We start from the raw sequence: 230,686 nt of genomic DNA, 5'->3' as shown, positions 1-230,686 counted from the left end.
CGGGTGATTGATCTGCGTATCCCAAATCGGGTAACGCTGGAGCAACTGGTACCGTTGCTGCAAGAAGCGCTGGCGATCATGAATTTTACGTTGCCGGAGAGTTTTTCTTTAGAGTTGATCAATAAACCAATTAAGATCAATCAACAGCTGCCGCTAGCCAACTATCCAATCAGCGACGGCGATCAATTACTTGTAAGAACGGAGAAAGAAAATAATGGAACGAAATGATGGAACGACAACGATCGAACAAACGTTAACTCAAGAAGTATTAACTACACGGCTGACGGCGAATCAGTTTAAAGAAACAATGATTGAACACTATCAAACGATTCTTGAGCAAACGGATGATTGCTTAAAAGGGAAAATCGTTCAACATACGGAAGAAGAATTGGTGATTGATTATGAGATCCCAAAACTTGGAGAGCCAGTAGCGCAATTGGCTGAACGTTCGAATGAGTTGGAACGTTTGGAGTTGGCTCAAAAGCTGCGTTTTCTTTTGAAGCAGCACCAGCAATTGATCACTCCCTTTATGCATCCGCAAAATTTATTTGTTGTTGGGAATACGATTCGTTTAGGTCACCGAGGGCTATTAGAAATCGTTGCACCTTTTCAACCAACCGATGCAGATTTCTTTAAACAATACAAGGCGCTAATTTGCTTTATTCTGCAGCCGAAGCTTGATTTTGCAGGATTAGTAGATGGTTTAGGAGCCGTTAAGCATTCCTTAGTAGAAAAAATCTATCTTGCGACGACATCAGCAGAGATCGATCAGCATCTTTCAGAATCCATTACGATTCTGCGGGAAAGGAATCGGCGGGAAAAGAAACTAGTGAAGAAACAGCATTATCGGTTGTTTAAGTGGGGAAGCATCGGACTATTGGTCGTTGCCATCGGTTTAGGGATCGGTCTGTCCGTCTATGCGGGGCGGATTGTTCCCTTGCAAGAACGAGTGATCGAAGCGGAATCGAAATTCATCTTCAATGATTATTCTGGTGCAGCGACAGAATTGAAACAGGATGAAGCGGAAAAGCTGCCGACTTCAGCGCAGTATATTTTGGCGGTCAGCTATATTCAATTAGATAGTTTGACCAACGAACAGAAGGAAGCCGTTCTAAACACGATTTCTCAAAAATCTAGTGAGAATACGTTGCTTTTCTGGATTTATCTTGGTCGCGGCGACTTTGAAAAAGCATTAAGCCTAGCGAAGAATATCGGAGATAATCAATACGTTCTCCATGCGTATACCAAGCTATACGATGCAACTAAGGCCAACACACGGATGGATGGCGAGAAGAAACAGGAGCTGTTGAAGGAATACGAAGAACAAATCAACAATTATGTGAAATTACTAGGGGGACAAGCAAATGATGAGCAAGCTCAATAATCGGCCTTGTCCTTCAATTGACGATCAAATCGTAGAAAAAGAAGCGGTTCTTTTCGATGTGTTTCTTTTTGAGGATGTCTTTGATCATATTGAACTATCGGAGGGACAAACGGTTCTCTTTCATGGGACGGTAATCAATTGCGTGAATGGTGAACTCTTTATTGAAAATTCTGTAGAGCCTGAAAAAGAATTCCTTGTTTTGCCTCATGCCGAGCTGTCTGTATTTATGACGACGTTACCTAAAGAGAAATGGACGATCTCAAAGGCATGGGGCTCAGAAATATGTGTAGCAAGTGAAGCTATTGGCGTTCTTTCTATTAAAGAAGATAGGAAAGAACTGAATTTGATAGTGGAGGCAAATGGGGAGCAGGTCTACTGGAATGATCAACGAGTGGCGCAGCTGACAACAGAATTCGCTGTCGGTGATCGTGTCATTATCAGCGGTGTCATGATCGAGCGCCGGGAAAAGCAATTCAAGATCACGTGTTTGAAACAGAATGTCAAATTGGATTTTCGCAAAGTGATGCCGGAAGCCGTGAAAAATGAGTTTCCAGTCAGCTTTCCTGATTTTCGCCGCAGTCCGCGAATTCATTTAAAGCCGCCAAAAACAGAACAGACGGTGACACCTCCGAGTGCGAAAACAGCGGAAGGAAAAAGCGAAATTCTCCGTTCGATCGTTCCGCCTTTAGGAATGATCGTATTAAGCGGCGCGTCCAGCGTATTGAGTGGAGGAAATCCGATCATGATGCTCAGTATGGGGGGAGCGAGCTTACTAACTGCCGGGTTTTCAGTTTCCAGCTATTTTACCAATAAAAAGGAAACCAAACGAAAAAATGAATTACGTGATGAAACTTATCAGCGTTATATGATCCAGCAGAAAAAAGAACTAGAACAATTATCAGCCGAACAGCGGGAGGCTTTAGAATACCAGAATCCCGCGCTGGAAACCTTATCTCAGATGACGAAAGAATACCATCCGCGAATTTATGAACGGACGGCGATGAATGCCGATTTTCTTCAATTCCGTTTAGGGACTGGTGAAATTCCGACGAGCTTCAAAGTCGATTTTCGCAAAAACGAAAATGAAGCCGATCCTTTGGCTGATTTTGCGGAGGAGAAGGTCGTCTGGCCGCATCAAATGTTAAAGGATGCACCGATTACTACTACATTGCTTGATCAGACGATTGGTTTAGCGGGAATGCCAGACAATCTTCGCAACGCCGTTCAAACGATTCTTTTCCAAATCTCCGTTTTTCATTCGTATCGCGATGTTCAGTTTATCGCCTTATTAAATGAAGAAGATTATGCAGAAAAATGGCACGATTGGCGCTGGCTGCCGCATTTCCAATTACAGCAATTAAATTTACGGGGTATGATCCACAATGCGCAAAGTCGTGATATGGGGTTAAATTCCTTTTATCAACTGATTTCGAAACGCCGTCAGCAGCTCAAAGAATCTGAAAAGAATGAAAAAATTCAATTCTCTCCCCATTATGTGCTGACGATTTTAGATGAGAGCTGGTTATCCGGCCATGGGTTGAATGAATATTTGGCCGAAGACATGAGTCAATACGGAGTCACCGTTATTTGGGGCAAAGAAACAGCGAATATGCTGCCGGAAACAACGACGACCATGATCGAATACCAAAGCAGTGAAGCGGCGACTTTAGTCAATGAAAACCATGTGTATGTCAATCAATTATTCCGTCCCGTACATTTGCCAAAGGAATTTACTGTGACCGAAGCAATCCAACGGTTGGCGAATCTGAATCATGTGGAAGTAGAAAAAAATGCGATTCCGGAAGCGATCGATTTTCTTGGCATGTATGAAGTCAAACGAACCGAGGAGCTGCAGATCGCTCAGCGCTGGCAAAAGGCCAATACTTCGAAGTCATTAGCGGTGCCATTAGGGCTGCGTGGGAAAGATGATGTCGTTTCATTGAACCTACATGAGCGAGCGCATGGCCCTCATGGTCTGGTCGCTGGGACGACCGGTTCTGGTAAATCAGAAATCGTGCAGAGCTATATCTTATCGTTGGCAGTCAATTTCGCGCCAGAAGATGTCGGCTTTTTGCCGATCGATTTCAAGGGCGGCGGGATGGCGAATTTATTTGCTAAGCTGCCGCATCTTCTAGGTTCTATCACCAACTTGGATGGTGCCAGTTCTGCTCGTGCGCTGCAAAGTATTCGCGCGGAGCTGCAAAAACGGCAACGGAAGTTCGGTGAATTCGGCGTTAATCATATCAATGGCTATACCAAGCTTTATAAGCAAGGAAAAGAAATCACTGATCCGATTGAGAAGAAAAAATATCCAAGCGATCCATTGCCGCATCTATTCCTGATCAGCGATGAGTTCGCCGAATTAAAAGCCAACGAACCTGATTTTATGGCGGAATTGGTTTCCACTGCTCGGATTGGTCGATCATTAGGGGTTCATTTGATTTTGGCAACTCAAAAACCAAGCGGTGTCGTCGACGATCAAATCTGGTCCAACTCTCGTTTCAAACTAGCTTTGAAAGTTGCCGATCCTGCCGATTCCAATGAAATCATCAAAACACCGGATGCGGCAAGTATCACCCAACCCGGTCGCGCCTATTTGCAAGTCGGAAACAATGAAATTTACGAATTGTTCCAATCGGCCTGGAGTGGTGCCACCTACGATCCGAATGCGACCCATGAGGAAAAAATCGATGAACGGATCTGGTGGATCAATAATCTGGGTCAGTATGAATTACTGACTATGGATCTTTCTGAAGATGAGGTCGCAGTCGTTAAAACGGAAGAAGAGCAAACTCAGTTAGATGCAGTTGTCGAAGCCATCGCAAAATATGCAGATCATTCTAGAGCGGTTCTGCCGGATAAACCTTGGCTGCCCCCGTTAGAAGAAGTTCTCGATACGCCAGTGATTGCTTTAGCTGAATGGAAAAAGGAACGTCGCTTAGCCGTACCGTTAGGATTAATGGATATTCCGACACGTCAAGAGCAGGTCAATTTTGATTTTGATTTAGAAAGCTTCAGTCATACCGCGGTTTATGGCTCACCAGGATTTGGTAAATCGACCTTGCTGCAAACCTTGTTAATGAACTTAGCGCGGCAAAATAATCCTGAGCAAGTCCAATTCAACCTCTTTGATTTTGGAACAAATGGATTACTGCCATTAAAAGAGCTGCCGCACGTAGTGGACCATGTTCGCTTGGAGGAAGAAGAAAAGCTGTTGAAATTTTTAAAACGGATTCGAACAGAGATCCAGCGAAGAAAAGATGCTTTCACGGCTTATGGTGTTGCTAGTCTTTCACAATATGAGAAGAAAGCTGGTGTTTCCTTGCCTGTTATCATCACAGTCGTGGATGGCTTTGATGCGATCAAGGAATGCCCATTAGAGGAACCAATCGAATCTGTGCTGAATCAATTATTAAGAGAAGGTGCTAGTTTAGGGCTTTATGCTGTAATGGCTGTCTTACGAACCAATAGCTTCAAGATGAGCATGTCGAGTAATATTCCGTCTCATATTGGCTTGTTCCTAGTCGAAGATGGCGCGATCCGCGATGTCGTTGGTCGTGATGCGTTGATTCCGCAAGAAATTATCGGTCGGGCACAAATCAAATTAGAAATGCCGCAGGAGGTTCAAATCTATCTGCCAGCAAAAGGTGAAAATGACATTGATCGGTTGAACCATCTCGAAGCGGAAATTGTAGAAATCGATCACGCTTGGAAAGGCGAGCGGCCTACGAAGATTCCAATGTTGTCCAATGTTATCAGCTGGGAAGAATTCTATGGAAACAAGGATACGCAGTATATGCTGGATCAGCTGCAGCTGCCGATCGCTCTCGACAAAGAAACAACGGCAGTCATCGGATTCGATCCGCGGGAACACGGGTACTTTGTCATTGGAGACGACACACCGCAACAGACTGAGTCTATCGAGCGAGTCATCATGGAGAACTTCAAACGATTGGACGGACAAGCACAGCGAGTCATTTTTAATAGTGGGGATCGATTTGAAACCTATTCTGAAAGTGCAGATATGCTAGTTTCTGAAGGTGAGTACAGTACCTTCTCCAATGACTTGATCAGTGAAATCAGTGAACGCGAAGCCAGTGGAATACACGAGCCAATGTTCGTCTATATTCCAGATGTCCAAGCATTTAGTGATAAATCCTTTATCACTAGTGAGAACTTTAATCGCTATCTGAAAAAAGGACCAAAAGTCGGGATCTATTTCATCCTGCAAGGCAATCAAAAACAAATCGAAAACAGCTTTGATGATGTCAATAAAACCTTACGAGCCAATATTCCAGCCGGAATGGCAGGCACCCGCTTGGTCGATCAAAGCTTTGTCAATGTGAAAAGCAGCTACAACGAGCCAACCGTTGAGTTGGATGAAAGTCATTTCTTTGTAGGCAGAAATGCCTGTCGGGTGAAGTTGGTAAGTGAGTAAAAGACTTTGGAAGCTTCCAAAAAGTCAGACCACAATTTTACAAGAAAAGGGAGAGATACTTTGAAAAAAACACTGAAAGCAGCAAAACAAAAGATGAAAGATGATAGCAGACCATATAATACGTACAGCTATTATTTTGGTCTACCGATTATAGTTATTGTTCTAATTGCTGCATCTTTTTTTGGGATTGATTTTGGCAGGAGGATCGGGTCTATCATCTTTGTTTTTATTATATTTGCGCATAATGGCGCAAGTAAATTGAAATTAGTTTCTGGAAGAAAGCATGTGGCACCAATTTTATTTTACGCGTCAAACATAATTTCTCTGCTGCTGATTCCATTACTATTCTCTGATTTCACAGGCGGAGGAACAGGTGAAACATACTTTATGCTTATAGGGCTGATTTTAACGCCAATTCAACTATTAATGATTGTTTTCTTTTTCATTAGCGCTAATGACATCAAGAAAGCCTATCCTACCATGAAAGACGATGCAAAGACCGCTCGTGAAGATTATTTAAGGACTAAGAAAAGTATCTAAAACATAAGTGAATAACAATAAAATAAAAAAAGGATGTTTAAGAAAAATGAAAAAGTTTATGAAAGTGTTATTAGTGAGTAGTTTAGTGTTGATGGTCAGCGGCTGTTCAACCAAAGGAAAAGCTAAATCAGAAAAAAAGGAAGAATCTGCTCAATCTTCGCTAGTCGATTTAAGTGTCGAAGATGGAACTTATATTGTTCCGATGGATAAGACGACAGGTGATGACGTGAAGTATTTAAGTCTAAACGTCAAGGTAACCAATAAATCAGATAAGAAGCTGGAGGTTATGCCGGATGATTTTGCTTTATATGACGAGGATGGCAAGAAGACTTCCAACGAAGATATCTACAGTTCTGACGATCAGTTCAAATCAATGAGCTATGAATCATTATCAGAGGACAAGAGCTTAACCGAGCCGATCGTCTTTCAAGTAACAAAGGGGAAAAAATATGAGCTGCATTATAAACCAACGATCTTTGATCTTGATGATGCAGAAGATGAAAGTAAAGAAGCCGGTGTTGAATTAAAAATCGATCAAACAAAATATAAAGACGAAACAGAAGAAGTCGAAAAATTAACCAATCATTATATCCAAACGGTTTTCATGGGAGCAGAAGAGAATAAGGATGAAAAACTCGAATTAGGAAATGACTTAGCAAAAGAAAAACAAGAGTTTAAAGATTCAAGCATTAATTGCCTAAAAAGCGAGTTTGAATCTTATGAACCCTCAACTCCAGAATTAGAAAAAGTAATCACTGAAATGCAAAACGCGAATAAGAATAAAGGAAAAGTCACCTACACGTTTAACGAATTTTATCCAAACTTTGCGTCGATCTATGTAAGACCGGAAGTTGTCTTATTCGATAATGTCGATTCTGAAGCGATCGGTGAGCAATTCGTAAATGAAAATGAAGGTAAGTATGAAGAATACGATGATGCCCTTGATCGTGATTTAGAAAAATATCTTTTGCAAGAATTACCAGGAAAAATTAGTTCTTCTTCCATCAATACAGATCCAGACATGGATGGTGAAGGCTACAAAATTAATTTAGAGAAAAAAGATGGTAAATGGCAAGTTAAGTCCGAAAAGTCCAGCGAAAATTACAATTTTGCAAGCCTAACCCAGACATTTAGAGGCGGGTTGTACGAGTAAGGATTTGAGTAAATTGTATGAATGGTCAAACTAAGACCATTCATACAAATTAAAAATGAATTTCAAAGGGAAAATTAATGAAGAAGAGAAACACAGCTAGTAAAAAGAGGTCAGAGAAAAAAATGCACAAACTTTCCCGATATGAAAAAGCAACGAGAAGAAATGGGGAAGCAGTCTTTTTTATTTCAAGAAGAAAAGCATCTACTTCGATCAGAAAACGAAACAGGCTATATCTAAAACTTGTGATTATGACGTGTAGTATTTCCATATCAAAAAATATCACAAAAAAAGGGAGGATTCTTTATGAGTGATGATGAGGCAAAGCAACGAAAAAGAATGCAAGCAGCGCAGAAGCGAGCACAGGCAAGACGCTTAGAGGGCGAACGTACAATCATTCAAGGAAAAAAAGCAGAATTGGAAGAAAAAATCGAGAAATTAGAAAAAGCTAAACAAGAGATTGATACAGCCTTAACCAGTGTGTCTGGATTTGCCAAAGGATTGTCTTCTTTAAAGGATGCTGGATCAGGATCTTTTCAAGGGGATCGCAAGGATAAATATGATAAAAAAGTTGGCGATGTCCAAAAAGTATTAACGGCCTATGAAACAAAACACAAAGGGAATAAAGGCAAAATCGATAAAAAAATCCAAAAGCTAAAAGAGGATTTGCAGCGAGTAAGTATGTCCATTGGAGCCTTAGATGTTCGAATTGGCTCATTAGATGCGGCTGCAGCCCAATTAGAAAGCTAAATGAGGTGAGCGAGTGGGAAAAGGAAATGTAGGTGTTGGAGCATCTTGGAATCAGACCGTCCATAATGCAACTCACACGGTTAGTAGTATTGGAAAAATTGAGTCGATTCAATTAGCAAAAACAGATTTGGAACCATTCAAACAGTTTGAGAAACTTATTCCACAAATAAATAGCTCTTTGAGTAGCTTTAAGAGTTTTACACAAGAAGATGGTCAGAAGATGATTAAAGCTGGAGATAATAAAAAGGCAGACGACAAAGCTGGATCGAAAACTATGAAAATCCAAGGAAAGGGGTAGTCAAGGATATGAATGATTTGTGGAAGCAAACGTTAACTCAACAATATCTGAAAGAACCTGAAGTAGCTAATCTTGATTTTCTGAACCTATTAGGGGCTACTTTAGGAAAGCAGCCTGTTCTTTTGAAAAATCTGTATAAGGCTTATCTAAAAAAAGAGGACAATTTTGGGTACAAACCAATGATCGGTGCGGCTCTTGATATTTCCTTTGACCATAGTTCGCAACAGGTCAGTTTCAGTAGAGCACAAGAATCTGCCAAACTTACGTTTAATCAATTTCAAAAGTATGTTGGATTAATCGATTTATTATTTAGTGATGTTTATCCGATTGGAACAGTTGCTGAGTTGGATAAGACTCTTTTACCTCCAAATATTCAAGAAATGTATGGCGATTCAGAAGAAGGGTTCCTAGTGTCGATCCATGGCCACAGAGTTCTAACGAAACAAAAGGATGAGTATATTGACTATGTCGCAACCATTTGGCCGTTTGGTTTACTAGATGATGTAGAGCTTATCTACCTAAATAATGTAATGATAAAACGTGTCGTGTCGTTAGGGATGGTCAATGATACGGAGAAAACATTTGTCAGGGAAGTATTACGAAGGCAATTACTCATGAAAGAAGCTTTTTCTTATCTGTACACTAACTCAGCAATGACAATGAGTTGGGAGGGGGGATTGGATGAAAGTTGATATGTCAGAAGTGAATCGTGCGAAAGCATCGATTCTTTCTTCAAGAAGTAAGCTGCAACAACAAATTGAGACCGCTAAAACTTCAATGAACCGTGTTACTACAAGTGGTGAGCTGTCAGGTAAAGTAAAGGGTGCGATCAATGCAAAAGTTTCTAATTGTCAGATTCCCTTGCTAGATGGCTATTATGATATTCTATACAATCTTAGCTCTGAGTTTGATAAAGTAATCGAACGCTTTAAAAGTAATGTAAAAGAATCTAGTGACAGTGCGATTATTGATTCTGAGGTGCTGACGCAACTAGAATCAAAGTTTTCACCTAAACTGACTGAGTTCGCAGAGATTGAAACAAAATTTGAAACCATCTATTCAGGTATTTCCGATCTTGTTGTGATTGAAAGCGTAAGTTCTAGAGATGTCGTAGAACAAATGGAAAAAACAAAAAAAGTTTTGACCAATACAAAAACTTGGATGGCTAATTTTAAGGGCAGTAGCGCGTCTCTTTCAGCGAGTATTTCCCGCCAGAAAGCACAGCTAGGAAGATTGTCTGGAACAAGTGGTATGAGCTACCTGTCACCAGAAGCATTGACTATTTATCAAGATAAAAAATTCAAGAATCAGGTTGATAAAGAACATAAAAAAGTAAAAGAATTTGAACAACCCGAAATGGCCGCGAAGGTAAGGACAGCGAATAATCACGGACTTGCTCAAACGTCTATGTATTATGGCGTGGATAAAACCGAGATTAATCAGGTCGGACAAGGGATTAATTGGGTTGCGGGAGTAAGTGGGAATAAACCAGAGAATCCTGAGAGTAAAGAGGTTCAAGGAGTCATCGCGGATATCGAGTTAAGTGCATTAGAAGAATATGGTGGAAATCTATCAAAATGGTTTCTAAATAATTCTTATAGAATAGGGAACAAAGTTTTCTCAGTTAAAATAGGGAACCACGTATTTCCGATAACCCCAGCATCAGCAATATATTCAGCAAGCAATTCTGGAGCAAAAGTGATAGGTTATGCATCAAAAGGAGCACCTATATTTGGTGCGGCTATCGATTATTTTGGACAAAAAAATGATGGAGAAAGCGCTCAAGCTGCAATAGATAAGACTTTAATACATGCGGGAACTAGTGTTGTTATAGGAGCAGCTTTTGTTGCAGGAGGTTTCACTTTAGTTCCAGTAATTATTGGGACTGCTGTAGTAGGGTGGTTAGTGGGGAAAGCTACAGATAAAGCTTACGATGAAATTCACAAAAACAGGAAGAAAAATAATGGAAAATAGAAATTCAAAGACGATAGTGTTCGTCTGTAAAACTGACGACAATAAAAAAATATACTACGATAAATTTACGAATAATTTTTGTAGTAAGGATAATTTTGAAAGAAGTTTTGGACCTGGAATGGCAATAACAGTAAATTTAACTAGCTATTCCTTTTTTCGAAAATTTGATCACTTTGTTTTGGGTACTAGCTATACAATCGGGTTAATAATATCTTCTATTATCTTAGGAAGTATACTAGGGCTGGCAACAATACTTTTATGTAAGTTTTGGAAATCTAAAAAGAAGATGGGTTACGATAACATTAATTTTAATAAGGATGAACTCAAGGATGTTCTTTTATCGGCTGATGTACAATTAGATCAGAACCAAGGAGGTATTTTTTTCTTAATTTTGATAGCTATATTCGGTGCAGTGTTTATTTATTTTGATAGAACAAGTTCATTATTAGTTGCAGAAGCGATTGTGATGAGTTTGTTAGTATATCATATCTATGCATTTGATTTAAAAGCAAGAAAAAATTTATATACAAATTTGAAAGAAGAGTATCTATAGGAATTAATAAGATTGGAAAGAAATGATTTTTTCTATGTATTTGTAAAGGATGGTGACCATTTTGAGAACCAACCTTGATTTTAAAGGTTGCAGTGCCTTTCTTTTTTAATAAAAATTTTACGGAGGTTACTATGTATTTCCTAGTTAACTCTAATAAAGATGGGAATCAAACTTTTTGCGACTTAAAAAGAAAGAAAGTTGCCCAATTAACGGAGAATAGTTCATCTAATGAGAAAGCAAACTATAAACAGGTAAGTATGTTTGGAGCAATATCGATCAGTAATGTTTTTATATCTAAGATACTAGTCGATTTAAATGTATCAATTCTGGTGCTCCTATTGGTTGTTTATGCCATCTCCATATCTACTGGAATCATTCTTTTTCAATGGACAAAAAAAACGCAAACTAGATTATTAGATAAGAATGCTTTTGATTGTTCAAATCAAGATATTGCAGCTCTTGTAGGTAATTCATCCAATGAACTGAGGAAGGGCTATCTTCAAGTAGCCCTTGGATGTATACTGTTTGGTTTGTTAATGGCTGTTTTCTTTTATTTCAACAGTACTATGATTTTATCATTAGCTTTAATCTGGATAATAAATGTTATTGGAATTTTACTTTTTTGTGAACCTCTCCTTTACTATATTTTGATAAAGACAGAATTAAAAGCAGTGTGATTATTGTTAAAAACCAAAGTTTAGATTCTAAAAATGGAAAGGATGAAATAAATGGAGATTAATTCTATAGGAACAGTGGTTACATTGAAGAAGGACGATCAAAAATTGATGATTACGTCGAGATTTCCGCTTTACAATAATAATGGAGAAATTGGTTATTTTGATTATGCTGGATGTTTGTATCCACAAGGGCAAGTAAATGAGGAAAACTATTTTTTTAATAATGAAGACATTAGCGTTATTAATTTTGAAGGTTATGTATCTGATGAAGAGGTGGAATTACGGGAAGAGTTTGATAGACAATTTTCAAGTATTAAATATCCTCGATTTGTAGTTGGAGATATAGAGTAATAACTCTAATAAAAAAAAGGCTGTAAGCGATTTGTTTATCTCCACTTATAGAATTTTAATGAGGTTCTGTTGAGAAAAAAATGCAGATTAAACAATGGATTAGCTATTTTCTTACTATACTAATCATTAGCTATCTTTTAATAAGTTTGATTTTTCAAATTTTAGGAACATTCCACGGAATCTATTGGTAATTGATAAAAGTAGCAACCAAAGCTGAATCCAACTACGGATTCGGCTTTTTACGGTTTATTATTTTTGGGGAGAGTTATTGTGAAGTTTTTCTCTTTCGGCTATACTCTTAATGATAACGTTTTTAATTATTCGGGAGGTGGGAATTTTGTTTACTTATCAACTATGAGTTTGAGTTAAATGTGGACTTGGAGTATCTAAGTCAGCGAGTAAACAAAAATTTCCCTCCTTTCTTTAGTACATGATGGTCATGTCTATTTTCCATGGATCGGGGGAACATACAGGTTTGTATGTTTCTTTTTTGTGCGCTCAAACACATATAATTTGCATCACCACAAAAAAAGATTAGGAGAATCGGGATGAAAAAATTTAAAGTAGCTTTTGCACTATTGGCGGCAGTTTTAGTATTGGGAGCATGTGGATCGAAAAAGGAAGCCTCGACAGAAAAAGAGGAGAAAAAGGATATCAAAATTGCCTGTAATCAAGTATCCGAGAATTCGCTAAAAGCAGCGAAAGAATCAATGGAAGCGGAAGGCTATAATCCAGAATTCGTAGTCTTTTCAAATAATATCGAAGCCTTACAAGCAGTTCAAGATGGCAATGTGGATGCTTCATTTGCACAGCACGAGCCGTTTATGAAATCCTTCAATGAGCAAAAGGGTGGCGACTTAGCAATGATGACGCCCCATGTTTATTATACTGGAATCGGTTTGTATTCGACTAAATATGATAAGATCGATGAATTACCTGACGGTGCACAGATCGCTATCATGAATGATGCGATGAATCGTGACAATTCTTTATTGATGATGCAAGATGCCGGCTTGATCAAATTAAGCGATGAGAAGAAATCAGGTTATACAGCATTGGATATCGTTGATAATCCAAAAAACTTTAAATTTGTTGAAATTGAACAAGCACAAACAGTCCGCAGTTTGGAAGATTTGGATGCTGCGACTTGCTTCTTTACCTTTATGTTTAACTCAGGTGAAAATTACAAAGACTATTTGATTCGTGATCAGCATGCTAAAGATTTTCCAATCAGCTTGATTGTAAAAGATGAGAATAAAGATACTGATTGGGCGAAAGCAATCAATGAGTCTTTCACTACAAAAGAGAGCAAAAAAGGCATCAATGATCACTTCAAGGGAGTGTTTACTTTCTATGAGTAAATTCCAAGAGCTGAATCGGCGATTGAATTATTTATTAGAATTGGAGCGCAAGGTAGTAGGAATCAGTTTTTTGCGAAATAAAGAGGATTTTGAAGCCTACGATGCACCAGCGACAAAAAAATTAGTTCCTTATTGTCGTGCAGTTCAACAGGCAACGGAAGGTGTCAGTGTGAAGATGTCGATTGATAATTTTGGCTGTCCGGCGTCTGCCGTAGCCCTAGGCCTGATTGAAAACGATGAGTATAGTGCTAGTGGGCAAAAGCATGCAAAAATGGGTGTTTATAAGGATATCGAAGTGAGTAAGGCAATTGCGGATGATATGGTTTATTGTCGGGAACCCTCTTATGGGATTGCGGTCGAACCGATTGAAGCGTGGAAAAATGCCCCTGATGTTATTTTGATCATTACAACCCCGTTTAATGCGATGCGAATCTTGCAGGGCAACGCGTATTTTAATGGACAAGCGAAAAATATCAAAATGACGGGTATGCAAGCGATCTGTCAGGAAGGAACCTCCTATCCTTATGAAACCGGCTTGATCAATATTTCAATGATGTGTTCAGGAACACGATATGTTGCACGTTGGAAAGATGAAGAGCTATGTGTCGGCATTCCCTATGAGAAATTTGAAGTCATGATCAAGGGACTAGAAGAAACATTAAATCCAATGGAGCTATTAGAAAAGAAACGCAAAGTCATTAAGAAAATCGCGGAAGATGATGTACCGGATTTTTATGATGTTCGGAAACGGGACAATTATTTTAGAGGCGCTTATCAGGGCGTGAAACGTTAGGTGTTGAGTAGATGGAGATAGTCATCGATCAGGTCAATAAAAGTTATGGAGAACAAACAATCCTAGAAGATATTTCTTTGACGATCCCCACCGGTTCTATAATGGGAATCTTAGGAATCAGCGGTGCGGGAAAATCAACGTTGCTGCGGTGTATCAATGGTTTGGAACAAAGCCAATCCGGTAGTATCAGAATCGGTACGCAGGCATTGGAAAAACTATCGGAAAAGCAATTGCGAGAGATGAAGAAAAAAATCGGGATGATCTTTCAAGGGAATTCTTTGATCGAACAAAAAACGATTTATAAAAATGTCGCGTTGCCGCTAGAGTGCAGCGGATATGCTAAAGAAGCAATCAAAGAACGTGTAGAAGAACTCCTATCAGAGGTCGGAATTGCGGATAAGGCGAACATGAAGCCGCGACAATTATCTGGTGGACAAAAACAACGAGCCGCAATCGCCAGAGCCTTGACGATGAATCCGGAGATTCTGCTTTGTGATGAGGCGACTTCGGCACTAGACCCGAATATTACGAACGGTATTTTGGACCTTCTGTTGAAATTAAACCAAAAAATGGGATTGACGATCGTGGTGGTGACTCATCAAATGGAAGTGGTGAAGAAGATTTGTGACCGCGTCGCTATTTTACAACAGGGAAAAATCGTTGAAGAGGATACGGTTCAGCAGGTTTTTCTAAGCAACTCAGAAGTATTACAGACGATCACAGGGGAACCGCAAACCAACTTCGGTGAATTGAAAACAGGCCATCGTTTAGTGAAATTAGTGACGCAGCTAAAAACGGATGTTTTAGCGTTATTGCGCCAATCAGGAGTAGAAGCGCCACATCTATTGAAGGCAACGACCGAGCAATTTAAGGAAGAGAGTCTGACCACGTTGCTATTGTCTGTACCTAATGAAGATGTCGCAAAATTACTAGCGCTCGCGAAACAAGGTCACTTTGTTTGTCAGGAGGTGAAGGATCGTGAGTAATTCGGTGTTGATTACACAAGTGCTGCTGCCGAACTTGGTCAGCACAGTAATCATGGTATTGGTTTCTTCATTAATCGCAACAATCATCGGCTTTGCTTTGGCAGTTATTTTAGTGATTACGAATAAAAAGGGGCTATCGCCTAATTTAAAGATGTATCGTTTATTGGATTTTGTGGTGAACATCATTCGATCTTTTCCTTTTATTATTTTGATGGTTGCGCTCATGCCTTTTACGCGTTCATTGGTGGGAACGACGATCGGTACCTCAGCGGCAATCGTGCCATTAACCTTTGCAATGACACCTTATGTGGCACGATTATTTGAAAATAATTTATTGGAGATCAATCCTTATACTTTGGATGCCGCAAAATCAATCGGTGCGACCCATATGCAGATAATTTTCAAAGTGATGCTGGTAGAAGCTTTTCCAAGTATGATATCCAGTCTGACCTTGGCGATCATCTCAGTATTAGGTTACACTGCCATGGCGGGAACGGTCGGTGCGGGCGGATTAGGTGCCGTAGCTATCACATACGGTTATCAAAATTTTGATAATACGATCATGTATAGTACGGTCGTCTTACTGATCGTTTTCGTACAAATCGTTCAATGGATTGGTAGCCTCTGCTATAAAAAAAGCTAAAAATTAATTTCGATCAGAGCGCAAGACAACTTGCGCTCTGATTTTGTCAGTCACTCTTTTTGCAGTATCATGTTGACCGAACAAAATAAAGAGTGAAGACGATTATTGTTGAAGCGGTTTAACGTGATGATAGGCATACGAAAATTCTTCATTTATAAAATGAGGTAGCGGCCATCAATTTTCATAAATCTTCTGATTTCAAGAAATTAATCAGGTATAATGAGTGAACGACGATTTTTTGAGGAGAGACTATGAAGACAAATCATATCAAATTGAATCTACAGTATATCAGCATGCAGATTCCATATTGGATGGGATTTTCGGTGTTAGGAACCTTTACTTCTGTATTTTTGCTGTCTCGAGATTTTACAAATGGTCAAATCGGGTTGGTCTTATCATTGGCGAACTTACTTGCCGCAGTAGTTCAACCGTTTTTAGCGTCATTTGCGGATCGGATGATACGGGTTCGCTTGTCTCAATTGGCCGCTGGAATGGCTGTTTTGTTAGCACTGTTTTCAGGAGTTTTGTTGGCATTGCCGAAAGTATTTTTGATCGTGGCATTTATTTACGTTTTACTTTATGCATGTTTGGTGCTCTTACAGCCGATGACGATCGCTATCGGGACCTTTTTTATTAGTCGTGGATATGGCTTAAATTTTGGTGTAGCACGTGGATTGGGATCATTGGCCTTCGCAGCAGCGGCAGCGGTGACCGGAGTATTGATCGAACGTTTTTCGCCGACAATTATTTTATATTTATTGATAGGTATTTTCTTGTTCTTCGCAGTGATGGCATTGCTTATCGATACACGAAAACAAGGTGGAAAATATTCGAAATCTTTGATTATAGACTATCATCGAGAGGGTTCATTGGAGGAACCGATCGGCTTAATTGCCTTCACAAAAAAATATAAACGCTTTATGTTTTTACTGTTTGGCGTATCTTTATTGTTTGTCTATCACACGATTATCAACAGCTATATGTTTCAAATCATGCAGCCTCTAGGTGGCACGGCCGCAAATGCCGGGAGTTCTTTATCAGTTGCGGCATTGAGTGAACTGCCGACGATGTTTCTCTTTACTTGGGTGTTGCGACGCTTCAAAATCCATTCGCTGATGCGGGTAGCAGCGTTCTTTTTCTCAGTCAAAGCAGTGCTTATCCTTTTTTCAGGAAGTATTTTTTTGATCAATGTCGCACAGAGCTTGCAGATGATCGGTTTTGCGATGCATACGATGGCATCTGTTTATTATACAAATCAGATTATTCCGCAAAAGGATCTAGTCAAAGGTCAGACCTTGATGGCGACTGCGAATACGGTTGGCGGAATCATAGGTGCGTTTGTCGGAGGACAGATGCTGAGCTTCTTGTCAGTTTCAGCGATGCTTTTGATTGGCACGGTAATTTCGATTGTCGGGACAGTGATCGTTTGGTTATCGATAGAAAAGTAAAGTAACGTCTATTTCTTTTTTTGAAATAGGCGTTTTGTTTCGCTTATTTTTTTAAATAGGATAGAGTAAAGTTTGTAATAATCGATACGGATATCAGTTTTGTCGAATGGTTTTCATTTGAAAATTTTAAGCAAGCTATGGCAGACTGATATATGGCGAAAAATCAGTTCATTCGTATGAGTGAGGGGGACTATTATGAAACGTTATCGCTACTATCTGATTATACTTGTGATTGCCGGACTTTTTGTCGTTCCGCAGCTATGGACGCAGAAGATGATCTTAGGCGCTGATGCTCTATTTCATTACAATCGTTTTTATGAGACCGCGGAGCAAATCAAAACTGGAAATTTCAGCTATTTCATTTCGATCTTCGGTTTTCAACAATCTGGACGAATCGTTAATGCCGTTTATGGACCAATCTTCTCCTATCTACAGGGTGGATTAGTTTTGCTTGCTGGCAGTTGGTTTCGTTACCAAGTGTTGTCGAATTTCCTCGTCTTTTTACTTGCAGGCTGCTCGATGTTCAAATTATTGACTTATAGCAAGATCAAAGAGCATACAGCGTTGTTTGCGGCGATTATTTTTATGACTACCTACAGTATTAACTATTGGGTATTGAATCAAGGTTTTACCAGCTGGGGGACGTGCCTCTTACCGTTGTGTTTGATTCCATTGGTGGACCTGAAAAATCATCATTTTCCAGTTGTCAAAATTGCGGTAAGCATGGCTGTGATGACGCAGATACACATGTTGACAGCGGTGATGCTTGGATTAATTTATTTTCCATTTTTTATCTCATATGCAAGAAACCGCTGGAGGACTGCTTGCATTGAACTGATAAAAGCAATAGGAATCTATGGGTGTTTGTCGATCAATGTCTGGGTCAGCTTACTCTTGATCAACACAGGGGATCAATTGAAAATGCCCTTTACCAATCCGCAAATGAGTGAGAAGGCGATTGATTTAGGAGGAGCTTACTGGCTGGAGCATCCTAGAATTTTACGTTTACTGCTGATCGTGGGCTTTTTGCTTTGTCTGGTATATTGGTGTAACGTTCAGCGATTTACTAAACAGCTTTTGATTTTTAGTGGCATCTTTTTATTGCTTTCAACGAGCCTTATTCCTTGGTATTGGTTCGTCGCACATAAGGTGCCATTGGTGACGCTAATTCAATTTCCATTTCGTTTTTTTGCACCATTCACGATCTTGTTCCTATTCTTTTTTGCTTCAATGATCAATGATCTAGCAGACAAGAGATTTCTTCCAGTTGTTTTCGCCCTGTTTAGTTTTATCAGTATTGCTCAGAATTTGCAGATGCTTTCTCATGATTTGGACAGCTGGGGGCAAGAATCTTTAGTTAGTAAGCACACATTTATCCGAGGTTCTGAAAAGGACGCTAGACAGAGCTTTTATGATACAGATATGCAACAGGCCTTGCGGTTGGTCGAAAAATCTAGTCCGGATTATTTGCCGATTTATCATGATGATACAAAAAACAAATATGTTAGCTACGAAAAACAAATTCTTGGACAACAAAGAAAATTTTCGAGGACTGTCAAAAATAATCAATTAGAGATGACTTGGCAAGCGGCGAAGGTGGAGAATGTTCAACTGCCTGTGATCGTCTACCAAAATACAAAACTAATCGAAGGTGATCGGGAAATTAAGCCATCTTCACTTTCGAATATTGGTGTACCGACAATCAAGCAAAAAGCGGGAAGAAATACGATTCGACTGCGTTATGATCCGCCCAGTTATGTAATGATAATTTTTGCCCTTTGTGCGCTTAGCTGGTTTGCGACATTATCATGGTGTGCGTATCGATTCTTCGTTCAAGCAGGTTAACTTTGGCAAACTTTCAAACTATCGGGTAAAATACAAAAAAAGCATCAAGTTTCTCGTTTTTTATTTAGCAGGATTTACGAATGCGTATCAAAATTTAAGAATTAAAAAAATTAGCGGAATTATTTACGAGGAGTGAAGTACAATGACTAACTATACTAATGAAAAAGAACGACGTTTGCGCGGTTCTATGGCACCGAAAACGGAAGAAGATGTTGCTTTAGCAGGGACAAATTCGAGTGAGACAGAAAATAAACCTGAAGCGTTAGCTGGCAGTAATTCGGGTGAACCGAAAGAAGTAGCTCGTTCTGGTTCGAACGCGGTAGAGGAATAAGAACCACATCCTTCTTTTAAAGATGAAGCAAAAAAAATCATTAAAGAGATCGAAGATAAATTTGATCCAAAGAAATAAGCAGTGAAAGAGTTCATCCATGGATAATTATTTAGAGATTTATGAACACTGGTATCCGCGAAGTTACGGACTGAGTGACTATCCGACAGAATGTCATGTGACTTATTCAAGTGCAGAGCGCAAAGTACTATTTGAAAAATTGAGTCCAAAGCAGCAAGCACTAGTTAATCAGCAAAGAAAATATGAGGTTCGTTCACTATTTGTACAAAAGCACTATTTACAGACGTCAGATTGGGAATTCGTCACGTTAAATATCGATGATGAATACGAGCGCGGTGTCCACAGTCAATTGAAATGTGCCTGTGGTCGTCCGTTAAAATATCAGTTTGTAATCGAATCAAAGCTTAAAAAACAGGAAATTCGCTTAGGTATTCAGCATTTCAAAGATCATTTAGGCATCTCTCAGCAAGTAGCGGAAGAAATCAAAAAAGGCGTTGCTCATGTAGATCTAGCTTTAGATGAATTACTGTGGCTGACAGAAAAAAATGTCTCTTTCCCAGAAGACCTGTGGCAGCGTTACGTCTTTGCTTACTATCGTAACAACACCTTGCGTCGTCCGCTTTCCTTGAATCAAAAATTAGCGGAGCGGGTGGGGGAATTTCGAGTTGCGGAGATGCCGCTTTTTATCGGTGATTATCTAAGTGTTGTTACGGAGATTAATCAAGTCGATCGGGAAGCCTTTGATCGGAAGGAAAAGAATTTTTTGGCGGATAAGAAAGTATTTGAAGCGTATTTTGAAGACTTTCAACAAGATATTCAAGCGCCGATTTATCTGGAAAGAAAGTTTTGGGGGCGCAGGCTGACTGATTTTATTCAGTTAGAACGCTATGGTACTGAAACCTATGAAGAGGCAAAGTTTCGTTATTTTGATGATTTATTATCTTTCTTGCTCGTATTGAAAGAGACAACTAAGGCAGAACGAAAAATCCGTAGTTTCGAGATGTTTCATCAAAAGAAATATGATAATGCAGAGCTAATCCGTTTTATCATTGAAAAATATCAACAGTATCAGTTTACGCAAAATTTTTTCTTTGCGATACCGAAAGTCTACCGTGTCGGTCTGCGAAAAGCGATTCAGCGAAAACAAAAGAACTAGAAAAACTACCCTACGATGATTCAGATAAATCATCGTAGGGTAGTTTATTTTTGGTTCATTGCAAAATTTCAATTACATTTGACGAATAAAGTCCACTTTTTCTTGAATAGAGAGGATCTCTGATTCGATCGTGTTTATAAATTCCATGATCTCTTGTTTTTCTTCTTCAGAGCGAATGTCTTTAGAATTAATTTTTTCAAAATTCTCTTGAATTGTTTTCAAATTAATTAAACTACCTGTGACATGCATCTTTTTGTTGATATTTTCAATCGTGTTCAAAATCCTACTCCCTTTCCTGAGCAGTTTTCATGTTTAAAACAGTTTCCTAAGTAGATATTACTTACGGTTTAATGTACGCGTAACCCTCTGATTGTAATTCAATCAAATCTAAGACACCCGAGGGAACAACGACAACACCCTTTGGCAACTGTTCTTTTGTGATTTTATTTGCTCTCATCGCATTATTGCAGGCGTGGAAAGTGACTCCATCAGTAGCGATGAACGGTTGATTTTTAGGATCAAGGTACCCTTTAATCGCATTTCCGTTAATTAAAACAATAATAACGATTTTTCCGGGCTCTTTCAACAAATTTTTAATATTATTAGTAGTTTCCAACCATTTTTCTAATTCATCAATGTGAAAAACAACTTTCATTATTATACCTTATTTCTTTATAATCATATTTATAGCCTGTTCCAATTTCTGTGCTTGGTCATCTGGGTTTTTATCTGGATTTTCGAAACAATTTTTCAAATTTTCAGCTACGATCATTCCCATCACGCGATCAATGCTAGAGCGTACAGCACTTAATTGAGTAATGATATCTATACATTCCTTTTCCTCGTCAATCATTTTTTGTACTCCGCGAATTTGTCCTTCGGTTCGTTTTAAACGATTAATAATTTTTTTTTCTTCGATCTCCATTTATGTACACGTCCTTTATAAAATCATCTTATATTGAATATACCTAGATAGGGTATGTTTCGTCAAGTGGATCGCTTTTAGCGATTTTAGTGGTCAAACAGAATGGTTGACAGGAAACATTTTTTTATGATAAAAATACCCTATGAGGTATTAGCGAAGAATAAGGAGTGAAAAGGATGTTTAATCTGTTCCAAAAAAAGTCTGTCATTTCAACAAAAGATCTAAGAAGTAAACTTGATCAATCAATTACGTTACTAGATGTTCGAACGCCTGAGGAATACCGTAGAGGGCATATAGCTAAGGCAAGCAACTATCCTTTGAACAAGATCAACCAGTATAAAGGAAAAGAAAAAGAAGTGTATGTCATTTGCCAATCTGGAGTGCGAAGTAAGCAGGCCGCAAAGATTTTGAAGCAAAAAGGTTATGAAGTTACGAATGTACAAGGTGGTATGAATCGTTGGCAAGGTCCGACACGAGGAGGGAAATAGGATGAAAATTATTATTGTTGGCGGTGTCGCCGGAGGAATGTCAGCGGCTACGCGTTTGCGGCGTCTAATGGAAGATGCAGAAATCATTGTTTTAGAGAAAGGGCCGTTTGTTTCCTTTGCTAATTGTGGTTTGCCTTATTATGTTTCTGGAGAAATCGCAGATCGAGATGCTCTTCTAGTCCAAACACCAGCATCGTTGAAGGCGCGCTTCAATTTGGATGTTCGTCCTTTTCATGAGGTGACGAGTATTTCACCAGAAAAGAAAACTGTATCTGTCAGAAATGAAGATGGATCTTTTGAAGAAAGCTACGATAAATTAATTTTATCACCAGGCGCGAAGCCGCTGATTCCTGAAATGGAAGGATTAGCTGAAGCAGTCAACCTATATAGTTTGCGTAATGTACCTGATTTGGATCAGATCATGCAGGCTTTGGAGAAAGAACCAGCGAAGGCAACAGTGATTGGCGCGGGATTTATTGGTCTTGAGATGGCCGAAAATTTGAAGACGCGTGGATTAGACGTGACAGTCATTGAAAAAGCGCCGCATGTTTTACCGCCATTAGATGAAGAAATGGCTGCTTTTGTACAAAATGAACTGACTAGTAAAGGTATTCGGGTCATTACTGGGGAATCAGCACAAAGCTTTAGTGAACAAGGAAAGAAAATCAAACTAACTAATGGTGAAGATGTTGATTCAGATTTGACGATTCTTTCGATCGGTGTTCGTCCAGAGAATTCTTTGGCAATGCAAGCTGGGATAAAAACGGGACTAAGCGGAGGAATCTTAGTTGATGAAAGCTATCAAACGAGTGAACCAGATATTTTCGCAGTAGGCGATGCCATAGTGGTCAAGCAACAAGTTAGCGGCAAGGATGCACTGATTGCACTTGCTTCGCCGGCGAATCGTCAAGGCCGTCAAGTGGCGGATATTATTGCTGGTTTGAAACGGACTAATCGCGGTAGTATTGGTACAGCGATTGTTCGCGTATTTGATCTCGCCGCAGCATCGACTGGCTTGAGTGAACGGGTAGTCAAACAATTGGGATTAGAGCATCAAGTGGTTCACGTTTCGGGCAAGGATCATGCAGGCTACTATCCAGGTGCAACTGATTTGACCTTAAAATTAGTATTTGATCCGAAGACGGGTAAAATTTACGGTGCTCAAGGTATTGGCGCGAATGGCGTAGATAAGCGTATTGATATTTTAGCAACAGCGATTAAAGGCGGATTAACGATCTTTGATTTACCAGAGTTGGAATTTACTTACGCCCCCCCATTTGGTTCCGCTAAAGATCCGGTCAACATGTTGGGGTATGCAGCGATTAATCTAGCAGAAGAAATCAGCGAGTCGATTCAATGGTATCAACTAAAAGAGGAACAGCTAAAGGGCAATCAACTACTCGATGTTCGAAATCCCGAAGAATTAGCCAATGGTCGTTTCCCTGATGCTGTCAACATTCCGTTGAATCAATTACGGGATAGAGTGTCTGAGTTAGATCCAACGAAGAATTATATTGTCAGCTGTCACAGCGGATTGCGAAGCTACGTTGCTGAACGGCTACTAAAGCAAAATGGATTCAAAGTGAAGAATTTGGATGGCGCTTTTGCTCTATATAAAACGGTAAGACCGGAGGAATTGATTTATGAGTAATGCAATCACGATGAACGATTTTTATGATTTAGCCAAACAAAAAGAAATAGAAATCATAGATGTTCGTGAAGCCTATGAATATCAGATGGGCCATGTTCCTCATGCGAAGAACTTGCCATTAAGCAGTTTAGGCAGTAGTATGACTGAACTTGATTCGAATAATGAGTATTACTTTATCTGTCAATCAGGAGCTCGCTCTGAAAACGCATGTGCTTTTCTAAATGAGCAAGGCTATCATGTTGTGAATGTTTTAGGCGGGACATCTGCTTGGCCAGGAGAATTAACTAGATAATTTTCATCTGCTTTTAAATTATGGATAATGGAAACACCAGTTTAGTCAGTAAACTGGTGTTTTTTTATATTTTTGTTTGCGCTTTTATGTTTTTATATATTGACAAAACGAAAACAAATGATAATATAAAGGTGTAAATAAAAACAAAAAGGAGCAAGCAGATGATCGAGTTAAAGAAATTAGCGAATATGGTGGATCATACATTGTTAAAAGCCGATGCCACTAAAGAAGGATTCGAACAACTTTGTAAAGAAGCGAATGATTATGGGTTTAAAATGGTAGCAATTAATTCTTATCCAGTAGCGATGTGCCGGGACTTTTTGAAAGACAGTGCTGTTCATGTGGGGGCGGCTATTGGGTTTCCGTTAGGGCAAACAACAATTGAAACGAAAGTATTTGAAGTAGAAGACGCAATCAAAAATGGTGCGGATGAAATCGACTATGTGATCAATATTGGAAAATTAAAAGAGGGCGACTTTGAATATATTCGTGAAGAAATGAAAGCAATCGTAAATGCTTCTCGAAAAGGCGGAATTATTAGTAAAGTCATTTTGGAAAATTGCTATTTAACAGATAAAGAAAAAGTTGCTGTTTGTGAGATCGCGAAGGAAGTAAAACCTGATTTTGTCAAAACGTCGACGGGATTTGGTACAGGCGGCGCGACATTAGAAGACGTGGCCTTAATGAAAAAAATTGTAGGAGCCGAAGTAAAAGTGAAAGCTGCTGGAGGTATTCGTGACTTGGATACAGCGTTAAGGATGGTTGAAGCAGGTGCTGAACGCTTAGGGACAAGCTCTGGCATCAAAATCGTAGAAGAGTATAAAAATATAGAGGGAGTAAAGTAATGACAGAAATTCGCGATGTATTGAAACCGGCATTTATTAATTTTGATTTACAGGCAACAGATAAACAAGCTGCGATCAGAGAACTTGCGAACACCTTTGTGCTTAAAGGTGCTGTAACAAATGATAGCGTTTACTTGGATGCGGTAATGAAACGAGAGGAAGAAAGTACGACTGGAATTGGTTTTGGCGTGGCGATTCCACACGGGAAAAGTGCTGCTGTCACCGAACCTTCGTTAGGATTTGGTCGGAGTCAAGCCGGGATTGAATACGACTCAATGGACGGTAAGCCAGTTCATTTGATGTTTCTGATTGCTGTGCCAGAAACCTCAAATGATGAACATCTGAAAATTCTCAGCAAACTGTCTCGCAAACTAATGCACGAGGATGTCCGTCAAAAGTTAATGACTGTCGCTGATGTAGAAGAAATCTATCAGATTTTTGAATAAGGAAGGGTGAAAAAAATGAAAATTGTGGGAATTACTTCTTGCTCGACCGGAATCGCGCATACTTATATGGCAGCTGAGAATTTAGAGATTGCAGCCAAAAAACGCAATATTGAGATCAAAGTAGAGACACAAGGATCCATTGGTTCGGAAAATGTTTTAACAGAACAAGAGATAGCTGATGCGGATGCAGTTATTATCGCAGCGAGCACTTCAGTGAATAAGGATCGTTTTAATGGCAAGCGCTTGTTGGAAGTAGACGTTACAGAAGCGATTGATCATCCCGATGATCTGTTCGATCGTGCTCCGAACGCGGCTATTTACTCGACTGCGGCAGAAGTGAAGTCAGAAGCAAAAGTAGAAAAAAGCGGAATCTATAGTCACTTGATGACAGGGGTCTCTTATATGATTCCATTTGTTGTAGCGGGTGGAATTTGTATAGCATTAGCTTTTGCTTTCGGCGGAATCAATGCTAAAGGTGAGTTGGCTTCGGCGATCAATGAGCTAGGTGGGATAGCGATGGGATTGATGTGGCCGATTTTAGGTGGGTACGTTGCCTTCTCCATCGCTGATCGTCCAGGTCTTGTTCCAGGGATGGTCGCAGGAATGATCGCTTCATCGATGAACGCAGGATTCTTAGGTGCGCTATTGGGTGGATTCTTAGCGGGGTATACCGTTTATTGGTTGAAGAAAGTGCTTAAATTACCGTCAGCTTTTTCTGGTCTACTGCCTGTTTTGATTCTTCCGGTTGTATCGGTTCTATTTGTTGGACTTGTAATGAAATTTATTGTGGGTATCCCGATTACAGCGCTGAATGAGGGCATCACAAATTGGCTGAATAGCCTGTCTGGAATGAATTCAGTCTTGCTTGGCTTGCTTTTAGGCGGCATGATGGCGATCGACTTGGCAGGACCAATCGGAAAAGCTGCTTACTTCTTCGGGGTCGCTTCATTAACAAACCTAGGTGCTGGAGAAACCAGCATGGTGATGGCGGCAGTAATGGTTTCTGGAATGGTACCGCCGTTAGCGATGGCTCTATCATCAACTGTTTTAGGGAAAAATTTGTATAGTAAAGAAGAACGTGAAGCGGGAAAATCAGCCTGGGTCTTAGGCTTATCCTTCATCTCTGAAGGTGCAATTCCTTTTGCGGCGGCAGATCCGCTTCGAGTGTTGGCCTCAGTGACCGTTGGTTCAGCGATTACCGGCGCCTTGTCAATGATCTTCAAGTGCGGGATCGCGGTTCCTCATGGCGGATTCTTCGTTTTCTTGATTCCGGGCGCAGTAGAAAATGTCTTGCTTTATATTTTGGCATTAGCAATCGGAACAGCGGTCAGCGGATTTTTAGTAACAGCAGTAAAAGTATTCTCTCAGAAGAAACAAGCAGCTAAGGAGTAATGATCGGAATGACAGAATTTATTAGAATATGTTTAATAGGGACAGGGAGAGCCGGAATGATCCATGGGAAAAATTTCGCTCGCCGAATTGAAAATGCAAAGTTGATTGCTTTATGTGATCCTTCAAAAGAGAGCTTAGAATTGGCTCAAAAGGAAGTGAATTGCCGCTATATTTATGAAGATTATCATGATGTTATGCAAAATCCTGAGATCGATGCCGTTGTGATCGTTACCCCAACGGTCTATCATAAAGAAATTGCCTTAGCAGCAGCAGCAGCTAAAAAGCATATTCTTTGTGAGAAGCCGTTAGCAATGGATGAAGTGGAATGTCTAGAAATGATTCAAGCGGCAGAAAAAAATCAAGTAAAACTGCAGGTTGGCTTTATGCGGCGTTTTGATGCAAGTTTCCAAGAAGCAAAAAAAGTGGTGGAATCTGGAGTGATCGGTGATGTTGTAATGGTGAAATCATTGACGCATGGTCCCAGTGAACCAAAGCCTTGGATGTTTGATATTCATAAGAGTAATGGACCGATCGGTGAAGTAAACAGCCACGATTTTGATACCCTGCGTTGGTTGACCGGCAGTGAAGTGAATAGTATCTATGCTAACGGTGGGAATTATCGTTCGCCGGAAGTAAGAAATGAGTTTCCTGATTACTATGACACAGTGGCGATGAATTTGCGTTTTGAAGATGGCAAACTAGGACTAATCGATGGCGCTCAGTATGTTCAATACGGCTATGATGCACGGACTGAGATTCTCGGAACCAAAGGCAGTATTTTGGTTGGAGATCAAGGAAAGCACAATATCGTAGTAGCAACCAGCGACCATCAATTGACTCAGCCGACAATGCACAGCTGGATGTATTTATTTAGAGAAGCATATGTAGCTGAGGATCAAGCTTTTATTGATTGTATTTTGAATGATACTACGCCTCAATGTACAGGGTATGATGGCTTGATGGCAGTTCGGTTGGTCAATGCAGGTTTGACTTCATTACTGGAAAATAGAATTGTTGAGGTGGAAGGATAAAATGAAAGCAATCCAATTATTAGGGAAAGAAAAGATTCAATTAAACGATTTGGTTAAACCAGAGATAACTGAAAAGGAAGTATTGATAAAAGTGAAGGCGGCATCAATCTGCGGGACCGATGTTCGGATGTATAAGAATGGGTATCCGACTGCGAGTGAAGAAACGCCTTTGACATTGGGACATGAAATCTCTGGAGATATCGTTAAAGTCGGATCTGCGGTTGATTTTTATAAAGAAGGAATGCGAGTGGCGATTGCTCCAAACATGGGCTGCGGGATCTGTGATCAATGCGTCAGCGGAAATACCCATTTATGCGAAACTTATGAAGCTTTTGGTATCAATCTGCCAGGAGGCTTCGCAGAATATCTGGTGATTCCCGAAAAAGCTGTTCGTCAAGGAAATATTTCATTGATTCCTGATGAATTGTCTTATGAAGAGGCAGCTTTGATCGAACCATTCAGTTGTGTGTTTAATGGACAAGAAATTGCTGGAAATAAACCTGGAGACAATGTTTTAATCATTGGCTCAGGACCGATTGGAATCATGCACGCGATGTTGGCTCGAGCAAGAGGTGCTGGCAAAATCATGATGAATGACTTGTCAGAAGCACGTTTGGCGGATGCTAAGGAAATGATTCCAGATTTGGTTACATTGACTTCGAAAAATTTAAAGGAAAAAATTTTTACTGAAACAAACAATCAAGGGGTGGATCTATGTATTATTGCTGCACCAGCCCCACAGGCGCAAGAAGCAAGTTTCAGTTATATGGCGATGAATGGACGCTGCTTATTCTTTGGCGGGTTACCAAAGGAAAAAGAAGAAGTCAAATTGAATACCAATGTTCTTCACTACAAACAATTGCGTGTTTTTGGTTGTACCCGTGCCAGTCTGATGGGATATCGTACATCGGCTCAATTAGTTGCCAGCGGCAGAATTCCATTAAAAGAGCTGATTACTAAACGCTATTCGATTGATCAATTTACCGAAGCGATGGACAATGCCAAAAAAGCAATCGGTTTAAAGAATGTGATTGTCTTCAAAGAATAATTTTAGTTTAATTGCTTACATTTTCAGTTTCTTTTATAATGAAACAAAACACAAAAAGGTGATAAAAAATGGATGATCAATTGTACGCGGAGGAAAGAAAGCAATCCATCGTGAATCTAGTCAATGAGAAAAATCGAATGCAAGTTGCTGAGTTAGCAGATATTTTTAAAGTCACGGGTTCAACGATTCGAAATGATTTGCGGGAACTTGAGAACGAAGGTTTAGTGACGCGCACACATGGCGGGGTTATTAAGCGTGATTTTCAACGAAGTGTTGAGATTATTCCCAAGAGCCGTGAGTTTACTAATGAAAAATATCGGATTGCTGAAAGAGCAGTCAAGTTGATTGAAGAAAACGATATTTTGGCGATTGATACAGGAACGTCTTGCAGAGCCTTTGCTGAAAAACTGATTAATAGCCAATTGCAGCGTTTGACAATTTTGACTTATGATTTGGAGATTGCTTTATTACTGAGTGAAAAAACCAACTATCAGGTTCAAGTTATCGGGGGCGCGATACGTAACGGGTATCCGTATGTATCTGGAAGTTCTGTGGCACTCGGCTTGGCTGGCTTCTCCGTGGATAAAGTCATCCTGGGGACAACCTCTTTTGATAAAGAGTATGGTCATTCAACACCTAATTATGAAACGGCAGAAATGAAGAAAAGCTTGAGCAATATTGGACGAATAAAAATCGTATTATGTGAATCCAATAAAATTAACCAGCGAAGCTTCAAACAATTTGCGACACCTGATGAATGCGATTATTTGATTACGGATTCTCATATTACGCAGGAGCAGCGAATTGATATCGACGCCTTAAATATCAATTTTCTGATTGTATAAAAATAAAGCCTGTTTAATTTCCTCGATGGAAGTTAAACAGGCTTTTATTATGCAAAAAACGATCCGATAAAGTAAAAAACTGGATAAAGGACCATGATGACTGACATGGCTTTTAAGACGATCGGGAATGTCGTTTTCTTATCTTGTAATGCACGATATTTTTTCAGGCTTTGCCAATTTTTTGGAAAAAAGAAGACTAAAAACAATATCGTCCAAGGTGCCAAACCGGCGATGACTAAAACAAATAGCCAGATAAAGCTGAAGATATAGACGAGTGATAGGACTTTTACAGCTAAAGGTTTGCCCAAATAATAAACTAGCGTCTTACGATGATTCTCAATATCCTCTTCTAAGTCACAGGTATTATTTGCCAATAAATTGTTAAACATCATCAATACTAACGGTAGGCTGATCAAGAAAACTTTAGCGATCATCGTTAAAGTGACTGTTTGTGTTTGGTAAACAGCTAGATAATAACTAACCACCGGAATAAAAAATCCGCTGGCGGTACCGGTCAAAGCTTCTGCGATCGGCAGACTGTTCAAGGGACGCCGTCCGTATGAATAAAACAACCCAATATAAAAGCCGATCACTCCTAAAATACCGATTACCCAATTTGTTCGCCAAACCAATATCAAACCCAATAGAAAAGAAACGATCAAATTAAATAAGTAGAAATTGCGTACAAATCGCAGATCCAAATGATCTCGGCCAATGATATTTGTTTGTTGTTTGTAATTCTCGTCAGAAGCGTTTCGATAATCCATGTAGTGATTAAAAACATTGACGGTGATGTGGAACATCACAATGATCAAAACAAACAAAAAGAATTCCGGGCTTGGCAAACTGTTGGATTGGAATTTCGCGATGGCGTAGCCCAGTAGAATGATAAAAAGATTTAAGGGCGCAGTATAAATTTCCGATAATTCCCAAAATTGTTTAAAGGTAAGCTGTTTCAAAATAATTCTCCTTTTTAGGCTGTCCAGCCTATACGTTAATATCCTGCGAAAAACTGTAAGCAAGCATTAATGAAGTCCTTTTCAAAAATAGCGAGGTTTCAGAATTTTGTCCAATAATTTGTTTAGACGGAGAGGGGAGAGGTTCATTAATGCATGTTGTTTTTTTATTTAATGTTCGTGTTTATAGATGATTGCACATTATTGTTTACTTATTATCTTGTTTATTATATGATTATCCTCGTTGTTTGGGAAAACAAACTATTATTTTACGAACATTTTTATATTATAGGAGGAGCAGCATGAAGGGGAAAATAAATTCCTATTTTGAACTTGAAAAATTGAACACAACAGTAAAAAGAGAAATATTAGCAGGCTTCACTACTTTTATTTCAATGGCCTATATTCTTTTTGTTAATCCTAGTGTTCTAGGTGCATCGGGAATGGATGAAGGTGCCGTGTTTACTGCCACGGCATTAGCCAGTGCACTAGGTTGTATTTTGATGGGGGTATTGGCTCGTTATCCAATCGCCACTGCGCCGGCATTGGGAATCAATGCTTTTTTTGCTTATTCTGTTTGTGTCGGGATGGGGATACGTTGGGAAACGGCTTTGGCAGGAGTCTTTGTTGCGTCGCTGATCTTTATTCTAATCACGATTTTCAAATTACGTGAAATGATTATTGATGCCATTCCATCTGATTTGAAATATGCGATCTCTGGTGGGATTGGTCTATTCATCGCCTTTCTAGGATTGAGCGAAGGCGGCATCATCGTAGCCAATAAGTCGACATTGGTTGGTTTAGGTTCAATGAGTGGGACGACTTGGTTGACGGTGTTTGGGTTGATCGCAACCGCGATTTTGATGGTGCGTCGAGTTCCAGGCGGAATATTTATCGGAATGGTTGCAACTACGTTATTAGGGTTAGTAACAGGACTGATCCATGCACCAACTCAAATTATTTCTGCAGCACCTAGTTTGAAGCCGACATTCTTAGTCGCACTAAACCATGTAAAAGATATCAATACGCTCCAGCTTTGGGTCGTTGTTCTAACATTCTTATTGGTGACCTTTTTTGATACCGCAGGAACACTTGTTGGGTTGGCTAATCAAGCAGGTTTTATGAAAGACAATAAAATGCCTAGAGTTGGAAAAGCCTTAGCTTCCGATTCCACCGCTATGTTGGCAGGTTCTCTTTTAGGAACTTCGCCAGTAGGTGCTTACGTAGAGTCTTCAGCGGGAATTGCTGTCGGGGGGCGTTCTGGTCTGACCGCAATCACTACAGGGGTCTTCTTTATCTTTGGTCTGTTTTTCTCACCATTGTTATCAGTAGTTACGTCGCAGGTTACCGCACCAGCGTTAATTGTTGTCGGTGTTTTGATGGCACAATCGCTGCGTCAAATCAAATGGGATCAATTGGAAATAGCGATTCCTTCTTTTTTGATTTTGATTGGTATGCCGTTAACATATAGTATTTCAGATGGGATTGCGTTAGGGTTCATTTTCTATCCAATCACGATGATTGCTGCTAAACGCGGAAAAGAAGTCTCACCGATTATGTACGGATTGTTTTTCGTCTTTATCGGTTTTATGTGGATATTAAACGTGAAATAAAAAGAAGCGAAAGGGCTGTTCATTTTCTGCTTATTCAGAAAGAACAGCTTTTTCTGCATTTTTTAGTTGTAAAAAAAAATTATTTTTATGTCCGTATGTTTTGATTGAAGACTTAATTGATAGATTTTTGGAATTTTCAATTTTTTATTTAAGATGAAATTGACCGTCGTTGGGTTGTTAATTGAATCTATTCATTATTAACCAGGTCATAAAAGGCATCCACATATGTTTTTATTACATAAAATTAAAAATTGACCTAAAATTAACAGTATAATATAATTAATCTATATAATTATTTTTCTGACCCACGACAATTAATGATATTTCCGATTAATTTTCGAGAATTATTAACGAGGTGTTCCATTAGCGCTTAATGGGCACTGTAGTTTAGAAAAGGTTGTTTAATACAAGAAGGTACTTTTTAAGGAGGATATACAGTATGCAATTATTATTATTGACCAAAGTTCCATTATACGAAGAAAATTTTGAGCGACAATTAAAACAGTTAGGAAATGAAGTTTATTGCTCTAGCAGTATAATGACGCAACTAAAAAGAAATTCTTTTGATAAAGGTTTCTTCTCTCAATTCGAAGGAATCATTTTTAGTGAGACGCTTTACGACATAGAAACGTATGAAGTAATCAAACAATTGCCTCAAGTGAATATGAAAGTTTTTCGCCGCGCAATTGAAGGGAATTATGATGAAACAGATGCTGCGCCTTTCGATGCATGGATCCCAGTGAATTCTGACTTAGAAAGATTGCGGGAAATATTATTGGTTGCCGAGTTATCAAGCTTAGCTACCAAAGATGCCGTACATGTTCAACAAGTTACTGTTAAACAAAAATTATCAGAGTTAAATTTGAAGCTGAAGCAAAAAGAAATCGTGTATTATTTGATTCAATCTGGCGACAGAACGGTACCTAGAGAAGAAATCAGTCGCGAGATTTGGGAGAAGGAGCCAACTAAATCAGTTTTAGCCAGCCTTTCAAAGGTGGTCTCAAAGGTGAATGAGAAATTGGGTAATGTATTTGGAGATGAAGCCATTCAAACAGTTTGGGGGCAAGGGTATCGTTTAAATAAAAAGTTCTTCGATTATTTAGAGAATGACTATATTGAAAAGAAAGAATCTATGCTTCATTAATTCCCCTTAGGAATAGGTTAGTGCGATGGATGACAGATAATCATACTTTATGGTAAATCTTCATATCGCTTTCCTTCTATATGATTAAGTAAAAAACAAAGCGATTTTCGTTTCAAACGATGAGACGAGAATCGCTTTTTTGATGTCGCTTCAATTATTGGAATCTGTTTAAAATAAAACCTCATATTAATGCACTGATCACTGTCAAAATAATACAAATAGTTCCTCTTGATTAATAGAGCATAAATGATTATATCCGTGCCAGAAAGGCGGGAGAGTACTGATATAACAACGAAAATGACAATGAAAGAATAATTATCATCAAGTAATCTCTGTTTTTGATTATTCAATGAATGCCATGATTTAGCTATTTATAGTCTAAAAATTATTGATTATATATTTATTATATTAGAATGCTTTTTATAGATTGGAATTAGTGTAAAAACAAATGAAAGCGTATTAATCAAAAAAATAACTAGCCTGATAAAATAAATCTAAAAATGGAATCAATAATTATTAGTTTTCAATGCATAAAAATCTATTTATGCTATTCTAGTAATATCTCGGGGATATTATTTTCCTTCAATAAATATATTAAATTTTTTTGGGTGATGAACGAGTAAATTCAATTTTTTAGTTACTCATAAACAGAAAGGTAGTTTGTTTATCTAGGGAATTAACAAGGTTATTATCTTTAGATAATTATTATCATGTAGCTATTTATATTAGGGTTTTCGGAAAATTTTTTGGAGGATTGAAACATTATTGCTAAATGTGTAAATGGTTAAAAATTTCGATGTTCAAAAATCATTTTAAAAAAAAGGTTTCTTGAAAAGTTAATATACTGTTGATTTATTATAAAAAATATTTTATAATTTTTTTAAAATAGATGTATAATAAAACATAAAAATTATTTATTTAAAATAAAAATAATTTTTATTCTTTTTGGATTAGAATGCGATCGGGAAATCCTGCCGGTTATATAACTACAGTTATCGTTTTCGGAGTTTCGAACGATTAACTGATATTCTCAAATGTGATCGAATTCAAATTGATAATAATTAATCAGTCGTTTGAAATTAAACGATACATCTGTTTTTTTCTTAAAGGATATATTTACCTAGAAATGGGGTGGCAATCAGGAAAAAATAGGACGAAAATCAATGGATAGTAAATAGAAGATAAGCTTCTATGGACTTCATTAGTGGAGGGTGTTTGTTTTGGAATAAAGGAAAGTTTTACATAATAAGTCAAAAATGATACATACAGAAGCAAAAATCTTTTGATCATAATCACAAAGAAGAGAGATGAGGCTAATTTGAAAAGTGTTGATATTTCTACTTTAAATGATAATACCGAAGGACAACTGTTAAGCAAAGTTGACCTATTAGAAAATCAAAACGAAGAACTCTTGAATCAAGTAGATAAGTTGGAAGGAATTCGCGGAGCATTAGAGGAGTGAAACGTCCCCCGTGTCAAGGACACTTTAAGAAAAAGGAAGATAACTTTTCAGGTAGTTGTTGCTACAGATGTTCAACTATTTTTAGGTGGTGTGACTCCTTTTATTGGATACTCTCCCGTTGTTATATATTGATAGTACTCATTAGGGGATAGCTTAGCTAACTGCCATTGATAGCGTTCATTATGAGAGTATAAAATATTTTGTGTAAGTTCCAATGGTAAAATGAACTAAATCAACCAGGAGGAACAGACCATGAGTATGCTCTCTAAAGATCAAATCAAAGAAATGATTCAACACTATGATATTAAGACTACCGAAGATATAAAAGACGCATTTAAAGATATGTTTGGTGAAACGATTCAAGAGATTATGGAAGCAGAACTGGAGACACATCTCGGTTACGAAAAACACGATAAAAAGACGAAGAGCACTACGAATAGGCGAAATGGTTCCAGTTCTAAGACCTTACGGTCCTCAGAATATGGCGACCTGCCGATTGCTGTCCCTAGAGATCGAGAGGGTGAATTTGAGCCTGCCATCGTTAAAAAGAATCAATCTTCTGTTTCTGGTTTAGAAGAACGAATTATTGCCATGTATGCCAAAGGCATGAGCACCAGAGATATTCAAGATCACTTTAACGATTTATATGGATCCGAAGTGTCTCCAACGCTCATTTCAAATGTCACAAATAAAGTTTTGCCGCTGGTAAAGGAATGGCAAAATCGACCTTTAGAAGCACTCTATCCAATTATTTTTATGGATGCGATTCACTTTAAAGTCCGTCATGAAGGCCGGATTCAATCGAAAGCTGCCTATGTTGTTTTAGGTATCACAGTTGAAGGTTTAAAAGAAGTTTTAGGTATTTGGATCGGCGAATCTGAATCATCAAAGTTCTGGCTATTGGTGCTGAATGAGTTGAAAAATCGTGGTGTGCAAGATATTTTGATTGCGTGTACGGATAATCTAAATGGATTCAGTGAAGCCATTCAAGCCACTTTTCCAGAAACAGAGGTTCAAAAATGCATTGTCCATCAAATTAGAAACAGTGTGAGATTTGTTGGTTATAAGGATTTAAAGGCTGTTACTACTGATTTAAAACCGATCTATAAAGCATCTACTGAGGAACAGGCTTTAGAAGCCTTAAGTGATTTTGACGAAAAATGGGGTAAAAAATATCCAATCATTACCAAAAGTTGGATGGATAATTGGACCGAATTGGCTACTTTTTTCAAGTATCCAGAAGAATTAAGACGAATCATTTACACAACGAATCTTATTGAAGGATTTCACCGACAATTGCGAAAACCGACAAAATCAAAAAGTGTGTTTCCATCAGATGAGTCGTTAATAAAGATGCTTTATCTTGTAACAATGGACGTCACAAAAAAATGGACCATGAAGGTCCAAAATTGGGGTCAAATTCTGTCACAATTCGTCATCTTTTTTGAAACTCGAGTGACCGATTACATTTAAGCTTTATGAACTTACACAAAATTCTTTACAGCCCCTTCATTATTGTAATAGGTCATCCAATTATCTATGATTATTTTTACTTCATCAAACCCTATGCATTGACTAATATTTATTTCATCTTTCATATGACCATAGAAACTCTCTTGAGGAGCATTATCCCAACAATTTCCTCGACGCGACATTGATTGTCTTAGTTTTTTGTCTTTTACTAGTTGAATGAAGCTGTAGCTCGTATAGTGAAACCCTTGATCACTGTGAATTAATGTTTTCGTTGTTAAAGTTTCACCGTGATCATTCATCATTTGATTCATTGTGTCTAAAACAAAATCTACTTCCAACGATTTACTGAGAACATATGCCAATATTTGCTTGGTATAAGCATCCAATATCGTTGATAAATAACAGAATCCCTCATTGTATGGAATATATGTGATATCTGTTAGAAGTACAGCTCTTACACCATGCGTTGTGAAATCCCGGTTTAACAGATTCTCTGCTACATTGTTTGTTTTTAACGCCTTAGATATTCTTCGATATGGATTTGCCTTACGTATAGGGCAAATTAATCCATATTTTTTCATTAAGCGTCTTATTTTTTTAACATTCATCACTATTGGCGGTGTTTGATGTAACAACTTCATATGTATACTACGTGCACCTTTGGCGTAGCCTCGACAATTATATGCATTTAAAATTTTTTCAAAATCAACTTTATCTCTATCCTCTTTTTCTTCGCGCTTAGGCGCATTTTTCACCCAGCGATAATAACCAGAGCGTGAAACTCCTGCAATCTCACAAAGCATGACGGCTGACAATACATTGTCCTCTTGAGTCAGCATCTCATGGATAATCTTAAACTTACAACTGGATTCGCTCATGTTTAGTCGATTCGTTTTGAATTGTTTATTTTTGTAATTTTTTTTAGAAATTCAACTTCTTGACGCAAATATAAAAGTTCATGTTGTATTTGCTTTAATGATTGCGGCGAAAGCTCTTCTTGTAATTGAATTTTTTTAATACTTGCTCTTTTACTGCGATTTTCTCCTTCTTTAAAACCTTCTCCTGACATTGCTTGATTTTTTATTCTTTGAACAAGACTATCGATTCGTTTTTGAGGAAACATTGTTACGTCGTATCCAAGATCGCCAATAATTTTTTTCGGTGTATTTCCAGCTTGATAACTAATCCAAAAGTCTTCTTTAAATTTTGCGGTAAAGTACATTTTTTTAGGAGTGACTTTTAAAGTGTATTTGTTAGACTCTAGTTCCTTCATTTGTTTCTTAGTATATTCTTTCATTTCGTCTCTCCTACTAGATGCTTTGTTATATATTAACATCTTCCCGAAGATATTTTTATGTCCACTTTAGAGGGATATCCCTTTTTCTAAGTGTCTACTTTTAGGGATCCCTTCTTCTTAATCTGTCTACTTTATAGGGTATATTTTAGAGAAGGTATCGGCGTATCGTCATCGTTTGAAAGAGGTAACGAAGACAATCGAAGATGCGAACCTATCCTCGTTAAAGGATGAGGATGAAGTAGTCTATCATAATAGGGACAATTTAGAGAGGCGCCGCTTCATTATTCGAAGGAAAATTATTCAACAACAAACAGTTGACTGTTCCAGTGCTTTTGGAGAAATGGCGGCGACCAATGAGCTGCAAGAAAAATATGAACGGCTTTTAGAGCAATATATGTATGAGCATGATAAAAATGAACAATTATTCAAATACTTATTTCAAGAAGAGGACGCGGCTGTTCTTGAGCTATTTGTAAAAGAAGATGCTGCAGACACATTATTAGAGGCAACGACGTTAAGTCGAAGGATCATTCAACAAGCAGAAGAACAAGCACGACATATTGGATCGGACCTGAAAGAGCAATTGTTAGGCGTTTTAATGTTTGAAAGTAGTTTGCCGCAAGAGATTATCACGGATTTAAAACATGGATTACGTTGTTTAGAAGAATAAATGAGGGTTGTTTTTTTAGAATTAAAGATGCGAAAGAGAAAATCAGTAAAGACTGGAGTGAAGAAAGATGAAAAAAGTGATCATTCTGACCAGAAATATTATTATTGAGCAAGAATTTCAGAACGAATTGCAACGATTAGATTACGAAGTATTTGTCTTAAAAGAATTTTTTGATGTAGATAAACCAAATTACTTTGAAGATATTTTGTCTCTTTTTGATATTGTCATTTTTAGCGAAACCTTGACAAATCAGGAGTTTAATGAGATTTTGCCGATTGTGGTGGAGAAAGATATGCATTATCTGCGACGTACAGATGAACCGGTACCTAATATTGACGAAAATCATTGCCTATCTATTGATTGTACATTGACTGAATTGAGAGAGTTCTTACTGTTAAGCGATAAACGCGAGGGACATAAGGAATCTATCTCAAAAGGATTGGTTAGACAATCTGAGATGAAGAAGCAGGATTTAGTTCTTTTCTACAGTTCGCTAAACAATATTGAAAAGAAAATTATTGGTGCATTAGCTGAAGGCAGTGGAAAGATTATTTCCAGAGATGAGTTGTGCAATAAGGTATGGAATAATGAAGTCAGCAAGTCGCGTTTGGTTCAAATGTCGACAGCTGTCGGAAATATTCGGAAGAAAATTGCTCACGCGCATATTGATAATGTTCGCATTATTACTTACTGGGGCAATGGTTATCGTCTCCATGATGTTCCAAATGGATTAATGAATGATCATATTAAGGAATACAGCATGTAGCTACAAAAACAAAAAGCGCTAGTTTTCTCCTAAGCAAGGAGGAGTTAGCGCTTTTTTTGTTGCAGAATTTCCATATTTTTTTAGATTGTTAATGTTTTAGTTAAAAAAATAAAGAAAAAAGTTCAACCAATACTATCTATACTTCTCCATGTAAGAAAAGAGGTGCCTGAAATGTTTTATCAGTATTCAATAACTTTTTTTCCCTGAAACTTTTCTCCGTTAAATAAATAAAAAAAGGGAAAGAAGCGTTTATATGAGTCAGAAAAAATTATCTTTGTTCGGCTTTTTTGCTTTAACAGCTTCGATGGTATTAACCGTATATGAATATCCGACATTTGCGACTTCGAAGCTGCACCTAGTGTTCTTTTTACTTTTAGGCGGACTTTTATGGTTTTTACCAGTAGCTTTATGTGCGGCCGAAATGTCTACTGTAGAAGGATGGCAAAATGGCGGGATCTTTAGTTGGGTCAGCCATACATTAGGTGAACGTTTTGGTTTTGCTGCCATCTTTTTTCAATGGTTTCAAATTACCGTCGGGTTTGTCACCATGATTTATTTCATTTTGGGAGCATTATCCTATGTATTGAATTTCCAAGCATTAAATACTGATCCATTGATGAAATATATTGGTTTATTAGTCATTTTCTGGGGCTTGACCTTCTCGCAATTGGGCGGAACCCAACGAACGGCTAAAATTGCGAAAGCAGGATTTGTGATTGGAATTCTTATACCTTCTGTCATTCTGTTTGGTTTAGCAGCAGCATATTTTATCGGAGGTAACCCAATTGAAATTGCTATTAACAAGCAAGCGTTCCTGCCGGATTTCACACAATTATCGACACTGGTAGTGTTTGTCTCATTTATCTTGGCTTACATGGGTGTTGAAGCGTCTGCTTCTCATATCAACGAATTAGAAAATCCGAAAAAGAATTATCCTTTAGCTATGATCCTATTGGTCATTTTAGCGATTGCTCTGGATGCGATCGGTGGATTTTCTGTCGCTGCCGTTATTCCCCAAAAAGAATTGTCTTTAAGCGCTGGAGTGATTCAAACATTCCAATCTCTGATCTTGCACTTTAATAGTCATCTAGGTTGGCTGGTTAAGGCTATTGCCTTAATGATTGCGTTTGGCGTAATGGGGGAAGTAAGTTCTTGGGTAGTTGGTCCGTCTCGCGGAATGTTTGCTGCGGCACAACGTGGTCTGTTACCTAATTTTTTGCGTAAAACGAATACGCATGGAGTACCTGTACCATTGATTATGATTCAAGGGGGCATCGTAACCATTTGGGGCGCGGTGTTGACTTTTGGCGGCGGTGGAAATAATTTATCCTTCTTAGTCGCTATTTCATTGACGGTAGTGATTTACTTAGTAGGCTACCTTCTATTTTTTATTGGGTACTTTGTTTTGGTTTATAAAAACAAAAGCTTGGCACGAACGTATAATGTGCCTGGCAAAACGATTGGAAAAACAATTATTGCAGGTATCGGACTACTATTATCAGTTTTTGCTTTGTTGATTTCCTTCGTGCCCCCTGCATCAATTGCAAAGGGTGAGGATCGAACCTATCAAGTGATCTTATTGATCAGTTTTGTTATCACAGTGATTTTACCGTTTATTATTTATGAATTACATGACAAGCACGGACACAAAAAAATAGAAGAACCCATTCACATGGAAGCAGGAGATGTGAATCCGGCAGTTTATCCGGCAGCTCGCGGTGAACACCAAATTATTAAAAAAGAAGAACACACATTGAAACATTAATCAAAATAAAATGCAGTTTTAGGAGGATTTACACATGTTATATGGAAAAGAAAATCGTGATGAAGCGGAATATTTAGAACCTATCTTTGGTTCAGAAAGTGAACAAGTTGATCTGCCAAAATATAAATTGAACCAAAAATCGATTGAACCACGTGTGGCTTATCAATTAGTTCAGGATGAAATGCTGGATGAAGGAAACGCACGGTTGAACTTAGCGACATTCTGTCAAACGTATATGGAACCAGAAGCAGTCAAATTAATGAGTCAGACGTTAGAAAAAAACGCTATCGATAAATCAGAATATCCTCGTACGACCGAGATTGAAAATCGTTGTGTAAATATGATCGCAGATCTTTGGAATGTTAGTGAGAATGAAAAATTTATGGGGACTTCAACGATCGGTTCTTCGGAAGCGTGTATGTTGGGCGGCATGGCAATGAAATTCGCATGGCGCAAACGTGCTGAAAAATTAGGCTTGGATCTTAATGCCAAAAAACCTAATTTAGTCATTTCATCCGGTTATCAAGTTTGTTGGGAAAAATTCTGTGTGTATTGGGATATTGAAATGCGGGAAGTACCGCTAGATCAAGAACATATGTCTATTAACTTAGATAAAGTAATGGATTATGTTGATGAATACACGATCGGAATTGTCGGTATTATGGGGATCACTTATACAGGCCGCTATGATGATATTAAGGGACTAAATGATTTAGTTGAGGCATACAATCAACAAACAGATTATAAAGTCTATATTCACGTTGACGCTGCTTCAGGTGGCTTTTATGCCCCCTTCACTGAACCAGAGCTAGAGTGGGACTTCCGATTAAAAAATGTCATTTCGATTAATTCTTCAGGGCACAAATATGGATTAGTATACCCTGGTGTTGGTTGGGTACTATGGCGTGATCAACAATATTTACCAAAAGAATTGATTTTCAAAGTTAGTTATCTAGGCGGCGAGCTTCCAACGATGGCAATCAATTTTTCTCATAGTGCGGCCCAATTGATTGGTCAATATTATAATTTTGTACGTTACGGTTTTGATGGTTATAAGGCGATTCATGAACGCACGCATAAAGTAGCATTGTATTTAGCTAAAGCAATTGAAGAAACAGGGTTGTTTGAGATCGTAAACGACGGTTCTCAATTACCAATTGTTTGCTACAAATTAAAAGAAAATGCTGCTCGTGAATGGACATTGTATGATTTGGCGGATCGTCTTTTGATGAAAGGTTGGCAAGTACCGGCTTATCCGCTCCCTAAAAATTTGGATCAAGAAATCATTCAACGATTGGTCATCCGTGCTGATTTTGGGATGAATATGGCATGTGACTATGTACAAGATATGCACGAAGCGATCGCTGCCTTGAATCAGGCACATTTGGTATACCATGAGAAACCAGAAATCAAAACATACGGTTTCACTCATTAAGAGTAAGCCTGAAAGGAAATCATCCTTTCAGGCTTATTTTGACTGGTCGTACGATTTGGTTGATTTTAAAACATATTTCATCGATTGTATTGAGCGATACAGGAAAAATTAAAGTGTTTTCACTACCTAAATCCGCTCGATATAAAGCAGTATCACATACGATGATCCGTCTTGAACAGAAAAACACATCATCAACGACTTCGTCCAGTGTATTGTAAATCATATTACTGATAATAAAATGATCATCAAGCAATGCTTCAAGCTGTTTTCGGTAATACAAAAAATTGAAATCAGAAGGCGCCACGATATAGAGCTCGATTTTTTCATCAAAGTTTTTTCTACGCAGTAGGTCGAGAGTCAGTGTCATTTTTCGAATCAGGTTATCATTCCAATGAATCTCTGTTTGACAGATCGTCGACCATTTAGTCAAAATCGTTTGAACTGTTTGATAGAGGTCTTGCTGGTCTTTATCCAATAGATAGATCAATTCAGGTTGAAAAAGCTGCATATCAGCCCATGTTGAACGGATAAAAGGTAGAAAAGCCTTTTTCAAGAGCAAGTCATTTTCTGGTGAAATATTTAAAGAAGAGCGTAATTCTTGGACCAGCTTCTCAAGTTCAGGGTATCGCTGGATATGATTTTGATAAACGACCTCGAAATCTTTTTGCAGCAGTTCCAAATTATTGCAAAGATAGTTTCTAGCATTAAAAAGTGAATAAATAAAAAGCAGCTCATGTTCATTTGTACAAATAGTTGAATCTAAGGTCGCTATTCCTTCACGTAGTAATCTGTATAACGGCGTTTGTTGAGCACAGGCTTTCTCATTATCAGAAAAAGTGATCCTTGACTGCCTTGCTCGTTGACAGCTTAATTGAATCCCTAAAACAATAATCTCTCGTTCGTTTAGTGGATAATCACGAGCAAAAAAGTGATCCTCAACGTAATCAATCAATTTTTCTGCAGCAGAAGCGATCATTTTATTAAAGGGTATGGCGGAGCGATCACCAGTATATCTAGTGATTGCCAAAAAAAGGTACCGAAGATCTTTTTCAGGAAGTTTTACCTGATGGTCCTTCTGCAAATAACCTAATTCCTCAGCAAAAGCAAAGATGTTTGCTCGAATCTGATAGATTTTACTAGTTGAAAGAAATTCTTTTTCGGCGATTTCCGACCAGTGAGTATTTCCGATCAAAAAATCGTTTAGTACGCGCAAAAAATCGGAACGGCGATAAATTCGCTGGGTCAATTCCAATAACGGATAAGCCGGGTCAAAAGAAACTCTACAACTATTTCTGGTTCTTTCAAATGCAATAATTTCCTGTTCAAAGGATTCTTTCAACACATCTAGGTCATTGTTAATAGTGATCGTGCACACATTCAAACGCTCGGCCATTGTTTGTATAGTAATTTCTTTCTTTTGATACAATTGTTGGCAAAGATAAGCTTGGCGGAAAATATTTTTCTCAATATACCTTTCTAACATAAAGTACCTCCCTATTGAAAAAACGCATATGTTTGATATTGTATACCAATTCAATTTATTTGAGTATTTTCAACTAAGGGAATTCGTCATTTTTTTAGACAAGGAAATAAAATAATTAAGATCGATGTTTGGAGAGGGGCATACCAATAATTTTAAATAAATTTAACTATTTTTAATTAAGAATAATTACAACAGATAAATAACTCGTGTATAGGGTTCTATTCATAATCATAGTGAGGTATTTTCTTTATTTAATAACGAGATTATCAGATTGCTTCATGATTAGAAAGCTCTACGAGAATAATGAGATAAAAAAAACTTTTTTTGAGTAATTTTTCCTATTATGAGAGATTGAAGGGAGAAAATTTTCACAAGCCATACTGTATCAGTCTTCTGTTTTTCATTCAGGAGCCAAGTTGAAATTGTATGTTAGTGAGCAAATTCTGCTATCAAGTAGAAACTGTCATTATCAATTACATTATCTGTTATAGTGAAAAGTGTAACAGAAGGTTGTCGACAATAAGATAATTATCATTATTTTAAAAGGATTTATAGATAAAAGGAGTAAAAAAGCCCTTTCTTAAAACAGATTCCTTTGTTATAATCATTTTAAATTATTATGAAACTATTTAACAAAGGAGTGCGGATATGGAAACTACTACAATCGATAAAACTGTAGAACAAACAAAAAATCCTTGGGAAGGTTTTAACGAAGGTCGTTGGCAGCATGAAGTCAACACGTTGGACTTCATTAAACGCAACTACACAGAATACAAGGGTGATGACAGCTTTTTAGAAAAAGCAGCACCAAGTACTGAAAAATTGTGGGATAAACTACAAGAACTTTTTGAAGTACAGCATAAGAAAAATGGCGTATATGACATGGATAATGATGTTCCTGCAACAATCACGTCGCATGCACCAGGCTACTTGATCAAAGATGAAGAAAAAATCGTTGGTTTGCAGACAGATGTACCATTGAAGCAGGCATTCATGCCTTTTGGTGGTATCAATATGGCAAACAAAGCCTTGGAATCTAATGGTTTTGAAGTTGACGATGACATGTCATTTATCTTTAATAAATGGCGTAAAACACACAATCAAGGTGTTTTTGATGCATATACAGATGAAATGCGCTTAGCACGTAAAAATAAAATCATTACAGGTTTACCAGATGCATATGGCCGCGGTCGTATTATCGGTGACTATCGTCGCGTTGCTCTATACGGAATTGATTTCTTGATGAAAGAAAAGAAAAAAGACTGGAAAAACGTCGGTAGCAAGGTTATGACCAACGATGTCATCCAATTACGTGAAGAAGTTTCTGAACAATACCGCGCGTTAGCCGATATGAAAGAAATGGCTGCAAGCTATGGTTACGATATCTCAAAACCTGCTAGCAATGCGCAAGAAGCAATCCAATGGTTATACTTTGGTTATCTTGCAGCAATCAAATCACAAAATGGTGCCGCAATGTCAATTGGCCGTATTTCTGCGTTCTTAGATATCTATATCCAACGTGACATAGATCGTGGTGTGATCACTGAATTCGAAGCACAAGAAATGATTGATCATTTGATCATGAAATTACGTATGGTGAAATTTGCTCGTACTCCTGAATACAACCAATTATTCTCTGGATATCCGATTTGGGCGACTTTATCATTGGCGGGTATGAATATGGATGGGTCGTCATTAGTAACGAAGAATGACTTCCGTATTTTACACACATTGACCAATATGGGACCTTCTCCAGAACCAAACTTGACTGTATTGTATTCTTCTCATTTGCCAGAAGGCTTCCGTACCTATGCAGCAAAAGTTGCTAAAGAAAGTTCTTCGATTCAATTAGAAAATGATGATTTGCTACGTCAATACTGGGGATCAGATGATTCAGCAATTGCTTGTTGTGTATCTGCGACAGTTATCGGTAAAGACATGCAATTCTTTGGAGCGCGTGCCAACCTAGCTAAAGCGGTGCTTTATGCGATTAATGGCGGCGTCGATGAAATGACTAAGATGCAAGTTGCTCCACGGTTCCGCCCGTTAGAAGGGGAAAGCATTGACTTTGACCAATTTATGGACAGCTATAAAGATGTTTTGGATTGGTTAGCTGAGTTATATGTAAATACATTAAATGTGATTCATTATATGCATGACAAATATGCTTATGAAGCACCTCAATTGGCATTGATGGACACTGATTTGAAACGTACGTTTGCAACAGGTATCGCAGGGATCTCTCATGCAGCAGACTCATTGATGGCGATCAAACATGGTAATGTAAAAGTTATCCGTGATGAAGATGGATTAGCGATTGATTATGTTCCGCAAAATGAGTTCCCAACTTATGGAAACGACAACGACGAAGCAGACGAAATGGCGAACTGGATTCTTGAGTACTTCATGACTCAAATCAAACGTCAACACACATACCGTGATTCAACGCCAACGTTGTCATTATTGACGATCACTTCAAATGTTGTTTACGGGAAAAATACTGGGAACACACCAGACGGCCGTCGTGCAGGTAAGCCATTGGCACCAGGTGCGAATCCAAGTTATCAAGATGGTAAATTCTTAGGTGAGAAAAATGGTCTATTGGCTTCATTGAATTCAACAGCGAAATTAAATTACTCTTGTGCGCAAGACGGAATCTCTGATACGCAAACGATCAATCCAGGTGCGTTAGGTCGGACAGATGATGAAGCAATGCAAGTAGACAATCTGCGCCAAGTATTAGATGGTTACTTTGATAGAGGTGGTTACCATTTGAATGTCAATGTCTTTGGTCGTGAACTATTAGAAGAAATGGATAAAGATATCGACAATCCGAAATACGCGAACTTTACTATTCGAGTATCGGGGTATGCTGTGAAATTCCGTGATCTGACACCCGAACAACGTCGGGATGTTATTTCACGTACAGACCACACGAAAATGTAAAAATAATTATATTTTTAGTAAAATAGGATTTTAAAAGGATTCTGAAGCTCATATTTGAGTTTCAGAATCTTTTTTTACCAAAAATGTTAAAAAATATTAATAATTATGGTTTTAGAATAAAAAATTAGTTATTTGATTTATAATGTGAGTAATTAATGGGCTTGAAAAAGTGGGTGAGAAGGGTTGAGGGAGCATGAAAATCGAGTAGTGCTGCGGATCGTTGGTGTTGTTGCGGGGGCAATGACTTTTTTAATGGTGATTTATCTTTATTTTGGTTCACATTTTTACTTTGGTTCAACAGTAGCTAATGTTGCTGTTGGAGGCCTGTCAGTTGAGGCGGCTGGACAAAAAATTCAGCAAGAAACAAAACTACTTGAGATCGAACTGAAAGGTGAGAATCAAACAGTCAAATTGCATATCGCTTCACCTTATCGAATTCAAAAAGAATATTTGAAGAAAAATATTCGCAGAGGAGAAGTAACTTTGCCTCGTAAAAAAGGGGCAAAAAAAGAGTTAGTCGAAGCAATCAATACTGCTTCTTTCCTTGGAGGTAAAGAAGCTAAAAATGCGAAAATTATCTATACTGATAAAAAATTCCAGATTGAACCCGAAAAGAGTGGAACTGCGATTGATTCTGCTCGTATTCGTAAGGAGCTCTGTAGGGCTTTTGATGAAGGAAATCTGCAAACAGAATATGACTTAGCGGATTTTTATAAGGAGCCGGATATCACAACGAAGGAGTTAGAACAGCAAAAAGTTCTGCAGAAGTTGGAAGAAGTCAGAAAACGCGGAATCAAATTACGATTGAGCAAAAAAACAATTTATCTGAATGAACAAATGCTGGCGGCTTCTGTAGATGAACAAGGAACTTTTAATCAAGGGATGATTTCGGAATGGGTAGCGGATTTGGAACGTGAGTATTCAACAATCTATAAACCGGTGGATTTTACAAATGTTCATGGTCAGCATTTACGCTATAAAAACGTCGGAAATTATGGCTGGTTTATTGATATAAAAAAATCTGCCAAGAAAATTGCGAAAGAATTAGAGCATCCTGAAACCAAAACGATCCAGCTTGTTTTACGAGGAGAAACTAAAAAACAGCCGCTCCATGTGATTAAAAACTATATTGAAGTTGATTTAGATAATCAAAAAATGTATTGCTTTGAGCAAGGAAATTTGGTTGTTGAAACAGATGTAATTACTGGACGATACGATAAAGGGACTGCCACTGTTCCGGGGTTTCATACTATTATGGATAAGCGTCGAAATGTCGATCTGAGTGGTGTCCTGACCACTGGCGATGGGACGTATAATGTGCCGGTGGACTATTGGATGCCTTTATTAAGTTATGGTCAGACAATCACCGAAATCGGGCTGCATGATACCGATCATAAGCTGCAATATTTTGGACAGCCGGGAGCTTATCAAACTGATTTAGGCAGCTATGGTTGTGTAAATACTCCGAAGGCTAAAGTAGCGCAAATTTACGACTATAGTTATATCGGGATGCCGGTCTTTATTTATGGTCATATTTATGATGATGCGCCGGGCGAATTCGACAAACCAGTAGAATATGGAACAGAGATCTAAAAAAGGCCCGTCAAGAAATTTCTTGACGGGCCTTTTGAATTTAGAAAATTATATTATCTTTGATCAATTCGATATTTTTAATAAAGATTTTTCGATCGATTATTTTGATCGCACCGCAGCTTTTTAAATCATGCATGATACGACTGACACTGCTAGCAGCATTGATACCGCAAAAATGAGCGATTTCTTCATTCGTTACAACAAAATCAATTAATACTCCATCTTCGAATTCAATTCCAAATTTATCATAGAGATCATAAATTTGAGTACAGACAGCTCCGAACTTCCCATTCATCAGCATCTGCTGTGTTCGTTTCATTGATTTCAGTAATCGTTCACGATAATAATTTTTAACATAGATCTGTAGTTCAAAATTTTGATTGATGTCCTTCCAGAATTCCACACGATCGATTTGATAGAGTTCAGCTTTTTCGGATTCGACACGAATATTAAAAGGGGCATCGATAAATTGAGAATATTCATCCTTTAGCAACGAGACAACTTCGAGATCATTGATGTATTCCAAATTGAATTCTCTGCCATCTCTTGAAATGACGCTGGTTTTGATGACTCCGCTTTTCAAAATGTACACATGATGATCTTGGATCCCTTCGTATAGTAAATACTTCTTGTATTCCTTTGTTACGATAGGGAATTTTTTTTGTTCTAAATAGTCTGTTAAGGCTGTATTATCCAATTTTCCTATTTTCCTTCCGTGGCTTACTGAAATTTTCATTGCTATTTTATCATAAGATAGCACGTAGTTTGATCAAAAGTATGTATAAAAAAGATACTAACAAATGTTAATGTCCTTTTTTGCTAAAAAATCTCAAAGTCTTTTCTAATTATGAAATTTGATTTCTTGTTTTTTCTTTATCCGTATAATCGGTTAAGTAAGTCAAACAAACCAAAAGCTCTAGTGATTAGAAATTTTGGAAATAAGAGGAGTGGTTATTCATGAAAAAATGGACATGTGCAATGATCGAACGATTGGAATCAGCCTACAAGGTACGATTTGAAAAGGAGGCAGCCTTAGTTTTTCTAAATGATGCTTATCAAAATGCCTTAATGCTGAGAAAGGATTATGCGCAGGAAAATGACGAAACACTAGAAAGTTTTTTGGCAGCGTTTGACCACACACGGGATTTGTTTATCAGTCAAGCGGTGGATCGTTACCCGTCTAACTATAATAAGGTCGCGGAAAAAATTTCTGATTTGAAGAAATTAAATGAAAGTATCGCATAATAATGAGAGTGGGTAATGAAAATTAAGGAAGAAGAAAAATTATTCAATAAAGGTTTTGTCACGATTACGATTATCAATTTTGTTGTGTTTTTAGTTTATTACTGTTTTGTCGTTATTACTGCAAAATATGCGACACAAAGTTTAGGCGCTTCAACTACACAAGCCGGCTTTGCGGTAGGTATTTACATCATAGGAACGCTGCTTGCTCGATTGTATATCGGAAAGAAATTGGAATTATTTGGCCGCCGAGCAGTATTGCGGTATGGTGCGCTATTTTATTTGATTACAACAGCGGCCTATTTGATCAGCAGTAACATCTTCATTTTAGATGGTGTGCGGTTTTTAAATGGTTTTGGTTATGGTGCGGTTTCGACAGCGGCTAACGCCATCGTAACGGCCTATATTCCAGAGGCGAAATATGGTGAAGGAATCAATTACTATGGGTTGAGTACGAGTTTAGCCGCGGCAGTAGGTCCATTCATAGGGTTGCTTTTGCTGCCGCTAGTTGGATTTAAAGCAATCATCGTTCTTGCGGTTATATTAGCGTTCATCACGACAGTAGCTTGTTTCAAATTTAGAGTGAATAATATCGTTCTAACGGAAGAACATCGGGCAAAAATCAATACATTCAGTTTGGAAAGCTTTATTGAATTTAAAGTTCTATTTATTGCCGGAATTGCATTTTTAATCGGGATTGCCTATTCAAGTGTTTTGGGATTTTTATCTATTTATGCCGATCAATTACACTTAGTGACAGCAGGGGCTTTCTTCTTTGTTGTTTATGCACTAGTGGTAACTATTACTCGACCAATGTCGGGAAAAATTTTTGATAAGCATGGTGAGAACGCCGTGATGTATCCAAGTTTTCTTTGTTTGACGATTGGATTGATTCTTTTAGCATTTACCGGAAATGCCGTTGTATTATTAATTGCGGGAGCTTTTGTGGGGCTAGGCTATGGAACGTTTATGGCGAATGGTCAAGCAGTTACATTGAAATTAGTTGATACAGCGCGAATTGGAGTGGCACTATCAACGTATTTTATTGGGCTTGATTTAGGATTAGGAGTTGGTCCGTATTTATTAGGGGCGATCAAGGGGCTTTTAGGTTCTTATCAACGTATTTATATTTTCTGTGCGGTGATTCCACTTGTTGTTGCGGTTTTATATATGGTTTTTTATCATTCAAAGAAAGTCATCAAGTCCAATCTATAATAATTGAAAGTTATGACAAACACGAACGCAGAGGTGTGACAAGATTTTTATTACATCTCTGCGCTCATGTTTGTCTTTTTTTAGATATGTGTCAATTTTTCATGAATCAATTCTTTTAGATTATTATTATCATTCAACTGAGCATAATAATCTGCTTGTTTCAAAAGCTCTACTTGGTCGTTTGGATTCTCTTGGATAGCTGCTTTTTCAAAAAATAATTCTTCTAAGCCAGCGGTCAAATTTACTTCTAATAAAGTTTGGATGCCTTCATCGCAAAGAGCGTTGGCTCTTTTTTGATTTCCACGTTCAGCGTAGAAACAAGCTGCTTGATAATAAGATGGACCTAGTTGTAGTTGAGTATTCATTTTTTCCTCCAATTGTTCAGCGCATTTAAAGAAAATACATGCGCGTTTTTTTCTTCGTGTGATTGATAACAAGTTGCCAGTCCCTTAAGCACCAGCAGTTCATATCGCTTCTCATCGTGCAAAAATGTATAGGCTCGTTGAAAATAGTGGACGGCTTTTTTAGTATCATGATTGCCCAATAAAGTTGCGTAAGCTCGGAAATACATCAGGTGGCCAACGATTCGTGCATTCTCGTAAGTAATTTTCTTTCCATAGGCATCTAACCAAAAAAGAACACTAGAAAACTCTTGACGTAAATGCAGACAACGAACGATGTTCAACAAAGAGACTTCTGCTAAAAGAATTTTTTCTGGAAAAATCTGATGATAGGAATTTCCAGTTTCATACAAAGATCTAGGATAACTTCCAATATGCCTTTGCTTTTTTCTTCAATTAATACTAAGTCAGCTGGGGAACAAATGTCATTAAGGGCATCACGTGTTAAGCAGGCGTTTTTTCGCGCTTGCTTAATGATATACCCCATTAACTTCCATGATCGGCCTCCTATGAATAACGCTTATATATTAATTCTAAAGCTTTTATTATAAAATAACAACAAAAAAATTCAATAATCTTTGTTTTTTTTTAAATTATTTTGAAATATTTTGATTAGAAATTTTATCTTATCTTTGTTATATCAGTTATATAGATGGGAGTTAGCGTTGGAATATAAGAGTTTCTTTGTGCGATATATTTTAATAATTTGAATTAAAGCGGAAGGCAAAAGATTGCTTGCGTTTCAGAATCAATATGATAAAATGTTAAAATAATATGAAGCGAAAGAGTGATTATGATGAGAGAAATGAATGTTGCAATAGTTGGCGCTACAGGCGCAGTGGGAACACAAATGATCAAACTATTAGAAAATAGTTCTTTGCCTCTAGGCACTGTAAAGTTTTTGGCGTCGAAGCGTTCTGCTGGAAAGCAACTTTCATTTAAAGGCGAAACCCAAACGATCGAAGAATTGGTACCTGATTCGTTCGAGGGAGTGCATCTAGCTTTATTCTCAGCGGGAGGCGGGATTTCTGCTAAATTTGCACCGGAAGCAGTGAAACGCGGGGCAATCGTAGTGGATAATACGAGCCATTATCGGATGGACCCAGATGTTCCTTTAGTGGTACCGGAAGTGAATCCAACCGCTTTACGTAAACATAAAGGTATTATCGCCAATCCAAACTGTTCAACAATCCAAATGATGGTAGCTTTAGAACCGATTCGCCAAGCCTATGGGTTGAAACGGGTGATTGTCTCTACTTACCAAGCAGTATCTGGTGCCGGTCATCAGGCTATGGAAGAATTGAAACAGCAAACAAATGACTTTTTAGATGAGAAACCAGCCTCTGAATGGAAGGCTGATATTTTACCATGTGGGGGCGACAAAAAACATTATCCATTAGCATTCAACGCATTGCCTCAAATCGATGTATTTACCGATGGCGGATATACGAATGAAGAATGGAAAATGATTAATGAAACGAAGAAAATCATGGAAGATGATACGATCAAAGTCTCAGCGACTTGCGTACGAATTCCAGTTATGAGCGGACATTCGGAATCAGTCTATATCGAAACAGAAAAAACAGCGACAGTAGCGGAGATTCAAGAATTAATTGCTAACGCTCCTGGAGCAGTGTTAGAGGATGATCCAAGCCAACAAATTTATCCGCAAGCGTTGAATAGCATTAACAAGAAGGAAACTTTTGTTGGACGCATTCGTAAAGATCCAGACGAAGAAAAAGGGATTCACCTTTGGGTCGTTTCGGATAACTTATTAAAAGGCGCTGCTTGGAACTCACTGCAAATCGCTGAAACAATGTATGAAATGAATTTATTTGAATAGTTTGGAAGAAGCGTGAATCTAATTCACGCTTCTTTTTGCGAGAGTCACACTTTGCACTTCAACGCAATTAGTAGAATCCTATGCGCAATGAAGGCCTAACTGATTCTTTCGGTTAACAAAAATAATTCTTTATGACGAATTAGCTGTGCGTGATGCTTTTTACAGTTTATAAGGGTTGATCGGTAGTTCTAATAAGTTCAGCCTAATGATAGGCGCAGCAAAACTAAGACCGGTTTAGTCTCGTGTTTCTGCTAAAGGGACATCAAAAATAAAGTAAGATTCTGTTAAAGGAAATCCTCATTCATTTTCCATCAATGGTTTTTCAGAAAAAATCATGTATAATAGCTAATGAGTATAGGCACAGACCGAACTGATTACGGGGTCTGAGTAAGCTGAAACGATAGATAAATCTATTATAAAAATTTTGGAGAGGTGGATTTTTTGAGTACAGTCAAAATAATTCCTTTTAGCGGTGTACGTGAAAATGGTAAAAACATGTATGCTGTTGAAGTGGATAATGATATTTTCGTCCTAGATTGCGGACTGAAATATCCAGAAAATGAATTACTGGGAATCGATGTTGTGATTCCTGATTTTACCTATTTAATTGAAAATGCGGAGCGTGTGGCGGGGGTCTTCTTGACACATGGGCATGCAGATGCGATTGGTGCATTGCCTTATTTGGTATCTGAAGTGGCAGTACCGGTTTTTGGGACAGAACTGACGATTGAGTTGGCAAAATTAAACGTGAGTCAAAATGAAGAGAGTAAAGCCTTCAAAGATTTTCACGTAATCGATGAACATACTGAGATTGATTTTGGCACTGCGCTCATCAGCTTCTTCCGGACGACACATACCATTCCGGATTCTGTAGGCATCAGTTTGAAAACAGATGAGGGAAGTGTTGTTTACACCGGTGATTTCAAATTTGATCCAACGGCGATTCCAATGTATGCGACAAACTATCGCCGTTTAGCTGAAATTGGTTCGGAGGGTGTTCTGGCATTATTGAGTTCTTCATCTAATGCTGAAAATGCGATTCAAGTAGCTTCTGAGCGGGAAATTGCCAGCGAAGTTTACGATACCATCAATGAATGGGATGGCCGAATTATCGTAGCCAGCGTAGCAAGCAACCTTCAACGTGTGCAGCAAATTTTGAATGCCGCGAAAAAAGCAGGTCGCAAGGTGGTCTTAACAGGACAAGATTTAGATCGCATCATTAAAACAGCGATGCGCTTAATCAAATTGGAAGTCCCAGAAGATATCTTAGTTACAATCAAAGAAATGAAGAAATATCCTCCTGAAGAATTAATTATTTTAGAAACAGGTCGGATGGGTGAACCAATCAAGTCATTGCAGAAAATGGCTAATCGTTCGCATCGCAACTTAAAGATCGAAGATGGTGATTTAGTTTACATCACAACGACGCCAACGATTGCGATGGAAACAACTGTCGCGAAAACGGAAGACATGATCTATCGTGCTGGCGGTATCGTGAAGAGCATTTCGGAAAACTTAAGGGTTTCAGGGCATGCAAATCCTCGTGATCTGCAACTGATGATGAATTTTATGTCACCGAAGTATTTTATTCCAGTACAAGGTGAATATCGTCAATTAGCTGCTCATGCTAGCTTAGCAAATGAGCTGGGGATACCGTTTAAAGACATTTTTATTACTGGTCGTGGCGATGTGCTGGAGTACAAGAATAAACACATGAGCGCAGCCGGTAGCGTACCAGCAGACAACATTATGATTGATGGGATCGGAGTCGGCGATATCGGTAATATTGTTTTACGGGATCGTAAGGTTCTATCCGACGATGGGATTTTTGTTGTTGTAGTAACGATCGATCGCAAACAGAAAAAAATTGTATCTGCACCGCAGATTACTTCTCGCGGGTTTGTCTATATCAAGGCCAGCCGTGATTTGATCAAAGAAAGTGCGGAGACAACTAGTGAAATCGTTGAAAAACATCTCCATTCGGATGATTTCGAATGGAGCAAGCTAAAACAAGATATTCGTGATCAACTGAGCCGCCATTTGTTTGAACAAACCAAACGTCGTCCAGTGATCTTGCCAGTCATTATGGAAGCAAACCAACGTCGCGGACGTCGGAAATAGTAGAATGTGAAGTATCTCCAACCATTTTTTGATTGGAGATACTTTTTTAATACTTACCACTCTATTTTTTTGCCAAAAAGGAGTATTATTAAAATAGTAGCAAATGTAGAGAGGGCTGGTCATATGTTGGAAAAACCATTGAAGTGTCCAAATTGCGGCACACATTTTTTTGTTGATGAAGTATTAAATGTTCAGGAGCATCCGAAAGAAGCGATGCCGGTCGAATGTCCAAATTGTCATCATATTTATGAAAAAAGAATTACAAATGGCTATTTCATGACTTTTGAAGATCGTGAAGAAGGAAAATATGGTGAAAAAACGGGAGAATAATCTCTCGTTTTTATTTTGGTTTGCATTCCATAGAGACTATCCTTTAAAATAACTATGGTTTATTTTTGTCGTTTTAACTTTTCCCAGCTTACAAAATTTTGCGCTTTATTCAATTTGCCAGAACGTGAATAGTATTTATGATGATATGTGCGGGAAGAGGCTCTTTTTAGGAGATGACGATTATATAGTGGAAGGAAGTCTTTTAATGAAAACCTATCAAGACGATCAAGGGGTTCAAAAGAACCGTTGGTGGATTTTAGTATCTGTGGCGATGTTTACTTTTATGTCTACCTTGGATTCTAGTATCGTAAATATCGCGTTGCCAACTATTTCGAAAGATTTGGCAGTACCGATGAACAAAGCAGAATGGGTCGTATCGATCTATTTAATGGTTGTTTGTGCCTGTTTGCTGCTTTTCGGAAAGGTCGGAGATAGTTTTGGCAAGATTAAAGTGTATCGGATCGGTACGGTTATATTTACTTTAGGTTCGCTACTGTGTGGTTTTAATCATTCATTGGCGATGCTTCTCTTTGGTCGAGTGGTTCAAGGTATTGAGGCCAGTATGACGATGGCAACTAATACAGGGATCACAACTGAAGTTTTTCCGATGAGTGAACGAGGAAGAGCGTTAGGGGCAATTGGAGCCTTTGTTTCACTAGGTTCGATCGCTGGTCCTGGTATCGGTGGGTTGATCTTGGCACGTTTTTCTTGGTCCTATATTTTCTGGATTAATGTTCCAGTGGGAATTTTGACGATTTTGATCGGGGAGAAATTTTTACCAAAGGATATTACGATGTCCAAAAAGAAGATCGATTGGTTGGGATTTGCGACGTTTGCAATAACGATCATGAGTTTCTTCGGAGCAGTTTTTATTGGACAAGAAGTCGGCTATTTTCATAGGGTACCCATTGTTTTGTTAATCGTTGCAGTGCTATTTTTCATGCTATTTATTCAAGTGGAGAGACGAAAAGAAAACCCGCTATTGGTCTTTAGTATTTTAAAAAATAAGATGTTTACGATGAGTCTGATCACGGCACTCTTGATTTTCTCGGCCAACTTTTTTGTAAATGTGGTCATGCCATTTTATTTACAGAATGCTCGAGGCTTAACTGCTAGTTATGCAGGATTGTTAATGATGGTATTTCCTTTTCTGATGGTCATCGGATCACCTCTTAGCGGATATTTGACAGATAAAATCGGCCCGCAAAAATTGGTATTGATCGGTTTATCATTATTATCCATCACACAATTATTGTATGTCTTCATGAATCAAGCGAGTCCGATCTGGTACTATGTTTTAGCGACGGCCATTATGGGGATGGGAAACGCTTTGTTTCAATCGCCGAATAATACAATTGTCATGAGCAGTGTCGAAAAGGAAAATTTAGGGGTGGCAGGCAGTATGAACTCATTTGCCCGTAATTTAGGAATGGTCATCGGAATAGCGTTATCAACGACGATTCTATATAGCGGTATGAGTGCTTCCTATGGTCAGAGGGTGACGACTTATATTGAAGGACGCCCGGAAATTTTTATTTTTGGAATGAGAGTGACGTTTATAGCATCTTTAGTAATCTGTGTCATTGCGTTAGTAATCTCGCTTGTTCGCTTTAGAAAAAAAGCATCAAATGAATTGATCCATTAGTACAAAAGAAGTTGATTGTTACTTGAATGGTAACGGTTGACTTCTTTTTTTATAGGCACTCTGTTATACTAGTTTTGCTAAGCTGTACTACTACGATAGATAAATGCTATAACGGGAGGAAATTATGGCGACAAAACATGATTTGATTTTAGAACATATTGAAAATCTGCCAGTGGGCGAGCGTATCTCTGTTCGAAGTATCGCAAAAAATCTGCGTGTCAGTGAAGGAACCGCTTATCGTGCAATCAAAGACGCAGAAAATATTGGTTTGGTATCAACGATCCAACGTGTAGGAACGATTCGAATTGAACGCAAGTTGAAGAAAAATATTGAACGCTTGACCTTTGGTGAAGTTGTTCGCATCATTGAAGGCGAGGTTTTAGGTGGCTCAAACGGGTTAGATAAAGACCTGAATAAGTTTGTTATTGGAGCCATGACTGAAGACGCGATGCGCCGCTATATTACACCAGGATCATTATTGATCATTGGGAACCGCGAGGGTGCGCAAAAACTAGCGCTGCAAGATGGTGCTGCTGTCTTGATTACTGGTGGTTTTGATACGATTCCTGAAATCGCTGAGCTAGCGGATGACTTAGAATTGCCTGTTTTGAGTACGACTTACGATTCGTTCACAGTCGCAACGATGATCAATCGAGCGTTGAGTGATCAGCTGATCAAAAAGGATATTATGCAGGTCAGCGACATCTATATGCCGTTAGAAAAAACAGTGTATTTGCAATCAGGTGATACGATCGCAAACTACCATCATTTATCTGAAAAAACTGGTCATTCGCGTTTTCCTGTTGTAAATAAAGGGATGAGGGTCTTAGGAGTAGTGACGGCAAAAGATGTGTTAGGCAAAGCCGAGAATCAAGTGATCGACCGCGTGATGACTCGCGATCCAAATGTTGTGAAGCAAAGTATGAGTGTCGCTTCAGTTAGCCATCAAATGATTTGGGACGGACTTGAAATGATGCCGGTAGTGAAAGATGACCTCTCACTAGTGGGGATGGTCAGTCGCCAAGACGTGATGAAGGCGATGCAGCTAGTACAGCGACAACCGCAAATGTCTAATACGATCTCTGATCAAATCGTCGGAGATATCGTAACAGTCGATACAGACCGAGAGGATAATTTGTTGGAAAATCCATACTTCAAATTTGAAGTTACACCGCAAATGGTTAATAGTGTGGGAACAATCTCGTTCGGCGTGCTTAGTGAGATTGTCGCGAACGTGGCTCAGCGAAGTATTTTAATGGATCAACGCCGCAATACATTGATCGAACAAATGAATTTACATTATCTGCGTTTGATTCAATTGGAAAGTGAGATTGAGATCCATTCGAAAACATTAGAACTAGGGCGGCGCTCAGCTAAAGTCGATTTGGAGGTTTATATCGACAATGTGATCGTGGCTAAAGCGATCGTGGTCTGCCAAGTGATGGAGCGTTCTTAGAAAGAGGAATTTGCATGACAATTACAGAAGAGATTTTACAAACAATTAAAGACTATGATCGGATCATTATCCATCGCCATATGCGGCCTGATCCAGACGCATTAGGATCGCAATGCGGACTTGCTGAGATACTAAGAGCAACTTTTCCGGAAAAGAACGTGTATCAGGTCGGTGGGTCGGTGGAAGGTCTGGCTTTCCTAGCTGAGATGGATGAAATTACTGATGAGCTATATAAAGGAGCTTTAGTGATCGTAACCGATACGGCAAATGCTCCGCGAATCAGCGATGAACGGTACAGATTGGGTGAGAAATTAATCAAGATTGATCATCATCCCAATGATGACCCTTATGGCGATTTGCTCTGGGTTAATCCAAAAGCCAGCAGCTGTAGTGAAATCATTGCAGATTTTGCTTTTTCGGAGAATTTAGTGATGACTGAAAATGCCGCACGGTTATTATATGGAGGGATCGTTGGTGATACTGGGCGTTTTCTATATCCGGCAACGACTTCACATACCTTACAAGTAGCGGCAAAATTACTAGACTATGATTTTGATGCAGCGAAATTAAATCGAGAGATTGATCAGATTTCTTTGGATGTCGCGAAGCTCTCAGGGTACCTTTATCAGAACTTGCAAATTGACGAAAATGGCGCTGGATATGTATTTTTAGATCAAGCGATCTTAAAAAAATATGGCATCAAGGATTCAGATACTGCCGCGCTTGTGCCATTACCAGGGACGATTGATGTTGTCATGGCTTGGGCAATCTTTGTAGAGCAGCCAGAAGGCTATTATCGTGTTCGGCTTCGTTCTAAGGGCCCGGTTATCAATGAGTTGGCTAAGCGATATCATGGTGGTGGACACCCGTTAGCTAGCGGAGCAAATGCGGAAAATCAAGCCATGTGTCAAGATATATATCGTGAAATTCAAATTTTATGTGAAAACTATCGAAAAAATCAAATTATTTGAAAGAAAAGCGTAAAAAAGTGTTGACAAAATTCACATTGGTCTATACAATTAAAAGCGTTAACAAATACTGTTTCATGTGACTAGATCATACTAGGCATGGAAAGAAACGCAAGGAGCTTCCTTGTGCTTCTTTCCATGCCTTTTTATTTGGCCAATAACTAGTCGGAACGGTGAAATTATTCTGCAGAATGAGGAAAAAGAATGAAAATCAAAAAGATATTGAATCAAAATGCAGTGTTGGTAGATGATCGTGGAGAGGAAAAAATTGCCATTGGCAAAGGTGTCGGCTTCAGTAAACAAAAAAATGATTTACTCTTTACCCGTGATATTGAGCGGTTATTTGTAATGGAGCCGGAAGGACAGCAAAAGTTACAGACTTTATTAAATCAAATTAATGAATCCTATTTTTTTGCTGCAGAAGCAATTATTGATCATGCGGAGACTGTTCTGATGGAGAAACTCAATGAGCATATCTTTATTTCATTGACAGATCATATCGCCTTTGCGGCCCAAAATATTGCCAATGGGATCGTTATTCGAAACAAGCTTTTAAGCGAGATCGAGATTCTCTATGGCGAAGAATTTGGAATCGCTCAATGGGCAGTTGACTATTTGAATCGTACCTTGGAAATTCCTTACGGATATGATGAAGCAGGCTACATCGCAATCCATATTCATAGCGCTCGTACAGGGAAAAATAATAATCACGACAGTATTCGTGAGGTGACGATTATTTCCGATGTGATTCATTTGATTGAACAAGAACTGGAAATAAATATCCACTCGCGCGAAATGGCCTTGGATTACTCGCGGTTAGCGAATCATTTGCGTCTGTTATTGCAGCGTTATCAGAATCAACGCTATGCTGTTTTGGACCAAGATATTATTGAGATGGTACGAAACAAATATCCTGAGAGCTATCAAGTTGCGAAAAAAATTCGAGTCTTTTTGATGAAGAGTTATCAATTAGCGATCACAACAGAGGAATTAGGCTATGTGGCTATCCATGTTGAACGATTGCGCAAAATGAAAGAACATAATAAAGGAGAAGAATAACTATGAAAGCATATATGCAACGTATGGGGCGTTCGTTGATGTTACCAGTGGCAACTTTGCCAGTAGCAGCACTATTTATGGGTATTGGGTATTGGATTGATCCTAGCGGATGGGGCGGAAATAATTTGTTGGCGGCCTTCTTGATCAAAGCTGGCGGAACGATTTTAGATAATTTAGGTGTATTGTTTGCCGTTGGTCTAGCTTTGGGGATGTCAAAAGATAAGGATGGCGCAGCTGCTTTATCTGGGTTAGTGGCATTCTTGACCCCGATGACGTTGGTCAATAGCGATGCGGTGGCAATGTTTACTAAAGTTGCGGTGGAGGATGTAAACATCGCATTTGCCGCAATCAACTTTAAAAATGTGTTCGTGGGGATTTTGGCTGGTTTAGTAGCGGCGGCTATGTATAATCGCTTCAGTAGTGTCAAATTACCAATGGCGCTCTCTTTCTTTAGCGGAAAACGTTTGGTGCCAATCGTAACGGCAGGATTGATGGCGGCAATTTCTGCGGCTTTGATCTTTGTTTGGCCACCAGTTTATAACGGATTAGTAAGCTTTGGAGAACTGATCTCTGGCATGGGACCATTAGGCGCTGGTTTATATGGATTGTTCAATCGGTTATTGATTCCGACAGGGCTGCACCATGCGTTGAATAATGTATTCTGGTTTAATTTGGCTGGAATTGATGATATTGGTAAATTCTGGGCAAGTGAAGGCGTTCGAGGAATCACTGGCCGTTATCAAGCTGGTTTCTTCCCAGTAATGATGTTTGGGTTACCAGCAGGGGCTTTGGCGATTTATCAATGTGCACGACCAGAGAAGAAAAAAGTGACTGCCTCATTGATGGTAGCAGCAGCTTTTGCTTCATTTTTCACAGGAGTAACGGAACCATTAGAGTTCTCATTTATGTTTGTAGCATGGCCGCTTTATGTGGTTCATGCTTGCCTAACAGGTATTTCAATGTTTATCGCAGCAACCTTCAAATGGACAGCTGGTTTCAACTTTAGTGCTGGTTTCATTGATTTCTTCTTGAGTTTGCGTGTGCCGATAGCGAATCAACCATTCATGCTGATTCTTCTAGGTTTAGTGATGGCAGTTGTCTATTATGTGACGTTCCGTTTTGTAATTGTTAAATTCAATTTGATGACACCAGGACGCGAAGAAGATGACGGTGAGGAAATGCCGGATATTGACATGATTGGCGACAACAAACACGTGGTAATGGCTCAGAAAATTTACGAAGCGCTGGGCGGACCAGCAAATGTTCTTTCAATCGATAATTGTACGACTCGCTTGCGTCTGCAACTCAAAGATACAAGTACAGTTAATCAAAGTCAGATTAAGTCCACGGGAGTCCCTGGCTTGAAAGTGATTGATGATAAAAACATTCAAGTCATTGTTGGAACCGAAGTGCAATTTGTAGCAGACGAAATGAATCGATTACATGGCGGCGGAGGGACAGCACAGGCCGTTACAACGCAGGCGATTGTTGAAGAGGAAGCACCTAAAACACAGGCGATGTACGCGGTGGCAAACGGACGCTTAGTTCCAATCACTGAAGTTTCAGATGATGTCTTCTCAGAGAAAATGATGGGGGACGGTTATGCGGTGTTGCCGACATCTGGCGAAATTTTCTCTCCAGTAGCTGGGACTATTTCAAATGTCTTTCCTACAAAACATGCAGTAGGAATTACAACAGCTTCAGGGGTTGAGGTTCTCTTGCACATGGGCTTAGACACAGTTGATCTTGGCGGCAAACCTTTTGAGCTTTATGTACAGGCCGGCCAGCATGTCGGACGTGGTCAAATGATCGCTAAAGTTGATTTGGACGCGGTTCGTAAAGCAGGGAAGAAAACGGACATCATTGTTGCCTTGACAAACATGGATAAGGTGGAGAGCTCTGATTTAGCGGAAACGAAAGATGTTCAGGTGAACGAAGTAATTGGTGAATTAACAAGTATATAAAGTACAGAGTCGTGTAGAATTTTTACACGGCTTTTTTTGAGGAAAATAACTATAAATTCATATGATATCCGGTGTAAGAGCAGGAGAAGACCAAACAAAAAATGCTACGGACAATGCTGTTCCTAATCCTGCATAATAAGCAGCGGAATATTCCAAGAAAAATGAGTCCCAAGTATCTCAAAATACAGATACTGATGAAATGTTCGGATAAGCAGCTGCAAATAAAGTGTACGCGATGTTTCTACAACTCGACGAACTACTTCCAACAGATTTTGCTGCGATTTCACAAAAAAAAGATTCCAGTTCTGGAGATCACCAAGTACCCTTTAGAATAATGACTGTGCCTACTCAGGAAAGTTCTGATAGCTTATACATATACATGCGTCATGGAAAAAGATTAGAAAAGATCATTGAAGATCGAAAAATAAGAAAGTCCAGAGAAAAATAAACAAGCAACTTGTGAAAGGAAAGAATCACAAGAAAAAGGTGAGTTTCGTTGACGCAATTAGTAAGTATAAGAGGGCTGTTTAATTGAAAATAGACGATCAGGCTTCTTTGGGATGGGAATAAAAGGTATTTTTAGGAGAAAGGCTTTTCAAGCGACTCTGTTTCCGCTAAACTAAATAATTAGAAAAATATTTTTTATTGGAGGAAGATTATGCCGAATTGCCCAATGTGTCAGTCAGAATATACATATGAGGATCGCGGACTGTTTGTTTGTCCAGAATGTGGTCATGAGTGGTCTGAAAATGATGAAATCGAAGAAGGCTTGGTTGTCAAAGATAGTAATGGCAATCTGCTACAAGATGGTGACAGTGTTACGGTAATCAAAGATCTAAAAGTGAAAGGTGCTTCTGGTGCGATCAAGCAAGGAACGAAAGTAAAAAACATTCGTTTAGTTGAAGGAGACCACAACATTGATTGTAAAGTTGATGGCTTTGGTCCAATGAAACTAAAATCGGAATTTGTTAAGAAGTTATAAGTTAGAAAGATTCTTAGAGTTGTTTTCATAAAAAATTCACGCCTTTCATGCTACACTAAGGTTAGGAAACTGTTTGATTAAAGCAGTGAAATTATCTTTGATCAGAGGAGAATGTATATGTATGGGTACGGATCATTCTATAATTTTCTAGATCCCACGTTTCTATTAGTTATCGCCGGACTAGTCATCTCTGGACTTGCGTCTGCGTATGTCAATTCAACTTTTCGTAAATACGATGAGTTTCGCAGCAGTAAGGGCGTTACTGGAACTCAAGCAGCTGAGTATATTTTACGCAGTCAAGGGATCAGTGATGTCGGTGTTCAACAAATCGCTGGAGATTTAACAGATAATTACAATAGCGGGAATAAGATATTGAGCTTGTCCGAAGCAACAGCACAATCTACTTCAGTGGCAGCTATTGGTGTGGCGGCTCATGAATGCGGTCATGCAGTACAGGATGCGAAAAATTATATCCCATTAAAAATACGAGCAGCGATCGTACCGGTTGCGAATATTGGTTCGACACTCTCATTTCCCTTGATTATGCTTGGTGTCTTCATGAGCTGGAACCAAACATTGATCAATATTGGGATTTTGGCGTTCTCATTAGCCTTGATTTTTCAACTGGTAACATTGCCAGTTGAATTTGACGCGTCAAGACGTGCGTTGAGTATTTTGCGTGAGGGAAATATGCTAGAAGAAGATGAATTAGCCGCCGCTCGAAAAGTTTTATTTGCGGCAGCGTTGACTTATGTTGCAGCAGCGTTAGCGACATTCCTGCAGTTGTTACGATTGATTCTGTTATTCGGCAATCGTAGCCGAGACTAAGAGGTTGTGACAGAGGTGGTCAACTTCAAGAAATTTCAGTTTATTTCCGAGGAAATTATTTCTGGAACACCGTTTATTCGGAAAAAAGAAGTATGACAAGACTTTTGTCACACTTCTTTTTTTTACCTGAAAATATAAAAATGGTTATTCTGAGTGTGACAGTCGTTTTGTAAATTGCAGAACAGTTTAAAAAGTATACGCTTTCATGTGGTGAGGTTTCTTGTTATTGATAATTTTAAGTGTGTGGTATGATGGAATTAAGGGTGCTGGTGTGTTTTGATAATTCACACTTTTACAGAGTGGTCGAATAGCGTCAAAGGGACATACAGGCATGACTGTCAAAATTTTTCTTTAAGAGAGAATAAAACCATTATTAGGAATAGGAGCGGATACCATGAAAAAATCGACTAAAGTCAAAATCGGAGTAGGCGTTGTTGTTGCTACCAGTACTGCAACAGCCGTAATAGTCTCCGGAAAGCTAATTGAAAAAGCTCGTCATGTATCAAACCGTTGCAAGGTGAAACGTTTTGTCAGCGATAAGTTTGACGGAAGTGAATCATTGCTGGCGATCGTTGATAAATTATCGGATGAAGATTTAGATAATATCATGAGTATTTTGGACAAGATTAAAAGCGGAAAAAAGCGAGTGTCAGTCTATGGTGACTCCATCAAAGACACAACTGAAGATTTGAAAGAACGCTTGATGGATTTTGTAGACAAAATGATGTAAAAGGTGTGCCTGAAATGGCGCACCTTTTTTTGTTACAGGAGTTATGCTAAAGTAAATTGATTGGAAATAGAGATAAATGAGCGAGGAAAGAAATGGAACGAGAAAGTCACTTAACTGAAGAAAAAAAGATTTTTTTTATGCAGGAGGCAATTGCTGAGGCGAAAAAAGCAGAGGCGCTTGCGGAGGTTCCTATCGGTGCAATTATTGTTTATCAGGGAAAAATTATCGGACGGGGCCATAATTTACGAGAACATAGTCAGGATGCGACGAGTCATGCGGAAATGTTTGCTATTCGTGAGGCTTGTAAGCATTTGAATAGTTGGCGATTGGAAGAGTGTCAGTTATTTGTCACGTTGGAACCATGTCCGATGTGCAGTGGAGGCATGATCCTATCTCGAGTTGAAGAAGTTTATTTTGGCGCTTATGATCCTAAGGGGGGGACAGCAGGGACTTTAATGAATCTATTGACAGATGATCGATTTAATCATCGTGCATATGTCGAAGGCGGTATCTTGGAAGAGGAATGCGGCATGCTGTTAACAAATTTTTTCCGTGAGATTCGAGCGAGAAAAAAAAAGACTAGCCAAAACGAGTAGAGTTTGTTATACTATTTTTTGCCGAAAGGCAGGACAATGCCGGGCCTGTGAATTGTGTCAGGTCTGGAAGGAAGCAGCACTAAGTGGGATCCGGCATGTGTCTGATAAATGACGTAACAGCAGACTTTTAGGGTCTGCTTTTTTATTTATAAATTAAAGTATAAAAATTTCACAAGATGAAAATTTTATTATCGTGGTTTTAGTCGGTCTGACTGTACAAACTAGGTTAATCGGCAATAAGCGAAAGCTGAACGAGTTTGCGAAACTTTTTTTAATTAGTAAACAATCAAACAGGGCTATGGCTCTGTTTTTTTGAAAGCTGGATTGGTGGAAAATAATTGAAGCTCTTTCAAAATAAGCGTACACTAAAAGTATTAAACTTTGGAGGTGCCGCAATGAAGGAGAAGCAAGCCTTTCATATTAATGGCTATTTAGGGTTAGTTGGATTAATTGTAATTTTTGGAATTGGCTTTTGGGCAATTTTTACTGGGTATTATGATGCAAGCGGTTTTGGACTTATTCTTTTTGGGGTTGTTTTATGGATCGTTGCCGTTTTATTTTTAAGTTCCTTGACGATCATTGGCCCGAACAAAGCAAAGGCAGTTTTGTTCTTCGGAAAATATCTGGGAACGATCAAAGATAATGGGCTCTTTATCACGACACCTTTAACGAGAAAAATTCCTGTTTCTTTGAAGGTGCGGAATTTTAACAGTTCGCTTTTAAAGGTAAATGATTCGGATGGCAATCCTGTGGAGATTTCTGCAGTTGTAGTGTTTCGCGTAGTTGATACTGCCAAGGCATTATTTGATGTCGATTATTATTTGGATTTTGTTGAAATCCAAAGTGAGACAGCGATTCGGCATATCGCTACTCAATATCCTTACGATACATTCAATGATGATGATTTAACATTGCGGGGAAATACCACAGAAGTTTCAGAAGAGTTAGCTAAAGAATTGCAGGAACGCTTAGCGATGGCTGGGGTTGAAGTAATCGAAACGCGTTTGAATCACCTAGCTTATGCGACGGAAATAGCAAATGCGATGCTGCAGCGGCAACAAGCTAAAGCCATTTTGTCTGCTCGGCAAACGATCGTAGAAGGCGCGGTGACTATGACGCAGATGGCATTAGAGCAAATCGAAAATGGGCAGGAAATTCATTTTACAGATGATCGTAAAGTTCAGCTTATCAATAACTTGCTTGTTTCAATTATCACTGATAAGGGAACGCAGCCAGTAATAAATACGGGTGATTTATCTGATAAATAGGAGGAACGACGATGAAAAAACTGTACATTAAACAAAAGGTTTTTAGTATCGGTGAAAAGTTCACTGTGATGGATGAAGAACAGCAGCCTCGTTATTTTGTCAAAGGTAGTTTCATGAAGATTCCGAAAACATTTCGGATCGATGATGAACGAGGCAATGAAGTTAGTCGGATCACGAAAAAAGTAATCAGTCTCCTGCCAAAATTTTTTGTTGAAATGAACGGGAAAGAAGCAATCGAGATTTCTAAGCAATTAAGTTTGTTTAAGGCGAAGTATTCGATTTCTGCTGAGGATTTGACCGTTGATGGGAATTGGTGGGATATGGATTTTGAGGTTTTGCAAAAAGGCCGAAAAGTTGCTGAGATTAATAAGCGTTGAATCTCATGGGGAGACACATATGAGATCACAATCCTAAATGAAGGATTAGAAAAACTGATCATTTCTCTTGTGATAGCGATTGATTGTGTCAAAGAAGATGAAGCGACTTCTGCATCGTCATCAAGCTAAAAATACCGTTGTTGATGGCTACCTTCAACAACGGTATTTTTGTGTTTAGAAGAGAGTGATTTCTTGAAGTGCTGGATTTTCGATTGCAAGTAATTGTTCTTTGATTTTCAGCCCTTCTTCGCTTGAACCAGAATAGCCGACCAGTTTGCCGTTTTTACCGATTACTCGATGACAGGGGATAAGAATGGGCAGCGGATTGTTGCGATTTGCTTGTCCGATAGCTCGGACGGCTTTTGGTCGTTGGATTTTTTCAGCGATATCAAGGTAGCTGCATGTTTCGCCATAAGGAATTGTCGTTAGGGCTTGCCAGACTTCCTGTTGAAAATCGGTTCCAATCTCAAAAGCATATGGTATATCGAAAGATTTTCGTTCGCCAGCTAAAAATTCAACGAGTTGTTTTTTTGCTGTCTGTAGGATTTTTTGATTGGCGGACGGATTTTCGTCAACTGGTGTATAAGAGATACAAGTCAATGCTGTTTGATTGGCGTCCAACCAAATAGTGCCAATAATTGTTTCGAAATTCATAATTTCACCTGCTTTTTAGCGAACGAGTCTGTTCAGCCTTGTTAACCTATATGTTACTATAGATGGAATAAGAAGAGTTGAAAAGAGGTAGAATAATGGAAAAAATTATTCTTTTACATACAAATGACCTTCACTCCCATTTGGAAAATTGGCCAAAGCTTCGTCGTTTTCTGTTGAACCGCAAGCAAGAAGAAACGGTTGAAAAAAAAGTCATCACTGTCGATCTCGGTGATTTTGTTGATCGCTGGCATCCGCTGACTGAAGCAACAAATGGACAGGCAAATGTGCAATTGATGAATCAAGTTCATTATGATGCGGCAACGATCGGCAATAATGAAGGTGTTGGAAATTCTAAAGCGGAGTTAAATCAGTTATACGATCAAGCAAATTTTGATATTCTATTGGATAATCTTTTTGACAAGCAAACATTGCAGCCGCCTAAGTGGGCACAACAATCTAAAATTATTACGACAGATCAAGGAACCAAAGTAGGTTTGCTGGCATTTACTGCTCCTTTTCCTTTGACCTATAGCCCCAACGGTTGGGATATTCGTCAAGTGCTGGATATTTTGCCAGGACTCGTGGCGGAGTTGCGTCCAAAAGTCGATGTTCTAGTTTTAATGAGTCATCTAGGAATCAGTGTCGATCGACAAATTGCCCGAGAACTGCCAGAGATTGATGTGGTCCTAGGTTCTCATACACATCATTTGTTTGAGAATGGTGAAAAAATAGAAAAAGTTCAATTAGCGGCAGCGGGGAAATATGGCTATTACGTAGGTGAAGTTCACTTAACGGTTGATGAAAACCATCATATTGTCAAAACATCTGCGCACACTTTTCCAACTGAGAAAATGCTGGCATTACCGGAGGACCAGGAGGAGATCATGGGCTATTTGCAAGAGGGTCATCGCTTGCTGGCAGAAAAAAGAGTAGCTGATATTTCTTTTCCTATGAGTACAGACCTTCAAGCGGAGCACCCGATGATCGATTATACGCTGTCTGCGGTAAAAGAAGCAGCAGGTACAGAAGCTGCGGTTTTGAACTCCGGGCTGTTTCTGACTGATGTACCAGCAGGAATCGTTAATCAAGATCAGCTTCATACAGCTTTACCTCATCCGATGCATTTGATTAAGGTTACGTTAGATGGGAATAATCTAATTCGGCTGATTCTAGAGATGGAGAAAAATCGACATTTTCTCATCAATTTCCCTGTAATGGGAATGGGGTTCCGTGGCAAGATTTTTGGTCATCTTGTATACAACGGAGTTGCTTATGATCGGATAAATCATCAAGTTCGCTGGCTTGGCGAACCAGTAGATCCCGCGCTGGACTATACGATTGCAACAGTTGATCACTTTATGTTCGTGCCATTTTTTCCGACGATTGAAATCGCCGGCCGGTATGAATTTTTATTCCCGGATTTTATTCGCAGTGTTTTAGGAGACTATCTCTCCACTCACTATCCAATCAAATAAAAACAAGGTATAATAGCAAACAGGTGGTGAAACGATGGCAAAAGAAACAAGAGACAAAAAAGAGAAGAAAAACAATCCAGAAAAAACAGTCACTGAAGAGCTGACTGAGGTCTTAGATGAAATCGTTGAGACACCCACTGAAGAAAAGAAAAAAGGTGAACCCGTCGTGTTTATTGACGATAGTAATCTTTTGATTGGTGAACGCCAATATCGCTTAGTTAGAAATTATCGTGATGGCTTTGATGCCGAACGTTTAGGTGAACGCTTTAGTGAGGTCTTGACACGTTATGATTACATCGTTGGTGATTGGGGATACGACCAGTTGCGGCTAAAAGGTTTTTTCCGAGAAGAGGATCGGAAAAGTTTGCCAGAACAGCGGATTGATACATTAGAAGATTATTTGTATGAGTACTGCAATTTTGGTTGTGCTTATTTTGTATTGGAACGGACAGGCGGTAAACGTCAACAAAACCGGAAAAAGCGCAAACGTAAACGCAAAGATAAGCCGCAAGCATATGTTGAAGAAAAAAAGGCGCCTGTGACGGATAAGCCGAAGAAAAAACCAATCATCAAGAACCGTCAACCGAAAAAGGAAACACCCACAAAGATGAAAGAAAAAGACGGACGCTTCGTAATTCGTCAAAGAGAAGAGTAATAAGATGTACAAAGGATATTTAATTGACTTAGATGGGACTATCTACCGGGGCAGTGAACCAATTCCTGCTGGACGCCGCTTTGTAGAGCAACTGCAGGCGCGGCAACTTCCGTTTTTATTTTTGACAAATAATACAACGAAAACCCCTGCGACAGTAGCGGATCGATTAGCGAATGAATTTTCAATCTATGTTAGCCCAGAAACTGTTTATACAGCAACCTTGGCAACGATTGATTACATGAATGATGCTGCTAAAGGAAAAAAAGTTTATGTTATCGGTGAACCTGGACTGATTGATCCAATTCTGTCGGCCGGTTACGTTTGGGACGAAGACAAGCCGGACTATGTAGTTGTTGGTTTGGATAATGACGTGACCTACGAAAAATTTGTTACGGCTACGTTAGCAATACAGAAGGGTGCAACTTTTATCGGGACGAATCCAGATAAAAATATCCCAACTGAGCGCGGTTTGCTGCCAGGCGCCGGTTCGGTGATTGCGATGGTAGAAGCTTCTACACAGCAAAAAGCTATTTATATCGGCAAGCCTGAGGCAATTATTATGGATAAAGCGGTAGAAATTTTAGGTATGGAAAAATCGGATGTTTTGATGGTGGGAGATAATTACACGACGGATATCTTGGCTGGGATCAATAATGGCGTTGATTCACTCTTAGTTCTATCAGGCTTCACACAAAATGCCGATGTTCCGATGTTACCAGTGCCGCCGACTTATCTTGTAGAGTCACTAGATGAATGGGGCTTTGATGAAAAATAAATGGCTAGAGCAAATTGGTTTGATCTGTTTGATTGTTACGTTGCTTACACTGGCGATTACAGTAACGATCAATGCTCGTTGGCTTTATCAGTTTGATGTCGGACATTTAGAGTTATTAGACTATACGGCGCTTTCAATAAAAGAATTGCTGCATAATTTTGATCAATTGATGCGTTATTTGAATTTTCCATGGATAGAAACACTCAAAATGAATGATTTTCCGGTTTCAGCTAGCGGAGCGCTGCATTTTTATGAAGTAAAAAAATTATTTCTTTTGAACTATGGTTTATTAATCGCGACGATTGTCCCAAGTATTTTTTATGTGCGTTACTTGGTTAAACAGCAGCGGTTGTGGACGCTGATCCAACCGTTTCGGATTGCTGTTGCGGTTCCAATCGTAATCGCGTTTTTGATGGCGGTGAATTTTGATCGGTTTTTCGTTCTTTTCCACGGTATCTTTTTCAACAATGATGCATGGATCTTTAACCCAGCGACGGATCCGATCATCAATGTTCTACCTGAGACATTTTTCTTACATTGTTTTATTTTATTTTTTGTTTTACTAGAAATTTTTTATCTCTTACCGATTTATTTTGGCAAAAGAGCATTAAAAAAAGAGCGGTAAGCTCTTTTTTTAATGCTCTTATTTGACGATGGAATCTAGTTTGCGGGGATGTTCGTGGGCTAAACGGCTCGCGGCTGATGCTGCGATTGCGCCAACAAGATCATCTAGAAATGTATGGACGTGCACGCCATCATGTTCATTAAGTTTTTTCAAGATACCTGGTTTGACTTTATCGATGTAGCCATAATTTGTAAAGCCGATTGAGCCATAAACATTCACGATAGACAGTGCCATAATCTCATCAATCCCATAAAGTCCTTCATCTTCCTCTAGAATATTCTGCAAAGGATAGTCCAGCTTCTTTTGTTCTGCCAACTTATCCAGTTCAATCCCGGTGATGATTGCATTGTGGACTTCACGTTTGGTCAATACTCGATTAACACTGTGAATACACAATTCGATATCTAGTTTGTCGATATAATCTTTCTGTAAAAAGAAGACTAAATCCGCGATATCTCGAATAGTGACGCCGCGTTCTTCCAAGAGTTCACGAGCCTTTTGTTCAAGAGCAGTCGTTTCGAATACCATATTTTACCTCCGTTAAACTTAGATTTGTGGAAACAGGCTAGTGCTGTGTCCAGGTTGCGCACGATTTTTAGGATTTACATAATGCAGAGCATTGTTGACAGCTGTCGGTGCTTCACCCATACCAGTAGCGATCAATTTCACTTTGCCGTCATAGGTCGCAATGTCACCACAAGCATAGACGCCGGGAATCGACGTGCGCATGTCCGATTCAACAAGGATTGCTTGCCGCGTACTTTCTAGCCCCCAAGACCGTAAGTGATCTAATGAAGAAGAAAACCCGTAGTTAACAATCAAGTAATTCACGTTCAATGTAATTGTCTCATCACTTTTCGCCTTTTGTAAAGTCACATCTTCCAAATTTTGTTCGCCGTGGAGTTCTTTTAGGATATAGGGCGTGTAAATATTTATCGATGATTCTCTTAATTTCTGAACGCTATGTTCATGCCCGCGGAAATTATCGCGACGATGGATGATAGATATTTCTGATGCAATCGGTTCTAACATCAAAGCCCAATCAATGGCGGAGTCTCCGCCACCGGCAATAGCAACTTTTTTCCCTGCGTATTTCATCAAGTCATTTATATAGTAATCGATTCCGTGATTCTCAAAGGTATCCGCGTCCGCAATCATCAAGCGTCTTGGCTGGAAAGAGCCATTGCCAAGAGCAAGAACGACCGCTCTTGTATAATGACTATCCTTATTAGTTATCAGCTCAAGGTAGTCTTCGTGCTGCTTCAATTCCAAAACTTCTTCATCTAAACAGTAAGTATGAGAAAATGTCCGCAACTGTTTCTCTAGGTTTCCAACCAGATCCGCCGCTTTTACGATCGGAAATCCAGGAATGTCATAAATATTTTTCTCAGGATAAAGTGTCGTTAATTGTCCACCAAGCTGTGGCAAACTATCGATCAGCTTTGTTTTTGCTTGGCGAATCCCAGCATAAAAAGCCGCAAACATGCCAACAGGTCCTGCACCTACGATGGTTATATCAAAAATTTCCATATCAACACCCTTTCTTCTCATCGATTGTAACAAATAAATGAGAGAGAAAGAAACGCTTGGCTTGAAGAGGTGGCAAAACCAGAAAAGTTTGTTATGATGGACACAGCAAAAAATAAAAGGAGGACGTTGTAGTGACTCAATTTCCACAATTAAACCTAACAGAAGAAAAAGGTCCGAATGCGACAATCAAAACGAATATGGGAGACATTCAAGTTCAATTGTTTCCTGAAGAGGCGCCAAAAACAGTTAAAAATTTTATTGAATTAGCGAAAAAAGGCTATTACGATGGGGTGATTTTCCACCGTGTCATTCCTGATTTCATGATTCAAGGCGGCGATCCGACTGGTACTGGTATGGGCGGCGAAAGTATTTATGGCGAAAAATTTGAAGACGAATTTTCACGCAATCTATTCAACCTTCGTGGTGCTTTATCGATGGCCAATGCTGGACCAAATTCTAATGGCAGCCAATTTTTTATCGTAAACAATCAAAACGTTCCAGCAAATATGTTGGCGCAATTGGAAGAAGCTGGATTTCCAGGTGAGGTCATCGAAACGTATAAGCAAGGTGGGACACCATGGTTAGATTTTCGTCATACTGTTTTTGGTCATGTGACTGAAGGCATGGATGTTGTAGATGCTATTGGTGCCGCTAAACGAGGCCCGCAAGACAAACCAGTTAATGATATCGTGATTGAATCAATCGAGATTACTGAATAAAAAATACGGCCAACCGGCCGTATTTTTTATTTCAAAGCAGTTACAATTCGTTTTAGACCTTCTTCAAGCGTTACTTGTGGACAAGCAACATTCAATCTCATATGTTGTTTTCCGCTAGGGCCATAACTAACCCCAGTATTTAAAACGACTTTTCCTTTATGGATCATGCGATTCTCTAATTCTTCATCTGTATAGCCATATGCCGAAAAATCTAACCATAACAAATAGGTCCCTTCTGGCTTCATAATTTTTACTTTAGGTAAATGATCTTGAAAAAATTGAATGGTGTAATTTATGTTTGCTTGAATATAAGGCAGTAATTCAGATAGCCATTCTTTCCCCGTTTTATAAGCAGCCTCCATACCTACCAGACCAAAAGTATTGATTTCTTGCTGGAAGTTTTCTTCTTGTTTACGTAGTAATTGTTTACGCAGTTTATCATTTTTAACAATGACCACGGAGTTTTTGATCCCAGCTAAATTGAATGTTTTGGTCATGGAAGTGAATTGTAAGCTAAACTCACTAAAATCCTCCCCTGCTTTAAAGAAAGAGGTCATTTCATTAGGAGAGAAGACCAAGTCTTGATGAATTTCATCACTTAGGACGAGGATGCCGTATTCTCGACAAAGCTTTCCGAGTTTTTGCAACTCTTCTTTTGTCCAGACGCGACCGCCAGGGTTATGAGGGTTACACAAAATCATAACTTTTACTTGATGTTGTTTGAACTTTCTTTCGATATCAGCATAATCCATCACGAAGCGCCCTGATTCCTCAACTAATTTACTGCGAATCAATTGTCGACGATTCGTGGTGATGATGTTTGCGAAAGGAGGATAGACTGGATCATGAATCAAGATTGTGTCATTTGGTTTAGTAAATGCTTGGACGGCTGTAGCTATTCCGGCTAATACACCTGAAAAGAAAAGGATGTCTTGTTTTTCTATAGTAAGATTGTGTTGTTCCTTTTCCCAACTGCATATAGTGGTGTAAAGACTCTCTGGCGTATTTGTATAACCCAATATTCCGTGATCCAATAATTTTTGATAGTTTTCCAAGACTCCTTTAGGTGCTTTGAAGTCCATGTCAGCGATCCACAATGGCAAAAGTACTCTTTCATCATACATGTTGAGAATGGCATCCCATTTCACGCTTTCAGAACCGAGACGATTAATCGGCTGTTCAAAATTTGTCATTTTTATTCCTCCTGCATACTAACTTCAATTTTATTTATAAATACAGTATAATGAAACATGCGAAAAGAGGGAAATGAATGGGATATAAAATTGGAGATATTATTGAGGGTCAAGTGACAGGAATCCAGCCATATGGTGCGTTCATCTCATTAGATGATCAGACACAAGGGTTAGTCCACATATCAGAAGTACAATCGGGATACACAAAAAACATCCACAGCTTTCTAGAAGTTGGTCAAGTGGTGAAAGTACAAATTATTGATATTGATGAATACACGAAAAAAATTAGTTTGTCATTGCGCACGTTAACAGACCATCCTGTTGAAGTGCCATATCACCGGAAACGATACTTTACCAATCGGAATAAAAATATCGGTTTTCGTTCGTTGGAGAAGAATATGCCGAAATGGACGAATGATGCGGTAGATTTTCTATTGAAAGAGCGTTGAAAATTAATAGCTATTTTATGCAAAGAATATCTTTTTTTCTGAAAACATGATACAATGAGTACGATTTACGACTAGCTTTTGCAGAGGTGAAAATTGTGACAAAACAAGTGTCTGGAACAATCATGTTGCATTTGGAAGATGGATCAAAACGTTTTTTAGTTCACGAAATAGGAAAAGATAGAGAATTTGCCCGCACTGATACTAAATCTGAAAATACTGTTTTAGCCAGTTTTTTGAATTTTTTGAAAGCTACACTACATATTAATGTTAATGATATTCGCTTGGTTGAGTTAACGAATACGCAAACGCATGGTGATAATTTACCGCTGTATGTATTCGAAATGACTAGCGAAGAGGCGACAGAACTGCCAGAAGGATTTTTTTGGGAAAGCCCAGATAGTGTAAGAAAAATCCTTGGTACGATCGAAATTGAAGGTGTACCATTATTTGAATAATTAATGAAAAAGAACTTATGAAAATAAGTTTCTTTTTTTTTGAAAAAAATAGTTGACCGATGATTAAATAAGTGGTAAATTAATAAACGTTGCTGATGCAGTGAAAGCCGAACGATGACTTTTGAAATTAAAAATGTTTCAAAAAATTAGTTGACATTCGCTCAATAAGCTGTTAAGATATAAAAGTTGCCGAAACAAAGCGACAAACAATGTAGACCTTTGAAAACTGAACGAATAAAACAAACCAAATGTGTAGGGCGTTTCTTTTATAATAGAAACAAACAACATAGCAAGCAATATGCTAGCAAGTCAATTATTACAATTGAGCTTAACAGTCGCAAGACTGTTTCAAACACTTTTTATGAGAGTTTGATCCTGGCTCAGGACGAACGCTGGCGGCGTGCCTAATACATGCAAGTCGAACGCTTTTTCTTTCACCGGAGCTTGCTCCACCGAAAGAAAAGGAGTGGCGAACGGGTGAGTAACACGTGGGTAACCTGCCCATCAGAAGGGGATAACACTTGGAAACAGGTGCTAATACCGTATAACAATAGAAACCGCATGGTTTCTATTTGAAAGGCGCTTTTGCGTCACTGATGGATGGACCCGCGGTGCATTAGCTAGTTGGTGAGGTAACGGCTCACCAAGGCAACGATGCATAGCCGACCTGAGAGGGTGATCGGCCACATTGGGACTGAGACACGGCCCAAACTCCTACGGGAGGCAGCAGTAGGGAATCTTCGGCAATGGACGAAAGTCTGACCGAGCAACGCCGCGTGAGTGAAGAAGGTTTTCGGATCGTAAAACTCTGTTGTTAGAGAAGAACAAGGATGAGAGTAGAATGTTCATCCCTTGACGGTATCTAACCAGAAAGCCACGGCTAACTACGTGCCAGCAGCCGCGGTAATACGTAGGTGGCAAGCGTTGTCCGGATTTATTGGGCGTAAAGCGAGCGCAGGCGGTTTCTTAAGTCTGATGTGAAAGCCCCCGGCTCAACCGGGGAGGGTCATTGGAAACTGGGAAACTTGAGTGCAGAAGAGGAGAGTGGAATTCCATGTGTAGCGGTGAAATGCGTAGATATATGGAGGAACACCAGTGGCGAAGGCGGCTCTCTGGTCTGTAACTGACGCTGAGGCTCGAAAGCGTGGGGAGCAAACAGGATTAGATACCCTGGTAGTCCACGCCGTAAACGATGAGTGCTAAGTGTTGGAGGGTTTCCGCCCTTCAGTGCTGCAGCTAACGCATTAAGCACTCCGCCTGGGGAGTACGACCGCAAGGTTGAAACTCAAAGGAATTGACGGGGGCCCGCACAAGCGGTGGAGCATGTGGTTTAATTCGAAGCAACGCGAAGAACCTTACCAGGTCTTGACATCCTTTGACCACTCTAGAGATAGAGCTTCCCCTTCGGGGGCAAAGTGACAGGTGGTGCATGGTTGTCGTCAGCTCGTGTCGTGAGATGTTGGGTTAAGTCCCGCAACGAGCGCAACCCTTATTGTTAGTTGCCATCATTTAGTTGGGCACTCTAGCGAGACTGCCGGTGACAAACCGGAGGAAGGTGGGGATGACGTCAAATCATCATGCCCCTTATGACCTGGGCTACACACGTGCTACAATGGGAAGTACAACGAGTCGCGAAGTCGCGAGGCTAAGCTAATCTCTTAAAGCTTCTCTCAGTTCGGATTGTAGGCTGCAACTCGCCTACATGAAGCCGGAATCGCTAGTAATCGCGGATCAGCACGCCGCGGTGAATACGTTCCCGGGCCTTGTACACACCGCCCGTCACACCACGAGAGTTTGTAACACCCGAAGTCGGTGAGGTAACCTTTTGGAGCCAGCCGCCTAAGGTGGGATAGATGATTGGGGTGAAGTCGTAACAAGGTAGCCGTATCGGAAGGTGCGGCTGGATCACCTCCTTTCTAAGGAATATTACGGAGACTACACAGGTTGCTTTATTCGTTCAGTTTTGAGAGGTCTACTCTCAAATCGTTCATTGAAAACTGGATACAGAAACAAATTTAAACAAACCGAGAACACCGCGTTGAATGAGTTTTTTAATAAGTTCAATTGCTTATTTTTTTATTACTAACGGAAATGATCGCTCATGAAAGTTAGTAAGACCCAACCGAAAGGTTGATAAGGTTAAGTGAATAAGGGCGCACGGTGGATGCCTTGGCACTAGGAGCCGATGAAGGACGGGACTAACACCGATATGCTTCGGGGAGCTGTAAGTAAGCTTTGATCCGGAGATTTCCGAATGGGGAAACCCAGCATCTTTTATAGGATGTTACTTTTCAGTGAATACATAGCTGATTAGAGGTAGACGCAGAGAACTGAAACATCTAAGTACCTGCAGGAAGAGAAAGAAAAATCGATTCCCTGAGTAGCGGCGAGCGAAACGGGAAAAGCCCAAACCAAGAGGCTTGCCTCTTGGGGTTGTAGGACTCCGATATGGTAGTCCAGTGAAATAGTCGAAGGACCTGGAAAGGTCTGCTAGAAAGGGTAAAAGCCCCGTAGACAAAATTTGACTGGCACCTAGGAGGATCCTGAGTACGGCGGAACACGAGGAATTCCGTCGGAATCCGGGAGGACCATCTCCCAAGGCTAAATACTCCCTAGTGACCGATAGTGAACCAGTACCGTGAGGGAAAGGTGAAAAGCACCCCGGAAGGGGAGTGAAATAGATCCTGAAACCGTGTGCCTACAACAAGTTAGAGCCCGTTAATGGGTGATAGCGTGCCTTTTGTAGAATGAACCGGCGAGTTACGATTACTTGCGAGGTTAAGTCGAAAAGACGGAGCCGCAGCGAAAGCGAGTCTGAATAGGGCGAATGAGTAAGTGGTCGTAGACCCGAAACCATGTGATCTACCCATGTCCAGGTTGAAGGTGCGGTAAAACGCACTGGAGGACCGAACCCACGTACGTTGAAAAGTGCGGGGATGAGGTGTGGGTAGCGGAGAAATTCCAAACGAACTTGGAGATAGCTGGTTCTCTCCGAAATAGCTTTAGGGCTAGCCTCAGAGTAAGAATGATGGAGGTAGAGCACTGTTTGGACTAGGGGCCCATCTCGGGTTACCGAATTCAGATAAACTCCGAATGCCATCCATTCATCTCTGGGAGTCAGACTGTGAGTGATAAGATCCATAGTCGAAAGGGAAACAGCCCAGACCACCAGCTAAGGTCCCCAAATAACTATTAAGTGGAAAAGGATGTGGGGTTGCACAGACAACTAGGATGTTGGCTTAGAAGCAGCCACCATTTAAAGAGTGCGTAATAGCTCACTAGTCGAGTGACCCTGCGCCGAAAATTTACCGGGGCTAAATAGTTTACCGAAGCTGTGGAGCACACCTAAAGGTGTGTTGGTAGGAGAGCGTTCTAAGGGCGTTGAAGGTAGATCGTGAGGACTGCTGGAGCGCTTAGAAGTGAGAATGCCGGTATGAGTAGCGAAAGACAGGTGAGAATCCTGTCCACCGAATGACTAAGGTTTCCTGGGGAAGGCTCGTCCGCCCAGGGTTAGTCGGGACCTAAGCTGAGGCCGAAAGGCGTAGGCGATGGATAACAGGTTGATATTCCTGTACCCGTTGTTTTTGTTTGAGCAATGGAGGGACGCAGGAGGCTAAGGAATCAGACGATTGGAAATGTCTGTCCAAGCAATGAGTCTTGATGTGAGTCAAATGCTTACATCTCTAAGGACAAGTTGTGATGGGGAGGGAAATAAAAGTACCGAAGTTCCCGATGTCACACTGCCGAGAAAAGCTTCTAGTTAGAAAACAACGGCCCGTACCGCAAACCGACACAGGTAGTCGAGGAGAGAATCCTAAGGTGAGCGAGAGAACTCTCGTTAAGGAACTCGGCAAAATGACCCCGTAACTTCGGGAGAAGGGGTGCTGATCTAACGATCAGCCGCAGTGAATAGGCCCAAGCGACTGTTTATCAAAAACACAGGTCTCTGCAAAATCGAAAGATGACGTATAGGGGCTGACGCCTGCCCGGTGCTGGAAGGTTAAGAGGAGTGCTTAGCGTAAGCGAAGGTACGAATTGAAGCCCCAGTAAACGGCGGCCGTAACTATAACGGTCCTAAGGTAGCGAAATTCCTTGTCGGGTAAGTTCCGACCCGCACGAAAGGCGTAACGATTTGGGCACTGTCTCAACGAGAGACTCGGTGAAATTTTAGTACCTGTGAAGATGCAGGTTACCCGCGACAGGACGGAAAGACCCCATGGAGCTTTACTGCAGTTTGATATTGAGTGTTTGTACCACATGTACAGGATAGGTAGGAGCCGTAGAAGTCGGGACGCTAGTTTCGACAGAGGCGCTGGTGGGATACTACCCCTGTGTTATGACCACTCTAACCCGCATCACTAATCGTGATGGGAGACAGTGTCAGATGGGCAGTTTGACTGGGGCGGTCGCCTCCTAAAGAGTAACGGAGGCGCCCAAAGGTTCCCTCAGAATGGTTGGAAATCATTCGCAGAGTGTAAAGGCACAAGGGAGCTTGACTGCGAGACCTACAAGTCGAGCAGGGACGAAAGTCGGGCTTAGTGATCCGGTGGTTCCGCATGGAAGGGCCATCGCTCAACGGATAAAAGCTACCCTGGGGATAACAGGCTTATCTCCCCCAAGAGTCCACATCGACGGGGAGGTTTGGCACCTCGATGTCGGCTCGTCGCATCCTGGGGCTGTAGTCGGTCCCAAGGGTTGGGCTGTTCGCCCATTAAAGCGGCACGCGAGCTGGGTTCAGAACGTCGTGAGACAGTTCGGTCCCTATCCGTCGCGGGCGTTGGAAATTTGAGAGGATCTGTCCTTAGTACGAGAGGACCGGGATGGACTTACCGCTGGTGTACCAGTTGTCTCGCCAGAGGCATCGCTGGGTAGCTATGTAGGGAAGGGATAAACGCTGAAAGCATCTAAGTGTGAAGCCCACCTCAAGATGAGATTTCCCATTTCTTTAAGAAAGTAAGATCCCTGAGAGAAGATCAGGTAGATAGGTCAGGAGTGGAAGTGCAGTGATGTACGGAGCGGACTGATACTAATCGATCGAGGACTTAACCAAAATAAAATTGATTCAAGGTAGTTTAAAGGTTTCTGATCCAGTTTTGAGTGAACGAAGTTTACTCAAACAACAAGTGTGGTGGCGATAGCGGGAAGGATACACCTGTTCCCATGTCGAACACAGAAGTTAAGCTTCTTAGCGCCGATTGTAGTGAGGGGTTGCCCCTTGTGAGATTAGGACGTCGCCACGCGAAATTCCATCCTAAACAGGATGGAATTTTTATTTCCTAAACAGTTAATTTTGGTTATAGTAAGTTTATATGTCACGAGATATATTTTGAAATTTGTTAAATAATACTATTGACACTGTTTAAACGTTAAGTTATTATAACTAAGCTAACAAAATGTTTATGGCAATAACTTCTAAAGAAAATCAGGAAAGTTGTTGACATTAACTCAGTAAGCTGTTAAGATATAAAAGTTGCTGAAACAAAGCGACAAACAATGTAGACCTTTGAAAACTGAACGAATAAAACAAACCAAATGTGTAGGGCGTTTCTTTTAAATAGAAACAAACAACATAGCAAGCAATATGCTAGCAAGTCAATTATTACAATTGAGCTTAACAGTCGCAAGACTGTTTCAAACACTTTTTATGAGAGTTTGATCCTGGCTCAGGACGAACGCTGGCGGCGTGCCTAATACATGCAAGTCGAACGCTTTTTCTTTCACCGGAGCTTGCTCCACCGAAAGAAAAGGAGTGGCGAACGGGTGAGTAACACGTGGGTAACCTGCCCATCAGAAGGGGATAACACTTGGAAACAGGTGCTAATACCGTATAACAATAGAAACCGCATGGTTTCTATTTGAAAGGCGCTTTTGCGTCACTGATGGATGGACCCGCGGTGCATTAGCTAGTTGGTGAGGTAACGGCTCACCAAGGCAACGATGCATAGCCGACCTGAGAGGGTGATCGGCCACATTGGGACTGAGACACGGCCCAAACTCCTACGGGAGGCAGCAGTAGGGAATCTTCGGCAATGGACGAAAGTCTGACCGAGCAACGCCGCGTGAGTGAAGAAGGTTTTCGGATCGTAAAACTCTGTTGTTAGAGAAGAACAAGGATGAGAGTAGAATGTTCATCCCTTGACGGTATCTAACCAGAAAGCCACGGCTAACTACGTGCCAGCAGCCGCGGTAATACGTAGGTGGCAAGCGTTGTCCGGATTTATTGGGCGTAAAGCGAGCGCAGGCGGTTTCTTAAGTCTGATGTGAAAGCCCCCGGCTCAACCGGGGAGGGTCATTGGAAACTGGGAAACTTGAGTGCAGAAGAGGAGAGTGGAATTCCATGTGTAGCGGTGAAATGCGTAGATATATGGAGGAACACCAGTGGCGAAGGCGGCTCTCTGGTCTGTAACTGACGCTGAGGCTCGAAAGCGTGGGGAGCAAACAGGATTAGATACCCTGGTAGTCCACGCCGTAAACGATGAGTGCTAAGTGTTGGAGGGTTTCCGCCCTTCAGTGCTGCAGCTAACGCATTAAGCACTCCGCCTGGGGAGTACGACCGCAAGGTTGAAACTCAAAGGAATTGACGGGGGCCCGCACAAGCGGTGGAGCATGTGGTTTAATTCGAAGCAACGCGAAGAACCTTACCAGGTCTTGACATCCTTTGACCACTCTAGAGATAGAGCTTCCCCTTCGGGGGCAAAGTGACAGGTGGTGCATGGTTGTCGTCAGCTCGTGTCGTGAGATGTTGGGTTAAGTCCCGCAACGAGCGCAACCCTTATTGTTAGTTGCCATCATTTAGTTGGGCACTCTAGCGAGACTGCCGGTGACAAACCGGAGGAAGGTGGGGATGACGTCAAATCATCATGCCCCTTATGACCTGGGCTACACACGTGCTACAATGGGAAGTACAACGAGTCGCGAAGTCGCGAGGCTAAGCTAATCTCTTAAAGCTTCTCTCAGTTCGGATTGTAGGCTGCAACTCGCCTACATGAAGCCGGAATCGCTAGTAATCGCGGATCAGCACGCCGCGGTGAATACGTTCCCGGGCCTTGTACACACCGCCCGTCACACCACGAGAGTTTGTAACACCCGAAGTCGGTGAGGTAACCTTTTGGAGCCAGCCGCCTAAGGTGGGATAGATGATTGGGGTGAAGTCGTAACAAGGTAGCCGTATCGGAAGGTGCGGCTGGATCACCTCCTTTCTAAGGAATATTACGGAGACTACACAGGTTGCTTTATTCGTTCAGTTTTGAGAGGTCTACTCTCAATCTAATAATCAATATCGGGGCCTTAGCTCAGCTGGGAGAGCGCCTGCTTTGCACGCAGGAGGTCAGCGGTTCGATCCCGCTAGGCTCCATTGATGACGTTGGTCATCAATCGTTCATTGAAAACTGGATACAGAAACAAATTTAAACAAACCGAGAACACCGCGTTGAATGAGTTTTTTAATAAGTTCAATTGCTTATTTTTTATTACTAACGGAAATGATCGCTCATGAAAGTTAGTAAGACCCAACCGAAAGGTTGATAAGGTTAAGTGAATAAGGGCGCACGGTGGATGCCTTGGCACTAGGAGCCGATGAAGGACGGGACTAACACCGATATGCTTCGGGGAGCTGTAAGTAAGCTTTGATCCGGAGATTTCCGAATGGGGAAACCCAGCATCTTTTATAGGATGTTACTTTTCAGTGAATACATAGCTGATTAGAGGTAGACGCAGAGAACTGAAACATCTAAGTACCTGCAGGAAGAGAAAGAAAAATCGATTCCCTGAGTAGCGGCGAGCGAAACGGGAAAAGCCCAAACCAAGAGGCTTGCCTCTTGGGGTTGTAGGACTCCGATATGGTAGTCCAGTGAAATAGTCGAAGGACCTGGAAAGGTCTGCTAGAAAGGGTAAAAGCCCCGTAGACAAAATTTGACTGGCACCTAGGAGGATCCTGAGTACGGCGGAACACGAGGAATTCCGTCGGAATCCGGGAGGACCATCTCCCAAGGCTAAATACTCCCTAGTGACCGATAGTGAACCAGTACCGTGAGGGAAAGGTGAAAAGCACCCCGGAAGGGGAGTGAAATAGATCCTGAAACCGTGTGCCTACAACAAGTTAGAGCCCGTTAATGGGTGATAGCGTGCCTTTTGTAGAATGAACCGGCGAGTTACGATTACTTGCGAGGTTAAGTCGAAAAGACGGAGCCGCAGCGAAAGCGAGTCTGAATAGGGCGAATGAGTAAGTGGTCGTAGACCCGAAACCATGTGATCTACCCATGTCCAGGTTGAAGGTGCGGTAAAACGCACTGGAGGACCGAACCCACGTACGTTGAAAAGTGCGGGGATGAGGTGTGGGTAGCGGAGAAATTCCAAACGAACTTGGAGATAGCTGGTTCTCTCCGAAATAGCTTTAGGGCTAGCCTCAGAGTAAGAATGATGGAGGTAGAGCACTGTTTGGACTAGGGGCCCATCTCGGGTTACCGAATTCAGATAAACTCCGAATGCCATCCATTCATCTCTGGGAGTCAGACTGTGAGTGATAAGATCCATAGTCGAAAGGGAAACAGCCCAGACCACCAGCTAAGGTCCCCAAATAACTATTAAGTGGAAAAGGATGTGGGGTTGCACAGACAACTAGGATGTTGGCTTAGAAGCAGCCACCATTTAAAGAGTGCGTAATAGCTCACTAGTCGAGTGACCCTGCGCCGAAAATTTACCGGGGCTAAATAGTTTACCGAAGCTGTGGAGCACACCTAAAGGTGTGTTGGTAGGAGAGCGTTCTAAGGGCGTTGAAGGTAGATCGTGAGGACTGCTGGAGCGCTTAGAAGTGAGAATGCCGGTATGAGTAGCGAAAGACAGGTGAGAATCCTGTCCACCGAATGACTAAGGTTTCCTGGGGAAGGCTCGTCCGCCCAGGGTTAGTCGGGACCTAAGCTGAGGCCGAAAGGCGTAGGCGATGGATAACAGGTTGATATTCCTGTACCCGTTGTTTTTGTTTGAGCAATGGAGGGACGCAGGAGGCTAAGGAATCAGACGATTGGAAATGTCTGTCCAAGCAATGAGTCTTGATGTGAGTCAAATGCTTACATCTCTAAGGACAAGTTGTGATGGGGAGGGAAATAAAAGTACCGAAGTTCCCGATGTCACACTGCCGAGAAAAGCTTCTAGTTAGAAAACAACGGCCCGTACCGCAAACCGACACAGGTAGTCGAGGAGAGAATCCTAAGGTGAGCGAGAGAACTCTCGTTAAGGAACTCGGCAAAATGACCCCGTAACTTCGGGAGAAGGGGTGCTGATCTAACGATCAGCCGCAGTGAATAGGCCCAAGCGACTGTTTATCAAAAACACAGGTCTCTGCAAAATCGAAAGATGACGTATAGGGGCTGACGCCTGCCCGGTGCTGGAAGGTTAAGAGGAGTGCTTAGCGTAAGCGAAGGTACGAATTGAAGCCCCAGTAAACGGCGGCCGTAACTATAACGGTCCTAAGGTAGCGAAATTCCTTGTCGGGTAAGTTCCGACCCGCACGAAAGGCGTAACGATTTGGGCACTGTCTCAACGAGAGACTCGGTGAAATTTTAGTACCTGTGAAGATGCAGGTTACCCGCGACAGGACGGAAAGACCCCATGGAGCTTTACTGCAGTTTGATATTGAGTGTTTGTACCACATGTACAGGATAGGTAGGAGCCGTAGAAGTCGGGACGCTAGTTTCGACAGAGGCGCTGGTGGGATACTACCCCTGTGTTATGACCACTCTAACCCGCATCACTAATCGTGATGGGAGACAGTGTCAGATGGGCAGTTTGACTGGGGCGGTCGCCTCCTAAAGAGTAACGGAGGCGCCCAAAGGTTCCCTCAGAATGGTTGGAAATCATTCGCAGAGTGTAAAGGCACAAGGGAGCTTGACTGCGAGACCTACAAGTCGAGCAGGGACGAAAGTCGGGCTTAGTGATCCGGTGGTTCCGCATGGAAGGGCCATCGCTCAACGGATAAAAGCTACCCTGGGGATAACAGGCTTATCTCCCCCAAGAGTCCACATCGACGGGGAGGTTTGGCACCTCGATGTCGGCTCGTCGCATCCTGGGGCTGTAGTCGGTCCCAAGGGTTGGGCTGTTCGCCCATTAAAGCGGCACGCGAGCTGGGTTCAGAACGTCGTGAGACAGTTCGGTCCCTATCCGTCGCGGGCGTTGGAAATTTGAGAGGATCTGTCCTTAGTACGAGAGGACCGGGATGGACTTACCGCTGGTGTACCAGTTGTCTCGCCAGAGGCATCGCTGGGTAGCTATGTAGGGAAGGGATAAACGCTGAAAGCATCTAAGTGTGAAGCCCACCTCAAGATGAGATTTCCCATTTCTTTAAGAAAGTAAGATCCCTGAGAGAAGATCAGGTAGATAGGTCAGGAGTGGAAGTGCAGTGATGTACGGAGCGGACTGATACTAATCGATCGAGGACTTAACCAAAATAAAATTGATTCAAGGTAGTTTAAAGGTTTCTGATCCAGTTTTGAGTGAACGAAGTTTACTCAAACAACAAGTGTGGTGGCGATAGCGGGAAGGATACACCTGTTCCCATGTCGAACACAGAAGTTAAGCTTCTTAGCGCCGATTGTAGTGAGGGGTTGCCCCTTGTGAGATTAGGACGTCGCCACGCTAAATTATTCCGGCATAGCTCAGTTGGTAGTAGCGCATGACTGTTAATCATGATGTCGTAGGTTCGAGTCCTACTGCCGGAGTTCTAAAGACAGTCTTTTATAGATTGTCTTTTTTTTGTGTGAGCAAAGTATTTAGCTGATTGTTAAAATCGTGCTATGCTTTATTTGAGGTGATGAGAGTTATGTATATAAAAATAGCAGATGAATTGGTCGAGAAACTTGAAAAATATCAAGGCAGTCTAATTGTTCTAGATTTGGATGATGGTGTAGGCCGCTACTCTAAATCTGGCAGCTGTGCATTAAATATTAGTTTCCGTTTGCTGATTTTGGACGAGGAACAAGATCATTCGGATTATACATTAAATGTTGAAAGTAACCTGTGGAGTATACCAATCAAGGAACATTCCAAATTATACTTAGAGGATGAGATGTCTTTAACTTTTGATCCGCGAATGTCTTTAATCAAATTAAAGGGTCCCAGTGGTATGATCGATGGGAACGTACACATTATTGATTTACGAGAAAAAAAGGAGTGAGCTCAAATGAGCCCATTCCTTTTTTATTTTGGTCTTTTTAAATCTAAGGTTCTAGCAATATGACTGTAAGTATTTCCTGCCAAACGTGCTGATGGATCAAACGTTAAGGGATCAATATATTCTTTTTCTTGATCAAAGAGGGTTTCTTCAAAATGATAATTTAAGACTTCTAAGATAAACAAATCACTGATAATCGTTTCATCATTGCCTTTGACTGGTATATATTGATGCAGCCGCACTTCAAAACGAATTGGAGCTTCTTGTATCGCTGGAACAGAAACTTCTTGGCTATTTAATAAAGTGAGATCATTATAGTTCATTTCACTTTCTTCCGCAGGCAATGAAGCGGCGGACTGGTTCATTTCATTCAATATATGATCATTGACCAGATGAATCACGCCCTCGTTTTGCTGGAATAAATTGCGAGCGGTATCTTTCATTTTTTGCCCCTTTCGATTGATCGAAAGGCTGACTAACGGTAATTCTTTGGCGACCACATTGAAATAACTGAACGGTGCAGCATTCACTACATTTGTCTCTTGATTAACTGTTGTAATCCAAGCGATTGGACGTGGAATGACACTGCCAGTCAAAAACTTGTAATTTTGTTTAGTAGTTAGGTCTTTTGCTGAATAGAAGAGCATAGCTTTCTCCTTATTAACGTTTTTTATTTGCGTCTGATGTATCGAATGGTCGAACGTATTCTTCGATTTCGTCACGTTTTGATTGTAGATGGGGTGGTAGAGATAAAATTTCTCCAGCATTTTCATATGTTTCATCTTGTAAAAAGCCGGGACCGTCTGTTGCCAATTCAAAGAGAACATTTGGTGCAGCTAAGAAATATTCTGATTGGAAATAAAAACGATCGACAAAACCGGAATTAGGAAATTCCAAGGCATTGATTTTTTCAATCCAATCCCGAAGCGCTTCGTCATCTGCAATGCGTAAAGCTAAATGATGAACGTTGCCATAGCCTTCTTGGGCAGGAAGCATATCTGGTTGATCGTCAACCAGGATTGTAGCCCCGTTACCGCCTTCACCTACCTCGAATTGATGCATACTGTCTTCTGCAGCCGTTTCTTCAAAACCTAAAAGATTTTCTAAAACTAATTTCAAATGTTCAAATTTTGCGACGGTGACAATGGTTGGTCCTAAGCCAAAGATAGCATGTTCAGCGGGTACATTGGAATTTTTCCATGGAGTACCCCCAGCAACACCTAGATTTTTTTCATCGGAAACTAATTGGAACCATTGATCGTCATAGTCTTGAAATTCTAAATATTTTTTGCCGAAACGTTCTTTAATCTCGCTATGAACTACATTTAAGTTTTTAAAACGTTGTACCCAATAATCTAGAGAAGCATCGGTCGGAACACGAAAACCGGTCCGAGAGATACTGTTGGTTCCTTTAGTTCCCTTGGGAATTTGTGGAAAATCGAAGAACGTCATATCAGTTCCAGGAGCGCCAGCATCATCGGTAAAATATAAATGATAAGTTTCAATGTCGTCTTGATTAACGGTTTTTTTGATCATACGCAAGCCTAAAATATCGGTAAAGAAGCGATAATTTTTTTCGGCACTAGAAGTCATTGCTGTCACGTGGTGTAATCCGCGAATTTTTGTATCCATAATAATTTCCCCCTAAATTCTTACTAAAAGTAAGTATATGTGTATCCAGTTTTTTTAGCAAGAATATTGCCTTAGGTTGATATTTTAGAAAGGAATCAGTAGGATGGAGGCAGGAGGTAGACGATGAAAAATATTGTTTTATTTGATTTGGATGGGACATTGACTGATTCTAGCGAAGGAATCGTAAATAGTGTCCGTTATATGCTGGAAAAAAAGGGTTTGGAGATTCCTGATGAGGCTGCGTTGCATAGTTTCATCGGACCGCCGTTAACGAAAACGTTAAAGCAGCTTTATGATTTGCCTGAGATTGAGGCGCAAGGTGCTGTCGAAGTTTATCGTGAATATTATACGGAAGAAGGAATCAAGCAGCTTTCAGTTTACTCGGGTATTCATGAATTGTTGACAGAATTATCGGAGGACTACTATTTAGCGGTTGCTACTTCAAAACCAGAATTTTTTGCAAATCAGGTTCTTGAAAATACGGGCCTATTAAACTATTTCTCTGGGATTTTTGGAGCAGATTTGGCCGGAGAGCGTTCAAAAAAAGTGGATGTGATCGCTTATGCATTGGAGCATTTGGCTGAAGCGCCAGCAGTGATGATTGGCGATCGAGAATTTGATATCCTTGGTGCTAAAGCAAACCAGTTAAAGAGCATCGGTGTTTTGTATGGATTTGGAGACCGTCAGGAAATGGTAGCGGCAGAAGCTGACCTAATCGTAGAAAAAGTTGAAGAGCTTTCTGCGGCAGTTAACCAAGCATTTCTAAAATAGATTTAAGACAAAAAAATCCCTCATATGAGGGATTTTTGAGCTGTATTTCGACTTAGTACCAACCGTTTGCTTGCCAGAATGCTTGTGCACCTTCCCATGAACCATAGCGAGAAGTTACGTATTGATCAGCTACACGTTCTTGGTTCGCTGCAGAGTAGTCACCATTCAGGTATGAAGCAGATAATTGGTAACGTCCAATGTATTGACCGTTTGTAGCCGTATATGAACCGCTAGATTCACGTTGTGCAATCCATTCTTTGGCTGAGTTTGTGCTTGCAGGTGTTGCTGTTTCAGCAGTAGCGGCTTCTTGTTGCACAGGGGCTGCTTGTTGCGCTGTTTCTTGAACAGTAGCGGCTGCTTGTGAAGTTTGTTCTGTTTGAACAGGAGCAGTTTGTTCTTGAGCTGGTGTCACTGTCGTATTCCCTTTAGCATCTGTATCGATGGTTAAGTTTTGACCTTCAAAAATCATATCAACGTTAGAAATTTTGTTTTCTTTTGCGATTGAATCAACTAAGCTGTTGTCACCGGCAAATTTGATTGAGATTTTTGATAGCGTGTCACCTGATTGAACAGTGTAGTTTTCAGCTGCATGAGCTTCATTTGTTCCTAGTGCAAATACTGCACCAGCTGTTAGTAAAGTCGTAAGTACAAGAGTTTTTCCAAATTTCATTATGTAAATTCCTCCAAAAAAGTTTTTAATGTAAATCAGTCATTTCGACTACGAGACATACTTTACCATCCTTCTTCATGTCATGGGTTATAAACCAGTGACAAGACGTTACAATGAAATGTATAAATGTAACAGAAACTGACTGAAATCGAACTTTTGAAATACTTAATCTCTTTTAAGAATAACTGAAAAAGGCTCTCTACTAAGGTATTTATGCCCTGTTTTGGAGTGCTCATTTTTGAAAGCGCTGCTTAAAATTGCAATGTTGAAACGTGGTTGTAAAAAAACAGAAAATTAAGGAAGTAAAAAATCGGGAATTTAGCGGGATATTTATTAAGAAAAGTTAAACAGACAAGGATTAAATGAGGTGCAAGATGAAGGTCACAATCAAGGAAATCGCGCGGTTAGCAGGGGTATCAGTTACAACGGTCTCCCAAATTCTTAATCAAAAGGGCGGCCGCTTTAGCGAATCAACGAAACAAAGAGTTTTAAGGGTGGTTGAGGAACAACAGTATTCTCCCAATTATTTTGCTTCTAATATTATTGCTCAAAAATCGAAGACGATCGGAGTCATCGTTCCTGATTTTTCCGAACAATTTGCCTCAGCGATCGTGAGAGAGATCAAGTGTCAAGTTGAAAAACAGGGATATTACCTGATTATTTGCGAATCAAATCATGATTTCCATAAAGAGCAAGAACTATTAAATCAATTGGCAAGGATTGCGGTAGAAGGTATCTTCTTATTTACACCTAATGATTATAGTCAGGAAAAACTCTTCGAAAAAGGCCGTTTTCAAAACATCCCGGTAATATTTGCTGACCGAGGACTGAATGAAGGCTACTATGGAACCGTTAAGATTGATGAATATTCTGGTGTCTATCAAGCCGTTGACTGGCTTATTTGCGAGGGACATCGCAAGATTGGATTGATTATGGATAATTCTGAACATTATCATCTAGGGGAACGCTACGAAGCCTATCAACAGGCTATGATTGACCACGATTTAATAATAGAAGAAAAGCATATCAAACAAATGCCGTTGACCATTGAGGGCGGCTATGAGGGATCTGCTGAATTACTAAGGAAGACGGAGGTAAGTGCGATTTTTTGCTGTGATGATATGTTAGCGATTGGCTGTTATCAGGCAGTCTACGATAGTGGGAAAATTTTGGATCAAGAAATGACTGTTGTTGGTTTTGATGGCGGCGAAGTTACTCAGATCGTTCGTCCGCAGATCAAAAGTGTTCGGCAGCCTTATCGAGAATTAGGAAAGGCTTATGCTGAAAAGATCCAAATGGCAATTGACCAACCAGAACGAAGAATGGATGATCGCCTCTTTCATGTGACGTTCCAGACATAATTATAATAGTAGAAAAAGCGGTGGATACATATAATCAACTTCTTTTTTACAGCGTTTGAATTATTTTAAAGATATTTTTTCGTGAATTAACTATCGAAAAATACTGAATAAAGGCACTTGTTAATTAGTAAAGCTAGTATTTCACAAAAAAAGCATAAAAAATTAGACATAGGCCATTATTTTTTGGTAGAATATGATGGTAGTGAAAAGTGATAGACCTTCTAAAGCAACAGGGGTAGTTGCCTTGGGATGAATCAAATTTAATCAGGAAAAGTGAGGATGTATTTTTTGAAAAGGCGTGGGGAAGATTTTTTTCAGGATAAAACGAAAAGAATCATTATTATCTGTTTGGTAGTTTTACTGATAGTTGTTAGTTTCTATTCGTTTAAGAGTGTCCATTACGCAGAACGGTTATTGCCGAAAACTAAGGTAAATAATATCAATGTAGGCGGATTGACGGTTGATGAGGCGAATGAAAAAATAAATACTGAATTAACGGAAGCTTCCGTTGCGATTAAACTTGACAATAAGTTGTGGAAGAAAATAAAGCGGAGTGAACTTGGCTGGCAGAAGGATCATGTGGATGCGCTCTCGAGGATCAAGCAGCAACAAACTCCTTTTGCATGGGGCATAAATAATTTATTAGGATGCCGCCATCAATTAGCTAGTACGTATGATCAAGATTATGTTAATCAGTTAGTCGAAAATTTGGGGACGGAAATCCTTCAAAAAAATATGACTCGTACACCAACAACGAATGCTAAGATTGAATGGCGTGATGGCGATTTTGAGATTGTTCCAGAACAACAGGGCGATACGATTGATGTTGCTGCAGCTCAAAAGGCGTTAATCAAGAATCTCGAAAATGGGAAGCAAACAGTAAATGCGGAAGATTATTATGCGCAACCGATTTTGACGAAAGAGGATAGTCAGTTAAAAAAATTAAAAGACAAAATGAATCAATTGGCCAAGTTGGAGGCGTCCTATACGATCAACGGGAAGAAAATTACCATTTCTCCAGAAGAACTCGGCAGTTGGTTAACAACGAATGAAAAAGCTGATGTACTGCTTGATCAAGAAAAGGTTACAGCGTATGTAACCAACTTAAATACGGAACACAACACTGTTGAGAATTCTACATCTTTTAATAGTACGAGACGTGGAGAAGTTTCTGTTCCGGCGGGCATTTATAGCTGGTCAATCAATATTCCTTCAGAGGTCGAAGCTTTGAGTGCCCAGGTCCTAAAGGGGAAAAATTTCAGCCGTACTCCGATTGTAGAGAGTGAAGTTCCTAATGTGCAGACGACACTCGGAAATACTTACGTGGAAGTGGATCTTCAAAATCAATATATGTGGTACTACAAAGAAGGCACGCTTCAGTTCGAGACAGATATCGTCAGCGGGAAGCCTTCGACACCAACCCCACCAGGAGTAAACTACGTGACAAGCAAGTCAACGGATCAAATTTTACGAGGGTTGAATGATGATGGGTCAAAATATGCAAGCCCGGTACGATACTGGATGCCGATCGATAAAACGGGAGTTGGTATCCATGATTCCGATTGGCAATATGCTTACGGTGGAGATTTGTGGTTATATCGTGGCTCACATGGCTGTATTAACACACCGCCAGCAAAAATGGCTGAGCTTTATCCGATCTTAGATGTAGGAACTCCGGTACTAGTTTTTTAATTCGTAAATCCAATAATAGTCAAAGTGCTGACCGAGGTGTCAGCACTTTTTTTTCGTTAAAAATGAAGTGAAGTGAACAAATCTAATATCAATTCTAGAACTGGTATTAGATTTTTGTGTTTTTTAATGAGCGATCATAATGAAATGAAGAATGGTAATCAACTAAAGTAAAAGATAAATCCATAAGAATCACTGGAATATCAACGATTGTGTAAGGTTCTGATAATTTTTAATTATTTTTTATTGACAAACTTAAAAAAACCACCTTACTATTGGTTTGTGGTTATAACCAGTTAGTGTGAAGGAGAATCCCATGGAAAATTCTTTTAAAAACAAAGCTTTGTATCACCAGCTTGTTGATTTATTGAAAGAACGGATGGAAACTAGCATGATTCCTCATGATAAACTGCCATCTGAACGAGAATTGACAGCTCAATATGGAGTTAGCCGGACGACGGTTCGTTTAGCTCTGCAAGAATTGGAAAGTACTGGGTATATTTATCGTCGACACGGAAAAGGTACCTTTGTTTCTGATATCAAGAAAGACGCTGCAGATTTAGCGGGTGCTTATAGTTTTACTGAACAGATGAAAAGCCTTGGAAGAAATCCAGAGACCAGGATCTTGTCATTTGAAAAAGTCGAGGCGGATAAATTTATTTCTCAGCACCTCAATCTTTCATTAGGTGAGGCCGTTTTCAAACTGAGTAGGCTGCGAATCGCTGACCGTGAATCATTAATGATCGAGGATACCTATTTGCCGGTGAAATTTTTTTTGTCATTAAATGACCAGCTTTTACGAAGTAAGCCACTCTACGATCTTTTTACTGAGGACTTTAATCAAACGGTTCGATTAGCAGATGAGGAATTGTATGCCAGTATTGCCTCAAAGGACGACGCAAAGCAATTGATGATCCCAGAAGGGGCGCCAGTTCTCCATTTAGCTCGTCAAACCTATAATATGAAAAATGAAATTATCGAATTTACCCTGAGTGTCGCTCGTGCGGATCAATTTCATTATCAGATTCGCCATATTCGAAATAGTTAGGAGAGTTGCAGCATGTTTACTGTAGCAAAGGAAAAATTAGAAACGTTGGGCGCAGAAATCACGACTCGTGAGATTCGCCAACAGCCAGAATTATGGGAAGAAACGATAGCACTGTATCAAACAGTGCAAGCAGAATTAGAGGATTTCTTAACAGAAGTTAGAAAACAGGCGCAAGGTAAACGAATACGAGTGATTTTTACCGGTGCGGGAACTTCTCAATATGTAGGTGATACAGTGGTTCCTTACCTGCGCAAACATGGAAATGTTCAAGAATTTAGTTTTGAAAGTATTGGTACTACAGATATTGTGGCAGAACCAGAGGAATACTTGATCAAGGAAGAACCAACTTTGCTCGTATCATTTGCGAGAAGTGGGAATAGCCCGGAGAGTTTGGCAGCCGTTGAGATTGCAAACAAAGTGGTTGATACGATTCACCATCTGTCGATTACTTGTGCGGAAGAGGGACAATTGGCTCAAATCAGTAAAAAAGATTCGAATAGCTTTTTATTCTTGATGCCGGCGCGTTCCAACGATGATGGTTTTGCGATGACAGGCAGTTTTTCTTGTATGACGTTGGGCACATTATTAACATTCGACCAAACAGATCTAGCAGAAAAACAAAAGTATGTTGCAGCATTAAGCAAACTAGGTAAAGAAGTTCTTGCTCGTGAGAATGAACTCGAAAAAATCGTAGAACTAGATTTTGAACGAATCGTTTATGTTGGTTCAGGAAGTTTAGCAGGATTGACACGGGAGGCTCAATTGAAAATTTTAGAGCTGACAGCAGGAAAAATCGCTACAGTCTTTGATTCATCGATGGGCTTCCGTCACGGACCGAAATCATTCATCAATGAAAAAACGATTATGTTTGGTTTTGTTAATAATGATTCGTATACCCGTGATTATGATTTGGATGTCTTAGAAGAAGTTCGTGGAGATGAAATCGCTTCCGGTGTTTTTGCTATCACTCAACCTGGCGACCGGAATTTTTCTGGCGATAAATTTGAATTCGTCGCTGACGCACAATTATTACCAGATGGTTATTTAGCACTGGCATATGTCATGGTAGCTCAAACAGTAGCGATATTAACATCTATCAAAGTGTCAAATAAACCGGATACACCATCACCAACAGGCACCGTTAACCGCGTGGTAAAAGGTGTAACGATTCACGAATATAAGTAGGACAACTGGGAGGAAGAGACATGCTTACGTTAACAGCAGGAAAAAAAGCGGCAATGGACCGCTTATCGACAAAAGACGGAATCATTAGTGCTTTAGCGATTGACCAACGAGGCGCATTGAAGAAAATGATCAAGGCGCTGGATGCAGAACCGACGGACAAACATATTGAAAACTTTAAGGAATTAGTTTCTAGTGAATTGACTCCGTATGCGTCCTCGATTTTATTGGATCCAGAATATGGGTTACCAGCCGAAAAAGCACGTCATGCTGAGGCAGGATTATTGCTGGCTTACGAAAAAACGGGTTATGATGCGACAACGCCAGGACGTCTTCCCGATTTATTAGCCAATTGGTCTGTATTACGTTTAAAGGAACAAGGGGCTGATGCAGTTAAGTTCTTACTATATTATGACGTGGATGAAAATCCAGAAATCAATCATCAAAAGCATGTTTTCATTGAACGATTAGGTAGCGAATGTGCAGAAGAGGACCTTCCATTTTATTTAGAATTAGTTTCTTACGATGCTAAAAATGCCGATGTAGCTTCAATTGAATATGCAAGAGTGAAACCCCATAAAGTTAACGAAATGATGAAAGAATTCTCGAGACCGCAATACAAAGTAGATGTATTGAAAGTCGAAGTACCGGTCAATATGAATTTCGTTGAAGGCTTTACAACAGGTGAAACAGCTTATACGAAAGAAGAAGCTGCTAAATATTTCTTAGAACAAAGCCAGGCAACCGAATTGCCGTTCATTTTCTTGAGCGCGGGAGTTTCTACAGAATTGTTCCAACAAACGCTGGTCTTTGCTAATGAGTCTGGCTCAACCTTCAATGGTGTTTTATGCGGCCGTGCAACGTGGAAAAATGGCGTGAAACCGTTCATTGAATCAGGAGAACCTGCTGCTCGTAAATGGCTCGAAAATGAAGGTCGGAAAAATATCGAAAGCTTAAATAGCGTTTTAGCAAAAACAGCAAGCTCCTGGCATAGCAAAGTGCAAGTAGTTGAGGAAGCTGTCATAAAATAGGAGGCGATCTCGTGATAGTAACTGTAACGATGAATCCTTCAATCGATATTTCCTACCCGCTGGATAGATTGAAAATTGATACGGTCAATCGAACGGATCAGGTGACTAAGACGGCAGGTGGGAAAGGATTAAATGTGACCCGCGTAATCCATGATTTAGGAGGGGATGTGCTTGCTACCGGTGTTCTTGGTGGATTCCATGGAGGATTTATCGCAGAAGAGTTAAATAAAGCTGGAATCAAACAGGTATTTACACCTATTAAAGAGGAAAGCCGAGATTCAATCGCCATTTTGCATGAAGGAAATCAGACAGAGATTTTAGAATCTGGCCCGACTGTCTCAAGTGAAGAGCAAATCACTTTTTTGAAACAATTTGAAGAGCTGCTTGAGCAAACGGATATAGCAACCATTTCAGGTAGTTTAGCAAAGGGATTGCCACAAGAGTTTTATCAAACGCTCATTCAAGCTGCTCAAGAAAAAGAAGTGAAGGTGCTTCTTGATACTTCGGGTGAAAGTTTGAAAAAAGTTTTAAAAGGTCAAGCAAAGCCTTATTTGATCAAACCTAATTTAGAAGAGCTAGAAGCATTACTGGAGCAAAAATTTTCTCTTGAACAATTGGATGACATTCAAACGGCATTAGAGCAGTCCTTATTTGATGGAATCGAGTGGATCGTTGTTTCATTAGGCAAAGCCGGAGCGATCGCCAAACACAAAGGCACATTCTATCGAGTGACGATTCCAACAATTAAAGTCGTTAATCCAGTTGGGTCTGGGGATTCAACAATTGCGGGGTTTGCTTATGCGCTATCTGAAGCGATGCCGCCTGAGGATTTGTTGAGGATTTGTATGGCAACGGGAATGGCTAACGCTCAAGAAAGAACGACAGGCCATGTGAATCCAGTTAATGTGCAAGAGCATGTCGCAAAAATTGCTGTAAAAAAGATCGAGCGTTAGCTCGATCTAAACGTTAAGTGTTTTTTGAAACTAGCTCAATTTTGTAGAAGTTCCACTTTTTATAAGTCTCGACATATTCTAGTACCTGCTGCGTGTCTTTTCGCTTGGTCACTCGAATTTGCAGGACTGTCGGTTCTTCAGTAGGGATCTGTAATTTATCTGCCTCTCTATCAGGAGTAGGAAATTTGATCTCGTTGGTCTCTGTAAAATCTTCTTCGTTCATATGGATATTGTAATCCAATTTAAAGCGTTGATAGATCGAATTATAGTGGCTCAATTCTGGATAGTTTGTGTTCACATATTGTTCTGGCAAATAAGTTCGATGATACATGTAAGGTATGTCTTCCGTCGTGCGAAGTCGCTCGATACAGCAATAGTAAGCGGTATCCGGCAGACCTAATCTGCTCAAAAATTTAGGATCATTTCCGCGAACAATCGATAAGACCTGTACTTGATCATGGCTGATCGGGAACAATTCAATGTCGGAAAACTCAACCAATTTTCCTTTGCGTGCTCGTGAAACAAAGGAGCCGCGGCCTTGCTGCCGAACTATAAAACCATCTTTTACTAGATCATTTAATGCACGGATGACAGTGATCGAACTGACTTTGAACATTTCAGCTAATTCAGCTTCAGTATAAAATTTGTCGCCGTTTTCAAATTTGCCGGAAATGATCTGTTGTTTCAGCTCGTCTTTTATGAGTTGATATTTTGGTATTGCCATACTATTCCTCCAAAAAATGAATAGGGACTAAAAATTTCATTAGAAAATTTTGATTCCCTCTATGGCTTGATTTTAACACATCGTGGGAGAATGAAAAGGATTGACTTTCTAAACGGAATAAATTAATATATTAATATATTAAAAACGTTTTCAATAAGGAGTGAGCACTTGAATACTTTTGAGATTAAGGAAGACTTTCTTTTGAATGGTGAACCATTTAAGATTTTATCTGGAGCAATTCATTATTTCCGTGTAGATCCTTCAGATTGGTACCATTCACTTTATAATTTGAAAGCTTTGGGCTTCAACACCGTCGAGACTTATGTCCCCTGGAATTTGCATGAACCAAAAAAGAACGAATTTCATTTTGAGGGTATTTTAGATTTAGAACAGTTTTTAATGACTGCTCAAGATTTAGGGTTATATGCAATCGTTCGACCATCTCCTTATATTTGTGCAGAGTGGGAGTTTGGCGGTTTTCCAGCCTGGCTTTTAAATGAGCCAATTCGTATACGTTCGGATGAAACCGCTTATTTAAAACACGTTGCTGATTATTATGACGTATTGATGAAAAAATTAATTCCTCATCAATTTACGAATGGCGGCAATGTTTTAATGATTCAAATTGAAAATGAGTATGGTTCCTATGGAGAAGATAAAGCGTACTTACGCTCAATCCGCGACTTAATGAGTGACAGAGGTGTTACTACGCCCTTCTTCACATCCGATGGTCCTTGGCGGGCGACGCTGAGAGCTGGCAGTATGATTGATGAAGATATTTTGGTCACTGGAAATTTTGGTTCTAAGGCAAAAGAAAATTTTGCATCAATGCAGCATTTTTTTGATGAACATGGTAAGAAGTGGCCCTTGATGTGTATGGAATTTTGGGACGGCTGGTTCAATCGATGGAAAGAACCGATTATACAACGTGATCCACAAGAACTGGCTGAGGCAGTGAGAGAGGTTTTAACCCAAGGCAGTATCAACTTGTATATGTTTCATGGCGGGACGAATTTTGGGTTTATGAATGGTTGCTCTGCTCGAGGTGTGATTGATTTGCCGCAAATCACTTCGTATGATTATGGCGCACCGTTGAATGAACAAGGAAATCCAACGGAAAAATATTTTGCATTACAAAACATGATTCGAGAAAATTATCCTGAGATTCAGCAAATGGCACCTTTGATTAAACAAACAATGGAAAAGAAGGCCATTCCGCTAACCGATAAAGTCAGTCTGTTTGCTACGTTGACTACTATCAGTGAACCAATTCAATCGAAATATCCCCAAACGATGGAAGAGTTGGGACAAAATACTGGTTACTTGCTTTATCGAACGATGATTGAAAAGGATGCACAAGAGGAAAGAGTGAGAGTGATCGACGGCCGTGATCGCAGTCAATTTTTTGTAAACCAAGCGTTGCAAGCAACACAGTATCAAACCGAAATAGGTGAAGATATAAATATCTCTATGACGCAAGAGAACAATCAAATCGATATTTTGATTGAAAATATGGGAAGAGTTAATTATGGACACAAGCTTTTTGCAGAAACTCAAAAAAAAGGAATTCGCACTGGAGTGATGGCAGATTTACATTTCATTACAAATTGGGAACAGTATTGTTTGCCGTTAGATTCTTGTGAGGCTGTTGATTATTCGAAAGAATGGCAGCCAAATCAACCGAGCTTTTATCGCTACGAAACTACTTTGGAAGAAATTGAAGATTGCTTTATTGATTTATCTAAGTTTGGGAAAGGCATTGTTTTCGTTAATCAAACGAATATCGGCCGTTTCTGGGAAGTTGGACCGACACTTTCGCTGTACATTCCTAAAGGATTATTAACTAAAGGAATAAATGAAATCGTTATCTTTGAAACAGAAGGTACGTATCAACCAGAGATCCAGTTAATTAATGAACCACTATATAAAGAAATGAAAGAGGGATAAACATGAGTATTATCGGAGTAAGAATTGATGGACGCTTAATTCACGGACAAGTAGCAAATTTATGGACGACGAAATTGAATATTTCGCGCATTATGGTCGTTGATGATGACGTTGCTCAAAACGACATCGAGAAAAGTGGATTGAAACTCGCAACACCGGCTGGGGTAAAGCTTAGCGTGTTGCCAATTGAAAAAGCTGCACATAATATTCTAGCTGGAAAATATGATTCTCAACGTTTATTGATCGTTGTACGTAAACCTGATCGTCTATTAAAAATGGTTGAATTGGGTGTACCGATTGAAGAGATCAACGTCGGAAACATGTCCCAATCAAGCGAAACTCGTTCTATCACGAAATCAATTAATGTGGTTGATCAAGATGTAGAAGTGTTTAACGCGCTGAATAATAAAGGCGTTCGTTTAATCGCTCAAATGGTTCCAAGTGATAAAGCAGAAGACTTCATGAGTCTTTTAGCGAAATAGGAGGATACAAGAATGGATATCTTATGGTGGCAGATCTTATTATTAACATTATATGCAGGGTATCAGATTTTAGATGAGCTTCAAATTTATTCTTCACTAAGTGCGCCCGTTTTTGCCGGATTATTCGCCGGATTAGTAATGGGGGACTTAAAAGCCGGACTTATTATTGGTGGTAGTATGCAGTTGACTGTTTTAGGTGTTGGAACATTCGGCGGAGCCTCAAAAATCGATGCCAATTCTGGAACAATTTTAGCGACAGCTTTCTCAGTAGCTTTAGGGATGAACCCAGAGCAAGCAATTGCAGCGATCGCAGTACCTGTAGCCAGTTTGATGATTCAATTGGATATTTTAGCCCGTTTTGCCAATACGTTCTTTGCACATCGCATCGACAAATTGGTTGATGAAATGAATTATAAAGGGATTGAACGAAACTTCTTAATGGGTGCTTTGCCATGGTCATTGTCTCGAATGATCCCAGTATTTTTAGCTTTAGCTTTCGGCGGCGGTTTAGTTGAAAAAGTTGTAGCAGTTTTAAATGGCGATTTGAAATGGTTAGGTGACGGATTATCTGTAGCAGGCGCTGTTTTACCAGCAGTCGGTTTTGCAATTTTATTACGTTATTTGCCAGTCAAAAAACATTTCCCTTACTTGATTTTAGGCTTCACTTTAACTGCTTTATTAGGAACTGTTTTTACGAACATGCAGCTATTAGGAACAGGAGTAGCCAGTGTAGTAAAAGATTTCAGCGGCATCTTCAATGCATTACCTATGTTGGCGATCGCGTTAATCGGTTTTGCTTTAGCAGCAATCAGTTATAAGAATGGGCAAATGATTCCAAATGCGCCAGCGCCTAAAAAAGATGATGCTTCCAATGATTCAGATGAAGGAGAGATCGAAGATGACGAAATCTAATTACAAGTTGACGAAAGAAGATTTTAAGCAGATCAATCGGAGAAGCTTGTTCACATTTCAGTTAGGCTGGAACTATGAACGGATGCAAGGCTCAGGCTACCTTTATACGATTTTACCGCAATTACGTAAGATTTATGGTGACGATACTCCAGAATTAAAAGAGGTAATGAAGACGCATACACAATTCTTCAATACATCAAACTTCTTCAATACGATTATTACTGGGATCGATTTAGCGATCGAAGAAAAAGAAGGAATCGGCGGTAAGCAGACGGTTTCAGGGCTTAAAGCGGGTATGATGGGACCATTCGCTGCAATCGGAGATTCAATCTTTGCTGCGTTGATTCCAACGATATTCGGAGCGTTAGCTGCGAATATGGCGATCAATGGAAATCCAACGGGTATATTTATTTGGATCGTTGCTCAAATCGCGGTCATGATTTTCCGGTGGAAACAGCTAGAGTTTGCTTATCGTGAAGGGATTTCATTAGTGACAACGATGCAGCATCGGTTGACAGCCTTAACGGACGCGGCAACCTTACTTGGAGTATTCATGGTAGGTGCGCTCGTTGCAACAATGATCAACGTAAAATTTTCTTGGGCTCCTAGCATTGGTGATGTGACTCTTAACATGCAAAACAACTTAGATATGATCTTGCCAAGATTGTTGCCAGCAGGTATTGTGGGCGGAGTTTATTGGATGTTAGGCAAAAAGAACATGACGTCCACTAAAGCAATCTTTATCGTCTTAGTTGTTTGTGTCGCCTTATCAGCATTAGGTGTGATTTCTAAATAATTTGGACAGACCGATAATTTTGATTTGATACATTACAAGAAGAACTAGGAGAAAATGAATGAGCAAAAATTTAGTTTTAGTCAGCCATGGACTCTTTTGCGAAGAATTAAAAAAGAGTACAGAAATGATCATGGGACCTCAGGAAAATATTTATTCAGTAGGTTTACTTCCTTCAGAATCAGCAGAAGATTTTCGCATTAAATTCGAATCAGTGATTGATGAATTAGATGAGTTTGTTGTACTAGCAGATTTAATGGGTGGAACGCCTTGTAATGTTGTTTCTCGCATGATTTTAGAAGGGCAATCCATCGATCTGTATGCTGGAATGAATATGCCGATGGTCATTGATTTCATCAATAGCGAACTAATTGGGACAGAGATGGCCTTGGTTGAATCAGCCACAAGCAATATTTGTCATGTCAATGAACGAATCAACAGTGATGACGACGAAGATGAATAACTTAAAAAGTTAATACTCAAGAAGTGCCAGGGAATTTTTCTCTGGCTTTTTCTGACTGTAAAAATGCCATTTTAGTATGGTATGCTTGGCATAAAGCAAGATGGATGGGAGAATTAGAGTGGATTTTAACGAGAAGCTGAAGCAATTACGTCAAAATAAGGACTGGACACAAGAAAAATTAGCTGAGAAATTGTTTATTTCAAGAACGGCAATTTCTAAGTGGGAGTCTGGAAGAGGATTCCCCAGTATCGAATCTTTAAAAGCAATCTCCCAAGTTTTTGATATATCAATTGATGAGCTGCTTTCTAATAGTGAGTTGATCTCAATCGCGGAAAATGATAAGAAAAAGCAGCAGCAAAGATTTCAACATCTGTTGTTAGGTATTTTAGATTGTATGACTGGATTGCTGATTTTTCTGCCGATTTTTGGTCAAGCCCGAGGAAATCATATTGCCTTTGTTTCGATGTGGCAATTGTCTCCTGAGACAGCAGCACTAAAGACTATTCTTTCAATTTTAGTTATTTTAACTACGTTGTTCGGTGTTTATGAAATCATTTTTGTAGATAAAGGTCAGAAGTTAGTGATACGTATTTCTTTGATGTTAACATTACTAGGCACATTAATCTTTATCCTGACAAGGCATCCCTATCCTTCAGCATACTTGTTAATAATTTTAACAATCAAAGGTGCAATCCTATTAGATAAGCATTGATACGCATCGTCACATACCAGTGACGGTGCGATTCTTTTTGTACATAGACGATTCTGATATTTTTTGGATAGCCTCCAATATAAAAATAGTTAGGAGAAAAAGTCTATGAATACAAAGCAGAAAGCATTGAGGAAAATGATCGGGCTATTTATATTTTTTGTTTTATATACGATGAGTTTAAAATTTATCGATGTACAAAAAGTTGGACCACAAAATGCTAAAGTAGGTTGGGCAACGATCAACGAATATTTTTTGGCAATTAGTTCTTCGCAAGAAAATTTCGTTGGTTGATAAAGAGATAGTTTTTTTGGGTTTTCTTTATGCAGGAAGTGCGGCGGCCTATGTTTTTTTTGAGAGAGTGATCATCAATTATCGACCGATTTTAGTAAACGGGCAATTAGAACCCTCATATCCATCGAGTCATACGTTTCTTGCGATTACGGTTTTACTCTCTGCTTTTTATATACTCTATGAACAGGGGAAGATAAAAAGAATCGTGTCGTATCTTTGTTTGATTGGAATGATTATTCTTGTCGGAGGAAGAGCTTTATCTGGAGTTCATTGGATCACAGATATTCTTGGAGGAATTCTTTTGAGTATCTTGTTTGTTTCAATTTATCTCTCGACACTTGAAAATAGTTCAGATAATAATAAAAAGGAACGCTGATTTATCAACGTTCCTAGGAAGCCACCTGTCGGATTTGAACCGACGACCCCCACCTTACCATGGTGGTGCTCTACCAACTGAGCTAAGGCGGCATAGTTATTTAACACAAGATATAGAATAGCGAAATAATGGCTATTTGTCAACAGCTTGACTATAGAAAATCAGATGGGAAAAGACTCGAGCTAATTATTTATAAACAAAATCGTCGCTACTATGAGGCAGTGACGATTTTGTTATATAGCTGGCCAGCGAAGTCATTATAACCCTTTGGTTGATTCCAAACATTTGAAAGTAAGATAATCCCATTTTGTCCATCCTTAGAAAAATTAGCGACAGTTTCAAAACGTGCCTTAACACCTCGAGTATGGTAATAAGTCGTCATACTATAAAGTCCGCTAGCATATTTTTCGCCTGGATAAGTATGCCATAGTTCCGTACGGTCTTGTTTCGTTAAAAACTGGTCATTGTAGAGCGCTTGAAAGTAGGTATACAGATCTTTTGCGGACATAAAGACATTCCCGGTTCCTAATTCGTCCGCATATGAGGATGCTGTCGTTGGTGCGTATACAGGCCCAGCATCACCTTGTAAATAAGAGAGTGCTTGTTCTTGATTCGTTTCCGAATAGAAACTGGTTTCTGTTAGCCCCATCGGTTCTTTCAAGAATTTATCAAACAAAGAATTATAGTCAGTCTGATAAAGCTGTTCTAAAATTCCTGCCAGCAAAACGTAGTTAACTGGTTGGTAAGAGTAGCTAGCACTTTCTGCTACGGTTGTTTGACGAACCGTTTCTGCTAGGATCTCTTTTGTATCCGTAGTATTGAGTGCATTGATCTTTTTTTCATCAATCCGTAAGCCGGAGCTCATATTTAACATGTCCTTAATCGAAATGCTTTCACTATTAGGAATTTGTGGAAAAAAAGCACTGAGTTTTTCATTTAGGAATAATTTTCCGTCTTTAATCGCCTGCATAATTAGATAAGCGGTTTGTCCTTTTTGAACAGAGCCGATGCAATATTGTGTAGCAATCGTATTTTTAATTCGTTTTGCTTGATCTTTCCAACCATAGGCCTTATTCAAGATTATTTGTCCATGTTGAAAGACTAAGGCTGTTCCGCTAAAATTTTTTTCAACTAGCGCTTGTTCGATGCTGGCTGAAATAGCATTTTTTGGTTCTATTGCTTGTTTAGCTGTCAATTGAGTATCAATTTGTGGTAAGCTATCGAAATTATTGTTTGCAGCACTTTCTTTTTCTGCGGTAATCTGTTGATTATGAACATGATCAATGTACATTCCACTTACTGCCAGAATAATAATTAAAAGAAGGGAAAGGCTGATTTTCAGTTTATGATTTTTTTTCTTTTGATGAGCTCGTCTTGGCATAATATTTCCTCTAGTCTGTGTATTGTAGATTTATCAATATGCTATTCAAATCATGGAATTTATGATTGCACGATGAAATGAAAATTGATATTATAGTAGAGTATTCTTCCGGCATAGCTCAGTTGGTAGTAGCGCATGACTGTTAATCATGATGTCGTAGGTTCGAGTCCTACTGCCGGAGTTGTTAGAGACAATCATTTGATTGTCTCTATTTTTTTACACCTAAAAAATGAATTATTTGTGAATAAAGTCGTTAAATGTAAGAGAAAATTTGAGGATTGCATGACCTTTTTTTAAAACGGGTACTATTCCTTTGAAGCATAAAAAAACCTCGTTATAATGATAGTAAGGAGGGGTACAATGAAAAAACGCGATGCCTATTTTGATAACGCAAAACTTTTTTTGATGATATTAGTTGTATTTGGACATTTTTTACAGCCATTTGTAGATGACCATCCTCTATATAATGATCTGTACTATTTCATTTTTACTTTTCACATGCCAGCGTTTATTTTGATTTCAGGATATTTCGCTAAAAGCGGACCTAAGCCGATTATGAGCTTAGTGAAAAAAATATTACTTCCCTACATCTTTTTCCAACTCCTTTATTCAGGGTACTATACGTTGATTGGACTGCAGGATTCTTTTAGTTTAGACTTGGGCATACCTCAATGGTCACTCTGGTTTTTAATGAGCCTATTTTGTTGGAATATTTTACTGCATTTAACAAATGTTTTTTCTGTAAAACAAGTTTTGATTGGCAGTGTGATTGTAGCACTATTAATTGGCTATTTCCCAATTTTTGATCGATATTTAGCACTTCAGCGCACACTGACTTTTTTTCCCTATTTCATGGCGGGGTACGCGATGCCGAAAGGCTGGATCGAAAAATTAAAAACATATCCTAAAAAATGGATCGCCTTTCTTTTATTTAGTGGCTTGTTTCTATTTATTCAAGGAAATGATTTGATTAATAAATATTGGGTATTCGGCTCCAAACCGTATGAAGATTATTTAAACCATCCATTACTTGGAGGACCGCAACGTTTGATTTTTTTTGTAGCAGGATTGACTGGGATTATTGCATTCTTAATGCTCGTCCCAAGAGAACGTCACTTTTTCTCTAATTGGGGAAAAAATACTCTTACGGTCTATTTGCTCCATGGGTTTTTAGTGAAAGGGTTACGAGCGCTTGATCTGGACACTGAAATTAGTTCATTAGAACTACTGCTATTATTTATCGGGAGCATGCTGCTGACCGCATCATTATCAAGCAAGCGAGTTGGTCAGTGGATAGAAAAAGGAAAACAAGTTTTACAGCCAAGCGTGTAAACTAATTGTCTCTTTGCCTCATTAAGCGTAAAATGTTGGGCAAGGAGGCGTTTTTTTATGTCAAAAATTACGAATGAACGAACTCAAGCTTTTCGAAAAGCTTTTGAAAAAAATTCTAAGCAAATTGCATTGCAACGAAGCGTGGTTAAAAATGGTATTCGGGCCTCAGCAGAAAATATGCAGACGCATGTTAAAAATACTCCGGTTTTCTCAATTGACCTTGCAACTGGAAAAGTAGCTAATCAAAAGCAATCCGGGCGCTGCTGGATGTTTGCAGCATTGAATACCTTTCGTCATAAACTATTGACGACATTTCAGTTGAAAGACTTTGAACTTTCACAAAACTATACTTTCTTTTGGGATAAATACGAAAAAGCGAATTATTTCTACGAAAATATTTTGAATACAGCAGAACAGTCTGTGACGAGTCGTGAAGTAGCGTTTCTTTTGCAGACGCCACAACAAGATGGCGGACAATGGGACATGATTGTTTCACTTTTCCAAAAATATGGAGTTGTCCCAAAAAGCGTGATGCCGGAAAGCAGCAATAGTTCAAATTCACGCGACTTAAATAATTACCTGAACAAGTTATTACGCAAACATGCGACCTTGCTACGACAAATGGTAGCGGAAGATGCGACACAGGAAGAAATTCAAGCGAATCGTGAAGCGATGTTGCAAGAGGTTTACAATCTTTTGGCGATTTCATTGGGGACGCCACCTGCAGTTTTTGATTTCGAATATCGTGATGACGAAAAGAAGTATCATTTGGATCAAGGTTTAACGCCTCAAAGCTTTTACGCCAAATATGTAGGTGTAGATTTGGATGATTATGTTAGTATTATCAATGCTCCTACCGAAGATAAACCATTTATGAAGTCCTATACTGTTGATATGTTAGGCAATGTGGTCGATGGGAAACAAGTAAAATATTTGAATCTTAAAATGGATGATTTTAAAGTGTTAGCAATCAAACAGTTAGAACAAGGTGAATCAGTTTGGTTTGGCTGTGATGTCGGTCAATCGTCAACGCGCGATAGTGGTATTATGGCGTTAGATGCTTATGATGTAGAAGATTTGTTTGATGTCGATTTATCGATGACTAAGGCAGAACGTTTAGATTATGGTGAAAGCTTAATGACACATGCAATGGTACTAACAGGTGTGGATCTGATTAACGGCCAAGCCAAAAAATGGAAGGTTGAAAATAGTTGGGGCGAAAAAGTCGGTGAGAAGGGCTTTTTTGTAATGAGTGACGAATGGATGGATGAGTACACGTATCAAATCGTTGTTCGTAAGGAATTTTTAACACCGGAACAATTAGCTGCTTTTGAAGCAGAACCAACTGTCTTAGCACCGTGGGACCCAATGGGTGCATTAGCATAATAGTGAGAGACCTGATTCAAGAATTCTTCTTGCTTCAGGTCTCTTTCTTTATTTATAAAAGAAAGCAGTTGGTAGTATGAGAACAATCGTTTCATCAATTATTAATTCGGCTATGAAAAAGCGTTTTCTTTTTTGATGTGCTATACTTTTAGCAAAAAGGAGGTTGGTTGAATGTCTAAACATTTAGCTGTTCGGCATGCTGAAAACATACGGGAATTGGGTGGTTATGAAACAAAAGACGGGAAAAAAGTTGCTCATCGTAAATTGATTCGTTCTGCTAGCATAAACCATTTAGATGCGCAAGATAAACACTATTTAAGCGAATATGGTATCAAAAAGGTTGTGGATTTTCGTTCGCTTGAGGAAAGGACTGCCCAACCTGATCAAGCGATACCGAAAGCAACGAATATTTTTTTACCGATTTTTCCACTCGAGGAGACTGAGACGGCATCGGCTTCACCGAAAAAAATGATGCAGCGAATGCAGGACGGCGAGAATGCTTTGCAGCAGATGGTCGAAGTCTATAAGCATTTCGTAACGGATCAGCACATTCGCGGACAATATCGAAAATTCTTTGATTTAGTGCTGGATAATTATGAGGAAAATCAAAGTTTGCTGTTTCACTGTACAGCGGGGAAAGATCGAACTGGGTTTGCGGCGATCCTGCTATTAAATTGTCTAGGTGTGGCTAGCGATACGATCGTGGAAGATTATCTGGCTACGAATCGCTATTTGAAGAAGGTTGTTCAGGAGATGTATAAAAAGGCTGAGCTTGCAGGTGTGCCAGCTGAGTCGTTACATGGAATCGAAGACATGATGTCTGCCAAAGAAGTCTATCTACAAACCAGTTTTGAGGAAATCAAAGAAAATTATGGAACAGTCGAACAATTCATTCATGATGGAATTGGTATATCCTCTCACGAAATCAAAGATCTGCAAAAAATCTATTTGTTATAAGGAGCTGACGAAATGGATGAATTGCTGAATTATTTAAACATGCAATCGAAAGTAATACCGATCGGCGGCGGTGATATAAATCAGGCATATCGTGTGAATGATGGAAAACAAGCTTACTTTTTAAAATACCATCCGCAAATGTCGGCTGATTTTTTTCAAGCTGAGGTTGATGGTTTATCCGAATTGGGAAATGCAGTGCGAGTCCCCGAAGTATATCAACACGGAAGCTATGCGAATGCAGCGTATCTTTTGATGGAATGGATCGAGCCTGGAGAAGGGGATCAAAAAGATTTAGCTAACGAACTCAGCAAACTGCATGAGATCAAAGCAATTAAATTTGGTTATAAAAGAAATAATTTTATGGGACTATTGCCGCAGATTAATCCGCATTCGGCTGATTGGTGGGACTTTTATTTCACCAATCGATTAGAGGTTCAAATCAAAATTGCTAATGGCAGAAATCATTGGACGGATCGACGAGAAAAAAATTATCAGTTATTTAAAGATTGGGTTTACCAAAAATGGGGTACAATGTCTTTTGAACCAACTTTGTTGCATGGTGATTTTTGGAGCGGCAATACCTTCTTCGATACACAAGGACAGCCGGTGTTTATTGATCCGGCCGTTTCCTATGGGCATCGAGAAATGGATATTGCTATGTCGCAGCTCTTTGGGGGATTTCGTCAAGAGTTTATCGATAGCTATCAAGAAATTTTACCAATGCGTGAGGGTTGGCAAGACCGACTAGCGATCTATCAATTCTACTATCTGCTTGTTCACCTGAATATGTTTGGAGAAAATTACGGAGAAGCAGTAGATCGTGTCTTAGCTTTAGGGGGAAAATAATTGGGAAAAAGATACACCATCAACCACGAAGTCGCATACTATGAGTGCGATATCAATCAGAACATGACGTTTCCTGCATTGTTGAGTGTGGCTATCAAAGCATCGTCCGATCAAAGTGACGAAATGGAGCGGGGAACAGAGTATATTAACACGTTAGGCATTACTTGGGTAATCACTCAAACGGAAGTAACGATCAAACGTTTGCCGCAGGTTGGCGAGAAGATTACAATCGTGACCGAACCGACGGAGTTCAATCGTTATTTTTGTTACCGAAGCTATTGGGTTTATGATGCGAATGAAACCGAGCTGCTGAAAATCGATATGTCCTTCGTATTAATGGACATTGAAAACCGAAAAATGAGTAGTGTTGATGCCAAACTGATGGCTCCATACGAATCACCGCAGGTTAAAAAAATTCGCCGCTGGCCGAAGATTGAAAAAGTCGAGAGAGATCAAAGAAAATTGTATCATGTACGATACTATGATTTAGATAGTAACCATCACGTGAACAATGCGATGTATTTTAACTGGTTAATCGATGTGCTAGGCTATGACTTTATGACAAAGTACGATCCAACTTATGTCAATGTTAAGTTTGACAAAGAAGTTTTGTACGGCAATGATATCGAAAGTTTTTATGAAATCATTGAAGAAGAGGAAGTTAAAACCCGGCATGAGATTCGTCTAGGTGATCAACTTGCATGTGAAGCGAATATATTATGGCAAAAAAGAAGTTAAATCGATAATCTCGATTTAACTTCTTTTTTTTATTAACGACTTCAGTCAGTTTCGCTCGCGATAGCGAGTGAAACAAAAAAACCGCGCGTTTCTACGCGTGGACGAAAAAGCTTTAGCGTTAAAAACTCCTTTCGATATACTAATAAGTGGCTACCAACCGCTCATTTTATCGAAAGGAGTTTTTTCATGTCATCAAATGACGACAAAAGTTTATCACATACAAGATGGAATTGTAAGTACCACATCGTGTTCACTCCAAAATATAGAAGGAAAGTAATCTATGGAGAATTGAGAAAGGATATCGGAAGGATTTTGCGCAAGCTCTGTGAAATGAAAGAAGTAGAAATCATCGAAGCTCATGCAATGCCAGATCATATTCATATGTTAGTAAGAATTCCACCCAAAATAAGCATTTCCTACTTCATGGGATTTTTAAAAGGGAGAAGCGCGACACCGATCCATGAACAGCATGGAAACTTAGTCTATAAATATGGGAATAAAAGTTTCTGGTCAAAAGGGTATTACGTAAGTACAGTGGGTTTGAATCAGAAAACAATCGCAAAATATATACGAGAACAGGAATCAGATGATCGTATTCGAGATAGTATAAGTAAACGAGAATACGTTGATCCGTTCAAGAGTAAGAAAAAGAAATAAAGTAGCGAGCGACGAGCGGTTGGCGGTCTTTTAGAAAGCTCCATTTATGGAGTATGTGAGCGGGGACCTCTTCTAGAGGTGTTAAAAAGCCACCCGTTTTCACGGGTGGATGGGTTACTCCTCCATGAATTGTTTCAATTTTTCTTTTGATAAATGGGCATTTAAGGCGATCAATAATTTTAACCGGGCCTTTTGACTGTTGATGCCGTTACAAAAAATTACCCCATGTTGTGCTAGTTCCACACCGCCGCCATGATAATCATAAACAGGTTCCGCGATACCGTTGAAACAACGAGAAACTAAAACGATCGGCAACCCTTTTTCTAATAAATGATAAACAGGTGGCAATGTTTGCGGTGGTAGATTCCCAGCTCCTAACGCCTCAACTACGAGACCATCAACGGTAATCGCTTGATCAAGAATATCAAAGAAATCCGCCTGCATTCCAGCAAAAACTTTAACGATTGGAATCATGGCATCAAAATTATCGATGTCATAGCGAGTCGTTTCAGGCAGTTCCTGCTTGAAAAGAATTTTGGATTTTGTGACCAGTCCGATTGGTCCTAAAGTTGGTGTTCGAAACGTGGCCACATTGGTTGTATGTGTCTTTGTTACGTAACGTGCACTATGTACCTCATCATTCATAACAACAAGAACCCCTTTCTTGACTGCGTTTTCTGATGCTGCCACCCGAATGGCACATTCAAAATTGTAGAGGCCGTCGCTGCCTAACTCATTGATAGAGCGCATTGCACCTGTCAGGATAATCGGCATTAAATCACCAATCGTCATTTCAAGAAAATAAGCCGTTTCTTCCAAGGTATCCGTTCCGTGGGTAATGACTACGCTGTCGATATCCTCACTTTTCGCTGCTTTAATTCGTTCCTTTAGTCGGAACATTGTCTCAACAGTGATGTGAGGCGAAGGAAGGTTAGAAAAATCTTCCACGATTAATTCAATATCAGCAGGCAGGCGCAATTCTTGTCCTGCTGCTAGTAAAGGATTTTTTTTATCAGGCCGCACAGCACCATCAGCATCTTGACTCATCGATATTGTTCCGCCTGTATGTAAAATCAAAATCCGATTCATCTTCATTACTCCATTCATTAATAGCGCATTATCGCTAATTTTTTGCTATGTTTATTGTATACTATGAAACAAGGGGAGGCTAGGATACTATGATTCGAATTGGATTAACTTCTTTTAATGAACACAGTAGTTTGACCGGTAAGAAGACGTCTACTTTGTATGAGTATGCTGGCTACTTACCATTGGTGGAGCTTGATACGAATTATTACGGTATCACAAAAAAGAGTTCTGTTGAGAATTGGCTGACGCAAGTTCCAGAAGAGTTCCGTTTTGTAGTCAAAATGTATGCAGGATTTACAGGGCAAGCTAAATGGCAGGATAGTTATCCTTCCATAGCTGCGATGCAGGAGCATTTTCTAGAAACATTGAAACCGATGATCGAAAGTGGAAAGTTATTTTGCTTTTTAGCTCAATTTCCGGCACAATTTAAGTGTACAAAAGAAAATGTTGCTTATTTAGAAACACTGCGAGGGTTGTTTCCTAATTTACCTGTGGCGGTAGAACTGCGAGATTACAGCTGGTACGCAAAAGAGTTTGTGGAAAAGACGAAGCAATTGATGAAATCATTGGATTTTAGTTTGGTGATGGTTGATGAACCACAATTGCCGGATACGGTTCCATTAGACAGCACGGTTACGAATGCAGGTTTTAGTTTATTCCGTTTCCACGGAAGGAATCAAGCTTACTGGAATGATCGAACTGGTGATTGGCGCAAGAAGCGTACGTTGTATCGTTATAATGAAGCTGAGTTAAAGGCTCTAGGCGATAAAATTCAGCAAGCAGCGAAAGAATCTGCTGAAGTTGGTGTCATTTTTAATAATAATTCCGGCGGAGATGCCGCTGACAATGCTATGCAATTGAAAAGAATCTTACAATTGGATTATGCAGGATTGAATCCAAGTCAAATCGATTTATTTTAAACGAGGGAGTGCCATGATAAAAGCTATTTTTTTTGATATAGACGGAACTTTAATTACTGGTGATTCAAAGGTACTGGATAGCACACGAGAAGCGATTCGTTCAGCTCAAGATCAAGGGATTTTTTGTGGAATCGCAACTGGTCGAGGTCCGGTAAAAATCGAAGAACGGATTGAACAAATGCCTTTGGATGTTTATGTAATGTATAACGGACAATTGGTTTATACGAAAGAAAAAGATATCTACCAGCGTCCCTTTTCTAATGAGACATTGCAACGAATTGTAAGTTTTGCAGACGATGAACACCGTCAAATTATTTTTGGCGGACGTTACCGTGTGGATGGAAGTCATTTAATGAAATGGTCGCAAAATTCGTTGCTAAAAAAAATTGCTGGTTGGATGCCTAGATGGTTTCCTGTGAGATCGGCGCGAAGATTGTTGCAGTCGTTTAGCCCGAACCGAGAAAAAGGCAGGTATAAAAAACTTCCGATTTTGCAAGAACCGATTTATCAGTGTGTACTTTTCAGTGCAGAAACAGAAGAGCGACGCTTACAGGAACTGTTGCCAGATTGCTCTTTCCAACGTTCCAATCCCTACTCTGTAGATATTGTTCCTAAGAATGGTTCGAAATATCATGGTATTTTGGAGTTTACTAAAGCTGCTGGAATTGAACCAGCAGAGGTAATGGCTTTTGGTGATCATTATAATGATATCGAGATGATTCAAAAGGTTGGTATTGGTGTAGCGATGGGGAATGGACTGTCAGAAGTAAAAGAGCAGGCGGACTATGTTACTGCAACAAATGAAAACGATGGCATCTATCAAGCGTTAAAACACTTTGGAATAATCTAGGTACTTAGTTAAAACTTACGCGTTGAGTGAGAAGTGGATAGGAGATACCACTATAATAATAATCAATGAGCACATCTATTTATGAGGAGTAGGAATATAATGGACGAACTATATCAATTGGCGAAAGAGTTTCATGAGACGTTTGCACCGGCGCCCCCTAAAATACCCCAGGCCTTTTCTCGTGAACGAGGAAGTTTTCGAGCAGGCTTTAAAGTGGAAGAAATCGTGGAGTTTTTATATGGTGCAGCCGAAGGCGATGAGGCAGAATTTAACGATTTAATTGAGACGCTTCATCAAAACGTTGAGCAAGCCAAAGAAAAAGTTTTGACAAAAGCAGAAGTAGTGAAGGATCCGTTGATTGCAGAAGTTGACGCGTTGGCAGACCTGCTTTATTTCACCTATGGATCATTTGCTTTAATCGGTGTAGATCCTAAACCAGTTTTTGAGATTGTTCATCGTGCCAATATGGGGAAACTTTTTCCTGATGGCAAGCCACGTTACCATCCGATAACGAATAAAGTTATGAAGCCGGATGATTGGCAGGAAAAATATGCTCCAGAACCCTTAATCAAAATTGAACTGGATAGACAAAAAGGAAAAGCCGAATAGGAACGGCTTTTCCTTCTTTATTAATCAAAAAAAGTGTAATAAAGCGAACGTACGGCTAAACGTTCCTGTTCACTGCGAATAGCAAAAATAATGCTACGCTCATCGGCTCCTTGGGAAATCATTCGTAAGTTAACATTCTTGCGTGCTAGAGCAGCGGTACTGTCAGATGTCGTACCAGGCCGCTCGCGCATGCCTTCACCAACCAGTGCAACGACTGACAAACCATGTTCAATTGACAACTGATCAGGTTGAATTTTTTCCTCGATTTGTTTCATTAGTTCTGCTTCAATATCGCGTGTTAATTGTCGTTCTCTCAAAATGATCGAGATATCGTCAATTCCTGACGGCATATGTTCAAAACCAATATCCAGATCTTCAATAATTTGCAAGATTCGTCGAACGATACCAACTTCGCGGTTCAGTAAATATTTACCGATGGTTATGCCGCAGAATCCGCCATCACTGGCAACCCCCACGACTTCATTGCGTGTCTCATCATCAAAGGATTTTTTAATCAGAGTCCCTTGGCACTCAGGATTATTGGTGTTTTTGATGATAACCGGTATCTGCGCTTTAAAAGCAGGCATCAATGCTTCATCATGGAATACAGTAAATCCAGCATAAGTTAATTCACGAATCTCACGATAAGTAGCATATTCAATCAGTTCAGGATCGTGAATATATTTTGGACTAGCGGCAAATATACCGTCTACATCAGTAAAGTTTTCATATAGGTCAACTTTTAGACCAGCTGCGACGATCGAACCGGTAATGTCTGAACCCCCACGAGAAAACGTACAGAGGTGTCCATCTTTAGTGTAGCCAAAGAAGCCAGGGATAATCAAAATTTCTTTTGAATTATGCCATTGATAGATCTTTTCATAGGATTCTTCTAATATCCGCGCATTTTGCGGTTCATTGGAAACCGTAATACCTAATTCCTTTGGATTAATGTAGCGAGCATTAACCCCTTCCTTTTGAAAACAAGCAGCAACTAATTGCGCATTTAAATTTTCTCCACTAGCTAAAAAGCTGTCTAATGCATAAGCGTTCGTTTCGTCGTATTCCTCTTGTAGTTGACGAAGTTCAGCACTGAATTTTTTTTCAATATCATCATCGACGTGGAACACTGCCGCAATTTCAGTGTAGCGAGCGACTATCTCACGAATCAATTCCTCAGTCTCATTTTTATATACAACAGCATTATAAAATTGAATCAATAAGTCGGTGACCTTTTTGTCTTTATTGGTTCGTTTTCCTGGAGCAGAAACCACCACGAAACGACGAGTTATGTCGTCAGTAACGATCGATAAGACTTTTTTTAGCTGTTCAGCTGAAGCTACAGAGCTTCCGCCAAATTTAATCACTTTCACTTTAATCACCTCTTATTTTAATGTGGCTTTAATATTATCTGAAAAGTGGCACAATTTCAAGGGGCTTTAACGCTTTCGCGAATAGAAATTTTTATAAAATTACATTTTTCTTAAATTTATAGCAATTGAAGCAGTCGGAAAAAAATGCTAGTATGAAGAGTGACTGTGCGGTAAACATTTAGGAACGAATTAGAAACTAGCTAGTGAAGAGAAAAGTCTTTTGTGTTATAATCTACGTTAGATGTTTTCGCCAAAAACAGGAAAATAAGAACCATTAAATAAATTGAATCTTGATAGTTGAAAGGAAAATCATACATGGGAAGTAATGTAATCATAGGGATCGTTATCGGTTTGGTCATTTTGGCCGCCGCTTTATACTTGATTGGTTATCTGATGAAGAAAAAAAATCAAGAGCGCTTAAAAGAACTTGATAAAAGGAAAGAAGCGTTATTCGATCTTCCTGTCGTCGAAGAAGTCGATGAAGTGAAGAAAATGCACCTTGTCGGACAAAGTCAGAATACTTTCCGTGAATGGAATCAAAAATGGACAGATGTTTCAACAAAGTCTTTTGCTGAACTAGAAAGTCAAATTTTTGAGGTTGAGAGTCAAAATGAAACCTTCCGTTTCATGAAGGGCAAATCAGCGATTGAAAGTGCTGAACGTACAATGACTGAGATGGAAGAAGAAGTTGAAGGCATTCGTGCTGGCTTAAAGGAATTGCGTGAGACAGAAGAACGGAACTCATTAGCTGTCCAACAAGCTTTAGATGTATTTGAAGAACTGAAGAAGGATATGAAAGAAAAGAAAGACAATTTTGGACCTGCTTTACCAGAAATTCAAAAACAGGTGAAAAATGTTGAAATCGAGTTTACACAATTTGTAACCTTGAATACTTCTGGAGATCCGATTGAAGCGCGCGAAGTTTTGGATGATGCTGAAAAGCACACCTATGAAGTTCAAGCGACGATGCAAAAAGTTCCAGTAATCTATGAAGATTTAGAAAAGACATTTCCAAGTCAAATTGATGAGTTAGAGAAAACATACAAAAAAATGATGGCAGACAATTTTGTATTGCCGGCAGACGATTTTGAAGAACGTTTAGATAAAGTGAAGAAACATGTGGAACGTTCATTAGAAGATCTAGAGAAGATCGAATTGAGCACGGTTGAGACGTCTAATAAAGAAACGGCTGAATTAATTGATGATCTTTATGCCGTATTAGAAAAAGAATTCGATGCGAAAAAATATGTTTTGACTAACCGTAAGACGATCGGTGAATATATCACTCACGCTTCTCACAACAATCATCAACTGATGGTGGAATTGGATCATACGTCTCAAAGTTATGCTTTGAATAATAATGAATTGGGACGTGCACGCGGCTTCCAAACAGAGATCGAGGAATTAGAACGTCGGAATCGCAATATGGAACCTCAAATCGATAAGCATGAACTACCATATTCAGAAGTTCAGGTTTTTTATAAAGATGCTTTTAAAGTCTTAGATGATATCGAAACAAAACAAGTTGAGATAGATGACGATCTACACGATTTACGTAAAGGTGAAAAAGAAGCTTCTGGGAAAATTGAAAAATATGAATTCCGTCTACGCAATTTAAAACGTTATGTGGAACAACAGCGTCTACCTGGGTTACCAGGAGATTACTTGGAATTCTTCTTCGTAGCAACTGATCGAGTGGAAGAGTTAAGTAAATCATTGAACAAGATTCGCATCAATATGCAGGACATTAATAAATTAGTTAGTCTTTGTGATGAAGACATGGAGATGCTAGACCAAAAGACTTATGATTTAGTTGATGCGGCGGCCTTAACAGAGCAAATGATGCAATATGCAAATCGTTACCGTCACACGCATCCTGAAATCAAGAGTGCCATTGAAAATAGTTTAGAACTGTTCAATAAAGAATACCGGTATCAAGATGCATTGGATGAGATTGGGACATCATTAGAACGCGTTGAACCAGGTGCATTCAAACGAATCGAAGATTTCTATTTCAACAATCGAGATTTAGTATAAGCTGAGCGATATGCTCAGCTTTTTTTGTTGGTCTTTGTTTTTGGGCAAGTTTATGACTTTAAGATCAAACTGTTTAATTAAGCATAGGTATGAAAATAAGTTGTTCTTCACTAGGAAGTGAATGGTGAGAGTTTATGAAACTCTTCTTATTTGTAACGAATACTTGAAGACTTGCAACATTATCGCTATAATAGGAAAGAATTTTTGAAGGAAGGTCATAGAATGATTTATTTTGATAATAGTGCGACAACCGCAATTTATCCGTCAGCACTTGATACATATGTAAAAACGAGTCAGCGCATCATGGGGAACCCTTCCAGTTTGCATGGATTGGGTACTCAAGCGAACCGATTGCTGCAACAAGCGCGCAAACAGATCGCTGAATTTCTGAACGTTCAAAGCAATGAAATTTATTTCACTAGCGGAGGCACAGAAGGTGATAATTGGGTAATAAAGGGCACAGCAATTGCTAAGCGAGAATATGGAAACCATATCATTATTTCTAGTGTAGAACACCCGGCCGTTAGTCGTACAGCAGGTCAATTAAGAGAACTGGGATATGAAGTAAGTATTGCTCCTGTTGATAAAAATGGTTTTTTACAATTAGATAAATTTACTGAGTTGATTCGACCTGAAACAATTTTGGTTTCTGTTATGGGAGTCAATAATGAAGTGGGCGCAATCCAACCAATTGAGGCTATCAGCAGCGCTTTGGAAAAATACCCAACAATCCATTTTCATGTGGATGCTGTACAAGCGGTCGGAAAAGTTGATCAAACAAAGTGGTTAACACCGCGAGTTGATTTTGCGACTTTTTCTGCTCATAAATTTCATGGACCACGAGGTGTCGGATTTATTTATTGGAAAGCCGGGAGAAAACTAGCACCATTATTAAATGGCGGTGGACAAGAAAGCGGACAACGTGCAACAACGGAAAATCTTCCTGCTATCGTAGCCATGAGTCGTGCTTTACGAATGCATCTTGAGGAAAGAACGGAGCGCCCAAACCATACAGCTGTTATTCGTCAATATTTGAAAGAGGCTCTAGCTAGTTATGATAAGGTGACGATTTTTTCAGGAGACCATAATTTTGCGCCCCACATTTTAACTTTTGGAATCAAAGGAGTTCGCGGAGAAGTTTTGGTTCATGCATTGGAAGAAAAACAGATATTTGTTTCAACTACGAGTGCTTGTTCTAGTCGTAAAAAGGTTGACAGTTCAACATTACATGCAATGCGTATACCGCATGATATTGCAACAACGGCAGTACGTGTAAGTTTAGATGAGGCCAATACAGTGGCTGAAGCAGAACAATTTATGGTGGTGTTTAATCATCTGTATGAAAAATTTTCGAAGATTAACTAAAGAGAATGAAATAGCATATAAGGAGAATGATCGTGCAATATACTGAAATTATGGTGCGTTATGGGGAGTTATCAACAAAAGGTAAGAATCGTCGAAGCTTCATCATGCGACTAGCACAGAATGTACGTGGTGCATTGGTGAAATTTCCGAACCTGAAGATCCATGCAGATCGAGATCGGATGCATATCTTACTAAATGGTGAAGATAGCCGATTAGTGATACCTAGGTTAGAAAAAGTCTTCGGTATTCAAAACTTTTCGCCTAGTATTCGAGTTGAAAAAAATTTGGATGCTCTAAAACAAATGACACAACAGATTATGGAAGAGATCTATACGGGGAAAGAAACTTTTAAAATCACTGCAAAACGTAGTGATCATAACTTTGAATTAGATAGTCATGGCTTGCAACAATTCTTAGGTGATGCAGTGATAGATGTTTTTCCAGAAATCAAAGCGCAAATGAAACGACCAGATATCAATTTGCGGGTGGAGATTCGTCGTGATAGTGCGTATCTTTCTTACGAGACGATCAAAGGTGCGGGCGGATTGCCGGTAGGTACTAGCGGTCGCGGGATGCTGATGTTGTCTGGCGGGATTGATTCTCCTGTTGCTGGTTACTTAGCTATGAAACGCGGAGTTGAAATTGAAGCGGTACATTTTGCTAGCCCGCCGTATACCAGTGAGCAAGCATTGCAAAAAGCGAAGGATTTAACTGGAAAGTTAACCCCATATGTTGGAGGTATTCAGTTCACAGAAGTACCATTTACAGAAATTCAAGAAGAGATCAAAAAACACAGTCCACAAGGGTATTGGATGACACTGACACGTCGGATGATGTTGCGAATAACGGATGCAATCCGTGAGATGCGCTACGGTTTAGTGATTATCAATGGAGAATCACTGGGACAAGTAGCATCACAAACGTTACACAGCATGGTCGCTATTAATGAAGTAACGACTACACCAATTATTCGTCCAGTCGTGACAATGGATAAAACCGAAATTATCGAATTAGCGGAAAAAATCGATACTTTTGAATTAGCAATTCAGCCGTTTGAAGATTGCTGTACTATTTTTGCTCCTCCTCAACCAAAAACGCGTCCAAAATTGGATAAGGTTTTAGAATTGGAAGAACGTTTTGATATCGATGGCTTAATCGCTCGTTGTTTAGCAGGATTGAAGACGGAAGAAATTATTCCTGCCCAAGCAGAAAAAGACGAAGAATTTGCAGATTTTTTATAATAATTTTTGAGCAGGGAAGAACACTTTCTTGCTCTTTTTTTGGCAAAAGATTGTTATTGCTTTTGAGACATGTTAGAATTATTTATGTGAAGAAATTAACAAAGATCGTTTGACCTGTTCTGCTGTTTTAAATAGTGTATGAACGTGAGAGCGAAATGATTATTGTCAGATAAGCAATAAAAACGAACAAGGAGAACGACCATGGAACGGATAATTCAAAAACCACAACTATCAAAAGCAACAACCAAAAGGCTGTCTTTGTATTTGCGTTGTTTAAAAGGATTGGAAAGAAATGGCGTTACTCGCGTTAAATCGTCTGAATTGAGTAAAATGACCCAAGTCGGATCCGCAACGATTCGTCGTGACTTCTCTCATTTTGGAGAATTAGGTAGAAGCGGTTATGGCTATGATGTTACTGATTTGATCAAGGTTTTTAGCGATATGTTAGAGACAAAGGATGAGAAACGAATTGCATTGATTGGCTGTGGTAATTTAGGACAAGCTCTTCTAAATAATAATTTTCGTCGAAATGAAAATTTAAACATTGTTTGTGCTTTTGATAACGATCCTGAAAAAGTCGGAAGAGAAATTTGTGGCTATCAAGTACATTCGATTGATGAAATGAATGATGTTTTGTCGAAAGAAAAAATTACTGTTGCTATCTCAACGGTTCCAAGTCAAAATGCTCAAGGAGCGATCGATCAAGTGGTTGCTAATGGAATTACTGCGATTTTAAATTTTGCTCCAGATCCGTTGAAAGTACCGGATAATGTTCATGTGCATTATATTGATTTGACTTCAGAATTACAGACATTAATCTACTTTGATGGACAGTAGGACTTTACAAGTTTCTGACTTCATTGTAGAATGATTCAGACGATGATCAAGAGGAGTATATGAGAAGCGAAGTTTTAGAGAGAAGATGCATGGCTGAAACATCTTTACTTTGACTCATAGAAGGTAGCTTGGGAGTTTTGCGATCTAAACTAATTAGAGATGCACGGTGCATGACCGTTATGACATGAATGAGCGGCAGATAAATTTTCTGCAATTTAGGTGGTACCGCGTAATTTACGTCCTAGAACACAACTGTGTTCTGGGACTTTTTTTGTTAGATTTCAGTGTATGATGCAGAAAATCAGAAATTATTACTCGTGCTATTTAACAAAATAATTGTATGAAGATAGAAAAAATTTTTTGAGAAGTTCTCATCAATTCTGAACTAACTGACATAAAACAATAACTATTTAGGAGGAACTTATATGACTGAAAATTTACCAACAAAATTTAATCCGCAAGAAGTTGAAGCTGGTCGTTACCAAAAATGGTTAGACCAAGATTTATTCAAGCCGTCAGAAGATAAACAAGCAAAACCTTATTCTATTGTGATTCCGCCACCAAATGTAACTGGCAAATTACACTTAGGTCATGCATGGGATACGACATTGCAAGACATGATTATCCGACAAAAAAGAATGCAGGGCTTTGATACTTTATGGCTGCCAGGAATGGATCATGCGGGAATCGCCACTCAAGCAAAGGTTGAAGAAAAATTAAGAGAACAAGGGATTTCTCGTTATGATCTTGGGCGTGAAAAATTCGTCGATCAAGTTTGGGAATGGAAAGATGAATATGCTGGGCATATTCGTGAACAATGGGCGAAACTGGGTTTATCACTTGATTATGGGCGAGAACGTTTTACACTAGATGATGGTCTGTCTGACGCTGTTCGCAGGGTATTCGTATCTTTATATGAAAAAGACCTGATTTATCGCGGTGAATATATCATCAATTGGGATCCGCAAGCTAAAACAGCTCTATCAGATATTGAAGTAATCCATAAAGATTTAGAAGGGGCCTTCTATCACGTATCTTACCCGTTAGCTGATGGCAGCGGTGTATTGGAAATTGCGACGACTCGTCCGGAAACAATGTTGGGAGATACAGCGATTGCTGTGCATCCTGATGATGAACGCTATCAGGATTTGATTGGTAAAATGGCGATCTTGCCATTGGTTGATAAAGAGATTCCAATTATTGCCGACAGTTATGTTGATCGTGAATTTGGAACGGGTGCGGTGAAGATTACGCCGGCGCATGATCCCAATGACTTCGAAGTTGGTAATCGTCATGACTTACCACGTGTGAACGTAATGAATGCGGATGGCAGCATGAATGAACTTGCTGGTAAATACGCGGGGATGGATCGTTTCGAAGCACGTAAAGCAATCGTTGCCGACTTAAAAGAAATCGGCCGCTTGATCAACGTTGAAAAAATGGTTCACAGTGTTGGGCATTCGGAAAGAACAGGCGTTGTAGTTGAACCTCGTTTGTCCACACAGTGGTTTGTTAAGATGAAACCACTAGCTGATCAAGCAGTTAAAAACCAAAGTACTGATAACGCGGTAGAATTTTTCCCTTCTCGTTTTGATAATACCTTTATGACATGGATGGGAAATGTTCATGATTGGGTAATCTCTCGTCAATTGTGGTGGGGGCATCGTATTCCTGCTTGGTATCATAAAGAAACTGGTGAAATGTACGTTGGAATGGAAGCTCCAGCGGATAGTGAAAATTGGGAGCAAGATCCAGATGTACTGGATACATGGTTCAGTTCTGCATTATGGCCGTTTTCTACGATGGGCTGGCCGGATGAAGAAAGTGAAGACTACAAACGCTATTTTCCAACAAGCACCTTAGTAACAGGATACGACATCATTTTCTTCTGGGTTAGTCGGATGATTTTCCAAAGTTTGGAATTTACTGATGAACGTCCATTTAAAAATGTTTTGATCCACGGTTTGATTCGTGATGAGCAGGGCCGTAAGATGAGCAAATCACTGGGAAATGGAATTGATCCAATGGATGTCATCGAAAAATATGGTGCTGATGCGCTGCGCTGGTTCCTATCAACTGGTTCAGCACCTGGTCAAGATGTTCGTTTCAGCTATGAAAAAATGGATGCTGCATGGAACTTTATTAATAAAATTTGGAATGCTTCTCGTTTCGTAATCATGAACGTTGAAGATTTTACAGCTGATGATATTGATTTTTCAGGTGATAAAACCGTAGCAGATCGTTGGATATTAACCCGACTAAATGAAACGATTGAAAAAGTGACCAGTCTGTTTGATCAATTTGAATTTGGTGAAGCTGGTCGCCAATTATATAACTTCATGTGGGATGATTTTTGTGATTGGTACATTGAAATGAGTAAAGAGATTCTTTATGGAGAAGATGAAGGCGCGCAACAAACAACTAAGAGTATCTTAGTCCACGTATTAGATCAAACGTTGCGTTTGTTACACCCAATCATGCCGTTTGTGACGGAGGAAATTTGGGCGAAGATCCCTCATAGTGGTGAATCTTTAGTTGTTGCTGATTATCCAGTCATTCGTCCTGAAAATAATGATGAAACGGCTGCAAAAGGGATGGAAGTCTTGAAAGAGTTGATTCGTTCTGTTCGAAATATCCGAGCTGAAGTGAATACCCCGCTTTCAAAACCAATCACCTTACTAATTAAAACCAGTGATTCCAAAGTGGATGAATTCTTGATTGAAAATACCAGTTACATCGAACGCTTCTGTAATCCAGAAGAATTGGTGATTGCAAGTGATATCGTTGCCCCTGATTTGGCAATGTCAGCTGTACTGACTGGTGCGGAAATCTATCTTCCGTTAGCTGGTTTGATTAATATTGAAGAAGAAATCAAGCGGTTAGAAAAAGAATTAGCCAAATGGAGCGGTGAAGTAAAACGCGTTCAAGGAAAATTAGCCAACGAACGTTTCGTAGCGAATGCGCCTGAAAACGTAGTCGCTGAAGAGCGCGCGAAAGAAAAAGACTATTTAGAAAAACAAGCAGCAGTACAGGAACGTATTGAAAACCTGCGAACTATTTCTTAAAAAATGAAAAAATAGGTGCAGCCTGATTAAGGCCGCACCTATTTTTTTTCGAATTCTTTTTAAAATTTACTCGTTTTAGAAAGAATTCATCTGTGTATAGCAATCTTTCTTTGATAAACTTTGCTATACTAGAAACATGAAAAAAAAGATATAAATGAGGCGAGTTATTTTGACGATAGAAGAAGCGATTGCTTGGATTCACAGTCGGAAAAAATTTGGGTCGCGCCCAGGTTTAGATCGTATCCAAGCGTTATTGAATAAAGTAAATAACCCTGAGAAAAAAGTGCCGGTGATTCACATTGCTGGGACGAATGGGAAAGGGTCAACGGTTGCTTATCTACGCAGTATTTTGATGGAAGCCGGAGTAACAGTAGGCAGCTTTACTTCACCTTATATTGAAGAGTTCAATGAGCGGATTGCGATTGATTCAAAATCAATCCCTGATACTGCATTGATTCATTATGTGAAGAAGTATCAGCCAATAGTTGCAATGCTAGATCAAGAACCGACGATCAGCGGTATTACTGAATTTGAAATTTTAACAGCTATTATGCTAGATTATTTCGCTGCAGAAAAAGTTGATGTTGCTGTTGTTGAAGTTGGTTTAGGCGGATTACTTGATTCGACAAATGTTGTGGAACCAATTTTAACCGCAATCACTACTATTGGCTATGATCATATGGAAGTCTTGGGTGATACTCTAAATGAAATTGCTCAGCAAAAAGCAGGGATCATCAAAAAAAATACACCAGTGGTTACAGGAAGAATCTCTAAAGGCCCATTGATCGAAATTGTGGAAAAAGCAGTGATTGAAACAGCAAAAATCTATCGTTACGGAGAAGAGTATCAGGTGGATTATTTGCGCCCCGATGCAACATGGGGCGAGTTATTTAATTTCACTGATTATGCAGGGAAGTTTTCTTCACTTAAAGCCCCATTGCTTGGACGTCATCAAGTAGAGAATGCCGGGGTTGCAATAGAACTGTTCCATCTTTACTGTGAACAACAGGGCTTGCCTTTTGAAGAAAAGACGATCCAAAAAGGCTTGGCGAAAGCTCAATGGCCTGCTCGGATGGAAAAAATCAGTGAGGAACCATTGATTATAATGGACGGTGCGCATAATGGTCATGCCATCAAACGTTTAGTAGAAAATGTGAAACGTGAATTCCATGATTACAATATAAAAATCCTTTTTTCGGCATTAGAAACAAAGGATATAGATCAAATGCTGACGCTGCTCTTAGATATTCCTAATGCGCGTATTTATCTTACGACCTTCGAGTATCCCCAAGCATTGGATCTCAGCCGTTTTGATAAATTAGATAGTCGTTTCGAAGTCGTTTCATTATGGCAATTTGGATTAGGCGAATTGTTAGAAGATATGGGGACGGATGATTTACTGCTAATTACAGGATCACTGTACTTCGTTTCAGAAGTACGTCAATTATTATTAAACTTAGGAGGAACGAATGAAAAAAGTTAAGGGAATTATTTTCGACATGGATGGATTGTTGTTTGATACGGAGTCAATTTATTGTGAGGCGAATTTAATAGCAGCTGATAAGTATGATCTTCCTTTTACCGAAGAAACATATGCACGTTTTATCGGCATCTCGGATGAAGAAGTATGGGGTGAACTGCATAAAATGTATGCGGATCATGGTAAAGAGATTGTACAAAAATTCATCGACGAAAGCTGGGGGATGGCACATAATCGTTTCAAAACTGGTGAAGTAGATTTGAAACCTGGTGTGCATGAGCTGTTGGCTTATTTGGAAGAAAAAGAAATTCCGCGTGTCCTGGCATCTAGTAATGTACGGCCTGTTATTGAGATTCTATTAGAGCATGCGGGAATTCGGGATAAGTTTTCTGATATTATTTCGGCAGAAGACGTGAAATTTGCTAAACCTGATCCAGAGATTTTTGTGATCGCTGCTGATCGACTTGGTATCAGTGGAGCAGATGCTCTTGTATTAGAGGATTCAAAGAATGGAATATTAGCTGCAGAAGGTGCGGGAGTTCCAGTGGTGATGGTACCAGATATTTTAGCGCCAACTGATGAGCTGAAGGAAAAAACAGAAGCTGTATTCCCAACTTTACATGACGTAATTGACTTTTTAGAGGAATAATAAACACTCCTTTGCGTACTTTAATGAAAAGTAGGTAAAGGAGTTTTTATGGAAAAGAGTTTATTATTACAAGAACTGCCAGAAAGTTCATGGCCGCGAGAGCGTTTGTTAAGAGAAGGAGAAAAACATTTATCTGATCAAGAGCTGCTGGCTATTATCCTGCGAAATGGTTCACGTCAGCAAAATGTTATGGATTTGGCGGGAAGTATTTTACGGGAGTATCCAGCACTCTATGATTTGAAACATACTACACTGCAGGAGCTTCAACAATTTAAAGGCATTGGTGAAACACGCGCGATCGAGCTGAAAGCGATGATGGAATTTGGCTATAGAATCAATCGTGCCCTACAGCCAAAAATGGGCAGAATCCAATCAAGCCTTTCTTTGGGCCAACTCCTAATTACTGAATTAAAAGATTGTCAGCAGGAACATTTAGTCGCTTTTTTCTTGAATACTAAAAATGAAATTATTCTGCAGAAAACGATTTTTATAGGTTCTTTGAATCAAAGCATTGCTCATCCACGGGAGATTTTTCGCGAAGCAGTACGAATTAGTGCAGCGCGAGTTGCATTAGGGCATAATCATCCTTCGGGAAATCCCATGCCATCTCAAAATGATTTGGATTTTACTGAACGTGTTAGAGAGTGTGGAGCGATGATGGGAATTGAATTATTAGACCATATAATTGTTGGTGAAACCAAATATTTCAGTTTACGTGAAGAAAATTACTTAAAGTAGCGATTGAAAACCCTTGCGCCTAAGATAAAACCAGTGTTAAACTATTATTGTAATTTTGTTTGAGTTGCGAGTTGGTATACAGATGTTTCCCTTTTCGTCGGCCAGCAATGTTACAATCAATAAGTGCTTAGGCACGAGGAGGATTTTATTCATGGAAAACGGAACAGTAAAATGGTTTAACGCAGAAAAAGGTTTTGGCTTCATCACTCGTGAAGATGGCAGCGATGTATTCGTACATTTCTCAGCTATCCAAGGCGACGGTTTTAAAACATTAGAAGAAGGACAAGCAGTTACTTTCGATGTTGAAGAAAGCGATCGCGGACCTCAAGCAGCTAACGTTAATAAGCAATAAAACGACAAAGCCTTAGAGAAAAATCTCTAAGGCTTTTTTTGTACATTTGTATAACTGCTTTAATAAGGGGCATCACTATGTCTGCTAAAATCAATTAGATTTTAGCAGACATAGTTGCTCTAATTTTCTAAAGAAAATTGGAAGAACTGATCCTCTTCTAAATTATCGATATGATTATCATTATTGACTGCTAATGCGGCTTTACCGATGCAGTATTGCCAGAAAAAATCAAAAAAGAAGGATGTATTCTCTTCAGGTCGAATCGTGGCGAAGAACTCTTTAGTTACTTGCTTGATTAATTGAATCGTATCAGAATCTTGCAAGAAAAAACGATGAAATTCATCTGGATAGTCGGTTGCATAGTTCATGATAGCTGTCGATAGAGCTTGCAATGTTTTTGGTTCTTGGTCTTCTAAAAAGTCTCGGTATTTTACTATGATGCGCTTGGTCAAAACCGATTTCAACTCGGCTAAGTTGGCAAATTCACGATAGATTGGCTGCGTTGAGCAGGCGATGTGTTTTGCGATATTACGAGCATGAAATTTTTTGAACCCTTCATTGATGATCAATTGATAGGCGCCATCAACGATGTGGCTGCGTTGCACGCGTTGTGTTCTTACCATAGTTTATCTTCCTTTATTTTAAATTCAAGAAATTTTAAAATAACTAGTGACAGTTATTGGCTCTTGATAACTATCTTTCATTGTGCAAATAATCCAGTTATTTGTCAATCGGTTTTTTGGTAATTTCAGGAAAATAGTATCTTTTTTTGCAAAAAAATGCTGATTTTTCTGAATGAAATAGAAAAATTTAAGTATCGCAGAAAAATAAAAAAACATCTATCTGGAAATCAGATAGATGTTTTTGCTAGATGTCGGGTGTCATAATCATTGGTAGAATCATTGGATGGCGTTCCGTTTGATCAAATAGGAAAGGCTGCAACGCTGCTACCATAGCATTTTTTAGTTTGGCTTCAGTACAACCGGCTTCATTCAATGCTTCACGTAATGCATGGAATAAGATCCGCTGACCTTCATTGATCATCTCGCCAGATTCTCTCATGTAAACAAATCCACGCGAAAGGATGTCTGGACCAGCTAAAATTTCTTTTTTATCAATATCCACTGTAGCAACAGCGAGTACTAATCCTTCTTCGGAAAGAATTCGACGGTCTCGTAAAACGACATTACCGATGTCTCCGATCCCGCTTCCGTCAACATAAACATCACTAGCATTGAAGTGACCAGCGCGACGAGCACTATCAGCGGTTAATGCAAGCATGTCACCATTTTCCATAATGAAACAATTTTCTTCTGGAACACCTGTATCTTGAGCCAGACCAGTATGTATTTTTAACATACGGAACTCACCATGGATTGGAACAAAATATTTTGGATTCATTAAGCGCAACATCAGTTTTTGTTCTTGCTGGCTGCCGTGACCAGAAGTATGAATGTTGTTAACTTTTCCATGAATAACTTCGGCACCTGCCTCGGAAAGCAAGTTGATTAAATGATTGACGCTAGTCGTATTTCCAGGAATCGGTGAACTTGAGAAAATCACAGTATCATCTGGTTGAATTTGTATCTGGCGATGTGTGCCATTCGCAATTCTGGAAAGAGCCGCCATGGGCTCTCCTTGAGACCCCGTACATAAAATCATCAATTCGTTTGCTGGCAAGTTATTGATTTCGTGAGCATCAACGAATGTACCATCTGGGACAGTAATATACCCTAACTTTTGTCCATTAACGATCGCGTTTTCCATACTTCGGCCAAATACTGCGATTTTTCGTCCAGTTGCGACAGCTGCAGAAGCAGCCTGCTGAAGTCGAGAAATATTAGAGGCAAAGGTTGCGAAAATAATCCGTCCTTCGACTTTTTCCACGATCCGCAAGATCGATTGCCCGATCGTTTGCTCTGATTTTGTAAAAGTCGGTACTTCTGCATTGGTACTATCAGAAAGTAAGCACAATACGCCTTCCTCACCAAGCTTAGCCATACGGTGCAAGTTAGCTGGTTGACCAACTGGAGTAAAGTCAAACTTGAAATCTCCAGTTTCCACGATGTTGCCAGAAGGTGTTTTAACGACAACTCCCAATGGATCTGGAATACTGTGAGTTGTCCGGAAAAAGCTGACCGATGTTTTACGGAAACGAATTACAGAGTCTTCATCGATCTCGTGTAATTCTGCGTCACGTAATAATCCGTGCTCATCCAATTTGTTTTTAATCAATGCCAAAGCTAATGCCCCAGCATAAATCGGAATATTGGCTTGTTTCAATAGATAAGGGACACCACCGATATGATCTTCGTGACCATGTGTGATGACGAGTGCTTTTACCTTATTGATATTTTGGACAACGTAGCTAAAATCGGGAATGACATAATCAATTCCTAATAGATCATCTTCTGGAAATTTTATTCCAGCATCAATGATGATGATCTCATCTTGGAATTGAACCCCATACATATTTTTTCCGATTTCGCCCAATCCACCAATGGCAAAGACACCAGTTTCATTGTTTTTTAGCGAAAGTTTCATGTTAGAACTCCATTAACTTGAAGTCGGCATTTTCTTTTTCGTATTCCAAATGATTGCCTTCTAAAAGTTGGATGTATTCCACGTTATATGGGGTGTTCTCGCGTAATAAGTTGTGAACCATTTCTTCGTTTTCGGCTTCCACATACAATGACTGTGTTTGCTCACGTTTTGGGTTGCGCTCTTTGGTTTCTTGATAATAAACTTTATAAATCATGAATCTATCTCCTTTATTTGCATAATAGCAATTTTTTCCACGACAAAATGAGGGGCGTCCGCCACCTATTTTTTTATGCTCAACGATTAGCTTGTGCTAATGCGCTGAGAAGAAGCCTCGTCTTTGCTTCCTGCTTGAAAAAACAATTTCACCGTTCATTGGGTTGTTCTTACAACAATTACTTGTAGTTTATCACAGAATAAATAAGAAGTATAGAAACTAGGAAGTGAAATGAGGAAACCTTAGAAAATTTCAGAAAGTCTGAAAAACAAAAATAGAAAACTAGATTACTAGGCAGACAGAAACGTTTTATTTATGCTATATTGGAGTCATTACGGTATAGAGAGAGGCGAGAAAAAATGAAGTTGATGTTGCGGTATACCTTGCGCTACAAAAAGCTATTATTGTTTGATTTCATCAGTGTTTTCGGATTTATCTTGATTGAGTTGGGGTTGCCGACGATTTTAGCCATGATGATCGATAAGGGGATTGGAAATAACGATTTTAATTATGTACAGAAGATGGGGATTATAATGATTGCGATTACGGTAGTCGGTATAATTATGAGCATCTCCTTACGTTATTTCAGTTCTCAGATTACCTCTAGAATGGTTGCAGCTATTCGTGATGATCTTTTTGAGAAAGTTCAGACTTTTTCTCATTCAGAGTACGAACAAATTGGTGTGCCATCTTTGATTACTAGAGCGACGAATGATGCTTATCAAATTATGTTATTCATGCAAAATATTTTAACCACTGGTTTTATGACTCCGATGATGTTTGGAATGAGCCTATATTTGATTATGCGGACAAGTCCGGGTCTGGGTATATATGTTTTGCTGTCGTTGCCGATTTTATTATTGGCGGTTATCTTAATTGCAAAGTATTCAGAGCCACTATCAACGAAGCAACAAAATAATTTGGATGATATTAATGGTATCTTAAGAGAAAATCTTTCGGGCTTACGAGTGATTCGTGCTTTTGTAAACGAAAAATTTGAGGAGATGCGTTTTCGCCTAGTCAATGACGCGTATACAAATAGCTCTAAAAGCTTATTTCATTTGATGGCAGTTGCTCAGCCCGGATTTTTCTTCTTATTTAATATTGTGATGGTCCTAATTATTTGGAATGGAACAGTCCAGATTAGTCACGGAGCATTGGCGGTTGGGACCTTGATTGCTTTTATCGAGTACATTTTTCATGCACTGTTTTCATTCATGCTTTTTGCGACAGTATTCATGATGTATCCTCGAGCGAATGTTTCAGCACAGCGAATTCAAGAAATTTTTGACATGGATCCGCTGATCAAAGACAACCCTGAAAAAATTGCGGAGCCAACAGAAAAAAGTTCATTAGAGTTTCGAGATGTGACTTTTGCTTACCCAGGGCATGCAGAAAGTCCTGTGATCAGAAATGTTAGTTTCACAGCAAAACCAGGAGAGACTGTTGCATTTATTGGCAGTACAGGTTCAGGAAAGTCGACCCTGATTCAATTAATCCCGCGCTTCTATGATGTGACAGAAGGACAAGTCTTGGTCGATGGACAAGATGTACGAGATTATCGCTTAAAGGATTTGCGCAAAAAAATCGGTTATATTCCACAAAAAGCACAATTATTCACAGGGACGATTGAAGATAATTTACGTTATGGGAAAAAGGATGCGACTCAAGAAGAAATGGAACAGGCTGCTGAAATTGCTCAAGCTGCGGAATTTATTTCACAAAAACCTGATGAGTATCAAGAAGAATTATCGGAAGGCGGCAGTAATTTTTCAGGCGGGCAAAAACAACGTTTAGCAATTGCGCGGGCAGTGATTCGTCGTCCAGAAATATATATCTTTGATGACAGCTTCTCAGCGTTGGATTATCAGACTGATGCAAAACTGCGGGCTCGTTTAAAAAAAGAAACGACTGAATCAGCTGTTTTGATTGTTGCTCAACGAGTTGGAACGATCATGCATGCAGACAAGATCATTGTATTGAATGAAGGGGATGTCGTGGGGATTGGTACACATCGGGAGTTGTTAGAAACTTGCCCGATTTATTATGACATAGCCGCATCACAGTTAACGAAGGAGGAATTGGCATGAGAAAATACACTTCTTCTTTAAAACGATTGATGCATTACATCAATCCTTATAGAAAAACATTTATTCTTGTTTTAGTATTAGCTATCGGGACATTGATTTTAGGAACATGGATGCCTTATTTAACTGGGTTGCCTACAACGGAGGTCAGCAAAAATATCGCACAAGGCGATTCGATCAATTTTGATTATGTTTTCAAATGGCTAGTCGTGATTGTGATCGTTGGTATAGCCTATTGTGGTACACAGTTAGGAACGGGCTGGATGATGGCAAATGTTGTCCAATCCGCGATGCGGGATCTGCGGGAAGATATCGAAGCAAAGATTAATCGTTTGCCAGTATCTTATTTTGACCGAAACCAGCAAGGAAATATTTTATCACGAGTAACTAACGATGTTGATGCCGTTAGCAATGCGATGCAGCAGGCGATTATAAAATCAATAAATGCCGTTTTAGGAATTTTACTAGCAGTTGCAATGATGTTTTACATCAATCCTATGATGGCGGTCATATCAATGATTATGATTCCCTTGTCAATCGTCATATCCAGAAAAATTGTTCAGGTCTCACAGAAGGACTTTCAAGGAATGCAAAATTCACTTGGAGATCTGAACGGCTTCGTACAAGAAAATATGACTGGATTCAGTGTTTTGAAATTGTACGGGCGTGAACAAGAAACCTTAGCGGGGTTTAGCGAAGTCAATCATAAATTACGTCGATTTGGTTTTCGGGCTGCTTTTGTTTCAAGTTTGATGCAGCCACTTGTTCAATTGACAGCTTATGCGACTTATATTGCGATGGCGATATTAGGAAGTTGGAACGTAATCCACGGTGTGATCTTAGTCGGACAATTGCAAGCCTTCATTCAATATATTTGGCAGGTCAGCCAGCCGATGGGAGAGATCACTCAATTATCTTCTATGATTCAAAGTGCTTCTGCTTCTGCAAAACGTGTTTTTGAAATTTTAGATGAACCTGAAGAAGAACTAAACGAGCAGGATTTATCGCTATCAGAACCCGTGCAAGGAAATGTGATTTTTGATCATGTGAAATTCAGCTATGATCCGAAGAAACCGCTGATTGAAGACTTGAGCTTTGAAGTTAAGGCGGGAGAAACAGTGGCAATCGTTGGTCCGACAGGTGCTGGTAAAACGACATTGATCAATTTATTAATGCGTTTTTATGATATCGACAGCGGTAAAATTTTGATCGATGGTGTGAACACACAAGAAATGAACCGTTCTGATGTTCGTTCATTATTCGGTATGGTTTTACAGGATGCATGGCTGTACGAAGGGACAATCGGGGATAATATCCGATTCGGTCGTTTAGAAGCAACTGATTACGAAGTTGTTGATGCCGCAAAAACAGCTAATGTGGACCATTTCATTCGAACAATGCCAGGTGGTTATGAGATGGAAATCAACTCTGAGGGAAATAATGTTTCTCTCGGACAGAAACAGCTGTTGACGATTGCTCGGGCGATTATTTCTGATCCTAAAATCTTGATTTTAGACGAGGCAACTAGTTCAGTAGATACTCGTTTAGAAGGATTGATCCAAAAAGCAATGGATCGTGTGATGGAAGGGCGAACGAGCTTTGTAATTGCTCACAGACTATCAACTATTCGAGATGCAGATCATATTTTAGTGATGCGCGATGGTCAAATTATTGAACATGGTACACATAATGAATTGCTAATACAAGGCGGCTTCTATGAGCAGCTTTACAATAGTCAGTTCATGGAAGAAGCAGAATAATTTTTTAGAGGAGCGCTGATAAGTGCTCCTTTTTTTCTATACCTATATTTTATATCGACAGAGTGAAAAGGCTATCTATGATAACAAATATACAATCAAGATAAGTAATTTCAGTGTGTTTTGCAGAATGAACCTAATGAAGACAGACCAGGCAATTAAGGAAGAAACGGAAGATAAATGCTATACTTACTTGGAAAGAAATTGAGCAAATTATAAAAAAGACTACTGGTTTTGGAGGGAAGAAAATGTCAAATTTTATTGCCGATAGCGCAGATGTTTATGGAGATGTGAGGTTAGGAACGGGGGCAACCGTTTGGTTTCAAAGTGTTTTGCGAGGAGATAGCAATACAATCTCCATTGGGAAAATGAGCAATGTGCAAGATGGGACAATCGTACACGTTGATCATGACGCACCAACGGTTATTGAGGATTATGTGACCATTGGACATGCTTGCATCATCCACGGTTGTACTGTACATTCCGGGGCCTTGATTGGAATGGGAGCGACGATTTTGAATCATGCAGTTATCGGGGAAAATAGTTTAATCGGGGCTGGATCGCTAGTGACAGAAGGAACCATCATTCCGGCAAACTCGTTAGCTTTTGGATCACCAGCGCGGGTGATCCGTCAATTGACTCAAAAAGAAATTGAAAAAAATCGAGGGAATGCGGAACATTATTATGAATTAGGACAAGCCTATTTAAAGAATGAGATCTCTTCGCTCCATCTAAAGGGAGCTGCACATGAGGGAAACTAGCTTTTTATTATTGCAGGCACAGCTAAGAGCATTATTTCCTGATGAAGGATTAAATCAATTGGCTATTTACGAAGATATAACAGAACATTTTTTGATCTTTTCTAATCGCGGACTTCACGTTTTGGAAGAGGATGAATTAACAAAAACACCACGAAATGTCTATTACACAACGGATAGTTTAAGACCTTTTTCAATTAGACAACAGGCTGGAGTCTTTGAATTAGTTATAGAAACTGTTGGGGGTCGGCTATTTGTATTAGCATTTCCGGATCAGAGTGATGCGCACCAAGCGATGCAGACTCTCATTGAACTCTTAGCATAATAAGACGCTTTAGTGTAATTTTTTTATAGATCCCATTATAATCTTACTTAAAGGAAGTGATGAAAAATGGACGGGAACAAATTTGATCAGGAGCCACTAAACGAGAAAGAATTATTGGACCGAGGGTATCGCCAATATCATGGAGAGGGCATCGACATTTATTACAATAAAGATATTTGTGCACATATTGGGAATTGTGTCCGAGGAAATCCAGAAATTTTTGAGGTAGGACGCAGACCGTGGATCATTCCGGATAACGGTAGTGTTGAAAGTGCTAGCTATGTTGTAGATACATGTCCAAGTGGCGCTTTGAAATACGTCGTCAAAAAGTAGTTAACTGCTTAATGAATAATTCAGATTAAGGGGAATCATTATGGAAATTAAAGAAGAAAAAGAACGTTTTGTCTTATTGAACGATGAAAACGAAGAAGCCGGAGAAATGACTTGGTCAAATGCTGGTTCAGAAATCATGATTATTGATCATACGTTTGTTGACCCAACCTATAGAGGTCAAGGATTAGCGGAAAAACTAGTTGCTGCTGGGGTAGAAAAAGCCCGAAATGAAGGCAAAAAGATCATTCCTTTATGTCCGTTTGCTAAAAAAGAGTTCGAAGAAAAATCAGAATATGCAGATGTTTTAAGAAAATAAGTTTATGACTTCTCTAGTCAAACGACTTCAATTGTGCTAAAGTAAAAATGAGGTAGTTTGGAAATAAGGAGGATCATCTTTTGTATAATTTTATTTTGGGCGTTATCTTAGTTTTGTCGGTAATCATCGTCATCACGATTATGATGCAACCTAGCAAACAAAATAGTGCTGCAAGTGCTTTTACTGGTGGTGCAGATCAATTGTTCGGAAAGCAAAAGGCACGCGGCTTTGAAGCTGTGATGCAAAGATCAACCGCTGTTCTAGGTGCGGTTTGGATGATTTTGCTCTTCGTATTAATGTTTTTATCAAGCAAATAAAACCGACCTCTCAATTGAGAGGTCTTTTTTATTTTGTATTTGCACTAAATCAAGTACACTTTAAGGTAGAACAAGGATGGTAATTCTATTGACCCTATTATAATCAAATTAATAATTAGTCTGCATATGAAGCTAATAAAAAGTTATAATCCTTAAAGAGGATTTTTAATGCACAATGAGTCCAATAGAATGATATACGAGGAGTGAAGAAAATGGTCCAAACACCTGATTCGTTGTTTTTACCTCATGGGAAACGAGCAGTTCTACTTCTACATGCCTATTCTGGCAGCCCAAATGATGTACGAATGTTGGCGCGTTTTTTAGAGAAATTGAATTATACAGTTTATGTTCCTCTGTATACAGGGCATGGAACATCAGATCCTTTGGATATTTTACAGGAGACTTCTGAACGTTGGTGGCAAGATAGTCAACAAGGTGTAGAATTTTTAAGATCCAAAGGGTACCAAGAGATTGCTGTTTTCGGTCTTTCAATGGGCGGAATTTTTGCAACACGTTTATTAAGTGCTATGCCAGCAAATTCTTTTATTGCCGGTGGTTTTTTCTGTTCTCCTGTTGCACCTGTCAAAACCAATGTGACTAAAAACTTCCTATTATATGCGCAACAAGTACTAGAACGAAATGGTGTAAAAACGACGAAGGAAAAAATTGAGAATTACCGACCGTTAGTTGAGCGTCAATTAGGAACGATCGAAGAGCAGGCACGCATTGCGAATGACCACTTGGCGAAAATCACTTGCCCGTTTTTTATGGCTCAGGCAGGTCAAGATGAAATGATCGAAGCTGAAGGAGTCTTTCGAACGGCAGAACGGTTGAAGCAGACTACCTTTACCTTGAAATGGTATCCTAAAAGTGGACATGTGATTACTGTGGGACCTGAAAGAAGACAATTAGAACAAGACGTGGCAGATTTTTTAGCTGGTCTTGGCTGGAGAGAAGATAATGGAGAGAAAAACAATTAAAACAGAAATACTGGCTGGGTTGAAAGCAGCCAACAAAAAAAGTCTTTCAATGGAAGAATTGGCAGAATTATTAGACATGCGTAAAAGTGAAGATTTTAAAGTATTAGTTAAAGCTGTAGCGCAATTAGAAAGAGAAAAAGCATTAGAATTTAACAAAAAAGGCCGAATCAAATTGCCTTTTCAACCGATTGAAGTTGAAGGTGTCTTCCGTCGAAACGAACGCGGATTTGGTTTTGTGACGATTGATGCTGAAGAGCCTGACGTCTTTATTCCCAAAGATGCGACAAATTTCGCGATGGATGGCGACATTGTCATGATTGATATCCAAAAAAATGCAGATCTTTTTTCTGACCGCGGTGCTGAAGGTCAAGTTGTTTCTATTAAGGAACGAAAAATTCAGCAAATCGTTGGTGAGTTTACTGCCTTTGATGTGGATGAGATTGCAGAGTCTGATTTGTTTGGTTATGTGACTCCGAAGGATAAGAAAAGTGCGCAATTTAAAGTTTTTATTGCGGCAGAGGGAATTCAACCTGTTGATGGGAGTATTGTCATCGCTGAGATCACTCATTATCCAGAAAAAGGGTATGCTACTAGTTTGGAAGGGATGATTACTAAAGTTATAGGCCATAAGAACGATCCGGGTATGGATATTTTATCGATTGTGATCGCGCAAGGGATTCCTACACAATTTCCGGATGAAGTGCAGACTGCATCTGAACAAGTGCCTGATAAAATTGTGGAATCTGATTTGGTTGACCGTCGTGATTTGCGTAATCAACAAATCGTTACAATCGATGGTGCTGATGCTAAGGATTTGGATGATGCGGTGACTGTGCGCAAACTAGAAAATGGAAATTATTTCTTAGGTGTCCACATTGCGGATGTTTCCTACTATGTAACTGAAGATAGCATATTAGATAAAGAAGCTTTTGAACGAGGAACGAGTGTCTATTTGACAGATCGTGTGATTCCTATGATTCCCCAGCGCTTGTCTAATGGGATATGTTCTTTGAATCCGCAAGTACCTCGTTTAACAATGAGTTGTGAAATGGAAATTGATCTTAGCGGGTCGATTCTACATCACGAAATTTTTCAAAGTGTTATTCAAACGAGTGAACGGATGACTTACTCAGCGGTTAATGCGATTTTGGAGGAAGACGATACACAAACAATCGAACGATACAATGATTTGGTGCCGATGTTCCACTTGATGAAAGAACTTCACCAAATCCTTGAAACTCGTCGCAGTCGTCGTGGTGCAATTAATTTTGAAGACCGTGAAGCAAAAATTATTGTTGATACTGAAGGACACCCTATTGATATTGAATTGCGTGAACGTGGTGTTGGAGAGCGGCTGATTGAATCTTTTATGTTAGCAGCAAATGAAACAGTTGCTGAACATTTTAATCGTCTAAAATTGCCATTCATCTATCGAATCCATGAACAGCCAAAGGAAGAAAAAATGCAACGATTCTTCGACTTTGCAGCAGCATTGGGTATTTTAGTGAAAGGGACTAAGAATACGATTACTCCGAAAGATTTACAGCAAGTGATACATGATGTAGAAGATAAGCCAGAAGCAGCGGTAATCAATACGATGCTATTACGCAGTATGCAGCAGGCACGCTATTCGGAAGATAATTATGGGCACTATGGATTGGCTGCGGAATATTATACACATTTCACTTCGCCAATTCGTCGTTATCCTGATTTGATCGTTCACCGCTTGATTAGGACATATAGTCAAGATCAAAGTGATGCCGCAAAAGAAAAATGGGCAGAAGCTTTACCTGATATCGCTGATCATAGTTCGAAAATGGAACGCCGATCTGTGGAAGCTGAGCGAGAAGTCGATAGTATGAAAAAGGCTGAATATATGCAAGAAAAACTCGGCGAAGAGTTTGATGGCATTATCAGTTCTGTGACGAAGTTCGGGATTTTTATCGAACTACCGAATACAGTAGAAGGAATGATTCACCTGAATGAATTGAAGCAAGACTATTTCCACTTTGTTGAAAACCAATTAGCGTTAGTAGGGGAACGTACACGACAAACATTTAAAATCGGTCAAAAAGTTCGAGTAAAAGTCACGAAGTCTGATCCGCAAACTCGGGAGATTGATTTCGAACTTCTAGAGGCAGAAGAAATACCTTCTTTAGATCTGCCAAAAAACAATCGTCGCGATCAAAGAAGAAAACCGACTGGAGAACGAAGGAATAATAATTCTGAAAAGCATTCAGGTAAAACTACTGATCGTACCAAAAAAGAAAAAGATAGAAAAAATAAAAAAGGAAAGAAACCTTTCTATAAATCAGTAGCTAAAAAGAAAAAATCAGGTAGAAAGAAGGGGTAGCATGCCGAAAGGTGAAGGTAAATTAGTGGCGCAAAATAAAAAAGCGCGGCACGATTATACGATCATAGATACGATTGAAGCTGGAATTGTATTGCAAGGTACAGAAATAAAATCGATTCGTAATAGTCGAATCAACCTGAAGGACGGGTTCGCCCGGATTCGAAATGGCGAAGCTTTTTTATACAATGTGCATATCAGTCCCTATGAACAAGGAAACATCTTTAATCATGATCCTGTACGCACACGTAAATTACTAATGCATAAAAAACAGATTGCACGTTTAGCTGGGGAAGTAAAAAATACCGGAATAACACTAGTACCATTAAAAGTATATTTGAAAGATGGGTACGCGAAGGTTTTGATAGGTGTTGCAAAAGGGAAACATCAATATGATAAACGGGAAAGTTTGAAGCGTAAAGATGTCGATCGACAAATTAGTCGGACACTGAAAAATTATTCTCGCTAACAAAATATTCTTTTTCGCATATTTGGTGAGAATTTCTTTACTTCACAATGGATTTTGATACGATTGGTTACAATCTATACTAGCCATTTTATGTGCTAAACCAGCTACTTAAGGCGTATAGACAGAGATTAAATAACGTTAGAGAAAATATCTCTGACTTATTCGAAAATTTTTAGGAAAATTCTTTGAAATTTTCTTTCTCTGGTGGTAACATACGATAGTATTTTGAGGAGCAGCACTAAGCAGGCAAGAGCTGGCTCGAGTCGCTGGGAAGAGAGGTGAACTTGATTGAATGAAAAATCTTGGTTTTTCCATATTGGCCCCATATGGTTTGATGGAACGGTAACAACAATGATTATCGTTACGTGTGTGATTGTTTTTTTCCTTGTTTATGCATTTACACGCAACCTATCATTGAAACCTAAAGGGAAGCAAAACGCAATTGAGTGGGTCATTGATTTCACTACGAATATTGTTGGTGACAATATGCCTCGTAAAGAAGTCAGAAATTTTAGTTTGTTCTCATTTACGTTGTTCTTATTTATTTTTGTAGCAAACCAAATTGGGCTAGTCACAAAAATTGTCACAGGTAATGAGGTGACTTATTGGAAAAGCCCAACAGCAAACCCTTTTGTAACGATGGGGCTGGCATTACTAGTATTAGTCTTAGCCAATTACTTAGGAACTGAGAAATTGGGGCTAGGCAGTTACATCAAAAATTCTTTCTTCACACCTGCGGGATTATTTCCGATTAAATTGATGGAAGAATTTACAAATGTTATCACGTTAGGCTTACGTCTTTACGGAAACATTTTTGCGGGGGAAGTATTGCTTTCACTTATTGCAAGTATGGTCACTAGTACCGGATGGTGGACTTTGCCATTCGCTATCCCGCTTGAAATGATTTGGATCGCATTCTCACTATTTATCGGTAGTATCCAAGCTTTTGTTTTTACTACTCTATCTATGGTTTATATCAGTCATAAAATCGAGGTAGAATAATTTAAAAAATTTAACACACTTTTAGGAGGAAAATTATTATGAACTTTATCGGTGCAGGAATCGCAATCATGGGAGCCGCAATTGGGGCTGGTTATGGTAACGGACAAGTAATCTCAAAAGCAATTGAATCAATGGCACGCCAACCAGAAATGTCAGGACAAATTCGTTCAACTATGTTTATCGGTGTTGGTTTGATCGAAGCTGTGCCAATTCTAGGTGTTGTATTAGGTATGTTGATGGTTTTCCAAGGTTAATAATTGATACTTTTTTATTGCGACTCATCCCAATGATGAGCAGGAGAACCGTATAACGGTTCTTTTAATGAGAAAGAACAGAAAGGAAGACCGAGTATGCTGAATCTAGTTATTGCTGAGGCTGTCAATACAACACTTGGCAATTTAATCGCCGTTACGGGAGCTTTTGTAATCCTAATGGCATTATTGAAAAAATTCGCGTGGGGCGCTGTCCAAGACATCCTGAAAAAACGTGAAGATAAGATCGCCAATGATCTAGATTCTGCCGAACAATCTCGGATCAAAGCGGCTGAGTTGGAGAAAGAACGAGAAACTCAGTTGGCAAGTTCCCGTAGTGATGCGGCAGATATCATTAAGAATGCGAAGGAAAGTGGCGAATTAAGCCGCCAAAACATCATCAAGGATACAAAAGAAGAAGTTACTCGTCTAAAAGATCGTGCGCAAGCGGAAATCAAAGATGAACGCGAAAATGCATTGACTTCTGTTAAAGATGATGTGGCAACACTTTCTCTACAAATCGCAGAAAAAATCTTGAGTAAAGAGCTTTCGCAAGATGCTCATCAAGATTTGATCAACAACTATATGGACAAGTTAGGTAACACAGAGCATGAAGCTTGATAAATATACTGTTGGTAAACGTTATGGAAAAGCTTTGTTTGAATTGGCGATCGAAAATGAAGCGGTCGATGACGTTTATCAAGAGTTGTTGACGATTCGGGAAATTTGCAAAGAAATTCCTGATCTGGGAAATATTTTGACTGATGTTCGTTTAGAAGGTGCTGAGAAGAAAGCGATTATGGATGCGTTCACTGGCGGATTTGACGGCATTGCAAAAAAATTTCTATTAGTTGTTTTTGAATATAACCGTAGCGATGATCTTCCTTTTATGATTGAAGAATTCGAACATCGTTATGATGCATTAAATAAAATCGCACACGGAACAGTCACCACGGCTGTACCGCTCTCTCAAGAAAAGAAACAAGAGCTTGAAGCAAAAGTCGCTGATGTTTTTGGCTACCAGAAGGCCACGCTAACCCCGATAGTTGATGAGTCAATTCTCGGCGGTGTCATTGTTGAAGCCGATCATCAAGTGATCGACGGCAGCCTCGCCAGCCAATTAAATGGTCTACGAGCAGCACTTAGTAAAAAGTAGAGAAGAAGAGGTGAAATGAATGGCCATCAAAGCAGAAGAAATCAGTGCTTTAATCAAAGAACAGATTCAAAATTATGATAATAAGTTGTCTGTTGAGGAAATTGGAACAGTCACTTATGTTGGGGACGGAATTGCCCGTGCCCATGGTTTAGAGAATGCAATGAGTGGAGAGCTCTTAGAGTTTTCCAACGGCTCTTATGGAATGGCACAAAACTTAGAAAGCAATGATGTTGGTATTATTGTTTTAGGTGAATTTGAGTCCATTCGTGAAGGAGATAAAGTAAAACGTACCGGGAAAATCATGGAAGTGCCAGTCGGTGACAACATGATTGGTCGTGTCGTTAATCCTTTAGGACAACCGATTGATGGTATGGGCCCAATCGAAACCAGTAAAACCCGACCAGTAGAGGCAATGGCTCCTGGTGTTATGCAACGTAAGTCAGTGTCTGAGCCAATGCAAACAGGTTTAAAAGCAATTGATGCACTTGTTCCCATTGGTCGTGGTCAACGTGAATTAGTCATTGGCGACCGCAAAACTGGTAAGACGTCGATCGCAATTGATACGATCATCAATCAAAAAGGTCAAGATATGATTTGTATTTATGTTGCTATCGGCCAAAAAGAATCTACAGTACGTTCACAAGTGGAAACACTTCGGAAATTCGGTGCTATGGATTATACCATCGTTGTAACAGCAGGTGCTTCTCAACCTGCACCGCTATTATTTATCGCGCCGTATGCTGGAACCGCAATGGGTGAAGAATTCATGTACAACGGCAAACACGTATTAGTTGTTTTTGATGATTTATCAAAACAAGCTGTTGCTTATCGTGAACTGTCATTACTATTACGTCGTCCGCCAGGTCGTGAAGCTTATCCAGGGGATGTCTTCTATTTACACTCACGTTTATTAGAACGTGCAGCAAAACTTTCAGATGAATTAGGTGGGGGTTCGTTAACAGCTCTACCATTCGTCGAAACACAAGCTGGCGATATTTCTGCTTATATTCCGACTAACGTGATTTCAATCACTGATGGCCAAATTTTCTTAGAAAACGATTTGTTCTACGCTGGTATTCGCCCAGCTGTTGATGCGGGTTTATCTGTGTCACGGGTTGGTGGTTCAGCACAAATCAAGGCAATGAAAAAAGTTGCCGGAACACTTCGTTTAGATCTTGCCAGCTATCGTGAATTAGAAGCCTTCACGCAATTCGGTTCTGATTTAGATGCTGCAACACAGGCCAAATTAAATCGCGGACGCCGAACGGTTGAAGTGCTAAAACAAAAATTGCATGATCCACTTCCTGTTGAAAAACAAGTAGTGATTCTTTATGCCTTGACTCATGGTGTGCTTGACAGTATTCCAGTGAATAGCATTTTGGATTTTGAAGCACAATTATTTGAGTATTTGGAAACGAACCATTCTGATTTATTTGCAACGATTCGTGATACAAAAGAATTGCCAGATACAGATAAACTAGACGGAGCGATCCAAGAATTCAAAGACATTTTTGATGCTTCATCTGCTAACCAAGAAAAAGCATAATCGAGGTGAGAATAAATCATGGCATCCTTAAATGAAATCAAAACACGGATTGCATCGACAAAGAAAACTAGCCAAATCACCAATGCTATGCAAATGGTATCAGCATCCAAATTAACGAAATCAGAAGCTTACTCAGCAAAATTTCAACTTTACGCTTCAAAAGTACGTGAAGTGTTGACGCATTTAACAGCGAGTGAATTAACTGAGTTGGCAAACTCTGGCCGCGAATTAGGCGGCATCAATTATCATAGCATGTTGTTGAATCGTCCAGTCAAAAAAACGGGGTACATCGTGATAACTTCAGATGGCGGTTTGGTCGGAGGGTACAATAGTTCTATTTTAAAACAGACTATGACGATGCTTGAAGATGATCATGATTCTGCTGATGAATATGTTTTGCTAGCCATTGGTGGAACCGGAGCGGACTTTTTTAAAGCTCGCGGCGTTAAATTGGCTTATGAATTACGCAATTTATCGGATCAACCAAGCTTTGATGAAGTACGAAAAATCGTCTCGATGACGACTAGCATGTATGAAAACCAAGTGTTTGATGAACTGTACGTATGTTATAACCATCACGTTAATTCATTATCCAGTCAGTTTCGAGTAGAAAAAATGCTGCCGATTTCTGATTTGGATCCAAGCGAGGCACAAACCTATCGTGAAGAATATCTATTCGAGCCTTCAAAAGAAGCGATTCTTGATCAATTACTTCCGCAATATGCTGAAAGTTTGATTTACGGAGCGATCGTTGATGCCAAAACGGCAGAACATGCGGCTGGAATGACAGCGATGAAGACAGCAACAGATAATGCAAGTGCCATCATTGGTGATTTAACGATTTCATACAACCGGGCCCGTCAAGCGGCGATCACCCAAGAGATTACTGAAATTGTCGGCGGGGCTTCCGCATTAGAATAATTTCGAGATTGGAGGAAAAAACATGAGTTCAGGCAAGATTGTTCAAGTTATTGGTCCCGTTGTCGACGTGGAATTTTCTTTAGATCAATCCTTACCAGACATCAACAATGCGTTGATTGTTTATAAAAAAGATAAAACAAAAGTTGTGCTTGAAGCTGCTTTAGAACTTGGTGATGGTGTTATTCGCACGATCGCTATGGAGGCTACTGATGGTCTGCAGCGCGGGATGGAAGTTGTTGATACTGGCAAATCAATCTCCGTTCCTGTAGGTAAAGACACTCTAGGTCGTGTGTTTAACGTATTAGGTGAAACGATTGATAAAGAAGCACCTTTTCCAGAAGATTCAGAAAGAAGTGGTATCCACAAAAAGGCGCCTACTTTTGAAGAACTTAGCACGAGTAATGAAATTTTAGAAACTGGGATCAAAGTTATCGACTTACTGGCTCCTTACTTAAAAGGTGGGAAAGTCGGACTTTTCGGTGGTGCCGGTGTTGGTAAAACCGTTTTGATCCAAGAATTGATTCATAATATTGCACAGGAACACGGTGGTATTTCCGTGTTTACCGGTGTTGGCGAACGTACTCGTGAAGGGAACGACCTTTATTATGAAATGAAAGACTCTGGCGTTATTGAGAAAACAGCCATGGTGTTCGGACAAATGAATGAGCCGCCTGGTGCCCGGATGCGGGTTGCTTTGACCGGTTTGACATTAGCTGAATACTTCCGTGATGAAGAAGGGCAAGATGTGCTGTTGTTTATCGACAACATCTTCCGCTTTACTCAAGCCGGATCAGAAGTTTCTGCCTTACTAGGACGGATGCCATCAGCTGTTGGTTACCAACCAACTTTGGCAACTGAGATGGGGCAATTACAAGAACGAATTACTTCAACCAAAAAAGGTTCAATCACTTCGATCCAAGCCATTTACGTACCAGCCGATGACTATTCTGACCCGGCGCCAGCGACAGCTTTCGCCCATTTAGATGCAACAACGAACTTGGAACGTAAATTGACGGAACAAGGGATTTATCCAGCCGTTGACCCATTGGCTTCATCTTCAAGTGCATTAGCACCTGAAATAGTTGGAGAAGAACATTATCGTGTAGCGACAGAAGTTCAACGAGTTTTACAACGTTATCGTGAATTACAAGATATTATCGCTATTTTAGGGATGGACGAATTATCTGATCAAGAAAAAGTGATCGTATCTCGTGCTCGTCGGATTCAATTTTTCTTGTCACAAAACTTTAATGTGGCGGAACAATTTACTGGTCAGCCTGGTTCATACGTACCCGTTGAAAAAACTGTTGAAGGTTTTAAGGAGATTCTTGAAGGAAAATATGACGATCTCCCTGAAGATGCCTTTCGCAGTGTAGGTACGATCGAAGATGTCATCGAAAAAGCGAAAACTTTAGGCTACTAGAAAGAGGTGCCCGATGGAACAAGAAAAAAACAAAGTTCTGCAAGTGAACGTTGTTACTCCAGATGGCAACGTTTATGATCACAATGCAACCATTGTAGTTGCAAAAACAGTTGCTGGTGAAATTGGGATTTTACCTAACCATGCACCGATCATTGCGCCTCTTGCCATCGATGAGGTTCGTGTTCGCCGAACGGATGCTGATACGCACGTTGACTGGATCGCAGTCAATGGTGGGATCATGGAAGTTCGAGACAATGTGTTGACGATTATAGCCGATACAGCTGAACGTGAACGTGATATCGATGTCTCTCGTGCGGAAAGAGCTAAACAACGTGCGGAAGCGCGAATTCAAGAAGCGCGGGAAAAAGAAGACACCGACCAATTAAGTCGTGCTGAGGTGGCATTGCACCGTGCGATGAATCGGATAAAAGTATCAAAACATCGATAATAGTTTGAAGAGTCATGCCAACTAGTTTTTGGCATGACTCTTTTTTATTTGTTTTTAAAAGAAAAAAAGGATCAATAAATTAAGGATGCTTATACCTAAAACGGATTTTTTAAGCTATTTTGACAAATGAATACGTCCAAAATTTTTTAAAGAACTTTTTAAGAATAAATAATTATTTTTTTACTAATGGAGAATGAAAAGTGAACGTTAAGTTTTTTAAAAGTTTCTGAACAGTCCTTTGAGTATGCAAAGTATTCTTCTTTATCAGAAACTGTGATATAATCCAACTGTTGATTTTTTTTGAAAGGATACAAATTATGCAGGTATATGGAATTGATGCAATCGTGAGAATCGTCTCGCATTTTTCCTTCATCTATTTAGCTTTCTGGTCTTTAAGATCATTGCGCATAGAAAATCTTTTTAAGGCATTTAAAGAAACACAGGTTCGTCTTGTGATTTTGATGATAGCTATTGCTTTAGGTTTTACTTGCAGTACATTCTTTTTAGAAATCATTCTTTTGTGTAAAAATATATTTTTGACATTTAATTAAGATACATATACGAGGAAATCGATTAGCTTTTTTGGAGGGAATACAATGGAAGAGATCATCGTTCGTGGTGGTAAACAATTAAAAGGAACAGTACATATTGAGGGAGCAAAGAATGCTGTGCTACCTATTTTAGCTGCAACTTTATTGGCTGAAGAAGGAACATCAACACTGAGTAACGTTCCAATTTTATCGGATGTCTTTACCATGAATCAAGTGATTCGTTATTTAAATACAGATGTTGAGTTCAATGAAGAGACGAAAGAAATTACAGTGGATGCTACACGCCAATTAAACGTGGAAGCACCTTATGAATATGTAAGTAAAATGCGCGCATCAATCGTTGTGATGGGTCCGTTATTGGCTCGCAATGGGCATGCAAAAGTTGCAATGCCGGGAGGATGTGCAATTGGTAAACGGCCAATCGATCTACATTTAAAAGGGTTTCAAGCTCTAGGTGCTAAAATTATTCAAAAAAATGGATACATCGAAGCAATCGCTGACGAATTGGTTGGGGATACTATTTATTTAGACTTTCCAAGTGTCGGCGCAACGCAAAATATCATGATGGCTGCTGTAAAAGCTAAAGGTACAACTGTGATCGAAAACGTTGCGCGTGAACCTGAAATTGTTGATTTAGCGAACTTCTTGAATAAAATGGGTGCTAGCATTCATGGTGCGGGAACAGAAACGATGCGTATTGAAGGCGTAGACCATCTTCATGCTGTGTCTCATCCAATCGTTCAAGATCGTATCGAAGCTGGAACTTTCATGGTTGCTGCTGCAATGACAGAAGGTAATGTTTTGATTGACGGTGCGATTCCTGAACACAATCGTCCGCTGATTTCTAAATTGATTGAAATGGGCGTTAAGATTAGTGAAGAAAATGACGGTTTGCGTGTAATTGGTCCTAAGTCTTTAAAAGCGACTGATATTAAAACGATGCCTCATCCAGGGTTCCCAACAGATATGCAAGCGCAAATGACGGCTATTCAATTAGTGGCTGATGGTGTCAGCACAACGACGGAAACGGTTTTTGAAAATCGTTTCCAACATTTAGAAGAAATGCGTAGAATGAATGCACAAGTAAAAATCGACAATAATGTTGCTTTGATTAAAGGTGCTTCTGAGTTGCAAGGTGCGGAAGTGTACGCGACTGATTTACGCGCAGCTGCGGCATTAGTTTTAGCTGGTCTAAGAGCAAATGGTATTACACGCGTTCGTAATTTAAAATATTTAGATCGTGGATACTATCAATTCCACAAAAAATTGCAACAATTGGGTGCTTATGTGGAGCGTGTAGACAATGAAAGTAAGCGAGCAGCTGACTTAGCAACTGTATTAGCTTAAGGAGTGGATATATGAGTTCAGGTGAACATGTATTACGCAGCTTGATTCGAATTGTAGCCATTTTACTTGCGGGTGTTTTATTATTTGTCATCGGCAGCATGATTGGTTATGGAGTGATGGGCGGCGGAAATCCATTTAAAGTGCTATTGCCAGATGTTTGGCGCCATATTTTAGATTTTGTTCATTAATACGTATAATGAAAATTGTGTAGATTATTGATAAAGGGATTGTTCCATTTCTTTGGTTCAATCTCTTTTTTTGCAGTTTTTGAAAATAGAAACTACAATAGTAAAAAGTATTATTTAATTGATTGAATACTAAGTGTATTAAAAACGTAATAGCGTTAATAGAAATAGGTGTATAGATTTTTATGCTATCATAAAATTTGAGCTACTATAGGAACTAGTTTGAGGTGAGAGAATGAGTTTTATGGGTAATGGTTTAATTTTTTTAGTACGGGGATATCAACGTTTTATCTCGCCGTTAACACAACCTTCTTGTCGTTATTATCCATCATGTTCTAGTTATATGATCAAAGCTATTCAGATTCATGGAGCGTTTAAAGGCTTTTTGATGGGCGTTTCGCGAATTTTAAGATGCCATCCTTTTGCTAAGGCTGGTTTAGATTATGTACCAGTAAAATTTTCGTTGAAAAAAAATTTAATCGATAGAGAAGAGCCTAATTATCAAAATCTAAAAAAGAATTCGTAATATGAAGCGATTTAATAGGTATTGTTAACAGAAAATTTCTATATAAAGATTGTTCGATGATTGCGGGTAAAAATAGTAGAGAAGTTATTGTAAAGAATAGTGGTATTTTCTATGTCTGTTTACGACTGTATCAACTTATGGGATTGAAAAAGAGTAGAATCCCACTCACTATTTTTTTAGAAGCCATTCGGAAGCTGCTATAACAATCGATCAACACTTTAATATTAAGTTATTTTAAATGAATCTCTTTGACTGTTTGTAGGTCAGAGAGATTTTTTTTAGTTATCTGATAATTTTGAATCAAGTGTGTAAGCGCTATAAATTGTTTGAGTATTGCCGAATTATTAAAATATTCAGAAAATTTAATTGACAGTGAGAGTTTTTTCCTATATATTCTTTATTATCTTAACTATTTATCATTATTTTATTAGGGGGAAACAGGATGAAGAAAAGAACAGTGGCTGCTCTAGCAGCAGGGTTGTTTTTGTTTGGCGCATGTGGTTCGCCTAAAGCTAACGATAGCAGCAGTGGAGAAGATGCTAAGACGATTAAAATCGGTGGGAACTTCGAATTATCTGGCGCTGTAGCTGCATACGGCGAAGCTGAAAATGAAGGTGTCAAATTAGCTGTTGAAGAAATTAATAAAGATGGCGGAATTGACGGAAAGAAAATCGAATACATCTCAAAAGATAATAAGTCAGATAATAATGAAGCTGCATCTGTTGCAGCAAATTTAACAACAAAAGATGGAGTAGTAGCAATTATTGGACCAGCAACTTCAGGGGCGACAAAAGCAACATTACCGAATCTAACTAAGGCTAAGGTTCCAGCAGTAACACCATCTGGGACGGATGATGCCATTACTGTACAAAAGGGTAAGGTTCAAGATTATATTTATCGTTCTTGTTTCCAAGATAGTTTCCAAGGAATTGTTTTGGCTAAATATGCCGATGAAAACTTAAAAGCGGACAAAGCCGTGATTTTAGGCGATAATTCAAGTGATTACGCGAATGGCTTGAAGAAAGCATTTAAGGATACTTATAAAGGGAAAATTGTAGCCGAGGAGAATTTTACTGCAGGTGACAAAGATTTCCAAGCGATGTTAACCAAAATCAAAGATAAAGACTTTAACGTTATCTATATTCCGGGCTACTACACAGAAGCTGGCTTGATCATCAAGCAAGCACGTGAAATGGGTATCGAGCAGCCAATCATCGGTGCTGACGGCTTTGGTGATGAAAAGTTAGTTGAAACAGCAGGCGCAAGCAATGTAAAAAATGTTTACTATACTGGGCACTTCTCAACAAAAGCTCCAGCAACAGATAAAGTTGAACCGTTTGTAAAAGCTTTTGAGAAGAAATATAGCAAACAACCATCTTCATTCAACGCTTTAGCTTATGATTCGGTTTATATGATTAAACAAGCAATTGAGGATGAAGGAAAAGCAACGCCGGAAGCAATTGATAAAGGTCTAGCGAATTTGAAAGACTTTGAAGGGGTTACCGGTAAGATTTCAATGGACAAGGAACATAATCCTGTAAAATCAGCGGTTGTTCTTGGTCTAACAGATGGGAAAGAAACTTCTGCTGAAACCGTTAATCCATAATTATTCGGTAAAAGCAGGCAAGGGGGGTGTGCCAATGAACTTTGGTACACTCCCTTTTAAGAATCAAGGTCGTAAAAATGATCGACCACTCTATTTTTTTGAAAAGTGATGTGATAAAGATGGAAATATTTATTCAGCAAATTGTCAATGGGCTTTTCCTAGGTAGTGTCTATGCGCTAATGGCGCTGGGATATACTATGGTTTATGGAATTATTAAATTAATCAACTTTGCTCACGGCGAAATTTATATGATTGGTTCGTTCATAGGGTATTTTTTGATCAATCAGTTCAACATGGGATTCTTTCCGGCGTTAGTCTTGTCAATGGCGGGTAGTGCAATTCTAGGAGTAGTGATTGAGTTTTTAGCTTATCGACCATTAAGAAATTCAACGAGAATCGCTGCGTTGATTACGGCGATCGGGGTTTCATACCTGTTACAAAATACAATGATCTATTTCTTCAGTTCGACAACACGACCATTCCCTCAGGCTATTAAGCTGCAAGTCTACAAGATCGGCTTCTTGAGTGTATCAAATATCCAGTTGTTGATTTTAGGTCTGTCATTATTCTTGATGATTGCTTTGAATCTGATCGTCCAAAAAACGAAGATGGGAAAAGCGATGCGTGCAGTAAGTGTGGATACGGATGCTGCTCAGTTGATGGGGATTGATGTGAATCGTACAATTTCTTTTACCTTTGCTTTAGGATCTGCACTGGCCGCAGCAGGTGGAATGATGATCGGGTTGTACTATAACTCGATTGATCCAATGATGGGATATATTCCAGGATTGAAATCATTTATTGCGGCTGTTCTAGGCGGAATCGGAATTATTCCTGGTGCCGCGATTGGCGGATTTGTTATCGGTTTAATTGAAACATTGACTACTGCATTAGGTTTTTCTGATTTTAAAGATGCAGTGGTTTACGCTGTATTGATTTTGATTTTATTAGTTCGACCGGCCGGTATTTTAGGCAAACATGTAAAAGAGAAAGTGTAGGTGGGTCAAATGAAAAAGAATTTGAAATACAATTTGATTTGGCTAGCTTTAATCGCAATTGGTTACGTGGTTTTATACGTATCCTATTCTGCTGGGATGGTCAACTTGTTCTTAGATAATATTTTAGTTCAAATCGGTATCAATGTGATTTTGGCGGTGGGTCTAAATTTGATTATAGGCTTTTCTGGTCAGTTCTCTTTGGGACACGCGGGTTTCATGGCAATAGGAGCTTATGCTGCAGCATTGATTTCAATGAATATGCCGACTTATGGTGGATTTTTCTTAGGTATGGCGGTTGGCGTTATTTTAGCTGGTGTTGTTGCCGTAGCGGTTGGAATTCCAACTTTGCGTTTAAGCGGAGATTATTTAGCAATCGCAACGTTAGGTGTAGCAGAAATTATTCGTATTTTACTGATCAACTTTAAAGAAATTACGAATGGCCCCTCAGGTCTATTTGGAATAGAGCCTTTTGTTGATTGGCAAATGGTCTATGGTTTTATGGCGATTACTACATTATTAATCGTTAATTATATTCGCTCAGGTGCTGGACGCGCAACAATGGCGATTCGTGAAGATGAAATCGCAGCTGAAGCAATGGGTGTAAATACCACTAAATACAAAGTAATGGCTTTTACTTTTGGCGCGATGACCGCTAGTATCGCAGGCTCATTATACGCAGGTTATTTACAATCAATTGCACCTAAAGATTTTGCCTTTACCAAATCAGTTGATATTTTGATTTTAGTTGTATTGGGTGGTATCGGTAGTGTGACGGGGACATTTATTGCAGCAATTCTTTTAGGGATCATCAATATGTATTTGCAGGATTTTGGAACATTACGGATGATCATCTATGCGTTCGCTTTGATTATCTTGATGATCTTCAAACCAGGTGGTTTATTAGGTACGAAGGAATTGTCGGTGAAGAAAATTTTAAATAAGTTTAAAAAGGGAGATGACCAAAATGCCTCTGTTGGAAATTAAAGATTTAACTAAAAACTTTGGCGGTTTGGCGGCGGTCTCCAATGTCAATATCGCATTAGAAGAAAATCAATTAGTCGGCTTGATTGGTCCGAATGGTGCTGGAAAAACAACATTGTTCAATTTAATTACAGGTGTTTATGAACCAAGCGAAGGCGATGTCTTACTGGAGGTAGAGGGTAAGAGCCATCGCTTGAATGGTCAAAAGCCGTATACAATTGCTGATCTTGGCTTGAGTCGGACGTTTCAAAATATTCGTCTATTTAAAGAATTAACTGTTTTGGATAACGTATTGATTGCTATGAATAGTAAAAATAAAGAGGGTTTCTTCTCTAGTGTTTTACGTTTGCCTGCCTTTTATGATAAAGAAGACAAATTAAAAGAAGAAGCTTTGAAATTATTGACGATTTTTGATTTGCAGGACAAAGCAGAAAATTTGGCGCGTAATTTGCCTTATGGTGAACAACGACGCTTAGAGATTGTACGGGCGTTAGCTACTAAACCTAAGATCCTTTTCTTAGATGAACCGGCTGCAGGAATGAATCCGCAAGAAACGGCAGCTTTGACTTTGTTAATTCGAAAAATCCAAGAAGAGTTTCAGATCACGATTTTGTTGATTGAGCACGATATGAGTTTAGTTATGGATGTGTGTGAACGAATTTACGTTTTGGAATATGGTCGTATTTTAGCAGAAGGTGTTCCAGAAGAAATCAAGAATAATCCAGAAGTTATCAAAGCTTATCTTGGAGGTGAGCTATAATGTTGAAAATTGAAGATCTTTCGGTTCATTACGGTATGATTCAGGCTGTGCGGGATGTCAGTTTTGAGGTTAATCAAGGGGAGATTGTTTCTCTGATCGGAGCAAATGGTGCCGGGAAAACGACGATTTTGCGGACGATCTCTGGTTTAAATCAACCGTCTAAAGGGACGATCACTTTTGAGGGCACACCTATTCAAAAGAAGGCTCCAAGAAGAATCGTTGCTCAAGGAATTTCACAAGTGCCAGAAGGTCGGCACGTCTTTCGTGGGTTGACTGTTTTGGAAAACTTAGAGATGGGTGCATACTTGCGAAAAGATGGCGATATGCAAAAAGATTATGAACATGTTTATGAAAAATTTCCGATTTTGAAAGAACGTTTGAATCAAGATGCTTCAACGCTATCTGGCGGGGAGCAGCAGATGTTAGCGATGGGGCGGGCGTTGATGTCTAAACCGCGTTTATTGCTGCTAGACGAACCTTCAATGGGATTAGCGCCGATTTTTATTCAAGAAATTTTTAACATTATCCAAGAGATTCAAAAACAGGGAACTACCGTTTTATTGATCGAGCAAAATGCGAAGATGGCTTTATCGATCGCTGACCGCGGCTATGTATTGGAAACAGGTAAAGTAGTCTTGTCGGGAACAGGTCAAGAATTACTAGAGAGTGAAGAAGTGAAGAAAGCTTATCTAGGAGGATAAAACATGAGTGTAAAAGATTTTATGACAGAAAAATTAGTGACAGTCACACCAAATACAAAAATATTTGATGCGGTTGATTTGATGAAAAAATATGATATTCACCGCCTACCAGTTATTAATAATGACCAATTGGTTGGGTTAATTACTGAAGGAACGATCCAAGAGGCACTACCTTCAAAAGCGACAAGTTTGAGTGTTCATGAAGTTAACTATTTATTGAATAAGACCGTTGTTTCTGATGTGATGATAAAAGATGTCAAAACAATTACTCCTGATGCAGAACTGGAAGACGGTATTTATTTAATGCGTCAAAATAAAATTAACGTACTGCCCGTTTTAGACGGAGATAAATTAGTGGGGATCATCACGAACAACGATATCTTCGATGCTTTCTTAAAACTGACAGGGTATTATGAAGGCGGTACGCGTGTTCAATTGAAAATTTTGGAAGATAAGAAAGGTGTGTTGGCTAGAGTAACTAAAATTTTAGCTGACCATGATTTTAGCATTTTAACCGTTATTGTCGATCATCAAACAAATGCTACGATCGTAGAGATTCAGTTAGCAAGCAAAGAAACTGAAGAGATTAAGCAGCTTTTGACAGATAATGGTTATGAAGTATTGAGGGCAGCGATCACGCAACCTTAACCTCTAGGATGACTGAGTGATCAGTTGTCCTTTTCTTTTGTTGTATGATAAACTATTCAAGATGGAGGGAAGTATATGTCTAAAAAGAACAAAGATATCCAAGTTCAAATTAAAGAAGAAGAGCGTTTGGTTGATGGGAAAAAACAAACCATCACTCAATTAGTGATCGGTAAAAAAACTATTGGTGAGATTATTTCTGCAAATAAAAATTTTCAAGCCTATAATGATGGGCATTCATTAGGAAATTACAAGACTTTAGATGACGGTATCGAAGCGTTAATTCGTAACTGGAATTTACATGAATAATTTTTGAAAAAGTACTTGCATTTTTTTTAAAGATTAGGTATTATAACTGAGTCGGGTTTTTAAATAATAAAAAAACCTAGATGGAGGAGTAGCGAAGTGGCTAAACGCGACGGACTGTAAATCCGTTCCTTAGGGTTCAGTGGTTCGAATCCACTCTCCTCCACCATTGGGGTATAGCCAAGCGGTAAGGCAAGGGACTTTGACTCCCTCATGCGTTGGTTCGAATCCAGCTACCCCAGTTATTCAGTGAGTTGCAGACGCAACTCACTTTTTTTTATTTTTATATAACAATAGCAAAAGTGCCGATAATCTCATTATAGGCACTTTCATCAATTATTGTTTGATAGTATGTCGTCGTATTTTTGTCATTCCCCAAAAACATATAAGAGAAAATAGAAAGACAATGAACAGAATAAAAGATAGTGCTGCATAAGGAAACATTGAAGCACTGGTCATTGATGTAATCGGATCAATAATTATTGTACGTATGAATTGTGGTACTTCATGTTGCAATTCAGTTATTGCTTGCGAAATTTCGGACATATTGCTATGTTCTGGCAGAATACTGGTGTAAGCTCCAAATGCTTTATTACCTATGGCAAGATAGCCCAAAGCGAAGTTTCCCAAGCTGAAGCCCCCAATGACTAAATTGCCCAAAGCAAATAAACCGATACCGATATTTCCAAAAGCGATGGCTCCTAGTGCTAGATTTCCAGCAGTAAAACATCCTAGGGCTAAAAAACCTGCTGAAAATACTCCCAGAGATAGGAGGCCCATCGAAAAAAATCCTTTTGTAAAGATTCCTAATGAAAAAATTCCTGATGAGAAAAAACCGATGCTGAAAATACCATGTGCTGAGGGAATTAATTGTTTTTTATGCTTCAAGGTACTTAACGCAAATCTGCGATTGTGCCATAACATCTCCGAAAGATTCGGAACAATGATGTGCAGCAAAGGTAGATTAAAGAAGAGTACGTTCGATCGATATTCAAAGTACAGCTCCGGTTCCCGTTCATTCAGCAAATTGTCTAACGAGATATCCAGTAATTGTGAAATACACTTCAATGTATCGATATCAGGGTACCCTGCCCCACGTTCCCATTTTGAAACAGTTCGATCAGATACATATAAAATATTAGCTAATTGTTTTTGTGTAAGTTCGTTTCGCTGACGATACTTTCTTAATTGTGACCCTAAAAAATTTTCCATTTATTTTCCTCTTTCTTTTTGCTAAGTTAAGCATAACGAATGAACAGCTAAATGAATAGGAAATCTGATGAAAAAGCGACTCTACTTTTCGTAGAGTCTTGATAAATCAATATTTTTGGAGATTTTAAAATGACAGAAGTTCTCTCGCTTGAAGCCTTTTTAAATATGCGCTACATTTAATAGGAAGATGTTTTTACTATTAGAGAGGAGTTTGAATCCATGAATAAGATTGAAGAAGTCAAAGAAATGTTGAGCGATACTGCGGCGAAAATTTATAGTACGATCAAAGACAATTCATTTGAAGTAACGAAAGAAAAAGGACAGGTGCCTCGAGTACGTTCGGTTCGTCCGACCCGCCATACAATTAAATGGAAAGCAAAAAATCATTAAACAAAAAAGAAGCGCTCAGAAAATCTGGGCGCTTCTTTTTAATGATCAATCTCAATACCTAAAATAGTCAAATGGCCATTGCCAACTAGTTTGATAACCAGCTTGGAAAGACTATCAGCGCTCATGGTTGTATCACTAGTGATCCACCAATGCAAAGTCCCGACAAAAATCGAGGTCATGTATTCAATAATAAAATCTAAAGGAACCTCGATATCATTCTCAGTGATTTTCAGCCGTTTAAATACGTGAGAATATTTTTCATTTAAAATCTCCGCAACTTTTTTTCGCAAAATTTCATTACCAGAAGCATCCATAATGGTTAAAAAGAATTTTCGATTGGCTTGAATCTGTTCATAGATGTTTTTCAATACCATTTCAATTTTACGAACTTTCAACCGATTGCCTTGAACAATTTGATCGGGATCTAAAACAGCAGCGAAGGCATCGATAGCTTGTTTAAATATTTGATCGTAGAGATCTTGCTTGTCTTTGAAATGAGCATAAAACGTGGCGCGGTTGATCATGGCTTCATCTGCGATCTCTTGTATGGTGATATTGTCGTAACCTTTTACCTCTACCAGATGAATAAAAGCTTCCATAATCATTTTGTTTGTTCGTTTTACACGAAGGTCAATTTTTTTTGCCATAGTAAAATCCTCTCATTTTTGCAACAAATCGTGAGGGATTGTTGCTTATCACACGAATGAAATGGTTTTGAGTATTGCATAACGTTCGAAATGTTTTTAGAATATACGTGAGTAGTATAACAAACACTTTGTAAGTTAATCAACATGTGTTGTTAAAAATGGAAGGTAGGAATAATTATGACATTACGAGCGGGGATTGATGTTGGCTCTACAACCGTCAAGTTGGTCATTTTGAATGAACAAAACGAAAGTCTTTTTGCGAAATATGAACGTCACTTTTCAGATGTGAAAACTGCCACAGAACGTGTGTTGCGAGAGGCCGAAGTAGAGATTGGGAATAAAGAAATGACAATGAGCATCACTGGGTCTGGCGGGATGGGTCTAGCGGATGTTTTAGATATACCTTTTGTGCAAGAGGTAATTGCGTGTACACGTACTGTTGAAGAGATTATTCCAGAAACGGATGTGGCCATTGAATTAGGTGGAGAAGACGCGAAAATCACGTTTTTTGAAGGTGCTTTGGAACAACGGATGAACGGGAGCTGTGCTGGGGGCACAGGAGCCTTTATCGACCAGATGGCGGTTCTATTGAAGACAGATGCTAATGGTGTAAATGAATTAGCTAAAAATTATAAAACTATTTACCCAATCGCTTCACGATGCGGAGTGTTCGCTAAAACAGATGTACAACCGTTAATCAATGAAGGGGCAGCGAAAGAAGATATTGCTGCGAGTATTTTTCAAGCAGTTGTTAATCAAACCATTGCTGGTTTAGCAGCTGGTCGAAAAATTAAAGGGAATATCGCTTTTCTTGGCGGACCGTTATACTTTATGTCTGAGTTGCGCCAGCGATTTATTGAGACATTGAACATCGCTCCAGAAAATGTAATTTTCCCAGAAAATCCGCAGCTTTTTGTCGCGATGGGGGCGGCTTTCTATTCAGAGGAAGCAGATCCGACTTCTTTAGAGGGGTTATTGCATCGTCTGACGACTGCTGAAGAAGGACACTTATCTCCTTCCGATACTCTAAATCCGTTATTCGAAGATGAAGCTGACTTAGCTGACTTTCGGATGCGACATGGTCAGGCGCAGGCTAAAGAAAAGAGTTTGGCTGAACATGAAGGTGTTGCCTTTTTAGGAATTGATGCTGGGTCAACGACAACGAAAGTTGCTTTGATTGATGATAGTGGAAATCTGATGTATTCATTTTACGGGAATAATCAAGGACAACCGTTAGAAACAACCATGACGGTATTAAAAGACCTTTATACGAAATTACCGGCGAATGTGTTCATTGGGAAAGCTGCAGTAACTGGATACGGCGAACAATTGATTAAGAATGCTTTGAAAGTTGATATTGGTGAAGTAGAAACGATGGCACATTATAAAGCTGCCAATCATTTCCAGCCCGGAGTTGATTTCATTTTAGATATTGGCGGACAAGACATGAAAGCAATGACGATCAAAGATGGTGCTTTGTCTTCCATTCAATTGAATGAAGCTTGTTCTTCTGGTTGCGGCTCGTTTATCGAGACTTTTGCGAAATCATTGAATTATAATGTAGAAGACTTTGCGAAGGCAGCGCTGAAATCAAAAGCGCCTGTTGATCTGGGTTCTCGTTGTACCGTTTTCATGAACTCTAAAGTAAAACAGGTTCAAAAGGAGGGGGCTTCTGTTGGGGATATTTCTGCGGGGCTATCCTATTCTGTTATTAAGAACGCCATCTATAAAGTAATTAAAATTCGTCGTCCAGAGGAACTTGGAGAAAAAATTGTTTGTCAGGGTGGAACTTTTTACAATGAGGCTGTTCTGCGAGCTTTCGAGATGGTGACAGAACGTGAAGTTGTTCGTCCGTCAATTGCTGGATTAATGGGCGCGTTTGGTGCTGCATTGATTGCATTGGAAAACTATGAGATCGGCGAAAAAACCGAAACATTATCGCTAGCTGAAATCGATAGCTTCACCGCAGAAAAAGAATTCACGCACTGTGGTCTATGTGAAAATAATTGTATGCTGACGGTTACCTTATTCTCAGATGGTCGTCAATTTATCACAGGAAATCGTTGTGAACGCGGTGCTCGTATTAAAGTGAAACGAGAAGATAAGAAAGTTAATCTGGTGGATTACAAATATCGACGATTGTTCAAATATCGTCCATTACGCAAAAAAGAAGCTGTTCGTGGAGAAATCGGAATTCCTCGTGTCTTGAATATGTATGAAAATTATCCATTATGGCATACTTTCTTCAGCGATTTAGGATTCCGGGTAAAATTATCGCCACGCTCAAACAAAGAATTGTATGAACAAGGAATGGAAACTATCCCAAGTGATACGGCGTGCTATCCAGCAAAAATTGCTCATGGACACATTCAGGCACTGATTGATGGCGGCGTACCAATGATTTTTTATCCAGGTGTCGTATTTGAGCGAGAAGAATCAAATGAAGCTGACAATCATTTTAATTGTCCAATCGTTCAAAGTTATCCCGATGTAATTCGTAATAACGTGGATGACATTCGCGAAGGCAAAGTCGATTATCGCAATCCATACTTGAATTTAGCGAATGAAGCTTCTGTGGCAGCTGTTTTAGGCCGTTGTTTCCAAGACTTAGATATTAAGCAAGAAGAAATTAATCAGGCACTGCATCATGCCTATGAGGAATTAGAAACATTTAAGGAAGATGTTCGCCAAAAAGGTGAAGAGACTTTATTGATGCTTAACCAAAAAGGGGAACGCGGGGTAGTTCTATCTGGTCGTCCCTATCATTTAGATCCTGAAATCAATCATGGCATAGCTGAAGTAATTACGCAGGAAGGTTTTCATGTATTAACTGAAGACAGTGTCTCCCATTTAAGCGATGTTGGAAATCTTCGTGTCGTCAATCAATGGGTTTATCATTCTCGTTTATACGCGGCGGCTCGTGTCGTAGCGAAATCGAAGAATCTTGAGCTTGTTCAATTGAACTCTTTTGGCTGCGGGCTGGATGCTGTAACCACTGACCAAGTAGAAGAGATCATGGATCAATACGGCAAAATCTATACAGTCTTGAAAATCGATGAAGGCTCGAATCTTGGGGCTATCAGAATTCGACTACGTTCACTAAAAGCGGCAGTCAATGAACGAGATAAATCAAACTTCCAACCTGTCCAGCGATTTGAAGAACCAGAGAAAATCGTCTTTACTAAAGAAATGCGGAAAAAGCACACACTGTTATTGCCAATGTTAAGTCCAATTCATCAATCTGGATTGTTTGATATTGCATTGGAAGCTTCAGGGTATAACGTCGTTTGTTTACCAGCAATGGATCGTGAAGCGGTTAATGTCGGATTGAAATATGTGAATAACGATTCTTGTTATCCGGCGATTATATCCATCGGTCAATTAGTCGAAGCATTACAAAGCGGCGAATACGATTTGAACAATACCAGTGTGATGATGAGTCAAACTGGCGGCGGCTGTCGTGCGACTAATTATATTCCGTTGTTACGTAAAGCCTTGAATGATGCCGGTTTCCCACAAGTTCCTGTTGTTTCTGTTTCACTTGGAAATAAAGGGGTGGAAAGCAACCCCGGATTTAAATATACATTGCCAATGTTAAAACGGATCGTCGTTGCAATTCTATACGGAGACCTATTCGAACGAGTTGTCTACCGGACGCGTCCATATGAATTGGAAACAGGTCAAATTGATGCGTTACATGAAGAGTGGCTGAAGAAGGTTGAAGGGAATGTTCGGAACGGTTCATTGACCCTCTTTAATATGAATATGAAAAAAATTGTCAATGATTTTGATACGATTCCGATTTCAAATGAGATTAAACCGAAAGTCGGAGTCGTAGGTGAGATTTTAGTAAAATATTCCCCAACGGCCAACAATGACATTGTGCGTCTGCTAGAATCGGAAGGTGCTGAAGCAGTTGTTCCCGATCTAATCGGCTTTATGAATTATTCCTTGTACAACCAAATTTGGAAGTATGATAATATGGGGATGCCGAAGAAAAATAAAACGATTGCGGAAATGGCGATTAAACTGATTGAGTTTGTTGAAAAGCCAATGGATCGCGCATTGCGTGCGTCTGAGCGTTTTACTGGTATTCATTCGATCTATCAGTTGGCTGAAGATGCCAGTAAGATTCTTTCAATCGGAAATCATACGGGTGAAGGCTGGTTCTTAACTGGTGAGATGATTGATTTATTAAAGACGGGGGTTAACAACATCGTCTGCATGCAGCCATTTGGCTGCTTACCAAATCACGTTGTTGGTAAAGGTGTAATCAAAGAGCTACGTCACCAATATCCGAAATCAAATATTGCTGCGATTGATTATGATCCCGGAGTTTCGATTGTTAACCAATTGAATCGGATTCGCTTAATGATGGCGACTGCTAATAAACAATTAAAAGAAGAAGTTAGAAACTGATTATGAGAGTAGACCAATTAAAATGGGTCTGCTCTTTTATTTTAAAAAAAAAGATGAATGGAACGAAGGCATAAAGGATTATTGTTGTGCATTAGGTATATACCAGTTATAATGAAAGTAGAAAAATTGAACGGGGTGACGGAACGTGGCAAATCAAGTGCCAGTTTATATTCAAATACATGATCAATTAAAACATGAAATTGAGAATGGTGTATGGAAGGTCGGAGCACGTTTGCCTTCTGAACGAGAATTATCGTTGAGGTTTGAGGTAAGTCGAATGACCTTGCGCCAAGCGATTCAAACATTGTCCGATGAAGGGATTTTAGAACGGAAGATTGGTTCAGGCACCTATGTAGCAAGTAAGAAAGTTCAAGAAAAGATGAGCGGTACAACAAGCTTTACTGATATTATGGAGTCTTTAGGAAAAGTGCCTTCCAGCAAAACAATTTCTTTCTTCCATTCACGGGCAAGCTCGAGTGAATCAGAAAAATTAGGACTAGAAAAAGGCGAACAAGTTCTACGCATGGAACGGATTCGTTACGCAGACGACGTACCGATTTGTTTTGAGGTTGCAAGTATTCCGGCTAAGCTGATTGAGGGGTTTAGTAAAGAAGAAATCACAGAATCCTTTTATCACAGTTTACAAGAAAAAGGTTTTGAAATCGGACGTGCGAATCAAACAGTGTCAGCAATTTTGGCTTCAGAGCAAATTGCCGACTATCTAGCAGTGAAACGCGGGGATGCGATTTTACGTCTGCGCCAGATTTCATATTTAGCTGATGGTCGTCCGTTTGAATATGTACGCACACAGTATGTCGGCAGTCGTTTTGAATTTTACTTAGAAAAATGATCCAAGAGGTTACTCCTCTTGGATCAATTGTTCGTGATAAGTGACTGCACCAGTTTTGAAGGTGACTTGACCGTTTAATAAATCGGTAACTTGAGCTTCGAAATTAGCAATTTGGTTCTCGTCTACCATACAGGTTACAACGACTTGATCGGTAAACTGAGTATCTTTTACGGCTAGTTGTTCATTCGTAATAAAATTCTCCATCTTTCCCCAATTGGGATACTCTAAATGAACAAAGACTTCTTGCTGCAGTCGCCCTTCCACGATGCCGGTAACAGCTATTGCTTGAGCAACAGCTCCTGAATATGCGCGGATCAATCCTCCAGCACCAAGCTTTGTTCCACCGAAATAGCGGGTCACAATGGCACAAACATTGATCAAATCATTTTTTTTCAATACTTCCAGCATGGGAACGCCTGCTGTTCCGCTGGGTTCTCCATCATCTGAGGAGCGCTGGATGTCATTACGATCACCTAAAATAAAGGCACTGCAATTATGATTAGCTTTCCAATGTTCCTTTTTAATCTGTTGAATGAAGCTTTTCGCTTCTTCCTCTGATTCGATACGTTTCAAAAAACAAATGAAGCGAGATTTTTTGATTTCGATTTCGTGTTGATTGTCTTCTTTAATGGTTCGATAATTTTGCAACATGACCTTGCCTCACTTTATTATTTCTCTAGTATAGTATAGGAGAAAAGCGGGGCAGGTTTCAACTAAAGGTGGTTTGTTAGTGTGATTTTGTTTGAAGGTGAGGGATGAGCATGACACGAGCAAAAAAATATGATGCTATTACGCATTATTTAAAAAGTAATAACGGCTCTCAGGTGACGTTGACCTTTACGCAATTCGATGAGTTGTTGTTCCCCCACAGCGGTCTGCCGAAAACAGCCCGACGAGATCTAGATTGGTGGGCGAATGATTATCGTCACCCGGAAAAGGGAGCTTATGGCTGGTTAAATGCTAATTATGAAGTGGTTCAGGTTAATCTTAACAAAGAATATGTAGTCTTTAATAAATTAGTTAAATCAAGTTGGTTAATCTAATTAAGGCTAGAAATATAAAAAGAAAAAAGGAGGTATGACAATTTAATTGTTGTACTTCCTTTTTTGAAATGTTGATCAACCCTCATTCTAGAAATTTGAAGAATCATGCAGTCCTGAAGATAGGACTGATTGGTTGCGTACTTTTTTGAGAATAGGGGATGACATATATGGAAACTACTGGTCAACGTTTGTTACAAAAAGAATGGCACGCCTTTTATCCGCAGATAGATTTGAAATATGCTGAAAAAATCCCTGCAATGCTAGAGTGTGAGAATGGCTGGCTATGTCAGCGCTGCGGAGAAATTTCACGGGAAGAATTACCAGCTGGATTCTTTTATTGCCCAGCTTGTTTAACATTGGGACGGATAGACAGTCGCAGTTTTCTGTACTATTTTCCAGTAAAAAGAATAGTTGCTAGGAAGGTTGTACTTATCTGGTCAGGAGAACTTTCTCCGGCGCAGCGCAAAATTTCAGAACAATTATTAGATGATCAGACAGTTGCAAAGACTTTCTTACTTTGGGCAGTAACAGGGGCAGGGAAAACAGAAATATTATTTCTTCTATTAAAAGCTTCATTGGAGCAAGGGAAACGGATCGCCGTGACGTCCCCTAGAGTTGATGTATGCAACGAACTCTATTTGCGTTTTCGCCAAGCTTTTCCACAAGAAAATATTAGCTTATTTCATGGACAAGATCGAAAAGACGCCGGAGATGTTTTCGTTGTTTGCACGATTCATCAGCTTTTACGATACCAAGATTATTTTGATTTAGTGGTTATCGATGAAGTAGATGCGTTTCCGTATGCCGCCAGTCCATTGTTGCATCGTGCAGTGGATGAAGCACAAAAAATAGAAGGTAATCGTATTTATCTAAGTGCGACTCCAGAGGATTTCTTAAAGAGAAGCGTTGATCAATCCTATTATTTACCCGCACGGTATCATCGCCGGAGGTTACCAGTTCCACAACTGTTCTTTTCTTGGCGTTTAGAGAAATACTTAAGTAGAGGAGAATTGCCTAAAAAAGTTCTGATTAAAATAGCAGAACTGTTAGGACAAAATAACGTGTTGCTCTTTTGTCCTAGTATTCCATTACTAACCAAAATAGCAGACTGTATTCGAAATATATATCCCAAAGTAAAGTTGACGACGGTTTTTTCACAAGATCAAGAACGTTTAGTTAAGGTTGAGAATATGCGAGCAGGGAACTATCAATTACTTTTAACTACGACCATTCTAGAACGAGGTGTGACTTTTGAAAAAGTATCTGTCATAGTATTGCAGGCCTCACATCGTGTTTTTAATAAGTCAGCATTGGTTCAAATAGCCGGTCGAGCTGATCGAAAAGGAGTTTATGCTCATGCTGAAGTCATTTTTATCACTAGTGAAGTGACGACACCGATTAAAAAGGCTATAAATGAGATTGAAGGAAATAATCACCAAGCATTGCTGGAGGGATTGATTGATGCTGATACGCTGTAGTTGTTGTCAAAAGGAATTAGTAAATAATTTAACTTTGCGAGAATTATTTTTTTCAAACAGTCAGCGATGTTATCATTGTGAAAAATTATTTTCGAAAATCGATCAAGCAACGGCTTGCCCAGGTTGTGGGCGTCCAAGCTCACTAGAGTTGTGTCAAGATTGTAAATTATGGCAGCAGGAACTTGGTTTTGTCATGGAAAACTTAAGTCTATTCTATTATGATGATGGCTTTCGTCAATGGATTGAGAACTATAAGTTTACTGGCGATTATCGATTACGGGGAGCCTTTGTAATGGAGTTAACGCGTATTCTTCAAAACTATCGTGAGTATTTGATTTGTCCTTTGCCCCTTTCAAAGGAACGTTTCGAGCAAAGAGGGTTCAATCAAGTTTGTGGGTGTTTAGATTTGACGAAGGTTTCTTATGAATGTTTATTAGTACGTAGTGAATCACCCCCTCAATCAGAAAAATCAAGAGGGGAGCGGCTATTAATGAAACAGCCTTTCAAATTGACTGTACCAAAGTCAGAAATTAGAAATCAAAGAGTTTTACTAATAGACGATGTTTATACAACGGGGCGCACATTGTTTCATGCTGCAGAACTACTTTATAAAAATGGCGCTAAATCAGTGAGAGGCTTGACTTTTGCACGCTAAAATGCATTTTTTTGCTTTTGAAATTGATAGCGATTTACTTTGCAAAAGGATTAGATTTCGATATAATAGAGATAAGAAGAAGAGGTAAGAGTGGTCCTTCCTCCTATCTTCAGTTGGCAAGACGAAAGGGGCAATACGTATGTTCAAATATAATGTTCGTGGAGAAAACATCGAAGTTACTGAGGCTATCCGTAATTACGTTGAAAAGAAAGTAGGAAAGTTAGAACGCTACTTCACTGATGTTCCGGACGCAACTGCTTATGTTAATTTGAAAGTTTACACAGAAAAAACAGCAAAAGTCGAAGTAACGATTCCATTACCTTACTTGGTTCTTCGGGCGGAAGAAACTTCACCAGATTTATATGCAAGTATTGATTTGGTTGTGGATAAATTAGAACGTCAGATCCGCAAATTTAAAACAAAAATTAATCGTAAAGCTCGCGAAACAGGTGTGCCTGAACGTGAAGTAGAAGTATTGGTGAACGCAGAGGATTCAGAAGAATCTGAATTAGAAATCGTTCGTACCAAACGTCTATCATTGAAGCCAATGGGCAGCGAAGAAGCAGTTTTACAAATGAACATGCTTGGACATAACTTCTTTATCTTTGAAGATGCAGAAACAAACGGCACAAGCATCGTTTATCGTCGTAAAGATGGTAAATACGGTTTGATTGAAACAGATTAATAAAACTATTGCCTTCCAGCTAAGCTGGAAGGTTTTTTATTTTCATTGAAAATAAAGTTTTAGAATGAAAGTCCATGCATTTGATAAAAATTGTGCTTTGAATCCCTTGCGGCTAAAGAAAAACAGAGAAAAAGATTAATCATTGTATAAGTCGGTTTTTATTCGTTGCGAGAAGTTTCTTTTCTCAAGGACTAATGATAAAATATACTAGCGGGTTTCTATCAAAAAAATAGAAAATGAAAAGAAATAAAGGAGTAAGATAAACGAATGGCGAACTTTCTGAAACGAATGATTGAAAATGATAAAAAAGAATTAAAACGATTGAGTGGGATTGCGGACAAGGTCGAAGTATTTTCGGGTGACATGGAAAAATTGTCAGATGGACAATTGCGCGGCAAGACTGAAGAATTCAGAGGCCGTTACCAAGCCGGTGAAACGCTAGATGACCTATTACCAGAGGCTTTTGCGGTAGTTAGAGAAGCGGCAAAACGAGTTCTAGGATTGTATCCTTATCATGTCCAATTAATGGGCGGGATCGTTTTACATGATGGGAATATCCCAGAAATGAAAACCGGTGAAGGAAAGACATTGACTGCAACAATGCCGGTTTATTTAAATGCGTTAACAGGTGAAGGCGTACATGTAGTCACGGTAAACGAGTACTTGGCGACACGTGACTCGACTGAAATGGGCGAGCTATATAATTTCTTAGGTTTGAGTGTCGGTTTGAATATCAACTCAAAAACAGCTGACGAAAAACGTGAAGCCTATAATTGCGATATCACATACAGTACGAATAATGAACTTGGTTTTGATTACTTACGTGATAATATGGTAGTTTATCAAAGTCAGATGGTTCAGCGTCCGTTAAACTATGCCATTGTCGATGAAGTTGACTCGATTTTGATTGATGAAGCTCGGACACCGTTGATTATTTCTGGCGCCGCTGAGAAATCTACGGCTCTTTATACTCGGACGGATAATTTCGTGAAACGTTTGAAAGAAGACGAAGATTTCAAAATCGATATCCAATCGAAAACGATTGGATTAACCGAGCAAGGAATCGAAAAAGCGGAGGAAAACTTTGGTTTAGAAAACTTGTATGACTTAGACAATACTGCTTTGACGCACCATTTAGATCAAGCCTTACGGGCAAACTTTATTATGATCCGTGATATTGATTATGTGGTACAAGAAGGCAAGGTACTGATTGTTGACCAATTTACTGGACGTATCATGGATGGTCGTCGTTATTCTGACGGGTTACACCAAGCAATTGAGGCGAAAGAATCCGTTGAAATCGAAGACGAAACTAAAACGATGGCAACAATCACTTTCCAGAACTACTTCCGGATGTATAAAAAACTAGCCGGGATGACAGGTACTGCTAAAACAGAAGAAGAAGAATTCCGTGAAATTTATAATATCGAAGTTATTCAAATCCCAACGAATCGTCCTATTATTCGTGAAGACCATGCGGATTTGTTATATCCAACATTAGAAAGCAAGTTTCATGCGGTAGTGCAAGATATCAAGGAGCGACACCGTAAAGGGCAGCCGATTCTAGTTGGTACAGTTGCCGTTGAAACATCTGAATTACTTTCAACTATGTTAGATCGTGAGAAGGTTCCGCACGAAGTATTGAATGCGAAGAACCACTTTAAAGAAGCGGAAATTATCATGAACGCTGGACAAAAAGGTTCAGTTACGATTGCTACAAATATGGCTGGACGAGGCACCGATATCAAACTAGGTTTGGGTGTTGTTGAATTAGGCGGCTTGGCTGTAATCGGTACTGAACGTCACGAATCTCGCCGTATTGATAATCAGCTGCGTGGTCGTTCAGGTCGACAAGGAGATCCTGGTGTTTCGCAATTCTATCTTTCATTGGAAGACGATTTAATGAAACGTTTTGGTTCTGAACGAATCAAAGCTTTCTTAGATCGCATGAAAGTTGAAGATGAAGATGCTGTGATCCAAAGTAAAATGCTGACTCGCCAAGTTGAATCAGCACAAAAACGTGTAGAAGGAAATAACTACGATACGCGTAAAAATGTCTTGCAATACGATGATGTGATGCGTGAACAACGCGAAGTTATTTACAAACAACGTCAAGATGTAATTATGGGCGAAAAAGATTTGACACCAAACTTATTGAACATGGTACGTCGGACAATCTCACGCGTCGTCGACAGTCACACACAATTAGAAAAAGATAATTGGAATCTTGAAGCTTTAGCAGACTTCGCAGGGGCAACATTGGTTCATGAAGATTCTGTTTCAAAAGCTGATTTTGAGGGCAAAACACCTGATGAAATGAAAGACTATCTGTATGAGCGTGCAAAAGCTGTTTTCGATACAAAAGTGTCACAATTACAAAGTCCAGAACAATTATTGGAATTTGAAAAAGTGGTCATCTTACGTGTTGTGGATACAAAATGGACAGATCATATTGATGCGATGGACCAATTGCGTCAATCAGTCGGCTTACGTGCTTATGGACAAAATAATCCACTCGTCGAATATCAAACAGAAGGGTACAAGATGTTTGAAGACATGGTGGGAGCAATCGAATTTGAAGTAACCCGCCTCTTTATGAAAGCAGAAATCCGTCAAAATGTTCAACGTGAGCAGGTAGCGCAAAATCAACAAGAACATCCGGTAGAAACCGACGGGGATCCGAAGAATTTGACCCATACAAAACAAAAACCGGTTCATGTGGAAAAAGTTGGTCGGAATGATCCATGTCCATGCGGCAGCGGGAAAAAATATAAAAACTGTCATGGCAAAGGACTATAATTTTTACGATATGAAATGAACCTTTAGGGCGAGACATAATTGCTATGTCTCGTCTTTTGCCAGTCCAACTTTTCACAGCTCGTTAAGTTAAGAATGGCGATAATATATCTTATTGAAAATAGAAGGTATAAGACGTTTGGTTAGACGGATATTTTTATCCGTAAGAAAGAAGGAATAGATTTGGAAAATGCAGAAATACGAAATTTGTTAGATACAATGCAAGAGCAGGTCGCAAGCTTCAGGGGGTCCCTTTGACCTAGAGCAATTGGAGGAAGATATTGCAGAAGCAGAAAATCAAATGTCAGCACCAGGTTTTTGGGATGATTCCGAAAAAGCTCAGGCGCTGATCAACCGTAATAATGCCGCGAAAGAGACCTATGACCAGTTCCAAGAGATCGCAAATGAAACAGACGAACTAAATGTCATGTGGGAAATGCAGCAGGAGGAATTTGATGTCGAACTGCAAACAGAGCTGGAAGAAAGATTAACACAATTGCAAGAAAAAGTTGCTGGATTTGAATTGTCGCTCTTATTAGATAATCCCTATGATAAGAACAATGCGATTTTAGAGCTCCATCCAGGTGCTGGTGGAACAGAATCTCAAGATTGGGGTTCGATGCTTTTGCGGATGTATACGCGCTGGGCGGAGCAACATGGTTTTTCGGTGGAGACGATTGATTATCAATCTGGTGATGAAGCAGGTATCAAGAGTGTCACACTGATGATTAAAGGAACCAATGCCTATGGCTATTTGAAATCAGAAAAAGGGGTTCATCGGTTAGTTCGAATCTCGCCATTCGATTCGGCCAGTCGACGTCATACGTCTTTTTGTTCTGTCGAAGTTATGCCTGAATTAGATGAAAATATCGAAGTCGAGGTCAATCCGGATGATTTGAAGGTGGATGTTTACCGTGCCAGCGGGGCTGGAGGACAACATATAAACAAGACATCTTCTGCCGTACGAATCACTCACTTGCCAACGGGAACTGTTGTAGCCAGTCAAGCTCAGCGTTCACAATTTCATAATCGTGAGACAGCAATGCAGACGTTGAAAGCAAAACTTTATCAATTAGAAATTGAGAAGAAAGAGCAAGAAGCAGCGGCTCTGCGAGGTGAGCAAAAAGAAATTGGCTGGGGTTCACAAATTCGTTCTTACGTTTTTCATCCTTATTCTATGGTAAAAGATCACCGCACGGAATATGAAACAGGAAATGTCCAGGCGGTAATGGACGGCGAATTAGATCCTTTTATCGATGCTTACTTGAAATGGCGCTTAGTACAAGATGCTTAAGTATAAAATGAAATCAAATTGTAAAGTAATGAAAGCCAGTTGCAATGTTGGCATGCTATAATAACAAAGAATTTAAGAGGATTTGGAGAGATAAAGCATGATTGAAATGCAGGATGTAACAAAAAAATATCCTAATAAGACAACTGCTGTACGTGGGATTTCGGTCCGTATCGATCAGGGTGAGTTCGTCTATGTCGTTGGTCCCTCTGGTAGCGGAAAGTCTACCTTCATAAAGTTGATGTATCGTGAAGAAAAAGCGACTTCTGGAAAAGTATTGGATGTTGCTCGTCATGATTTATTAAAAATCAAGAACAAGGAAGTTCCTTATCTGCGTCGCGATGTCGGTGTCGTTTTTCAGGACTTCAAACTACTGCCTCGTAAGACAGTCTATGAAAATGTAGCTTATGCAATGCAAGTAATTGGACGCAAACCGCGAGATATCAAAAAACGCGTTATGGAAGTTTTAGACCTTGTTGGTTTGAAACATAAAGTTCGTGTATTTCCAAGTGAATTATCTGGTGGGGAACAACAGCGTGTTTCGATTGCGCGCGCCATTGTAAATACGCCAAAAGTTTTAATTGCTGATGAACCGACAGGTAATTTGGACCCGGATACTTCGTGGGAAATTATGAATCTATTAGAACGCATCAATAACCAAGGTACAACGATCGTCATGGCAACACATAATAAAACGATCGTAGATACTATGCGCCATCGTTTGATCGCGATTGAAAATGGTTTGATTGTTCGGGATGAAGCGGAAGGGGAATACGAGTTTGATGATTAGAAATTTCTTCCGACATTTGTTGGAAAGTGTCAAGAGTGTCAAGCGTAACGGCTGGATGACATTAGCTTCAGTCAGCGCAGTGACGATCACCTTAACAATGGCTGGAATTTTCTTAGCCGTAATCATGAATGCGACAAAGTTGGCACAAGACGTTGAAGGCAATGTTGAAGTAACTGTTTTTGTTGATATTGGAACGAAGGATAAAGAGTTAAAAGAATTAAAATCTGAACTGCAAGATATCAAACATGTTGATAAAGTCTCGTTTTCTAGTAAAACAGATCAATTAAAGAAATTGCAAAAGCAAATGGGAGATGCTTGGGATTTATTTGAGGGCGACAGTAACCCGCTTTATGATGTATATATTGTAAGTGCAACAGATGCGCAATATATTCGTCCGGTAACACGAGAAGCAAGTCAATTGCGGAATGTTTTCCGTGCAAATTATGGTGGGAATTCAGCTGATCGAATTATTCAAATGTCGAAAGTTGTCCGTACTTGGGGATTAGCTGCAGCGGCATTATTAATATTTGTAGCGATTTTCTTAATCTCAAATACCATCCGAATCACGATTATTTCGCGAAAAACGGAAATTCAAATCATGCGTCTTGTAGGTGCAAAAAATGGTTATATTCGTTGGCCGTTCTTCCTTGAAGGCGGTTGGATCGGATTAATTGGTTCAATTGTGCCGATTCTTGTTTTGACATACGGTTACTCCCAGGTTTATGGTCTAGCAGCGCCGTATCTATTACAATCAAATCTAGAATTACTACGACCAAGCCAAATCGTTTGGATCTTGGATATAACTATGGCCGTTGGTGGATACTTGATTGGTTCACTGGGATCAGTTATTTCTATGCGTCGTTTCTTGAAGATTTAAAAATACGAACTTCTCTGTTTTTATGGAGAAGTTTTTTTGCTGATTAAAAAAATTTTAGGCTTGCCTTTTTTAAGAAAAGGTTCTAAGATATAAATCAAGTAAATAAAATGCTGCCGAGCAAGGGAGCCAATTTCGTTAGGTCATCGAAGAAATTGGACTCCCTTTTTGTGATTTCTTGTAATTTGTATAGTTTTTAGAAAAAGATATAGTAGCACTGAAATAGTTCTCAGCACTGCTTGACTGCTTGGTATGCGCAATATCTTAGGAGGAGTGTTTATTATGGCATGGGTATTTTTGATTGTTGCTGGAGTTTTTGAAGTGTTTTGGGCGACAATGATGAAAATGAGCGAAGGATTCAGTAGATTGAATTATTCATTGTTAACCATAATTGGTATGATTGCGAGTTTTTATTTTTTGGCAAAATCACTTCATTCGTTACCAATGAGTTTGGCCTACCCAATCTGGACTGGTATCGGAGCTGTGGGTTCGATTTTGATCGGAGTATTTTTCTTTAAAGATCATCTATCACTGTTGACAAGCTTCTTCGTGATTCTTTTAATCGTCGGCATCATCGGAATTAAAGTTACTAGCGGACATTAAGTGCGAAATGCGTTAAACTATTTTTAGAGAATCGAGGAGGTACGTATGATTAAATCAACTAATGAGTTAACGGCGCAAGAATTATTAACTATTTTACAAGCCCGTACGGCGGTATTTGTAGTAGAACAAGCTTGTCCTTATCAGGAAGTCGATGAAGCAGATCGTGATGCTGTACATGTCTGTTTAGAAGAAAATGGGGAACTGAAAGCTTATGCTCGTATTTTAACTGAAGGTGATAGGATTCTATTTGGACGTGTGTTAGTAGTGAAAAAATACCGTGGGCAGCAATTAGGACGAGAAATAGTAGAAAAAACTTTAAAAGAAATTGAACATCGTTATCCTGGTCAACCGGTATTCATTTCTGCACAAGCACATTTAGTAGATTTTTATCGTTCATTTGGTTTTGAACAAAATTCTGAGATCTATTTGGAAGATGAAATCCCTCACATTGAGATGCTTTTACAAAATACTGCAAATCGGTAAAGTAGATTGTTTACATTCGGCTTTCCCTCAGCTATCCTTTAGAAGAAGGAGTGTGGCAGTATGTCTTTTGTGACAGAGCACTTAGGTTTATTTTTTTTGGTTATTAACACTATTCTATCTTTTATTATTGTTTTTCGAGAACGTAAGGATACTGTCAATACGTGGGCGTGGTTATTAGTTTTGACTTTTATTCCTGTTCTGGGATTTGTTCTATATGTTTTCTTTGGGAAGGGTATCTCGAAAGAACGTATCTTTGATTTGAAGATGCAGACTAAAATTGGGATGAATGTTGAAGTTCAGCAGCAACAGCGAGCCTTAGCACGAGGATTATTCCCCAAACCGACTACGAATCAAGTCGATCCGCGACAGCTGATTTATATGTTAACAATGTTTGAGAGTTCTTTATATACCACTAAGAATGATGTTACGCTTTATACAGATGGTCGTAAAAAATTTGATGCATTGCTTGAAGACATCAAACGGGCAAAATATCATATCCATATGGAATACTATATTTATCGAGCGGATAATTTGGGACTTGAGGTTCGTGAAGCGTTAGTGGACGCTGCTTTGCGAGGCGTGAAGGTACGATTGCTTTTGGATGCTTGGGGTTCTACCCAAGTCAATCGTCGTTTTCTTACACCCTTGATTGAAGCGGGCGGCGAAGTCGATTTCTTCTTTCCTTTGTTTTTACCCTATTTAAATCCGCGGATGAATTATCGAAATCACCGAAAAATCGTTGTAATTGATGGTGAGATTGGTTACACCGGTGGCTTTAATGTTGGTGATGAATACCTTGGTTTAGTAGAAAAATTTGGGTATTGGCGTGATAATCATTTACGTGTTCATGGTCATGCTGTATATACTTTGCAGAATCGTTTTTTGATGGACTGGAATTCTCAACAAAAACATGAACTGGTCTATCAACCTGATTATTTTCCTAAAATTGAATCAGAAGGAAAATTAGCCCTGCAAATCGTCAGCAGCGGTCCTGATAGTGAACATGAACAAATTAAACTGACTTATTTAAAAATGATCAACTTAGCAAAAAAAGAAATTTTGATTCAAACCCCCTATTACATTCCGGATGCACCGATTCATGAAGCACTGAAATTGGCCTTGCTTTCCGGAGTGAAAGTTCGAATGCAGATACCCAATAAACCTGATCATATCTTGGTTTATTGGGCAACTTATTCATTCGCAGCAGAATTATTGGAATATGGTGCAATTATTGAGACGTACGAAAATGGATTTATTCACGCAAAAACGATGGTAATCGATGGGGGAGTTGCTTCAGTAGGTTCTGCAAATATCGATGTTCGCTCCTTCAAATTAGATTTTGAAGTCAATACAATTGTTTATGATGCGGCTTTTGCAGAAGAATTGCGAGAAGCGTTTCATCAAGATTCAATGAAATCAGAACTTTTAACACAAGAAAAATATGATCAGCGCGGTACGCTGATCAAGTTCAAAGAAGGTATCGCCCGTTTGATTTCACCGCTCTTATAAAAATAATTTGCGCTTTCATGGTTTGATAGTATAAAATGAACTAGCTTGTTTAGTCAGACAAACACAGAAATCAAAAAAACAGTTCAACTTTTCGCAGTTCAGTAGCTCATGATATGGATTATTCTGCATGGAAAGCAACTACGAAGCTGGTGGTTGAATGGTGTATGGCATGAAAATAGGAATTATTTTTCGTTTTAAGAGAGATGATGTCCTAAAAATGAATGAGGAGATTTTTCATGAAGAAATGGTTGATTCCCCTATTAGGTACGCTTTTACTATTGTCGGGTTGTTCTAAATGGATCGATCGCGGCGAGTCAATCACAGCTGTGGGTTCTTCTGCACTGCAACCGCTAGTTGAGACCGTAGCAGAAGAGTACCAAAGTAAAAATCCAGGCAGATTTATTAATGTCCAAGGCGGGGGAAGTGGAACAGGATTGAGTCAAGTCCAATCTGGAGCCGTCGATATCGGCAATTCAGATTTGTTTGCTGAGGAAAAAAATGGGATTGATGCTAAGAAATTAGTTGATCATAAAGTTGCTGTTGTTGGGATTACTCCGATCGTGAATAAGAGTGTCGGCGTAACCAATATTTCGTTGGAGAATTTACGCAAGATTTTTCTAGGCGAGATCAAAAACTGGAAAGAAGTTGGCGGAAAAGATCAAGAAATCGTCATCCTGAATCGGGCATCTGGTAGCGGCACACGTTCGACGTTTGAACAATGGGTCTTAGATGGCAAGACCGCAATTCGTGCGCAGGAGCAAGACTCCAGTGGAATGGTTCGTCAGATTGTAGCTGATACACCTGGTGCTATCAGTTATACGGCTTTCTCTTATGTAACAAAAGATGTTCAAACGTTAAATATTGATAATATCGAACCAACTGATGAAAATGTCACGACAAATCGTTGGAAGATATGGGCATATGAGCATATGTATACGAAAGGACAGCCAACGGAACTAGTAAAAGATTTTCTTGAGTATATCCTTTCAAAAGAAGTCCAAGGAAAAGTCGTTCCGCAACTTGGTTATATTCCAATCTCTGATATGAAAGTTGAACGTGATTGGCAAGGTAATGAAATAAAATAAAGAGGTTGAAAAGGTACAGAATTTTTCTGTGCCTTTTTATGTATAGAGAGACAGCTAAGCAGGAACAAGCTGTGGAACAGAATAGAGATGAAACAAGGAGGAAGAGTGTAATGTATTATCCGATCCAACTGCCCTTTATTTTAAATACAGCTTTTACTCGAACGATGACTTATCGGGAGAAAATTATTCCCGAATGCGATAATTTTGTTTTATGTTTTTGGGAGATGATTCCAAAAACAAATGAGCTGACTCGTGTGAAAAATGTCATCATTGCTGACGGATGCATTGATTTGATCGTAGACTATGATCAAAAGCAGCTTTTTTTTACTGGTAATCAGCAGACAGATTTTGATTATGAAATTGAAACCTCCGCGCAATTTTTTGGAGCAAGAATGATGCCGGGAGCATTCCATCAGTTGACGGGATTGTCAGCTGAGTGTGCGATGGATGATTTTATTTTACTGCAAGAGATCTTTGATGATTTAGATTCGGATACATTTTTCTCCATGCCATTTGAAACTGCGCAAGAAATTTTTAAGGCTTACCTAGTGGAGAAATTTTCAGATCAACGGCCAAATGATTTTACCCAGCTTTTTCCCAGGCTATCTGAGAACATTCCCCAGACGACTAAAGAACTGTATGAGCTACTTTATTTCAGTCCACGCCAATGTCAGCGATTATTCGCAAAAAATTATGGACTGACACCTAAAATGGTATTGAGTATTTTACGATTTCAAAAGTGCTTGCAGATTTTGACCTCGGGGCAAGCCAAACCGGCAGATATTTTAGCGGTGACTAATTATTATGATCAACCGCATTTTAACAAAGACTTTAAACATCATTTGGGTATTACTCCTTTAGAATTAATTGCTCGTTATAAAAATTGACGCTTTTTTACAATAAAGTCTATGCATAGCTTTGCTAGAATAGAGACATAAATAAGGAGGCGGTTATTAATGTATAAAAATATTACAACCAATTTGATGGTAGCAAGTGTGGATGCATCTGTGAAGTTTTATCAAGAGATTCTTGGATTAGAAGTCGTAGCTTCAGTTCCTGCTAAGGATCAGACCTTGCAATTTGCGATACTTGCAAAAGAGACAATTACTTTGATGCTGCAAGAAAAAAATAATTTAATTGAAGAATACCCGATTTTGGCGACTGAGGAAATTCAGCCATCAATCACTTTGTATATCACGATTGAAAATTTTGAAGATTATTACGCAGCTACTAAAGAGAGCTGTCCAATTTATGCTGAACCTCATACAACATTTTATGGTGCAAAAGAATTTGCCGTCACAGATCCGGATGGTTATGTTCTGACCTTCACTGAATATATAGAAGGATGATCCACAATGGAGAATAATTTAAAAATGATTCCTGGGATCGGAAAAAATATGGAGCAGCATTTAATTAGAGCAGGATGCCCTGATATTGCTTCATTAAGAAAGCAGGAACCAGAGGAAATTTATTTAAAAGATTGTGTGGCGCAAGGAGAAAAAGTTGATCGATGTGCGTTGTACGTTTATCGTTTAGCGGTCCATTATGCTGATCATGCTGGAAGCTTGCCGCCAGATAAACAGAATTGGTGGGATTGGCAGGATAAATAAGTTTATGAGCAGTATCCATAAAGGATGCTGTTTTTTTGTGCTTTTACTCAGAGTAAAAATGTTTCGTAACCATTCTGAGTAAATTGTTAAGCAGTTCTTTTGCAGGGAACCTCTTATCTGGTTTACACTTTCTTTACAATTGTCATGGAAGCGTTACAGGAGGTTAAAAAGAAATTGATTTTCAACAGGTAAAATGATTTTGTTGGTTTGTAAAAAACCGAGTGGATTAGTTTGAAGGAATCAGGAGGAGTAGGCCTTGGAAAATGAAGATGTAAAAAAAGCGCTGACGACGAAATCAAAGCGTGCGAGAATTGAACAACGAGGACGCTTTGTTAGTTTTATCTGTATCGCGTTGATCGTATTTGTTGTTGGAGCAATTTTTTATTTTGTAGCGAGTAAAGGATTATCAACCTTTTTTGTAGATAAAATTAATGTATTTGATTTCTTATTTGGAACGGTTTGGAACCCTAGTGCAACTGGACCGGACGGCAAACCGTTAGTAGGTGCTTTGCCGATGATTTTAGGTTCGTTTATGGTGACTTTTTTATCAGCAATCGTAGCTACCCCTTTTGCAATTGGTGCGGCAGTTTTTATGACAGAGATTTCACCGACTAAAGGGCAAAGGTTCTTACAACCAGTTATTGAATTATTGGTGGGTATTCCTTCAGTGGTTTATGGATTCATTGGTTTGACTGTAATCGTACCTTTTATCCGTTCGATTTTCGGCGGAACGGGTTTTGGGATTTTATCTGGAACATTCGTCTTATTTGTTATGATTTTACCAACGGTTACTACGATGACAGTGGATACACTGAAATCAGTACCGCGTCACTATCGTGAAGCCTCATTAGCATTAGGCGGGACGCGCTGGCAAACAATTTATAAAGTTGTTTTACGAGCGGCGGTACCTGGAATATTAACCGCAGTTGTCTTCGGAATGGCCCGTGCGTTTGGTGAAGCTTTGGCGATTCAAATGGTGATTGGGAATGCTGCTTTGATGCCAACTGGATTGACGACACCTGCGTCAACCTTGACTTCGATCTTGACGATGGGGATCGGTAACACGATCATGGGTACTGTAGAAAATAATGTACTGTGGTCATTGGCGCTGATTCTATTGTTCATGTCTTTAGTTTTCAATATTTTGATTCGCTACATCGGAAAGAAAGGGGAGATAACAAATGGATAAAGCAAAGCGCGCTGATAAAATCGCGACTGGGGTTCTTTATGCTGTTTCCGCTTTGATTGTTGCGATTTTAGCCTTTCTCTTACTCTATATTTTAATTCGCGGATTGCCGCATGTTTCTTGGGAATTTTTGACGTCGCCTTCGAAGGCTTATCAAAAAGGCGGCGGAATCGGGATTCAATTGTTTAACTCTATTTATCTATTATTGATCACTATGATCATCAGTTTACCAATTTCGCTTGGTGCAGGCATTTATCTATCTGAATACGCGAAGAAAAATTGGGTAACTAACGTCATTCGTACTTCAATTGAAATTCTAAGCTCGTTACCTTCCGTTGTTGTGGGGCTGTTTGGTTTCTTGATTTTTGTTATTCAGTTTGGCTACGGCTTCTCAATTCTTTCTGGAGCCTTGGCATTAACCTTGTTCAACCTGCCATTGTTGACAAGAAATATTGAGGAATCATTAAAAGCGATTCATTATACACAACGAGAAGCTGGCTTAGCATTGGGTTTATCACAGTGGGAAACAGTTACAAAAATTGTCGTTCCAGATGCTTTACCGGGAATTTTAACAGGAGTCATTTTGAGTTCAGGCCGAATTTTCGGCGAGGCGGCGGCTTTAATTTATACAGCAGGACAAAGTGCCCCCGCTTTGGATTTTACGAATTTCAATCCATTAAGCGTTTCTAGTCCGTTAAGCATTTTCCGACAAGCAGAAACCTTAGCTGTACACATTTGGAAAATCAATACTGAAGGAACGATGCCAGATGGTACTGCGGTATCTGCTGGCGCCTCTGCAGTTTTGATTTTAGCAGTTCTATTGTTCAATTTCGGCGCGCGCGCGATTGGAAAACGACTTCATAGAAAAATGACTTCCGCTTAAGAATTGCAAGCTCTTATTACTAACAGATTTTTATAGGTGCGAGTAATATACGTACGAGAATTCTTTGAATAGTAAATTAGAAAATTTCAACAATAGTATGAACTAGGATGTCAGTCCAACTTTGCTAATTTATTTCGTAGAATAAAAAAGATAGAGTGAACGCCTAGCTATGGTGAACAAACTCTAGTTGGATGATATACGGCGTGAGAATCCGAGAAATTTTTAATGTAAAAATTTCAACAATAGTATGAACTAGGAGAAATTCAATGAAAGAATATAATTGGGACGAACGTAATCTTATCAGTATGCCAGGTGAAATTGCATTGCATACGGAAGATTTACACGTTTATTATGGCAGTAACGAAGCCATCAAAGGTGTCGATCTAGAGTTTGAAAAAAATAAAATTACGGCATTGATTGGCCCTTCTGGTTGTGGAAAATCAACCTATTTACGATCATTAAATCGCATGAACGATGGTATTGCTAGTGCGAGCGTAACAGGAAAAATTATGTATAAGGACGTCGATGTCAATGCTTCAAATATCGATGTCTATGAAATGCGAAAACGTATTGGAATGGTTTTTCAACGACCAAATCCTTTCAGTAAATCAATTCGCGACAATATCACATTTGCTTTGAAGCAACATGGCATGCGTGACAAGCACCAACTAGAAGAAACTGTTGAAACCAGTCTGAAGCAAGCTGCATTATGGGATCAAGTCAAGGATAATCTAGATAAAAGTGCTTTAGCTCTTTCTGGGGGACAACAACAGCGTTTATGTATCGCGCGGGCAATTGCGATGAAACCAGACATCCTATTACTAGATGAACCGGCGAGTGCTTTGGACCCTATTTCAACCGGAAAAGTTGAAGAAACGCTGGTCCAATTAAAAGAGAATTATACGATTATCATCGTAACGCATAATATGCAGCAAGCGGCCAGAATCAGCGACTACACCGCCTTTTTCTATTTAGGGCATGTCATTGAGTATGATGAAACAACAAAAATCTTTACACGGCCAAAAATTCAGGCTACCGAAGATTACGTATCAGGACACTTTGGTTAAGAAATGGTGTTATCCCGTTTATCCTCACTTCCAGATGAGAAACTTCTAGTTAAAGCGGCTTAATACTTTCTGTAACTAATCTAAGTAGAAATGATATATGAAAAGGGAGGAAATTGAATGTCGAAGATTATTACTTCCAAAGACCTTCATTTATATTATGGGAAAAAAGAGGCCCTAAAAGGCATTGATATGGAAATTGAAAAGGGTGAGATCACTGCAATGATCGGACCTTCTGGTTGCGGCAAATCGACCTATTTGCGTTCATTGAATCGAATGAACGATTTGATTCCCGGCGTGACGATTACTGGCAGCGTAATGTATAAGGACAAAGATATTTACAGTCCGAAGACGGATACTGTCAAATTGCGGAAAGAAATCGGAATGGTCTTCCAACAGCCAAATCCTTTTCCATTTTCGATTTACGAGAACGTCATTTATGGGTTAAAATTAAAAGGTGAAAAAGATAAAAGTAAACTTGATCAGGTGGTCGAGGAAAGCTTGAAGGCTGCCTCAGTTTGGAACGATGTTAAAGATAAATTGCATGAGAGTGCATTGTCATTATCAGGCGGACAGCAACAACGTGTTTGTATCGCTCGTGTTTTAGCAGTTAATCCCGAGGTTATTCTTATGGATGAGCCTACAAGTGCATTGGATCCAGTATCAACTGGTAAGATCGAAAACATGTTATTGGAATTAAAAGAGAATTACACGATCATCATCGTGACTCACAATATGTCACAAGCATCACGAATTTCTGACCGCACCGCTTTCTTTTTACAAGGAGAACTGATTGAGTTCAACAAAACGAAGAAAATATTTTTAGATCCAGCAAAACAAGAAACGGAAGATTACATCTCGGGGAAATTTGGTTAACAAGCAAGAAAAACGAAATGGAATTAGTTTTTTGCGAATAATTAATTCCTCATTATGAAAAAGGAGGGCAACGATGTTACGTACACAATTTGAAGAAGATCTGCTGAATCTTCACAATCAGTTTTATGAAATGGGTATGATGGTTTCAAGTGCCGTGCACAAATCGGTTCGTTCATACATTGACCATGATAAAAAATTAGCACAAGAGGTTATTGACCATGATGTCGAAATCAATGACATGGAAGTCCGTCTAGAGAAGAAAAGCTTTGAGATGATCGCATTACAACAACCTGTTACGACAGATTTGCGCACGATTATCACAATTATGAAGGCTAGTTCAGACTTAGAACGGATGGGAGATCACGCTGTTTCTGTTGCTAAATCAACTATTCGCTTAAAAGGTCTGCCGCGGATTTTAGAAGTTGAGAAAGAAATCAATGAAATGTCTAACTACGTGAAAAAAATGGTGGACAATGTTTTGATTGCTTACGTGAAGACGGATCAAAAAGATGCCCGCATGATCGCGAAGATGGATGAACGTGTAAATTACTATTTCCAAAAAATCTATGATATGACTACCAACACGATGGAAAAAGAATCTGATACAATTATCAGCGGAACGGATTATCTGCATGTTGCAGGTTATTTAGAGCGTGTAGGTGATTATGTAACAAACATTTGCGAATGGATCGTCTACTTAGCAACTGGGAAAATAACCGAACTCAACAGTAATCGCAACGAAAATTTTTAAAATAAAACGCCGGCTAGAGTTTTTCTAGCTGGTTTTTTCTACATTTAAATAGGAAGAAACTCCTCTCTTGAGGAAGTCGGATGAAAAGATGGGTCTTTAGTCCTATGACAAATGAATAAAAACATTGCATAATATGAATGTAAACAAAAGTAATGTATTTGCTTTTTGAAGGAGGCAATTTCTATGAATGAAAGACAACGAATTATGGAATTAGTTAAAAAAGGTATTTTATCGACTGAAGAAGGTTTGGATTTATTAGAAAGCATGGCCAAGGCAAAGGATGAAGCGCAGATTAAACAAGCTGCTGATAAAGTGGATTCTTATCACCGCGACCAAGCAACGAATTTAGTTGATGAATGGGAAAAAGGAAACGATGCAGAAGAAGCAAAAGGTTCTGAAGAACAGGACTTGGAAGAACTTGAAGCTTACTTCGATGATTTAGCAACAGAAGCGAACCAAATTTCTGCTCACATTGATGAAATCAACCAAAAGAAAAATGAATTGAAGGCAGCTCTTCATGAAAAAGAAGAAGTATTGATGGAGTTAGATACAAAAGAAGAATTAGATACATTATCAGAAGATGATGATGACATTCGTGAAGCAGTTGAAGAGGCAATCTCAGATTTGAAGGATCAAATTGCTGATTTAGAAGAAAAAGTCCAAGAGCAAGAAGAAGAATTAAAGAATGTGCAAGATAATCAGAACGAAACACGTAAAGAACGTAATCGTGCACGCTTCGATATTCCAGACGATTTGAAAGATCAAGCAAGCGAAACGTTCTCGCAAGTTGGAGAAAAATTAGGAGAAGCTGGCGTTCAATTAGGTCGCTTGATGAAGAAGACTTGGAAAACTGTTTCTGATACAGTAGAAGAAAATGTTGATTGGAAAGATTTCAACGTAAAAGTTCCGGGTCTAGTTACTTCGAAATTTGAACATCAATTTTTATACACAGATGTTGAACCAACATTGATCGATATTAAATTGGCGAACGGTAAAGTTACCTTAAAGGCTTGGGACGATGCAGCTATTAAGGTGGATGCGAAAATCAAACTTTATGGTAAAATGAGTGAAGCGACACCATTACAATCATTAATGGAACGCAGTCAGATCGAAGTGAATGATGAACATATCTCATTCCAAATCCCGAATAAACGGGTTCAAGCAGAATTAGTCTTCTACCTGCCAAAACGTACGTATGACCACGTGGCAGTCAAACTGTTGAATGGTGATTTGAATGTTGATGAGATGGATGCTAAAGATGTTTATGCAAAATCAACAAACGGCAACATCACTTTTAAACATATCGATGCAACGATGCTTGAGATTCAAGGCGTCAATGGGAACATCGACATTCGTGAAGGCGCGATTTTAGATTCGATCATTGAAACGGTCAATGGCAATATCACGACTAAAGCAGCAATTCAAAACTACGGCATCTCATTAGTGAATGGTGATGTGAAGTTAACTGCTGGTCATGCTAGCTTACAAAAAATCAAAGCAAGCTCAGTTAACGGAAATGTCAAAGTTTCTGTAGGAAAAACGATCGGTTTAGAAGGATTAGCTAAAACAAGCTTAGGTAGTATCAATGATCGCTTATCAAATTATGAAGTGATCAGAGAGAAAAAAGAAAAAACTAATCGCTTGTTGCAATTCCGTCGGGTAGCCGATGAAATGGCAAAAATCGATGTATCGACTACAACGGGTAGTATTTTCTTGAAAGATTTCGACAATTAGGAAATAATAAGGAAGGAAGATTCATATGCAAAAAAGATTACAAAAGTCACGAACAAATGTGGTACTGACAGGTACCTTAGCCGGGATCGCCGAATACTTCGGGATCGATCCAACAATCGTGCGTGTGATTTATGTTTTCTTAAGTTTCGGCTTACTCGGCTCACCGGTTATCTTATATGTTATTTTGGCATTGGTGATCCCTTCAGGTCCGAGAGGTCGGGATTCTTACGGACATAACAATCCATATTATGGAAACAATGACTACAACAACTATGAGAAGAAAGCGTCCACTAAACGCAAAAAAGCGGACAAAATCGACGATGATGACTGGAGCGACTTTTAATGACTTACCTACAGCGCCTAATAGCTAATGCCCTGATCTTTATTTCACTGTCAGTGCTCTTTCCCAATCAAGTTTACGTGGAAAGTCTAACGATGGCTATTGCTGCAAGCTTTGTCCTATCAATATTGAATACATTAGTGAAACCAATTTTGATTCTTCTTTCACTGCCATTGAATATTTTGACACTCGGACTGTTTAGCTTTGTGATCAGCGCTGGTATGTTGCAATTGACTTCCAACTTATTAGGGAATTATCGTTTTGGCTTTTCTAGCTTCGCCATCTCAATTTTGGTGGCAATCGTCATGGCGATCGTCAATGCGATTGTCTCAGATCATAATATCGATAAATACGCGGATAGGTAAATTTTACCTATCCGTTTTTGTCAGTTTTTCTTCTTGCTTCAGCAGGTTAGAAAAATGATTCCTTAAAAATGAGCTAGCTGTTATTCAAACTTTTTATAGTTCATAAAGTTTGAATCGGGAAAATTTTCAGAGTGGATCTATTCGGAAAAAATAATAGGTATCATAGCAAGGTTTCATTAATATTTTATGAAGCCTTTTTTGTTTCTTATGGCAGAAGTTGTCTGAACCTAGTCACTCCATGGATAAAATGATAAAATAGAGCGGAAGTGTAGAAAAGAGGGATTATATGGCTGAAACAGTAAAAGTAAAAGAACTAGTTGATAAACTTTCATTGGAAGTAGTAACTGGCGATGAGGAAAGCCTAGAGCGGGTCATCACTACCGGCGATATTTCTCGCCCAGGGCTAGAATTGACTGGCTATTTTAACTATTATTCACATGATCGTTTACAACTTTTTGGAAATAAAGAAATTACCTTCGCAGAACGTATGATGCCAGAAGAACGATTGATGGTTTTACGTCGGATGTGCAGTGATGATACACCAGCATTTATCGTTTCTCGCGGGTTGACACCGCCAAAAGAAATGATCGAAGCCGCTAGTGAGCGTAATATCCCAGTATTAAGCTCACCGATATCGACTTCGCGTTTATTAGGTGAGATATCTAGTTTTCTAAACGGCGGATTGGCACCGCGTACAAGTGTTCATGGAGTGCTGGTAGATGTTTATGGATTGGGTGTGCTGATCCAAGGAGATAGTGGAATAGGTAAGAGCGAAACGGCACTAGAATTAGTCAAACGTGGACATCGTTTGATTGCAGACGATCGGGTTGATGTTTATCAGCAGGACGAGTTGACTTTAGTTGGTGAACCGCCTAAAATTTTACAACATCTGATTGAAATTCGCGGGATTGGTATCATCGATGTGATGAATCTTTTCGGCGCAAGTGCTGTCAGAGGATCAATGCCGTTGCAATTGGTGGTTTATTTAGAAAACTGGTCGAAAGATAAAAAATATGACCGCTTAGGCAGTGGAAACACTGAAGTTGAAATCGCTGAAGTAAAAATCCCGCAAGTCAAGATCCCAGTGAAAACTGGACGAAACGTTGCCATTATCATTGAAGTAGCAGCGATGAATTTCCGTGCTCGTACGATGGGTTACGATGCTACGAAGACCTTTGAAGATCGTTTAACCCAATTAATCGAAGAGAATTCTGGACAATAGAATGGTTGGACAAATAAATCGTGTAGCTTTTGAATTGTTTGGTCTTGAAATTTACTGGTATGCGATTATCATTGTGTCAGGAATTGCAATTGCCCTTTGGCTTGCCAATCGAGAAGCACTGCGAGTGGGTTTAAAAGAGGATGATATGACAAACTTCATTCTTTGGGCTCTGCCGCTTGCCATTGTTGGTGCTCGCTTGTATTATGTTTTGTTTGATCTGCCAATGTATCTAGCGGATCCTATTCAAATCTTTAATACCCGTAGTGGAGGCTTAGCCATTTATGGCGGTTTGATAGCGGCAGTGATAGTTCTGATTGTTTATACGAAGCATAACTTCATTGATCCATGGCTCTTTTTAGATGTAGTGGCTCCAAGTGTAATGTTGGCACAGGCGATGGGACGATGGGGAAACTTTACAAATCATGAAGCATTTGGCGGAGAAACAACTCGTCAATTTTTAGAAAGTTTACATTTGCCGCAATTCATTATCAATAATATGTATATTGACGGCGCCTTTCGTCAACCGACTTTTTTTTATGAATCAATGTGGAGTCTGCTAGGCTTCATCTTAATCATCGTTATTCGAAAAAAAGTATCAATCAAGCGTGGAGAAATATTTTTGGGATACGTTACATGGTATAGCTTTGGACGATTCTTTATCGAAGGGATGCGGACAGATAGTCTGTATTTATTTGGCGGGATTCGTGTTTCCCAAATGTTGTCACTGATTCTATTTGTCGGAGGGTTAGCTTTATTTTATTATCGCCGAAAAAAGCGCACGGATATCAAATTATATGAACGCGACAAAGGAACTAATCAAGCTTTAATTTAAGAACGAGTCGATAGCTATGTATGCTATGATATTGAAGAAGAATTTTTTTACATGAACTACTTTTTTGAATCACGTAATTGTATGTAGTATAAACGTCTTTATTTTCTAAGGGAAAATCCATCTTGTTATTTGATTTTAGCAAGAGAGGCAATTTATAGGTAATTCGTTACCTTAATATGAACGAGGAGGAAATCTCTGTGAAACAAAAAGTTGCAGTTTTAGGACCGGGCTCTTGGGGAACGGCGTTAGCACAAGTTTTAGCTGAAAATGGACATGAAGTAAGGCTTTGGGGAAATCACGAAGCACAAATTGATGAGATTAATACGTATCATACCAATCGTCATTATTTACCAGATTTAAAAATTCCTGAAAGTATTAAAGGGGAAAAGAATCTGAAGGAAGCTGTAAAAGATGCGGATGCTGTTTTATTCGTTGTACCAACGAAGGCGATTCGCTCAGTTGCCAAGGAATTTGCACAAATTGTGGATAATAAACCTGTTATTATTCATGCAAGCAAGGGATTGGAGCAAGGCACGCATAAACGCATCTCAGAAGTGCTGATAGAAGAAATTCCTGAAGAACATCGTCAAGGTGTGGTTGTTTTGTCTGGACCAAGTCATGCAGAAGAAGTAGCTGTACACGATATTACGACAATTACGGCTGCCTGCAAAGATGAAAAGTTGGCAACTTATGTACAAAAATTGTTCATGAATGACTATCTAAGAATTTACACGAATCCAGATGTGATTGGTGTTGAAACTGGTGCGGCTCTAAAAAATATTATCGCTCTAGGTGCTGGTGCATTGCATGGGTTATCTTATGGGGATGATGCCAAGGCTGCGATCATGACGCGGGGCTTAGCGGAAATCAGCCGTCTAGGTGTAGCGATGGGTGCGAATCCATTAACGTTCATTGGTTTAAGCGGCGTAGGTGATTTGATCGTAACATGTACATCGGTCCATTCTCGTAATTGGCGCGCCGGAAATCTTTTAGGCAAAGGCCATAAGTTAGATGAGGTTCTTGAAAATATGGGCATGATCGTTGAAGGTGTTTCAACAACGAAAGCAGCGAAAGAGTTGGCTGATAGCATGAATGTCAGCATGCCAATCACTGAAACGATCTATGATGTTTTATATAATGATAAAGACGTACGTCAGGCTTGTCGCGAGTTAATGACACGAGAAGGTACGTTTGAAAATGAGTTTACTTTAGAATAGAAAGAGTGGGACAAGAGACATGCGAGTGAAAAAAGCAGTTATTCCAGCCGCTGGGTTGGGAACAAGATTTTTGCCGGCTACAAAAGCGATGGCCAAAGAAATGCTGCCTATCGTCGATAAACCAACAATCCAATTTATCGTTGAAGAAGCATTAAAATCTGGGATTGAAGATATTTTGATCGTAACTGGAAAAGCGAAACGTCCAATTGAAGATCATTTTGATTCAAACATTGAATTAGAAATGAACTTGCAAGAAAAAGGTAAAACAGATTTATTAAAATTGGTTGAAGAAACGACCGATGTAAATCTGCATTTTATCCGTCAATCACATCCTAAAGGGTTAGGTCATGCAGTTCTACAAGCACGTGCTTTTGTTGGCAACGAACCATTTGTTGTCATGTTAGGCGACGACTTGATGGAGGACCGGGTTCCATTAACTAAGCAATTAATGAATGACTATGAACAAACGCATGCCTCAACGATTGCGGTTATGCGTGTGCCTGAGAAGGAAACTTCAAAATATGGAATCATCAATCCAGGTGAAGAAGTATCTAAAGGATTGTTTAACGTGAAGAATTTTGTAGAAAAACCAAAACCAGAGGAAGCACCAAGCAATTTAGCGATTATAGGCCGCTATTTGTTAACGCCTGAAATTTTTGATGTATTAGCTACGCAAAAACCGGGTGCAGGCAATGAGATTCAGTTGACGGATGCGATTGATACCTTAAACAAAACACAAAGAGTCTTTGCACAAGAATTCAGTGGGAAACGTTACGATGTGGGTGATAAATTCGGCTTTATGACAACTAGTATTGAATATGGCTTGAAGCATCCAGAGATCAAAGATAAATTACATGATTATATCATCGCTTTGGGTAAAGAGTTGAGCGGACAAAATAAAACAAAAAAATAATTGTTGAAGCGCAGATTTGAATCTGCGCTTTTTATATTGTTAGTTATTTTAAATAAATAAATCATTGGTTTTTTAAATGTAAATTATCACTATAACGAATAGAAAATATTGGTTAGTTTGTTATATAATATTTTTTGGAAATAACGATATTGAAAAGGAGAATTAATGAAAACTTCCCGATTGAATAAAGAGATCGTCATAGAATGTGCGATGGATCTGGTCTGTGAGTCAGGAGTCAATGGACTAAGATTAAATAAAATCGCTGATCGTCTTGATGTAAAATCTCCATCATTATATACGCATACAGGCAGCGTGATCGAATTACGACAAGCAGTCGTAAGACGAGCCATGGAGGAATTTCGCGAACGACTAGTGGATTCTGTCTTAGGCAGAGCAAATCTTTGTGCTTTTATAGAGTTAGGAAAAACTTGGGCTGCTTACGCGAAAAATAGAAATGAGTTTTACACTGTGTTTTACGAGAAAGAGTACATAGACTCTTATGAAAGAAATATTACTGTTTTCCTAAGAGCCGTATTTGGTCGAATCTTTTCAGCCTGTGAACTGACTGAGAAGGAGATTATCCAAGTAGATCGTGTAATGACAAATTATTTCCGAGGCCATGCGGAATGCTTCACTGAAAAAAATTTCAGTGAAGCTGATTTGATCAGTGATTTAGAAATCATTTACAATGGTATCCTACAAAACTTTTCGAAAGTATCTCAATAATTTAATTGAGATGCTTTTTTATTAGTATTGAATCTAACTCTTTCTCTTTCATTAATTTCCATGAGAATGGTATAATTTAAGTTAGCATAATGAGTGAAAAATGAGAGGAGCGATTGAATGAGTTTAGGCGGTATTGCGGCAATTATTGCAGCACTTGCATTTGTTGTTTTGGTCATATTTTTAGTGCGCGTCTTGAGTCAAGTTTCAAAAACAGTTGAAAAAGTTGAGACGACTGTGACCGAGGCCAATACAACAATTGATGTTCTTACCAAAGATGTAGATTTACTTATGCAGCAAGTAGAAGGGTTGTTAGTTAAAGGCAATCACTTGTTGAATGATATCAACGGAAAAGTTGAAACGATTGATCCATTGTTTACGGCGGTAGCAGATCTAAGTCAGAGTGTTTCTGATTTAAATACTACTAGTCGCAATTTAGCGGGCAAAGTTGGCGGCGTTGGGAAAAATGCGGCGAAAGCAAGTGTTGCGGGCAAAGTTGGCGCGACAACGATGAGATTTTTTAGAGATCGTAAGACAACAACGAAAACGGAGGGATAAATATGGCAAAAAGCGGGAAATTTTTAGCGGGGGCTTTAATTGGCGGAACGGCAGCAGCAGTAGTCGCTTTATTATTAGCACCTAAATCGGGAAAAGAATTGCGTGAAGATCTAGCGAAGAAAACTGATGATTGGTTGGATTTAGCGTCAGATTATACCGATGACTTGGTTATGAAGACCAGCGATATGGGATCAATTGTAAAAGATCGTGCTTCTGACTTAAGTGACCAAGCCAGCGATTTAGCTTCAAATGTGAAGGGAAAAATCAATGATTCAATGGAGGACATGGATGATATCACATCAGACACTTTGGAAGATTTGAAACGTCAAAGTTCTGATTTATCGGATCGTTTCCGTAAGGCGGCAAGCGATGCGAAAGATGTAGCTGAAGATGCTTCAGAAGATATCGTCATCGACGCTAAAGAAGCCCAAGAAGAAGCAAAAGAAACAGTTTCTGAAGGTGCTGAAGCTTTGGCTGATAAAACAAAAGAAATGAATGAAAAAAAGCCCGATTTTTCTGAAGTCAAAGAAGAATTAAAAGAAGAAGTGGAAAAAAATAATCCAGAATAAAGGATTTAGCCCTCAGTGATGAGGGCTTTTTTTATCATTGCGTGCGCAACGCTCTGGTATTGCTGTAATCTTGACTCATAATAATCAATAATTAAGGGGAGACGAAGATGGAATTAGGAAAACTCATTCGTTCAAGAAGAGAAGAGTTGAAGATGACTCAACAGCAATTAGCAGAACAAATTTATGTTACTAGACAAACTATTTCAAAATGGGAATTGGGAAAAAGCGAACCTGATTCGATTTCGAAAAAGAATCTGGAAAGAATTTTAGCTGTTCAATTGGTAGAAAAGTCTTCTTCACGTAAAGACGAGGAGGAAGTTTTTTTGAAGAGAATTCAGTGGTTAGCTGGTTTCGTATTTTTTGGTATTTTATTTTTACCGATGCGTTTTCTGTGGATAACGATTCGAAAATATTGGGAACGTCCATGGAATCGATTCATTTTGATACCTGTTATGTTGGCTTTTTTTTTATGGTATCTACATTCGCTGAAAGACAATGTATTTCATTTATTTTTAGTCGGTTTCCTGTTGGTTTATTTTGTCACAAGTTATTACTTTTATAGTGATCAAAAAGGATTGGACAGCCATTAAAGATGAAAGAAAAAACTGTAGACAACAATCCTAAGACGGACGTTGTCTACAGTCTGAGAAACACCACAAACAAAGGTGTTTCTTTTCTTTTTTATAAGATAGTTAATTCTTTTGATGTTTTTGTAAATGGAATGCACCCGTCTTTGGTTACGAATACGCAGTCTTCAATTCGAACACCGACATCATTTGGTAAATAAATACCTGGTTCAATCGAGAAGCACATACCTTCTTTCACTTCTAGATCGTTTCCGCCAACGATTTGTGGAAACTCATGAATCGTCGTTCCAATTCCATGACCTAAACGGTGATTAAAGTATTCACCATAGCCACGGCTTTCAATGACATCTCGCGCAAGTTTGTCCAGTTGACCACAAGTAACACCAGGTTTTACAGCGTTTAAAGCGGCCATATGAGCTTCTAATACGATATTGTAGATGTCTCTTTGATGATCAGTTGGTTTGCCGCAAGCGACAGTTCGAGTCGCGTCGCTGCAATAACCGTTAACGATTGTACCTAGGTCAAACAAAACGAGTTCGTTTTCTTTACAAGTATTTTTACCTGGGGTACCGTGAGGGCTCGCTGCATTTGGGCCAGCCAATACTTCGGTTGGGAAGGACATTTGCTTAATGCCTTTTTTCTTTAATTCATATTCAATTTCTGCCACAATTTCTTCTTCGGTAACGCCTGGTTTTACGTGTCTAAAACCAATTTCAAAAGCTAAGTCAGCAGTTGATCCTGCTTCAATCAAGCGTTGGCATTCTTCTTCGGTCTTATATAATTGCAATTCTTGGACTAGCGGAGTAAGATCAGCTGAGAAATCAGCTGATGGAAAAGCTTCAGTTAAGCGTAAGTAACGATCCAATACTAATTGATTTTTTTCTAACGCGATTTTCTTAGGCGAACCGTAACGTTTTTTGATTTCGTCTACGATGATAGAAAAGGGATCTTGGCTGTCAAGATAACCTACGACATCGTATTTAAAGCTGCTGGCTTTTGCGTCTTCGACCTCTAAACCAGGCGCAAATAAAAATGGATCTTTTTCAAGTGGAATGAACAATGCTAAGACACGTTCCATTGGGTTGCTGTCAAAGCCGGAGAAGTAGCCGATATGACTTGCGTCAGAAACATATGCTAAGTCTACCTCGTTTTTTTGCATCCATTTTCGTAATTCTAAAACTTTTTCTTGGTTCATTAAAGCATCCTTCTTTCTTTTAGCGTTATATTGATTGTAACACTAATAAAATTTATTGAAAAATGATTCTGATAAAACGCTTACAGTTTTTTAAGGAAAAATGTGTAAAACGGTTGCAATCAATGAAACAACGTGCTATTATCTTTTAGAAATGTAAATGATATTTTCTGAAAACAAAATAAAAGGAGCATATCCATGGAAAAGCAAACAATTACGATTTATGATGTTGCCCGTGAAGCAAACGTTTCAATGGCAACCGTTTCTCGTGTGGTCAACGGTAACCCAAATGTAAAACCCACAACACGTAAAAAGGTGTTAGAAGTTATTGAGCGTCTAGACTATCGTCCAAATGCTGTTGCACGAGGACTAGCAAGTAAAAAGACGACAACAGTCGGTGTAATCATCCCTGATGTCAGCAATATGTTTTTCGCTTCATTAGCGCGGGGAATTGACGACATCGCAACGATGTACAAATATAATATTATTTTAGCGAACTCAGATGGCGAAGCGCAAAAAGAAGTGAACGTATTGAACAACTTATTAGCAAAACAAGTTGATGGTGTCATCTTCATGGGCCATCGTATTACGGATGAAATCCGTGCTGAATTTTCACGTTCTAAAACACCAATCGTTTTAGCTGGTTCTATTGATCCCGACGAACAAGTCGGCAGCGTAAACATTGATTACAGAGCTGCGACAAAGGAATCAATCGACTTATTAGCAAAACATGGCAATAAGAAAATTGCTTTCATCAGCGGAGCATTAATTGATGCTATCAATGGCCAAGCTCGTATGGGCGGCTACAAAGAAGCATTAGCTGAAAATGGGTTAGATTACAATGAAGGCTTGATTTTTGAAGCTAAGTACAACTTTAAAGAAGGCTTAGCACTAACTGATCGCATCCTTAATAGCGGAGCAACCGCTGCATACGTAACGGATGACGAACTTGCTATTGGATTATTAGACGGCTTGACCGACAAAGGTGTGAGAGTTCCGGAAGACTTCGAGATTATCACAAGCAATGATTCATTACTGACTGAAGTGGCTCGCCCACGTCTAAGCAGCGTGACTCAACCGTTATATGATATCGGTGCTGTCGCAATGCGTCTATTAACAAAAATGATGAATAAAGAAGATATTGAACAAAAAACGATCGAATTACCTCACGGTATTTTTGAAAAAGGTTCAACAAAAGAATAATTGTAAAGAGAGGTTGGGACAGAAGAGGTCAGCTTCAAGAAATTTTGGCTTATTTCAGAATGCTAGTTCTGCTCAGCGAAATTTAGCAGTAACTGTACGCGTAGTTTGCGAAGAAGAAGCTGCTTCTGGCACACCGTTTGTTCGAAAAAAGGAGCTATGACAAGATTCTTGTCATAGCTCCTTTTTTTGTCAAAATCTTACTACATAGTTGAGGGATGACGTCGTGCAAAATCAAAGAAACGAAACTTGTCGACTTGATGACGACTTTCGGTATATTGAAATTGGCGAGCATCACTAGTAAAGACTCGACTTTTTACTGAAACAATATTAATATCATGCTGGTTTAGGTCCAATAGGTCGCGGTCTTCATTGGTCAACGCATCAATCGTGATTTCTTTTTCAGCAAAAGCAATATTCAGATTCAATTGGTTCTCGAAATAGCGATAGATGGAATCCTTGGCTATTTCGGTATCCATTTCGGGAACAATCGCTGTAAGAAGGATATCTTTATCAAGAATTACTTTTTTCTGATCAATGGCACGAGTACGAATTAATTCCCAACAAACAGAACTGATTTCAAAACCTGTCACATCCGCCATTTTCTTATCAATTATAATTTTTTTGAGACTGACAACATCGGTACTGCTGTCATAGCCATAAGAATTTTGCAGCTCTTTGTAGCTAGTTAACCCAGAGACCGGGAAGCGCAGTTGCTCCCGTTTCAAAACTAAAGACCCTTTTCCCTGAATTTTTTGAATGTAGCCATTGGCCATTAAAAGTGATAGTGCTTTGCGAATGGTATCCCTAGAAACATGATAGGTCTGGCGTAATTTGTTTTCGCTGGGCAGATAGGCGCCAGCTTCGTATACCCCTTTTAGAATTCCACTTTCGATCGCTTGATAGATCACTTCGTAGTTTTTCATCTAATCCTCCTTTTTACCTATGTAGTGTTCCATTTTACTCTTAAATAAGAAGCACAATTGAAAAAATAGAACCAAAAATCCACTTGTCCGTATAAGTGATTTCATTATACAAAGAAAGAATCTATATGTAAAACGCTTTCCGGATAATTTTGACTATAAAAATGAGTAAATTTTTATTTTTGGTAAGACTTGTTTGGTTTATTACCAACCTGTTGGTAACAATAAGACTGACAAATTGCGAATAAAATCTATTCATGTTCATTTTGATGAGGATTTTCTAATAAAGCGAGAACAGTTGAATATGTAAGCGATTTACAAAAATCTTTAAACCACTTATAGTAAATGTATCAGCTGAACTTATCCATACAAGTTAAAATTATTCGGAGGGAAAAAAGATGGGAAAATATGAAAAGGATACGAAGGACCTGCTGGCGGCCATTGGCGGCAAGAAAAATATTTCTGCAGTTACTCACTGTGCCACGCGGATGCGTTTTGTACTAAACGATCCGAAAAAGGCGGATGAGGCGCAAATCGAAGAGATTCCTAGCGTCAAAGGTATGTTTACAAATGCAGGACAGTTTCAAGTAATCATCGGAAACGACGTAGCAGTTTTTTACAATGAATTCGCAGCAGTTTCAGGAATCGAAGGTGTTTCTAAGGAAGCTGCAAAATCAGCCGCGAAACAAAATCAGAATCCAGTCCAACGCGCCATTACTGTTTTAGCAGAAATTTTTACTCCATTGTTACCAGCAATTATTGTCGGCGGTTTGATTTTAGGATTTCGTAACATTTTAGAAGCAGTACCTATGGGTTGGCTGAATGGTCAAACAATTGTTGAAGCTTCTACCTTTTGGAACGGTATCAATGGTTTCTTGTGGTTGCCTGGTGAAGCGATTTTCCACTTTTTACCGGTAGGGATTACCTGGAGCATTGCTCGTAAAATGGGTGCGACAGAGATCTTGGGGATTGTCCTTGGGATCACACTAGTATCACCGCAACTATTGAATGCTTATGCGGTGAATGGCACGACTGCCGCAGAAATTGCGAAAAACTGGACATGGGATTTCGGCTTTTTCACGGTAGATAAAATTGGTTATCAAGCACAAGTGATTCCAGCAATGTTGGCAGGTTTCCTACTCGTTTACCTTGAACGCTTTTTCCGTAAACATATTCCAGAAGCCGTTTCAATGATTTTTGTCCCATTCTTTTCATTACTTCCAACAATCTTAGCGGCTCATATTATTTTAGGCCCCATCGGTTGGAAAATCGGCACGGCGATTTCAGCGGTAGTAAATGCTGGTTTGACTTCTAGCTTTAGTTGGTTATTCGGTGGTATTTTTGGGGCTCTGTATTCGCCTTTGGTTATAACTGGTCTGCATCATACAACATTAGCGATCGATTCGCAATTGATTGCCGACTTTGGTTCAACAAACTTATGGCCAATGATCTGCTTATCAAATATCGCACAAGGGGCAGCTGTTTTAGCAGTTGTATTCGCTCACCGTGGCAATAAGAAGGAAGAACAAGTTTCGATCCCATCTGTTATCTCTGCATGGTTAGGAGTGACGGAGCCGGCGATGTTTGGAATCAATCTGAAATATACCTATCCATTTATCGCTGCCATGATCGGTAGTGGAATCGCCGGTTTATTTATTACTTTGTTCAAAGTACGGGCATTATCGATTGGTGTTGGCGGGTTGCCGGGAATTTTAGCGATTCGACCACAAGATTATTTGATATTTGCAATTGGGATGGTGATCGCGATTGCGGTTCCATTCATCTTGACCTTGACCTTCCGTCGTATTGGTTTATTCAATAAATTGGATCGTGTAGAAGAAGAAAATGTTCCAACTCTAGGTAGTGAAACGACTAAAAAAACGAACGCTGTTGTTGAATTGTTTGCGCCAATTACTGGGATGCTATATCCATTAAGCAGCGCAAAAGATCCCGTTTTTGCTGAAGGTATGATGGGACAGGGAGTTGTGATTGACCCTAGTGAAGGGAAACTAGTTGCGCCATTTGATGGACAGATTAGTTTATTGTTTCCAACAAAACATGCCATTGGATTAGTAAGTACAGAAGGAACAGAAGTGCTGATCCATATAGGCATTGATACGGTTCAATTAGATGGGAAATATTTTACTAGCCATGTACAACAAGGTGATATCGTTAAAAAAGGTCAGCTTTTAATGGAATTCGATGTTGATGCAATCAAGGCAGAAGGCTATGAAGTTCAAACGCCGATTATTGTGACAAACTCGACAGACTTTCAAGTGGATCCCTTAATTGAAGAAGCACCTGTAACGAGTGCTGAGAAAATTATATTAGCGACAGAATTGTAGGAGTTGAAGGACAAAATGAGTTTTAAGAAGAAAGTAATCTATCAAATTTATCCCAAATCGTTTTTAGATACGAATCAAGATGGCATTGGCGATCTGCAGGGAATCCAGCAAAAAATACCTTATTTGAAACGACTAGGTGTGGACATGATTTGGTTAAGTCCCATTTATCCGAGTCCGCAAAAGGATAATGGGTATGATGTAGCAAATTATACGGCGATTAATCCAATGTTTGGAACAATAACTGATTTTGAAAATTTAATGGCAACGGCAAAAGAACATGAGATCGAAATCATGCTGGATATGGTGCTCAATCACGTGTCGATCGAACATGAATGGTTCCAAAAAGCATTAGCTGGTGATAAAAAATACCAAGATTACTTTATTTTACGGGATGAACCAACGGACTGGGTTTCGAAATTTGGCGGAAATGCCTGGGCATCTTTTGGAGATACGGGTAAGTATTATTTACATTTGTATGATAAAACACAGGCAGATCTAAATTGGCGCAATCCTGAAGTAAGGGAGGAGCTATTTGAAGTCGTACGCTTTTGGATGGATAAAGGTGTAAAGGGATTTCGTTTTGATGTGATCAATGTGATCGGCAAGGATGAGGTCTTGAAAGACTGTTCTGAAAATGATGGCAAGCCAGCCTATACTGATCGCCCAATTAACCACGAGTTTATCCACATGATGAATCAGGCGACCTTTGGAAAAGATAGTGAAATGATTACAGTTGGCGAAATGAGTTTTACTACCGTGGAAAATTGTATTTTATACACGAAGCCTGAACGAGAAGAATTAGATATGACGTTTAATTTTCATCATTTAAAAGTTGATTACCAAGATGGTAAAAAATGGACGCAAATGCCATTTGATTTTGCGAAATTAAAGGAATTGTTTCATACTTGGGGAACGCAAATGAGCGAGGAAAGTGGATGGAACGCTCTTTTCTGGAATAATCATGATCAGCCCCGTGCGTTGAATCGTTTTGTTGATGTGGATAACTATCGTGTGGCCGGGGCTAAAATGCTGGCAGGCGCTATTCATTTAAATCGTGGGACGCCCTATATTTATATGGGTGAAGAGATTGGAATGGTGGATCCAGATTTTGATTCAATGGAAAAGTATGTTGATGTGGAAAGCCTAAATGCTTATCAAGAATTACTGCTTGATGGCAAGAATGAACAAGAAGCATTTGAGATCGTCAAAGCGAAATCACGTGACAATTCACGTACCCCAATGCAATGGGATCGTGGGGAATATAGCGGTTTCTCTGAAACGGAACCATGGTTAGCGTTAGGCAAGTCCGCGAACGAGATCAATGTAGCAAAAGAATTGCAAGAGGGTTCGATATTCAATTATTATCAGCACTTGATCAAACTTAGAAAAGACTATCCAGTAATCGCGGAGGGCAGTTATGAAGCCTTTCTTCCGGATCATCCGCAAATCTATGGATATATTCGCCGCTATGAAGAACATAGGTTGCTTGTACTGAATAACTTCTTCCCTCAAGAAACGACGATTGAATTGCCGAAAGAATTTCAAAAAGGCGAAATATTAATCAATAATTATGACAGTGAAAAACTCAACGAAAGAATTACGTTGAAGCCTTATCAATCAATCGCCATCTATTGTTAAAAAAAAGAGCTATGACAAAAAATCTTGTCACAGCTCTTTTTTTCGAATAAACGTTGCTCCAGAAGTAACTTCCTCTTAACTTCCTTCTTATTTCTTAAAGTTGCCCACTTTTGTCACAGCCTTGTTTCATTTTGTTAAATCAATTCGTTTATCTATCAAATAGATCAATACGCCGCCTAGTGACATAGAAAGCAGCTCTCCTAGACCAATAATCAGCCAATTGAAGAAGAAGGGCGCCTGATAGAAAAAAGTCAATTGCCCAGCAACTGTAAACATTGAAAAGGCAAAAATTAAAGCAGTAAGGGTCATTTTTTTCTTAAGACTCGTGATATTTTTTGTTACCCTTCGACAGATCAGTAAAACAATCAAAGTAGAGATACTGCCTAACAGCACATCTACAATACCTAGTGGGGAGGCCAGATTAGCGATTGCGACACCTAGCGTCACTGCAATAGTATATCGTTTGTTGAAAAGCGGCAAGTAGTTAAACATTTCCGCTATACGGAGTTGGATCGCGCCAAAACTGATGACGGATAGAACGATGGTGACGGCAACATAAAGCCCGGTCACTACGGCCATTTTTGCCGTGTCGGTGGTGGTCCAGCGTTGAGCTGAACTTTTTTCAAGATTCATTTGTCTATTCTCCTTTACAAGATCGTGTCTTGTTAATAACTGCGGCCAAAGGATTGAAGTGCCGCAGTGCGAAATGATCGCTATCAATAATCTTAGAGGATTTCAGAAAAATTGCAAGCTATTTTAAAAGCCAGCCACCGTCGATTGGCAAAATATTTCCTTGCATATAACGTGCTTCATCACTTGCTAAAAACATTGTAGCATATGCAACTTCTTTCGGATCTGCCCAACGTTTAACCGGTGTTTCTTCTGCGACCCATTTAGCCATCTGGCCATCGCCGGAAAAATCCGCTTGGTTCATAGGGGTGTTGATTGCACCAGGCGCGATAGCGTTGACATGGAGTCCTTTGGCAGCATAGTCCAAGGCAAGCTGTTTTGTAAAGCCGACGATGGCATGTTTGCTAGTGGTATACGCAAGTCCACCGCCGCCAGCGACAAGTCCGGCAATTGAAGCCATATTGATGACGGTTCCTTGATGCTCTAATAGTTCTGGCAATAATAACTTTGTTAGAGTAAACATACTCTTTACATTCGTATCAAAAATTCGGTCCCACAAGTCATCGTCTGTTTCGTTTAACGGCAGATAATCATCTAGTATTCCAGCAGTGTTTAGTAAAATATCGACTGTATCGAAATATTCATGACATTTTTTTAGCGCTTCTTGCAAGCTTTTTTTATTCCTAACATCTCCAAGGAAATAGGAAAAATGTTCTGGATAGCTTTTTTGCAGTTCTGATAAATCTCGTTCTTGTTGATCAAAAGCAAAGACGCGAGCGCCAGCATTTAAAAATGCGTTTGTTTGAGCGGCCCCAATTCCGGATGCTGCTCCCGTGATAAAGACGATCTTATTAGAAAAATCGAAATTTATCATTCAACGATTTTCCAATCTTCTGCCAGAATGTCACAAACGGTTGGTGCAAAACTTGAAAAGCCTTCATCTGCAGTTTTGATCAAAAAATAAGGTGTTACTGGTGAATTATCAAATACTTCTCCGGTTACTAGAGTTACATATATTTCAAAACCGCCCCAGCCTTCGCGAATAATTTTTGCCCCTTTTTTTAGTTCGGGTAAGATTTCTTCAAATGTCATTTATATTTCCTCCGATCAAAATTTCTTTTCTTTTGGTAGGATACCAAAAAGCTAGTGGAGTCACAAGAGGACTGAAGACGGCTACTATGAAAAGCTAAAAAGGAGCTGTATGCCAGAAGTAGCTTCTTGCATATAGTTACTGCTAAGCTTCACTAAGTAGAACTAGCATTCGGTAATAAGCTAGGATTTATTGAAGCTGCCAACTTCTGTAACAACCTCACTATAATCCAAAACAAAAATAGAGGGTAAAATCAGCCGTCACTGATTCTACCCTCCAATATTAGTATGTTTAGAATACATTAATCATCTGTTTTTGTGTCATCATCTTTATCATCTTTGTTTTTGTTAGTTGCTTTGTTGCGCGTATTCCAATATGTTTTGTAATCATCGTCGTTTCCGCCGATACCAAATTCATACGTACTATCGCCCGGACCATCTTTCGCCCAAAGAGAGGTTGTTTCACCGCTGGGTACTTGATAGTTGGTCCCATTGTGCGTAACTTTTCCTGATTTTAACCCAGTAAAGTCAGAAACCTTGATTTGCTTAACATCATCAGATAACTTAAATTCTTCATTTTCACCAAAGACATTTGGATTCACTTGGTAGATTCGACCTGCAAGATAAGCCATGTAGGTCGCTGTCCGATTTCCTGCACCATCATTCATTGGTTTGTTGTCATCTCGGCCAGTCCAAGTTCCTAATGTAATAGATGGTGTAGAAACGATCAGCCAGTTATCGGCATAATTATCCGTCGTACCTGTTTTACCAACCCAATCAGCTGTGCTTAATGAATAATTCACGCCACTCAAAATAGATTTGAACGGAGTAGTATGTTGTTCGGTTATGACACTGCGCATCAAGTCATTCATGATGGAAGCTGTTGCTTTTGAATAAACTTGAACAGGATTATCTTTATGCTTATAGATTTCTTTGCCTGTACTGTCTGTGATTGATTCAATTAAATACCCTTGCTGGTAAACACCTTCATTGGCCAAGGTCTGGAATCCATTCACTTCGGTTAGCGTTGAAACCCCCGTCGTACCTAATGGTGCTGATTCTACTCCCCATGCATTGGATGTCGGATAATTCATTTTCTTCAGATAATTATCATAAGCGTATTGATCAGAGCCTTTATTGGACAGCATATCTTGATAAACATGATATGCTGTAATATTGGTTGATTCAACAAGTGCTTCCCGTGTTGTTTGGAAAGTCTTAGAACCCTTATTTTCGGCATTTTCTAATTCTTTACCGGCATGTTCACCATGTTGGTATTTCATTGGAAAGTCGGCGATTCGTGAAGCACTGCCTAGCAGCCCTTGATCAATAGCCGGTCCATAAACTAATACTGGTTTGATGGATGAACCTGCCTGACGCACAGTATCAAAGGCGTGATTGTTTTGGTTTGTATTGTAGTCGCGACTGCCAACGAAACCATAGATCCGACCAGTTTTGTTGTCCATCATGACCGTCCCTGGCTCAACGGTTGCGCCAGATCCATCATCTAGATATTGTCCATATTCAGCGACACCCAATTGCATCGCATCATAAATATTCTTGTCAATCGTTGATTTTACGACTAATCCTTGATTTTGCATCTTAACTTTAGCTTGTTCAATATAGCGATTGCTTACCTCTTCTTTGCTGTAATCAGCGTCGCTGACACCATCTTCTTTGGCTTGCTGTTTTGCTACGATACTGATTGCTTCATTATAAACGGTGTAGTATAAGAAGCCGTGTTGTTGAACTTCCACATCTTGACGACCCTGAAAATCTTTTGCGAGGTCATATTTTTTTGCGTCCTCATATTCTTTTTTAGAAATCATCTGTTCACGATACATATTGAAAAGTACATCGTCTTTTCGCGCCATTCCAAGAGAGTAATCTTGTTTCAAATCACCCGTATTGGTATAAGGACTGTAAACGATTGGGCTTTGGGGCAAACCAGCAATAAAAGCGGATTGCGGCAGATTTAAATCCTTTGCATGGACACCAAAGATACCAATTGCAGCTTCTTCGACCCCTGCAATATTTTGCCCTTTGTTATTACGTCCAAAAGGCGAAACATTCAGATAAGCGGTCAATATCTCGTCTTTGCTCAGGTATTTTTCTAAATCTAATGCCAGAACAATTTCATTGGCTTTCCGTTTAAAGGAAGTTTCATTCGTTAGAACTTGCTGTTTGATCAGCTGCTGAGTAAGGGTAGAACCACCTGAGCCAGCGCCAAAGCCAACCACTTCACCTAACAAGGCACGTACAACAGCTTTAGGAACAACTCCGGAATGTTCGTAAAAATTTTCATCCTCCGTAGCAACAAGCGCTTTTTTCACCCATTGAGAAATTTCATCGGAATCTATTTTTTCACGTATCGGATCAGCTTGGATTGTCGCCAGCTCTTGATCATCCGCGTAGAGCAATTTGGATGATTCCGCAATGTCACCAACCTTTTGTTTCATTTCCGATTTTGTCGGTGTAGGTGTCCCTTCGACAAGATGGGCAAAATACCCAGCACCGATTCCGACGACGAGCATGCCGCCTAAAAAGAGCACAACGATAAAACCAAGTAACAATGACTTGATTACCCGCAATGAAACATTAAGAGCAAAAGGACCTCCAAGAGTAGGTCTTGATTTGCTTTTGCCGCTCTTTTTCGGTTGCTTATTTATTTTTTTCTTGTGAGCCAAAAAGTCCACCTCATTAGATTCTATCATTTTAATTATCTGTTGAATTATAGCAAAGTTTTACTTCCATTAACAAGCGGATGCAATGTTTGTAATCAAAACTTCAACTAATTGTTAAGTAAAACAAAACAAACATTATTATATTGTTTGGCTTTCTTTTTGGAGGAAGCCAATTATTGAGATTTAGAACTTCGAAGAAATCTGACGAATAGCTTTTATTTCCTTGTTTTTTCGGTTAATATGGGGAAGTATAAATCATTTTAGAGAAGATATACCTAACGATTAGTTAGAGCAGTAAAAATAATTAGGAGGATAAAACATGCATTCAGACTTTTTTCAAGAACTAAAAGCCCGTGGCTTAATTTTTCAAGTAACAGATGAAGCAGCCTTAGAAAAACAATTAAACGAAGAGTCTGTTAAACTATATATCGGTTTTGACCCGACTGCGGATAGTTTGCACATTGGGCATCTATTACCGATTTTAACGTTGCGTCGTTTCCAACAAAACGGTCATGTGCCAATCGCTTTGGTTGGCGGCGGCACCGGAATGATTGGGGACCCTTCATTTAAGGATGCAGAACGTCAATTAAATACTTTAGACACGGTTCAAAACTGGTCACAAAGTATTAAGAACCAGCTTTCTGGAATCATTGATTTTGAAAATAAAGAAAACCCGGCGATCGTCGCTAACAACTATGAATGGTTGGGCGAATTGAAATTAATCGACTTCTTACGTGATGTCGGGAAAAACTTTACGATCAATTACATGATGAGCAAGGAAAGTGTGAAGCGTCGGATCGAATCAGGAATTTCTTACACAGAGTTTGCTTACCAGTTATTGCAAGCGTACGACTTCTATGAATTGAATAAACGCTATGGCTGCTTATTACAATTAGGTGGAAGCGATCAGTGGGGGAATATCACATCAGGGATCGAATTGATTCGTCGCGAAGAAGGAAAACAAGCCTTTGGGATGACGATGCCGTTGATCACTAAAGCTGATGGCACAAAATTTGGGAAAACTGAAGGCAACGCTGTTTGGTTAGATCCAGAAAAAACTTCGCCATATGAATTCTACCAATTCTGGATTAATACAGATGATCGTGATGCGGTAAAATTCTTGAAATACTTTACTTTCTTGAATTTAGAAGCGATCGATGCAATCGAAAAAGAATTCACCGCAGCACCTGAACAACGTGCAGCACAAAAAGCGCTGGCTAAAGAGGTCACTGTATTAGTTCATGGGGAAGAAGCATACAACCAAGCAGTTCATATTTCTGAAGCCTTATTTAGCGGAGACGTTAAAAACTTGAATGCGGAAGAAATCGAGCAAGGGTTTAAAAATGTTCCGAACTACCAAGTGAAAACAGAAGACGATTTAAATCTTGTAGAAATATTGATAACAGCAGGGATTGAAAAATCTAAACGCCAAGCGCGGGAAGATATCAATAATGGTGCAATCTATATTAATGGAGATCGTGTACAAGATGTGGCTTACACATTAAGTGATCAAGACAAATTGGCAGAGGAATATATTATCGTTCGTCGTGGAAAGAAAAAATATTTTGTTTTACAATTTTAATTGTCACTATGAAAGGGATTGTACCAATTATTGGAGCAATCCTCTTTCTTTGGATTAATTGGGTAAGCGTTTTAGATGATGGGGTGAAAGTGTGAGAGCAGTTTTATTAAACTCGTTAGGATTATTTGTTATTATCTTGGTACGCTATTTAACGAAACGATTGAATTTATTGATGAAAGCAGACGGCTCGATGATCTCGAAAATCGTTGTCAATGTCACGCTGCCAGCAGCAATTATTGTCAATTTACGATCTTTAGCAGTAAAGAATCAATTATTACTACTGATTATCGCAGGATTGTTTTTGAATTTAGTGATGATTGTGATTGGCCATTTTTTATCAAAGAAGCAGGGGCAGGTAGAACGAGAATTTTTGATGTACGGCGTTTCTGGCTATAATATTGGAAATTTCGCAATCCCATTTGTTCAAAGTTTCATGCCGCAGGCGATCCCTATTCTCTCTTTTTTCGATATCGGCAATAGCGTCATGCTAGCAGGGGGATCTAATGTTGTGATCGAAGGAATTAGCGGGAGTGATGAAGAACGGCCAACGGCTAAAAAGGTTTTGGGACGTTTGGGGTGTTCGGTCCCATTTCTGTGCTATTTGATCATGCTGTTCTTTCGTATTTTAAACATCGATTTGCCGCAAGCTGTTTTTCAGATTGCGCAACCGATTGCCAACGCAAATACGTTTTTATCAATGTTTATGATAGGATTGTTTCTGGAATTACGTTTGCCGAAAAAAGATTTATCTTTAGTTTTACGCGTTTTAGGAATCAAATATGGCGTGGGTATCTTATTCGCTTGCCTCTTTATGCTGATGCCGGTTCCGATGATGATTAAAATCGTTTTATGCCTTGTTTCGGTCGGTCCGATTCCAACATTTGGTGTAATCAACAGTGTGGCTGCAGGAATGCGAGCGGAGGTCGTGGGCTTCACGTCATCTCTTAGCTTTTTGATTAGCTTGCCGTTGATGACAAGTTTATTGTTATTCCTATAAAAAAAGAAATATGGAGGTTTTTATGTTAATTGGTTCTCATGTAAGCATGAAGGGAAAAGAAATGTTATTAGGTGCGGCGCAAGAAGCAGCTAGCTATGAAGCGTCGACTTTTATGATCTATAGCGGTGCGCCGCAAAATACTCGTCGTAAAGCGGTGGAGGAGATGAATATTCCTGCCGGAGAATCGTTTATGAAAGAGCACGGCTTATCGAATATCGTCATGCATGCGCCGTATATTATTAATTTAGGGAATACCCAAAAGCCGGAGATGTTCCCATTTGCAGTTCAATTTTTACGTGATGAAATCATGCGTGCGGAGGCTTTAGGTGCGATGCAAATTACTTTGCATCCTGGTGCTCACGTTGGCGCTGGTGAAAAAGCTGGATTGGATCAAATCATCAAAGGGTTAAATGAGGTGTTGACTAAAGATCAACGAGCACAAATCGCTTTGGAAACGATGGCAGGAAAAGGAACGGAGTTAGGAAAAACATTTGAAGAATTAGCTTACATTATCGATGGTGTGACTCTTAATGAAAAACTCTCTGTGACTTTTGACACGTGTCATACGAATGATGCGGGGTACAATGTCAAAGAGGATTTTGATGGCGTCTTAGAAGAATTTGATCGTGTAATTGGTTTGGACCGCTTGAAAGTGATTCATGTCAATGATTCAAAAAATCCAATGGGCTCTCATAAGGATCGGCATGCGAACATTGGATTCGGTACGATCGGATTTGAAACACTGAACGCTATTGTTCATCATGAAAAATTGAAAAATCTGCCTAAAATTTTAGAGACACCGTATGTTGGTGAAGATAAAAAGAATCAGCATGCGCCATATGGTTTTGAAATTGCTATGCTGAAAGATGGGAAATTTGATCCTGATCTACTAGAAAAAATTCAAACTCAATAATATAAAGAAGGCACACGTCGATTATTCAAACGTGTGCTTTTTTGCTAGCTTCGGACAGTAAAAAATGGATTCTTAATAAGATAAAAGCGATATAGATGAAAAGAGTTCAGGCTCTAACCTGCCCATCACCATAAACGATATATTTACTAGAAGTCAAATGCTCCAGCCCCATTGGTCCACGGGCGTGTAGTTTCTGCGTAGAGATACCGATCTCGGCACCAAAGCCAAATTTAAACCCATCCGTAAAGCGAGTAGAGGCATTGATATAGACAGCAGCCGCATCAACTTCTTTTAGGAATCTTTGACCGTTGTGATAATTGTCTGTCACAATTGCTTCTGAATGTTTTGAGTTATAGTGATTGATATGTTCAATGGCTTCATCAATGGAGTTAACGACTTTGATCGCTAAAATATAATCTAAAAATTCTGTTGCCCAATCTTCTTCGGAGGCTAGGTTCGCCTTTTTTAAATAGCTAAAGGCTCTTGCATCCGCACGCAGATCAACGTGATGTGGGCTTAAAGCCTTTTCGATCATTGGTAGAAACACAGAAGCAATGTCTTCATGAACCAACAGCGTTTCGATGGCATTACATACCGAAGGCCGTTGGACTTTTGCATTGATAACAATACTACTTGCCATGTCCAATTGAGCAGCACTGTCAACGTAAATGTGATTATTTCCAGTACCTGTTTCGATGACTGGTACAGTAGCACTGTTTTTAACTCGTTGGATCAAACGAGTACCACCTCGCGGAATTAAGACATCTAAGTATTCATTCAAGCGCATCATCTCATTGGCCACATCATGAGAAGTATCATTAACAAATTGAATCATCGCGGAATCGAGTTGTTTATTTTGCAAAGTTCGCTGCATAATGTTTACCAGCGCTTGATTCGAATAATAGGCCTCTTTGCCGCCGCGCAAAATCACCGCATTTCCGGATTTAAAGCATAAACTAGCTGCATCAGTAGTTACATTTGGACGGGATTCGAAGATGATACCAATCACACCTAAAGGCACTCGTTGTTGCCCAATCATCAGCTGATCCTCTGTGCGCCACATTTTTTCTACTACACCGATTGGATCAGCCAAGGCTGAAACTTGTCGGATTCCTTCAGCCATTTCTTTGATTCTTTCATGAGTTAAGCGCAAGCGATCAAGCATCGGATCAGAGACATCATTTTCTTTTGCTTGATCCAAATCCTGTTGATTAGCCTTTAAAATCGTAGACGCATTGTTTTCTAAGTCTTGCGCCATCTGGATGAGGCATTCATTTTTTTTGGAGGTTTCTAGCTGACTCAGCTGTTGAGCTGCTTTTTTACTTTGCCGACCTAAACGATTCATTAAATTACTCATGGTTACCCTCCTTAAATAATGTTCCGACTTCAGCTCCTGCTAAGATATCAAAAATTATTCTGGGAGGTTTCCCGTTTGCCAAGACCATCGCGCTTTTAGTATCTAAAATTCTTTGCGCTGCTTTCAATTTACTGACCATTCCACCAGTACCAAAACGACTGCCTTCACCACCAGCTTGTTCCATCAATGTTTGATTGATTGTTGAGATGGTGGAGTAAAGAATTGCTTGCTTATTTTTGGTCGGATTATCAGAATAAAAGCCGTCAATGTCGCTTAACATAATCAATAGATCAGCATTCATTAATTGCGCAACGATAGCAGACAACTCATCATTGTCTCCGAATTTTCTGGTATGATCCATTTCGTCGACAGCTACAGTGTCATTCTCATTGATGATAGGAAGAATTCCCATTGAGACCAGCTGTTCCAAGGTATTGATTACATTTTTCCGACTTTCGGGAAAATCTACCACGTCTCGTGTCAACAAAACTTGAGCAGTTTGCTGACTATATCCTAAGAAACGTTGATTGTAGATATGCATCAGCTCTGACTGGCCGACGGCTGCAACGGCCTGTTGTACTGGTATTTCTTGTGGTCGCTCTTCGATTTTAAGTTTGTCCATACCCACGCCGATCGCGCCAGAAGAGACTAATATTATTTCCTTGCCTTGATTACGAAGGTCAGTTAATACAAATGCTAATTGATCAATTCCTGAAAAATTGATCTTGCCGTTTGGATGGATCAAAGAACTTGTCCCGATCTTCACCACGATCCGATTCACGGATCTTAAAAAATCTCTCATGTCTACACCTCTTCACTTAGCCACCAGCGAGGAAGATATTGTTTTGCATTTTATCATATTCTAATCATAATTTCACCAATTATTTAAAATTAATTGAAAATTTTTTGATAACTATCAAAACTCATAGTAGTTCCTTTTTTAATCATTTGACTGAATAAAGGCATTAGAACTTCTCGTGGAATTAGTAAGATTGAACTAAAATTTCATGGTCAGGTTCGAAGTTTCTTAAAACGGCTTTTCTTTTGATGGATCTTTTAGTAAAATGTATAAGAATGTGTCAGGAAAGGAGCGGTGAAAATGGTATCAACTGGAATCGTAGTATTGATCGCAGTAATCGCTGCACTATTAGGTGCTGTCGGCGGTTTCTTCTTAGCTCGTAAATATATGCAAGACTATTTCAAAAAGAATCCTCCAATCAACGAGGATATGTTACGTCAAATGATGATGTCGATGGGACAAAAACCTTCTGAGAAAAAAGTTCGTCAAATGATGCAGCAAATGAAAAACCAACAATAATTCTGAAAGGACAATCATCATTTGATGGTTGCCCTTCTTTTTTGGTGATTTTGTAAAACAAAAATTCATAAACAGAGTTTTGTTTACTTAAACTACTTTTATACTCGTACTAACTAAAAGTATGGAGTGAAACTGACAATTAGTAAGCAGATTTGTCGACAGAATAAATTCTGGGATGTAAAGTAAAGCGGAATGGGGGAATGACTGAATGTATGATGTAATAATTATCGGTGCGGGTCCAGCTGGGATGACCGCAGCCTTATATGCTTCACGCTCAAATTTGAAGGTTCTTTTGATTGAACGTGGTGCGCCAGGCGGACAAATGAACAATACTGCTGAAGTTGAAAACTATCCTGGGTTCGAATCAATCATGGGTCCAGAACTTGCGATGAAGATGTATGATGGTGTCACAAAATTTGGCACAGAGAATGCGTATGGAATCGTTCAGGATATTAAAGACCATGGGGATTTTAAAGAAGTCATTACTGAAGATAAAAGTTATCAAGCAAAGACAGTCATTGTTGCGACAGGCTGTGTCCATCGTAAATTAGGTGTTCCGGGTGAAGAATCCTTCGCAGGTCGCGGTGTTTCCTACTGTGCAGTTTGTGATGGTGCATTTTTCCGCAATAAACGTTTAATTGTTGTTGGCGGAGGTGACTCAGCAGTGGAAGAAGCGATTTATTTAACGCGTTTCGCATCTGAAGTTGTTATCGTTCATCGTCGTGATGAATTGCGAGCACAAAAAATCATTCAAGATCGTGCATTTGCCAATGAAAAAATCTCATTTATCTGGGATAGTGTTGTTGACGAAATCGTTGGGAATGAGATGGTTGTAACAGGAGCACAGATTCGCAATGTGAAAACTGGGGAGGTTCACTTGGAACCAGCAGACGGCGCGTTTATTTATGTTGGTTTGGAACCATTAACTGAGCCATTTAAAAATAGTGGGATTACAAATGCTGCTGGCTGGATTGAAACCGATTTTGAAATGAAAACTAAAATTCCTGGTGTCTTCGCTATTGGAGATGCGCGGGAAAAAGATTTACGTCAAATCACGACAGCTGTTGGAGAAGGTGGAATCGCAGGCCAACAAGTCTATAAATATATTGAAGCGCAAAATTAATTTTTGGAGGAAGACGGATGATGTCTTCCTTTTTTTAGTCCTAATAAAAAATAGGCTTACTGAAAGATACGGACATCTTGATTAAGAGGATGAATGAGATACAAGTTTTCTTTGCTGAATATAACAGTAATGGTATACTTAAATGGTAAGAAAATTTTGAAAGAGGTGTGTTTCATGTCTTGGGAACAAGTTTATGAACAATGGATTGATTCAGATAAATTAGATGAAAAAATGCGTAAAGAATTACAAGACTTAGGCAAAGATCCAGAGTTGAAAAAAGATGCGTTTTATAAACAATTAGAATTTGGAACCGCAGGTATGCGCGGAGTTTTAGGACCTGGTGTCAACCGGATGAATATCTTCACTATTCGTCAAGCGACAGAAGGCTTGGCTCGATTCATGGATACCCAAGATCCTGAGACTAAACGTCGTGGTGTAGCGATTGCCTATGATTCACGTCACATGTCACCGGAGTTCGCGATGGAAGCAGCAAAAACATTGGCGAAACATGATATTCCTTCATTTGTATTTGAAAGTTTACGTCCAACACCGGAATTATCTTTTGCCGTTCGTTTTGAAAATGCCTTCACTGGAATAATGATTACTGCATCACATAATCCAGCTGAATATAATGGCTACAAAGTATACGGAGAAGACGGCGGACAAATGCCTCCTGAAGATGCAGACGCGTTGACGAAATTCGTACGTGCTGTTGAAAATCCACTAGAAGTTGAAGTCTTATCTGATGAAGAGGCGGAACATAGCGGATTGATCAATATCATTGGTGAAGAAGTGGACTCAAAATATTTGAAAGAAATCAAATCAGTAACGATTAATCAAGAATTAATCAATGAAATGGGTAAAGAACTAAAATTAGTTTATACGCCGTTACATGGTACTGGTAAAATGCTTGGCGAAAAAGCTTTGAAGCAAGCAGGATTTGAAAAATTTATTTTAGTTCCTGAGCAAGCGATTGCTGATCCTGATTTTTCAACGGTAAAATCACCGAACCCAGAAGAACACTCTGCTTTTGAATATGCAATCAAATTGGGTGAACAAGAAGGTGCCGATCTATTAATCGCAACGGACCCCGATGCTGACCGCCTTGGTGCAGCTGTTCGTTTGCCCGATGGACGTTACCAAGTATTGACAGGAAATCAAATCGGTGCAATTATGATCCGTTATATTTTAGAAGCTCATAAACAAGCAGGAACTTTACCAGATAATGCGGTCGTTCTAAAATCAATCGTATCAAGTGAATTGGCAACAACAATTGCTGATTCTTACAATGTGAAGATGGTAGATGTATTAACCGGCTTCAAATTTATCGCTGAGAAAATCCAGCAATATGAAGATGACAACTCACAAACTTTCATGTTTGGTTTTGAAGAGAGCTATGGCTATTTGATCAAATCATTCGTACGTGATAAAGATGCGATTCAGACGTTAGTATTATTAGCTGAAGTAGCAGCTTACTATAAAAAACAAGGCAAAACATTGTATGATGGATTGCAAGATATCTTTGAAGAGTATGGATACTATGCTGAGAAGACGATTTCAGTTACCTTGAGCGGAGCTGAAGGCGCGGAACAAATCAAAGCAATCATGGGTAAGTTGCGTACCGACGCACTAAAATCATTTGCAGAAGTAACGGTTACTCTGACTGAAGACTTCAAAACGTCGAAAGCAATCAGAGCTGATGGCACAGAAACAGCAATTGATATGCCAGCCTCAGATGTGTTGAAATACACGTTAGCAGACGAAACATGGTTGGCGATTCGACCTTCCGGCACAGAACCAAAAATTAAATTCTATATCGGTGTAAAAGGTGATTCTCACGATACTGCTGCTAAAAAAATCGCGATGTATGAAGAAGCAATCCGTAAAATCACCGAGTAGAGTAAATGAGGGCTATAAATGAAGGAACATGAAGAATTTCAAGCGGTCAGTCAATTTTTTAAAATTTTGAGTGATCCAACACGTTTAAAAATTTTGATGTTTCTAAAAGAAGGGGAGCGCAATGTTTCATCGATTAGCGATACGTTAGCAATGGAACAGTCTGCCGTTTCTCATCAATTAAAATTATTACGTGATAATCGCTTAGTTAAGGCACGTCGTGATGGGAAGGCTATGCTTTATAGCCTGGATGATCAGCATGTCTTGGATGTTTTGGAACAAACCTTCCGTCACGTCTTACATCAATAAAAGCGAGCTTTTCCAAATTTTTTGGAAAAGCTCTTTTTTTTTACAGAAATTTTGTTATACTGATAGCTAACTATTAGAATATGATGAAATTACTTTTAATACGAATGTAATTTAGTGGAGGCGGATTATGGAAAAAGCAGTCAAGGTGGGTCTATTAGGTTTAGGTGTAGTAGGTACCGGTGTTCTAGAAATTTTGGCAGATCATCAAGAAAAAATTGAAAAAAGTATCGGCGGTCCCTTGGTTGTAACGAAAGCTTTGATCCGACCAGAGGAAGATAAAAGTGCTCTAGCCGAAAAATACAATTTGGAACTAGTCACAGAATTAGATGCGATTCTTAAAGATCCTGAAATCGCGATTGTTGTTGAGGTGATGGGGCGTATTGAGCCAGCTAAGACATTCATTAAGGAAGCCTTGATGGCAGGTAAAAATGTAGTAACGGCGAATAAGGATTTACTGGCGCAACATGGTAGTGAGTTAGTGGATTTAGCACGAGAACAACAACGTAATTTGTATTATGAGGCTAGCGTTGCTGGTGGCATTCCAATTTTACGAACTATTGCTAATAGTTTGGCGGCAGATGATATCACGGAAGTTTTGGGAATCGTTAACGGTACGACCAATTACATGCTAACAAAAATGGTACAGGATCATCGTACTTACGACGATACTTTGAAGGAAGCACAAGAACTGGGCTTTGCAGAGAGCGATCCAACGAATGATGTAGATGGCATTGATGCTGCATATAAAATGGTCATTTTGAGTAAGTTCGCTTTTGGTATGTCCATCACCATGGACCAAGTTAAAATTAAAGGAATTCGCGGTTTAGCTGCAGAAGATGTTTCGCTGGCTGATCAACTTGGCTACACGATAAAACTCATCGGCTCAACGATCAAAAAGGATGGTACGATCTCGGTAGAAGTCGGTCCAGTATTAGTCCCGCATGTACATCCGCTTGCTTCGATCCACAACGAAATGAACGCTGTTTTTGTTAAGAGTTCAGGTATCGGCGAATCTATGTATTACGGACCAGGCGCAGGTGCACGACCGACAGCAACAAGCATCGTGGCAGATTTGATGACGATCGTCAATAAGATGAAAAAGAATACAGTTGGTCATCGTTTTACTGGTTATACCCAGCCAACAAAATTAACGCCGCCTAGCGAGAATATCAGTAAATATTTCTTATCGTTAGAAATGCCAGATGAGCCGGGCCAATTTTTGAAAATTGCTGAGATCATGACTGAAACGCAAGTCGGTTTTGAACAAGTTGTTCAAGAAAAAGGCGATGGTGAGCATGCACGAGTGGTATTAATCACACATGAAACATCAGAAACAAAAATGGCGACGATTCAAAAAGAAATTGAAGAGAAGACCAACTACAAGTTGATATCATTGATGAAAGTTATGGGGGAATAAGCATGTACGAAGGGTTACTAAAACAGTATAAAGAATATTTGCCAATCACAGATAAAACACCTCAGATTGCGTTGGCCGAAGGAAATACACCATTGATTCCTTTAAAGAATTTATCAAAAGAATTGGGCATTACTCTATATGGGAAATATGAAGGCTTAAATCCAACGGGCTCTTTTAAAGATCGCGGAATGGTGATGGCGGTTGCTAAAGCGGTGGAAGATGGAGCGAAGGCGATAATTTGTGCATCGACAGGTAATACAAGTGCTGCTGCTGCTGCCTATGCGACTCGTGCCGGCATCAAAGCTTATGTCGTGATTCCGGATGGAAAAATTGCAATGGGTAAATTAGCTCAAGCTATTGCCTATGGAGCGGATATCATTTCAATCCCTGGAAATTTTGATGAAGCTTTAAAAGCTGTGCGTGACATTGCTGAGACTGAAGCAGTAGCTTTGGTAAATTCAGTAAATCCTTATCGTTTAGAAGGACAAAAAACTGCTGCGTTTGAAATTTGTGAACAATTAGAAAAGGCGCCGGATGTCTTGGCGATTCCTGTAGGAAATGCCGGAAATATTTCTGCTTACTGGAAAGGCTTTAAAGAATGGCATGAGAAAAAAGGAACCGAATTACCACGAATGCATGGCTTTGAGGCAGAAGGAGCTGCAGCAATCGTAAAAGGTGAAGTTATTGAAGCTCCCGAAACGGTCGCAACTGCTATTCGGATCGGAAATCCAGCCAGTTGGAAATTAGCCGAGGCTGCACGCGATGAATCTAATGGCTATATTGATTCAGTAACAGACGATGAAATTTTGAATGCCTATCGTAAAGTTGCTGCACAGGAAGGTGTCTTTGTTGAACCAGGGTCAGCAGCTTCTCTAGCGGGTGTTATCCAACATGTGGATAACGGACGTATCAAACCAGGTGAAACAGTTGTAACTGTTTTTACCGGAAATGGATTGAAGGATCCGGATACAGCGATTAATGAGACAGATATCAAGATCAACAAGATGAGTGATTTGGAGGATATGCGCCGACACTTACGTGAAGGAGTGGCGTCACTATGAAAATCCGTGTACCAGCAACAAGTGCTAATTTAGGCCCTGGCTTCGATTCGTGCGGGATTGCACTCTCCCAATATCTAACTATTGATGTAGGACCAGAAACTTCAAAATGGCAGATTGAACATCAGTTAGGCAGTCATATCCCTTCTGATGAAAAAAATCTGTTGATTCAAACAGCCTTAGACTTAGCACCTAAATTACCCCCGCACAGGATCAAAATGACTTCAGATATTCCGATTGCACGTGGATTGGGAAGTAGTTCATCTGTCGTTGTAGCAGGAATCGAATTAGCTAATCGGTTAGGAAATTTGGGAATGACACCGCAGCAAAAAGTATCCTATGCGACAAAAATCGAGGGCCATCCAGACAATGTTGCCCCAGCGATTTGTGGTGATTTTGTGGTTGCAAGCTACAATAATAATGAAGTGAATTTTGTAAAGCATACGTTTCCTGATTGCGATGTGATTGCTTTTATTCCGAATCATGAGTTGTTAACTTCGAAGAGTCGGTCTGTTTTACCAAAAGAAATGTCGTATCGTGATGCGGTCAAAGCAAGTTCAATTGGCAACGTGATGATTGCAGCAGTTTTAAATGGTAATTTACCATTGGCTGGAAAAATGATGGAGAAAGATATTTTACATGAGAGTCATCGTCAACATCTTGTGCCTCATTTGAAAAAAATACGTGAATTTTGTAAGGCATATGGTGGTTACGGTAGCTTCTTAAGTGGTGCAGGTCCAACAGTTTTAGTCTTAACACCGCCTGAAAATACAGAAAAGCTGGTTACCGCCTTGAAATCATTCGATCACGAAGCAATGATTGATGTGCTTTCAGTCGAAAAAGAAGGCGTACAAATATTTTAATTGCGTTGAAGAGAAGAGTACAATGAATCGGACTTGACAGAGAGCTTCGGTAAGTGAGAAGAAGCAGCAGCGATCAATTGGAAGATGGCCTCTGAGCAGTTGTCAATAAGACACGGGGATGCCCGTTACAGCAGTTCGTAGCAATACGACAAAAGACCAGTCTTGTGAGAGGCTGATAAACTAAGGTGGTACCACGGAACTCCCGTCCTTTCATAAGCGAAAGACGGGAGTTTTTTTGTTAGTTCTGCTTTTCGCAGTTTGTTAAGTATGAGCAGAAAGTTGAAGCTTTTTGAGAAATATAGAGCACAAGATGTTTAGCAGGTTAGTGGAATCGCATGTGTCATAAAAATCATGTTCATTTATTGATTATATTGAATAAAAACTAGGAGGAAAAGACATGGAATTTGAAACAAAATGCTTACATGCTGGCTATCAGCCAGAAAATGGAGGACCTCGGGTGTTACCGATTGTCCAAAGTACAACTTACGCTTATGAATCCACAGATGAAATTGGAAAACTATTTGATTTGGAAGCGGCAGGCTATTTCTATACTCGTTTGGCGAACCCAACGACAGGGGCGGTAGAAGAAAAGATTGCGGCTTTGGAAGGCGGAGTTGGTGCGTTATGTACATCTTCAGGTCAAGCGGCTACTTTTTATGCCGTATTGAATATCTTAGAGGCAGGTGATCATTTGATTTCATCCAGCTACATTTATGGTGGAACATATAATCTATTTGCACATACCTTTAGAAAAATGGGTATCGAAGTAACATTTATTGATCAGGACACTTCAAAGGAAGAAATACTTAAAGCCGCTAAACCAAACACTAAGGCGATTTTTGGTGAAACGATCGCAAATCCTGCTGTAAAGGTATTGGATCAGGATAAATTTGCGGCAGTAGCCAAAGAACTTGATATACCGTTTATTATTGATAATACTTTTGCTACGCCGTATTTCTGTCGTCCAATCGAGTTTGGAGCAGATATCGTTATTCACAGTACGACTAAATATTTGGATGGTCACGCTGTGCAGACCGGTGGAGTAATTGTTGATGGTGGAACATTTGATTGGAACAATGGGAAATTTCCTCAGCTTTCTGAGCCTGATGAAACGTATCATGGTATTATTTATACTGAAAAATTTGGACAGGCTGCTTATATAACAAAAGCCCGTGTTCAATTGATGCGCGATTTAGGAGCGACCCCGTCGCCGCAAAATTCTTTCCTACTCAATCTAGGCATGGAGACATTGCCAGTACGGATGGATCGACATTACGAAAACGCGATGGCAGTGGCGCAGTTCTTAACAGAGCAAAAAGTGATTGAGCATGTTTATTATCCAGGCTTGGAAAATGATGAAAACTATGTGTTGGCCCAAAAATATGTACCAAATGGACTATGTGGAGTAATTTCTGTTGAGTTTGCTGAAGGCAAGGAAACGGCGGCGAAATGGTTGGACGCTTTAGAACTTGTTTCATTGGAGGTCCATGTAGCTGATATTCGGACATGCGCGTTACACCCTGCTACTTCAACGCATCGTCAATTGACTGATGAAGAATTGCAGCAGGCAGGTATCTCACCAGGGCTCGTTCGTTTATCATGCGGTATTGAAAATGTAAATGATATTCTTGCTGACTTGCAACAGGCCTTTGATAAATTGGAGGGATAACTTATGCCGATTCGCTTAGAATCTGATTTTCCAGCAAAATCTGTGTTGGAGTCGGAGGACATTTTTGCGATTGACAACTCTCGGGCGGAACATCAAGATATTCGACCTTTAAAACTGTTGATCCTAAATTTAATGCCGAATAAAATTGATACAGAGACTCATCTGCTGCGTTTGATTAGTCAAAGTCTATTACAGATTGATGTAGATTTTTTGAAAGTGGCTAGTCATGAACACAAGAACACAAGTAAGAATCATTTAGATAAATTTTATTTAGATTTTTCACAGGTGAAGGATACTTGTTATGATGGACTGATTATCACGGGAGCGCCAGTGGAGCAGCTGACTTTTGAAGAAGTTGATTATTGGCCAGAGCTGGTTGAAATCATGGATTGGAGTCAATCTTCAGTGACTTCAGTCGTGCACATCTGCTGGGGAGCACAAGCGGGCTTGTATCATCATTTTGGCATTGCTAAAGTTCCATTCAAAGAAAAATTATTTGGAATCTATAAACAAGATATCGAACATCATTTCCGTTTGTTCAGAGGCTTTGATGATCGGTTTTGGATGCCACAGTCTCGTTACACCGGAATTGATGAAAATCAAGTACGTCAAAAAAAGATCAGGGTAATTGCAAAAGATGAGGAAGAGCGGTCCGCTATCTTGATTTCAGAGGATGAGCATGATGTTTTTTTAATGGGGCATTTTGAATATGCAACGGACACTTTAGAAAAAGAGTATTTACGCGATCATGAACGTGGACTCACAACTGCTAAGCCGGAAAATTATTACGAGAATGGAAAAATCTATAATTACTGGCGTGCACAAGCTCATTTATTTTATCATAACTGGCTGAATGATGTTTATCAATTAACACCGTATCATTTAGAAAAAATTCGCGAGTTGCAAAAAGAAAGAAAGCTGAGATCGAGTTGATCTCAGCTTTCTTCTTCCATAAAGTAATAACTGTGGTCTTCTAGATCTAAAGCGCTCATAATCATGGCGGCTGTTTCTTCAATTGACAGTGTTGCGACATTGATAATCTCACAACCTAACTTATGATAAAGCTCATTGGCAAATTTTAGTTCTGCTTGGATTTTTTCGCGATCGGAATAAGCCGTTTCAGGATTCAAACCATAAGCCCGCATCCGTTCTTTGCGAATACCAATCAATACTTCAGGATCGTTGGTTAAGCCAACGATTTTTTTTGGGTCAATCTCAAATAATTGTTTAGGAATATGCGCCTGGGGAATCAATGGCAAGTTAGCAACTTTCAAGTTTTTATTTGCTAAGTATAAACTTAAAGGAGTTTTTGAGGTTCTTGATACGCCCAGTAATACGACATCAGCTTCCAGAAAACCGCGAGGATCTTTTCCATCATCATACTTAACCGCAAATTCCATTGCTTTGATTCGTTTGAAGTAATTTTCGTTTAGATGGTGTAAAGCCCCTCGTTCACCTGTTGGTTCAAGGTGTGCACGACGACCTATTTCACTAACAACAGGATTCAAAAGATCCATTGTAAACAAGTCTTCGTTATCACAAAATTCTTTTGCTATTTTAGACAATTTTGGATCAATCAATGTATAGATGATCATGCCGTTTTCGTTTTTTGCATCGTTTAAGGCTTTCATCAATAATTCTTCTGTGTGCACGAACGTACGACGGAAGAGACAGAATTCCACAGTAGGATACTGCGCCATTGAAGCTTGCGCTAATTTAGAAGCAGTTTCCCCAGCAGAATCGGAGATGATGAAAATAGTGACTAACTCATTTTGTTTTTCGCTATCCATAAAAAGATCTCCCTTGCAATCAGTAATAATTTATTATACCATACAGTTTATTCGGAATCATTACACTTTGAAACGAGGGATAACATGACACAGACAACTCTATTAGACAAAGCCTTGGCGAAAGTAAAAGAAAATGGCTTTAAGTATACAAAAAAACGTGAAACGTTGTTAGATTATTTGATCAAATGCAATCGATATGTTGCGGCTCGTGAAGTTTATGATTATTTGAACGGACAATTTCCAGGTTTGAGTTATGATACCGTGTATCGTAATCTAAGAGAATTTTGCGAAATTGGTCTGATCGAAGATACCGAACTGCAAGGAGAGATGAAATTTCGCTTTAGCTGTAGTGAGAATTTTGAACACCACCATCACTTCATTTGTACTGTTTGCGGAATGACTAAGGAGATTCATATGTGTCCAATGAACTTTTTTAAAGAACAATTGGACGGCTGTGAAATTGAAGGACATCGCTTTGAACTGTACGGTCGTTGCGAGAAATGTCAAAAAGTTAATGAATAAATTAAGAATTAAAATTCTTCAGTACCTTGACTCAAAATAGCCCATTAGATATAATGACTTATGGACGGTCTTGTTGATTGGAAGTACATTTCAATAACAAAAACGGTTACATTTCAAGCCCGGAGGGAGGGAATTTATATGTCAAAAACAGTGGTTCGTAAAAATGAATCTCTTGACGATGCTCTTCGTCGCTTCAAACGTTCCGTTTCAAAAGCAGGGACTCTGCAAGAATCTCGCAAACGTGAATTTTATGAAAAACCAAGCGTGAAACGTAAGAAAAAATCAGAAGCAGCTAGAAAACGTAAGAAATTCTAGTCTGTGAACGGAGTGATTCTATTGTCACTACTTACTACCTTGAATGAAGACATGAAGCAAGCTATGCGAGCAAAAGATAAAGAGACTTTGCAAGTGATCCGGATGCTTAAAGCTTCGATTCAAAATGAGCAAATAAAAAAAGGTCAGGATTTAAATGACGAAGAAGAATTGACTGTCTTATCTCGCGAGATGAAACAACGTCGTGATTCTCTAACCGAGTTTGAAAAAGCTGATCGCACCGATTTGGCTGATAAAGTCAAAAAGGAAATCGTAATTGTTGAAAAATATTTGCCGGCTCAGCTTTCCGAAGATGAGATTCGTGTGATTGTTAAAGAAGCAGTTACGGCGACAGGAGCGACTTCGCCAAAAGAATTTGGTAAGGTGATGGGTGCAGTGATGCCGAAAGTCAAAGGTAAAGCCGATGGTAATCAAGTCAATGCGATCGTTAAAGAGCTTCTAAACAATTAAGCAATAACGAAAGCCGAGAGAACGTTCTCTCGGCTTTTTTTGTCATCTGCTTTGAATTATTATCTATGCGGCAATCATTCAAAATATCGCATTGAAAGAAATCTGGATTCATCTTAAATAAAACCAAATATATCTGATATTTAAGCGAAAGTTTAGACAATTTTTCTTTTATTTAGAGTGTGGTATTATAAGAAGGAATGATTTATGAAGGGATGAGCGCTTGTTGAATAGCAACGATTTTGAGTCGTTAGAAATAAAGCTTGATGGAAAAGATGACATCAGTATGCTTTTAGGTACCCACGATAAACATGTAAAGTTTTTAGAGGATAATACTGAAACGACAATCAATACTCGCGGTGAAACGATTCAAATAATTGGTCCGAAGGAAGAGGCTAAATTGGTTGGAGACATTATTCGGACACTGCAGATTTTGATTGATCGCGGGATTAAAGTGGCTACACCTGACGTAATGACCGCATTGCGTTTGGGACGTGAGGACCACTTAGATGAATTTGTCATGATGTATGAGGAAGAACTATTAAAGGATCGCAACGGCAAACCGATTCGGCCAAAAAACATTGGACAAAGCCGCTATATTGCAGCGATCCGTAAGTCAGATGTAGTTTTTGGTGTTGGACCAGCAGGGACCGGAAAAACCTATTTAGCCATTGTGATGGCAATAGCTGCGTTGAAAAAGGGAGAAGTGCAACGTATTATTTTGACGCGTCCAGCGGTTGAAGCTGGCGAAAGCTTGGGCTTCCTACCTGGGGATTTGAAAGAAAAAGTTGATCCTTATTTGCGTCCGATGTACGATGCCTTGCATCAGATTTTTGGTATGGAACATACGAATCGTTTATTAGAACGCGGGGTCATTGAGATTGCGCCACTTGCTTATATGCGCGGCCGTACATTGGACGACGCCTTTGTCATTTTAGATGAGGCTCAGAATACGACAATCTCGCAAATGAAGATGTTTTTGACGCGTCTTGGTTTTAATTCTAAGATGATCGTTAATGGTGATACTTCTCAAGTGGATCTGCCGAAAGGACAAATCAGCGGATTGATTCATGCGGAGAGAACGTTGAAAGAGATCAAAAAGATTCGTTTTGTGACTTTCGAAGCAGGCGATGTGGTGAGACATCCTGTAGTTGCTGAAATTATCGAAGCTTATGAACACGAGAACCTAAGACACCAAGAAAAGTAGTCAGGAGGGAATTGGATGTTAAATCGACCCATCAATAACTTGCTGAAAAAGTTAGGTTCAAAATTTATACCGATTATTATAGGAATATTTTCAACTGTTTTGGTTTTGACAATGATTTCAAGTGTCATTCAAAAGAGTGTGGATTATAAAGAAGGCCAAGTCGCAACAGAGAGTATTCGTGCCAATAAAACGATTGAAAACAAGACTGAAACGAATCAAAAGCGGCAGCTTGCGGCCGAGGCTGTCACGCCAGAATACACATATCAAGCGGATTTGGCCCAAACGCAACACGATCGAATCAGTCAACTGATCACTTTAATCCAAAAGGCTAATAGTGATTTAGATAAGAATTATCAGACGAAGGTATCGCAAGCTAAAGATGGGGAAAAAGTTCCTCAGCCAACAGTTGATGAACGGGTTGCAGCGGTAAAAAAGAATTTTGAAGGTTTGGATCAAGATGCGGTAACGTTTTATCAACAGCTGCCGGAAGATTTTTATCAAGCAGTCGTTCAATTAAGTGCGACAGAATTAACCAAAGTTGGAACTGAAAGTCTGAAGCTGTTGGATGAGCAAATGGCGAAGCGCATTCGTCAAAGCGATCTTGCGGAATATAAACAGCAAGCCGTTGATAAAATTCAAGGCTTAGGTTTGTCAGATGAATCTGGTCAAGTGATGCGTTACTTACTAGAAGATGGGATCGTTATTAATGATTCATTAAATCAAAAACGTACGGAGGAACTAAAAGAACAAGCGAGTGACTCTGTTCAGCCGGTAATGATTTATCAAGGTGAAGTAATCGTCCGTGAGGGTAGCCAGATCGATGCGAATGCGATCAATAAATTGAAGCTATTAGGATTGACTAGCTCAAACACCTCGGTTTTTCCTTTAATCGCAATGATTTTGGCAGCAATCCTGCAAGGAGTATTACTGTGGTTTTATAGTCGCCAGTTTGAGGTCGAGTTTCAACGTGTGCGTTTTATTCTATTTTATAGCGCAACGATGACAATCGGTGTTTTCATTATGAAAATATTGCAAGCTTTCCAAGGTACTTCCTCGAATAATTTGGCGTTATTCTTTCCAGCTGCTTTTATGCCGTTGATTTTGACGGTGTTTGTTAATCGACGAGCGGGTGCGCTATCTGCTGTTTTCCAAACAGTGTTCGCTTTGTTTATTTACTATAAAGCGATTGGGACAAATATGCTGCCGGTTATTTTGATGACGTATCTGTTCTCTGGTACGTTAGCTGTTATGGTTAAGCAAAAACGATTATCTGATCAAGTGAAACAAGCGATGCTATGGATCGTGGCGTTTCCGATTGCTTGGTCAATTATTTTAAGTATTTACCAAGGAATGTCATTTACTGATTCACAAACATGGGGCTTATTGTTGAGTGCATTTGCAGCAAGTATCTTATCTTTTATTATGGGAATGGGACTTCAACCATATATTGAGATTTTGGTGACTGACAGTGGTGTGATTACCTTAAATGAGTTAAGCAATCCCAACCATCCATTGCTGAAAGAACTACTTGAAAAAGCGCCGGGAACCTACCACCATTCAATGATGGTGGCCAACTTGAGTGCTAACGCGGTGGCTGAGATTGGTGGTCGTTCACTGTTAACTCGAGTAGCCTGTTACTATCATGATATCGGTAAGATTCGTCATGCGAATTTCTTTGTGGAAAATCTGCCGACAGGTGCTGAAAATCCACATAATTTTCTATTGCCGGAAGATAGTAAACAAATCATCTTTGGTCATGTTATTGAAGGTGCGAAGATTTTAAAAGAATACAAGATGCCTCAGATGGTAATCGATATTTGTTATCAGCATCATGGCACGACATTAATGAAATTCTTCTACTTTAAAGCAAAAGAACGAAATCCTGATACGACAGAAGCAGAATTTCGCTATCCTGGACCAAAACCACAAACACGTGAAGCAGGTGTCGTAAATATTGCCGACAGTTGTGAAGCAGCGGTGAGAGCCATGGATCATCCTTCGATTGATAAAATTACTGAGTTTGTTCATAATTTAATCGAAGAACGAATCAATGATGGACAGCTGGATGATTCCGGATTAACATTAAAAGAAATTCGAACGGTTGAAAAATCATTGATCAGCGGGTTGAGCTCTACCTTCCATTCACGGATCAAGTATCCGCGGATGCAATCAGAGGCGGAGAAGATGAAAGAAGAGCAAGAGAAAAAAGGGGAAGAGTAATGGATATTTCTTTTATTGACGAAACAGAGCAAGTCTCTGATGAAAAAATCCAAGAAATTGATGGCGTATTACAGTTTGCGGCTGACTATTTAAAGTTGCCAAAGGATACAGAGATGTCTGTTACATTTATGGATAATGCAGCGATCCAAGTCATTAATCGTGATTATCGCGGCAAGGATGCACCGACTGATGTAATAAGCTTTGCATTGGAAGAAGAAGGTGAGAACGAGATTCCGATTATCATGGATGAAGAAGATCCGATGCCACGAAATTTAGGCGATATCATGATCTCAACAGAACGTGCCCGTGAACAAGCAGAAGAGTACGGACATAGCTTTGATCGCGAGTTAGGTTTTCTAGCCGTACATGGCTTTTTGCATATCAATGGGTACGACCACATGACACCTGAGGATGAAAAAGAGATGTTTGGTCTACAGAAAGAGATATTAGATGCCTATGGACTTAAAAGATAAAACTGAGAAAAACAAGCATTTTATCACTTCTCTGGAATTTGCGATTCAGGGAATCAAGACGGTCTTTCAAGAAGAGCGCAACATGCGTGCGCACGTAGTTTTCGGATTAATGGCCATCTTAGTAGCATTCTTATTGGGTGTGTCGATACTTGAATGGCTCTGGATTTTTCTAGCAGTCTTTCTAGTTTGGATCGTGGAAATTATTAATACTGTGTTTGAAAATGTGGTAGACATGGGAACAGACTGCCATTTTCACCCAATCGGGAAAAAAATCAAAGATATGGCTGCCGGTGCGGTTCTCGTCACCTCAGTGTTTGCCATTATCGTTGGTGTGATTATCTTTTTACCAAAAATTATTGAGCTTTTTCTTTAGGAATTGCTTACTTAAGGTTCAGAAAGGAACTTATACATGTCAGAACATAAATCAGGTTTTGTGGCGATTGTCGGCCGTCCTAATGTTGGAAAATCAACCTTGCTCAATCGTATCGTGGGGCAAAAAATTGCTATCATGAGTGACAAAGCTCAAACTACTCGGAATAAAATCCAAGGTGTTTATACAACACCCGATGCACAAATTATTTTTATCGATACACCTGGTATCCATAAACCAAGACATCGTTTAGGGGATTACATGGTGGAAATGGCCTACAGCGCATTAAGAGAAGTGGACGCGATTATGTTTATGATCAGCGCGGATCAAAAGCGCGGTCGTGGAGATGACTTTATTTTGGAACGCTTAAGCAAGCAAGAAGTTCCAGTTTATTTGGTCATCAACAAGATTGATACGATTCACCCAGACGAGCTTTTGGCAATCATTGATGATTATCGTACGATCATGGATTTCAAGGAGATTATTCCAATTTCAGCGACTGAAGGGAATAATGTCGATCATCTATTAGATACGATCGTTGATCAAATGGATGAAGGTCCGCAATACTTCCCAGATGATCAAATCACGGACCATCCGGAATATTTCATTGTGTCTGAATTGATTCGCGAAAAAGTGTTGAGTTTAACCCGTGATGAAGTACCGCATTCTGTGGCTGTTGTGACTGAATCAATGAAACGGGATGAAAATGACAAGGTTCATATCCAAGCGACGATTGTCGTGGAGCGGACGAGCCAAAAAGGAATCATTATCGGAAAAGGCGGTAAGATGCTGAAAAATATCGGCACCCAAGCCCGTAAAGATATTGAGACTCTTCTAGCGGATAAAGTCTATTTAGAACTTTGGGTCAAGGTTCAAAAGGATTGGCGCGACAAACAAACGTATTTACAAGATTATGGCTATCGTAAAGACGATTATTAGGCAAAAGCTTCACGAGATTTCGTGAAGCTTTTGTTCATCAAAATGGAGGTGAGTCGATGGCACAGGTTGGTGAAACAAAAGGCATCATTTTATTTAGTCGTGATTACAAAGAAAAAGATAAGCTGATCAAGATTTTTACCGAGTCAGCAGGGAAAGTGATGTTTTTTGCTAAAGGCATCCATCGAGCGAATAATCCGTTGCAGACAGCGGTCCAGCCCTTTACTGAAGCGGTCTTTATCGGTAATTTGAAAACGGATGGATTATCTTTTTTGAATAGCGCAAAAGAGGTTCGGCCACTGCGGAAGCTGCAGGAGGATATCTTTTTGAATGCTTACGGGTCGTATATTTTAGGCTTGGCTGATGCGGCAATCGAGGATCATGTCTACGATCCTGCTTTGTATGGATTTACCAAAGAGGCTTTGCAGCGGATGAATGACGGGGCCGATGGTGAGACGATCATGAATATTTTTGAAGTTCAGATCATGCAGCGTTTCGGTGTTTCGTTGAATTGGCAAGCGTGCGGAGTGTGCGGAAAGAAAACCGGAGCCTTTGATTTTTCTTCAAAATACAACGGGATTCTTTGCCAAGATCATTGGCACTTGGATCAGCACCGCTATCATGCCGATCCGCGGGCGATTTATTTTCTGCGACTATTCAATAGTGTGACCTACGAAAACATCAACACGATCAATTTGAAACCAGAAACGAAAAAAACGATTCGTCAAACTCTGGATCAATTATATGAAGAATACGTCGGCTTGCACTTGAAGAGTAAGAAATTCATCGATCAAATGGGTGAATGGCAGGATGTATTAAAACCAAAAGATGAAAAATAATCTGCAGAACCTATTAGGCGCTGCAGATTATTTTTTTTTGTTTTTAGTTTTTGACAAATGAACAGCCAGACGGGACTGCCAAAAAGAGACAGAGAAAAATAAATAAAGATCATTTGTGTATTTAATTGATTCTGAGAGATCACAGCTGAAGCAAAGGTACCGACGATCATAAAGTAAAGGAAATACAATAGAAGTTTCAGCTTATAATTGAAGGCTGTTTTAGTCTCAAGCAATAGGATGCTATTAAGAATAAGGTAACAATGATGATCTTAAACAGAGGCTCAATAGACCAGCCATTCTTATACAGATCATATATCCAGAGAGCTAGAAGAGCACCTACGAATATGCAGAGGTCAAACAATAGACTGTTGAATTTTTTTGTTTGGTCGTATCAATAGCTATTAGGAATGAACCCGATCCACCAAGAAGAGAGAACAAAGCAAACAGGATGATCGTTGTGTAATCAACGATACTTTTCTCAAATATGCTCGCAATCAAGAAAGATAGGAAGACCAAAATAAAACAAACCAAGAATTGGGGCCCTTTTCTGCTAGTAATCACAGAAGCAAGATAACCAATGAAATATACCTCTAAAATGTATAGCGCATAGAAAGAATTAGAAAATAATGGGGCATGCCTGAGCAGGTTGATAATCATTTGGGCAATAATTAGGATAGTGACTGTAGACAACACTGAATATCCAGGCTTTCTTCGCAACAACGCATCGAATTTTTGATAATTCCTTTTAAGCTTCTCCACCATTTTCTTTTCCCTCGCCTTCGATTTTTCTTGTTAAGAAAAGTATATCAGAAAAATTTGCTGAAAAAATCAATTGTTTTATTTCTTATTCTGCAAAATGTTCGTTCTTTCACAGATTTCCATTGCTTATTTATGGCAAAACAATTAATATTGTTAGAAAACACTAAGGATTTATCGATTAGACCAAGAATACCTGTTTAGTTGGTATACGCAATGAAAATCGGACTCATTTTTTGCGTATTTGAAAAAATGATTTCTTTAATAAAAATTAGGAGTGATGAGCGTGGAAAAACTGTGGGATGTATTAAGACCAGAAGAACAAATTGAATTGAAATTAAGAAGGTTGTATACACAGCATCATTTTCATCCTTATCACCTAAATAACTTTGAAGAATATGGAAACTATCAGCAAAGCTACAATTTCTTGCGTAGTTCGTCGATTATTACCTTTACGGGAAATGATGGACGAACGATGGCTTTAAAACCAGACGTAACATTATCAATCGCTAAGAATACGCCAGCTGGCGAAGCGCGCAAGGTTTATTATGTCGAAGATGTGTATCGTCATGATCGTCAAGCGGGTGAGTATCAAAAAATTTATCAAATCGGGTTAGAGATCATTGATGAAATTACTTGGGAGAACCAATTAGAAGTGTTGAAACTGGCTTGGGAAAGCTTAGCTCAGGTTGGTGAGGGCACATTGGATCTTTCGCATATGGGAATTTTGAATGGGATCTGCGATCGATTTCCAGAAGAAGATCGACAGAATGTTTTGGATTGCTTGAGGGATAAGAGTTCTCACAGGATGGACGAACTTACAGAAAAAGCTGGTTTGTCACAAGAGGAATCGGAAAATCTGGCTAAGCTGGTACGGTTATCAGGAGACTTTGAATCGAAGTACCAGCGAGCGAAAGTCCTGTTGGCGGCTTATCCTAAAGCGCAAACTGGATTAGAAGAACTAAAACAATTGTACAAGGCTTTACAGGCAGAAAATTTATCTGAAAAAATTCGCTTGCGTATAGATTTTTCGATCATGAATGATGCGGATTACTATAGTGGGCTGTTATTCCAAGGTTTCATCAAGGAAGCACGGGAAACGATCTTATATGGCGGCCGTTATGATCGTTTAATGAGCCGTCAAGGGAAAGATCAGGGAGCCATTGGTTTCGGAATGAAATTAAATCATGTTGGGCAAAAACTTCCTACGGATTCAGAAAGCTCTGAATATCTGAATATTGCCTTGCCTAAAGGTCGAATGGGAGATGCCGTTTACGATTTGTTCACGAAGGCAGGAGTAGCTGCTGAGGGCGTATTTGAAGATAATCGAAAATTGATTTTTTGTGATGAAGACAATAAGCTGCGTTTCTTTTTAGTGAAACCTAGCGATGTGGCGATTTATGTGGAGCATGGTGCAGCTGATATTGGTGTTGTAGGTAAAGATATCCTATTGGAGAGTAAAGCTGAAGTCATTGAATTTCTCGATCTGCATATGGGAGAATGTCGTTTGGCAGTTGCGGCACATAATGATTTTGAAGAAGATTTTTCTCGTCCGCTACGTGTATCGACAAAATATCCGCAGATTACCCGTGAATTTTATGAAGGGTTAGGTCGTTCGGTAGAATTGATTCATTTGCATGGTTCGATTGAATTAGCTCCGTTGTTAGGATTATCTGATGTGATTGTCGATATTGTCGAAACAGGCACTACCTTAAAAGAAAATGATTTGAAGGTTATACAAGAAATCGCGCCGTCCTCTGCTCGTTTAATTATTAACAATGCGACGTGGCGATTTAAACAGGAACGGATTCAAAAGGTGATCGAGAAGGTGAGGAAGCAGCTATGAGAGTTTATTCAACACAAAAGGATCAATTAGCCGATATTTTAGCGCGAAAATATTCTGAAACCGAGGATGTTTCTGCTGTAGTAACAAAGATTATTGAACGGGTACAAGCGGATGGTGATCAGGCGCTTCATCAATTAATAAAAGAAATCGATCAAGTTGTTTTGGATTCTTTAACTGTTAGCCAAGCTGAGATTGAAGCGGCACTAAAAGCAGTTTCGCCAGAGTTACTGGCAGTAATGGAACAGGCAAAGAAAAATATTTTAGCGTTCCACGAAAATCAAGTACGCCAAGGATTTGTTTCGACTGAAGAAAATGGTGTGGTAATGGGGCAACGCATTATTCCTTTAGCACGGGTTGGTGTTTATGTACCTGGCGGAACGGCTGCTTATCCTAGTACAGTCTTAATGGATGTGTTGCCAGCTAAAATTGCGGGTGTCAAAAAAATCGTTATGATCACACCAACGGACAGTGAAGGAAAGGTTCCAGTCGCAATTCTAGCCGCAGCCTCGATTGCTGGTGTAGATGAGATTTACAAAGTTGGCGGTGCTCATGGCGTGGCAGCGCTGGCCTATGGAACTGAGACGATTCCCAAAGTAGATAAAATCGTAGGGCCAGGAAATATATATGTGGCGACCGCCAAAAAGATGGTCTATGGTGAAGTCGATATTGATATGATCGCTGGACCGAGTGATGTCTTGATTGTAGCGGATCACAGTGCAAATCCGCGTTGGATTGCTGCAGATCTCCTAGCGCAGGCTGAGCATGATAAATTGGCTCAAGC

The 230,686-nt window shown here is 39.4% G+C and carries 220 protein-coding genes, 6 tRNA genes, 6 rRNA genes, 1 other RNA gene, 2 pseudogenes and 1 other annotated feature (2 of these 236 running past the window's edge); of the genes and pseudogenes, 197 read left to right on the top strand and 38 right to left on the bottom strand.

Translation table 11 applies throughout. From position 1 onward, the window contains the following. The 20 genes and pseudogenes from IGI38_RS11140 to IGI38_RS11045 form a co-directional block, all read left to right on the top strand. Positions 1 to 228: the 3' portion of an EsaB/YukD family protein gene (locus IGI38_RS11140; RefSeq protein WP_438729915.1), read on the top strand. The gene continues 45 nt to the left of window position 1, outside the view; only the last 228 of its 273 coding nucleotides appear in the window; its start codon lies beyond the left edge, outside the window; the stop codon is at positions 226 to 228. Beyond that, a complete protein-coding gene (essB, locus tag IGI38_RS11135; protein ID WP_438729912.1) occupies positions 215 to 1,384 on the top strand; it encodes a type VII secretion protein EssB in 1,170 nt (389 codons plus the stop codon). Before IGI38_RS11140 ends, essB begins: the two co-directional genes overlap by 14 nt. After that, a complete protein-coding gene (essC, locus tag IGI38_RS11130) occupies positions 1,365 to 5,822 on the top strand; it encodes a type VII secretion protein EssC (RefSeq protein WP_438729909.1) in 4,458 nt (1,485 codons plus the stop codon). Before essB ends, essC begins: the two co-directional genes overlap by 20 nt. A gap of 60 nt (positions 5,823 to 5,882) precedes the next feature. Next, a complete protein-coding gene (locus tag IGI38_RS11125; RefSeq protein ID WP_438729906.1) occupies positions 5,883 to 6,362 on the top strand; it encodes a hypothetical protein in 480 nt (159 codons plus the stop codon). 46 nt (positions 6,363 to 6,408) lie between these two features. Beyond that, complete coding sequence (locus tag IGI38_RS11120; RefSeq protein WP_438729903.1) at positions 6,409 to 7,515, top strand: DUF4352 domain-containing protein; 1,107 nt, start codon at positions 6,409 to 6,411, stop codon at positions 7,513 to 7,515. 303 nt (positions 7,516 to 7,818) lie between these two features. Further along, complete coding sequence (locus tag IGI38_RS11115) at positions 7,819 to 8,262, top strand: YwqH-like family protein (protein ID WP_438729900.1); 444 nt, start codon at positions 7,819 to 7,821, stop codon at positions 8,260 to 8,262. 13 nt (positions 8,263 to 8,275) lie between these two features. Beyond that, complete coding sequence (locus tag IGI38_RS11110) at positions 8,276 to 8,560, top strand: hypothetical protein (RefSeq protein WP_438729897.1); 285 nt, start codon at positions 8,276 to 8,278, stop codon at positions 8,558 to 8,560. Between the two features lie 8 nt (positions 8,561 to 8,568). After that, positions 8,569 to 9,252 (top strand): DUF4176 domain-containing protein, encoded by a 684-nt coding sequence (locus tag IGI38_RS11105; RefSeq protein ID WP_438729894.1) that lies wholly within the window; start codon positions 8,569 to 8,571, stop codon positions 9,250 to 9,252. After that, complete coding sequence (locus tag IGI38_RS11100; RefSeq protein WP_438729892.1) at positions 9,242 to 10,534, top strand: T7SS effector LXG polymorphic toxin; 1,293 nt, start codon at positions 9,242 to 9,244, stop codon at positions 10,532 to 10,534. The genes IGI38_RS11105 and IGI38_RS11100 overlap by 11 nt, the downstream gene beginning before the upstream one ends. Next, positions 10,524 to 11,087 carry a hypothetical protein gene (locus IGI38_RS11095; protein ID WP_438729889.1) on the top strand — a complete coding sequence of 188 codons (564 nt, stop codon included), beginning with the start codon at positions 10,524 to 10,526 and terminating at the stop codon, positions 11,085 to 11,087. Before IGI38_RS11100 ends, IGI38_RS11095 begins: the two co-directional genes overlap by 11 nt. Positions 11,088 to 11,161: 74 nt before the next feature. Beyond that, positions 11,162 to 11,764 carry a hypothetical protein gene (locus IGI38_RS11090; RefSeq protein ID WP_438729886.1) on the top strand — a complete coding sequence of 201 codons (603 nt, stop codon included), beginning with the start codon at positions 11,162 to 11,164 and terminating at the stop codon, positions 11,762 to 11,764. Between the two features lie 51 nt (positions 11,765 to 11,815). Further along, positions 11,816 to 12,115, top strand: coding sequence for a DUF4176 domain-containing protein (locus IGI38_RS11085; RefSeq protein ID WP_438729884.1), 300 nt, complete (start codon positions 11,816 to 11,818; stop codon positions 12,113 to 12,115). 548 nt (positions 12,116 to 12,663) lie between these two features. Beyond that, positions 12,664 to 13,476 (top strand): MetQ/NlpA family ABC transporter substrate-binding protein, encoded by an 813-nt coding sequence (locus IGI38_RS11080; protein ID WP_438729881.1) that lies wholly within the window; start codon positions 12,664 to 12,666, stop codon positions 13,474 to 13,476. Beyond that, positions 13,469 to 14,269 (top strand): DUF169 domain-containing protein, encoded by an 801-nt coding sequence (locus tag IGI38_RS11075; protein ID WP_438729878.1) that lies wholly within the window; start codon positions 13,469 to 13,471, stop codon positions 14,267 to 14,269. Before IGI38_RS11080 ends, IGI38_RS11075 begins: the two co-directional genes overlap by 8 nt. 11 nt (positions 14,270 to 14,280) lie before the next feature. After that, positions 14,281 to 15,255 carry a methionine ABC transporter ATP-binding protein gene (locus tag IGI38_RS11070; protein WP_438729875.1) on the top strand — a complete coding sequence of 325 codons (975 nt, stop codon included), beginning with the start codon at positions 14,281 to 14,283 and terminating at the stop codon, positions 15,253 to 15,255. After that, complete coding sequence (locus tag IGI38_RS11065; protein ID WP_438729872.1) at positions 15,248 to 15,898, top strand: methionine ABC transporter permease; 651 nt, start codon at positions 15,248 to 15,250, stop codon at positions 15,896 to 15,898. Before IGI38_RS11070 ends, IGI38_RS11065 begins: the two co-directional genes overlap by 8 nt. Before the next feature lie 251 nt (positions 15,899 to 16,149). Further along, the gene (locus tag IGI38_RS11060) at positions 16,150 to 17,346 is read left to right on the top strand and encodes an MFS transporter (protein ID WP_438729869.1); all 1,197 of its coding nucleotides are present in this window, start codon (positions 16,150 to 16,152) and stop codon (positions 17,344 to 17,346) included. 195 nt (positions 17,347 to 17,541) lie between these two features. Next, positions 17,542 to 19,191, top strand: coding sequence for a hypothetical protein (locus IGI38_RS11055; RefSeq protein WP_438729866.1), 1,650 nt, complete (start codon positions 17,542 to 17,544; stop codon positions 19,189 to 19,191). A 142-nt stretch (positions 19,192 to 19,333) separates the two neighbouring features. After that, positions 19,334 to 19,519: pseudogene (locus IGI38_RS11050) on the top strand (rRNA processing protein); the annotation flags it as partial. 100 nt (positions 19,520 to 19,619) lie between these two features. Continuing rightward, on the top strand, positions 19,620 to 20,696 hold the full coding sequence (locus IGI38_RS11045; protein ID WP_438729864.1) for a hypothetical protein: 1,077 nt from the start codon (positions 19,620 to 19,622) through the stop codon (positions 20,694 to 20,696). 72 nt (positions 20,697 to 20,768) lie between these two features. Here the strand turns inward: IGI38_RS11045 and IGI38_RS11040 are convergent, their stop codons facing one another. From IGI38_RS11040 to IGI38_RS11030, 3 genes are all read right to left on the bottom strand, one after another. After that, positions 20,769 to 20,975 carry a hypothetical protein gene (locus IGI38_RS11040; protein ID WP_438729861.1) on the bottom strand — a complete coding sequence of 69 codons (207 nt, stop codon included), beginning with the start codon at positions 20,973 to 20,975 and terminating at the stop codon, positions 20,769 to 20,771. A gap of 61 nt (positions 20,976 to 21,036) precedes the next feature. After that, complete coding sequence (locus IGI38_RS11035; RefSeq protein ID WP_438729858.1) at positions 21,037 to 21,351, bottom strand: DsrE family protein; 315 nt, start codon at positions 21,349 to 21,351, stop codon at positions 21,037 to 21,039. Positions 21,352 to 21,360: 9 nt separating this feature from the next. Then, the gene (locus IGI38_RS11030) at positions 21,361 to 21,621 is read right to left on the bottom strand and encodes a metal-sensitive transcriptional regulator (RefSeq protein ID WP_438729855.1); all 261 of its coding nucleotides are present in this window, start codon (positions 21,619 to 21,621) and stop codon (positions 21,361 to 21,363) included. Positions 21,622 to 21,797: 176 nt separating this feature from the next. Here IGI38_RS11030 and IGI38_RS11025 point away from each other — a divergent pair, with 176 nt between their 5' ends. The 9 genes from IGI38_RS11025 (at position 21,798) to IGI38_RS10985 (ending at position 29,659) form a co-directional block, all read left to right on the top strand. Beyond that, positions 21,798 to 22,109 carry a rhodanese-like domain-containing protein gene (locus tag IGI38_RS11025; protein ID WP_438729852.1) on the top strand — a complete coding sequence of 104 codons (312 nt, stop codon included), beginning with the start codon at positions 21,798 to 21,800 and terminating at the stop codon, positions 22,107 to 22,109. A gap of 1 nt (position 22,110) precedes the next feature. Continuing rightward, positions 22,111 to 23,760 carry an FAD-dependent oxidoreductase gene (locus IGI38_RS11020; RefSeq protein ID WP_438729849.1) on the top strand — a complete coding sequence of 550 codons (1,650 nt, stop codon included), beginning with the start codon at positions 22,111 to 22,113 and terminating at the stop codon, positions 23,758 to 23,760. Beyond that, complete coding sequence (locus IGI38_RS11015) at positions 23,753 to 24,052, top strand: rhodanese-like domain-containing protein (protein ID WP_438729846.1); 300 nt, start codon at positions 23,753 to 23,755, stop codon at positions 24,050 to 24,052. The genes IGI38_RS11020 and IGI38_RS11015 overlap by 8 nt, the downstream gene beginning before the upstream one ends. 161 nt (positions 24,053 to 24,213) lie before the next feature. Continuing rightward, positions 24,214 to 24,897 carry a deoxyribose-phosphate aldolase gene (gene deoC / locus IGI38_RS11010; RefSeq protein ID WP_438729843.1) on the top strand — a complete coding sequence of 228 codons (684 nt, stop codon included), beginning with the start codon at positions 24,214 to 24,216 and terminating at the stop codon, positions 24,895 to 24,897. Beyond that, positions 24,897 to 25,343 carry a PTS sugar transporter subunit IIA gene (locus IGI38_RS11005; RefSeq protein WP_438729840.1) on the top strand — a complete coding sequence of 149 codons (447 nt, stop codon included), beginning with the start codon at positions 24,897 to 24,899 and terminating at the stop codon, positions 25,341 to 25,343. The genes deoC and IGI38_RS11005 overlap by 1 nt, the downstream gene beginning before the upstream one ends. Before the next feature lie 15 nt (positions 25,344 to 25,358). Next, entirely contained in the window at positions 25,359 to 26,735 is a 1,377-nt protein-coding gene (locus IGI38_RS11000) for a PTS fructose transporter subunit IIC (RefSeq protein ID WP_438729837.1), read from the top strand. A gap of 8 nt (positions 26,736 to 26,743) precedes the next feature. After that, entirely contained in the window at positions 26,744 to 27,766 is a 1,023-nt protein-coding gene (locus IGI38_RS10995; RefSeq protein WP_438729834.1) for a Gfo/Idh/MocA family oxidoreductase, read from the top strand. A gap of 1 nt (position 27,767) precedes the next feature. Further along, positions 27,768 to 28,814 carry an alcohol dehydrogenase catalytic domain-containing protein gene (locus IGI38_RS10990; RefSeq protein ID WP_438729831.1) on the top strand — a complete coding sequence of 349 codons (1,047 nt, stop codon included), beginning with the start codon at positions 27,768 to 27,770 and terminating at the stop codon, positions 28,812 to 28,814. A gap of 68 nt (positions 28,815 to 28,882) precedes the next feature. Then, positions 28,883 to 29,659: a DeoR/GlpR family DNA-binding transcription regulator gene (locus IGI38_RS10985; RefSeq protein WP_438729828.1), complete on the top strand. Its 777-nt coding sequence runs from the start codon at positions 28,883 to 28,885 to the stop codon at positions 29,657 to 29,659. A gap of 47 nt (positions 29,660 to 29,706) precedes the next feature. On the opposite strand, the gene IGI38_RS10980 is transcribed toward IGI38_RS10985, so the two are convergent. Next, a complete protein-coding gene (locus IGI38_RS10980) occupies positions 29,707 to 30,618 on the bottom strand; it encodes a prenyltransferase (RefSeq protein ID WP_438729825.1) in 912 nt (303 codons plus the stop codon). A 299-nt stretch (positions 30,619 to 30,917) separates the two neighbouring features. Here IGI38_RS10980 and IGI38_RS10975 point away from each other — a divergent pair, with 299 nt between their 5' ends. From IGI38_RS10975 to IGI38_RS10960, 4 genes are all read left to right on the top strand, one after another. Beyond that, positions 30,918 to 32,228, top strand: a complete 1,311-nt coding sequence (locus tag IGI38_RS10975; RefSeq protein WP_438729822.1) for an NCS2 family permease — start codon at positions 30,918 to 30,920, stop codon at positions 32,226 to 32,228. A 439-nt stretch (positions 32,229 to 32,667) separates the two neighbouring features. Further along, positions 32,668 to 33,372 carry a helix-turn-helix domain-containing protein gene (locus IGI38_RS10970; RefSeq protein ID WP_438729819.1) on the top strand — a complete coding sequence of 235 codons (705 nt, stop codon included), beginning with the start codon at positions 32,668 to 32,670 and terminating at the stop codon, positions 33,370 to 33,372. Between the two features lie 1,282 nt (positions 33,373 to 34,654). Next, positions 34,655 to 34,834 (top strand): hypothetical protein, encoded by a 180-nt coding sequence (locus IGI38_RS10965; protein WP_438729816.1) that lies wholly within the window; start codon positions 34,655 to 34,657, stop codon positions 34,832 to 34,834. Between the two features lie 252 nt (positions 34,835 to 35,086). Beyond that, positions 35,087 to 36,307: an IS256 family transposase gene (locus IGI38_RS10960; RefSeq protein ID WP_438729813.1), complete on the top strand. Its 1,221-nt coding sequence runs from the start codon at positions 35,087 to 35,089 to the stop codon at positions 36,305 to 36,307. A gap of 11 nt (positions 36,308 to 36,318) precedes the next feature. Here the strand turns inward: IGI38_RS10960 and IGI38_RS10955 are convergent, their stop codons facing one another. Together IGI38_RS10955 and IGI38_RS10950 are read right to left on the bottom strand one after the other, a co-directional pair. Continuing rightward, positions 36,319 to 37,185 (bottom strand): IS3 family transposase, encoded by an 867-nt coding sequence (locus IGI38_RS10955; RefSeq protein ID WP_438729810.1) that lies wholly within the window; start codon positions 37,183 to 37,185, stop codon positions 36,319 to 36,321. 2 nt (positions 37,186 to 37,187) lie between these two features. Further along, the gene (locus IGI38_RS10950) at positions 37,188 to 37,604 is read right to left on the bottom strand and encodes an HTH domain-containing protein (protein WP_438725573.1); all 417 of its coding nucleotides are present in this window, start codon (positions 37,602 to 37,604) and stop codon (positions 37,188 to 37,190) included. A 175-nt stretch (positions 37,605 to 37,779) separates the two neighbouring features. Here IGI38_RS10950 and IGI38_RS10945 point away from each other — a divergent pair, with 175 nt between their 5' ends. The 4 genes from IGI38_RS10945 to IGI38_RS10930 all read left to right on the top strand — a co-directional run bounded on the left by IGI38_RS10945 (position 37,780) and on the right by IGI38_RS10930 (position 42,240). Continuing rightward, positions 37,780 to 38,274 carry a hypothetical protein gene (locus IGI38_RS10945; RefSeq protein WP_438729807.1) on the top strand — a complete coding sequence of 165 codons (495 nt, stop codon included), beginning with the start codon at positions 37,780 to 37,782 and terminating at the stop codon, positions 38,272 to 38,274. 67 nt (positions 38,275 to 38,341) lie between these two features. Beyond that, positions 38,342 to 39,040, top strand: coding sequence for a helix-turn-helix domain-containing protein (locus IGI38_RS10940; RefSeq protein WP_438729804.1), 699 nt, complete (start codon positions 38,342 to 38,344; stop codon positions 39,038 to 39,040). Between the two features lie 253 nt (positions 39,041 to 39,293). Beyond that, positions 39,294 to 40,805 carry a glutamate:gamma-aminobutyrate antiporter gene (gene gadC, locus IGI38_RS10935; RefSeq protein WP_438729801.1) on the top strand — a complete coding sequence of 504 codons (1,512 nt, stop codon included), beginning with the start codon at positions 39,294 to 39,296 and terminating at the stop codon, positions 40,803 to 40,805. A gap of 34 nt (positions 40,806 to 40,839) precedes the next feature. Continuing rightward, positions 40,840 to 42,240, top strand: a complete 1,401-nt coding sequence (locus tag IGI38_RS10930; RefSeq protein WP_438729799.1) for a glutamate decarboxylase — start codon at positions 40,840 to 40,842, stop codon at positions 42,238 to 42,240. 19 nt (positions 42,241 to 42,259) lie between these two features. On the opposite strand, the gene IGI38_RS10925 is transcribed toward IGI38_RS10930, so the two are convergent. Beyond that, a complete protein-coding gene (locus IGI38_RS10925; protein ID WP_438729796.1) occupies positions 42,260 to 43,723 on the bottom strand; it encodes a helix-turn-helix domain-containing protein in 1,464 nt (487 codons plus the stop codon). 648 nt (positions 43,724 to 44,371) lie between these two features. Here IGI38_RS10925 and pflB point away from each other — a divergent pair. Further along, entirely contained in the window at positions 44,372 to 46,669 is a 2,298-nt protein-coding gene (gene pflB, locus IGI38_RS10920; protein WP_438729794.1) for a formate C-acetyltransferase, read from the top strand. Positions 46,670 to 46,852: 183 nt separating this feature from the next. After that, positions 46,853 to 48,262: a L,D-transpeptidase family protein gene (locus IGI38_RS10915; RefSeq protein WP_438729791.1), complete on the top strand. Its 1,410-nt coding sequence runs from the start codon at positions 46,853 to 46,855 to the stop codon at positions 48,260 to 48,262. A gap of 40 nt (positions 48,263 to 48,302) precedes the next feature. Here IGI38_RS10915 and IGI38_RS10910 read toward each other — a convergent pair whose 3' ends face one another. After that, the gene (locus tag IGI38_RS10910; protein ID WP_438729789.1) at positions 48,303 to 48,998 is read right to left on the bottom strand and encodes a Crp/Fnr family transcriptional regulator; all 696 of its coding nucleotides are present in this window, start codon (positions 48,996 to 48,998) and stop codon (positions 48,303 to 48,305) included. A gap of 221 nt (positions 48,999 to 49,219) precedes the next feature. On the opposite strand from IGI38_RS10910, the gene IGI38_RS10905 reads away from it, so the two are divergent. Both IGI38_RS10905 and IGI38_RS10900 read left to right on the top strand, forming a co-directional pair. Next, the gene (locus IGI38_RS10905; RefSeq protein ID WP_438729786.1) at positions 49,220 to 49,507 is read left to right on the top strand and encodes a hypothetical protein; all 288 of its coding nucleotides are present in this window, start codon (positions 49,220 to 49,222) and stop codon (positions 49,505 to 49,507) included. Between the two features lie 15 nt (positions 49,508 to 49,522). Beyond that, positions 49,523 to 50,719, top strand: a complete 1,197-nt coding sequence (locus IGI38_RS10900) for an MFS transporter (protein WP_438729784.1) — start codon at positions 49,523 to 49,525, stop codon at positions 50,717 to 50,719. An 80-nt stretch (positions 50,720 to 50,799) separates the two neighbouring features. Here the strand turns inward: IGI38_RS10900 and IGI38_RS10895 are convergent, their stop codons facing one another. Both IGI38_RS10895 and IGI38_RS10890 read right to left on the bottom strand, forming a co-directional pair. Beyond that, positions 50,800 to 51,084 carry a hypothetical protein gene (locus IGI38_RS10895; protein WP_438729781.1) on the bottom strand — a complete coding sequence of 95 codons (285 nt, stop codon included), beginning with the start codon at positions 51,082 to 51,084 and terminating at the stop codon, positions 50,800 to 50,802. Continuing rightward, positions 51,081 to 51,473 (bottom strand): hypothetical protein, encoded by a 393-nt coding sequence (locus IGI38_RS10890; protein WP_438729779.1) that lies wholly within the window; start codon positions 51,471 to 51,473, stop codon positions 51,081 to 51,083. Before IGI38_RS10890 ends, IGI38_RS10895 begins: the two co-directional genes overlap by 4 nt. A 440-nt stretch (positions 51,474 to 51,913) precedes the next feature. Between IGI38_RS10890 and IGI38_RS10885 the strand changes: the two genes are divergently transcribed. The 15 genes and pseudogenes from IGI38_RS10885 (at position 51,914) to IGI38_RS10815 (ending at position 67,416) form a co-directional block, all read left to right on the top strand. Further along, positions 51,914 to 52,963: an aspartate-semialdehyde dehydrogenase gene (locus IGI38_RS10885; protein WP_438729776.1), complete on the top strand. Its 1,050-nt coding sequence runs from the start codon at positions 51,914 to 51,916 to the stop codon at positions 52,961 to 52,963. A 441-nt stretch (positions 52,964 to 53,404) separates the two neighbouring features. Beyond that, complete coding sequence (locus IGI38_RS10880) at positions 53,405 to 55,084, top strand: ribonuclease J (RefSeq protein WP_438729773.1); 1,680 nt, start codon at positions 53,405 to 53,407, stop codon at positions 55,082 to 55,084. A 123-nt stretch (positions 55,085 to 55,207) separates the two neighbouring features. Next, complete coding sequence (locus IGI38_RS10875; RefSeq protein WP_438729770.1) at positions 55,208 to 55,414, top strand: MJ0042-type zinc finger domain-containing protein; 207 nt, start codon at positions 55,208 to 55,210, stop codon at positions 55,412 to 55,414. 205 nt (positions 55,415 to 55,619) lie between these two features. After that, the gene (locus IGI38_RS10870; RefSeq protein WP_438729767.1) at positions 55,620 to 57,059 is read left to right on the top strand and encodes an MFS transporter; all 1,440 of its coding nucleotides are present in this window, start codon (positions 55,620 to 55,622) and stop codon (positions 57,057 to 57,059) included. Between the two features lie 124 nt (positions 57,060 to 57,183). Further along, positions 57,184 to 58,515: a DRTGG domain-containing protein gene (locus IGI38_RS10865; RefSeq protein WP_438729764.1), complete on the top strand. Its 1,332-nt coding sequence runs from the start codon at positions 57,184 to 57,186 to the stop codon at positions 58,513 to 58,515. A gap of 14 nt (positions 58,516 to 58,529) precedes the next feature. Next, positions 58,530 to 59,486, top strand: coding sequence for a DHH family phosphoesterase (locus IGI38_RS10860; protein WP_438729761.1), 957 nt, complete (start codon positions 58,530 to 58,532; stop codon positions 59,484 to 59,486). A 201-nt stretch (positions 59,487 to 59,687) separates the two neighbouring features. Beyond that, positions 59,688 to 60,542, top strand: coding sequence for a PRD domain-containing protein (locus tag IGI38_RS10855; protein WP_438729758.1), 855 nt, complete (start codon positions 59,688 to 59,690; stop codon positions 60,540 to 60,542). A gap of 2 nt (positions 60,543 to 60,544) precedes the next feature. Further along, positions 60,545 to 62,506 (top strand): N-acetylglucosamine-specific PTS transporter subunit IIBC, encoded by a 1,962-nt coding sequence (nagE, locus tag IGI38_RS10850; RefSeq protein ID WP_438729755.1) that lies wholly within the window; start codon positions 60,545 to 60,547, stop codon positions 62,504 to 62,506. Between the two features lie 658 nt (positions 62,507 to 63,164). Beyond that, positions 63,165 to 63,488: a zinc ribbon domain-containing protein YjdM gene (locus IGI38_RS10845; RefSeq protein WP_438729752.1), complete on the top strand. Its 324-nt coding sequence runs from the start codon at positions 63,165 to 63,167 to the stop codon at positions 63,486 to 63,488. A 117-nt stretch (positions 63,489 to 63,605) separates the two neighbouring features. Then, a complete protein-coding gene (locus tag IGI38_RS10840; RefSeq protein ID WP_438729749.1) occupies positions 63,606 to 64,316 on the top strand; it encodes a zinc metallopeptidase in 711 nt (236 codons plus the stop codon). A 394-nt stretch (positions 64,317 to 64,710) separates the two neighbouring features. Further along, the gene (locus tag IGI38_RS10835) at positions 64,711 to 65,046 is read left to right on the top strand and encodes a hypothetical protein (RefSeq protein ID WP_438729746.1); all 336 of its coding nucleotides are present in this window, start codon (positions 64,711 to 64,713) and stop codon (positions 65,044 to 65,046) included. Positions 65,047 to 65,138: 92 nt separating this feature from the next. Next, on the top strand, positions 65,139 to 65,642 hold the full coding sequence (gene tadA / locus IGI38_RS10830; protein ID WP_438729743.1) for a tRNA adenosine(34) deaminase TadA: 504 nt from the start codon (positions 65,139 to 65,141) through the stop codon (positions 65,640 to 65,642). Between the two features lie 26 nt (positions 65,643 to 65,668). Continuing rightward, an RNA gene (gene ffs, locus IGI38_RS10825) (signal recognition particle sRNA small type) lies at positions 65,669 to 65,752 on the top strand. Between the two features lie 285 nt (positions 65,753 to 66,037). Then, entirely contained in the window at positions 66,038 to 66,910 is an 873-nt protein-coding gene (locus IGI38_RS10820) for an SPFH domain-containing protein (protein ID WP_438729741.1), read from the top strand. Between the two features lie 11 nt (positions 66,911 to 66,921). Further along, a pseudogene (locus tag IGI38_RS10815) lies at positions 66,922 to 67,416 on the top strand (LURP-one-related/scramblase family protein). A gap of 45 nt (positions 67,417 to 67,461) precedes the next feature. On the opposite strand, the gene IGI38_RS10810 reads toward IGI38_RS10815, so the two are convergent. After that, positions 67,462 to 67,941, bottom strand: coding sequence for a methylated-DNA--[protein]-cysteine S-methyltransferase (locus IGI38_RS10810; RefSeq protein WP_438729738.1), 480 nt, complete (start codon positions 67,939 to 67,941; stop codon positions 67,462 to 67,464). A 95-nt stretch (positions 67,942 to 68,036) separates the two neighbouring features. On the opposite strand from IGI38_RS10810, the gene IGI38_RS10805 reads away from it, so the two are divergent. From IGI38_RS10805 to IGI38_RS10790, 4 genes are read left to right on the top strand one after another with little or no spacing between them, the layout of a single operon-like run. Further along, entirely contained in the window at positions 68,037 to 69,416 is a 1,380-nt protein-coding gene (locus IGI38_RS10805) for a bifunctional metallophosphatase/5'-nucleotidase (protein WP_438729736.1), read from the top strand. A 34-nt stretch (positions 69,417 to 69,450) separates the two neighbouring features. Further along, on the top strand, positions 69,451 to 70,071 hold the full coding sequence (locus tag IGI38_RS10800; RefSeq protein WP_438729733.1) for a YutD family protein: 621 nt from the start codon (positions 69,451 to 69,453) through the stop codon (positions 70,069 to 70,071). 4 nt (positions 70,072 to 70,075) lie between these two features. Next, positions 70,076 to 70,846: a TIGR01457 family HAD-type hydrolase gene (locus IGI38_RS10795; RefSeq protein ID WP_438729730.1), complete on the top strand. Its 771-nt coding sequence runs from the start codon at positions 70,076 to 70,078 to the stop codon at positions 70,844 to 70,846. Then, positions 70,836 to 71,471 (top strand): TIGR01906 family membrane protein, encoded by a 636-nt coding sequence (locus tag IGI38_RS10790; protein ID WP_438729727.1) that lies wholly within the window; start codon positions 70,836 to 70,838, stop codon positions 71,469 to 71,471. The genes IGI38_RS10795 and IGI38_RS10790 overlap by 11 nt, the downstream gene beginning before the upstream one ends. Before the next feature lie 18 nt (positions 71,472 to 71,489). On the opposite strand, the gene IGI38_RS10785 is transcribed toward IGI38_RS10790, so the two are convergent. Both IGI38_RS10785 and IGI38_RS10780 read right to left on the bottom strand, forming a co-directional pair. Beyond that, complete coding sequence (locus tag IGI38_RS10785; protein WP_438729725.1) at positions 71,490 to 71,999, bottom strand: phosphatidylglycerophosphatase A family protein; 510 nt, start codon at positions 71,997 to 71,999, stop codon at positions 71,490 to 71,492. 18 nt (positions 72,000 to 72,017) lie between these two features. Then, on the bottom strand, positions 72,018 to 73,001 hold the full coding sequence (locus tag IGI38_RS10780) for an NAD(P)/FAD-dependent oxidoreductase (protein WP_438729722.1): 984 nt from the start codon (positions 72,999 to 73,001) through the stop codon (positions 72,018 to 72,020). Positions 73,002 to 73,132: 131 nt separating this feature from the next. Here IGI38_RS10780 and IGI38_RS10775 point away from each other — a divergent pair, with 131 nt between their 5' ends. Beyond that, positions 73,133 to 73,720: a peptidylprolyl isomerase gene (locus tag IGI38_RS10775; protein ID WP_438729719.1), complete on the top strand. Its 588-nt coding sequence runs from the start codon at positions 73,133 to 73,135 to the stop codon at positions 73,718 to 73,720. A 26-nt stretch (positions 73,721 to 73,746) separates the two neighbouring features. On the opposite strand, the gene IGI38_RS10770 is transcribed toward IGI38_RS10775, so the two are convergent. Beyond that, positions 73,747 to 74,913, bottom strand: coding sequence for a MalY/PatB family protein (locus IGI38_RS10770; protein WP_438729716.1), 1,167 nt, complete (start codon positions 74,911 to 74,913; stop codon positions 73,747 to 73,749). A 77-nt stretch (positions 74,914 to 74,990) separates the two neighbouring features. On the opposite strand from IGI38_RS10770, the gene IGI38_RS10765 reads away from it, so the two are divergent. From IGI38_RS10765 to IGI38_RS10715, 11 genes are all read left to right on the top strand, one after another. Beyond that, positions 74,991 to 75,362 (top strand): CvfD/Ygs/GSP13 family RNA-binding post-transcriptional regulator, encoded by a 372-nt coding sequence (locus tag IGI38_RS10765; protein ID WP_438729713.1) that lies wholly within the window; start codon positions 74,991 to 74,993, stop codon positions 75,360 to 75,362. Between the two features lie 92 nt (positions 75,363 to 75,454). Next, positions 75,455 to 75,817, top strand: a complete 363-nt coding sequence (locus tag IGI38_RS10760; protein WP_438730408.1) for a hypothetical protein — start codon at positions 75,455 to 75,457, stop codon at positions 75,815 to 75,817. A 357-nt stretch (positions 75,818 to 76,174) separates the two neighbouring features. Continuing rightward, positions 76,175 to 77,733, top strand: a 16S ribosomal RNA gene (locus IGI38_RS10755). 221 nt (positions 77,734 to 77,954) lie between these two features. Beyond that, a 23S ribosomal RNA gene (locus tag IGI38_RS10750) occupies positions 77,955 to 80,867 on the top strand. A gap of 74 nt (positions 80,868 to 80,941) precedes the next feature. Next, positions 80,942 to 81,057, top strand: a 5S ribosomal RNA gene (gene rrf / locus IGI38_RS10745). Positions 81,058 to 81,457: 400 nt separating this feature from the next. Further along, positions 81,458 to 83,016 (top strand): 16S ribosomal RNA (locus tag IGI38_RS10740). Between the two features lie 82 nt (positions 83,017 to 83,098). After that, positions 83,099 to 83,171 (top strand) — tRNA-Ala (locus IGI38_RS10735). 173 nt (positions 83,172 to 83,344) lie between these two features. Continuing rightward, a 23S ribosomal RNA gene (locus IGI38_RS10730) occupies positions 83,345 to 86,257 on the top strand. Positions 86,258 to 86,331: 74 nt separating this feature from the next. Continuing rightward, positions 86,332 to 86,447 (top strand): 5S ribosomal RNA (gene rrf, locus IGI38_RS10725). The 16S, 23S and 5S rRNA genes sit together here with 2 tRNA genes alongside, the layout of an rRNA operon. Before the next feature lie 8 nt (positions 86,448 to 86,455). Beyond that, positions 86,456 to 86,529, top strand: a tRNA-Asn gene (locus tag IGI38_RS10720). Between the two features lie 101 nt (positions 86,530 to 86,630). Continuing rightward, the gene (locus IGI38_RS10715) at positions 86,631 to 86,984 is read left to right on the top strand and encodes an iron-sulfur cluster biosynthesis family protein (RefSeq protein WP_438729710.1); all 354 of its coding nucleotides are present in this window, start codon (positions 86,631 to 86,633) and stop codon (positions 86,982 to 86,984) included. Positions 86,985 to 87,007: 23 nt separating this feature from the next. Here the strand turns inward: IGI38_RS10715 and IGI38_RS10710 are convergent, their stop codons facing one another. Continuing rightward, the gene (locus IGI38_RS10710; protein ID WP_438729707.1) at positions 87,008 to 87,628 is read right to left on the bottom strand and encodes a flavin reductase family protein; all 621 of its coding nucleotides are present in this window, start codon (positions 87,626 to 87,628) and stop codon (positions 87,008 to 87,010) included. A gap of 13 nt (positions 87,629 to 87,641) precedes the next feature. Further along, positions 87,642 to 88,613: a ring-cleaving dioxygenase gene (locus IGI38_RS10705; protein WP_438729704.1), complete on the bottom strand. Its 972-nt coding sequence runs from the start codon at positions 88,611 to 88,613 to the stop codon at positions 87,642 to 87,644. A gap of 123 nt (positions 88,614 to 88,736) precedes the next feature. On the opposite strand from IGI38_RS10705, the gene IGI38_RS10700 reads away from it, so the two are divergent. Then, a complete protein-coding gene (locus IGI38_RS10700) occupies positions 88,737 to 89,384 on the top strand; it encodes an HAD-IA family hydrolase (RefSeq protein ID WP_438729701.1) in 648 nt (215 codons plus the stop codon). A gap of 52 nt (positions 89,385 to 89,436) precedes the next feature. Here the strand turns inward: IGI38_RS10700 and IGI38_RS10695 are convergent, their stop codons facing one another. Next, positions 89,437 to 90,054, bottom strand: coding sequence for a LysM peptidoglycan-binding domain-containing protein (locus IGI38_RS10695; protein ID WP_438729698.1), 618 nt, complete (start codon positions 90,052 to 90,054; stop codon positions 89,437 to 89,439). 374 nt (positions 90,055 to 90,428) lie between these two features. Here IGI38_RS10695 and IGI38_RS10690 point away from each other — a divergent pair, with 374 nt between their 5' ends. From IGI38_RS10690 to lacC, 6 genes are all read left to right on the top strand, one after another. Further along, complete coding sequence (locus tag IGI38_RS10690; RefSeq protein ID WP_438729695.1) at positions 90,429 to 91,415, top strand: LacI family DNA-binding transcriptional regulator; 987 nt, start codon at positions 90,429 to 90,431, stop codon at positions 91,413 to 91,415. A gap of 288 nt (positions 91,416 to 91,703) precedes the next feature. Further along, entirely contained in the window at positions 91,704 to 93,107 is a 1,404-nt protein-coding gene (locus IGI38_RS10685) for a L,D-transpeptidase family protein (protein WP_438729692.1), read from the top strand. A gap of 313 nt (positions 93,108 to 93,420) precedes the next feature. Further along, complete coding sequence (locus IGI38_RS10680; RefSeq protein WP_438729688.1) at positions 93,421 to 94,152, top strand: GntR family transcriptional regulator; 732 nt, start codon at positions 93,421 to 93,423, stop codon at positions 94,150 to 94,152. Positions 94,153 to 94,164: 12 nt separating this feature from the next. Further along, positions 94,165 to 95,337: an SIS domain-containing protein gene (gene agaS, locus IGI38_RS10675; RefSeq protein WP_438729685.1), complete on the top strand. Its 1,173-nt coding sequence runs from the start codon at positions 94,165 to 94,167 to the stop codon at positions 95,335 to 95,337. Positions 95,338 to 95,357: 20 nt separating this feature from the next. Further along, entirely contained in the window at positions 95,358 to 96,365 is a 1,008-nt protein-coding gene (gene lacD, locus IGI38_RS10670) for a tagatose-bisphosphate aldolase (protein WP_438729682.1), read from the top strand. A gap of 11 nt (positions 96,366 to 96,376) precedes the next feature. Then, positions 96,377 to 97,318, top strand: a complete 942-nt coding sequence (lacC, locus tag IGI38_RS10665; RefSeq protein WP_438729679.1) for a tagatose-6-phosphate kinase — start codon at positions 96,377 to 96,379, stop codon at positions 97,316 to 97,318. Positions 97,319 to 97,331: 13 nt separating this feature from the next. Here the strand turns inward: lacC and IGI38_RS10660 are convergent, their stop codons facing one another. Beyond that, a complete protein-coding gene (locus IGI38_RS10660) occupies positions 97,332 to 98,042 on the bottom strand; it encodes a GntR family transcriptional regulator (protein ID WP_438729676.1) in 711 nt (236 codons plus the stop codon). A gap of 168 nt (positions 98,043 to 98,210) precedes the next feature. Between IGI38_RS10660 and IGI38_RS10655 the strand changes: the two genes are divergently transcribed. The 8 genes from IGI38_RS10655 (at position 98,211) to IGI38_RS10620 (ending at position 104,018) form a co-directional block, all read left to right on the top strand. Beyond that, positions 98,211 to 99,989: a glycoside hydrolase family 35 protein gene (locus IGI38_RS10655; RefSeq protein WP_438729672.1), complete on the top strand. Its 1,779-nt coding sequence runs from the start codon at positions 98,211 to 98,213 to the stop codon at positions 99,987 to 99,989. A 2-nt stretch (positions 99,990 to 99,991) separates the two neighbouring features. Beyond that, positions 99,992 to 100,471, top strand: a complete 480-nt coding sequence (locus IGI38_RS10650) for a PTS system mannose/fructose/N-acetylgalactosamine-transporter subunit IIB (RefSeq protein ID WP_438729670.1) — start codon at positions 99,992 to 99,994, stop codon at positions 100,469 to 100,471. Positions 100,472 to 100,483: 12 nt separating this feature from the next. After that, entirely contained in the window at positions 100,484 to 101,383 is a 900-nt protein-coding gene (locus IGI38_RS10645) for a PTS mannose/fructose/sorbose/N-acetylgalactosamine transporter subunit IIC (protein WP_438729667.1), read from the top strand. Further along, positions 101,370 to 102,179 carry a PTS system mannose/fructose/sorbose family transporter subunit IID gene (locus tag IGI38_RS10640; protein ID WP_438729664.1) on the top strand — a complete coding sequence of 270 codons (810 nt, stop codon included), beginning with the start codon at positions 101,370 to 101,372 and terminating at the stop codon, positions 102,177 to 102,179. Before IGI38_RS10645 ends, IGI38_RS10640 begins: the two co-directional genes overlap by 14 nt. A 58-nt stretch (positions 102,180 to 102,237) precedes the next feature. After that, the gene (locus IGI38_RS10635; RefSeq protein WP_438729661.1) at positions 102,238 to 102,639 is read left to right on the top strand and encodes a PTS sugar transporter subunit IIA; all 402 of its coding nucleotides are present in this window, start codon (positions 102,238 to 102,240) and stop codon (positions 102,637 to 102,639) included. A gap of 118 nt (positions 102,640 to 102,757) precedes the next feature. Continuing rightward, entirely contained in the window at positions 102,758 to 103,351 is a 594-nt protein-coding gene (locus IGI38_RS10630) for a helix-turn-helix domain-containing protein (protein ID WP_438729658.1), read from the top strand. 105 nt (positions 103,352 to 103,456) lie between these two features. Beyond that, positions 103,457 to 103,642 (top strand): hypothetical protein, encoded by a 186-nt coding sequence (locus IGI38_RS10625; RefSeq protein WP_438729655.1) that lies wholly within the window; start codon positions 103,457 to 103,459, stop codon positions 103,640 to 103,642. A 16-nt stretch (positions 103,643 to 103,658) separates the two neighbouring features. Further along, positions 103,659 to 104,018, top strand: a complete 360-nt coding sequence (locus IGI38_RS10620) for a phosphatase PAP2 family protein (RefSeq protein WP_438729652.1) — start codon at positions 103,659 to 103,661, stop codon at positions 104,016 to 104,018. A gap of 19 nt (positions 104,019 to 104,037) precedes the next feature. Here the strand turns inward: IGI38_RS10620 and IGI38_RS10615 are convergent. Both IGI38_RS10615 and IGI38_RS10610 read right to left on the bottom strand, forming a co-directional pair. Next, positions 104,038 to 104,110, bottom strand: a tRNA-Thr gene (locus IGI38_RS10615). Between the two features lie 119 nt (positions 104,111 to 104,229). Continuing rightward, positions 104,230 to 105,399 (bottom strand): serine hydrolase domain-containing protein, encoded by a 1,170-nt coding sequence (locus IGI38_RS10610; protein WP_438729649.1) that lies wholly within the window; start codon positions 105,397 to 105,399, stop codon positions 104,230 to 104,232. A 107-nt stretch (positions 105,400 to 105,506) separates the two neighbouring features. Between IGI38_RS10610 and IGI38_RS10605 the strand changes: the two genes are divergently transcribed. From IGI38_RS10605 to tnpA, 7 genes are all read left to right on the top strand, one after another. Then, a tRNA-Asn gene (locus tag IGI38_RS10605) sits at positions 105,507 to 105,580 on the top strand. A gap of 179 nt (positions 105,581 to 105,759) precedes the next feature. Further along, positions 105,760 to 106,731: an acyltransferase family protein gene (locus IGI38_RS10600; RefSeq protein ID WP_438729646.1), complete on the top strand. Its 972-nt coding sequence runs from the start codon at positions 105,760 to 105,762 to the stop codon at positions 106,729 to 106,731. A 57-nt stretch (positions 106,732 to 106,788) separates the two neighbouring features. Further along, positions 106,789 to 108,117 (top strand): aminopeptidase C, encoded by a 1,329-nt coding sequence (locus IGI38_RS10595; protein ID WP_438729643.1) that lies wholly within the window; start codon positions 106,789 to 106,791, stop codon positions 108,115 to 108,117. A 171-nt stretch (positions 108,118 to 108,288) separates the two neighbouring features. Continuing rightward, entirely contained in the window at positions 108,289 to 109,074 is a 786-nt protein-coding gene (locus IGI38_RS10590) for a tyrosine-protein phosphatase (RefSeq protein ID WP_438729641.1), read from the top strand. 12 nt (positions 109,075 to 109,086) lie between these two features. Continuing rightward, positions 109,087 to 109,920, top strand: coding sequence for a fructosamine kinase family protein (locus IGI38_RS10585; RefSeq protein ID WP_438729638.1), 834 nt, complete (start codon positions 109,087 to 109,089; stop codon positions 109,918 to 109,920). Continuing rightward, positions 109,921 to 110,658 carry an acyl-[acyl-carrier-protein] thioesterase gene (locus IGI38_RS10580; protein ID WP_438729635.1) on the top strand — a complete coding sequence of 246 codons (738 nt, stop codon included), beginning with the start codon at positions 109,921 to 109,923 and terminating at the stop codon, positions 110,656 to 110,658. A gap of 186 nt (positions 110,659 to 110,844) precedes the next feature. Then, positions 110,845 to 111,315, top strand: coding sequence for an IS200/IS605 family transposase (gene tnpA / locus IGI38_RS10575; protein WP_438728548.1), 471 nt, complete (start codon positions 110,845 to 110,847; stop codon positions 111,313 to 111,315). Positions 111,316 to 111,429: 114 nt separating this feature from the next. Here the strand turns inward: tnpA and IGI38_RS10570 are convergent, their stop codons facing one another. Further along, positions 111,430 to 112,404 (bottom strand): asparaginase, encoded by a 975-nt coding sequence (locus IGI38_RS10570; protein WP_438729632.1) that lies wholly within the window; start codon positions 112,402 to 112,404, stop codon positions 111,430 to 111,432. 89 nt (positions 112,405 to 112,493) lie between these two features. On the opposite strand from IGI38_RS10570, the gene IGI38_RS10565 reads away from it, so the two are divergent. From IGI38_RS10565 to IGI38_RS10555, 3 genes are all read left to right on the top strand, one after another. After that, a complete protein-coding gene (locus tag IGI38_RS10565) occupies positions 112,494 to 113,324 on the top strand; it encodes a DUF72 domain-containing protein (RefSeq protein WP_438729630.1) in 831 nt (276 codons plus the stop codon). 13 nt (positions 113,325 to 113,337) lie between these two features. Continuing rightward, a complete protein-coding gene (locus IGI38_RS10560; RefSeq protein ID WP_438729627.1) occupies positions 113,338 to 114,174 on the top strand; it encodes a Cof-type HAD-IIB family hydrolase in 837 nt (278 codons plus the stop codon). A 99-nt stretch (positions 114,175 to 114,273) separates the two neighbouring features. Continuing rightward, positions 114,274 to 114,783: an HAD family hydrolase gene (locus IGI38_RS10555; protein ID WP_438729625.1), complete on the top strand. Its 510-nt coding sequence runs from the start codon at positions 114,274 to 114,276 to the stop codon at positions 114,781 to 114,783. Positions 114,784 to 114,803: 20 nt separating this feature from the next. Here IGI38_RS10555 and IGI38_RS10550 read toward each other — a convergent pair whose 3' ends face one another. Further along, positions 114,804 to 116,156, bottom strand: a complete 1,353-nt coding sequence (locus IGI38_RS10550; protein WP_438729622.1) for an aspartate kinase — start codon at positions 116,154 to 116,156, stop codon at positions 114,804 to 114,806. 315 nt (positions 116,157 to 116,471) lie between these two features. Between IGI38_RS10550 and IGI38_RS10545 the strand changes: the two genes are divergently transcribed. From IGI38_RS10545 to IGI38_RS10505, 9 genes are all read left to right on the top strand, one after another. Next, entirely contained in the window at positions 116,472 to 118,193 is a 1,722-nt protein-coding gene (locus IGI38_RS10545) for a septation ring formation regulator EzrA (RefSeq protein ID WP_438729619.1), read from the top strand. A 222-nt stretch (positions 118,194 to 118,415) separates the two neighbouring features. Beyond that, positions 118,416 to 119,558 carry a cysteine desulfurase family protein gene (locus tag IGI38_RS10540; RefSeq protein ID WP_438729616.1) on the top strand — a complete coding sequence of 381 codons (1,143 nt, stop codon included), beginning with the start codon at positions 118,416 to 118,418 and terminating at the stop codon, positions 119,556 to 119,558. Between the two features lie 32 nt (positions 119,559 to 119,590). Further along, the gene (gene thiI, locus IGI38_RS10535; protein WP_438729613.1) at positions 119,591 to 120,799 is read left to right on the top strand and encodes a tRNA uracil 4-sulfurtransferase ThiI; all 1,209 of its coding nucleotides are present in this window, start codon (positions 119,591 to 119,593) and stop codon (positions 120,797 to 120,799) included. 201 nt (positions 120,800 to 121,000) lie between these two features. Beyond that, a complete protein-coding gene (locus tag IGI38_RS10530; protein ID WP_438729610.1) occupies positions 121,001 to 121,636 on the top strand; it encodes a redox-sensing transcriptional repressor Rex in 636 nt (211 codons plus the stop codon). 33 nt (positions 121,637 to 121,669) lie between these two features. Beyond that, positions 121,670 to 121,883, top strand: a binding site (T-box leader). Positions 121,884 to 122,061: 178 nt separating this feature from the next. Next, positions 122,062 to 124,701, top strand: coding sequence for a valine--tRNA ligase (locus IGI38_RS10525; protein ID WP_438729607.1), 2,640 nt, complete (start codon positions 122,062 to 122,064; stop codon positions 124,699 to 124,701). Positions 124,702 to 124,855: 154 nt separating this feature from the next. Continuing rightward, positions 124,856 to 126,184, top strand: a complete 1,329-nt coding sequence (locus tag IGI38_RS10520; protein ID WP_438729604.1) for a bifunctional folylpolyglutamate synthase/dihydrofolate synthase — start codon at positions 124,856 to 124,858, stop codon at positions 126,182 to 126,184. Continuing rightward, positions 126,171 to 126,830, top strand: a complete 660-nt coding sequence (locus IGI38_RS10515; protein WP_438729601.1) for an HAD family hydrolase — start codon at positions 126,171 to 126,173, stop codon at positions 126,828 to 126,830. Before IGI38_RS10520 ends, IGI38_RS10515 begins: the two co-directional genes overlap by 14 nt. A 48-nt stretch (positions 126,831 to 126,878) precedes the next feature. Next, positions 126,879 to 127,568, top strand: a complete 690-nt coding sequence (gene radC / locus IGI38_RS10510; RefSeq protein WP_438729598.1) for a RadC family protein — start codon at positions 126,879 to 126,881, stop codon at positions 127,566 to 127,568. Positions 127,569 to 127,719: 151 nt separating this feature from the next. Continuing rightward, entirely contained in the window at positions 127,720 to 127,920 is a 201-nt protein-coding gene (locus tag IGI38_RS10505) for a cold-shock protein (RefSeq protein WP_010781607.1), read from the top strand. A gap of 119 nt (positions 127,921 to 128,039) precedes the next feature. On the opposite strand, the gene IGI38_RS10500 is transcribed toward IGI38_RS10505, so the two are convergent. From IGI38_RS10500 to IGI38_RS10490, 3 genes are all read right to left on the bottom strand, one after another. Continuing rightward, positions 128,040 to 128,543, bottom strand: coding sequence for a TetR/AcrR family transcriptional regulator (locus IGI38_RS10500; RefSeq protein ID WP_438729595.1), 504 nt, complete (start codon positions 128,541 to 128,543; stop codon positions 128,040 to 128,042). Positions 128,544 to 128,787: 244 nt separating this feature from the next. Continuing rightward, positions 128,788 to 130,464 carry a ribonuclease J1 gene (gene rnjA / locus IGI38_RS10495; protein WP_438729592.1) on the bottom strand — a complete coding sequence of 559 codons (1,677 nt, stop codon included), beginning with the start codon at positions 130,462 to 130,464 and terminating at the stop codon, positions 128,788 to 128,790. A gap of 1 nt (position 130,465) precedes the next feature. Then, positions 130,466 to 130,678, bottom strand: coding sequence for a DNA-directed RNA polymerase subunit epsilon (locus IGI38_RS10490; RefSeq protein ID WP_010746765.1), 213 nt, complete (start codon positions 130,676 to 130,678; stop codon positions 130,466 to 130,468). Between the two features lie 359 nt (positions 130,679 to 131,037). Here IGI38_RS10490 and IGI38_RS10485 point away from each other — a divergent pair, with 359 nt between their 5' ends. From IGI38_RS10485 to IGI38_RS10335, 31 genes are all read left to right on the top strand, one after another. Further along, on the top strand, positions 131,038 to 132,768 hold the full coding sequence (locus tag IGI38_RS10485) for an ABC transporter ATP-binding protein (protein ID WP_438729588.1): 1,731 nt from the start codon (positions 131,038 to 131,040) through the stop codon (positions 132,766 to 132,768). Then, entirely contained in the window at positions 132,765 to 134,525 is a 1,761-nt protein-coding gene (locus IGI38_RS10480) for an ABC transporter ATP-binding protein (RefSeq protein ID WP_438729586.1), read from the top strand. The genes IGI38_RS10485 and IGI38_RS10480 overlap by 4 nt, the downstream gene beginning before the upstream one ends. Before the next feature lie 245 nt (positions 134,526 to 134,770). Then, a complete protein-coding gene (locus tag IGI38_RS10475; protein WP_438729583.1) occupies positions 134,771 to 135,283 on the top strand; it encodes a gamma carbonic anhydrase family protein in 513 nt (170 codons plus the stop codon). Then, positions 135,270 to 135,605, top strand: a complete 336-nt coding sequence (locus IGI38_RS10470; RefSeq protein ID WP_438729580.1) for a hypothetical protein — start codon at positions 135,270 to 135,272, stop codon at positions 135,603 to 135,605. Before IGI38_RS10475 ends, IGI38_RS10470 begins: the two co-directional genes overlap by 14 nt. Positions 135,606 to 135,671: 66 nt before the next feature. Next, the gene (locus tag IGI38_RS10465; protein ID WP_438729577.1) at positions 135,672 to 135,938 is read left to right on the top strand and encodes a (4Fe-4S)-binding protein; all 267 of its coding nucleotides are present in this window, start codon (positions 135,672 to 135,674) and stop codon (positions 135,936 to 135,938) included. A 40-nt stretch (positions 135,939 to 135,978) separates the two neighbouring features. Next, on the top strand, positions 135,979 to 136,254 hold the full coding sequence (locus tag IGI38_RS10460) for a GNAT family N-acetyltransferase (protein WP_438729574.1): 276 nt from the start codon (positions 135,979 to 135,981) through the stop codon (positions 136,252 to 136,254). 80 nt (positions 136,255 to 136,334) lie between these two features. After that, positions 136,335 to 136,571, top strand: coding sequence for a preprotein translocase subunit SecG (gene secG / locus IGI38_RS10455; RefSeq protein ID WP_071857487.1), 237 nt, complete (start codon positions 136,335 to 136,337; stop codon positions 136,569 to 136,571). 212 nt (positions 136,572 to 136,783) lie between these two features. Continuing rightward, a complete protein-coding gene (locus tag IGI38_RS10450; protein ID WP_438729570.1) occupies positions 136,784 to 137,551 on the top strand; it encodes an alpha/beta hydrolase in 768 nt (255 codons plus the stop codon). Next, positions 137,532 to 139,904 (top strand): ribonuclease R, encoded by a 2,373-nt coding sequence (rnr, locus tag IGI38_RS10445; RefSeq protein WP_438729567.1) that lies wholly within the window; start codon positions 137,532 to 137,534, stop codon positions 139,902 to 139,904. The genes IGI38_RS10450 and rnr overlap by 20 nt, the downstream gene beginning before the upstream one ends. Position 139,905: 1 nt before the next feature. Further along, positions 139,906 to 140,370: an SsrA-binding protein SmpB gene (smpB, locus tag IGI38_RS10440; RefSeq protein ID WP_010746755.1), complete on the top strand. Its 465-nt coding sequence runs from the start codon at positions 139,906 to 139,908 to the stop codon at positions 140,368 to 140,370. Positions 140,371 to 140,658: 288 nt separating this feature from the next. Next, positions 140,659 to 141,372 carry a F0F1 ATP synthase subunit A gene (atpB, locus tag IGI38_RS10435; protein WP_438729564.1) on the top strand — a complete coding sequence of 238 codons (714 nt, stop codon included), beginning with the start codon at positions 140,659 to 140,661 and terminating at the stop codon, positions 141,370 to 141,372. 38 nt (positions 141,373 to 141,410) lie between these two features. Further along, on the top strand, positions 141,411 to 141,626 hold the full coding sequence (atpE, locus tag IGI38_RS10430; protein WP_010746753.1) for an ATP synthase F0 subunit C: 216 nt from the start codon (positions 141,411 to 141,413) through the stop codon (positions 141,624 to 141,626). Positions 141,627 to 141,722: 96 nt separating this feature from the next. Further along, positions 141,723 to 142,244 (top strand): F0F1 ATP synthase subunit B, encoded by a 522-nt coding sequence (gene atpF / locus IGI38_RS10425; RefSeq protein WP_438729560.1) that lies wholly within the window; start codon positions 141,723 to 141,725, stop codon positions 142,242 to 142,244. Next, on the top strand, positions 142,234 to 142,779 hold the full coding sequence (gene atpH / locus IGI38_RS10420) for an ATP synthase F1 subunit delta (RefSeq protein ID WP_438729557.1): 546 nt from the start codon (positions 142,234 to 142,236) through the stop codon (positions 142,777 to 142,779). The genes atpF and atpH overlap by 11 nt, the downstream gene beginning before the upstream one ends. 19 nt (positions 142,780 to 142,798) lie before the next feature. After that, a complete protein-coding gene (gene atpA, locus IGI38_RS10415) occupies positions 142,799 to 144,325 on the top strand; it encodes a F0F1 ATP synthase subunit alpha (RefSeq protein ID WP_438729555.1) in 1,527 nt (508 codons plus the stop codon). 15 nt (positions 144,326 to 144,340) lie between these two features. Further along, positions 144,341 to 145,246: a F0F1 ATP synthase subunit gamma gene (locus IGI38_RS10410; RefSeq protein ID WP_438730405.1), complete on the top strand. Its 906-nt coding sequence runs from the start codon at positions 144,341 to 144,343 to the stop codon at positions 145,244 to 145,246. Positions 145,247 to 145,268: 22 nt separating this feature from the next. Then, on the top strand, positions 145,269 to 146,669 hold the full coding sequence (gene atpD / locus IGI38_RS10405) for a F0F1 ATP synthase subunit beta (RefSeq protein ID WP_438729552.1): 1,401 nt from the start codon (positions 145,269 to 145,271) through the stop codon (positions 146,667 to 146,669). 13 nt (positions 146,670 to 146,682) lie between these two features. Then, a complete protein-coding gene (locus IGI38_RS10400) occupies positions 146,683 to 147,117 on the top strand; it encodes a F0F1 ATP synthase subunit epsilon (protein WP_438729549.1) in 435 nt (144 codons plus the stop codon). Between the two features lie 317 nt (positions 147,118 to 147,434). Then, positions 147,435 to 147,668 (top strand): DUF1146 family protein, encoded by a 234-nt coding sequence (locus tag IGI38_RS10395; RefSeq protein WP_438729547.1) that lies wholly within the window; start codon positions 147,435 to 147,437, stop codon positions 147,666 to 147,668. A gap of 45 nt (positions 147,669 to 147,713) precedes the next feature. Then, positions 147,714 to 149,015: a UDP-N-acetylglucosamine 1-carboxyvinyltransferase gene (gene murA / locus IGI38_RS10390; RefSeq protein WP_438729545.1), complete on the top strand. Its 1,302-nt coding sequence runs from the start codon at positions 147,714 to 147,716 to the stop codon at positions 149,013 to 149,015. An 11-nt stretch (positions 149,016 to 149,026) separates the two neighbouring features. Then, complete coding sequence (locus IGI38_RS10385; RefSeq protein ID WP_438729543.1) at positions 149,027 to 149,203, top strand: DNA-directed RNA polymerase subunit beta; 177 nt, start codon at positions 149,027 to 149,029, stop codon at positions 149,201 to 149,203. A 232-nt stretch (positions 149,204 to 149,435) separates the two neighbouring features. Next, the gene (gene yidD / locus IGI38_RS10380) at positions 149,436 to 149,726 is read left to right on the top strand and encodes a membrane protein insertion efficiency factor YidD (RefSeq protein ID WP_438729541.1); all 291 of its coding nucleotides are present in this window, start codon (positions 149,436 to 149,438) and stop codon (positions 149,724 to 149,726) included. Positions 149,727 to 150,168: 442 nt separating this feature from the next. Further along, positions 150,169 to 151,332 carry an ABC transporter substrate-binding protein gene (locus tag IGI38_RS10375; protein WP_438729538.1) on the top strand — a complete coding sequence of 388 codons (1,164 nt, stop codon included), beginning with the start codon at positions 150,169 to 150,171 and terminating at the stop codon, positions 151,330 to 151,332. A 119-nt stretch (positions 151,333 to 151,451) separates the two neighbouring features. Continuing rightward, the gene (locus IGI38_RS10370) at positions 151,452 to 152,330 is read left to right on the top strand and encodes a branched-chain amino acid ABC transporter permease (RefSeq protein WP_438729536.1); all 879 of its coding nucleotides are present in this window, start codon (positions 151,452 to 151,454) and stop codon (positions 152,328 to 152,330) included. Positions 152,331 to 152,339: 9 nt separating this feature from the next. Further along, positions 152,340 to 153,314 (top strand): branched-chain amino acid ABC transporter permease, encoded by a 975-nt coding sequence (locus IGI38_RS10365; protein ID WP_438729534.1) that lies wholly within the window; start codon positions 152,340 to 152,342, stop codon positions 153,312 to 153,314. Further along, positions 153,295 to 154,071 carry an ABC transporter ATP-binding protein gene (locus IGI38_RS10360; RefSeq protein ID WP_438729531.1) on the top strand — a complete coding sequence of 259 codons (777 nt, stop codon included), beginning with the start codon at positions 153,295 to 153,297 and terminating at the stop codon, positions 154,069 to 154,071. Before IGI38_RS10365 ends, IGI38_RS10360 begins: the two co-directional genes overlap by 20 nt. Then, positions 154,071 to 154,772, top strand: a complete 702-nt coding sequence (locus IGI38_RS10355) for an ABC transporter ATP-binding protein (RefSeq protein WP_438729529.1) — start codon at positions 154,071 to 154,073, stop codon at positions 154,770 to 154,772. Before IGI38_RS10360 ends, IGI38_RS10355 begins: the two co-directional genes overlap by 1 nt. A 3-nt stretch (positions 154,773 to 154,775) precedes the next feature. Beyond that, complete coding sequence (locus tag IGI38_RS10350) at positions 154,776 to 155,420, top strand: CBS and ACT domain-containing protein (protein ID WP_438729526.1); 645 nt, start codon at positions 154,776 to 154,778, stop codon at positions 155,418 to 155,420. 75 nt (positions 155,421 to 155,495) lie between these two features. Next, positions 155,496 to 155,726 (top strand): DUF2969 domain-containing protein, encoded by a 231-nt coding sequence (locus IGI38_RS10345; RefSeq protein WP_438729523.1) that lies wholly within the window; start codon positions 155,496 to 155,498, stop codon positions 155,724 to 155,726. Positions 155,727 to 155,808: 82 nt separating this feature from the next. Then, positions 155,809 to 155,892 (top strand) — tRNA-Tyr (locus tag IGI38_RS10340). A gap of 1 nt (position 155,893) precedes the next feature. Continuing rightward, positions 155,894 to 155,965 (top strand) — tRNA-Gln (locus IGI38_RS10335). A 94-nt stretch (positions 155,966 to 156,059) separates the two neighbouring features. Here IGI38_RS10335 and IGI38_RS10330 read toward each other — a convergent pair. Beyond that, positions 156,060 to 156,935: a helix-turn-helix domain-containing protein gene (locus IGI38_RS10330; protein WP_438729520.1), complete on the bottom strand. Its 876-nt coding sequence runs from the start codon at positions 156,933 to 156,935 to the stop codon at positions 156,060 to 156,062. Between the two features lie 219 nt (positions 156,936 to 157,154). Between IGI38_RS10330 and IGI38_RS10325 the strand changes: the two genes are divergently transcribed. Further along, positions 157,155 to 157,325, top strand: a complete 171-nt coding sequence (locus tag IGI38_RS10325; protein WP_438729517.1) for a hypothetical protein — start codon at positions 157,155 to 157,157, stop codon at positions 157,323 to 157,325. A gap of 38 nt (positions 157,326 to 157,363) precedes the next feature. On the opposite strand, the gene IGI38_RS10320 is transcribed toward IGI38_RS10325, so the two are convergent. Then, on the bottom strand, positions 157,364 to 157,972 hold the full coding sequence (locus IGI38_RS10320) for a TetR/AcrR family transcriptional regulator (protein ID WP_438729514.1): 609 nt from the start codon (positions 157,970 to 157,972) through the stop codon (positions 157,364 to 157,366). A gap of 177 nt (positions 157,973 to 158,149) precedes the next feature. Between IGI38_RS10320 and IGI38_RS10315 the strand changes: the two genes are divergently transcribed. Together IGI38_RS10315 and IGI38_RS10310 are read left to right on the top strand one after the other, a co-directional pair. Further along, positions 158,150 to 162,391 (top strand): acyl-CoA dehydratase activase-related protein, encoded by a 4,242-nt coding sequence (locus IGI38_RS10315; RefSeq protein ID WP_438729511.1) that lies wholly within the window; start codon positions 158,150 to 158,152, stop codon positions 162,389 to 162,391. Positions 162,392 to 162,536: 145 nt separating this feature from the next. Then, positions 162,537 to 163,241: a GntR family transcriptional regulator gene (locus IGI38_RS10310; RefSeq protein ID WP_438729508.1), complete on the top strand. Its 705-nt coding sequence runs from the start codon at positions 162,537 to 162,539 to the stop codon at positions 163,239 to 163,241. A gap of 9 nt (positions 163,242 to 163,250) precedes the next feature. Here IGI38_RS10310 and IGI38_RS10305 read toward each other — a convergent pair whose 3' ends face one another. Next, the gene (locus tag IGI38_RS10305) at positions 163,251 to 163,892 is read right to left on the bottom strand and encodes a YigZ family protein (RefSeq protein WP_438729506.1); all 642 of its coding nucleotides are present in this window, start codon (positions 163,890 to 163,892) and stop codon (positions 163,251 to 163,253) included. Positions 163,893 to 163,996: 104 nt separating this feature from the next. Here IGI38_RS10305 and IGI38_RS10300 point away from each other — a divergent pair, with 104 nt between their 5' ends. The 31 genes from IGI38_RS10300 to IGI38_RS10150 all read left to right on the top strand — a co-directional run bounded on the left by IGI38_RS10300 (position 163,997) and on the right by IGI38_RS10150 (position 191,966). Next, positions 163,997 to 164,284, top strand: coding sequence for a DUF7662 domain-containing protein (locus IGI38_RS10300; RefSeq protein WP_438729504.1), 288 nt, complete (start codon positions 163,997 to 163,999; stop codon positions 164,282 to 164,284). Between the two features lie 167 nt (positions 164,285 to 164,451). Continuing rightward, positions 164,452 to 165,762, top strand: a complete 1,311-nt coding sequence (locus IGI38_RS10295) for a DEAD/DEAH box helicase family protein (RefSeq protein ID WP_438729501.1) — start codon at positions 164,452 to 164,454, stop codon at positions 165,760 to 165,762. Beyond that, positions 165,746 to 166,417, top strand: coding sequence for a ComF family protein (locus tag IGI38_RS10290; protein ID WP_438729499.1), 672 nt, complete (start codon positions 165,746 to 165,748; stop codon positions 166,415 to 166,417). The genes IGI38_RS10295 and IGI38_RS10290 overlap by 17 nt, the downstream gene beginning before the upstream one ends. A 139-nt stretch (positions 166,418 to 166,556) precedes the next feature. Next, positions 166,557 to 167,102: a ribosome hibernation-promoting factor, HPF/YfiA family gene (gene hpf, locus IGI38_RS10285; RefSeq protein ID WP_067622946.1), complete on the top strand. Its 546-nt coding sequence runs from the start codon at positions 166,557 to 166,559 to the stop codon at positions 167,100 to 167,102. A 267-nt stretch (positions 167,103 to 167,369) separates the two neighbouring features. Further along, the gene (secA, locus tag IGI38_RS10280) at positions 167,370 to 169,901 is read left to right on the top strand and encodes a preprotein translocase subunit SecA (RefSeq protein ID WP_438729495.1); all 2,532 of its coding nucleotides are present in this window, start codon (positions 167,370 to 167,372) and stop codon (positions 169,899 to 169,901) included. A 180-nt stretch (positions 169,902 to 170,081) separates the two neighbouring features. After that, positions 170,082 to 171,192, top strand: a protein-coding gene (gene prfB / locus IGI38_RS10275; RefSeq protein WP_438729492.1) for a peptide chain release factor 2 whose coding sequence is annotated in 2 segments (ribosomal slippage) — positions 170,082 to 170,153 and positions 170,155 to 171,192 — 1,110 coding nt in all. Because the reading frame shifts where the segments join, the coding sequence is not laid out codon by codon here. A gap of 97 nt (positions 171,193 to 171,289) precedes the next feature. After that, positions 171,290 to 171,979, top strand: coding sequence for a cell division ATP-binding protein FtsE (gene ftsE / locus IGI38_RS10270; protein ID WP_438729490.1), 690 nt, complete (start codon positions 171,290 to 171,292; stop codon positions 171,977 to 171,979). Then, positions 171,972 to 172,856 carry a permease-like cell division protein FtsX gene (gene ftsX / locus IGI38_RS10265; protein WP_438730402.1) on the top strand — a complete coding sequence of 295 codons (885 nt, stop codon included), beginning with the start codon at positions 171,972 to 171,974 and terminating at the stop codon, positions 172,854 to 172,856. Before ftsE ends, ftsX begins: the two co-directional genes overlap by 8 nt. 279 nt (positions 172,857 to 173,135) lie before the next feature. Continuing rightward, positions 173,136 to 173,456 carry a DMT family transporter gene (locus tag IGI38_RS10260; RefSeq protein ID WP_438729488.1) on the top strand — a complete coding sequence of 107 codons (321 nt, stop codon included), beginning with the start codon at positions 173,136 to 173,138 and terminating at the stop codon, positions 173,454 to 173,456. A 45-nt stretch (positions 173,457 to 173,501) separates the two neighbouring features. Further along, a complete protein-coding gene (locus IGI38_RS10255; RefSeq protein ID WP_438729485.1) occupies positions 173,502 to 173,939 on the top strand; it encodes a GNAT family N-acetyltransferase in 438 nt (145 codons plus the stop codon). A gap of 60 nt (positions 173,940 to 173,999) precedes the next feature. Continuing rightward, entirely contained in the window at positions 174,000 to 175,448 is a 1,449-nt protein-coding gene (gene cls / locus IGI38_RS10250) for a cardiolipin synthase (protein ID WP_438729482.1), read from the top strand. A gap of 236 nt (positions 175,449 to 175,684) precedes the next feature. Further along, on the top strand, positions 175,685 to 176,533 hold the full coding sequence (locus IGI38_RS10245; RefSeq protein WP_438729480.1) for a phosphate ABC transporter substrate-binding protein PstS: 849 nt from the start codon (positions 175,685 to 175,687) through the stop codon (positions 176,531 to 176,533). A 110-nt stretch (positions 176,534 to 176,643) separates the two neighbouring features. Further along, positions 176,644 to 177,420, top strand: a complete 777-nt coding sequence (locus IGI38_RS10240; protein WP_438729477.1) for a helix-turn-helix domain-containing protein — start codon at positions 176,644 to 176,646, stop codon at positions 177,418 to 177,420. A gap of 69 nt (positions 177,421 to 177,489) precedes the next feature. Next, positions 177,490 to 177,882: a VOC family protein gene (locus IGI38_RS10235; RefSeq protein WP_438729475.1), complete on the top strand. Its 393-nt coding sequence runs from the start codon at positions 177,490 to 177,492 to the stop codon at positions 177,880 to 177,882. Positions 177,883 to 177,888: 6 nt separating this feature from the next. Beyond that, positions 177,889 to 178,143, top strand: a complete 255-nt coding sequence (locus tag IGI38_RS10230) for a helix-hairpin-helix domain-containing protein (RefSeq protein WP_438729472.1) — start codon at positions 177,889 to 177,891, stop codon at positions 178,141 to 178,143. Between the two features lie 256 nt (positions 178,144 to 178,399). Further along, positions 178,400 to 179,332 (top strand): phosphate ABC transporter permease subunit PstC, encoded by a 933-nt coding sequence (pstC, locus tag IGI38_RS10225; RefSeq protein ID WP_438729469.1) that lies wholly within the window; start codon positions 178,400 to 178,402, stop codon positions 179,330 to 179,332. Further along, positions 179,325 to 180,212, top strand: a complete 888-nt coding sequence (pstA, locus tag IGI38_RS10220; protein ID WP_438729467.1) for a phosphate ABC transporter permease PstA — start codon at positions 179,325 to 179,327, stop codon at positions 180,210 to 180,212. The genes pstC and pstA overlap by 8 nt, the downstream gene beginning before the upstream one ends. 266 nt (positions 180,213 to 180,478) lie before the next feature. Continuing rightward, on the top strand, positions 180,479 to 181,279 hold the full coding sequence (pstB, locus tag IGI38_RS10215; RefSeq protein WP_438729465.1) for a phosphate ABC transporter ATP-binding protein PstB: 801 nt from the start codon (positions 180,479 to 180,481) through the stop codon (positions 181,277 to 181,279). 117 nt (positions 181,280 to 181,396) lie between these two features. Beyond that, positions 181,397 to 182,152, top strand: coding sequence for a phosphate ABC transporter ATP-binding protein PstB (gene pstB / locus IGI38_RS10210; protein ID WP_438729463.1), 756 nt, complete (start codon positions 181,397 to 181,399; stop codon positions 182,150 to 182,152). A gap of 73 nt (positions 182,153 to 182,225) precedes the next feature. Then, positions 182,226 to 182,903 carry a phosphate signaling complex protein PhoU gene (phoU, locus tag IGI38_RS10205; protein WP_438729461.1) on the top strand — a complete coding sequence of 226 codons (678 nt, stop codon included), beginning with the start codon at positions 182,226 to 182,228 and terminating at the stop codon, positions 182,901 to 182,903. A gap of 183 nt (positions 182,904 to 183,086) precedes the next feature. Continuing rightward, the gene (gene liaX, locus IGI38_RS10200) at positions 183,087 to 184,637 is read left to right on the top strand and encodes a daptomycin-sensing surface protein LiaX (protein ID WP_438729459.1); all 1,551 of its coding nucleotides are present in this window, start codon (positions 183,087 to 183,089) and stop codon (positions 184,635 to 184,637) included. Between the two features lie 25 nt (positions 184,638 to 184,662). Beyond that, on the top strand, positions 184,663 to 184,980 hold the full coding sequence (locus IGI38_RS10195) for a PspC domain-containing protein (RefSeq protein WP_438729456.1): 318 nt from the start codon (positions 184,663 to 184,665) through the stop codon (positions 184,978 to 184,980). Further along, positions 184,980 to 185,342 carry a phage holin family protein gene (locus IGI38_RS10190; RefSeq protein WP_438729454.1) on the top strand — a complete coding sequence of 121 codons (363 nt, stop codon included), beginning with the start codon at positions 184,980 to 184,982 and terminating at the stop codon, positions 185,340 to 185,342. The genes IGI38_RS10195 and IGI38_RS10190 overlap by 1 nt, the downstream gene beginning before the upstream one ends. Positions 185,343 to 185,628: 286 nt before the next feature. Then, positions 185,629 to 186,564 (top strand): HPr(Ser) kinase/phosphatase, encoded by a 936-nt coding sequence (gene hprK, locus IGI38_RS10185; RefSeq protein ID WP_438729451.1) that lies wholly within the window; start codon positions 185,629 to 185,631, stop codon positions 186,562 to 186,564. 1 nt (position 186,565) lies between these two features. Next, positions 186,566 to 187,396 (top strand): prolipoprotein diacylglyceryl transferase, encoded by an 831-nt coding sequence (lgt, locus tag IGI38_RS10180; protein ID WP_438729449.1) that lies wholly within the window; start codon positions 186,566 to 186,568, stop codon positions 187,394 to 187,396. A 197-nt stretch (positions 187,397 to 187,593) separates the two neighbouring features. Next, positions 187,594 to 188,613: an NAD(P)H-dependent glycerol-3-phosphate dehydrogenase gene (locus tag IGI38_RS10175; protein ID WP_438729447.1), complete on the top strand. Its 1,020-nt coding sequence runs from the start codon at positions 187,594 to 187,596 to the stop codon at positions 188,611 to 188,613. Positions 188,614 to 188,632: 19 nt separating this feature from the next. Beyond that, a complete protein-coding gene (gene galU, locus IGI38_RS10170; protein WP_438729444.1) occupies positions 188,633 to 189,526 on the top strand; it encodes a UTP--glucose-1-phosphate uridylyltransferase GalU in 894 nt (297 codons plus the stop codon). Positions 189,527 to 189,691: 165 nt separating this feature from the next. Beyond that, the gene (locus IGI38_RS10165; RefSeq protein ID WP_438729442.1) at positions 189,692 to 190,252 is read left to right on the top strand and encodes a TetR/AcrR family transcriptional regulator; all 561 of its coding nucleotides are present in this window, start codon (positions 189,692 to 189,694) and stop codon (positions 190,250 to 190,252) included. Positions 190,253 to 190,369: 117 nt separating this feature from the next. Beyond that, positions 190,370 to 190,807 (top strand): DUF948 domain-containing protein, encoded by a 438-nt coding sequence (locus IGI38_RS10160; protein ID WP_016181289.1) that lies wholly within the window; start codon positions 190,370 to 190,372, stop codon positions 190,805 to 190,807. Positions 190,808 to 190,809: 2 nt separating this feature from the next. Beyond that, entirely contained in the window at positions 190,810 to 191,376 is a 567-nt protein-coding gene (locus IGI38_RS10155) for a YtxH domain-containing protein (protein ID WP_438729439.1), read from the top strand. A 107-nt stretch (positions 191,377 to 191,483) separates the two neighbouring features. Beyond that, complete coding sequence (locus IGI38_RS10150; protein ID WP_438729437.1) at positions 191,484 to 191,966, top strand: helix-turn-helix domain-containing protein; 483 nt, start codon at positions 191,484 to 191,486, stop codon at positions 191,964 to 191,966. Between the two features lie 91 nt (positions 191,967 to 192,057). Here IGI38_RS10150 and IGI38_RS10145 read toward each other — a convergent pair whose 3' ends face one another. After that, positions 192,058 to 193,158 (bottom strand): M24 family metallopeptidase, encoded by a 1,101-nt coding sequence (locus IGI38_RS10145; protein WP_438729435.1) that lies wholly within the window; start codon positions 193,156 to 193,158, stop codon positions 192,058 to 192,060. Between the two features lie 195 nt (positions 193,159 to 193,353). On the opposite strand from IGI38_RS10145, the gene ccpA reads away from it, so the two are divergent. Next, positions 193,354 to 194,358, top strand: coding sequence for a catabolite control protein A (gene ccpA, locus IGI38_RS10140; protein ID WP_438729432.1), 1,005 nt, complete (start codon positions 193,354 to 193,356; stop codon positions 194,356 to 194,358). Between the two features lie 200 nt (positions 194,359 to 194,558). Here the strand turns inward: ccpA and treR are convergent, their stop codons facing one another. Further along, the gene (gene treR / locus IGI38_RS10135) at positions 194,559 to 195,281 is read right to left on the bottom strand and encodes a trehalose operon repressor (protein ID WP_438729430.1); all 723 of its coding nucleotides are present in this window, start codon (positions 195,279 to 195,281) and stop codon (positions 194,559 to 194,561) included. 395 nt (positions 195,282 to 195,676) lie between these two features. On the opposite strand from treR, the gene treP reads away from it, so the two are divergent. Continuing rightward, positions 195,677 to 197,623, top strand: coding sequence for a PTS system trehalose-specific EIIBC component (treP, locus tag IGI38_RS10130; RefSeq protein ID WP_438729428.1), 1,947 nt, complete (start codon positions 195,677 to 195,679; stop codon positions 197,621 to 197,623). A gap of 15 nt (positions 197,624 to 197,638) precedes the next feature. Further along, positions 197,639 to 199,261 carry an alpha,alpha-phosphotrehalase gene (gene treC, locus IGI38_RS10125; protein ID WP_438729425.1) on the top strand — a complete coding sequence of 541 codons (1,623 nt, stop codon included), beginning with the start codon at positions 197,639 to 197,641 and terminating at the stop codon, positions 199,259 to 199,261. Between the two features lie 126 nt (positions 199,262 to 199,387). Here treC and IGI38_RS10120 read toward each other — a convergent pair whose 3' ends face one another. From IGI38_RS10120 to IGI38_RS10105, 4 genes are all read right to left on the bottom strand, one after another. After that, a complete protein-coding gene (locus tag IGI38_RS10120) occupies positions 199,388 to 199,894 on the bottom strand; it encodes a QueT transporter family protein (protein WP_438729422.1) in 507 nt (168 codons plus the stop codon). Between the two features lie 118 nt (positions 199,895 to 200,012). Continuing rightward, complete coding sequence (locus IGI38_RS10115) at positions 200,013 to 200,765, bottom strand: 3-oxoacyl-ACP reductase (RefSeq protein ID WP_438729419.1); 753 nt, start codon at positions 200,763 to 200,765, stop codon at positions 200,013 to 200,015. Then, positions 200,762 to 200,983, bottom strand: coding sequence for a DUF2829 domain-containing protein (locus tag IGI38_RS10110; protein WP_438729416.1), 222 nt, complete (start codon positions 200,981 to 200,983; stop codon positions 200,762 to 200,764). Before IGI38_RS10110 ends, IGI38_RS10115 begins: the two co-directional genes overlap by 4 nt. A 299-nt stretch (positions 200,984 to 201,282) precedes the next feature. Further along, positions 201,283 to 203,667, bottom strand: a complete 2,385-nt coding sequence (locus IGI38_RS10105; protein WP_438729414.1) for a transglycosylase domain-containing protein — start codon at positions 203,665 to 203,667, stop codon at positions 201,283 to 201,285. Positions 203,668 to 203,983: 316 nt separating this feature from the next. Here IGI38_RS10105 and tyrS point away from each other — a divergent pair, with 316 nt between their 5' ends. The 3 genes from tyrS (at position 203,984) to IGI38_RS10090 (ending at position 207,156) form a co-directional block, all read left to right on the top strand. Beyond that, positions 203,984 to 205,246, top strand: a complete 1,263-nt coding sequence (gene tyrS, locus IGI38_RS10100; RefSeq protein WP_438729411.1) for a tyrosine--tRNA ligase — start codon at positions 203,984 to 203,986, stop codon at positions 205,244 to 205,246. Positions 205,247 to 205,337: 91 nt separating this feature from the next. Then, the gene (locus IGI38_RS10095; RefSeq protein WP_438729408.1) at positions 205,338 to 206,243 is read left to right on the top strand and encodes an AEC family transporter; all 906 of its coding nucleotides are present in this window, start codon (positions 205,338 to 205,340) and stop codon (positions 206,241 to 206,243) included. Positions 206,244 to 206,265: 22 nt separating this feature from the next. Beyond that, the gene (locus IGI38_RS10090) at positions 206,266 to 207,156 is read left to right on the top strand and encodes a deoxyribonuclease IV (protein WP_438729406.1); all 891 of its coding nucleotides are present in this window, start codon (positions 206,266 to 206,268) and stop codon (positions 207,154 to 207,156) included. 106 nt (positions 207,157 to 207,262) lie between these two features. Here the strand turns inward: IGI38_RS10090 and IGI38_RS10085 are convergent, their stop codons facing one another. Continuing rightward, the gene (locus IGI38_RS10085; protein WP_438729403.1) at positions 207,263 to 208,513 is read right to left on the bottom strand and encodes a glutamate-5-semialdehyde dehydrogenase; all 1,251 of its coding nucleotides are present in this window, start codon (positions 208,511 to 208,513) and stop codon (positions 207,263 to 207,265) included. After that, positions 208,506 to 209,315: a glutamate 5-kinase gene (gene proB, locus IGI38_RS10080; protein ID WP_438729400.1), complete on the bottom strand. Its 810-nt coding sequence runs from the start codon at positions 209,313 to 209,315 to the stop codon at positions 208,506 to 208,508. The genes IGI38_RS10085 and proB overlap by 8 nt, the downstream gene beginning before the upstream one ends. A 297-nt stretch (positions 209,316 to 209,612) precedes the next feature. Between proB and IGI38_RS10075 the strand changes: the two genes are divergently transcribed. The 9 genes from IGI38_RS10075 to IGI38_RS10035 all read left to right on the top strand — a co-directional run bounded on the left by IGI38_RS10075 (position 209,613) and on the right by IGI38_RS10035 (position 219,099). Then, positions 209,613 to 209,831: a YneF family protein gene (locus tag IGI38_RS10075; protein ID WP_010740033.1), complete on the top strand. Its 219-nt coding sequence runs from the start codon at positions 209,613 to 209,615 to the stop codon at positions 209,829 to 209,831. Between the two features lie 208 nt (positions 209,832 to 210,039). Then, the gene (trxB, locus tag IGI38_RS10070; protein WP_438729397.1) at positions 210,040 to 210,954 is read left to right on the top strand and encodes a thioredoxin-disulfide reductase; all 915 of its coding nucleotides are present in this window, start codon (positions 210,040 to 210,042) and stop codon (positions 210,952 to 210,954) included. Between the two features lie 174 nt (positions 210,955 to 211,128). Further along, positions 211,129 to 212,853, top strand: a complete 1,725-nt coding sequence (locus tag IGI38_RS10065; protein ID WP_438729394.1) for a phospho-sugar mutase — start codon at positions 211,129 to 211,131, stop codon at positions 212,851 to 212,853. Between the two features lie 18 nt (positions 212,854 to 212,871). After that, complete coding sequence (locus IGI38_RS10060) at positions 212,872 to 213,159, top strand: ArsR/SmtB family transcription factor (RefSeq protein WP_010746682.1); 288 nt, start codon at positions 212,872 to 212,874, stop codon at positions 213,157 to 213,159. 127 nt (positions 213,160 to 213,286) lie between these two features. After that, positions 213,287 to 214,576 (top strand): homoserine dehydrogenase, encoded by a 1,290-nt coding sequence (locus IGI38_RS10055; RefSeq protein ID WP_438729391.1) that lies wholly within the window; start codon positions 213,287 to 213,289, stop codon positions 214,574 to 214,576. A 2-nt stretch (positions 214,577 to 214,578) separates the two neighbouring features. Continuing rightward, entirely contained in the window at positions 214,579 to 215,637 is a 1,059-nt protein-coding gene (gene thrC, locus IGI38_RS10050; protein ID WP_438729388.1) for a threonine synthase, read from the top strand. Continuing rightward, positions 215,634 to 216,497 (top strand): homoserine kinase, encoded by an 864-nt coding sequence (gene thrB / locus IGI38_RS10045; RefSeq protein WP_438729386.1) that lies wholly within the window; start codon positions 215,634 to 215,636, stop codon positions 216,495 to 216,497. The genes thrC and thrB overlap by 4 nt, the downstream gene beginning before the upstream one ends. Before the next feature lie 397 nt (positions 216,498 to 216,894). After that, positions 216,895 to 218,166, top strand: a complete 1,272-nt coding sequence (locus tag IGI38_RS10040) for an O-acetylhomoserine aminocarboxypropyltransferase/cysteine synthase family protein (protein WP_438729383.1) — start codon at positions 216,895 to 216,897, stop codon at positions 218,164 to 218,166. 3 nt (positions 218,167 to 218,169) lie between these two features. Then, on the top strand, positions 218,170 to 219,099 hold the full coding sequence (locus tag IGI38_RS10035) for a homoserine O-succinyltransferase (RefSeq protein WP_438729380.1): 930 nt from the start codon (positions 218,170 to 218,172) through the stop codon (positions 219,097 to 219,099). 2 nt (positions 219,100 to 219,101) lie between these two features. Here IGI38_RS10035 and IGI38_RS10030 read toward each other — a convergent pair whose 3' ends face one another. Beyond that, the gene (locus IGI38_RS10030; protein WP_438729378.1) at positions 219,102 to 219,956 is read right to left on the bottom strand and encodes a pyruvate, water dikinase regulatory protein; all 855 of its coding nucleotides are present in this window, start codon (positions 219,954 to 219,956) and stop codon (positions 219,102 to 219,104) included. Between the two features lie 84 nt (positions 219,957 to 220,040). Between IGI38_RS10030 and IGI38_RS10025 the strand changes: the two genes are divergently transcribed. From IGI38_RS10025 to recO, 9 genes are all read left to right on the top strand, one after another. Continuing rightward, a complete protein-coding gene (locus tag IGI38_RS10025; protein WP_438729376.1) occupies positions 220,041 to 220,478 on the top strand; it encodes a Fur family transcriptional regulator in 438 nt (145 codons plus the stop codon). 138 nt (positions 220,479 to 220,616) lie between these two features. Beyond that, a complete protein-coding gene (gene rpsU / locus IGI38_RS10020; RefSeq protein WP_002356740.1) occupies positions 220,617 to 220,793 on the top strand; it encodes a 30S ribosomal protein S21 in 177 nt (58 codons plus the stop codon). A 21-nt stretch (positions 220,794 to 220,814) separates the two neighbouring features. Further along, positions 220,815 to 221,261 (top strand): GatB/YqeY domain-containing protein, encoded by a 447-nt coding sequence (locus IGI38_RS10015; RefSeq protein WP_438729373.1) that lies wholly within the window; start codon positions 220,815 to 220,817, stop codon positions 221,259 to 221,261. 283 nt (positions 221,262 to 221,544) lie between these two features. Next, positions 221,545 to 222,465: a PhoH family protein gene (locus IGI38_RS10010; protein WP_438730399.1), complete on the top strand. Its 921-nt coding sequence runs from the start codon at positions 221,545 to 221,547 to the stop codon at positions 222,463 to 222,465. Between the two features lie 15 nt (positions 222,466 to 222,480). Continuing rightward, positions 222,481 to 224,685, top strand: a complete 2,205-nt coding sequence (locus IGI38_RS10005; protein WP_438729371.1) for an HD family phosphohydrolase — start codon at positions 222,481 to 222,483, stop codon at positions 224,683 to 224,685. Continuing rightward, on the top strand, positions 224,685 to 225,158 hold the full coding sequence (gene ybeY, locus IGI38_RS10000) for an rRNA maturation RNase YbeY (protein ID WP_438729368.1): 474 nt from the start codon (positions 224,685 to 224,687) through the stop codon (positions 225,156 to 225,158). Before IGI38_RS10005 ends, ybeY begins: the two co-directional genes overlap by 1 nt. Next, entirely contained in the window at positions 225,136 to 225,531 is a 396-nt protein-coding gene (locus tag IGI38_RS09995) for a diacylglycerol kinase family protein (protein ID WP_438729365.1), read from the top strand. Before ybeY ends, IGI38_RS09995 begins: the two co-directional genes overlap by 23 nt. Before the next feature lie 36 nt (positions 225,532 to 225,567). Beyond that, positions 225,568 to 226,467, top strand: a complete 900-nt coding sequence (gene era, locus IGI38_RS09990; RefSeq protein ID WP_438729363.1) for a GTPase Era — start codon at positions 225,568 to 225,570, stop codon at positions 226,465 to 226,467. A 56-nt stretch (positions 226,468 to 226,523) separates the two neighbouring features. Then, positions 226,524 to 227,303 (top strand): DNA repair protein RecO, encoded by a 780-nt coding sequence (gene recO / locus IGI38_RS09985; RefSeq protein ID WP_438729360.1) that lies wholly within the window; start codon positions 226,524 to 226,526, stop codon positions 227,301 to 227,303. Positions 227,304 to 227,639: 336 nt separating this feature from the next. On the opposite strand, the gene IGI38_RS09980 is transcribed toward recO, so the two are convergent. Further along, positions 227,640 to 228,020, bottom strand: coding sequence for a hypothetical protein (locus IGI38_RS09980; RefSeq protein WP_438729357.1), 381 nt, complete (start codon positions 228,018 to 228,020; stop codon positions 227,640 to 227,642). A 325-nt stretch (positions 228,021 to 228,345) separates the two neighbouring features. On the opposite strand from IGI38_RS09980, the gene hisG reads away from it, so the two are divergent. Together hisG and hisD are read left to right on the top strand one after the other, a co-directional pair. Beyond that, on the top strand, positions 228,346 to 229,905 hold the full coding sequence (gene hisG / locus IGI38_RS09975) for an ATP phosphoribosyltransferase (protein ID WP_438729355.1): 1,560 nt from the start codon (positions 228,346 to 228,348) through the stop codon (positions 229,903 to 229,905). Next, on the top strand, positions 229,902 to 230,686 hold the 5' portion of the coding sequence (gene hisD, locus IGI38_RS09970; protein WP_438729352.1) for a histidinol dehydrogenase. The gene runs 496 nt beyond the window's last position; the window shows 785 of its 1,281 coding nt (coding positions 1-785); its start codon is at positions 229,902 to 229,904; its stop codon lies beyond the right edge, outside the window. The genes hisG and hisD overlap by 4 nt, the downstream gene beginning before the upstream one ends.

The organism is Enterococcus sp. AZ128, assembly GCF_051714485.1.
Lineage (GTDB): Bacteria > Bacillota > Bacilli > Lactobacillales > Enterococcaceae > Enterococcus_A.
The sequence above is the reverse complement of the archived record's forward strand: the minus strand, read 5'-3'. Positions and strand labels throughout refer to the sequence as shown.

What these genes read in the sequence shown, in the direction of transcription:
- IGI38_RS10400 (WP_438729549.1), top strand. Translation starts at nt 146,683, where the DNA reads ATGGAACAAGAAAAAAACAAAGTTCTGCAAGTGAACGTTGTTACTCCA.
- IGI38_RS10145 (WP_438729435.1), bottom strand. Translation starts at nt 193,158, where the DNA reads ATGAACCAAGAAAAAGTTTTAGAATTACGAAAATGGATGCAAAAAAAC.
- IGI38_RS10600 (WP_438729646.1), top strand. Translation starts at nt 105,760, where the DNA reads ATGAAAAAACGCGATGCCTATTTTGATAACGCAAAACTTTTTTTGATG.
- IGI38_RS10995 (WP_438729834.1), top strand. Translation starts at nt 26,744, where the DNA reads ATGACAGAATTTATTAGAATATGTTTAATAGGGACAGGGAGAGCCGGA.
- IGI38_RS10610 (WP_438729649.1), bottom strand. Translation starts at nt 105,399, where the DNA reads ATGCCAAGACGAGCTCATCAAAAGAAAAAAAATCATAAACTGAAAATC.
- IGI38_RS10985 (WP_438729828.1), top strand. Translation starts at nt 28,883, where the DNA reads ATGGATGATCAATTGTACGCGGAGGAAAGAAAGCAATCCATCGTGAAT.
- treP (WP_438729428.1), top strand. Translation starts at nt 195,677, where the DNA reads ATGGGAAAATATGAAAAGGATACGAAGGACCTGCTGGCGGCCATTGGC.
- IGI38_RS10875 (WP_438729770.1), top strand. Translation starts at nt 55,208, where the DNA reads ATGTTGGAAAAACCATTGAAGTGTCCAAATTGCGGCACACATTTTTTT.
- pflB (WP_438729794.1), top strand. Translation starts at nt 44,372, where the DNA reads ATGGAAACTACTACAATCGATAAAACTGTAGAACAAACAAAAAATCCT.
- IGI38_RS10325 (WP_438729517.1), top strand. Translation starts at nt 157,155, where the DNA reads ATGAATAAGATTGAAGAAGTCAAAGAAATGTTGAGCGATACTGCGGCG.
- IGI38_RS10810 (WP_438729738.1), bottom strand. Translation starts at nt 67,941, where the DNA reads ATGAATTTCGAAACAATTATTGGCACTATTTGGTTGGACGCCAATCAA.
- IGI38_RS10785 (WP_438729725.1), bottom strand. Translation starts at nt 71,999, where the DNA reads ATGGTATTCGAAACGACTGCTCTTGAACAAAAGGCTCGTGAACTCTTG.
- IGI38_RS10345 (WP_438729523.1), top strand. Translation starts at nt 155,496, where the DNA reads ATGTCTAAAAAGAACAAAGATATCCAAGTTCAAATTAAAGAAGAAGAG.
- IGI38_RS11080 (WP_438729881.1), top strand. Translation starts at nt 12,664, where the DNA reads ATGAAAAAATTTAAAGTAGCTTTTGCACTATTGGCGGCAGTTTTAGTA.
- IGI38_RS10040 (WP_438729383.1), top strand. Translation starts at nt 216,895, where the DNA reads ATGGAATTTGAAACAAAATGCTTACATGCTGGCTATCAGCCAGAAAAT.
- proB (WP_438729400.1), bottom strand. Translation starts at nt 209,315, where the DNA reads ATGAGAGATTTTTTAAGATCCGTGAATCGGATCGTGGTGAAGATCGGG.
- IGI38_RS10800 (WP_438729733.1), top strand. Translation starts at nt 69,451, where the DNA reads ATGGCAAAAGAAACAAGAGACAAAAAAGAGAAGAAAAACAATCCAGAA.
- IGI38_RS10900 (WP_438729784.1), top strand. Translation starts at nt 49,523, where the DNA reads ATGAAAATTAAGGAAGAAGAAAAATTATTCAATAAAGGTTTTGTCACG.
- galU (WP_438729444.1), top strand. Translation starts at nt 188,633, where the DNA reads ATGCGAGTGAAAAAAGCAGTTATTCCAGCCGCTGGGTTGGGAACAAGA.
- IGI38_RS10520 (WP_438729604.1), top strand. Translation starts at nt 124,856, where the DNA reads ATGAGGCGAGTTATTTTGACGATAGAAGAAGCGATTGCTTGGATTCAC.
- tadA (WP_438729743.1), top strand. Translation starts at nt 65,139, where the DNA reads ATGGAACGAGAAAGTCACTTAACTGAAGAAAAAAAGATTTTTTTTATG.
- IGI38_RS11120 (WP_438729903.1), top strand. Translation starts at nt 6,409, where the DNA reads ATGAAAAAGTTTATGAAAGTGTTATTAGTGAGTAGTTTAGTGTTGATG.
- IGI38_RS10240 (WP_438729477.1), top strand. Translation starts at nt 176,644, where the DNA reads ATGTATTATCCGATCCAACTGCCCTTTATTTTAAATACAGCTTTTACT.
- IGI38_RS11020 (WP_438729849.1), top strand. Translation starts at nt 22,111, where the DNA reads ATGAAAATTATTATTGTTGGCGGTGTCGCCGGAGGAATGTCAGCGGCT.
- IGI38_RS10375 (WP_438729538.1), top strand. Translation starts at nt 150,169, where the DNA reads ATGAAGAAAAGAACAGTGGCTGCTCTAGCAGCAGGGTTGTTTTTGTTT.
- IGI38_RS11035 (WP_438729858.1), bottom strand. Translation starts at nt 21,351, where the DNA reads ATGAAAGTTGTTTTTCACATTGATGAATTAGAAAAATGGTTGGAAACT.
- IGI38_RS10160 (WP_016181289.1), top strand. Translation starts at nt 190,370, where the DNA reads ATGAGTTTAGGCGGTATTGCGGCAATTATTGCAGCACTTGCATTTGTT.
- IGI38_RS10085 (WP_438729403.1), bottom strand. Translation starts at nt 208,513, where the DNA reads ATGAGTAATTTAATGAATCGTTTAGGTCGGCAAAGTAAAAAAGCAGCT.
- IGI38_RS11060 (WP_438729869.1), top strand. Translation starts at nt 16,150, where the DNA reads ATGAAGACAAATCATATCAAATTGAATCTACAGTATATCAGCATGCAG.
- deoC (WP_438729843.1), top strand. Translation starts at nt 24,214, where the DNA reads ATGATCGAGTTAAAGAAATTAGCGAATATGGTGGATCATACATTGTTA.
- IGI38_RS10695 (WP_438729698.1), bottom strand. Translation starts at nt 90,054, where the DNA reads ATGAAATTTGGAAAAACTCTTGTACTTACGACTTTACTAACAGCTGGT.
- IGI38_RS10635 (WP_438729661.1), top strand. Translation starts at nt 102,238, where the DNA reads ATGAGCAAAAATTTAGTTTTAGTCAGCCATGGACTCTTTTGCGAAGAA.
- IGI38_RS10460 (WP_438729574.1), top strand. Translation starts at nt 135,979, where the DNA reads ATGGAAATTAAAGAAGAAAAAGAACGTTTTGTCTTATTGAACGATGAA.
- IGI38_RS11045 (WP_438729864.1), top strand. Translation starts at nt 19,620, where the DNA reads ATGGATAATTATTTAGAGATTTATGAACACTGGTATCCGCGAAGTTAC.
- IGI38_RS10500 (WP_438729595.1), bottom strand. Translation starts at nt 128,543, where the DNA reads ATGGTAAGAACACAACGCGTGCAACGCAGCCACATCGTTGATGGCGCC.
- IGI38_RS10290 (WP_438729499.1), top strand. Translation starts at nt 165,746, where the DNA reads ATGCTGATACGCTGTAGTTGTTGTCAAAAGGAATTAGTAAATAATTTA.
- ybeY (WP_438729368.1), top strand. Translation starts at nt 224,685, where the DNA reads ATGGATATTTCTTTTATTGACGAAACAGAGCAAGTCTCTGATGAAAAA.
- IGI38_RS10590 (WP_438729641.1), top strand. Translation starts at nt 108,289, where the DNA reads ATGTCTAAACATTTAGCTGTTCGGCATGCTGAAAACATACGGGAATTG.
- IGI38_RS10315 (WP_438729511.1), top strand. Translation starts at nt 158,150, where the DNA reads ATGACATTACGAGCGGGGATTGATGTTGGCTCTACAACCGTCAAGTTG.
- IGI38_RS10055 (WP_438729391.1), top strand. Translation starts at nt 213,287, where the DNA reads ATGGAAAAAGCAGTCAAGGTGGGTCTATTAGGTTTAGGTGTAGTAGGT.
- IGI38_RS10950 (WP_438725573.1), bottom strand. Translation starts at nt 37,604, where the DNA reads ATGAAAGAATATACTAAGAAACAAATGAAGGAACTAGAGTCTAACAAA.
- IGI38_RS10715 (WP_438729710.1), top strand. Translation starts at nt 86,631, where the DNA reads ATGTATATAAAAATAGCAGATGAATTGGTCGAGAAACTTGAAAAATAT.
- murA (WP_438729545.1), top strand. Translation starts at nt 147,714, where the DNA reads ATGGAAGAGATCATCGTTCGTGGTGGTAAACAATTAAAAGGAACAGTA.
- IGI38_RS10840 (WP_438729749.1), top strand. Translation starts at nt 63,606, where the DNA reads ATGTATGGGTACGGATCATTCTATAATTTTCTAGATCCCACGTTTCTA.
- IGI38_RS11115 (WP_438729900.1), top strand. Translation starts at nt 7,819, where the DNA reads ATGAGTGATGATGAGGCAAAGCAACGAAAAAGAATGCAAGCAGCGCAG.
- IGI38_RS10355 (WP_438729529.1), top strand. Translation starts at nt 154,071, where the DNA reads ATGTTGAAAATTGAAGATCTTTCGGTTCATTACGGTATGATTCAGGCT.
- IGI38_RS10365 (WP_438729534.1), top strand. Translation starts at nt 152,340, where the DNA reads ATGAAAAAGAATTTGAAATACAATTTGATTTGGCTAGCTTTAATCGCA.
- ccpA (WP_438729432.1), top strand. Translation starts at nt 193,354, where the DNA reads ATGGAAAAGCAAACAATTACGATTTATGATGTTGCCCGTGAAGCAAAC.
- atpF (WP_438729560.1), top strand. Translation starts at nt 141,723, where the DNA reads ATGCTGAATCTAGTTATTGCTGAGGCTGTCAATACAACACTTGGCAAT.
- hpf (WP_067622946.1), top strand. Translation starts at nt 166,557, where the DNA reads ATGTTCAAATATAATGTTCGTGGAGAAAACATCGAAGTTACTGAGGCT.
- IGI38_RS10330 (WP_438729520.1), bottom strand. Translation starts at nt 156,935, where the DNA reads ATGGAAAATTTTTTAGGGTCACAATTAAGAAAGTATCGTCAGCGAAAC.
- IGI38_RS09995 (WP_438729365.1), top strand. Translation starts at nt 225,136, where the DNA reads ATGCCTATGGACTTAAAAGATAAAACTGAGAAAAACAAGCATTTTATC.
- IGI38_RS10385 (WP_438729543.1), top strand. Translation starts at nt 149,027, where the DNA reads ATGAGTTCAGGTGAACATGTATTACGCAGCTTGATTCGAATTGTAGCC.
- IGI38_RS10360 (WP_438729531.1), top strand. Translation starts at nt 153,295, where the DNA reads ATGCCTCTGTTGGAAATTAAAGATTTAACTAAAAACTTTGGCGGTTTG.
- agaS (WP_438729685.1), top strand. Translation starts at nt 94,165, where the DNA reads ATGTTTACTGTAGCAAAGGAAAAATTAGAAACGTTGGGCGCAGAAATC.
- IGI38_RS10450 (WP_438729570.1), top strand. Translation starts at nt 136,784, where the DNA reads ATGGTCCAAACACCTGATTCGTTGTTTTTACCTCATGGGAAACGAGCA.
- IGI38_RS10010 (WP_438730399.1), top strand. Translation starts at nt 221,545, where the DNA reads ATGCTTTTAGGTACCCACGATAAACATGTAAAGTTTTTAGAGGATAAT.
- IGI38_RS10940 (WP_438729804.1), top strand. Translation starts at nt 38,342, where the DNA reads ATGAAAAAAGTGATCATTCTGACCAGAAATATTATTATTGAGCAAGAA.
- IGI38_RS10025 (WP_438729376.1), top strand. Translation starts at nt 220,041, where the DNA reads ATGACACAGACAACTCTATTAGACAAAGCCTTGGCGAAAGTAAAAGAA.
- IGI38_RS10540 (WP_438729616.1), top strand. Translation starts at nt 118,416, where the DNA reads ATGATTTATTTTGATAATAGTGCGACAACCGCAATTTATCCGTCAGCA.
- thrB (WP_438729386.1), top strand. Translation starts at nt 215,634, where the DNA reads ATGAAAATCCGTGTACCAGCAACAAGTGCTAATTTAGGCCCTGGCTTC.
- IGI38_RS10860 (WP_438729761.1), top strand. Translation starts at nt 58,530, where the DNA reads ATGACAATTACAGAAGAGATTTTACAAACAATTAAAGACTATGATCGG.
- thrC (WP_438729388.1), top strand. Translation starts at nt 214,579, where the DNA reads ATGTACGAAGGGTTACTAAAACAGTATAAAGAATATTTGCCAATCACA.
- IGI38_RS10530 (WP_438729610.1), top strand. Translation starts at nt 121,001, where the DNA reads ATGGAACGGATAATTCAAAAACCACAACTATCAAAAGCAACAACCAAA.
- atpH (WP_438729557.1), top strand. Translation starts at nt 142,234, where the DNA reads ATGAAGCTTGATAAATATACTGTTGGTAAACGTTATGGAAAAGCTTTG.
- IGI38_RS10585 (WP_438729638.1), top strand. Translation starts at nt 109,087, where the DNA reads ATGGATGAATTGCTGAATTATTTAAACATGCAATCGAAAGTAATACCG.
- IGI38_RS11070 (WP_438729875.1), top strand. Translation starts at nt 14,281, where the DNA reads ATGGAGATAGTCATCGATCAGGTCAATAAAAGTTATGGAGAACAAACA.
- IGI38_RS10820 (WP_438729741.1), top strand. Translation starts at nt 66,038, where the DNA reads ATGAAGGAGAAGCAAGCCTTTCATATTAATGGCTATTTAGGGTTAGTT.
- IGI38_RS10765 (WP_438729713.1), top strand. Translation starts at nt 74,991, where the DNA reads ATGGGATATAAAATTGGAGATATTATTGAGGGTCAAGTGACAGGAATC.
- IGI38_RS10870 (WP_438729767.1), top strand. Translation starts at nt 55,620, where the DNA reads ATGAAAACCTATCAAGACGATCAAGGGGTTCAAAAGAACCGTTGGTGG.
- IGI38_RS11055 (WP_438729866.1), top strand. Translation starts at nt 17,542, where the DNA reads ATGAAACGTTATCGCTACTATCTGATTATACTTGTGATTGCCGGACTT.
- IGI38_RS10885 (WP_438729776.1), top strand. Translation starts at nt 51,914, where the DNA reads ATGATGAGAGAAATGAATGTTGCAATAGTTGGCGCTACAGGCGCAGTG.
- pstA (WP_438729467.1), top strand. Translation starts at nt 179,325, where the DNA reads ATGGATAAAGCAAAGCGCGCTGATAAAATCGCGACTGGGGTTCTTTAT.
- IGI38_RS11100 (WP_438729892.1), top strand. Translation starts at nt 9,242, where the DNA reads ATGAAAGTTGATATGTCAGAAGTGAATCGTGCGAAAGCATCGATTCTT.
- IGI38_RS10485 (WP_438729588.1), top strand. Translation starts at nt 131,038, where the DNA reads ATGAAGTTGATGTTGCGGTATACCTTGCGCTACAAAAAGCTATTATTG.
- IGI38_RS10320 (WP_438729514.1), bottom strand. Translation starts at nt 157,972, where the DNA reads ATGGCAAAAAAAATTGACCTTCGTGTAAAACGAACAAACAAAATGATT.
- atpE (WP_010746753.1), top strand. Translation starts at nt 141,411, where the DNA reads ATGAACTTTATCGGTGCAGGAATCGCAATCATGGGAGCCGCAATTGGG.
- IGI38_RS10245 (WP_438729480.1), top strand. Translation starts at nt 175,685, where the DNA reads ATGAAGAAATGGTTGATTCCCCTATTAGGTACGCTTTTACTATTGTCG.
- IGI38_RS10565 (WP_438729630.1), top strand. Translation starts at nt 112,494, where the DNA reads ATGATTCGAATTGGATTAACTTCTTTTAATGAACACAGTAGTTTGACC.
- IGI38_RS10370 (WP_438729536.1), top strand. Translation starts at nt 151,452, where the DNA reads ATGGAAATATTTATTCAGCAAATTGTCAATGGGCTTTTCCTAGGTAGT.
- IGI38_RS10660 (WP_438729676.1), bottom strand. Translation starts at nt 98,042, where the DNA reads ATGGCAATACCAAAATATCAACTCATAAAAGACGAGCTGAAACAACAG.
- atpD (WP_438729552.1), top strand. Translation starts at nt 145,269, where the DNA reads ATGAGTTCAGGCAAGATTGTTCAAGTTATTGGTCCCGTTGTCGACGTG.
- IGI38_RS10470 (WP_438729580.1), top strand. Translation starts at nt 135,270, where the DNA reads ATGAGGGAAACTAGCTTTTTATTATTGCAGGCACAGCTAAGAGCATTA.
- pstB (WP_438729465.1), top strand. Translation starts at nt 180,479, where the DNA reads ATGAAAGAATATAATTGGGACGAACGTAATCTTATCAGTATGCCAGGT.
- IGI38_RS10030 (WP_438729378.1), bottom strand. Translation starts at nt 219,956, where the DNA reads ATGGATAGCGAAAAACAAAATGAGTTAGTCACTATTTTCATCATCTCC.
- IGI38_RS10255 (WP_438729485.1), top strand. Translation starts at nt 173,502, where the DNA reads ATGATTAAATCAACTAATGAGTTAACGGCGCAAGAATTATTAACTATT.
- IGI38_RS10895 (WP_438729781.1), bottom strand. Translation starts at nt 51,084, where the DNA reads ATGAATACTCAACTACAACTAGGTCCATCTTATTATCAAGCAGCTTGT.
- IGI38_RS10190 (WP_438729454.1), top strand. Translation starts at nt 184,980, where the DNA reads ATGACTTACCTACAGCGCCTAATAGCTAATGCCCTGATCTTTATTTCA.
- IGI38_RS10770 (WP_438729716.1), bottom strand. Translation starts at nt 74,913, where the DNA reads ATGACAAATTTTGAACAGCCGATTAATCGTCTCGGTTCTGAAAGCGTG.
- IGI38_RS10845 (WP_438729752.1), top strand. Translation starts at nt 63,165, where the DNA reads ATGCCGAATTGCCCAATGTGTCAGTCAGAATATACATATGAGGATCGC.
- IGI38_RS10710 (WP_438729707.1), bottom strand. Translation starts at nt 87,628, where the DNA reads ATGCTCTTCTATTCAGCAAAAGACCTAACTACTAAACAAAATTACAAG.
- rpsU (WP_002356740.1), top strand. Translation starts at nt 220,617, where the DNA reads ATGTCAAAAACAGTGGTTCGTAAAAATGAATCTCTTGACGATGCTCTT.
- treR (WP_438729430.1), bottom strand. Translation starts at nt 195,281, where the DNA reads ATGAAAAACTACGAAGTGATCTATCAAGCGATCGAAAGTGGAATTCTA.
- IGI38_RS10700 (WP_438729701.1), top strand. Translation starts at nt 88,737, where the DNA reads ATGAAAAATATTGTTTTATTTGATTTGGATGGGACATTGACTGATTCT.
- IGI38_RS10150 (WP_438729437.1), top strand. Translation starts at nt 191,484, where the DNA reads ATGGAATTAGGAAAACTCATTCGTTCAAGAAGAGAAGAGTTGAAGATG.
- lacD (WP_438729682.1), top strand. Translation starts at nt 95,358, where the DNA reads ATGCTTACGTTAACAGCAGGAAAAAAAGCGGCAATGGACCGCTTATCG.
- IGI38_RS10790 (WP_438729727.1), top strand. Translation starts at nt 70,836, where the DNA reads ATGAAAAATAAATGGCTAGAGCAAATTGGTTTGATCTGTTTGATTGTT.
- pstB (WP_438729463.1), top strand. Translation starts at nt 181,397, where the DNA reads ATGTCGAAGATTATTACTTCCAAAGACCTTCATTTATATTATGGGAAA.
- IGI38_RS10835 (WP_438729746.1), top strand. Translation starts at nt 64,711, where the DNA reads ATGAAAAAATCGACTAAAGTCAAAATCGGAGTAGGCGTTGTTGTTGCT.
- IGI38_RS10955 (WP_438729810.1), bottom strand. Translation starts at nt 37,185, where the DNA reads ATGAGCGAATCCAGTTGTAAGTTTAAGATTATCCATGAGATGCTGACT.
- radC (WP_438729598.1), top strand. Translation starts at nt 126,879, where the DNA reads ATGGAAAAGAGTTTATTATTACAAGAACTGCCAGAAAGTTCATGGCCG.
- IGI38_RS10165 (WP_438729442.1), top strand. Translation starts at nt 189,692, where the DNA reads ATGAAAACTTCCCGATTGAATAAAGAGATCGTCATAGAATGTGCGATG.
- IGI38_RS10795 (WP_438729730.1), top strand. Translation starts at nt 70,076, where the DNA reads ATGTACAAAGGATATTTAATTGACTTAGATGGGACTATCTACCGGGGC.
- IGI38_RS10075 (WP_010740033.1), top strand. Translation starts at nt 209,613, where the DNA reads ATGGTATCAACTGGAATCGTAGTATTGATCGCAGTAATCGCTGCACTA.
- IGI38_RS10235 (WP_438729475.1), top strand. Translation starts at nt 177,490, where the DNA reads ATGTATAAAAATATTACAACCAATTTGATGGTAGCAAGTGTGGATGCA.
- IGI38_RS11095 (WP_438729889.1), top strand. Translation starts at nt 10,524, where the DNA reads ATGGAAAATAGAAATTCAAAGACGATAGTGTTCGTCTGTAAAACTGAC.
- tyrS (WP_438729411.1), top strand. Translation starts at nt 203,984, where the DNA reads ATGCATTCAGACTTTTTTCAAGAACTAAAAGCCCGTGGCTTAATTTTT.
- IGI38_RS10855 (WP_438729758.1), top strand. Translation starts at nt 59,688, where the DNA reads ATGAAAATCAAAAAGATATTGAATCAAAATGCAGTGTTGGTAGATGAT.
- hprK (WP_438729451.1), top strand. Translation starts at nt 185,629, where the DNA reads ATGGCTGAAACAGTAAAAGTAAAAGAACTAGTTGATAAACTTTCATTG.
- IGI38_RS10490 (WP_010746765.1), bottom strand. Translation starts at nt 130,678, where the DNA reads ATGATTTATAAAGTTTATTATCAAGAAACCAAAGAGCGCAACCCAAAA.
- cls (WP_438729482.1), top strand. Translation starts at nt 174,000, where the DNA reads ATGTCTTTTGTGACAGAGCACTTAGGTTTATTTTTTTTGGTTATTAAC.
- IGI38_RS10545 (WP_438729619.1), top strand. Translation starts at nt 116,472, where the DNA reads ATGGGAAGTAATGTAATCATAGGGATCGTTATCGGTTTGGTCATTTTG.
- rnjA (WP_438729592.1), bottom strand. Translation starts at nt 130,464, where the DNA reads ATGAAACTTTCGCTAAAAAACAATGAAACTGGTGTCTTTGCCATTGGT.
- IGI38_RS11025 (WP_438729852.1), top strand. Translation starts at nt 21,798, where the DNA reads ATGTTTAATCTGTTCCAAAAAAAGTCTGTCATTTCAACAAAAGATCTA.
- IGI38_RS10065 (WP_438729394.1), top strand. Translation starts at nt 211,129, where the DNA reads ATGTCTTGGGAACAAGTTTATGAACAATGGATTGATTCAGATAAATTA.
- IGI38_RS10975 (WP_438729822.1), top strand. Translation starts at nt 30,918, where the DNA reads ATGAAGGGGAAAATAAATTCCTATTTTGAACTTGAAAAATTGAACACA.
- IGI38_RS10650 (WP_438729670.1), top strand. Translation starts at nt 99,992, where the DNA reads ATGAGTATTATCGGAGTAAGAATTGATGGACGCTTAATTCACGGACAA.
- IGI38_RS10525 (WP_438729607.1), top strand. Translation starts at nt 122,062, where the DNA reads ATGACTGAAAATTTACCAACAAAATTTAATCCGCAAGAAGTTGAAGCT.
- IGI38_RS10780 (WP_438729722.1), bottom strand. Translation starts at nt 73,001, where the DNA reads ATGGAAATTTTTGATATAACCATCGTAGGTGCAGGACCTGTTGGCATG.
- IGI38_RS10705 (WP_438729704.1), bottom strand. Translation starts at nt 88,613, where the DNA reads ATGGATACAAAAATTCGCGGATTACACCACGTGACAGCAATGACTTCT.
- IGI38_RS10195 (WP_438729456.1), top strand. Translation starts at nt 184,663, where the DNA reads ATGCAAAAAAGATTACAAAAGTCACGAACAAATGTGGTACTGACAGGT.
- IGI38_RS10570 (WP_438729632.1), bottom strand. Translation starts at nt 112,404, where the DNA reads ATGAATCGGATTTTGATTTTACATACAGGCGGAACAATATCGATGAGT.
- IGI38_RS11000 (WP_438729837.1), top strand. Translation starts at nt 25,359, where the DNA reads ATGAAAATTGTGGGAATTACTTCTTGCTCGACCGGAATCGCGCATACT.
- IGI38_RS10925 (WP_438729796.1), bottom strand. Translation starts at nt 43,723, where the DNA reads ATGTTAGAAAGGTATATTGAGAAAAATATTTTCCGCCAAGCTTATCTT.
- IGI38_RS11005 (WP_438729840.1), top strand. Translation starts at nt 24,897, where the DNA reads ATGACAGAAATTCGCGATGTATTGAAACCGGCATTTATTAATTTTGAT.
- IGI38_RS10090 (WP_438729406.1), top strand. Translation starts at nt 206,266, where the DNA reads ATGTTAATTGGTTCTCATGTAAGCATGAAGGGAAAAGAAATGTTATTA.
- essB (WP_438729912.1), top strand. Translation starts at nt 215, where the DNA reads ATGGAACGAAATGATGGAACGACAACGATCGAACAAACGTTAACTCAA.
- IGI38_RS10645 (WP_438729667.1), top strand. Translation starts at nt 100,484, where the DNA reads ATGGATATCTTATGGTGGCAGATCTTATTATTAACATTATATGCAGGG.
- IGI38_RS10625 (WP_438729655.1), top strand. Translation starts at nt 103,457, where the DNA reads ATGAATACAAAGCAGAAAGCATTGAGGAAAATGATCGGGCTATTTATA.
- IGI38_RS10960 (WP_438729813.1), top strand. Translation starts at nt 35,087, where the DNA reads ATGAGTATGCTCTCTAAAGATCAAATCAAAGAAATGATTCAACACTAT.
- IGI38_RS10110 (WP_438729416.1), bottom strand. Translation starts at nt 200,983, where the DNA reads ATGACATTTGAAGAAATCTTACCCGAACTAAAAAAAGGGGCAAAAATT.
- ftsE (WP_438729490.1), top strand. Translation starts at nt 171,290, where the DNA reads ATGATTGAAATGCAGGATGTAACAAAAAAATATCCTAATAAGACAACT.
- IGI38_RS10395 (WP_438729547.1), top strand. Translation starts at nt 147,435, where the DNA reads ATGCAGGTATATGGAATTGATGCAATCGTGAGAATCGTCTCGCATTTT.
- IGI38_RS10295 (WP_438729501.1), top strand. Translation starts at nt 164,452, where the DNA reads ATGGAAACTACTGGTCAACGTTTGTTACAAAAAGAATGGCACGCCTTT.
- IGI38_RS10640 (WP_438729664.1), top strand. Translation starts at nt 101,370, where the DNA reads ATGACGAAATCTAATTACAAGTTGACGAAAGAAGATTTTAAGCAGATC.
- recO (WP_438729360.1), top strand. Translation starts at nt 226,524, where the DNA reads ATGGCACAGGTTGGTGAAACAAAAGGCATCATTTTATTTAGTCGTGAT.
- IGI38_RS10350 (WP_438729526.1), top strand. Translation starts at nt 154,776, where the DNA reads ATGAGTGTAAAAGATTTTATGACAGAAAAATTAGTGACAGTCACACCA.
- era (WP_438729363.1), top strand. Translation starts at nt 225,568, where the DNA reads ATGTCAGAACATAAATCAGGTTTTGTGGCGATTGTCGGCCGTCCTAAT.
- IGI38_RS10595 (WP_438729643.1), top strand. Translation starts at nt 106,789, where the DNA reads ATGTCAAAAATTACGAATGAACGAACTCAAGCTTTTCGAAAAGCTTTT.
- IGI38_RS11015 (WP_438729846.1), top strand. Translation starts at nt 23,753, where the DNA reads ATGAGTAATGCAATCACGATGAACGATTTTTATGATTTAGCCAAACAA.
- essC (WP_438729909.1), top strand. Translation starts at nt 1,365, where the DNA reads ATGATGAGCAAGCTCAATAATCGGCCTTGTCCTTCAATTGACGATCAA.
- IGI38_RS10970 (WP_438729819.1), top strand. Translation starts at nt 32,668, where the DNA reads ATGCAATTATTATTATTGACCAAAGTTCCATTATACGAAGAAAATTTT.
- IGI38_RS10155 (WP_438729439.1), top strand. Translation starts at nt 190,810, where the DNA reads ATGGCAAAAAGCGGGAAATTTTTAGCGGGGGCTTTAATTGGCGGAACG.
- IGI38_RS10930 (WP_438729799.1), top strand. Translation starts at nt 40,840, where the DNA reads ATGTTATATGGAAAAGAAAATCGTGATGAAGCGGAATATTTAGAACCT.
- IGI38_RS10555 (WP_438729625.1), top strand. Translation starts at nt 114,274, where the DNA reads ATGGACGAACTATATCAATTGGCGAAAGAGTTTCATGAGACGTTTGCA.
- IGI38_RS11075 (WP_438729878.1), top strand. Translation starts at nt 13,469, where the DNA reads ATGAGTAAATTCCAAGAGCTGAATCGGCGATTGAATTATTTATTAGAA.
- IGI38_RS10465 (WP_438729577.1), top strand. Translation starts at nt 135,672, where the DNA reads ATGGACGGGAACAAATTTGATCAGGAGCCACTAAACGAGAAAGAATTA.
- IGI38_RS11105 (WP_438729894.1), top strand. Translation starts at nt 8,569, where the DNA reads ATGAATGATTTGTGGAAGCAAACGTTAACTCAACAATATCTGAAAGAA.
- IGI38_RS10505 (WP_010781607.1), top strand. Translation starts at nt 127,720, where the DNA reads ATGGAAAACGGAACAGTAAAATGGTTTAACGCAGAAAAAGGTTTTGGC.
- IGI38_RS10035 (WP_438729380.1), top strand. Translation starts at nt 218,170, where the DNA reads ATGCCGATTCGCTTAGAATCTGATTTTCCAGCAAAATCTGTGTTGGAG.
- IGI38_RS11085 (WP_438729884.1), top strand. Translation starts at nt 11,816, where the DNA reads ATGGAGATTAATTCTATAGGAACAGTGGTTACATTGAAGAAGGACGAT.
- IGI38_RS10005 (WP_438729371.1), top strand. Translation starts at nt 222,481, where the DNA reads ATGTTAAATCGACCCATCAATAACTTGCTGAAAAAGTTAGGTTCAAAA.
- IGI38_RS11030 (WP_438729855.1), bottom strand. Translation starts at nt 21,621, where the DNA reads ATGGAGATCGAAGAAAAAAAAATTATTAATCGTTTAAAACGAACCGAA.
- yidD (WP_438729541.1), top strand. Translation starts at nt 149,436, where the DNA reads ATGAGTTTTATGGGTAATGGTTTAATTTTTTTAGTACGGGGATATCAA.
- IGI38_RS10115 (WP_438729419.1), bottom strand. Translation starts at nt 200,765, where the DNA reads ATGATAAATTTCGATTTTTCTAATAAGATCGTCTTTATCACGGGAGCA.
- IGI38_RS10690 (WP_438729695.1), top strand. Translation starts at nt 90,429, where the DNA reads ATGAAGGTCACAATCAAGGAAATCGCGCGGTTAGCAGGGGTATCAGTT.
- IGI38_RS10515 (WP_438729601.1), top strand. Translation starts at nt 126,171, where the DNA reads ATGAAAAAAGTTAAGGGAATTATTTTCGACATGGATGGATTGTTGTTT.
- secA (WP_438729495.1), top strand. Translation starts at nt 167,370, where the DNA reads ATGGCGAACTTTCTGAAACGAATGATTGAAAATGATAAAAAAGAATTA.
- phoU (WP_438729461.1), top strand. Translation starts at nt 182,226, where the DNA reads ATGTTACGTACACAATTTGAAGAAGATCTGCTGAATCTTCACAATCAG.
- treC (WP_438729425.1), top strand. Translation starts at nt 197,639, where the DNA reads ATGAGTTTTAAGAAGAAAGTAATCTATCAAATTTATCCCAAATCGTTT.
- liaX (WP_438729459.1), top strand. Translation starts at nt 183,087, where the DNA reads ATGAATGAAAGACAACGAATTATGGAATTAGTTAAAAAAGGTATTTTA.
- IGI38_RS10260 (WP_438729488.1), top strand. Translation starts at nt 173,136, where the DNA reads ATGGCATGGGTATTTTTGATTGTTGCTGGAGTTTTTGAAGTGTTTTGG.
- IGI38_RS10300 (WP_438729504.1), top strand. Translation starts at nt 163,997, where the DNA reads ATGAGCATGACACGAGCAAAAAAATATGATGCTATTACGCATTATTTA.
- rnr (WP_438729567.1), top strand. Translation starts at nt 137,532, where the DNA reads ATGGAGAGAAAAACAATTAAAACAGAAATACTGGCTGGGTTGAAAGCA.
- IGI38_RS10305 (WP_438729506.1), bottom strand. Translation starts at nt 163,892, where the DNA reads ATGTTGCAAAATTATCGAACCATTAAAGAAGACAATCAACACGAAATC.
- IGI38_RS10560 (WP_438729627.1), top strand. Translation starts at nt 113,338, where the DNA reads ATGATAAAAGCTATTTTTTTTGATATAGACGGAACTTTAATTACTGGT.
- IGI38_RS10805 (WP_438729736.1), top strand. Translation starts at nt 68,037, where the DNA reads ATGGAAAAAATTATTCTTTTACATACAAATGACCTTCACTCCCATTTG.
- IGI38_RS10680 (WP_438729688.1), top strand. Translation starts at nt 93,421, where the DNA reads ATGGAAAATTCTTTTAAAAACAAAGCTTTGTATCACCAGCTTGTTGAT.
- lgt (WP_438729449.1), top strand. Translation starts at nt 186,566, where the DNA reads ATGGTTGGACAAATAAATCGTGTAGCTTTTGAATTGTTTGGTCTTGAA.
- IGI38_RS10910 (WP_438729789.1), bottom strand. Translation starts at nt 48,998, where the DNA reads ATGAAAATTTCAGTAAGCCACGGAAGGAAAATAGGAAAATTGGATAAT.
- IGI38_RS10230 (WP_438729472.1), top strand. Translation starts at nt 177,889, where the DNA reads ATGGAGAATAATTTAAAAATGATTCCTGGGATCGGAAAAAATATGGAG.
- ftsX (WP_438730402.1), top strand. Translation starts at nt 171,972, where the DNA reads ATGATTAGAAATTTCTTCCGACATTTGTTGGAAAGTGTCAAGAGTGTC.
- IGI38_RS10990 (WP_438729831.1), top strand. Translation starts at nt 27,768, where the DNA reads ATGAAAGCAATCCAATTATTAGGGAAAGAAAAGATTCAATTAAACGAT.
- gadC (WP_438729801.1), top strand. Translation starts at nt 39,294, where the DNA reads ATGAGTCAGAAAAAATTATCTTTGTTCGGCTTTTTTGCTTTAACAGCT.
- IGI38_RS10905 (WP_438729786.1), top strand. Translation starts at nt 49,220, where the DNA reads ATGAAAAAATGGACATGTGCAATGATCGAACGATTGGAATCAGCCTAC.
- IGI38_RS10120 (WP_438729422.1), bottom strand. Translation starts at nt 199,894, where the DNA reads ATGAATCTTGAAAAAAGTTCAGCTCAACGCTGGACCACCACCGACACG.
- atpA (WP_438729555.1), top strand. Translation starts at nt 142,799, where the DNA reads ATGGCCATCAAAGCAGAAGAAATCAGTGCTTTAATCAAAGAACAGATT.
- IGI38_RS10060 (WP_010746682.1), top strand. Translation starts at nt 212,872, where the DNA reads ATGAAGGAACATGAAGAATTTCAAGCGGTCAGTCAATTTTTTAAAATT.
- IGI38_RS10865 (WP_438729764.1), top strand. Translation starts at nt 57,184, where the DNA reads ATGGCGACAAAACATGATTTGATTTTAGAACATATTGAAAATCTGCCA.
- tnpA (WP_438728548.1), top strand. Translation starts at nt 110,845, where the DNA reads ATGTCATCAAATGACGACAAAAGTTTATCACATACAAGATGGAATTGT.
- nagE (WP_438729755.1), top strand. Translation starts at nt 60,545, where the DNA reads ATGAAAGCATATATGCAACGTATGGGGCGTTCGTTGATGTTACCAGTG.
- IGI38_RS10480 (WP_438729586.1), top strand. Translation starts at nt 132,765, where the DNA reads ATGAGAAAATACACTTCTTCTTTAAAACGATTGATGCATTACATCAAT.
- IGI38_RS10475 (WP_438729583.1), top strand. Translation starts at nt 134,771, where the DNA reads ATGTCAAATTTTATTGCCGATAGCGCAGATGTTTATGGAGATGTGAGG.
- trxB (WP_438729397.1), top strand. Translation starts at nt 210,040, where the DNA reads ATGTATGATGTAATAATTATCGGTGCGGGTCCAGCTGGGATGACCGCA.
- smpB (WP_010746755.1), top strand. Translation starts at nt 139,906, where the DNA reads ATGCCGAAAGGTGAAGGTAAATTAGTGGCGCAAAATAAAAAAGCGCGG.